This window comes from Fodinibius sp. GM21, from assembly GCF_058386955.1.
Genome location: NZ_JBYEIQ010000002.1, coordinates 229,387 through 460,072, shown reverse-complemented (window position 1 = coordinate 460,072; position 230,686 = coordinate 229,387). Strand labels below are relative to the sequence as shown.

The window sequence follows — 230,686 nt, the reverse complement described above, 5'->3', positions numbered from 1 at the left end:
GTCCCGGTTCAGGGAGCAAACCTGGATCGCATAAACCGGCTGGCGTCGCTCAATATTCTGGATATGCTGAATTATTCGGTCAAACAAGAGGATGTAGAACAATTTCTGGAAAATGAAACCCTTTACCAGTTACAGCTAAAAACCGGTACAAAAGCTTATATTGATAAAAATTCACATACTGTACGGCAGATTGTACAGCCGGCATCTACAAACTTACCCTACTCAAAAATCGAATACGAGGCATATACTTCAATGAAGGGGTTCACCCTTCCGCGCAGAATTAGTATATTCGGTCCTGAGGGTAAGTCAAAAATTGCTTTACAATTAACAGCATTAGAGCTAAATCCTGCGCTTGACAATTTAATAATCGAGTTGCCAGACGATATTCCCATTTATAACGAATGAAAAAAACATGTAGTCTCATAGCGATTATCATCTGCTTTTTGGTGACTCCTGACCTTCTGTTCGGCCAGTCTGCCATTATGCAGGAGTTTAAGGAGTTGCGGGAAAATGTGGTTGAAAAGCAGAAGAATACCCGCGCCGAAATTGAACGACTAAACAAACAAATTCAACAGTTTGAACAACGGCTGAAGCGGGCGGATGAAAAATATGAAGCACTATATCAAAAATATCAAAATCTGAAACAACTCATTGCGCTTCAGGATGAAAAACTTACTCAGCTGCAGCAAGAACAGTCTCAGATTCAAGAAGAAATTTCTATTACCTCAGAATCACTTAATGCCAAGCGGGCTGAATTAGAGCGACTGATTGAAAACTACAAACAAACACTGAGTTATTTATATAAACATGGGCGAACCTCTCAACTTGCCCTTCTTTTTTCGGCTTCCTCTGTCAATCAAATGCTGATCCGATCCTTCTATCTTCAGAAATTTAATAACTATCGTGAGGAGCAGGCTCGAGAAATCCGCCAAGCCGAAAAAGAACTTGAACATACCAAAGAGCAGCTGGTTAAAGCACAAGAAAAAAACAAAGAGGTCCTAGCAGAAATCAAAGATGAGAAACAAAAGCTGGCACAAAAGAAAGAACAGCAAGAAAAAAATGTTGCCCTTCTTCGTGAGAACCGGGAAGAGATCAATAAAAAATTGAAAGAAGTTCAGCAGCAAAAAGACAATCTAAACAGTACGCTAACAGATCTCATTCGTCGGGAAGAAGAAATACGAAAGGCCCAGGAACAAAAGCTTCGCCAATTAGAAGCAGAACGACAGAAAAAGCTGGCCGCCGCTAAAAAAATTGAAAATGATGCCAAACGGGAGGCCGAAATTGAAAAATATTCCGAACCTATTAAACTCGACAATTTTCTGGATTCCAATAAAATGGAAGAGATCGAAAAACGGTTTGCCTCCAACAAAGGCAAGCTCCCCTGGCCCGTCGATAGCAGGACCATTGCTGAACATTTTGGCAATAAAGTGCATCCTGTTTACGGAACAAAAACACCCAACTTGGGCGTAGAAATTGTAACAGATGCCCAATCGTCGGTCGAAGTTGTTCACGACGGATATGTCATGAATATAATCCCTGTTCCCGGCTATGGTGATGTGATATTTGTTAAGCACGGACGTTTCATTACAGCCTATGGAAACCTTAGCGAAATCATGGTGAGTAAAAGCGAGGTATTGAACCAAGGTGATATGCTGGGCCTTTCGGGTGACTCCAGTTCGCCCAAGGGAGAAAGCCTGTTTTTCTTAATCCGCGAAAACAACGAAAATTTAGATCCTGAGAACTGGCTTCGAAGAGAAACGATGTCAAGCAATTACTAAATTAGCTTCCCCCTCTTTTTGTTGGTATTTTCTGCATCGCAATTAAACAAAGCTTTTACACTCGCATCCATTTTTCAATTAACCTATAACTAAGCTTCTTTCATGACCAACTGGCAACGCACTTTTGCATTTGTGAGCGGCGCTCTTGTTTTTGGATTACTTTTTATCCTTCTATCCAATAGCTTTATCCAATATGTGGCGCACGAAGGTACTACCGGCTACCTTTTTCTGTTCGGCTTTGGGTTGATTTTTCTTAACCTCAACTTTGGTATCAGTCGAAGGTTTGCAATTAAAGCGCTTAATCCGAGTGGGGTAGTCTATATAATGTCTTTCCTTACTATTCTGCCAACCATTTTTTGGGTCTATACGAAAGATGTGGGACTAGAACAACTGCAGCTGGTATTCGTGCTCACCGTAATTTTTTCGGCTTTTTTAGGTTCCTACTTTGGAATACGACGAGGAGCGGTCAAGCGTCAGCAATACATACAGCGCCTTCGGAATGAAAAACAGGATATCCCTGACTCACTAAAACGACCTCATGACGATCTGAGTAAAAATTAGTACCGAACTGATCAGTTAAAGAGGTAGTAATCGATCCCAATATTCGCCTGCAGGTTTCTACTGTCGGCTTTAAAAAGACGATTGCTTTCCCAGTCATATCCGATCTCGGTAAATAAACCGAGGGTATTGGTTAACCGAATCGCTAAACCGGCACGTAATCCAAATCGAACTCGGAAGCCGTAATCCTCCGTTGTATTCGACAAAGTCCCCAGAGCCAGATTATTTCCAAATAGAGAGTTTAATTGGACGTATGGCTGCAGGCGATCCGTTTTAAATGGATATCCGCGTATAATCGGCCCCACACCCCAACTACCTATTCCAAAATCGGCGTTCTCACCGCCCGTAAAAAAGCTGGTTACCACCTGGTAACCTACTCCCAGACGTGGAAACATCGTACGCACATTACGATATACAAACTCAAGCTCCGAACTACCGTCAAAGCTCAACGAATCAGTATTGCCTTTATAGTGCAGATCACTAAGCCAGTGAGTATTGGCCGTCAACCCATGGATCCCCACATCATAATTTAATGGACGAATCCCGTTATCATCTGCAGATGAACTTTGTGATTGAGCATAAACAACATTTGAAATAACACTTGCAGTTAAAACTAATACCAATGCAGATGTTAGAATCTTGCAAGATCGTACAAATACCTTCTTATTCATTGTGCGTTAATTTATTACGATATATGATTAAAACGGACATTCAATGGCGTCTAAAATTGCCCAATTAATTATACAGTTACAATAACTGAATTAAATCTTTAATGTTGCCTGTTACGAGTTATGTGTATCCAATTATCTAACTATTAAATTTCATCAAATTGGATATACGTCTGTAAACTGATATACTATTTCATATATGATTTCTTGATGTCCTGTACCTGTTGATAAATCTCCTTTTATCTATATTTCTATGCTTAAGAAGCTACCGTCCGTTCTGTTTATTTTTATTTTTCTACTGCCCTTCTTGGGCGTTTCTCAGTCTGTGCGAACTGATTATTTTCCAAACCGGCTTATTATTAAATACCAAACAGATCAAAAGCTGCAGCAGATTCAGGGGAAGGTTGGCAGAAATCCAAAAGCAGCAGTCCAGCAACTGCTCAACCAATATGGTGCGCAGATCAGTCGTCCTCTTCTTTCATCAAAAACTCAGCAGCTGGTTAAGGCTCAACGTCTGCCCGCAGCAAATGATGTCCTTCGCATCGAAGAGGTGATATTTAGCCATCGTATTGATCCGGCACAACTAGCTTCCAAAATAAACAGGATGCCCGGCGTTGCCTATGCAGAACCCAGATACTACAGGCATATGAGTGCCGAGCCCAATGATCCTGATATACAGAAATTCGTTGAAGCTCACAATTTTGCCGACGCCTGGGATCTAAGCCAAGGCTCTAAAGATATAATCGTTGCTGTTGTCGATGGCGGCGTTGGCTATACCCACACCGAGCTGAATGAGAACCTTTGGATAAACCAAGAAGAAATACCGTCCACCATTTTTGCTCAAGTTGATGAAAACGGAGATGGAGACGTAACGGCCTCGGAAGTACGGTCTTATCTGCAGCAAAATGGGACAGACCATAATGGCGATGGGGAGATCACGCTGGAAGATGCACTACATAATGATTCCGATTTTACAGATAATATTGATAATGGCAATAACGATTTTACGGATGATCTTTTTGGCTGGGATTTCTGGGAATCTGGAAGTAACACACAAAATATTACACAAGACAACAATCCCATCCATAATGCCACAGATCACGGTACCCACGTAACCGGTATTGCCGCAGCAAAAACAAATAATGGCGAAGGGGTTGCCGGCGCCGCTTACAATACCACCTATATGCCTGTAAAAGCCGGAGGAGTCCCCAATTTTGCTGATGCAATTGGTTTTGGATACGACGGCATTTTGTACGCCGCAAACAACGGGGCTGATATCATAAATTGTAGCTGGAGCGGGGGTTCTGCATCAGAAGCTGAGGAAGACGTCATAAATCTTGCTACGCAGATGGGAGCGCTGGTCATTGCCGCCGCCGGTAACGAAGCCAATAGAACGGGATATCCCGCCCGTTACGATAAAGTACTTGCTGTGGGTTCGGTGGAATCTGATGACAATCGATCTTCGTATTCGAATTTTGGATACAATCTGGATGTCTTAGCCACCGGAACTGACATTCTCAGCACCTCTTATAATAATAATTACATTTCTAACACCGGTACCTCAATGTCTACCCCCGTAGTCAGCGGGCTTGCAGTACTTGTTAAAGACCTAAACCCCAACTGGGGTCCCGAGCGTATCGGCATGCAAATTCGGGCATCTGCCAATTATGTTGATGATTCAAATCCCGGTCTCGAGAATCAGCTTGGCCATGGTTCCATTGATGCCTCCCGGGCACTGAATACCAATCTGCCGGGCTTAAAGGTAGTTTCACAAGAGTTTATTAACAATGAGGGTAACAAACTATCACTGGGCGAACAAGGAACTATTGAAGTAACCATCACCAATGTGGGTAATACTACATCCAACCTCGAACTGGAGCTCATATCCTTAAATGAAAGCGAGGTTCAACTGGATAATTCGTTTCAACAATTAGGTAGCTTTGCTACCGGCGACACCGTCGATTTAAGTTTCCCAATTACTATTGCAAACGATTTTGAACTCACTGAAATACCCACGTTTCGATTAGAATTTCGTGATAACAACTTGGGTTACAACGATTTTAATGCTCTTGTTTATGAAGATATGTTTTTTGATATCATAGCCGGTAATAATGTAAAAACGTCTTTTGGCGCTGAGGGCACATTTGGCTTTTCTGATCCCATGGCCGGGCGCGGCGGCGTTGGTTTTATTCCCCGCTATCCCGACGGCACCGGTGGATATCAAGAAGGCAATAACCTTCTTTTTGAAGGAGGACTCATCATGAAGTTTAATGATGAACTTTTTGATGCTGTCCGTACCTCCAACGGACGCGTTTCTCGCGATTTTCTGCCTCAAGATGCCGTCGCCATTTTACCGGCTGAGGATGGTAATGGATTAAGAGGCACTACCCAATTTGCTACCTTAAATGATAGTGCACGGCGAGCTTCTATCAAACTAGAAACATTTGCATATGATGATCCTGCCATAAGCAATGTAGTTTTTGTAAAATACACCATCAGCAATCCGTCACAATATATGACGATGAAAAATATGTACGTTGGGCTGTTCAACGACTGGGACATTGGAAGTAATGCAGGAAATAATAGTATCGCATTCAGTGAAACCGACAGTCTACTCTATATCTCTGATGCCTCCTCATCAAGTACTCAACCTACCGTTGCCGTTGCTCATCTGGGACCGATTTCGGGCGCTCTCGCTATTGATAATTCAGTAGAAGGCACGCAAGATTCGGTCACTTTTGGCATTTATGACGGTTTTTCAGATGGAGAAAAGGAATCTTCACTTACAGCCGGTACCGTTCGCACCAATATACAAAATACGGATGTTTCGGCTGTTACCAGTTCAGGCCCGTACACGTTGAATCCTGGTGCTAACATAACTGTCGGGTTCGTTTATGCTTTTGGGGATGATTTAAATGAACTTCGGGATCAAATTTCCGAAGCCCGTTCTCGAAACCTTTTTGAAGTGTCACCAGCAGGCCGAGCTATAGCAGATGAAATTCCTCAGCAAACGAAGCTTTTCCAAAATTACCCGAACCCTTTTAATGAAGAAACCGAAATTCACTTTGACCTCAACCAGGATTCACACGTAACCCTCACCGTCTTTGATGTATTGGGACGAAAGGTTCGGCAATTAGCTGACACCAACTTTGACGCTGGCGCCCATTTTCTAACGTTGAATGCACGTAACCTAAGCAGTGGGGTTTATTTTATTCGGCTCGAAACCGATCGTGGCTCCCAGACCATTCCTATAACAAAAATAAAAGCCCTTTAACGTGTTATCTGTGTTTAATCTAACAGCTACCTAATGCAACCATCCTCTTCATATCTTCAACATATTGTAACCCCACCCCAACTTAGACAACTCTGATAGTCCTTTTTAATAGTTCAATATGAAAACAAACCTGCGACATGTCCCCTATTTGCAATCCCCAGTTTGGTGTTTTAACGGACATGTTCATACCATTGCCCGGTCATTATTCGGAGAAACCCAACAACCGCCATTAAATCGTATCGAGATTCCAACTCCCGACGATGACTTTCTTGAGCTTGACTGCCACGTGCAACCTGAATCTGATTCCATCATCACCCTCTTTCACGGACTTGAAGGTTCTACGAATCGGTATTATATGGTCGAGGTCATGAAAAACCTCATAGATAAAGGATATTCGGTAGTGGGAGTAAACTTCAGGGGCTGCGGATCAAAGCTCAATAATCAGCCGCGGTTTTATCATTCAGGAGAAACACAGGATTATCAAACCGTTTTCAAATGGCTTACAGAGAAATATCCTGAGAAAAAAATTGGAGCTGTAGGTTTTTCGCTGGGCGGTAATGCTTTAATAAAGTACCTTGGCGAAACAGGAGAACGTGCCATAGTCGATACAGCCGTTGCCGTATCGGTTCCTTATGATTTGCGCCTGGGTTCTATCCTACTCTCAAAAGGATTTCACCGCATTTACGAGTACCGTTTTCTACGAACATTACGCGAAAAACTCAACGAAAAACGAATACAGTTCCCCAACCTTCCTGAATTTTCAGGCTCTACCATATATGAATTTGACGATCAGATTACTGCTCCCGTTCACGGTTTTGAAAGTGCTGAAGATTATTATGAGCAATGCTCGGCTCGTCGATTTGTAGAACATATCAATATTGACACACTGCTCATTCACAGCAAAAAAGATCCGCTTTGCCCCATTCAAGCAATGCCTTTAGCTAAGATTAACCAAAATCCATTCACCGATTATATTGTTAGTGAAGAGGGAGGACACGTTGGTTTTTGGAGTAAGCCCAGGGGATGGCTCAACTTTGTGATTGAAAATTATTTAAGTAGCAATTTATAAGAATTCCCATCTCGATATTAGAATTTCCATAGAACTGTTCTTGGGTACCTTTTGTTAAAAACTGTATTTTAACTGGCAAAATTCTCGAACATTTTATAATAAACTTTTATGGTTATCATTGTTGGGGCTGGCCCTATTGGATTGGCCACCGCTATTGAATTGAAACGGAAGCAAATACCTGCAAAAATTATTGAGCGAGGCTGCCTGGTCAACAGCATCTTCCATTATCCCAAAGACATGACCTTTTTCTCAACTTCAGAACGGTTAGAAATTGGAGATGTCCCCTTCATCTCTCACAACCCGAAACCAACGCGCCGCGAAGCGCTTGAATATTATCGTCGGGCCGCCGAGAGTTATGATTTAGATATTCATCTCTATGAGGAGGTGCAGGATATTTCAGGTCGGGATCAGGCATTTACTATCAAAACTGATAAAGATAGCTACGAGGCTTCAAAAGTAGTAGTTGCCACCGGGTTTTACGACGTTCCTAAAATGATGAACATTCCGGGCGAAGAGCTCGACAAGGTTCGCCATTATTATGATGAGGCCCATGCTTATGCTTGGCAGGATGTTCTTGTCATTGGGGGTGGCAATTCGGCTGTGGATGCAGCGCTGGAAACATATCGTACTAATGCAAATGTGACCTTAGCCGTTCGCGATTCACAAATTAAAGAATCGGTGAAATATTGGGTTAAACCTGATATCCAAAACCGGATTAAAAATGGAGAGATTGCCGGTTACTTTAATACCGAGATAAAAGAAGTCAGGCAACACGAAGTTATCCTTGATACCCCCAAGGGCATTAAAACCATTGGCAACGATTTCGTGCTTGCCATGACCGGTTATAAACCAAACTTTGAATTGATGACAAGCTTTGGCATTGACCTCACTGACGATGCAGATAAAATGCCCGTATACGATGAAAAAACACTCGAGACGAATCGCCGGGGAATGTATGTAGCCGGTGTAGTCTGCGGAGGAATGGATACCAGCAAGTTATTCATTGAGAATACCCGGGTCCATGCCGAACATATTGCCAATGATATCCAAGAAAAGATAGGGTAAAAAAAGAGAGGGTAAGCGACCTACATCACGCCGCTACAACCTCCTACCGCTGCTACCTTCCGGTCCTGACGGAGTTCAGAGGGAGCTGGCTGCGTAGGGCCTACCCTCGAAGTTCAAAGATACGATTTTTCGCCGGTATTTGGCAAACAAAATTGACGTTAAAAATAACTTCTACCTCTTAACAAAAATGCCGCTCCAGTCCTCATGAGAAGGATTTTGTGACATCACTTCACCACAGTTAAGATATATCAAAGAGGAATTGGTATAAGTTAAAGAAATATTGTTCGGAACAATGCTTTCCAACAATCCTTGTTCCACTAATATCTTGCAATGTTTAAATATTAATTGAATGAGTTGGAACATTTACTCCCTTCCAAAGTATGAAGCAATGTTATCAGGGTGATGTGATGTTTCGCAGAAATGCAAAACAAAAAAGTGGAGCTACGGGGACTTGAACCCCGGACCTCTTGCATGCCATGCAAGCGCTCTAGCCAACTGAGCTATAGCCCCATTTTAGAGTCGGTAAATATAAAAAATTTTATCGGAAGTTACACCCATTTATAAGATTAACTTTATTTTGTTTTTGATTATATTAGATAACATATTGTAGCTAATAGTTTTAACAGGTATTTATAATTCTTCTGGAAAACTCTATCTTATAACTTATCACAAATCAACTTTTAACCTATAGTCGTAACACGATGATTAACAAACAATTAATACTACTTCTTTCTTCCGTGTTTCTTGGGATGGCATTGCTTACCAGCTGTGCCGGTACCGAAGAACTTAGAGCTCCTTCCGACCGTGATTTAGCATATCTTCAATCATTAGATGAAGAGACACTTCGCTCTCTTGATACTGATGATGATGGTCTTAGTGATTGGGCAGAAATGAATGAACATAACACCAATCCACTAAGTGCTGACAGTGACGATGATGGCCTCACGGATGCCGAAGAAATAAATGAATATGAAACCGATCCAAACAATGCCGACACTGATGGAGATGGTCTTGAAGACGGAGAGGAAGTTAACTCCTACGAAACCGACCCGATGGAAGCAGATTCTGACGGTGATGGTTTAACTGATGGTGAGGAAGTTAACGAATACAACACCGATCCACTGAGTGCTGACAGCGATGGTGACGGACTTTCGGACGCTGAGGAAGTTAATGAATACAATACTGATCCCAACAATGCCGACTCTGACGGTAACGGTTTTACCGACGCACAGGAAGTTGAAATGGGTACAAATCCCAACGACAGTAATGATCCTCCCTTCTTGAAGAAGGATGATCTTGGAACGGTCAATTTCGACTTCGACAAGTCGAATATTGATGAATCTGCTGCTCGTATTTTGAACGAAAACATCAAGAAATTGATGAACTCTTCCAAGTTTCGTATTCGTATTGACGCTTATACTGACCACGTTGGTGGCGATCAATATAACTTGCGCTTAAGTAAGCGACGAGCAGAATCCGTCAAACAGTTCTATATCGAAAATGGCGTTTCTGAAAATCGCATTGAATCTCGCGGATTAGGTAAAGCCCCTCAACCATGTATGGATCAAACGGAAGAGTTAGGCTGCCGTAAAAACCGACGTGCAGAATCACATCCGTTGAATCCTTATCAATATGAGCCCAATAACTAAGGCTTAGAGGAAAAAATAATTATTAAAGGCGATCTCTTTTCGAGATCGCCTTTTTTATTTTGTGGAAATATTGATATGAGGAAAAGATTAATCCTTTATCCCTTCCACATCAACAGTACTAATGTCTACTGTTATTTCCTTTAGACGCTCTGAAATTTCCTGCTTCATATCTTCTTGGTATCGACCGCCTATGTGATCGGCAAAGAACTCTTCCATTGCAGTAAAAGCTGCAATTCTATTTTCCTCCCTTGCAAAACCATGCCCTTCATCAGGAGCTACAATATACTGTACTTCCCGATCTAACTCCCGTAGAGCTTGTACGATCTGATCAGATTCCTGCTTTTTAACCCTGGGATCATTTGCTCCCTGTATTACCATTAGTGGTGCCTCAATCTGATCTGCAGAAAATAGTGGCGACTGCTTTTTCATCCGCTCAACGTCCTGCGGATCATCAAGATCTCCTACGCGCACAGAAAATATTTTTCGAATAGGCTCCCAATAAGGTGGGATGGAATTGAGCAATGTGATTATATTCGAAGGACCTACAAAAGAAACGCCTGCGGCATACAGATCCGGCGTAAATGCCAACCCCGCAAGAGTAGCATACCCGCCGTAGGAACCTCCATATATCGCAACCCTTGATGAATCAGCGATACCTTCTGCAATTAAATACTTCACACCATCGGTAATATCATGCTGCATAAAACCGGTACCCCACTCTTCATTTCCGGCATTCAAAAACTCTTTTCCGTAACCGGTAGATCCTCTAAAATTAGGTTGGAATACAGCGTATCCTCGATTCGCTAAAAATTGCACCATAGGGTCATAGCCCCAAGTATCTCGTGCCCAAGGTCCACCGTGCGGATACACTATTACCGGAAGGTTTTCTTCTCCATAGCCCTTCGGTAACGTTAGATAAGCTGGAATCTCCAATCCGTCCCGAGCCGTATATTGAATGGGCTTCATCTCTGCAAGATGGTTAGACTCTAGTTCGGGTCGAGATTCATACAACTTCGCCAACGATTCATCAGACCGATTATATAAATAGGTCGATCCGGGATCCACATCTTGTTCCACATTGATAATCCACATCTGGTCATCGGAAGTGTGGGCGCCAAAATTAATTTCTCCGTCAGGTAATTCGGATTTCATAACCTCGTAATCCCTTTTAAACTGTTCATCTTTCGGATAGACCCGTAATCGATCTCCTACGTAAGTTGTTGCCAGTAATTCTTCAGTTTCATTTGAGAAGATAGCGCCATTGAAATCAACTTCTTTTTCTGGGTCCCTTTCAACAAGAGACAGTTCTTCGGTCTGTGGATTAAATAAGAAAAGGCTGCTAAGGTTTCTATTCTTGTTCGTTGCCATGTATAACTGCTCATTATTCTTGTGGAAACGAATGGGATTTAGGGTCTCTTCGTTATCTACTTCAAAAACATTCACCAATTCATCTTCATCAACCCGAAGCAATTCCGTACCTCCGGATTGTGTTTGACGCACTCCCAATCGGAGTTCTCCATCGTTATCAATAACCCATCCGGCAATACCCTCATCATTCTGACGGATAAGCTCACGCTCACCGCTTTCGATATTTAACCGATACACATCGTGCAACTGTGGATTGCGATCGTTTAATCCAACAATAATCTCATTGGGGGTGGCATCAGGTACCGCCAATATCTGGGCACGAACATTTTCAAGATTAGTCAGATTTCGTGCCTGTGGTACTCCAAGATCCCCGTCTTCTGCTGAGGGATCTACAGCGTAAATATTGAAGTTTTCATCTCCTCCTTTATCCTGAACATAGAGAATATATTCACTGTTTTTACTCCAGAAATATCCGCGAACCGGCCTAGTTGTGTCAGCAGTAATCGGCTGAGCATCCTCAAAGTCAGCACCACTTTCCTTTACCCAAATATTCATAACGTTTTTATAAGGCTTTCGAAATGCCACATAATTGCCGTCAGGTGATATCTGGGCTCCTGTTATTTCCGGGTTTCCAAAAAACAGGTTTCGATCCAGTAGTGGAGGTTTCTCCTCCTGCTCATCTGATGGCATACATCCCGCAATACTTAAAGCCAATCCCAATCCTATTAACCAGAACATTAATCTATTCATAGCAATCCTCTCTATTTAGTTTGTTGATTATTTAATAATGCTGCACATATCATTTTGATAAATTTATAAAAGAACGACAAAAGTCAATTAAATCATTAAAATCCTGGCACATAGGGTTTTCCCTTACAGGAACGTAAGTATTGCTCCCGCAAGACATTATGTGCAATCAGCACGTCTTGGAACCATTAAAACATCCACCTTTCATAAAAGTAATACCCCCAACCAATAAATAATACTACATCATGAAAAAACTACTATTAGCAACTTTTATAATCCTGGTAAGCTCACCTCTTTTGTTTGCTCAGCAAACCGGACAGCAGAAAATGCATCAACAGATGCAGGAAATGCAAAAAATGACCCAGAAAATGAATGACCTTCAGGAACGCACACAAAGAATGAATCAAGAGATGAATCGGCAGATGCAGCAACTGCAGGATGAGCAAGTAAAAAATCAATACCGTATGATGTACCGATTTAATGAACAGTTACATATGGCACTCGGTAACATGAAAAATGCGGCAGAACGGTGTGATTTGATGATGCAAAACAAGGAGATGATGCGCGACAAGGAGATGCAACAAGAAATGGAACGACTCCAAAAACATCTTGGTGAAATGTCGACCCAGGCAGAAGATGCTGTGCAAGCAATGGAACGGCTTACCAAACGTATCCAACAACAAAAAACCGCACAGCTAAACGAAAATGATTAAGAGTGGTTTCTTTTGGAAATCCTTAAAATTTGCGCTGACTATACACGGATTACTCATTTTGGCCAGCTTCAATTATGCAAGTGCTCAAATTGTAAGCTATAGCGGTTCTTTACAATACGCCACCGGTTCGTACTATTTTACAGAACGAACCGGCAGCTTTTACTTTAATAATGGTGTAAGTATATCAGGAGATAAAGGAAGTATTTCTCTATCCGTCCCCTTTATTACTCAAAATACACCTTGGGTTTCCAACGTAGGGACTGGCATATTGCCCACCGGCGGTCCTAAAAACAGTATGGTTGGCAACAACTCAAACGCAGGTATGAGAAGAGGAAACAGAAAAATTGACTTGGGTACTTCTGATACCTTGAGTTATACTCAAGCTAATTTTGGTGATCCCTCCATGTCTGCATCCTTCGAAGTTTTATCGACAAAGGATCGAACAACAACTATAAGCGCTAGTGGGGGCATAAAACTGCCGCTTGCCAATCCAGAAAAAGGTTTTGGTACCGGGAAATGGGATTGGGGTGGGGGCCTATCATGGTCGCAACGTGTCACCACAAAAACACTTTTGCTGGCAAATGGTATGTTCTGGAAATTAGGCGATATGGACGACCTTGATTTCAATAATATAGTAACCTACAGCGCAGCTTTGGGACAATCATTTACTAACGGCAAATGGATGGGGCTCATATCTTTCTCCGGCACAACACAAATTATTGACAATGTTGACCCCCCTCTTACTGTAGGAGCCGGAATAAACATACAAGCATCTGATAAAGTGAGCTTGAACTCCAATCTTAGTATTGGACTAACTGAATCGGCATCAGATGTTAGTATAGGCATAGGATGGAGCCTGAAACTATAACTATAGCAAAATAACCTATTTCATAACCTATTATGAAACGACTAATTATAAATCTCATCTTACTTTTTGTGATCGCGCCCTTAATAACGATTGCTTTTGGCCAAAAGCAATCCGGTAAAAACATGACAAAGCAAAAGTACCATCAGCCATTTAACCCCTCAACCTTAGAAACCATAAAGGGTGAAGTCCTAAATATTACCTATCACCCCAGTAAATCAACAGCGGATTCGATGGGCGTACATATGACCGTAAAAACTGACAATGAATCCATACCCGTCCACCTTGGGCCAAGCTGGTATTTGGAACAACAAGAAGAACTAAAAAAGGGTGATCAGGTTGTCATCACCGGTTCACGCATTACATTTAAAAACAAACCTGCAATTATAGCAGCCGAAATAACACGCGGTCAAATGACTCTTCAACTACGTAATAAGAAGGGAATTCCTGCCTGGCAGGGATGGCGACAGAGCAAACGCATGAATCAATAATCCATAATAGTTTATAGCTATTTATGGGGTTTAGATATTAATATGATGCATCAGAAAAAAATCCCCGCATGATTTAGTGCGGGGATTTTAAATTAAGCAAAACTTGGAATAATTATTTACAAATTCCAACGTACCGTCCCAACAGCCCAGCGGCCTGGCATTTGAGCACCCAGCACATCCTGGTTTTCTTGATCAAATACATTATCAACCTGAATGCCAAGCGATAACTGCTGCGTAAGTTCATAATTTAGCTTCACATTCCACAAACTGTAAACAGATGATCTGATCGCGTTAATATTGGCATTCTGCGTTGTCTGTCGTTTTTTCCATACAGCACTTACCGATCCCTCTACCGGACCATGACTAACACTGAGAATTCCATTTACTAAGTGTCGTGCGTAATTAGATATATACTTGGAGGCAACATCTTCATCTCCGTAAAAGTCAGTAAAAGCATACCCCAACGTACTGTTAAACAGCCAGTTATTGCCCAGGTTTTGACTTACAGTAAGCTCCGTTTCCACTCCGGCAGTAGTTACGTTATTGATGTTTTGAGCATACAGGTAATTTCCACCCGTCTGTAGATTCTCGTCATTACGAATTTGATTTGCATTCGTCATTGCATAGTCAATCAAATTCGTTGATTCACGGACAAACCCTGTTGCTGAAAACCGTACATTTTTCCAGGGAAACAGATCCACACCGGATTCAGCCGACCATGACCGCTCGGCTTGCAGCCAAGGGTTTCCGAGATTACGTCCTTCGGCTAATGGCCCGGCTAGATTGGTCGAAATAAATCGTTCTGTAAAGCTGGGAGCACGAACACTTCTTCCACCTGATGCGCGTAAAATCCATCGTTCTTGCTGATAGGAAAAGCTAATCTGAGGCATCAGCTCTGTGCCATAATTCCCGTCGTGATCTAATCGCAAACTTCCCGATACCGTAAGCGGATTGGTCGGTTGCCACTGTAGCATTGTAAAGCCGGCATAGTGCCAGTTATCATGATCTCCGCGATCGGTACTGCGAATTCGGCGATTATTAAGCTGTGCACCAAAGGTCAAGTCCCATTCCGCTGCCAATGTTCTATATTGGTACATCTGAAGCGAGCCAAGCGTGGTGGTATGCTCATTAGCTGGCACATTGGGATTAAAGACATATTCATCGCTGTTTCTTTTGAACGATCCCTTTACTGTTGTAACACTATTTTCGGATGACCGTTGTAATCGCATCTGGTTCCACCACGCAGATACTGTTTCGGTGGCATCATCAAATGGACTTGCGGTATAGAAATAACGAGCATTAAAATCACGATAATCGTATCCTGTTCGGAGTGCTAAATCCCAGTTATTGTTCAGTTTTACGCCCCCGGATATAGATCCATTCGCAATATTAAATCGATTTTTGTAATCGTCGGTCAGTGTCTGCCCCGGACTTTGATGCCACATACCGCCACCCCCGATGCGATAATCTTGGTTACTGTGATAGAATCCGCCTCGTCCCTTCTTGAGATCATTTTGTCCATAGCCAACTTGAAGACGTGCATTGGTCTTCTCCTCATTTGGCTGACTTCCAAAAGTATGCGTGATAATGTTGATAACACCACCTACCGCATCAGCACCGTATTGCGCCGCAGCAGGCCCGTGGAGAACTTCGACACGCTGTATTTCGGCCGGGGCCACCGGGATATTTGAATTGAAATGGGCTGTAAGAGGATCGTTAATCCTCATGCCATCAACCAAGACCAGTACCTGCGAAAAGGTACTCCCGCGCAGGCTAAAATCTGATTGTACACCAAAAGCACCGCGCGATTGTACCTCAACTCCCGGAATATAACGGAGCATTTCATCGGGCGTATGAGCAGGAGTATCCTCAATCATTCGATCTGAAATAGTAGTGATATTTCTGCCTGACCCCGCAGCAGTTTGGGGCACTCGGCTGGAAGAGATCACCACCTCTTTTGAAACTACAAGCGTATCCAAAGTTTCGGCTTTCTGTGCCCGGGTAGTATGGCAAATACCCAGCACCAAAAAGACACCAGCAAATATTGACAAAAACACAATAGATATAGCAGTTCTATTCGATAAATCCATTTTAAAGAGAGCTTTTTTATCAATCCTTTATTATTGATGCTGAAGATATTAGGGACATTAATTCATTGAAAGAAAAATTTTTCTGTGTTTCATACTAAAGAAAAACCCCGATGAGGCCATCCCACCGGGGTTCATTCCTAAATGACAAAATACAAAACGATCAGTGCCTACCGAACCATTCCAAAATATGTGCAACTTTGCTCATCAAATTACTTGGACGACTGGCAATGCCATGTCCCGAGCCAGGAATACGTACCATCACTGACTCCACCTTCTGCAACTGCAATGCCCTGTAATATTGCTCGGTTTCGGACATCGGAGTGCGATAATCTTCCTCCCCGGTTAGTAGCATCGTCGGCGTTGTTACATTACCTACTAACGATATTGGAGACCGATCCATATAGTGGTCGCGATTTTCCCATGGGACTCCGGGGAACCAATATTTATGATATGAAGAGCCATCTGACGTTAATACAAAACTGTACCAGTTGATGACCGGTTTTGCAACTACTGCGGCATTAAAGCGATCCGTCTGGCCAATAGCCCAAGCAGAAAGCACACCGCCACCGCTCCCACCGGTGATGTACAAACTATCAGTATCCACATATCCTTTTTCAATTACTGCATCAACACCCGACATTAAATCGTCGTGGTCTTCGCTGGGATAATTATGATGAATATAGTTTCCAAAAGCCTTTCCATAACTTGTACTGCCGCGCGGATTGGTATAAATCACCACATAACCTTTAGCAGCCATTAGCTGTAGCTCAGCTGTAAATCGATCACCGTAATTCGTGTGCGGACCACCGTGAATTTCCAGGATCAGCGGATATTTTTTATCGGGATCAAAATTGGGCGGTTTGATAATCCAACCTTGAACCTGCTTGCCATCATACGAAGATTCGTACCAAATTTCTTCAACCTCACCCAGCGTTTTATGACCAAATAGATCTTCATTGACGTTTGTTAATCGATTCATATTGCCGTCTTGATCAGTTACAGCCACATCACCCGGATGGTATGGCGTAGCATAAGTGTAAGCGATATGCCCACCCGATGACACTGTATAAGATCCACTACCATATGGGCGTCCAATTGTCGTTCCACCGCGATCATCCGCCACTTTTCGAATATCATTATCTCCATTTAAAGATATAAAACCGATCTTGCCATTACCTTCATCATCGTATTGCAGGTACAAACCATCTTCGACCCACTGCAGATTACTTATGCTACGATCAAAATTATCTGTAAGCACTCGTTTTTCAGAACCATCAGCATTCATTACATATGCATTCGTAAGCTGATAGCTATCCATATTATCATCATAACCAAGATAGGCAATCTTATTGCCATCGGGTGAAATCTTGGGACTCGAATCCGGTCCGCGGCGATCAGTAAGCTGCGTCATTTCTCCGTCATCAATCGAAACCTTATACAGTTCGGTATCGCGTTCCTTATGCTGCCAATCCTCTTTTCGATTGGACGAAATAATAAGATGCTCTCCATCAGCGGTCCATTCAAGCGAACTGTGATTATAATCACCCTCCGTAATTTGTCGCGGGGTTCCTCCATCGGCCGGAATAACAAATACATGCGTAAACCCATCCTTTACAAATCCGGACGCCCCATCACGACGGTATTCCAGATCATCAATTACGTTAGCCGGTTCCGCCCAATCAGCCCCATTGGGTCTGCCGGGCAGCGAAACCATGGGTTTATCTTCACGAGGCACAAACATCGTAAAAGCTATATATTCTCCATCCGGCGACCAAGTTATTGAACTTGGAGACTGTGTCAGATTAGTAATCTTAGCCGTTTCTCCTGTATCCATCCACCGCATATACAGTTCGCTGGATCCACTTTTTGTAGATGCAAACAACAAGCGATCCCCACTGGGCGACCAACGCGGCGAAAAGTTATTGTTATTGCCTGAGGTCAACGGACGGTGGCGGCTCCCATCGGAATTAACAATCCACAAGTTTGAACGACGTTGATCATCCATAATATCCATGAAATTTCGCTGATAGACGATCTTGTTGCCATCAGGAGAAATCTGCGTATCGGAGACGTACTCCAGATCAAATACATTCTCAAGTGTCAAAACATTTGATTGGGCTTCTGTATCCGTTGAAAACACAAAAGCAAAGATTGCTAACAGTAATAAATACGATAGATTTTTCATGGTCCTATATTATAAAAAATTCATTTCGGCATATGATGATTTCTAATCTCGAATCAATCCAGAAGGATAAGATACCACACTTTCGTGTCCGTCTTTTCCAACGGCTGATACCCCAAACAAATAGTTGTCGATAACAATATTTTCAAGAGTAAATTCACTAACATCTCCTACATACCGCTGACTTTCCCAGAGCGGCTCCGACGTTGGACGCCAGTAAATTTTGTATCCCTTGACAAGATCACTATCCGGCTTTTCCCAGCGTAACGTAGTGGATGGCTCAACAGCTCCACCAATTTCTACATTCTTAGGCTTTGGTGGCGCTTTGGCCAACGAAGCCATTGCTACAGCATTTACAGCTGTTAACTTTTGGGCATAATTGAAATTAACATGTTCAATTACATCACCATATTCGATTCCATTTTCGATACGGATATCCTGGTGCTGCTGCGTGTAATTTTCGTGAGCTTCCATAATCCGAACTCCCGCAAAACCGGCTTCATTAAACGGCCGGTGATGACCACCGCGACCAAAGCGATCCAAACGGTAAATTAACATTGGATCCATCTGCGGCATATACAATTCTGTAGTTTCGTAGATATACCGAGCCAACTGACGAGATATTCCATCATTCTCTCCACCGAAAAAGCGCTTCATCTGTAACTCGCGTTCGGTGGCCTGAGAGGAATAGGGCTCTGAAAATATGCGAAACTCACGGTTATCAACCACCCCGTCAATACCACGGATATTCCCAATCATATCATTATTAAGCACCCCAATAATATCCCAGCCTTCTTCTATGGCCATCTCCGCCATGTGACGTCCGCCGTAGAGTCCCTGCTCTTCACCAGATAATCCGGCAAAAATAACACTGCTTTCAAATTCATAATCCGATAAGACCCGTGCTGCTTCAATTGCACCTGCCATGCCCGAGGCGTTATCATTGGCACCCGGCGCATCAATGGTATCGTTCATTATATCCGAAGCTCGACTATCAATATCACCACTCATAATCACATATCGATTAGGGTGGGTTTTGCCTTTCAAAACAGCATACACGTTTACCACCCATGTATCTTCGTCAATGCGACTATCGGGATCACCCTCAACCAAGGTGCGCTGTTCGTGCACTTCCAGGCAACCACCGCACTGTTCACTGATCTTTTCAAATTCTTTTTTGATCCATCTCCGCGCCGCGCCAATACCGCGCGTATCAGAAGCTGTATCCGACATAGTATGACGGGTTCCAAAACTGGCCAGCTTTCGGATATCTGATTCCAACCGATCTGCACTTACTTTATCAATGATTTCATACATCTGGGGATCAATCCTTAGATCCTGACCCTGAGCCGCATGCGAATATGCTAAAACTAGTATTAAGGGGAAGAGCAAGAAACGTTTCATAATCAAAAAAGTATTTAGTTAGGTGTTTTGAAACAAGAAAATGCAACTGTTTTTCCTAACTTACAGAATTCGCACTTTTATGCGAATTGGTTTTACAAATTAATACTTTTGGGATCTGATCATCATCAAACAATAGTCAAAATACACTCGAAGTCTTGTCATTTTTTATGATAAAAAAGAAGAGCGAATATTTATCTTCCAATGATGATTCCCGGGAGACATCAAGCAAAGAATTACTGATTATCTCTGTTATCTCCGGAGTCACCTACCTATTGTTAGCTTTTCTTATTTATCACTACATACACAATGAAAACTTAATCAAAGCTTTTGAGCATGGCTACTCCACATTAAGTCAGCTTATTATTGGAATTGCAGCGGGTAGTGGGGCTGCAGCCGTAATTGCCTTAATTATAAATCGCCCACCGGTTTCAGAGGTCTTACATGATTTCTATATCGTTGATATGATTTCAAAGTTAAAGCTCTCCAATTTTGACCGTATTCAACTCTCAGCCTTTGCCGGGGTGGGAGAAGAATTGCTTTTTCGCGGAGCCATACAGCCTTTAGCCGGTATCTGGATCACCTCCGCTATTTTTATCGGCATCCATGGCTACTTTAAATTCAAATCGGCAGGTCACATGCTATTTGGGCTTATGATGTTTGGGCTCAGCATGCTACTCGGCTATCTTTTTGAATATAGCGGCTTAATTGCCGCCATGAGTGCCCATGCAATTTATGATGTCATCATGTTACGTATAGTTCAAGTCAAGAAATAGCATCTTATTGTTTCGTTAACAGCAAGAAACAGTATACCAATGCCTTCTGACAAACTTCATATTTAGTTTTTCGAAAGATCATCTGCAAGAGATACTGTCTATCTCTCAACTCTTAATTACCCGTTCCGAAAGATAAGACCCCAATCGTCGCCGTTCTTCCAAGCCTTGCCAACATACGTTCCATATACCATGATCTCCTCCCATTCATCAGGCGTAATATCGATAGGTTCATACGATGGATTCTCGGGTTGTAAGATAATGCCATCTTCTTTTTTCCGAATGGTCTTTAAGGTAGTTTCCCCTCGATAACGAATCGCCCCAATCTCTCCATCTTTGGGCTCACGCGGGTCAATAATGATATAATCACCATCACGAATATCAGCATCAATCATGCTTTCACCATCAACAATCAGGGCAAAATAGTGATCGGATTTTTCAGGATGAATCTCCACCGGCAGGTGCCCGAGATTCTCGCTTATAGCCTCGTGCATAGCTCCGGCTGAAATGCGTCCCTTAACAGGGATTCCGGGATAAAAACCACTAAGTTCGTTACGCTTGGCAGGATGAATCTCGTAATTTCCACGGCCGTGCCTGGTCAAATAGTTTTTCTTGGTAAGCGCCTGAAGGTGCTGGTAGATACTGTTGGAAGAGCTATACCCAAACTCTTGCTGCATATTTTCATAACTGGGAAACTGACCAAAATCTTCGTAGAAGCTTAAAATATATTCCCAAAGTTTTCGCTGTTTCTCTGTAAGTGATTTCATAAGAACCAATTATACATATAATATGAATAAATGCATGAAATAAAATAATAAAATATGAAAAGAAATTTTGTAAGGATTTCCTTTTCCAATGGTCTTACTAGCAGATAAGCCGTTGAATAATATCAAGAGAGAGTAGTTTTTCAAGTCCGCCTTAGTCGGCGGACTTTTTTTATTGTTCGTTACTAAAGAATGCGATTCTCATCACTTAAGTCCGGAACCGTTCCCCGGTAACCAAACACCCATTTTACTAATTTCACCATCCAAGTCGCCTGACTCTGAATATACCACTGGTCTGCTGCCCTTCGTACCCCAAGCCCATAGGAAGGATATGGATGAATAGTATCAGAAATATTTCTGAGCGTGACACCATTTCTCATCGCCAGTGCATATTCTCCAATAAGATCTCCAGCTTGCTTTCCGCAAATTGTGGCACCCAGTATTTTGCCGTTCCACTCCTTTGCAAAAACTTTTATTAGTCCTTCAGTAGCCTCATCAGTAACTGCACGATCAATTTTATCATATGGGAATCGATACGTTTTGTATGAAATATTATTCTCTAGCAGTTCATCTTCTGTTGCCCCTACATGGGCCAGCTCCGGCTCAGTATATGTACTCCAAGGTACATGCTTCCGATCGATCTTATTCGGTATTTTGAGCAGTGCATTTGTCACTGCAACTTTAGCCATGTGCTCGGACATGTGGGTAAATTGATATTGTCCCGTAACATCCCCCACTGCATAAATATGTTTTTTATTCGTTCGGCACCGGTCATCAATGGTAATACCGTTCTTTTGATGATGTATTCCAGCACTTTCTAATTGCAATCCTTCATAATTGGCACTGCGCCCCGCCGCAACAAGCACTTCACTTCCCTCCCAAACCAAAGGTTGTCCCTTAACTTCTGCTTCAATCCTAATATTTCCATCCGAAGTTTCCGATAACTTTTTAATATCGGCAGCGAGCTTAAAATTAATCCCCTCATCTGCTAAATAAGTCTGGAGCATTCCGGCTAGCTCCTCATCATCGTTGGAGAGAATACGCGGAAGCATATCAAAAACGGTTACCTGCGTTCCCAGTCGTTGAAACGCCTGCCCCATCTCAATACCAATGGGGCCGGCTCCAATAATGGCAAGACTTTCCGGCTGTTTTTCAAGCTCAAAAATCGATTCATTGGCATGGAACGATATCTCTTCAATCCCTTTGATGGGAGGCACTTTCGCCTTGCTACCCGTTGCAATAATAATATACCGCGAAGAGACCTTTCTGTTTTGCTCATCCTTAATAATGCGTATCGTATGGTCGTCAATAAATAATGCCTCACCGAATTCAATATCCACACCCATTTTGCGAAAGATATCCGGATCATCTGCCTCCTCATAAACCTCCTCACGCTTGGATCTGACATGCTCCATCACAACCGAAAAATCTACGCCTTTAGATTTCTGATAACCAAACCGTTCAGCTTCTCTCACATTTTTCGCTACTTTCGAAAGGTGCAATAATGTTTTACTTGGGATGCAGCCATGCCAGGTACAGTCGCCGCCCAGCATATCAACTTCCACCATTAGCGTTTTAGCCCCAAAATTAGCTCCCATGCCGGCTGCGGTAAGTCCAGCTGCTCCACCGCCAATCACAAGCAAATCATAATCATATTTCATGCAAGGGTGTTTTTTCGTTTACCTTTAATCCATTGATAGGAATAGTAAGGTTCATGTACAAATAAAAGATATCTCATTGAAGCATCTTCTTACTATTCTCAACATCTTTTTACGAATTACTTTTTTTCGGATTTGGTTATTTACTTCTATTAGAATTAAAATCGTAAGAAGGAAGAATGAATACTCGTCAAAATTTCTACTACCTTTTATCCCTTAGTATGATGTTTAAAATATTGCTTATTCAGCCATTGCATTCACGGTAACTTAAAATTAAATCACACCACACAATGAGCGACAATTATTACAATCCCAAAGATTTAAAAAAGTTTGAAGATGTTGGTGAATTTGGTCCCGAATTAGCCGAGAAGTTTTTTGATTACTATGGAGCTGTTTTTGAAGAAGGAGCACTGAGTGCTCGGGAAAAAGCACTTATTGCATTAGCGGTGTCACATACGGTACAATGCCCCTATTGCATAGACGCTTATACTACAGAAAGCCTGGAAAAAGGCGCAAGCGAAGAGCAGATGATGGAAGCTGTTCACGTTGCTTCGGCCATCCGCGGCGGTTCATCACTCGTACATGGCGTACAAATGATGAATAAGACCAAAGATCTGAGCATGTAATACTATTCTTGTTTCCTCCTCATCCTAACTAGCTATAAAGTAAGTAACGTATTATGATCAAATCGCTAAAAACAATTAGCCACAATCTTTCTGATCCTGCATATCAGTTAGATGTGCTTAACAACTACTCAGAGTCACTGCGGCAGCAGCCTAAATTTCAGGAAAAACTTGAAGAGATAGACCTATTTCCTCTATGCCCCACCGGTATAGAAATTTTTCAAATTAATGTAGGCTACATGTGCAACATGACCTGTAAACACTGTCATGTAGATGCGGGGCCGAATCGTGACGAGGTTATGACCAAAGAAACCCTTGAACAATGCTTGGAGGCTTTGCAAAATTCCGATATATCAACAGTAGACTTAACCGGCGGTGCCCCGGAGATGAATCCCCATTTTCGGTGGTTCGTTGAGCAGGTTTCTGCGCTTGGCAAGGATATCATCGTGCGATCGAACCTGACCATCCTGACCACCGCTCCCAAGTATCAGGAATTGCCTGAGTTTTTTGCCAAACACGGTGTAGAGGTAACCTGTTCACTACCCTTTTATAACAAGTCTCGGACCGATCGACAGCGTGGAGAAGGTACCTACGACCGCTCTATCGAAGCCTTAAAAAAACTGAATGAAATAGGCTACGGCAAAGAGGGATCAGGACTGGAGCTAAACTTGGTTTATAATCCTACCGGCGCTTTCTTACCAGGCAGTCAAAAATCGCTTGAGAAAGAATTCAAGCGACAGCTCGACCGTAAACACGACATCGTTTTCAATAATTTGTTTACTATTACCAATCTGCCTATCAGCCGATACCTCAACTTTTTACTAGAATCTGACAATCTGGATGAATACATGAATCGACTGATTACTTCTTTTAATCCCGCTGCCGCCAAAGGGGTCATGTGTCGCGATACCATTTCGGTAGGTTGGGACGGCACCCTCTACGATTGCGATTTTAACCAGATGCTGGAAATGCCGGTTGAAGAGGAGGCCCCGCGGCACATCAGCGACTGGAATGAAGCCAAGCTCAACGACCGGGAAATCAAGATCAACCAGCACTGCTTTGGCTGTACAGCCGGTGCCGGCAGCAGTTGTGGAGGCGCTACAACCTAGGCAGAATTTTTTATCATGGATACACAGAAAAATAACTCAAGCGACGGCAATAGTCTTCTTATTGTGTTTGCAAAGAATCCTGAGAAGGGAAAGGTGAAAACCAGGCTTGCCAAAACTGTTGGGCAAACCAAAGCACTGCAGGTATATCAAAAGCTTTTAAGAATTACTAAATCAGTTACGGATCAACTGGACGTTTCTAGGCAAATTTGGTACTCACGTTTTATCGATGATGATGATATCTGGTCGGATGGCCATTATGAAAAACATCTCCAAAAAGGCGACAACCTTGGCCTTCGAATGCAACATGCATTCAAAAAAGCGTTTGCCTATGGGTATCAGAAAGTGGTGATTATCGGGAGCGACTGCAGTACACTTAATGTTGAATTAATTGAACAAAGTTTTCAGGCTTTGGAAAATCATCAGGCTGTTATTGGGCCCGCAAGAGACGGCGGCTATTATCTACTGGGAACGACAGCATTTTATCCCTCCGTTTTTGAAGACAAATCGTGGAGCACCTCTTCGGTTTTTGACGAAACCATTCAAAAATTTGAAGACATGAATCTTTCGTACAAACAGCTACCTGTTCTCAACGATATTGATACTGTGGAAGACCTTAAAGCTTCAAACCTGGTTACTGATTGATACTATGAGTATCAGCGTCATTATTCCCGCTTTTAATGAGGCCGATTCTATAACACAAACTATAGAAAAGGTACGTCAACACAGTAACGGTCATATTTGGGAAACTATCGTTGTTGACGGGGGAAGTACTGATAAAACGATCCAAAAAGCCGAGGCCACAGCGGCAAAAATTTTAAAAAGTCCCGAGAAAGGGCGAGCAGCCCAAATGAACTTCGGTGCCAAACAAGCTAAGGGAGAAATCCTCTATTTTTTGCATGCTGATACTCATCCCCCCTATAATTTTGATAATTTAATAAAAAGAGCTGTGAGCCAAGGTCATCAAGCAGGGTGTTTCCAGCTAGATTTTAACGATGATCATTTTCTGTTACAACTTTACGGATGGTTCACCCGTTTTGACATTGATCTATTTCGTTTTGGAGATCAAAGCCTATTTATTACCAAAAATGCATTTCGCGAACAACAGGGATTCCGTGAAGATCATATCGTAATGGAGGATCAAGAATTCATCCGGCGTATCAAGCAGAAATTTTCTTTTGTAATACTGGATGAACATGTAATTACTTCCGCTCAAAAATACCGGGATAATGGAATTATAAAGCTGCAATTGGTCTTTACGCTGATCCTTCTGCTTTATTATATCGGAATTGATCAGGATAAGCTTGTCGCAAGCTATAAACGGTTTATTAATTAGTCTATCCGAACCACATGAATGATTTTGAATCGTATGGAGAAGCTTAAAATGATTTATCCAGTATCCCGTAACAAAAAACAGTAATATTAGTACAACTGTGCTGTTGCTCACAAACCAAAAATAGATCGATGTCCCGAAGCCAAAAATTCTTATCAGCACTTTTTCTTTTGCTTTTTGTTTGCTCTTCCCTCCAAGCCCAAAAGACAATAAACGGTACTATTATTGATGCTGAAACTAAAGAAACGCTGCCCTCTGCCAATATTCTGATTAAGGATACCTATCGCGGTACTATAACCAACAGCAATGGCAATTTTTCGTTAACAATTCCCGATTCCCTGCTACCCGCAACGCTTCTTATTCGTTACATCGGATATGAAACCCAGCAGTTAACCATCACCCGAAACTCTTCGGGAAAACAAAATATCTCGCTTAATTCCTCGGTAACCGAAATGCAGGAAATTGTAGTTACCGATGAAGATCCGGGCATGCGTATTATGCGCGAAGTTATCAAACGTAAGCAACAATGGCGTAAACAACTCGAAACCTATCACGCAGAAGCCTATACCCGGCAAACATTATCAAACGATACGGCCATTGTGTCTATTACAGAGTCTGTTTCGGAAGTTTTCTGGGATAAGCAGCGCGGACATCGCGAGGTGCAAAAATCCAAGCGCCAGACTGCTAATATTGAGGCCGCAAGTAACTTTGCAGGAGTAAGCTACCTACCGAACTTTTATGATGACAACATCGAAATTGCTGAATTCAATTTAGTGGGCATTACCCATCCCGATGCATTGGACTATTACGATTTTAAACTTGTAGATCAAACCTCCCTCGATAATCAAACGGTCTACGAAATTGAAGTTACCCCCGCTCGCAAACTTCAGCCGTTATTTAGAGGAACGGCCTACATACTGGCAAATAAATACGCACTCATTGAAGTACATTTAACTCCTAATGATGTGGTAACCTTTCCTGCTCCAATAAAGTCATTCGAAACATCTTATAAACAACAGTTCAACAACTTTGGTCAGAATTTTTGGTTACCGGTGGATGTGCGTATTGGTGGGGATATCAAAATAAAAATGGTGGGGCTTGATTTTCCTATGATTAAATTCAAGCAGCTTTCCCGTATCACCAACTACCGGGTCAATACCTCACTACCCGATTCCCTTTACGAAAAGGAAGACCAATTCAGCGTTGACAGTACTACCGTTCAATCCGATTCATTGATTGCCCAACAGGTTAATACCGTTCCATTATCAACTGAAGAAGAGCTGGCTTACGCCACCCTTGATAGCACTGCGACGCTCGAAAAAGCGTTTAAGCCGAGCGGTTTTTTAGCGAACCTTTTAGATGATGAAGAGGAAGGTGAAAAATCCGACTCCAGGTTTTTGAGTTTTTTAAATGAAGTACCCGGCAATATTACTCCTGATGGTAGATACAATCGGGTAGACCAGGCTTTTCTGGGGTTACGCTATAGCATTGATGCCACCGACTGGTTGGGGGTTCGTGGTCAGGGCGGATACAGTACCGGCTACCGCGAATGGAGTTACGGGGGCGGCTTTAACATCGAATGGCTTCAACGAAAATGGGGATCAGCAGTTATTGGAGGGGAATATCGCGCAGGTACTGAAACCCGATATCATTCCCACATCTATAATCCATATTATACAACACTGCCAAACTTACTGGGACACCAAGGTTACTTTGATTACTATCGATCAGAAGGTTTTCGACTTTTTTCCGACTGGGATTTTCCTCATAACCTGTCTTTTAAGATGGGATATAATCATGAAACCCACACCTCACTGCCAACAACTACTGCTTATGATATTTTAGGCAGGTCCAACTTTCTGGCAAATCCTGCTATCCCTGAAGGCACTCTCAGCTCTATTGATATTACCACAGGATATAACGTAGATGAAGACTATAATTTTGGAGTAACCTCACAAAAAACGATACAGCTTAGCATCGAGCATGCCACAGACGTACTTGGCAGCGACTTTGAATTCACTCGTTATACAGGATTCATGTCGTGGTCATTTCCCACATTCTACCAACGGCGATTCTTGGCTAACACCCTTGATTTTAATATCAAAGGCGGAACTTATAGCGGAGACCTCCCTCCACAAAAATGGGGCATTATTGACGGCACCATCGGTTCTACAGCTCCGTATGGTGTAATGAGAACAATTCGAAATCGCCCCTATCAGGGGCAACAGTACCTGTCTATGACTGCCGAACACAATTTCCGCACCATCCCGTTTGAGCTATTGGGATTGCGACCATTGGTTACCAATAACATTGGCTTTATAGTCTTTGGCGGCGCGGCACAAACATGGGTTAATGAAAGTTCCTTAATCAATCAGCCGGAGTACACAACAAAAGTTACGAACAACATCCACTGGGAGGTAGGCGCATCTCTAAATGGAATATTAGATCTGTTCCGGGTCGATTTCGCCACTCGCTTGGATGAACCGGCCTTCTTTGTAAATATTAGTGTTGCTCGTCTGTTTTAGCTATTTAAATAAACCGAAATGGGTTCCACCTTTTATATTTTCTTTATATACTTAGATTCATTTTAAATAGTGAATTTATCATTCTAAATAATGGCTGAAAAAGATAGCTCGGCAAAAATCCTATTTACTGCTTTAAGTCTTATTCTTTGTGCCCTTGTAATGATCCGATGTACAACCAAAGAACCCGAAAATAATGGTTCCGCGTCCCAGCAAGGGCTTAAAAAAGCAAAGGAAGATACTCCAGAACTGGCAGTTGCAATGGGACAACTACAAACGTATTTCCATAAATATGCTTTAGCAGTTGAAGCAAAAAATCATGAACTAGCTAATTTTTATTTACATGAAGTAGAAGCAGCTGCTGATGACATTAAAGAAAATATTCCGTCATACGAAGGTTATGACATCAAAAAATTTATGAATATAATTTTTGATCCGGCTGTGGAGCCTTTAGAAACTGCATTGGCTAACAAAAACTGGGATAAAGTGAGACAGAAAACAATAGAACTTAATAACTCTTGCAACTCGTGTCATAATGCAACATCTCACGGCTTTATAAAAATTACTCCGGGTTTTGATGACAATCCTTTCAATCAGGATTTTTCTCGCTCGAAATAACTTTTAGCAAATATATATTTTAGATAGCATTTCCCTCTTTCCGGCGAATCCATTATTTCCTTAACTGATCTTTTCCGCGGGACAATAATCCAATAGCAACGGCAAAAAGAGCTGATCCCAAAATCGACCAAATGATTGGAAAGGTTTCCCCACCCACCTCGATGGGTAAAATATAGGTAAGTCCCATTTCAGCGGCCAGCCATTTGCCAATTAACGCTCCAATAAATCCCACTACTGTAGAAATCAAACATCCTCCCAGAGAATAACCAGCGATACTTTGCCCTATAGCACCGCAGATAGCGGCAATAACGAGAAGTAATAGAAAGCTCATACAATCAACTTTGATTTAATCGGATTCATCCAAAATCACTGCAGATTCGAGCGGTTTGATAACCACAGCATCGTTTGGTTCGAAAAGCACGCGATTATCCGTATGCACCAGGTATTTCTGTTCCCCAAGCTGCACGTGATAGGTAATATCGTGCCCTTTAAACTCACGTCCCAACACCGTGCCTACATTTTCTGGCTTCTGATTGGTTGGCTTCTCTAACGTCAAATGCTCGGGACGAATAGAACACAGCACACGTCCACAGGCATTACAATTCAAACTCATGGGTCCCAGCTTAGTGGCCACTTGCGATCCGCCATCCGCATCAGCATGAAATAGATTAGTTCTACCGAGGAACTGTGCTACAAACTTTGTCTTGGGATTATAGTAGACCTGTTCGGGGGTGCCAATCTGCTCAATTTTTCCGTCGTTCATCACCGCAATACGATCGGCAAATGAAAGAGCCTCCTCCTGATCATGGGTAACAAGCAAGGCACTCATGCCTGCCTTCTTAAGCACTTCCCGCACTTCTTTACGCATAGAATCGCGCAACATTGCATCTAGGTTGGAAAACGGCTCATCCAACAGAACCAGCTTTGGTTTGGGAGCTATCGCCCGTGCCAGTGCCACGCGCTGCTGCTGTCCACCCGAAAGCTCACTGGGATTGCGATCTTTATAATCGCCCATTCCCGTCCGGCATAATACCTCCTCGGCATACACAAGACGTTTGTGCTTGGGGATGTCCGTAAGCCCAAAGGCTACATTTTCGAGTACCGAGAGGTGGGGAAACAGGGCATAATCCTGAAAAACAAATCCTATTCCTCGATCTTGCGGAGCTACGTGGTTTTGAGGAGATTCCAGCAAGGTTCCGTCCAAATAAACTTCTCCTTCATCAGCATGCTCAAATCCAGAAATAAGCCTCAGGCAGGTTGTTTTACCACATCCGCTTGGCCCCAAAAGTGCAAATATTTCATGCTCCCTGACTTCAAAATCCAGCCTGTCTACAACTGGGCCATTTTCATCAAAGGACTTAGTTAACTTTTTTACGGTAAGTAAATCACTCATTATTTCTTCAACTCCTTAGAGAATAAAAATCCCACAAACAGGGATGAAAATAACAAAATTAACAGTGCAAAGGGAGCGGCTTCTGCAAACATTGCTTCTCCCGTATACGACCACACGTTCAACGCCAACGTATCAAAGCCTATTGGTGATAATAAAAACGTTATGGATAACTCTTTCATTGCAGATAAAAAAACCAAAGATGCCGACGCAATAATTCCACCCCTCAACAACGGCAAAGTCACTTTCAAAAAAGATTTTAAAGACGAGTATCCCAATGATTGAGCCGCCTCCTCAAGATCTTCTGGAGCTTGATATAATGCACTGCGTACCGGGCCAATGCCTTCTGCCAAAAAGTGCAGAGAGTAAGCAATCACCAATAATAATAGTGACTGATATAGTACCGTAGAAACTTGAAGGGAGAAAAACACAAAAGCCAGTGCAAATGCCAGCGGCGGTGTTGCATATCCCAAATAAGCTACTCGCTCAATGGGATTACTCAACTTTGTTTTATATCGAACTCCTATATACGCCAATGGCAAAGCCATTAAGGTTGTAAGAACTGCTGCAGGAGCCGACGCCTGGACGGAGTTTAAAAAGGCCTCGTATAAATTACCGGCTACAGAAGCAAAAGCTGTTTGGTTGAGCCAAAAAACTATAGACGAAACCGGTAAAACGATAGCTACTAAAAATAATATAGACACAAAGGTATAGGCGGGGACTGCCCAAGGCCCCAGCTCTAAATAGTTTTTGGCTTTAGAAACGCCGCGTCCCAGCCGGTGGAAAATGGCCTTTTTAAGCAATTTATATTCTAACACTAATGCACCGGTCGTTAACGCCAAGAGCATAAGCGCCAGCCAAGCAGCATAAATGCGATCATAAGCAGCAATGTATTGTAAGTACAAAGCGTAACTAAAAGTCTCGAATCGCATCAGCGAAACCGTTCCAAAGTCACCAATTACGTGCAAGCTTACCAACAGTGATCCCGCCAGTAGCGCTGGTCTTAGTTGAGGCAATATTACTTTTAAGAATGTTGATTTAGCATCATGCCCCAACGACCGTGATACCTCTTCGGTGGAGCGATCCATGCCCGCAAGAGCTGTACGAAGGTTCAAATACAGGTATGGAAAAGTGCAAAGTGTCAACACAATGAGCGATCCGGAAAACCCGTTGATTCGTGGAATTGTCCACCCAAACCAAGCCTGAAAGGTTCCGTTATATCCACCGAGTCCCAATAAAGCATAGGCCATTACATAACCGGGAATTGCAAGGGGTAGCACTCCCAGTAGGGTTATAAATCTGCGAGCCTTAACTCTAACCCTTACTGACAAATAGGCCAACGGCAACGCAATGAAAATATCTAACAGCAGAACCCCCATTGTTAACAACAAGGTATTGCCAAGCAGATACAGGTTACGCATCCGAAAAACAACATTGTTAAGCATCTCCGGAGACGCATCAAAAGCCCTGATCAACAAATAAACGAGGGGTAATAAAACACCTGCAGCAATAACCCCTGCAATAAGCATTAGATACCACGGGGGCGACTTACTATTTGTATTTGTGCCTATAATAGCGCTTATCCTTCTCTGAGAAGTGAAAAATTTAGATCAAATCTAAATAGAAACATGCTTGATAGCAACCCTTAACCTTAAATTATTACCCTCTTCAGACTTCCGTTATTACCCGCAAAGACTTAAAATGATCTTTTTATTTAATTAGTTTTGTACCAATCCTTTTTTTAAGTAAAATTAAGACAGAAGAGTTAAAACAATTCATCCCAACACATTAACAACATAAGGCTTATGAAACGAGTAGTTATTTTCCTCATAACTTCGGCAATGGCAATCAGTTTGTTACAGGCCTGCGGACCAAGTGAAGAAGAAATACAACAAAGAGAACAAGCCCGCCAAGATTCCTTGGAACGTGTTAAGCAACAGCGTCTTGAACAGCAGCGTCAGGATAGTATCCAGCAGGCTCGCCAAGACAGCATTGAAGCTGCCAAAAGAGAACGAGCGCGTAATAGAATTGAATATGACAGTAACGGGGCGTTTGCTGTTCAGGTTGAGGCATGGCGATCAGAAGAAAAAGCCGAAGGCCAAATTCAGAAATGGGTAGATCGAGGCTACGAAAATGCGTATGTCGTCAAAATGGGTAACGAAGAAACCGGTAATGTCTGGTTTCGCGTACGCTTGGGACGAGTTGCCACAAAAGATATGGCCGAAAAACTTCAGGATAAATTAATGCGTAACCACAACGAACAATCATGGATTTCGATGGCTATGGATGAGCAAGAATCACATACTGCTGAAGCAGATACCATGAAAACAGAAGAGTAATTACCATCTTTATTCTATTTCAGAAAAGCATCGTAGTTAAATCTGCGGTGCTTTTCTTATTTTTCGACGCTGATCGAATAACCAACTAAGTAACTGCAGTAATGGAGAACAGATTATCCGAAATTCCTACAGATCTCCACAAATTGGATAATTATCTAGAGAATCAGGAATCCCAATTTGATTTAAAAGAAGGTACAAAAGCACAAATAGTCTGGAATTCAGAAGAACCAAGAAAAACAGAATATGCTATTGTATACCTTCATGGATTTCGTGCCTCTCATCCCGAAGGAGATCCCGTCCACAAAACCGTTGCTGAAACATTTGAATGCAATCTTTATTTAAGCCGCATGGAAGAGCACGGCATCAAAAGTGAGTATCCACTGCTAGAACTTACCGAGGAAAAGATGCTCCATTCTGCGCGTTTTGCTTTTCAAATAGGCAGGCGTATCGGCAAAAAGGTTATTTTGATGGGTACCTCAACCGGAGGTTCGCTCGCTCTTTACCTGAGTTCAAAGCCAGAATATCAAAATGACATCGCCTCCCTTATTTTATATTCCCCTTTGATTGATTTCTATGGAATAAGTGCTAAACTTTTGACAAATAAAGTAAGCCGAAAATTTTTAGCAACAATACCCGGCAAAAGACATCTCATCACAACAAAAAATTCGACCTTCGCAGAAGACAAGATTTGGAATAAGCGCTATGCCCTTGCAGGTGCTCTGGAGCTGGGAGCCTTTGTTGAAAGAAATATGACGGATGCCCTTTTCAAAAAAGTATCCCATCCGACTTTTGTTGGCTATTATTACAAAAATAAAAACGAACAAGACACTGTCGTCTCCGTGCCTGCCATTAAAAAAATGATCCAAAACTTAGCTACTCGCACAGATTTTCTTCATATTTCGAACTTTCCCAAGGCTAACAACCACGTAATCTGTAGCTCATTGCTCTCAAAATCTGTTGACCGTGTTATCGATAACACCTGTAAATTTCTGAAAAGTATTGGCTCCCATAAACCTACTAAAATATAGATCCCTAAATAAAGTAAAGAGGGTATCAGCAATAATATTTAACCAAAATATTTGTAGAAACCATTGAAATTACCGTATATTTAAATGCGCTCAAGTAGCGTCTCTCTTGATGAATAGTCAGGGTCTCACGACTGATACTCGTGAGGCCTTATTTTTTTGAATCATTTTTCTCTTCTATCCGTAAGCCTTACGCAATACAAATATGTTGAATGCCGGCTTATAACACTCCAAATAAATTTAGGCATTTACTCATTTTTGCGTACCATGTTCGTAAAATTTTTTATGTTTAGTCGTTCTTTCTATTAGGGAATAGTTTTCTAACAACAAATCCGCAGTAATGAAAAATTTTAAAATTAATCACAGAGAAGTTCAGTCCTATGATGTTTTGGAGCTTTGCGGTGAGCTGGATGCTCATACGGCCTCTCAGTTAGAGGATTCTCTTAAAAAGCTAATTGATCAGGATAAACATCAAATAATTGTTAATTGCAAGCAATTAGACTATATCGCAAGTGCCGGCCTGGGAGTCTTTATGGCATACATCGAGGATGTTCGTTCGCTGGGTGGCGACATTAAGCTTACGAACATGAATTCTAAGGTATATAATGTGTTTGACCTCTTAGGATTTCCCTCGCTCTACGACATCTTGGATGACGAAGCAGACGCTATCAAAAAGTTTGAAACCGACGAAGCTGAATCATAATTACCTTGGCAAAATCTTCTACATATAGTATTTCTGTACAGGCTTCTACCGAGCACTTGGCTCAGGTACGGAATTTTGTTGCTAAACACGCCAAGGAGTTTGGATTTACCAAACAAGACGTTGCCGACATCACTCTTGCTGTCGATGAAGCCTATACCAATATTATTAAGCACGCTTATAAGCACAATGATAAAAAAACGGTAGACATTGAGCTTGGATACAACGACAATATTTTCTGGGTTTCATTACTCGATACCGGTGATGCCTTCGATCCCAATAAATACTCAAAACCGGATGTACGACAGAAAATAAAGCAAAAAAAGCGAGGCGGTGTCGGGGTTTATCTCATTAGAAAACTTATGGATGATGTGGAGTACCACACTGAGGGATCAGTGAACGAAATTAGGATGACTAAAACCAAATAAGACCTTGAGCAGCTCTTCCAACAAACAAGATGCAGGGCATTCCAGATTCGAGCTGAAAACTCTGCTTGAGACCTCACGAATGCTTATTGAGTCTCAAGACATGGATTTTGTTCTCAACAATCTTTTGCTCATCACGATGGGTAAGCTGATGGTGAGCAGGGGCATGATTTTGTTGTATCAACCGGGATCCGACAATTATATTATTTCTAAATCAAAAGGCCGCAATTGTCCCAAGGAAGGCCAAACTATCTCTTTTGACTGGGATGAAAATATTGAAGAACAATCAGTGATACAGTGTGGTGTTGATGATTTTGAGATGCCCGATCTCATTGAAGGTGACCAACACTGTACGTTTTTCAATCTACAAACCAGCAACGATCATATTGGGTTTTTATGCCTTGGTTCCAAGGGCAATAAACAACCACTCAGTCAGCACGAGGTTGAGTTTGTGGAAAGCCTTTCCATAATATCTTCGGTAGCAATCGCCAACTCCAGAATGTTTACCGAGCTGCGACGTATCAATCGAATGCTGGATCGAAAAGTATATGAGCTGAATACCCTGTTTGATCTCAGCAAGGATTTTAACATACTGGTTGACCGCGAAGAGATTATTCGCATTTTCAAGTTTGCGATGCTGGGTCAGATGCTCATTCGGAAATTCTTTTTTGTGCTTGAACATGAAGGGGAGCGAAAAATGATGGCTACCAGTGGCATTAATGGAGCTCTGTCTGATGAAGGGATGGACAAGTTATTTTCTCTTGATGATGACCTTACGGAAGTGGATAACACTTTGGAAAAAGAAATTCCATTTCTGGAAGAAAATGAAATCAAAGCAGTTATCGGGCTTCAATTTCAAAGTGAACGCGTTGCCTTGGTTGGGGTAGGGGCACGAGCTAACGAAGAAGCATACAGTAACTCTGACTATAATTTTCTGCAGTCACTTGGGAATCTTGCTGTTCTTTCTATCCAAAAAACCTACCTGCTCGAGGAACGGATTGAAAAAGAACGGATAGAGGAAGAGCTCAACATTGCAAAAGGAATTCAAAAAGGACTGCTTCCCGACCCGATTCCACAGAGTGATGAACTCGATATCGCTGCAAGTAATATCTCTTCATATCAGGTGGGAGGAGATTATTTTGATATTTTAGAAGCACCGGAAGACAGGCTCCTCTTTGCTATCGGTGATGTCACCGGTAAAGGAATGCCGGCCGCTCTGCTGATGGCAAACCTCCAAGCGATGTTACATGTATTGCTTCCCGTTGATATCTCTCTTGCGGAAGCTACCGGGCAAATCAATGAAATTATCTATGAAAATACACCCAGTGATAAGTTTATCACCTTCTTCTGGGGCATTTTCAATCCCCGTAATTACCAGTTCCAATTTGTCAATGCCGGGCATAATCCGCCGGCTTTGCTTAGATCAGAAAAGGATGAATTTGAAGAGCTCTCGGAAGGAGGGCTAATTTTGGGAGCAATGTCTACGATGACGCCTTATCAAGAGCAAACGATCACGCTTTCACAAGGCGATCTCCTGGTTTTTTATACGGATGGCGTAACAGAAGCTAAGAACAAAAGTGAAACTGAAGAGTATGGGGAGGAGCGATTATTCGATTGTATCAAACGAAACCGTGATTTGTCTTCCGCCAAACTTCAGGAGGCAATAATTAATGACGTTAAGAACTACTCAAAAGATATTCAGTATGATGATGTCACCATCATCATTATTAAGGTTAATTAAATAACCCCATTACCCCAAGTCCAACATCTTCTTTGTTACCTTGGGACATAGTCAAAATACTTTCGTAGGTATTATATCTGTTTTTAATTTCTTTGACATAGCGCACCGTTTCTATACCCCTTGTAAAGCCATAGCGAGCATCTTTGTAATACTTTCGGTGCATTAGTTTAAGAAGGGCATCCTCAACATTTTTCCATTCGTTGGGATTTTTGTTCTGATCAATCGCCAACCGGCGGGCATCAGCAATATGACCGGGACCCGCATTATATGTGGCAAGAGCAAAAGACCACTTATTGGTACTATCCATGTATGAATAATGATTGAGGTGCTTTTTAATAATACGTACCCCCTCTCTAATATTCGTTTCTATATCATAGAGTTCCTTTTCATTTGAAACCTCTGAAAATCGCGGCATAACCTGCATCAATCCAACTGCACCAGCCCAACTCTTAGAGTTGGGATTAAATTTTGTTTCCTGCGCTGCAATAGAAGCTACCAACAGCCAGTCGACACCGGCAGAATCGGCGACCTCCTTAATCACATCATCATAAGGAGAAATAATGCCCGACTTCCTGCTCGACATTTCCGGGTTATAGTATTCTGCAATTTGTTGTCCTGATTCGAAATATCGTTTCCGCAAAACATTTAAAAAGGTCGACCGCTTGGGTTCTTCTCCCATTTTGCCAAATCGAAAATGTTTATATAAAAATCGATTTAGCTCCGTTTCAAGATCAGTCGCATTTTTGCGAATTGCCCATGCAATCGTATCATTTTCAGCAATCGTTGGCCCCTTTACCAATCCCTGCATATACCTGTTAGAAGCACTAAAAATGTTATCATCTGCCACCGTGGCGGGATGCTTATTATTCGATATCTCAAACAGAAGGGACTCGGTATCTTTAGTGTTCGGCACCTGATTCATCACCAGGTTAATTCCTCGATCTTTTAAATTTTGCAATCGATAATAATACGAGCTGTTCCGACGCACAGTGATAGGAATTTCTTGCTCTGCCACTTTCTTTATCGTTTGCGGCGGCCCATCCACTTCATCCGAAAAAACAAGTACTTGGTCAACCAAGTTATAGGGACGTGTGAATCTGACGTACTGCTTTCGCTCTTGAGTAGCTGTATAATTAGCAGCTATTAAATCTCCCCTCCCGCTATTAAGTAAGTCATAGGGGTTTTCATTGGGACCGACAACCACAACTTCTAAAGCAAGGTCATGCTCCTGAGCAAACTGCCGTACGAGTTCATATTCAAACCCCCATTCAATGCCCTGATGCAGAAAATAGGTGTTGGAGCTATACCGGGTTATCATTTTAATCGTCCCATCCTGCTTTATATCGGGATAATCACGGTCAATGGGTTCGGTCACCGTTACGTTTAGTCCCTCGGGCTTGGGTTCCTCATCAAATTGATTAATGTCGTCGGTGTTTATACACCCTGTACTAATAAACAATACTGATAAGACCCCTGCAATTGTATTACGTATTTTAAATGGAACTAAAGTCTTATTTTGCATAATACATCAATTGGTTAACGCCAGATGAATCTTATATGCAAATATTTTACCAACGTAGATTTATTTTCAGTAAGTCAAAATACCCAAAATTCTTGAAAAATCGGTTATTTCAAAGAATTTCTAATGTTCATTAACCAATCTTTAGCAAGTGCCGTTTATACTCTATAGTCGTAAATTAGCCGAAATGCCTATCAAAATTGCCCACGCAGTGCTACAATAACATTTCTGCCCGGAGCGCTTATACCTGATGAATAGGGACGATAATGCTTATCAAATATATTTTCCATACTCACATTCAATGTTATTTCTTCTGTAAGCTCATACGATGTTCTAAGATTAAGCGTAGCCCAGGCTGGCGTGCCTTCCGGAGCATAAAGGTGAGGCTTATTGCGCTCCGATGGTGAAAAATCGGAGATTGGTTTCTTCGCATTAAATTCGGTGAATGCTTCCAAAGAAATTCTGTTATTTCGATATTTAACAGATGCCATACCAAATAAAGGTGCTACGTGTCGCAATGGCTCATTATTTGATTTATCGTTGCCCTCAGTATATGTGAGCTGTGAATCAAACGTTAAACCCGATCCCATATCCACCGAAAAACTACCACTAACACCATAGATGTAGGCCTTTCCAGCGTTCACAACCGCTTCTACATTACTCATTGTCCCATCATAGATGATAGAATCCTGTCCAAAAGAATCTCCAAAATCGCGCCGCACCATGGCATCCCTAAGCCATGTGTAAAAAGTATTTACTTCCAAACGGGCGATGTCGCTAAAGTTTTTAATGACGGCAAAATCCAGATTGTACGTGTATTCTGATCCCAGATCACCGTTAGGAACGATAACCGTACCCGGCTCTGAATCAAAAACTTTGGCAACATCGTCAATGTTAGGCGCTCGAAAACCAGTTGACGCATTAAGATTTAGCTGCCATTTTGCAGCAGGTCGATAAGTAAAACCCAAATTACCGCTAATAGCGCCGGTGGTAAGGGTGATTTCTTGAAAAATAAAATCATAGAAAGCGTTGCTGAACTGAGCATCCAGCAAAATGTGGCTATATCGCGTTCCCACTATCGCTGTAAAATTGGATGTAATCTCCTGTTCGTATTTGGCATATGCTGCCATCTGTGTATAGTTGCTTCCCTGGTCCGGATATCGTGTTGCCACATTGCGTGTATCTCCCGTTGTAATATTCGTTGATTTGGCATTGGATCCCACGTAGTTATAAATACCTTCAATGCCATAATACAGTTCCTTGCCACTATCAAAGTGCTTGTCAAAGTCGAATTGGGCGATATACACATTTACATTCTCTTCGCGATTTCGCAGCCAATCATCCTGAAAATCACGATCATTGCGGCTCTCCTGAAACCACTGATGAGAAAATGTTGCTGTTAGATTATCAAACCAATCAGTTGAATTAAAATAATCGGCTTTTAGGTTGTTCATCATCCAAATTTGTGGACCATAATACCATTCCGCATTCCCCAGCTGTCCCCTATCTCCATTTTCACGCTCAATAAGCCGGTCATATCGAGGTATGTCAGATGACGTTGCATAATGAAACCCATAGGAAAGATCCCAATTTGTATGAGGTTTGTACCGGATTTTTTGCATCAGATTTAGTTGCTGATATCCCGAAAATCGCTGCAGCGTTACATCCTCATTAGGTATAACCGCATCAAAACCATCTCTGCGAATTACATATTCTTCGCGTTTTCCAAAGTCGGGGAACTCTTCATAAAAATTTCCACCCGAACGCAGATCATCAAAACTGCTGTACGTAACACTCGTTGTAGTTCCCCACTTTTTTAATCCGACTGATGCATCAGCATGAATCGTACCTTCATCATTTGCTGAACTGAACCGACTCATCACATTAATTTCTAACTCGGTATCCTCCTCATCAAAAGAGAGCTTGGGAGAACGAGTTTGGAAGTTCATCACACCACCCAAAGCATCACTGCCGTAAATAATAGATCCGGGTCCAAATAACACCTCCGTATTTTCCACAGCATTGGGATCTACAGAAATTACATTTTGCAAATTGCCGCTGCGAAAGATCGCATTATTCATTCGAATGCCATCCACGGCCAGCAACACGGAATTGGCCGCAAACCCACGCATCATCGGACTTCCCCCGCCCATCTGACTTTTTTGAACAAATACCTGCCCGGAATACTTCAGTATATCGGCCGATGTCTGAGGATTATTAAAGGCAACCTGTTCCTCATCAATCCGGGTAATGGGCTGTGGTATTTTTGAACGATCTTCGGCACGTCTACTGGCCGATACAAATATATCATCCAATAAAACCGACTGCGCTTTAAGCTGTACAAGATAATTCTGCTCTTTGACCTGACGAAAGGTGAGGTTTAACTTTTGATACGACGGATGGTGAAAGTTCAGAGTATCGTCAGTCGAAAATTTATCGATCCGAGCAGTTCCACTATCATCGGTGGATACCATTGTATTTCGGTCGTTACTAAAAATATAGACATTCACGATAGGGCGCTGTGATCCCTCTTCAACCACGCGAATTGTCTGGGCAAAGGCATCCGCACAAAAAAATAATATGCCTGCAGTCAGCAGCGTCCAAAATCTTAATATCATAGGGTTATAATCAATCTATTCTAAATTCTTTGAATAATAGAGACGAAATCCCGGAAGATAAATACTATAACCATGCGATACAGCTCCCCTTCAAACTTGACCTATTTTGCGGTCCTTCGCCATGTTAAACCTACCCCTGCTAAAATGATAAGCATTGCTAACATTGATGTGATTGGAGGTAACTCTGCAAACAGGAAAAAAGCCAATACCGACGCCAATAGCGGTTCTACCAAAATAAGTGTCGACAGTAATGTGGGCGATACATACTTGACGGCATAATTCATCGAACCGTGCCCCAGTATCTGTGGACCAAAAGCCAATCCGGCTCCGGCCCAAACTCCTATTGTAGAAATATCCAGCAGGTTTTCACCCATAACGATCGCTACCAAGACACAGGCAGCGGCAGCATAAAAATACACCGGAAAGACATAGTCAATCCATTCGCGTTTTTTGCGGATTTTTTGACCGATAAGAAGGTAAACCACAAAAATAATGGCAGCGGTTAATGCAAGAAAATTGCCAAACAACGGATCGGCAAAATCCTGCTCTATCTGGCTATCAGATATCCCCAGCAATACCGACCCGGAAAATGCTAACAACACCCCGATCCAAGTCGTTTTTGCAAAGCCGCGCTTAAACCAAAGGCGTTCAACCAATATCATTATGATAGGATGGATGGTCACCAGTACCGAGGCCGAAGCAACAGAGGTATAATAAAGGGAAGAAATCCAGAAGGTAAAATGTAGTCCCAAACACACGCCCGATAACGCTATCCATAAGTGCTCTTTACCTTTGCCGACACGCTGCTCACTGCTTCGAAGCCAAATCCAAAATGGAAACAGCATAGCCGCTGCAAAAACGGTGCGATAAACGACCAATACTAATGGAGAAGTATCCGAGGCAAAACGAACCAGAATGGGAGCAAATCCAAAAGCAGTTAATCCGGCCAGCAGGGCTGCCAGCACTTTTACTTTTGGATATTCCTCAGCCATATCGCAAAGATAAAATTGAAATTATATTACCGGATGCGGTCCATTGATTTGACCAACTCGATATCATCTTTGATTTTTTTGCGAGCATACAGCTGAGAACTCAAAGCCAGCACCAATAGCCCCACGCCTATGGTTTCATCCCACAAAAAAGTCCCGAAGCCGCCCAGCGAGATGTAAATACCAATTGCAAAACCGATGACAACTATTTGAATAAGCAATAATACACTTACCCACTTTCGGTGATTTTCACGGTTTTTGTATAGAAAGATCGTCCCCAGCGATCCCAGAGAAGCAATGGTTAAAATAACGGCAAAGCTTATTCCCAACCATTGCTGCGGATCTTGCATAGCATGGCTGTACAAAGCATTAAAAAAAACACTTCCATTCAATAGAAAAGCTAAAAAAAGGAGTACCGATTGAATCCGTTGTATCACGAGTCAGACAAAAATTTTATTTCATTTAATTTCGATTGGCAAAGATACAATTTTTTACAGAGCAGGTCATCCCAAAAACCGAGCCAGTGCAAGAAATATAAAAGCCCGGAAGATTTAACTTCCGGGCTTTTATTAGCTTAACAACTTAGGACTCTACCTTCGGGGCAGCATCATGGTGACGTTTCGAAGTTCCATTAGGTTCAGGAGCTTTAACGATGATGCCCGGATTTCGCTCATTATAGAAGAATAAGTTCACTTTTCGCCGTCCTTTTTCGAACAGATAGTATAGTACCGGTACTAAAATAAGTGTCAAGAAGGTGGCAAAAATAAGCCCGTTGATTACTGCTATAGCCATTGGTGCCCACCAGGCTGCTTGCTCACCTCCCCAATACAAGTATTCCCCAAGATTTGTAAAAAACTCGGCGGGTGCATTAATGAGTGTGATAAAATCGAGATTAAATCCAATTGCCAGTGGAACCAATCCCAAAGTAGTTGTCAATGCCGTAAGCACTACCGGACGAAAACGTACTTTCCCACCCTGTACCAAAGCATCGTACAATGGCATATTATCACGTTTGCGAAGAATATCAATGTAATCAATCATAACAATAGCGTTATTTACGACTACTCCAGCCAGTGAAATAACGCCAATACCGGTCATAATAATTACAAATGGCATCTGGAAGATAACCAGACCAAAAAACACTCCGGCTGTAGACATAACCACCGAAGTCATTACAATAAATGGCTTGCTTACAGAATTGAATTGAGACACCAAAATAAAGGCAATCAGGAAAAGAGCAATCAAGAACGCAGTTGAGAGAAAGTCGATAGCCTCCTGCTGATCTTCCTGCTGGCCGGTCCAATTCGCGTCATAGCCGGTTGGCATTTGATTACTGATATAATCATCCAACACAGTTTGCACCTCCTCCAGCACGGCATTGGCGTTGTAGCTGGATCGTACATCAGCCATAACCGTAACCACTCGCTCCTGGTCTTTATGCTTGATGCCTCCCAAACCTTCCTCAATACCCCAGGAAGCCACACTCGATAATGGGATCTGTCGGCCTTCTTCACCTACTATATTCAAGTCCTGCAGCGCACTCAAATCATTCCGAAACTGCTTATCCAGGCGTACCGTAATATCATACTCGTCTTTTCCATCACGATATTGTGATGCTTCGACCCCATTAATAGCCTGGCGAATTGTATTTCCAATACTTTGAGTCGACAGTCCATATACAGCGGCTTTTTCTCGATCGATATTCACACGAATTTCCGGACTCGGCTCGGGGAGATCGGTCTCTAACCCATCAAGTTTACTATATACCGGGTCGTTTTCAATGATAGTTAATATTTCTTCCGAGATGCGTTGCAGCTGCGGCATCTCTTTCCCGGATATCTCCAAATTAATCGGTTTCCCCGAAGGAGGACCCTGCTGCTCCTCTTCAACGGTTATTTCGGCTCCGGCAATACCTTTGGAAAAATTATTTCGGGCATACTCCATAGCCCCAAATGATGTCCCTTCTCGCTCTTGATAGTCTACAAAGTTTAATACAATGGTACCCAGATGGGACGAACTACCCTGGTTTGAACCAGGGCCCGATGTAATGGCCGAACCGGCTGTGCTCAATACTGACTCAACATCCTCATTATTCGGAATGTTGGGAACTTTTTGCTCCAGCTCATCCATCACAGATTTAGTAAACTCTACATTTGTTCCTACCGGTGCCTCTATCTGAACGTACGCTCGTGCCGGAGGAATGCCTTCCGGGAAGTACTCAACCCCCGGATTGAAAATGCCGAAAAGTATAAAGCTGGAAATCAAGGTAAGTACGGCAATTCCCACAATACTTTTACCATGATCGAGTGACCAGCGCAAAGTCGACTCATACTTCTCCAGTAATTTAGGAAGACCATCTTTCTGCCACCATTCACCGATGGGATTCATGATATAACGATTTGCCAACCACAGCAGTAACCCTGCTACAATTAACATGGACCATGTCAACACACTGTTGATCAACCCAATTAATAGAAGCACTGCAGCAGCCCCTAACATAAATAATCGTCCTTTGTCCGTCATCTTAGGCCGATCAGAGCTGTCCTCTTGTTCAAGGTTCATAAATAGCGCACATAATACCGGATTAATAACTAATGCGACGAACAGCGAGCTACTAAGCGTAATGATCAATGTCTGCGGTAGGTAGCCCATAAACTCTCCCGTAATGCCCGGCCAGAATAACAGGGGGAAAAAAGCACCCAAGGTAGTCAGTGTACCGGAAATAATTGGGATAGCTACTTCTGCTGTACCCTTCTTTGCAGCTGTAAAGTTATCATACCCCTCTTCCAAATAACGGTAAATATTTTCAACGACTACAATAGCATTATCTACCAGCATTCCCAGTGCAAGGATGAGGGAAAACAACACAATCATGTTCATAGTCATCCCTAAGGAAGCAATAATGATAAACGACAAAAACATTGACATCGGAATTGCAATACCCACAAAGGAAGCATTTCGAATGCCAAGGAAAAACAACAGCACGCCAATCACTAACAGCAACCCAGAGATAATGTTATTTTCGAGGCTGCTAACCATCGAATTAATATCTTTACTCTGGTCAGATGTTATTTCATAATTTGTAGTCGGTGGTAATGTGGGCATCTCCTCTGCGAGGATAGATTTTACAGCCGAAGAAGTCTCCAGAATATTTTCACCGCTACGTTTAACAACAGAAAGCGAAATTACCGGGTCGTCATTAAGCTGGGCATACGTTTCCCGTTCTTTAAATCCAAACTGAACATCTGCCACATCACGGATATAAATGGGCTTGTCATCGGGAGCATCAATGACAATGTCTTCGATAGGCGCTACAGTTTCGAATTCCCCCGGCACGCGCAGTAAAAATTTCTTGATGCCCACCTCAATATTTCCACCCGGCACCGTTATATTTTCTTGCTGGATTGCAGCGACAATATCGCCAAAACTAAGTCCATAATATTTAAGCTTGGGCAGATTTACATCCACTTTAACTTCTCGTTCCAATCCACCGGCTAAATTTACTTCTAATACAGAGGGCACGGACTCAATCTGGTCCTGCAAATCTTCGGCAATTTCTTTGAGCTGTACCAACCCATACTGCCCGGAGATATTGACCTGCATGATGGGGAATTCCGAAAAATTAATTTCCTGAATGACAGGATCTTCAGCTTCTGCAGGAAGTTCCGGTTTGGCCAAATCTACTTTTTCCCTCACCTTTTGAAGAGCATCATCGATATTTACATCAGTATTAAACTCCAGGTTAATATTAGAATACCCTTCAGCACTGGTAGAATTCATTTCCTTGATATCGGAAATGCCGCTTAACTCATCTTCGAGCTTACGTGTTATCAGGCTCTCCATATCCTCGGGCGAAACGCCGGGATATGTAGTAATCACCATGATGTTGGGAATTGTTATATCCGGGGATGATTCCTTGGGAATATTGATATATGATTGAATGCCCATAATCGCAACCAGCACAACCAATACCAGTACACTGATGCGATTATCGATAGAAAATGAGGAAAGCCAGAACTCCTTCTGTTTCTCTGAGCCTCCTTTTCCATTACCGGCCAGACTGCTATTTGTAATTTCTTCGTTGTCCATTTTAATGTATTCTACAAATTCTTTTGTGCAATTCTACTTTCACGCGATTCAACGATGGTTATTCGCATGCTGTCCTGCAAAAAGGATGATCCCACTGTAATCAGTTGGTCACCGGTCGTAAGTCCGCTTTCAACAACCACCTCGTTCTTGTAGCTCGCTCCAAGTTGAACCGGCCTCATTTTAGCAATTGACTTGCCTGCTGAATCCTCGGAAGCTACATATACTACATCTTGTCCACCGTTCTGGTAGACAAATTCTTCTCCAATAACAACCGATTCATCTGATTCCAACGTTCGAATCATCAAGTTGGCAATCATGTCTACTTTGTAATCAGATGCTTCAGGCGGCAATTTCACCTCAACTTCAAAGGTACGCGCTTGTGGACTTATACTTTTGCCCACAAATGTAATAGGCAATTGCAACGTATCAGCCTGTTGAAAATCGAACCATATTTGCGCCATATCTCCTCGTTGTACAACATCAGAATATAATGATGGTACACCTGTCGAAATTTTGAGGTTTTTACTACCAATCAACCGAACCAGCACTGCTCCGGGCGTTGCCATTTCGCCCTGCTCCAGTAGGATATCTTCAACTGTAGCATCAAATGGTGCCTTAACGGTCGTCTTATTGATATTTACTTTTACTGCCTCAAGCGATGCTTTGTTCTGCTCATAATTATATTTAGCATTTAAATAATCCATTTCAGAGCCAACACTATCCTGCTCATACAAACGCTTTAGTCGCTCAAAATTTTCTTTAGCTTGCGCGGTTACCGCTTCCAAGCGCTCTCGCTCACGAACCAGCTGTGAATCGTCAATCTTCAGGATCGGTTCTCCCTGCTGAACATCATCCCCGGACTCAACAAAATATTTCTCAATTTGGCCGGAAACTTCTGCCGAAATGCGAACATCATTAGAAGCCTCAACTGTCCCTACCAGTTTCAAGTATCGTTCAAAAGGTTGCTCCTTGATCTCTTTTATTTCAACATTTACTGTTTTTACCAATTCTTCTTGCGCTACTTGCTGCTCTTCAGAACACCCAGCAAGCAAAATGAGACCTGAAATTCCTGTTAAAATCAATCGCTTAATCATAATATTCAGTTCTAAAACTTGATTTTACTCGTTTAATGAGGGTTTATCGTTATCTACAAATGGTACCATCCCAATGGCCTGATCATATTGTGCCTTGGCCGACAGATAATTGAATACCATTCGCGCATAATTTGCTTCGGCTTCCCGAAGCTGCAATTCAGCATTCGTTACATCAAGCTGCGAACCCAACCCATTCTCAAGCCGGGCTTGTGCTCGCTGATACCCCTGTCGTGCCAATTCCAATGCCTGTTGGCGCACCGGAGCTGTTTCTATCGCTTGGTTTAGTGATTCTTTAGCTGACTGTATTTCATTTTTAGCCGATCGGACGGCAGCTCGTTTCTGTTCTTCCAGATCTTTCTTTTCAATCTGTGCAATATCCAGGTTCGATGTTCGCTCAAACCCTTGAAAGATGGGTATTGATAAATTCAGTCCGAATGTTTGTGTTCTCACACGACGCCGGTCATTGCCAAAGAATGTAGGAGTACCGGGTTCTTCTGCTCTCCATCCCAAGTTGTAGGAAGCAGTGAGGGATGGCAAAAAGCGACTTTTTATAGCCTTTATTTCACGATCCTTTAGCTGGTTGCGGGTCTCGATAATCCGGATATCACCTCTTAAATCCGTAGCAACATCCACTATATCAGCCTTTTTACTTAGCTGATAGGGCGTCATGTTATCAACCCGCTTAATATTCTTGTTGGTTTCATCAGAAGCTTTCTGGGCCGTAACATCATAAGCATTCAAGTCCCCTTCCACAGAAAACTCAACACTTAGCGGCACGCCAAGTACTACTTTTAACTCACGATAAGCCTGTTGTACTGCATACTTGGCTTCAGCCAGTTGTGGTTCCTGATTTTTAAGTTGCACTTCCACCTGTAGTACCCCATACTCATCAATCAGTCCTGCTTTATTACGCGCCCTGTTTTCTTCTAAATTTTCTTTCAGTCTATTCACAGTAGCTTGTTGCAATCGTAACTGTTCTTTGGCTACCAGTACATTATAGTAAGCCAGCCGAGTTTGTGTAACAATCTGTTGGGTTGTTGCTCTTAGATTTTCGGCCTGTGCCTCTTTAAAAACCTTTGAGCTACTTATTCCAATAAAAGCTTCTCCTCGAAATAGAGTTTGCTCAACCGATAGATTACCCTGCCAATTATTATCTTCTCCTACAGGAATCGCCCGTAGAGGTGAATTCGGATCATTAGGATTCTGTGGAAAAAAGAAAACCGGCAACTCCAGGTTCCTGGTATATCCTGCCGTAGCAGTCACATCTGGAAGTACCGAACTCCACGCTTTTGTTACCTCCTCATCAGCAATTTTCAAATCAAAAAGAGAACGCTTAATCTCAGAATTATTTGCCAACGCCACTTTTATAGCCTCGGTAAGCGCTAATGAATTTTTCCCTTCAAGAATTTTTGAAGTCGAAGTAGAATCAACCTGCTGAGCTTGTACAGGTGCTGATATTAGTAGTAATATCAAAAAGGCAAAGGGGCCGATTTTCTGTAAAGAACCGCATAACTGAGAAGCAATGTGATTCATAAGTTCTTGAATTTTTCTGATTGTATATATTTGAACGTGCTTCATTTTAAAGACTCACTGTTACGTACTTACTTTCCATTTGTTTCAATATTATGACTGCCAGTCATCCATCTTTTTCGAGCATCTTCACTGGCAATTCCAGTTCCCACTAACTTTAAAAAGTTTTCAAATAGTGTATCTACCGAGAGTTCCATTTCATCAAGCATCTCAAAATGATAACCGGTACCGTGCATATGACTCATTGCGGTAATTCCGCGGGTGCTCGAAAGTATTACTACCGCCAATTCTTTAGGATTATAGCTGTCATTGACTGTACCATCCTGCATACCAATCTGAAGTGCCCGAATCATGAAATTCAAGGCCTCCCTTCTATTGTCTTCACATTGCTCGGCATGCTTGCTGTTTTTTAGCTCCTCAACATCCCTCAGAGACTCATAATACATGAATGCATTAAAGTAATTGGGATTTTCCCGAACAAAATTGAGGTATGTTTCTCCAAGTAACCGAATTAATTCTAACCCCTTATGGTCGTGCCCACCGGCAAAAACTTTTGCAAACTGACTGTTTAATAAATCCGATCCACGCTGCGTAATTGCCAAGTAAAGCTCCGTCTTATTTTTAAAATAGAGATAGAGGGTACCCTTGCTCAGCTCAGCCTCTTCAGCAATCTCGTCCATGGTCGCCTGTTCGAGGCCTTTTGAAAAAATAATTCGCTCAGCAGCATCAATGATTTGATTACGCCGCCGTTCTTTTTCTCGAGCTTTTCGGTCTTCTTTTCCCATATAATTCTTCATTAAAATGACTGTCAGTCAGAAAGTGACCAAAGTTAAGGGTAATGTTCCCTAAGTACAACATTTGTGACTAAATAATTCCCGACATCACAGTTAATTCCAATATCACATAATACTTTCATTATTATCTCCTACCTTTGCGGTCTAATTTCTTATCTAACTACATCGAAATAATTGAAGTTCTCTAAAAAGTCACTTGTAGAATTCTCTCTATTTACAGTAGCAGTAATTTGGGCCTTAAACTTTTCAGTGGTCAAATACGCTTTAACCGAAATTGATGCACTTAGTTTTAACGGTCTGCGATTTATTTTTGCCGCAGCCATTATCTGGGGTGTTCTCTTTTACCGTAATCAAGTATTTCGAATCCCCCAAAAAGATTGGCTACCTCTCATTGGTATGGGACTACTGGGAAACCTCATCTACCAAGGGTTGTTTATTATTGGAATTGACTATACTTACGCAGCAAATGCGGCGGTTATGTTGGGCACCATCCCAATCTGGGTCGCCCTCATTAGTCATTTCTTTAACCTGGAGCAGATGAATATCTTCAAAACATTTGGCGTTATCGCAGCATTTGCCGGCATAGTGTTCATTATTTCAGGAGGCAAAGATCCTTTCTCGGTTAGTTCTGATACGTTCCTTGGAGATATTATTATCATTGGTGCTGCCATTGTTTGGGGTGGTTACACTATACTCTCCAAATCATTCCTATCACGCTATACGCCCATCCAGTTTTCAGCGATTATGGCCACCATCGGGGCAATTGTTCTTTTCCTGATTGGCTTACCGAGCATGATGCAACTTGAATGGACACAAATTTCTACTGCTGCCTATGGCGGGGTTGTATACAGCGGTTTGCTTTCCATAGGAGTAGCATATCTTATCTGGAACTATGGTCTCCAAACTGTTGGAGCAGTCCATACGGCCACCTACCAAAATTTGGTGCCCGTGATGGGACTGTTCTTTGGAATTGTTTTACTAAATGAACAGCTAACATTTCTCCAATATATTGGATCAGCACTGGTAATAGCGGGGATTGTGTTGGCTCGCTGGAAAAGAAAAACAGATCCCAACGTTGCCGCCGCTGAATTTAAAGGCGAATAAGCTGCTAGAATCGAAATGAAACATTCCCTTTTGCGCTAAATCGCTCCCTTGTAAAGTTAGGATACTCAGAGGAGTCAAATCCCACAGTACCACCTATAAACCAAATGTCAGACAAGGCATACTGCCCGTCAATACTTACCGACCAAGAGTCCAATGCTGCAATATCATCCGAAAATTCGATTTCTGTGGGAGCTGTGCCGTACCCTCCGTTTAAACTTAGATAGGTTTCAGCTGACCCAAAATAGCGGCGGGCCACTAAATTCAGGGATCTCGACGTACCTCCAGATGACGGAACCAAATACGTCCGCGCAGTAAAAAGATAACTTCCGCGGTACTTCGTTAGTGATAAGGTATAGATGTCGGTTTGGGAAGTACCAAAATCCAGATATCTTATTCCCGCTTCAAGTTCAAAAGCAGCAGGCAACGATTTATAAAACGAGAGCCCGAATCTGTAATCAGGATGTACAGGAGATTGCGAATACCCGCCACTCACATAGGCATAAAACCCCGGCGCAATAGATGGGTATGCATCAATATTAAACTGCACCCCATCGCTACCAAAACGACGGGCATATTCAACCCGACCGGTGACTGAGCCGATGGACGTTTGTCGGGTAAGCCCAAATTCTGTAAAATGCCAGGGGTCAAAAATAGTACGAAACCGATCATACCGGTAGGATATCTTAGCACGATACTTCATTTGCCGCAACTGGCTATCTTCCAAGCCTTCACGAGCCTTGCGATTGCCAGAATCTTGCGCAAGAATAGCCTTATAGGTCTGCTCTGCCCCTTCATAGTTTTCCATCCCATATAGAACTGACGCTTTCGCCAGCATAAATTCGGTGTCGGTCGGATAATACTCTAAGCCCCGATTTACAGTCTCCAGGGCTGCCTCCATTTTGCCTGACCATTTTTGAGTATCTACCAGAGCCGTGAGTGCCCTGCGGTTTTGAGGGGCTTTTTCAAGAACATAATTCAGTTCCTCTTCAGCCTTCTCATAGTTACCCTCCCAGCTATACATACGCGCTACAAATATTCGAATGCCGTGATAATTCGGGCTTCGGTCCAAAGCCTCATAAGCATATCGCCGTGCCGTTTCGTAATCCCCCGCATCAAATGCAGCCGTTCGGGCTTTTTCGTAAAGCTGGTCAACGGTAAGACCTTCCATATCTTGCGCATAAACCGCAGTACTGCCAATCAACAAAAGGCCTATGCAAATAGTGATTACTTTTTTCATATCATTGATTTTATTGTTTTGCCGTCGCTGCAAGGTAAAAGATTATTCGCCAACATATTTCTTCAAGTTCGGCAGCTCTTTATAGTCTGCATCCAACATCTTAAGCTTGTCGTATATTTTTTGAGCCTCATCTCGCTTATCCAAATAACCCAAAATTTTAATCTTTCTTGCTAAAAATGATTTACTTTGAGGGTGATGCTCGAGTCCCTGTTCAATAACCTGCAACGCCGTTTCGTAATCACCCTGCCAGATCTCATTATCCACATAAGCATTGTAGGTGTCCTCGTAGATTTCGTCTTCTCCCAATACCTTTCTAAAATGCATCTCTGCCTGCTCATAATTACCCTGCCAGGCATTCGTCCGACCGATTAAAATCCGCACATCGTGATATTCAGGGGCTCGCAGCAGTATACGCTTCGCAATAGCCCGCGCAATTTCGTAATCGCCATCAAAAGCCCGTTGGCGGGCTCGCTGAAACTGCTCATCAATTGTTAATTGCAATGAATCCAGTTTTGCAAAAAGCGTGTCATATTCAGATAAAAAAGCATACTTCTCTGATCGTTTTCCATTACTCTTCTGAGTGGGATACAACCGGTTGTTTTCCACCACAAAGTTGTTAATCGACTTAAACCTGTTCAGCTTTTTACGCAGCTCTTCTTTTTTCTGTGTGTTATTGGTTCGACGTAACGAGAGACTTTCGTTAACGGTGTATAACTCATCCCCAAAAAGGTAATACTGTCCATCGAGATAATCTGAAATACGATTTTTATTACGCATAAAGGGTACTGACTGCCTACTCTGAAAGGTTTTCGTCGTATCCATCAGCCCACTAATCCAATGTACTTGCTGAGGCATCTCCAGCCCGGTCTTTTGATCCAACAGTGCCACAAGCGAGGGCGTAATTTCAGCATGGGTATTTACCGACTTGAAATGAACCGGCTCATTTATTTTGGAAGAATATATGATGATAGGTACATGATATCGCGAAAGAGCTGTTGTTTGCGGGACAGGAATAAGCCAGTGATCACCGGTAATAACAAAAATTGTATTCTCGAACTGTGGTTGTTTTTTATACGACTGCATGAATTGCTTAACAGCCTCATCGGCAAATAACAATGTGGTCAATTCATCTTGATACTGTTGGTAGGCCTGTTTTTGCTTCTCGGGAATATCCAATTCATTTAGCCGGCTCTGAAACTCCTGTTTATATCTTTCAGTATTGGGAACCGTAAATGGAGAGTGACTTTGAAGGGTATGATAGATCTCGAGCCGTGGGAACGTATTCGTCGTATCCAATAACGATGCAGAGTACTCCAGCATAGTTTTGTCATCAACGCCCCAGTAATTTGAGTGGCTTTTTGCCTCCGGGAGCTGCTTCTCCAAACTTTGTTTATTTAATACAAAGTCGGTCCCCTGATAGTCCAGAAAAAAATCGAGTCCATCGAAATAGGTATCGTAGCCACTGTAAAAAGCTGTATAGTAGCCACGACTATCAAGTGTGCTGATAAGTGATTGGTGACTGGGATAGTTAGGGCCAAGCTCCATAAATCCGTGGCGACCGAAAGGAAGTGATCCCAAAAGTGACGGCACCAACCCAAATGTACGCCCCGAAAGGCTCAGACCATTTTCCCAGTACAATCCTTCCCGTGAAAGGGAATCCAGATAAGGGGCGAAGCCGATCCATTGACCGGATGGACCAACAAATTCACCGCCCAAACTTTCTACCAACAGAAAAACAATATTAGGCGGACGCTCAAACTCTTCAAAAAAAGGTCCCAATACATCCTTCTCATAATTAGCAGCCTGCAGCAGTGGATATCCCTCCGGATCAAAATCTGATGATTCATTTCCTCTCCAATTTACTGTTTCCACACCCTGGCTAATAAAATATAACAGCTTGTTTGCAGACTTTTCCTGTTGAACCGGGGTAGCATGAGCATCCACAATATAGAACGAAAGGCCAAAACTCACTGCAATTGCAGTAAGCATGCCATATACGATTTTAGACTGTCCTGCCTCAAAGATATTTGCAGACTGTATTTTTGTAACTAGGAGATATACCAGTACATAAGCGACAATAAAAAAACCAGTATTCACCATCGTTACCTGCTCAGCCGCGATAACGGTATTTGTCATTTCGGTCAATGAATAAGCCCAGAACTCTGCTCCCAATGGCATTTGCGTAGCTCCAAAATATGAAATCAACAATATGTTCACTATCCCGATGGAAGCGACCAGATGAGCCATTACTCGATTTACAGCGTCGGATTTTAGGAGCCATTTTAATCCAGAAAAGAAGAGCAACAGCACAGGAAGCAGTATTACGCTGAACTGGAAATCTCTAATAAAAGAACTCCACAAATAGGACCGATCTGCGAACTCATTTCCAAAATTCCAAATTCCAAGCAGTACTTCGTACCCCCGCCCCAAAAAAAATACTCCCAGAATAACGATGAAAAACACTAACACCTGGGATAAAGAAATTGAAATTTCAGGATAGCTTAAATCGTCCATTATCGGAAGGCCTTACTAAAGTTTTTTCATTAAAATGATAGATAAACCTGTTTTACCGACCCCGAAGATACGAATACTGAAAAGAATATTAAGATTTTTTAATTATTATCGTTACACTTGTTGAAGAAGTGCAAATACAAAACTGCCACAAAAATTTTCAACGGCAAAAATAGTGAGGCAGTTATGAATGAAATGAGTTCATATCGCAAATTGACAGGGATTACTAACAGTTCTGCAGACAAAAGCACGGGAACTTCACAATCGTCAACTCCCCAGAAGAAAATACTTATTGTGGATGATGATGATCTCAGCAGAAAACTAATTAATCGACTTGTCTCGAAAGAATTTGACTACGAGATCGTAAGCAAATCTAATGGGATTGAAGCCCTGGAATATGCACAAGAACATGTTCCACAGCTGATCATATTAGATTTGATGCTTCCCGGCATGAATGGATTCGAAATCCTTAAAAAAGTTCGTGAAGATCAAAGATTTGAGCACACGAAAGTGGTCTTGGTATCAGCCAAATCACGTTCCGAAGATATTGAAAGGGGCTTTGACCTAACAGCCGATGAATACATCACCAAACCATTTCAACCCAAGGAGTTTGCAGCCCGTATCCGAAAATTATTGACAAAAGCCGCTTAGAGCGTATATTGTGGCATGTTTGATTTCAACATTGCCTTACAGTCTCTCATTGGGATAACCATTTTCCTGGTCCTGCTATTTTTTTTTCTACTCGGATATACTTTTTGGACCCGAAAAAAACAACAGTACTGGAACCGGTATGAGCAAAAGTTTAGAGATTATTTTTTTTCTTTAATCCTGGATTATGCAGAACAATCGGATCCCAAGCTCGATGCTGACGAAATTATCAAAAAAATAAGCAAGCGGACGAAGGATTATTCATTTTTTATCAAACTGCTCAATGAGCTTGACGACATTCTGGATGGTACCGAACGCGATCGACTCAATGATTTAATTCAACATCCCACCTTTGTTTCCTTTTACCGGAAAAAACTATTTCAGTTTTCTACTGATTCAAAAATATACGCCTGCATCTACTTCCAGAAAAGTGCTCATCTTGACAGCAGAATATTGGCTAAGCTCATCACCATAAGTAAGTCCAAAAACTTGAAGCTGGCATTTGCTGCTACCAAAGCGCTGCAATCGGCTGATGACTGGACAATACGCAAAAGTGCTTTGATTCGTTTTTTTAAGAGAAAGGACACCTCCGAGCTTATGGTCGCAGAACTGCTTCATGTCTTTGATTCCGGACTGGCTGAAGACAGAGAACAGGTTGGAAAAGCCCTGAAAGATTTACTGCTTAAAAAGATAGATCCCGATACCAAAAATATCATTGTTCGATACATGGGATATCAGCAGTTCTATGAATGCAGTGAGTTTTTGTATCAATATCTCAAACGGATACATCACAGTCCCAAAAAACATTCTCTGATTCGAGGACTAATTATTGCACTGGGGGAGTTATTTCATACCGAGGCGGCTCCTACCATCAAAAGTTATTGGGAGAAGGAGAAAAACATCTCGATTCGTTTGGCCGCGATAAAAACACTCAGCACTTTTGGAGGTAAGGAAAATTTATCTTTCTTACTACAACACCTTTTTAAAGCTGAATTTCCCATCCGCAAGGCCATCATCTACGAATTTATGACGGAAGATGAGGACCGTATAGTATTATTGACAGCTTTTATTAAAAAAACACTGCAATCACTTGCAGACGTGAATATCAGAAGTGGATCACGGGAGCAGTTCGATTCATACTTAAACCGACTTTTAGACACTACATCGGGAATCAAAACCGCGCTAAATCACCGACTCAATAAATCCTATGCCTGATAGCTTTTCGTTATTTAATATTATTGAGCAGTTCATTATAGGATATTTTGTTACCATCAACACCGTTTATCTGGCGTTGATTATCGGAGCCCTACTTTATGTTCGCAAACAACTATTGCACCGCAGTGTTGTTGAGGCAGATGCCCTTTTCAAGACCGAACTTTTTAAATCTATCAGCATCCTTGTACCCGCATATAACGAAGCTGATAATATTGTAGAATCGGTAGAATCGCTTTTGAAGCTGGAATATCCCGAGTATCATATCATTGTCGTCAACGACGGAAGTGACGATGAAACGTTGCAACGACTTATCGATTATTTTAATCTCTCGAAAACGGATATTTACTTTGAACAACAAATTGATCACCAAAAAATTCGTGCCACCTACCGCTCACCGGATACGCCTATGCTTACCGTTGTAGATAAAGAAAACGGCGGTAAAGCAGATGCTCTTAATGCAGGTCTCAATATTTCTGAAACTGATCTAATTTGTTCTATTGATGCCGATTCTATCCTTGAGCAGAATGTTCTAAAAAAGCTTATCCAAACATTCATCGAACATAAAAATACCGTGGCAGCAGGTGGTGTTGTCAGAGTTATCAATGGCTGCAAGATCGAAAATCGAGAGATCAAAGAAATCCACACGCCCAAAAACTTCTGGGCTCGACTGCAATCGGTGGAATATATTCGCGCCTTTTTATTCGGTCGTGTGGGATGGGATTACTTTAAGAGCCTGTTAATTGTATCCGGAGCATTCGGTATTTTTAACCGCCAAGCTGTTATTAAGGTGGGCGGCTACCTTACCAATACGGTAGGTGAAGACATCGAGCTGATTATACGCATGCACAGCTATCACCTTCGCAATAAAGAGGATTATCAGATTCGTTTTCTACCGGAACCCATCTGCTGGACGGAAGTACCTACGGACTATACAAGCTTGCGAAACCAGCGCAACCGTTGGCACCGCGGGCTGGCGGATTCGCTTTGGCGACATAAGTACATGTTGTTCAATCCCTCATATAAACATATCGGTATGTTTGTAATGCCTTTTTTTCTCTTCTTTGAGTTGCTTGGTCCAATTGTAAACCTTTTAGGTTATGCCTATTTGATTATTGTACTTTCTCTGCCAAGCCTTTTCAATCTGACGTTTATTCTTCTATTTCTGGCTGTATCTGTCATTTATGGGATGGTCGTTTCGTTTATTGCCGTCTTAGCTGAGGAGATTGCCTTCAAAACCTACAGTGATTTTAAAGATGTGGCTATCCTGAGTTTATATTCCTTTCTTGAAAACTTAGGCTACCGACAAATCCATGCCTGGTGGCAATCCAAAGGATTGATAGACTTTTTTAAGGGTAAGAAAAGCTGGGGCAAAATGATCCGAAAGGGATTTAAAGAGTAAAAAAATCCTTAATTCGTTTGGGTAAACCATCTTACACTCTTGAACCGCCGCTTAATAAATAGAGAATGGCCATGCGAACCGCTACACCATTGGTAACTTGACTCAATATTATAGAACGATCGCTGTCAGCCACCTCACTCTCCATCTCCACACCGCGATTCACCGGTCCGGGATGCATCACCGTAAAGTCGGGATATTTTTCAAGATGCTTCATTGTAATCCCAAAGAGGTGATGATACTCGCGGATACTCGGGAAAAGTTCAGTACCGTCTTCCTGACGCTCCAGCTGAATACGAAGAGCCATTGCAATATCGCACCAACCCAGAACCTCGTTGATATTGTGGGATACCTCGGCTCCCAGCTCGTTAACATAAGCCGGCATCATAGTCTTGGGACCGCAAACCGTAACGTTTGCCCCCAGTCTCAATAACCCAATTACATTGGAACGTACTACGCGGCTGTGTGCAATATCACCGATGATAGCAATATTCTTATCCGTTAAATCGGAATAAACCTGCTGCATAGTAAACATATCCAACAATGCCTGGGTAGGGTGCTCATGCGCGCCGTCACCAGCATTGATGATGGCCGCATCCACACAGCGTGTTAAGAAGTGTGGTACACCGGGACTCTCATGGCGGGAAACCACCATATCAATTTTCATAGAGCTGATATTGCGAATGGTGTCTTTCAGAGATTCACCTTTTTTAACGCTCGATGAATTCTTCGAAAAGTTTACGACATCTGCCCCCATCCTTTTTTGGGCCAGCTCAAAAGACAGCTTGGTACGTGTACTTTCTTCATAAAAAAGATTTACAATTGTCTTATCCCGCAGGGTAGGAACTTTGGGGACTGGACGATCCAAAATTTCCCTGAAATACTGGGCCTGCTCCAGTACATACAAGATATCTTCTTTAGAATAATCAGCCAACCCCAGTAAATGCTTATGCGTAAATTCGTGATCGCTACCCTGCAGTTTGATATCTTCAGTCATCTATTCTGTCTCCTCATCTGGATTTTCTACTACATAAACAGCGTCTTCGTCATCTAATGCCTCAACTTTTACACGCACCTCTTCCTGAACATGGGTCGGCAGTTTTGTACCAACATAATCGGCACAGATAGGTAACTCGCGATGTCCCCGGTCTACCATACAACAAAACTTGATACTACGCGGTCGGCCGTAATCCATCAGCGCATCCATGGCAGAACGAACTGTCCTACCCGTGTAAAGTACATCATCAACCAGCACTACATCACGATCGTATAAATCGAATGGAATTTCTGTCACTTTAACCTGGGGCATCTTTAGCTTTGTACGAAAATCATCCCGATAGAAAGTAACATCGAGTACTCCAAAATCGATATCGTATTCAAACTTTTCTTCGATATACTGCAAAATTCGTTTTCCCATGTGCACACCGCGGGTTTGCATACCGATAATAGCCAACTGATTGGGATCATCATGCGGCTCTAAAAACTGATGGGCAAATCGCAGGTAGGTGCGATTTAGGTCTTCGGCCGACATTATTTTTATTCTATTCAAATGTGGATCCTTATTTGATCTTTTCAACTAAACAGAATGTAGTCAATGCTAATTACGAACTCAATACCACACAAGAAGATAGTTTGTTATTAACAGCCGGACAAATTCACCTTCAATTTGATGAGTCTGCCAACGAGAATAGCCGGGCAAAAAAAGCGCTTCCAACAAAAAAGCCCGACCACTTATAGGCAGCCGGGCTTACAGAGAAACTAAAATTCTCTAATCTATTCGGTTTCTTCCAGGGTGATAGTCCCCAAATCGGTTGTCTCATCCTCTTCAACCATCACATCATTGATTGTAGTATCTGCATATTGCTCATTGGTGGGCTCTAAACTCACATTATATTGGCCATCTTCCAATCCCTGCAACAGAAAACCGCCATCTTCATCAGCCTGGGTTGTTGCTGCAGTATCATCATCCATAATTGCAAACACATTGGGGAAGGCTTCTGCAGGTTCCACATTTCCTGAAATGGACCCTACCTCAACTTCTTCACCATCTTCCATAAAAGCTTTTAAAACAGGCTTTAGGATATACTTTCCGCTATTGCCTGCCTTATGTACCGAGCGTCCTGCATCAAAATCAACGGTAACCTCAATTTCTTCACCCGCTTCCAGATCCGTCTGAAATTTAACTTTATAGCCTGATTGCTGTCCACTCGGTACTTTAAGATCCGTAATCGTACTGTCCACCATTACTGAGTTATCAGAACCAAGAATCAGCCTCAGCTCTTTATAGTGACCCGGTTCCAAATCGGCCTCAGTCAATAACGTATCAACGCCATTTGTGAGTTCTAATAAATTCACATTCATTGGCTCAAAGGGCAGGTCTATCCATTTCCCATCATGATCACTTTCAGCAGTATCACTCTCGGCCGAGTCACTTTCTGCAGGCGTATAATGAATTCGCAATCCCTGCACGTCGATATTAACCTGCTGATAATCTCCCGGCGCATCGGTAAGATTTACTTTCATATGCGCTTTCCCATCAGCGGTATTGTTCGGATCAACATTCGAACTAAAATCACTGCATGAAACAGCTAAAACACCTGCAATAATAAAGGATATCCCAATGGTAAATAGGCGGTATACTCTGAACTTCTTTTTTAATAATTCCATAATAACTCCACGCTTAACATTTAGATGATATTTTATTTCCTTGCCTTAATTCATATGCAAACCTAACACATTTGTTCCGCCTTTTACTTACTATAATATCTCAAATAAGAATTGCGAGCAGTTTTTTAAAAAAATTTTACGACTCAGGCTTTAGTAAAATGAATAAAGCGTTTTTTCTTGATCGTGATGGCACGTTAAATGTGGATTACAACTATGTGCACAAACCCGAAGAGTGGACTTGGTGTGACGGAGCTCTTAGAGCTCTGCATTGGATGAAAGAACATCGTTACAAAATTATTGTGGTTACCAATCAGTCAGGAATTGCTCGCGGTCGCTATTCCGAACAAGATGTGCACCATCTGCACCGCTGGGTTGATAGTAAACTGGCAAAACAGAATTTATCTATTGATGAATGGTATTTTGCCCCACATCACCCGGAACATGATCCCAATAACAACTATGCTCCCAAAGATCGCAAACCGGGCACGGGCATGTTCGAAAAAGCTGCTGCCAAACATGACATCGATTTCAACGAATCTTATATGGCAGGAGATAAGATCACCGACCTGAAACCAGCTATCAAACTAAATATCACGCCTTTCTTTATCCGTTCACGCCACGAACCTGACCAGGATAAACAGTGGTTGAGAGATCATAACATTTCGATTTTCAAAAACATTGGAAAAGCTATTGATAGCTTAAATAGATAATTCTTATACACATAACTTTTTATGTTTTAAACAACATTTTTTAGTAATGTTATTAAAACCATTACTAAAAAAGAGGAGCGAACCATGAAACGCTTTCTCATAGTTATTAGCATACTATCAATTATCAATGGGCACAGCCTGGCGCAGCTGTCAACACCGGAGTCTGCAGGAAATATCCATCCCTATTGGTCACCCACCGGAAACGAAATTGCTTTCGCTTCGCCTGTTAACGGCAATTTTGATGTTTATGTTATTGATTTAAGTAGCGGTGAAATTCAAAATATGAGCCGTCATCCCGCCAATGATTATTATCCTTCATGGGCTCCGAATGGGAAACGCTTGGCTTATTTTTCTGAGCGCGAGCGACAGCATTATTATGATCTTAAGTATAAAGGTGAGAACCACAAAGAGAAGGACTTTCCTATAAATTCGGCTCGTGATGTTGATATGCCCTCATGGTCGCCCGACAGCCGAAATGTGGTGTATCACTCGAGTGAAGATGGTGACATGGAAATATATCTGCGCGACTACAGGGGTAATCACATCCGCAAACTTACCGATAATTCAGACACCGATGTATACCCATTCTTTTCTTCGGATGGTCGACATATTCTTTTTCTTTCCGATAGGGATGGCAATCTTGAAATCTATAAAATGCGTCCCGATGGACGCAATCAAACCCGACTAACGTATTCTCCACACTCATACGAGGTAGACCCTATTTGGTCACCCAATGACAGTGATATTGCATTTGCATCAAATCGTAACGAAAATTTCGACATTTATGTAATGGATGCCGACGGATCTAATATCAAACAGCTTACCACCGATCATCATTTTGATTTGGGCCCACAATGGTCACCGGACGGCGAATACCTGGTCTTTTCTTCGAACCGCTTTGGCAGTTTTGATATTTATACTATTAAAGCTGACGGTTCCGAATTGAGACGCTTAACGGGACATCCCGGAAAAGATCACTACGCCTCGTGGTCTCCGGACGGCGATGAAATAGTTTTTAGTTCTGATCGCAGCGGAAAGTCGGAGATTTATATTATGGAGAAGGATGGAAGCAACCTGCGAAAGCTTAAAATCAACATGTACCGATAATTAGATATTAACCGCAGTGAACGTTTCCAGGCCGGCTTTAATTTAGTTTTTAGATGCTAAAGTAGCCTGTTTACAGTTATAAAAGGATATCTGTCTCAAACAAAGGTCTTCGATTATGAAACGAGCAATATTTATATCCATATCCAGCTTATTAATAATAATATCCACTTTTATAGTTGGTTGTGAAGATGCAAATCCTGTCAATTCTACAACCACTACTGAATTAGTTCCAGGACAGCTGGATGTACGTTTTACTGGGAATGTAACAGTCCCTGAAGCTAATACTTTCTTGATGGATTTATCGCTGCAGCCAATTGATCTATCAAGCTTGGAAAGCAGCGTAGAATCAAATTGGACAGTTGTGGGAGTTCCGGAAGGACAAGAGAAAATATGGACTAAAAAATTACCCCATTATCCTCTTATCCTTTCCGCAAAACAAAAAACCAGAACCACCCTGATAGAATAATATTTATTTCATCCCTGTTTTATTAGTCTCAAGCTTATAAACCACATTAGGTGCCGTTAGAAAAAGAGAACTAAAGTTACTTCCTCCCCAAGCTACATTTGTTATGCGCTTTGGCGTTTCAATTTGCTCCAGCAATTTCCCTTCCGGAGAAAAAATCCACAACCCTCCGGGCCCCGTAGAATATAGATTACCTTCAGTGTCGACTTTCATGCCATCCGCCGCACCCTCAGCATCCGATTCCATTTCGGCAAATATACTTCCATTTGCTAATGATCCGTCTTCATGTACTTCAAATACGCGGATATGATTATGACGAGAATCATTTACGTAGATGCGAGACTCATCCGGGGAAAAGACAATGCCGTTGGGCAGATCAAAATTATCAACAAGTAGTTGCAGGCCATCCTCTTCGGAATAACGGTACACGCCATTAAAATCCAGCTCCTTGTCTTCATCCGAAACACCAAAAGGGGGATCCGTAAAGTAGATGGAACCATCCGATTTTATCGCAAGGTCATTAGGACTATTAAGCCGTTTACCATTATAACTGTCAGCTACTACTTTAAGCTCTTTATTCTTCGATAATCGTGAGACAAGACCATCATGCTGAGCCAAAAGAAGGTTCCCTTCCTGATCAAAAGCAAGACCATTAGAATGACCGCTGGGTTTTAGGTATATCTCAGATCCTTCACCGGGCATCCATTTATAAACAGTATTAGCCGGGATATCGCTAAACAACAGATAACCCGATTCGTGCCAAAGCGGTCCTTCGGTAAATTCATATCCCTCTGTAATCACTTCGGGTTCAGCATCTTCATCAACAACCTGCTGTCCAAATGCTATCATAGCCGGCAAAACGATCAACATAAGTGATGAAAGAAAGACTTTAACTATTTTTTTCATAATAACCTTGGTTTGTTTTACTGCACTGAAATTTACTTCACTTTTTCCTTCCCCAACCTAACAAAAAACCTTTAGGCTTGAGAGCTTGGAACTTACTAAAGAAAACATCACCCTAAAAATGAGCAACGACGGAAAAGTAATCTGTCCTCAATAAAAATATTTAACCCCAAAGCCCTAAAATTCTTGCCATTCATTTGTTATATTAATCGCTCAATTTTGATACGGTATTTCGGGATGTTCACAACATCCTATTTTGACGAGCTAAACTGAGGTAATTACTAACTATACGATTGTTGTTATGAAAATTCATGAGTATCAAGCAAAAGAACTTTTAGAAGATTACAATGTTGCCGTTCCGGCCGGTGTAGCAACCACTTCGGTTGACGAAGCCGTTAAGGCAGCTAAAGAGATGAAAGAAAATGGATCATCTCTTTTTGTTGTCAAGGCCCAAATTCATGCCGGTGGACGTGGTAAAGGAAAAACCAAAAACAGCGGTGCTAGTGGCGTAATCCTCTGCAAAACGCTTGATGAGGTGCGCAATGCGGCCGAATCACTGCTTGGCGATGTATTAGTAACCAAGCAAACCGGCGAAGAGGGACAGAAAGTTCAGCGCATCTATGTTACCGATGGCGTTGAAATTGAACAGGAATTTTATCTCGGTATACTGCTCGATCGTGCAAAGAGCAAAAACGTTATTATGGTTTCTACCGAAGGCGGCATGGATATTGAAACCGTTGCCGAAGAAACCCCTGAAAAGATTGTCAAAGAGTGGGTTGAGCCTGGCATGGACCTTCAGCACAATCAAGCCCGACACTTAGCTTTTGCACTCGGCCTTGAAGGCGACGCCTTCAAAAAGGCCGTGAAGTTCATCATGGCGCTGTACAACTGTTATCTGGAAACGGACGCCAATATGGTTGAGATCAACCCGCTGGTTCTTACTCCAAGTGGCGATGTAATGGCCCTTGATGCCAAGATGACGTTCGACGACAATGCGCTCTTCCGTCATCCTGATATTGAAGAACTTCGCGATAAATCAGAAGAGAATCCTGTTGAGCTCGAAGCCTCCGAATATGGACTCAGCTACATTAAACTCGATGGGAATGTCGGCTGCATGGTAAATGGCGCAGGACTGGCTATGGCTACCATGGATATCATTAAGCTTTCCGGCGGTGAACCGGCCAACTTTCTGGATGTGGGCGGTAGTGCCAATGTCGAAACTGTCAAAAATGGCTTCCGCATTATTTTGGAAGATGAAAACGTTAAAGCAATTCTTATCAATATCTTCGGTGGAATTGTCCGTTGCGATCGCGTAGCCAACGGTGTTATTGAAGCCGTTAAAGATCCCGAAATTGCTGAGAAAGTGGAAAACGTACCCATTATTGTCCGTCTGCAGGGTACCAATGCCGAAGAAGCAAAAGAGATCATCGACAACTCAGACTTGAATGTGATCTCTGCCGTTCTTCTAAAAGAAGCAGCCGAAGAGGTTTCTAAAGTACTGGCACCAGCTTCGTAAATTAGGTTATATATTTAGACTTGAACCCTGTCAGAGTTCCAAACTCTGACAGGGTTTTTTAATTGGAGGAACAGTATAAACAGCATATCGGTTTTGTGCACATGCACAGCGAATACAATGAATACGGATTGTTATCATGAAAAAAACACTTCAAATTACTAACATCATAGCTTTCGTTGTTGCCATTATTTTCAATTATGTGGCAGGCGCCGGGCTCATCAACGGTCAGACAATTGGTGACATTTCAGCCCGATATGCAAACCTTTTTACTCCGGCGGGCTATGCATTTTCAATATGGGGATTAATCTACCTGATGCTTGCGGGCTTTGTTATCTATCAGGCTCAGGGACTTTTCAAGGAGACCAAAAATGATGATTTTATCCTTCAAATAGGCTGGTGGTTTGTGATTAGCTGCTTTGCCAATAGCTTATGGCTTATCACCTGGATATATGATTACATCGGCCTATCCGTTTTAATGATATCCGTTCTACTGTTTTCGCTGATTAAGATCATCATCAACACCAACATGGAGCGCTGGGATGCCCCTTTTCCAATCATCCTTCTGCTTTGGTGGCCGTTTTGCTTTTACTCCGGGTGGATTACCGTAGCCGTCATTGCGAATATCTCGGCTTATCTCACAAAAGCAGGGTGGCAAGGCTGGGGCATAAGTGATCCAGTATGGGCCATCATCATGATTATCACAGCAGGGTTGATTAACTTATTTATGATTATAACACGCAATATGCGCGAATTTGCTTTAGTAGGTATTTGGGGATTGACTGCTGTGGCCGTTGCCAACTGGGGTGATCATCAACCAATTGTTGTTACTGCTGCTAGTGTATCGGCGATATTATTTGCAGCTATTGCTATTCACGGTTATCAAAACCGCGCAACGGCTCCCCACATCAAACTTAAGCAGATGATGAATGACTACTAGCTGTTTTAAGCAGCTACTCTTTTACTTTTTAGTTTTCGTTGCTCCCAGGTAAATAGCGGCCAATACTACGGCAGCACCAATATATTCTAGCACTGTTGTCGGACGGTCGAAGAACAGTATATCCCATCCAAATGCCAGTGCCGGCTGAAGCAGTAATGCCAGCCCTGCCACCGACGCATTTACCTGTGGCAGTCCTTTGGATATAAAAACCCATCCGAGAACCTGTCCAACAATTCCAAGTCCGATTAAAGCCCACCAGGTTTGCAAGTCCGGAATAGAAAAATGAGCACTGGGTTCGATTACAACTGTGATTCCCAAAATAGCGGCTGACATCAGGCTAATCCACATCATATTGGGAATTAATGAAAAGCGGAGCTCATAACCTGCCGACTGCGATTTACGTAGTGTAAGTATATAAAGTGCATAGGCAAGTGCCGTGAGTAATCCGTAAAGCACTCCCATCTCAACGGCACCTCCGCGTTCTCCCCACCCTGTTCTGACAATCATAAACAGCCCAACAACTGCAAAAGGAATGGCTACCAGCAATCGCCACCCAAGCTTTTCTTTTAGAAAAAACACGGCCAGTATAGCAACAAAAAAGACCTGCATATTTCCAAGGATGGTAGCCAGCCCCGGGCCTACAAAATTAATGCTCCGGTGCCAGAAAAAAAGATCCATGCTAAACAAAAAGGCACAAACAAACGGAATAGCCAGACTCTTAATCCCAAACCATAACCGATCACGTTTGATCATTGTGATTCCCAACAGGATAAGTCCGCCAAAAAGCATTCGGTAAAAAGCAGAAACGGTAGGCCCAACATTCGCCAGCTCCACCAACACTGATGTAAAGCTTACCATTGCCGCACCGAAAATGATGTATCCAATGGCACGTAACGAAACCCGCGAATCAGTCATAGGAAATATCTGTTAGGCAGAAGTGAAGGAAGAATATATAAAAAAAAGGTTATCTAACTTTATCTGACGGTGACATCTGTTGCCTGCATTCCTTGTAATACTGTTCGTACTGGCTGATAATTTTACTCATTTCAAATGTTTCAGCCTGTTTTCGGGCATTTTGTGCAAGCTCTTTGTGTAAACTTTCATCCGACAATATCTCAACGGCATAGTCGCCCATACAATCGATATCGTCTAAATCACAAAGGTAGCCGGTTTCGCCATGGATATTCACTTCGGGCAATCCACCTATGTTTGAACTGATCACCGGGACGCTACAGCTCATAGCTTCAAGGGCGGCCAAACCAAAGGTTTCAGAACCGGATGGAATCAGAAAAAGGTCGGCAATGGATAAAATATCTTCTACCTGATCTTGCTTCCCCAAAAAGCGGACCTGATCACATATTTTTAGCTCACGGCATCGCTGCTCGGCTCGTTGCCGATCAGGACCATCGCCAACCAACAACAGCTTCGCTTTGATATCATTTTCCAGGATACGCGCAAACACGCTTATCACTTCCGGAACCCGCTTTACTTCTCGGAAATTCGAAACATGCACCACCACCTTTTCATCATTTGGGCAAATTGCCTTTTTAAAATGGTTTTGGTCCGACTTCTGAAAACGGTCCAAATCAATAAAATTAGGAATAACTTTAATATCCTTTTTGATATCGAAACGCTCATACGTTTCCTCACGAAGATATTCCGATACCGCCGTAACGCCATCACTCTGGTTGATTGAAAAGTCGACCACATTTTTATAGCTCGGATCACTCCCCACAATAGTAATATCGGTACCGTGAAGCGTTGTAACAAGCGGAACGTGTTTTGCCTTTTCTCCCAAAATCTGCTTGGCCAAATATGCGCTGGTAGCATGCGGAATAGCGTAATGCACATGCAGAACATCAATTTTTTCGTATTCGATAAGGCTTGCCATCTGGTTGGCCAAAGCCAGATCGTACGGGGGATATTCAAAGAGCGGATAGGTATTCATATTGACTTCGTGATACGAAATGTTCGTCCGAAACGTATCTAAACGGGCCGGACGCGCATAGCTCAAGATATGAACATCATGATCTCGCTCGGCTAATCCCTTCGCTAATTCTGTGGCGACTACACCACTCCCCCCAAATGTTGGGTAACAAACAATTCCAATATTCATCTAATAAATTCTTAAAAAGTTAATCCGGGAATACTTAATTACATCTAACATCTTACCTCTAACAAAATAACAGAGCATCTCATTTCCTACAATCCCATATTAGGTGCAAAGTCAGTTATCTATTATATTAAGGGCTTAGGATTTTTTGGAGATCCACTGCACTTAAACACACTTTTTGTTCAAAAAATAGATATAAACTTATGGCTGGTCATTCCAAATGGTCTAATATAAAGCATAAAAAAAAGAAAGAAGACAAAAAGCGGAATAAGATTTTCAACAAGCATCTGCGTGAAATTTCTGTTGCTGCACGCGAGGGGGGTGGCGATCCGGAAATGAATCCCAGGCTTGATACAGCCATTAATAACGCCAAAAGCGATAATGTTCCCAAGGATAACATCGAGCGGGCCATCAAAAAAGGCACGGGAGAACTTGATGAGGGCGACGGCAAATATGAAGAAGCGACCTATGAGGGCTACGGTCCCGGTGGTATCGCCTATTTCATTGAAGTAACGACCAACAACTACAATCGCACCGTGGGAGAGATTCGCCATATCTTTTCATCTCACGGGGGCAATTTGGGTACGGACGGTTCAGTCGGTTATCTGTTTGAACAAAAAGGGATGATCCGCATAAAAAAGGAAGACCAAGATCACGAAATAGACGAAGAAGAATTTATGCTGCAAGCCATTGATGCCGGGGCAGAAGATATTGATACCGATGGCGAGGTATTGAATGTAACCACCGGTCGCGAATCGATGTACGAAGTTAATGACCAGCTTGAGGAGATGGGCTACGATATTGATTCTGCCGAGCTGATTCGCATCCCCATGACCGAAGTTAAAGTAGAATCAGATGTGGCAGAATCAAACTTTAAGCTGATTGAAAAGTTTGAAGATAATGATGATGTATCCAATGTGTTTACCAATATGAAAATGGATGACGAAACGCTGGCTATAGCAGAGCAAATGGACTGATTTTTGCAATTTTTCGTTCTTCTTTCTCGTTAATGTGATGAATTCTAAATAAGGACAACACAATGCGATACATTTGGGCTATCTTGATAAGTCTTTTACTGCTGGGAGCTTCCATAGAAGATGCCCGCAAGGCCAATGAAGCCTATGATAAAGGCAACTACGAACAAGCCGTCACGCTGTATAAAAAAGCGATTGATGCCGAGCCCGAAAACGCGAAACTCTATTTCAACTTGGCCTCGGCCCTGGCTCAATCGGGACAAACCGAAGAAGCAATCCGCACCTTTGAGCAATATAAATCGATGACCAACAGTGCTGTAGAAAAAGCAAAAGCCAATTATAATATTGGCAAGGTGTTATCCGATAATCAAAAATGGGATAAAGCTGTTGACTATTTTAAAAGATCGCTTCGTTACATGGCAGGAGATGAAGATGCAAAACATAATTTTGAGCTTGCCAAGAAAAAGCAGCAGGAGCAGCAACAGAATCAGCAGAATAAAAACCAACAGAACCAACAAAACAAACAACAGCAAAAGAATAACAAGCAAAACCAAGATCAGCAACAAGACCAACAGCAGGATCAACAAAACAAGCAAGACCAGCAGAAAAATCAACAGAATCAGCAGAACCAACAACAGCCCCAAAAGATGAGCAAGGCCCAGGCACAAAAGATATTAAAAGCCTTGGAACAGAAAGAGAAGGAACTGCTTAAACAATTCAAGAAACAGGAAACGAAGTCCAGTAACAGTTCCAATGAGAAAGATTGGTAAAGCATTTTTTACAGTCGGTATTTTTCTGGTTTTCTTACTGCTTGGAAATCCATACAGTTGGGCACAATCGAATGTTTCCGTCGAAGCCAGCTTATCACAGACTACGGTTTATACAGGTGAACGTGTCAGTCTTTCAATTTCGATAAGTGGCAACTTTAACAATGTGTCCCGACCTGAACTGCCTCAGTTTGAAAATTTTCGTTTACTGAGTGACAATCCCTCCACCTCTCGAAGCTATCGTTATGTAAACGGCCAAAGCACGGTCTCATACACCTACAGCTATTATCTCATTGCCCAAAAACAGGGGAAGTATCAATTGCCGAGTGTCAGTGTTTCGATTGATGGAGAAACCTACACCACTGATACCATTTCGGTTAATGTGATTGATCAGAGCGAATCAGCCACGTCAGACGATTCTTCGGGTCAACCCGATATTTTTCTAAAACTCGAAGTTTCCGATAAACAACCGGTCACAGGACAACAAGTTATTACCGATGTTATTCTATACTTCAGGGATGGATTGGAAGTAAACTCTTACCAACCCGTACCCGGATGGAAAGCCGAGGGATTTTGGAAAGAAGAGTTGGAAAATTCCGGTCGACCCCGTGCTGAATCCACCGTTTTAAATGGCATTCGATATCGCAAAGCACGACTGCTCCAATTTTCGCTATTCCCTACAAAATCAGGGGAACTGGAAATTAGTCCTTATAAAATTGTTGTAGCCGTCCGCTCAGCCCGATCCGGCAACGACCCGTTTAGCAGCTTCTTTAGCGGTTTTGGCAGTAACCAGCGAGAGGTAGAACTATCCAGCGATCCAATTACTGTTAATGTACAACCTCTTTCTCCTACCGATGATGCCACCTATATTGGTGCAGTCGGCAATTTTGATATTTCCCGAAGCATCAGCACCAGCAATGCTCTTGTTGGAGAATCTATCGAAATTGAAACGCATATAAGAGGTTCCGGTAACATCCCTCTTATTTCAAAACCCAATTATGAGCTGCCCGAGGGACTTGAAATTTACGAACCGCAGGAAAAAACTCGACTTAATCGAAAAAACGGTACTATTAGCGGAAGCAAGTCATTTACTGATGTTATTATTGCCCGTTCACCTGGTAATTATACCATTCCTGCGAAAAAAGTTTCGTACTATAATGCCTCACGCGACCAATATGTCACCACCACGCTCGAAGCATTTACCTTTTCTATTGATGAGAATCCGGAAGCTATTGCTTCCTCTGAAAACTCCGGTCAGTTTCCTGTTTCTCCAATCACAGGTCTTGCAAGCTGGATCGTAATATCACCCGAGCCAGCCAACCTTCTGGGTTTATGGTGGTTTTGGGCAGGACTTATACTCCCATTGACATTTTTCGGGGTAGCATACTGGCGTAAGTCCTATGCCGAGAAAATGCAAACAGATACTGCTTTTGCCCGATCAGTCAAAGCATCAGACAAAGCACAGCAGCGCCTGAAAAATGCTATTGAAGTTTCCGAACAGGGAGATATAAAGCAGGCCTATAATCTATTACAAAAAGCGATAACTGGTTTTATCAGCGATCGACTAAATATGCCGGAAGCAGGGTTGTCTAACCAAGACTATATAGAAGCACTAAAAGAACATAACATCGAAGAAAACCTGGTTAAGAACGTACACATGCTGCTGGAAAAATGCGCTACGATCAGTTACGCTCCAGACACCACACATGCTTATCTTAAATCACATGTTGGTTTGGCAGAAAGTACGCTCGAAAAACTACAAAAAGTATTATAACCGTGATTAGCAATCGATTCCCAAAAATATTTCTCTTTCTTTTTCTTTTCGGTGGATTTACTACCCTCAGCTTTGCTCAGCAAAATGCCCAGGCTCTTTTTGATGATGCCAATGAAATGCTCCAAGAAGGTAACTATGAACAAGCCCTATCGTTATATCAAAAGCTTGAGGATCAAAACACTGTCTCCGGTGGCCTATTCTTAAACATGGGAATCAGCTATCAACGCATAGACTCGCTGGGAGTGGCAAAGTATTACTTTTTAAAAGCTTCACAATTTGAGGAAACCGAACAGCAAGCTCAAAAAGCACTGCAGTTTATAGAATCACGGTTTAGCCGGCAATCAGCCGTGCTGCCCAAGCTACCCTGGGATATCGCTACCGACTGGCTGCAGGAACATATCGGAGCTCAGAACCTTTTACTGATAGGAATCATCACTTTAAATGTTGGAGTGTTTATCTTTATTGCAAAATGGTTTTTGCAGGCCTATCCTAACATATTACGCATCGTGGGACTCTCCCTCATAGGGACAGCAATACTCATTATCGCCTCCAGCTTCTACACGCAATATATTAGTGAACGATACAGTAAAGCGGTGATGGTAACTGAAAAGGTACCCGTTTTGGAAGAACCCTCCGAAGAAGCCTCCATTATCAGTCGCGCTTACGAAGGCTATACCTTTACTGTTGACCATCGACGAAGCAAGTCGGAGCAAAAATGGGCATACGTTCGCATGAGCAATGGCCTGTACGGATGGATTCCCAACAGCGATATACTTATACTCTGACTAATGTAATTTTTGCGTATATCGTAGTGCGTTTCATGTACTCAAAACGGAGTACGAAATACGCAACACCTAAATCTTCTAACAAGGACAAATCACAATTATTTTATTATGTCTGAAGTAGCCGATTATATTGACATTAACAAAGAACAGTTCAAGCACGAACTATTCGATTTTTTACGCATTCCCAGCATCAGCACCGATTCGGAATATAAAAATGAGGTCATCGATGCCGCTAACTTTTTGCTTGATAAACTTAACAGCCTCGACCTCGACCGTGCAGAGGTTTTTGAAACTAACGGCAATCCCATAGTGTATGGCGAGCTGATCACGGATGAATCCAAACCTACGGTGTTAGTTTATGGTCATTACGATGTTCAACCGCCTGATCCCATGGATATGTGGGAAACCCCTCCCTTTGATCCAAAAGTTCGGGACGGTGATATTTATGCCCGGGGTGCCAGCGACGATAAAGGACAATCGTTTACGCACGTAAAAGCGCTGGAAGCCTACCAAAAAACAGACACTGATTTTCCCGTCAATATCAAGTTCATTTTTGAAGGGGAGGAAGAAATCGGTTCTCCCAACCTGGTACCATTTATTGAGGAGCACAAAGATCTGCTTGAATGCGATATGGTACTTATTTCAGATACGGCCATGTTTGCAGAAGATACGCCTTCGATCACTTATGGGCTACGCGGATTGGCTTATATGGAGATAAACGTTCAGGGGCCCAACAGGGATCTGCACTCCGGCGTTTATGGCGGTGCTGTCGATAACCCGGCTAATGTACTTTGCGAAATTATTTCACAGCTAAAAGATGATGACGGCGTTATCCAGATTGACGAATTCTATGATGATGTGATTGAACTCACTGAAGAAGATCGGGAGACCTATGCTAAATTGCCTTTCGACGAAGAAGAATACAAAGACAAGCTTGGGCTCAAAGCGTTGAAGGGAGAAAAAGGTTATAATACGCTGGAGCGCACTTCTGCCCGCCCCACCCTGGATGTAAATGGTATGTGGAGTGGCTATCAGGGCGAAGGTGCCAAAACGGTACTACCGGCCAAAGCGGGTGCTAAAGTAAGCATGCGGCTGGTTCCCGACCAGGATCCCAAAAAAATTGCGAAACTCTTTAAAGAGCACGTCAAGTCACTAGCTCCGGATACTGTTACTGTTGAGGTAAACGAGCATCACGGAGGACATCCGGCCATCACGGATTTATCATTTTATGGACTGCAGGCAGCGGCCGATGCCTTTAAAGCAGTGTATGACAAAGAACCATTTTTCACTCGCGAAGGCGGATCTATTCCCATTGTTGCAGACTTCCAGAAAATACTGGGAGCGCAATCTATACTGATGGGTTTTGGCCTTAACAGTGACGCCATCCATTCGCCCAACGAAAAATTTGCTCTCAAGGATTTCTACCGGGGCATACACACTTCGGCTAAGTTTTTTAAACTGCTTCCCGATTACAGCTAATGTTAAATGGTTTTAGCTAATTTCTGGCCACGGACTCTTATTTGTTCGTGGCCTTTTTTTTAATTGAGCTCATTATTAATCCGTCCGATATCGCTCAAACCAAGCAATAATATTTTTGACCTTATCGATAAGCTGGCTGGGACGATCAGAAATAAAGTGTGAAGCACCCGGCATTTTTATATATGCTGTTTCAATCTCGCGTACCTGCAGCGCACTATACAACTGTTTTGCTTCCGAAGGCGGTGTACGCAGATCAGCAGTTCCGACCATCACCATTGTTGGCGTTTCAATGTTGCCGACCAGAGAAATGGGAGAATGCTCCCAGTAGGCTTCGAAATTTTCCCACGGCTGACCCGGATACCGGTAGTGAGCATAGCCGTAATAATTATCGGCCGTAAGTGTTTTACTGATCCAGTTCATCACCGGCTTGATAACCGCTGCAGCGTCAAAACGATCGGTCTTGCCAACCATCCACGAGGTCATCGTTCCGCCGGCACTTCCTCCCGTCACAAAAAGGTTATCCTCATCTATAAATCCTCTATCGAGCACAGCATCGACGCCATCCATCACATCGTGGTAATCATTGCCGGGATAGTTGTGGTACAGCAAGTTGCCAAATTCTTCTCCGTACCCGGTACTGCCCCGCGGATTGGGATAGAACACCACATAACCGGCCGAAGCATACATCTGAATTTCAGGAGAAAACCGATCGCCATAATTCGAAATAGGTCCGCCATGATTTTCAACTACCAATGGGTACTTTTTATCGGGATCAAAGTTTGGCGGCTTAACAATCCAGCCCTGAATCTTGCGTCCGTCTACGGAAGAGGTGTACCAAATTTCTTCGACCTGCCCCAAATTACGATAATCAAGCAGTGCATCATTCAAACCGGTAACTTTCGTTCTTCCATCCTTATTCCTCGATGTCGTTGCCAACTCCGCAGGATAGTAGGGCGTAGTTTCATTATAGGCTATGGTGCCATCTTTAGCCACTGAATACGAGCCACCGCCGTAGGGACGTGCCACAGTAGTTCCGCCCACATTTTCTGCTACGACCGACGTTTTTCCATCAAGGGTGGTATGACCAACTTTAGTATTGCCTTCATCATCATACATAAAATACAGGCCTTGGCCGTCTTCATCCCATTGGATGGATGAAATACTGCGATCTAAATTCAGCTCAACTTCCTGTTTATTACTCCCATCAACACTCATTGTATAAAGTTTAGTAAGCTGATAGGTCTGCACCTTGTCATCGTATCCCAGGTAAGCGATTGTTTCTCCATCGGGCGATACCGCAGCACTGTAATCTGGTCCGTCTCGATCAGTCAGTTGTTCCACGTCGCCACTTTCTACATCAACACTATAAAGCTCTGATTCCCGACGGTCTTGCTCCCAGTCTTCGTTCAGATTTGCCGAAAATAACAACTGATCTCCATCGCTACTCCAAACGGGATCCCCTGAATAATGATAATCACCGCTCGTAATTTGACGCGGCGCTCCGCCCTCGGCTGGCACGGTAAAAATGTGGGTATAACCCGGATCAATATAGCCTGAGCCGTCAGACTCGTAATTCAACCGGGTTGTAACTCGAGGATTATCGGCCCATTCGGCGCCTTCGGGAGGTTGTTTGGAATCCGCCAATTTGGGATTTGGTTCCTTCACTTTCATGTTATAAGCCAAACGTTCTCCGTCGGGCGACCACGCAATTCCACTTGGCGACTGCTCCAGCTGTGTAATGCGCGACATGGCGCCGCTTTCCATCCAGTAAATATAAATTTCACTGCCATCATCTTCCGTTGATGAAGTAAAAGCAATGCGGCTGCCGTCGGGCGACCATCGTGCGTTGCCTTCACTAACATCTCGGTCGGTGAGTTTACGGTGATTAGATCCGTCGGCGTCCATCATCCACAGCCGACCAGTACGACGATCTTTCATCTTATCCATCTGTCCGCGTACGTAAACGATATGTTCGCCATCAGGAGATATTTGCGGATCTTGCACCCATTGTAATTCAAACACATCCATACTGCTAAATGGCTGACTCGACTGAGCCATAGTCATCATGGGCATCAAAAGAATAGCGAATAGGGCAAGTAATAAACGTTTCATAAAAGATCGATTTTATTAATGGGAAAAATCACAGAGTTTCTCTTTTGAGTATATGCTCTTCCTTAAATAAAAATAACCCTCAAGAAAGCAAATCCTGAGGGTTTTAAAAATCGTAAATGATAATAATATATAGCCTACTCGTCCACTACCGTATTATCTACAATACCCTTTTCAAGATCATATTTTGTGGCATACTCTGTTTCGTCCACAATGGTTTTGGGATCATTATTTTCATCCACAATAACCACTTTGGGCTTAAAATCCTGAGCTTCTTCGGGTGTCATCTCGGCATACGAAATAATAATAACCCGATCGCCCACTTGTGTCTTTCGCGCCGCGGCTCCATTTAAACAGCAAACACGCGATCCGGCATCTCCGGGGATAATATAGGTTTCAAGGCGTTCACCATTCATTATATTTACGACCTGAACTTTTTCGTATGGAAGAATGCCGGCTTCATCAAGCAACTCTTGGTCAATCGTGATACTTCCCTCATAATGAAGGTTTGCCTCGGTTACCTTCATTTGATGTAATTTGGATTTGAACATCGTTAACGTCATGATCGTAACTATTTTTCAATAATGATATTATCAATTAAGCGTGTTTCTCCAAGATAAACGGCTCCGGCCAAAATATATTTATTACCGGACTTCCATTTCGAAACCGGTTTCATCTTCTCGAAAGAAAACAAGTTAAGATAATCAATTTCGAACCCTTTTGCTTCCAATTCGTTTTTCTGATGTTCTAACAACAATTTCACATTTTTCGCTCCATCGGAAATCTGCTTCCCTACATATTGGAGTGAACGATATAAGCCAGGAGCCAACTTCCGTTGCTCGTCATCGAGATACTCGTTCCGACTACTAAGTGCCAGACCGTCGTTCGCTCGTTTGATGGGTCCCATTATCAATTCCACATCATGATTAAATTCCGTTACCATCTGCTGCAAGATGCGAAATTGCTGAATGTCCTTTTGTCCAAACACCGCAAAATCGGGCTCAATAATATTGAACAGCTTGTTCACCACAAGCAGGATCCCCTCAAAGAATCCTGGCCGTGATCCGCCATCCATAAAATCATTTAGTTCATCAATTTCGATACTCAAATACTGCTTGCCGGGATACATTATTTCATCCGTAGGCGCAAATACCGTAGAAACCCCTTCTTCTTCACATTTTGCCAGATCATTTTCGAGTTCTCGGGGATATTCCTCAAAATCTTCGTCGGGAGCAAACTGCTCAGGATTCACATAGATAGAAGCAACCACTTCATCAGCATATTTCCGGGCCAGCCGAAAAAGAGATAAGTGTCCCTCATGAATAGCACCCATTGTCGGTACAAATGCAACAGTCTTCCCTTCTTCCTTTAGGATGCGTACCTTCTCACGAATGTCATCAACCGTTCGTTGTGCTTCCATAGTAATCATAAAAAAGAAGGGGCTTATGATAATAAACCCCTTCTTCTGCATTATTATAAATTGGGATGACTAAACCGCACGATCGGGATCAAAATTTTCCAACAGCTCCTTAACACGATTAAGAAATGCCCCGCCGTGAGCACCGTCAACAATGCGGTGATCATAACTCATTGACAGATACATCATTTGGCGAATGGCTATCACATCACCTTCGGAAGTTTCACGGACAACCGGTCGTTTCTCAATAGCGCCAGTTCCCATAATGGCAACTTGCGGCTGATTAATAATGGGGGTTCCCATCAAGTTGCCAACGCTTCCGTAATTCGTAAGCGTAAATGTACCGCCCACAAGATCATCTGGATTCAGATTTTTGTTACGCGCCTTAATAGCCAAATCATTAACCGACTTGGCAAGACCAACCAAATTCTTTTCCTGAGCTTTCTTAATGACAGGGACAATTAAGCCGCCCTTACCACCTTCGCCCAGCGCAACAGCCAGACCAAAGTTTATATCGCGCTTCAGTATAATTTCATCATTTTCGGTATCCACTGAGCTATTAATAAGCGGGAATTCGCGCATAGCCTGTATAATCTTCTCAATAAAGAGCGGCGTGTAAGTCAACTTAACGCCGGCCCGCTCCTTAAATTCCTGCTTATTGGCCTCACGCCAGCGTACAAGATTTGTAACATCAACCTCGGAAAAGGTCGTAACATGAGCCGATGTCTGCTTTGAGCGAACCATGTGCTCGGCAATCATCTTGCGCATGCGATCCATCTTAACACGCTCTACATTTTCGGATGGACGCTCAAGATCAAGCTCTCCGGCAGAAATAGAACGCTGCTCGCCTTGTGCGGGAGCCGGCTCTTTCTTACCGGGCTTGCTTAATCCCGATTTCTGTGCAGCAGGTTGTGCCGGCTGTTTGGGTTGAGCCTTTCGTTCCTCAAGGTAACTCATTACATCTTCCTTGGATACACGTCCGCCCTGCCCAGAACCTTCAATGCTTTCCAGCTCTTCCTGTGAAATTCCTTCTTCTTTTGCTATGGATCGCACCAGCGGAGAATAAAATCGCCCGTCACTGCCAATACGTTGCGGCTCCGTTCCTCCGGAAGGCGCCCCGTTCGTGCTTGTAGTTTGAGCCGGCTGTGGTTCTGTTGTCTGTGTTGATGGAGTTTCCTGTTTCGTCTTCTGAGTATCGGTCTTAGAAGAACTTTTCGTATCGTCTGAGGCTGATGCAACTTTCCCAGTTGCGATAATTGCAATAGTCTGCCCCACTTCAACGGTATCACCCTCTTCAACCAGAATCTCTACCAGCGTACCGGCCTGTGGGGAAGGTACTTCAGTATCCACCTTGTCCGTAGAAATTTCTAAAAGCGTTTCATCTTCTTCCACTTCATCACCAATGGCTTTAGCCCATTCGATGACCGTTCCTTCCATGACCGACTCACCCATTTGAGGCATCTGTACCTCAATGCGTTCCCCTTCATCATCCTCAACGACTTCTTCAGTCTCCGCAGCCGCTGGCGCAGGAGATGCTTCCTGCTCCGGCTCTTCTTGAGTTTCGGGTTCTTCGACCGTTGCTTCTTCCTCAGCAGATCCACCCCCGCCAGAAATGTCGGCCGCATCAGCATCCGTTTCGATAACTGCGATAGGCTGACCCACTTCAATGGTGTCACCTTCTTCGGCTAACTTTTCAATGAGGATCCCGGCTTGGGGAGAGGGCACTTCGGTATCTACCTTATCGGTAGCAATTTCAAGAAGTGTTTCATCTTCTTCTACTTTGTCACCGACTTCTTTGGTCCATTCTATGACGGTGCCTTCCATTACCGATTCGCCCATCTGGGGCATTTCTACTTCAACTCTGGCCATTGGTACTCAGATTAGTTTAAAAAAATTGATCGTAACGTCTTTAATAAAACTTTCGCTGACAGCGTTCAAAATCAGCCCTCAAAGATCACAATAAATGGCATTAGATCAAAATAAATAGGGTAACCATACCCATATTTAAGTAACCACTTAGTTAATAGGTATCAATTACTTCATTAAACTAAAAGAATACTCTCCACAGCAAAAGAAAGCAGGTTATAACAAAGAATACCCCGAAAATAGAGAATAAGTGTTCGGACAACCATTCCGGCAAAAACAGGTCAGCCACCGAGCCCACTTCAGCGCCCTGTTGCTCGGCCAAATCCGTAAGCGGACATCGCCAATTATTAAGCAAAAGAGCCAATAACTCAATAACAGCAATCGCAAACGCCCACCAAGTCAGATTGTTTATTTCATCTAAAGCAGCTGTTAAAAAAACGTAGATCGTACTTATCCCAATCAGAAAAAAAAGAAACGAATGAACCAGTTTTATATAGAAGACGGTTTTGGACATAAGTACCCTGTTGCGTATGGCGTATATTTATTCAAATAATACACCATACGATTCTACGCTCTATGATAACGCTCGTTCCAGATCTTCCAGCAGGTCATCGGCATGTTCCAGACCTACACTTATGCGGATCAGATTTTCGGGCGTAATCGAGCCTTCGCCCTCACTGCTTCGACGGTGCTCCCAGGTGCTTTCTACGCCACCTAAACTGGTAGCTCGGCTAATCAGCTTTGACCGACCCACAATTTTAATGGCCTGCTCGGCATTACCATCAATCAAAAAGGAAATCATCCCGCCAAACCCATTCATCTGCTTTTTTGCAACTTCATGTCCAGCGTGCGTCGCCAAGCCGGGGTAAAAAACCTTTTCTACTTTATGATGATTTTGCAGAAATCGAGCTAATGTCATGGCATTTTCGTTGTGCCCTTTCATCCGATATGGGAGCGTTCGGGTACTACGTGCCAGCATCCAGCAATCATCCGGTGACGGTACTGCACCGCCCACGCGCTGAACGAGTCTGATTTTTTCGAACATCTCATTTTCTTTCCTGGCAATTACTGCGCCTCCCAAAATATCGCTATGTCCGCCGAAATACTTGGTTGTGGAATGGATCACCAGGTCGGCCCCCAGCTTCAACGGAAGCTGATTAATGGGGGTGGGCCAGGTATTATCCACACAAGCTACTGCTCCATTTTCATGCGCCAGCTCACTAATCGCCTCAATATCCATCATGCTGAACAAGGGATTCGAAGGCGTTTCAATCCAGATTAGTTTGGTATCATCATTAATATGGTCGGCTATATTTTGCAGGGCTGTCATATCAATAAAATCTGCCTGCAGGCCCCACGGCTTCATCAGCTTATTGACAAGTTTTCGATTACCCGCATATACATCTTCGGGAATGATAATATGATCGCCGGGATGCAGGGCCCGAAACACAGCCGACGCCGCTGCCACCCCGCTTGAAAAAGCCGCAGCCACTTCGCCTTCCTCCATTACTTTTAGTACCTGTTCCCACTGTACGCGATTGGGATTTTCGAGCCGCGTGTAGTGCCAGTCGCCCTCTGAACGGCCTTCTTGATCAAGTTCATATACGGTCGAGCGATGCACCGGCGGTACGATATCGGGATTGTTGTTGGCCACTTCCATGGCGGCGTGGATGGCTTGGGTTTCTTTTCGCATGGGAAATCTTATTTATTTGCAATTATGAATGGCAAGTAACAAAATTCACTGCAGATTTGCAGGGTAGATATTGGATCCGATTATACCCAAAAATCAATCCTCCTGACCTCCCCGCCTACGCCGAAACTTTTACATTTATAGCAGCTTTCTTATTAAATGGCTCCGCGCAGGCAGGCTTTTCCAAGGAAGAATTCAGTTATTTTACTCTCGAATTAACAAATCCTCATTCCGTACCTCCGGTGCGGAATGCCCTGTACTGCCCCATGGAGGTAGGAAACAAGAATAAGAGAGAGGGGAGACTCCAGTATCTCGTGCTGAACGCTGTGTGCTTGTTCATCTTCTTAGTTTATAACGAACCTCTGTATCGCAGAAGGTATTTTGTAGACAAAAATATGCATTGTCCTTTTTTTCTTGATGCATCCCGATGTGTGGGGACCAGCATAGCAGAAATATCCCTTTCGAATAGATTATCTCTATCTCCTGACGATGCTCCGCGTCGTCAGGAAAGGTCTTGGTTGCAACGCCGGAGCATTGCAACCAGAAAGGAAAGCTATTTGCCTGACGAATAATCAAGTCAATCCTCCTGTCCTCCTTCGCCAAGGAGGAACTCTTACTTTGAGCTATACAACCTTTAAATCCCTCTTGGAGAAGAGGAATTTAGGGAGATTGATTTCCCCTAATTGCCTTGATACGCTCCAGCACCGGCGGATGAGAATAGTTCAAGAATACATAAAAGGGATGGGGCGTCAGGTTTGAAAGATTGTCCTTGGAAAGCTTTTTCAATGCCGCAATCATGGGCTCTTTTTGATAGGTTGTTGAGGCAAACTCATCGGCCTCGAACTCATATTTTCGGGAAAGAATCTGCATAAACACCGATACAATCATATCGATGGGCGCGTAAAGCATCCCAAAGAAAATAAGACCCGCATAGACCGACATTTGCTCCATGTAAAAAGCATCAAACAACCCTTCCGAATTCAGAAAGATTGAAAGCAGGAAAAACATAATTCCCGTCTGGGCAATGCTAATGGCCATATTTTTAATGATGTGCTTCTTTTTGTAATGACCAATCTCATGAGCCAGTACCGCTACCAACTCATCTTCCTCGTGATTATCAATCAGCGTGTCGTAAAGTGCAATACGTTTATTTTTGCCAAATCCCGTAAAAAAGGCATTTGATTTACTGGATCGCTTGGACCCGTCCATCACATATACGCCCTCCATGGCAAAATTCACTTTATCAGCATAATCCCGGATTTTCTGGCGAAGGTCACTATCCTCATCCAGCGGCTCAAAATCGTTGAAAATGGGCATAATCCACGTGGGGGCGATAAACTGAATAAAAAGCGTAAACACCGTTACCGCGCCCCAGGCATATAGCCAAGCGTATTGATCGATAAAGGTAAAGAAAGCCAAAATACCAGCCAGCAACGGGCCGCCGAGCAGGATGCTCAATCCCAATCCCTTAACCAGATCAAGCACAAAGGTTTTGGGGGTAGTTTTGTTGAAGCCGTACTTCTCTTCGATTACGAAGGTAGAATAGATGCTGAAAGGCAGCGACAGCAATTGTTTAGCAAGAATCAACATCCCAATATAAACGAGACCCGTCCAAATAACCCCCAGCTCCCAGCTACGTACGATCTCATCCAGCCATTGAAATCCGCCGGCAAACCAAAAGGCCAGCAACAATGCCAGGTTAAATACCGAGGTCAAAATCCCAAACTTCGTCCGCTCTTTAGTATAACGTTGAGATTTTTCATAGGTCTCCTCATCGTAAACATCCTGAAACTCTTCGGGCAATCCCTCATCAAGTGACTTCAAATTCAGGTAATCGCTAACCAAGTTGAGAATAAAATCGATGGCCAGCGTTGCTAAAATTATTACTGCAAAAATATTCATCTAACTATTAAAGGATCTGATTGTTGGGATGTCAAATTCTGATACGATATATGCTATGCAATTCCTGCTTCATCTTCTGAAATAACGGTCGTGCCCCAGCCATCATAGCTACCATTTTTTGCTCTTGCCAAACGGTTAAAAAAGTTTTTGAGTTCCAAAAGTCGACCCTTGGTAGGTTTGATCTCCTTTTTTGCCAAACACAACCAATTATCCGACGATTCGGAATAATGCACCGACGTATCAAACTGCAAATTCATGAGACAGGACTTCGTTACATAAGCATCCCACTCGGTAGGGAAGTACAAAAAGAACTCCATGGACTGCTCTACGTCCGGATCACCCTCCGGCGTTTCAATATTGTTGACTGCCATCTGTTCTACTGTTTTTCGTGCCATCCTTAGTGAAACATTTTTTTAGCTCTAATTTTTCTTAATTCCATCACCAAAGGTACGGAAAGTGAACGATATCATTAAATGCAGACTTCTTTTTTTGCATTAACCCAAGAATGGGCTATACCCAGGTATCAAATATGAGTGCCCTCTTATTGGGTTGATGCCTCAGAGTTTTCTCTCTATGAATGCTTACGAAGCTATTAAGATCATAGCAGCAGAGAGTTTAGCAGATACAACAGGAAACTCATTTAACCTTCAATCGACAAAGACAAAACAGATAGCAACGCCCATTACAAAAACTAATTGAGCAGATTATAAAATAAGGCCAAGCGGCGACCTCCCTTTAGAGCTGTATGTAATATCGGAGGGAATTTAAAATACAGAAGGTTACCCATCATTCATTGTGCATCTACCCAAATATCCCAGCCATATGTAATGGAAGCCTCGCTATCGTGCAACTCAATTGGTTTCAAGCAGCTTATCTACATCTTTTTTACTCCCAACAAGTAGAAAACGATCACCTTCCTTAATGGTAGTCTCTCCGGTTAATATCCCAATGGGTTGATATTGTTTTTCAGGTCCAATTTCATCACCCAATTCAACCAAACGTTTTATCGTAATCAAATTGAGCTCATAACGTTTTCGTATTTCAAGCTCTTCCAACGTATAACCTATCATGGCATCAGGCGCCTCGACCTCAAACATGGCCAACCCTTCTCCAATATCAAATACGTCCGACATCCCCCGACGAACCAATGAAACGCCCATACGCTCTGCAACTTGCCGCTCGGGATGGATCACATCGGTAATACCAATTTGTTCCAATATCTGTTCTTGAATACGGCTTCCGGCACGACCATATACTTCCTTTACCCCTGAATTTAACAAGTGCATGGCAATCAGTGCTACCGGTTCAAAAGCTTCCCCAATCGAAATAACCGCTACATCAACATTCGTAATGCCATGGCTTTCTAAAAGTTCAGGATCAGTAGCATCAAAACAAATAGCCTCAGATACATATTCTTTAACCTGGTTTATATGCTCCATGTCATTATCTATGGCAATGACATAGGCCCCTTCTTCAGAAAGTTTTTTTGCCAATGCGCTACCAAAAGCACCAATACCAATAACTGCAAAATGCTGGTCACTTCTTCGTTTCATAATGAGAAATATTAATCATTTGTATTATGATACCATTATATCTTCTTCGGGATATTTGTACTTATCAGTATCTATCTTACTTGCAAAAGCGGCCATAAATGTGAGGATACCCACGCGGCCCAAGAACATTGAAACCACAATAATAAACTTTCCCCACGAGGTTAGATCCCCTGTAATACCCCGAGACAATCCAACCGTTGCAAAGGCTGAAACTTCTTCAAAAAATATATCCATTAAAGAATGGTCTTCAACTAATGATAATAAAATTGTACTAACGCTAATACAAGAAGCCGCCAATAAAATGACGGTCATCGCTCTAAAAATAACTCGAGTGGGTACCGTTCGCTTAAAAAGCTCCATTTTATTAGCTCCTCGGATGGTCATCGTAACTGACCTCATAACGACCGCAAAAGTGGTGGTTTTTATACCTCCTGCCGTCGAAGCGGGAGACCCGCCAATAAACATCAGCATAATCATAACTAATGTTGCCGATACTCCAATAGCTCCGGTATCAATTGTATTAAAGCCAGCCGTTCGCGTAGTAATACTCTGAAACAGAGAAGCCATAATCTTATTCCCCCAGGAAAATTCGGCCAGCGTTTGGTTCCATTCCATAACTAAAATAAGGACCGTACCGGCTATTATAAGCACTGCCGTTGATGTCAAAACTGTTTGTGTATGGATTGAAAGTCGACGACGCCATCGGGATCGGTCGGTCCGAGTGCGGATCATCTCCCATATGACGGTAAATCCCAGCCCTCCTAAGACAATAAGTATCATTGTAGTGATATTAATTCCCAGGTTGGTGGCATTTCCCGGATCAGCCAAGCTGTTGGTAAACAGCGAAAAGCCGGCGTTACAAAAGGCAGATATTGCATGAAAAACCGAAAACAGTATTCGCTGTCCCTGATTGGGAAAGGAGACCTCCCAGCTTAGGTAATACGATACGGCCCCAACTGCTTCAACAAAAAATGTAAACCCTACAACCCGTTTAAGTGTGGCAGTAACCAGGCTGGAATTACTCTCTGCAACAACGTCCTTTAAGGTATTCATCTGGCCAACTCCCAAGCCTCCACTGATGAACAAAAACAAAAAGGTGGCAAAGGTAACTATACCTATTCCCCCAAGTTGGATTAAAGTAAGAATAACCAGTTCTCCAAACAGGGTAAAATGGGTGGCAGTATCAACAACAATAAGTCCTGTCACACATACGGCACTGGTAGATGTAAACAGCGCATCTATAAATTCGAGTCCAAGCCCATCCTGGGTGGCACCCGGCAGCATCAATAAAAATGTACCCACAGCAATTAGCGAAAGAAAACTATAAACCAAGAACCGGGCTGTATTCTTTTGCTTGTCAAGCAGCTCTGGCAGATATTGCAAAAATTTGATAATGACAAACAGCAGCAGATACCCTTTCAAAAAGTTTAGAAACGCTATACTGGGATCATCAATACCTAAAAAATAATCGTCAAGCAGACTAATAAACGAGAGACCAAAATCAGTTAATATCACTACAGCAAACACCGACAGTAGTGCTTCAAACCAACGCTTTTTAAGAAAAGCAATACGATCACCGGTTAACACAAGCCGAATGATAAAATTAGCTACAAAGCCAATCAGTATCCAAGTTTCTATCTGCTCATTCAGTTGGATTAGTTCTGGGGTTAAATCAAACGCGATAGGAATTAAGATACTCGCGACAACCAGTAAGCTAAGAAGGAACGTAAATGCCCGAAAATAGGGAAGGGCGACCTTGTCTATTTCATAAAGGTCATCCTGAACGAAATGAAATTCAAGGCTGGCCTTTTTCTTAAATTCTCGCCATCGACGGAGCAGGTCAACCCACTTTTGCTTCCAGTGATATGGTATTTTCATACCTCGGAAACTATAAAATTTTAGGGTTTCCCTCTACTTTAATTACTCTACCCTAACACATACATCTTATTCCAAATAATTACTTGATTCCATGAGTCCAATGCAAAATGTTTTTGATGGTTCTTTAACGGTAGTGACTTGTGTTTTTATATCAGAGGCGGGGGAAGAAGTTTTTGGGCCTACAGCTTAGCCGCATGTAACCCTCTGCCCAGTTTTTGTACCTGATAGTCGATATGGTTCAGTTTTTCTTATACTGTTTTACCTGCTTCCCAAACTCAAGAGATTCTTTACGGAAAAACTGTCCTCTTACTGGTTTTTAAAATGAACAGACCATGCCAAATTCATAGTCCCATTCCTAGAAATCAGAAAAATGGGAGCTATGTAATTCTGAAGACGATTTGCAGAAATTACACCAATCAGGAAATCACAAGATTTCCTATTTTGGAGAACCTTAAATTCTCAAAATGGAGAACTTAAGCAATTAACAACATCTGTGAATTCCTTAGCTATCTTTTCTCATAACCTCATCAACCGTATCATTCTGGTTTTCAATACCGGCATTAGACACCCAAGTGAAAGAATATAAGAAAACGAAAAACAGCCCCCCTCCAATCCACGTAAGCGTGTCTCCGCCCCCAATTACCATCAGGATACATGAGACCAGTCCCAGAATTATGGTACCCAGCAAAAGCGGTTGATTCACGGAGCTGGACAAATCCAATTCATCCCAGTGTTCTTCCGGCAAAAATATGTTGTGCTCTTCCAGGTCTTCGTATGACATCGGTTATTCTCCTTTTTTATGATTGCCATTCTTGCCATTTGGACTCCCCATCTCCTCCAGTTCTCTGAAAAACTGAAAGAAATCCTGCATCTCAAACTTGTAACCTGGCTGTTTGGGCCGAACAAAAACAACTGGACAGCGAGCCTGATCGGCTAATCGAGTAGGTGTTTGGCCAAATACTTTTCGGCGGAAAAGCTCATCTTGGCTGGTGCCAATGACAATACGGTCATAATCGCCCGATCGCTCAATAATAGCTTTCTCATGATCTTTGTTAGCAACAAAAATAAATGTAAACCTTGATTTATCAGCTATAAGAGCCTCCTGACCTCCTTCCTTTTCTTGCACAAATTCAAATACTTTTCCTTTAAACTCCTCTTTTTCATCTTGCGACATTGCTTCTGGCGTTACGTGGAGTACATCAATTTTAGCTTGGGAATTGTCCTCTACTAATAGTGATGCAACAGCCATTCCCAGTGGTGCCGTTTGAGGATTTGCGATCGGCACAAGTATTCGTTGCAGCTCTTTGCCGGCATTACGCTGCATGACAATAGCATGCGTATTCGACTCTTTCAGCACGCGGTCAATATTGGATCCGATCACCGTTTCCTCTTTGTGGACCGTCCCTTTCCAGCCCATAATCAGGTACTCGGTATTCTTATCCTGCGCAGTGTGGATAATAGCATCTGCTGGTTTATGCCCCACCCTCATTTGAGTACTTACCGGTACGTCATACTGTTCAGCATACTCACGAGCCTTATCCAAGATAGGTCGCGCTTTCTCTACAAAATCCGTAGCAGCCCTCGGCGGGAGTTGAGACGGAACTGTAACAACATGTAACAATACCAACTGACTATCCGAGTGGCGGGCAATCCGGGCCCCAAGGTCAATATGCTGTTGTGCTGTTTCAGGATCTGCTACAGGAATAAGCACAGCATTGGGCTTAACCTCCAACGGTTTTTCCTCAGCCAGTACGGGAGTAGCTTCTTTCTCTCGCTCACGATCCATAGCATAAAACCGGTAGAGCCCAAATCCAACGGCCAGCCAGGCAATAACATACAACCAGGCAACCGGGTAGTGATCGAACATAAACAGCGCCAGTGCCAATTTGGTAACAATACCGATAATCGGAACGACCGGGTAGAACGGCATGAGGTAACCATAGGCCAACTTGTCACCGTATTTTTTGCGAATGGTAATGACGGCAATATTCACCTGTAGAAACAATAGGAGAAACATAATATCCGCTGCGGCAGCAACAGTGGTAATAGGTACAAAAGCCACCATAAAAATGATGAGCAGAGCCGTAAAGAAAAGGGCGAGGTAGGGCGTGCGTTTATCCGGATGAATTTCAGCAAATACATCCGGCAGGTTTTTATCGCGTCCCATGGCAAAGGAGACCCGGGTAGAAGAAAAGGTGGTAGCATTCAAGGCTGACATGGTAGATAACACACCGCCTACCAAAATAAGTACGGCCCCATAGGGGACAAATTGGGCGGCCGCACGGGCCAGCCCAAGTTCTCCTACATGACGAAGAATTTTCCAGTTTGCTACTTCGGCCGTAAGCTGAGCCGGAACATCCGCCCCAATGGCATGCAGTGCATCAATCAACAGCTCCGACTGCGACGCTCCCACTAATACAAATGCCACCAGCATGTAGATAGGCACGACGATAGCCAGTGACCAAAAAACAGCTTTGGGGATATTTTTGCGCGGCTCTTTTACTTCTTCGCCGGCCTGAACAATAATTTCATAGCCTTCAAAAGCAATAAAAGTGAGTCCCATAGCTGATAGAATTCCCAACCACCCGGTTTCATCAGGTATAAAGGGCTGAAGTTGGGACGTGGCCATACCCCCACCTTCCCCAAAGGTGAACCACCAATCCGGGAAAAACATAAATTTCAATCCAAAAAAACAGAATATCCCTATAACAATCACCTTCAAGATGGTAACGATATTGCCGGCCTTCCCGGTTTCGCTGGCCCCCCGAAAGTTGATATAGGCAAAAGTTGTAGCGATAAAAACTCCAAAAATCTTTTTGCCCAGGGTCAAATCGATACCATATTGCAGCAGGGGAACTTCCAGCATCCGCAGCAACTCATAGACAAAAGCCCCGAAACCGAGTGCATACAGGGCGCCCGCCACGGCATGGGCAAACCAACTCATCCACCCAGCAAGAAAGGCATTAGATCCCGGAAGTCCTTCCTTGATCCACAGGTAACCGCCTCCTGCCTCGGGGATAGCCGATCCCAGCTCGGCATAGACCATGGCCGTAAAAATGGTAACGATTCCATTAAGGGCGAAACTAAGAATTAAGGCAGGTCCCGCTACGCCTGCGGCTTCTCCGGTCAATACGAAAATACCAGCCCCAATCATGGCCCCGACGCCGATCATCGTGATATCGAAAAGGCTTAAATCACGACTTAGTCCAACTTTTGTTTTACCGGACTCTTCCGACGTATTTTTACTCATACGTAATGCGTAGTCAGTTTAGCATTTTAAAAACAATGGCAATATAGAGTTCTAAATTGGGAAAAGCATGTCAAATTGAGACGGTATGCCTAAAACGCATCTCTCGTCATTTAGGGCAAACTTTTTTTACTATAATAGATACGTGAATTTGACCGGTGTTTCATTATGGAGGGCCTGTTTTATCAGAATGGGAGAATCTAAGATCAGAATTACGAATAGTATGTGATAGTAGTCGGGCCTATAAATCATACTCATCAATCTTGCGATACAGGGTACTGGTGCCAATTCCCAGCAGTTCCGCGGCTTTTGTTTTATTGCCATCTGCCTGTTCCAGCATCCTCTGTATATGAATACGCTCCATCTCTTTCAGCGAATGGGGATTGCCTGAAGTTGGAGTTGCATCGCTGTGAAATTCATGGGGCAACAGATCTGGTGTAATCGTATCTCCCTCAGCCAAAATAGCTGATCGTTCTATGATATTTTTTAGCTCTCGAATATTTCCCTGCCAAGTGTAAGACAGCAACAGATTCATGGCCTCATCATCAATCCGCTGGACGCGCTCATTCAGACGTTTCAGGAAAAAATTGGCCAACAGCGGAATATCTCTTTTCCGATCGCGGAGGGGTGGAATTTTAATTTCGAAACCGGCCAGACGATAGTAGAGATCATCCCTGAACATCTCTTCCTCGGTTTTCTTCTTTAAATCTTTATTAGTAGCCGCAATAACGCGGATATCCACTTCTCGCTCCTGGGTTTCGCCCAGCTTTGTGTACTTCTTATTCTCAAGAAACCGCAGCAGTTTGGCCTGCAGACCGATATCCATTTCCCCGATTTCATCCAAAAAGAGTGTGCCGCCATCGGCCTCCTCAATTAATCCTTTTTTGGATTCGGTCGCTCCCGTAAAGGCTCCCTTTTTAAAGCCAAACATCTCGGACTCCAGCATGTCTTTGGGAAAGGCGCTGCAGTTCAAGGCCACAAACGGACCTCCTTTTCGGGGACTGGACTGGTGGATGGCCTGGGCAAAAAGCTCTTTCCCCGTTCCCGTTTCGCCCTGCAGCAGGACGCTCATGTCAGATGTGGCCACCTTTTTTGCCATGCGTACCGCCTCCTGAATGGCTTCGGATTCCCCAATAATGTTTGTAAATCCGTATTTTTCATCCACGCGCTGCTCGAGATGCTGAAGCTTTTGCTGCATGTGCGCTTTTTCGGCGGCTCGTTCTACTACCACATGGATATGCTCGTCATCATCGCCCTTGGTAATGTAATCGAAGGCGCCCTGCTTCATGGCGTTTACGCCGTCCTGAATATTGCCGAAAGCGGTAATGAGAATAACTTCTATCAGCGGATGTTCTCTTTTGATACGCTCCAGCAGATCCATGCCGTTGCCGTCGGGCAGCTTCACATCGGTGACCACCACGCTGATGGTTTCATTCTTCAATATGTTGAGTCCATCCCGAACGTTCTTTGCCTGGAATACCTCAAAGCCTTCCAGACCTATAATCCGCGACAACAGTTCTCGGAATCGCTCTTCATCGTCGATGACCAGTACATGCTCAGACTTCATAATTTTCTATTTGATCCAAATTTCTGTTTTTGGGCAGCGTAAAATAAAAGGTACTTCCCTTACCAAGCTCGCTCTCAACACCGATTTCTCCGCCCTGGGCGTTGATAAATTCCTTGGCAATGGCCAGGCCCAGGCCGGTTCCACCACGGTCATTTTTATCTCCATAGACTTGGAAATACTTTTGAAAAATTTTGTCGAGATATTCTTCGGGGATGCCTTTTCCATTATCCATGACTGAAAATCGCACGGTGCGCGGTTCGTCTTCGGCTTTTAACTTGATTTTTCCATTGGACGGAGTGTATCGTACCGCATTGGAGATTAGGTTGACCAGCACCCATACCGTTTTTTGCAGATCAGCTTTAACAGCCGGCAACTCTTCATCACATTCGATTTCAATATCAATTTCCTTTTGGTCAGCCTGCATAACCATCGTTTCGAACGCATAATCAAGTAGATCTGAAGGGCGGGCCGGCTGACTGTTAAGCTGAATATTCCCGGTCTCAATTTTGGACAGATCCAGCAGTTCGGCCGTCGTGCGTTTCATCCGGTCAGTGTCGTTACGGATGCTGTCAATCAGTTCGGTTTGCTCTTTGTTCAACGGCCCGACGCGTTCATCCTCCAGCAGTCGCAGGCTCATGTTTATGGAGGCGATGGGAGTTTTCAGCTCATGAGAAACAACCGATACGAAATTTGTTTTAGCCTCATTTATTTCATGAAAATGCGTGACATTTTTCAAGGTAATGATCGTCCCGATCTGCTTGCCGCTATTCGGTGCATCGCCATCCAAGCGCACAGGCTGGATCTCTTTCGAATAATAAATATGGCGATCGTCAGAAGCGATTTTTATAAGATTGTCATCTTCTTTTGGCCTGGCGTCATCTTTGTTCATGAGATCCTGGATAAGCTTCCGCATCAAATCATTCGTTGACGCAACGTCAGGAGCATATTGACCAACCAGCTTATCGCGATCCAGTCCCATAAGCTCTTCTGCCTTTGAATTTACAAAGAGGATGTTTTTTTGATGATCCAGACCCACAACTGCCTCATTCATCTGGTTAATAATCGCTTCGATACGCTGCTTTTCATTTTTCAATTTAGCTAAATTGCTGGAGTCGTATTCCTGCAACCGAACAGCCATTGTGTTAAAGGCCTCAGCAAGCTCTTCGTATTCATCTCCTGTTTCAAACTCCAGACGTTGGTCATAATTCTGATCCGCAATATTCTTTATACGCTCTATAAGCTCTCGGATCGGATTAACAATATAATTGGGATATTTAAAAAGCAGCGCCAGTGCTAATATCGTACTTATTGCACCAATAATCGTCATATACAAAATAACTTGTGACGCGGTTTCTTGAGCCCGATCCTTTTTTCGATCAATGGCATCGAGATTCATATAGGTGATCTGAGAAATCAGGTCTTGAATCTCTGCATATTTGTTCGTCATCGTCTGATAAGAGATCATGTCCCGTGATTCTTGAGAACGAAACCGGTCAAACTGTTCCAGGTATTGCATAAGAGCCTCCCGTAGCGCCCTGCTTATTTCAGGTTCACCAGTTTCCGTAAAATTATTCTCTTGTTTTGACATCTCCTGTTTTAGGATTCGTTGTAACGAATCAACATTCGTCGATGCAGGACGGCCTTTATCAGAAAGCATGCTCACTTCTTGCTTGTGGAGCTTACTCATAGCATGCTCCATATTTTGCATATAGGTAATTGTACGACTATTGTTCTGAATTATGTCAACAGTATTTTCTGCGAGTGTATTGACGGAGACCAAGCTACTGCCCCAAAGTAAGACCAGCAGAAATGCCAGAAACCCAAGTCCTGTGTACAGTTTAGTTTTAATGTTCATTCCCATTGTGTGATACCACGATTAGATCAATGTTTAAGTTTTCTACCAGGTGAAGCACTTTTTCGGTAAGTGTTCGAAATCCCAATTTATTCCATATCGTCCGCTTGGGAGCCCCCATCATAATCCACCGAACATCATGCTCCTTCGCATATTCAACGATATTTTCCGCAATCTTATCAGCCTCTTTTTTTTCCACATCAGCACCCAGCTCTGTGGCCAGCTTAAAATTATTGATGAGATGACGTTGATCAGCCAGGTCAACGCGATCGCTTCTTTCTTCCCTTGACTGCACATATAACACCGTCCAATCTGCCCGCATTGAAGAGGCCATGCGCGCCGCGCGACGTATAAGATGTTTGCCACCCTCTGGATTTGTACTGATACAAACCATGATACGATTGCCGATAATAGTATCTTTTTTATAAAGCTCGGCATCAATTTTTCTTCCCAACTGCCCGGCCGCCTCCCGCAGGGCCAGCTCCCTCAGTTGCAGTAGATTCTCTTTTTTAAAAAAGTTTTCCAGTGCCGTACTAATTTTAGACGGGTCATAAATCTTGCCATCTTCAAGCCGTTGCAAAAGTTCGTCGACCGTCAGATCTACATTGACAAGCTCATCGGCCATCTGCAGCACGGTATCCGGTACTCTTTCTTTGACATTTACATCTGTAATTTGCTCTACATCGTTATTTAACGATTCCAGATGCTGGATATTTACCGTGCTAATTACATTGATGCCGGCATTGAGCAGTTCCACCACATCCTGCCAGCGCTTGTCATTTTTCGAACCCTGGATGTTGGTATGCGCCAGTTCATCAACCAGAATCACCTCCGGTTTGTTTTGTTTGATGGCCTCTACATCCATTTCTTTAAGCTCTTTTCCTTTATAAAACACCTCCTTCATGGGGATTCGCGGGATCCCCTCCGTCAGTTCCGCCGTTTCTTTGCGCCCATGGGTTTCAATGATACCTATTTTTACATCGACATCCTTTTTCAGCAGCTCGTGGGCCTCTTCCAGCATGCGGTAGGTTTTGCCCACTCCGGCGGCCATGCCGATGTACAGCTTGAACTTCCCACGTCTCGATTTTCTGATGAGACCCAGAAAGCGATTAACCGCTTCTTCTTTACGTTCTGATTCCGTTTTGTTCATTACTTTTTAAGTTTGCAGATATCGTGCCAAAATACTGCAGATTAACCTTAACCATCCTTCAACATAAATTAAGCAAGGTTTTTCTTTTCTTTAACAACCACAGAAGGGTTTAATGTTACAAATATGAATTGCCGATTCCCATTTTGGGACACTCATATTCAGGCATAGAGTTACCCAAAGTCATCCGCCCTTAAGCCGATTTTCAAAAGGCGGATGCTTTGGGTTGGGGTAATACAAAGTCTCTACAAGCTGAGCCCGAATACCAGGTATGATTGCTCGGCATAGGGATTGAGGATGTAGCCGCCAAAGATTGGCAGACTGAATTTTTCAGTAATTTCGATTGCTCGCGACACCGAAAGGTTTATATTGATGAGACCCGCTTTGGTCGTGCCGTAGTAGTTCGACTCAGACGGCACCCCACCTATGGTAAACGCCATCTCGGTATCACCCACCGAAAATGGGACGCTGGCTTCCAGGTAGATGGAATGGTCGGGATCATTGTAGGCATTGATTGCCCCGTAGAAGGTTACGGGGAAAGATTTGGGACCCGTAACGCTGATATTGGGCTCAATATAGTGCGCTCCGGCTCCGTCGTCATCGAAATTGAAGAACTCAGATCCGGTGGGAAAGTAGTAGTCGGTTACCCCGACGGTTACGTTCCCAAAGCTGTAACTAAGGTACAGGTCGTGCTCGGAGGCACCGGCTGCACTAACGGTACTGTTTTCCACAGGACTGATCGCATACGACGCCCAGGTGCCCGCGGTAAATCCACCGGAAGAAAATTCAATATAGGGCTGAATGCTGGCTGACTTACCGAAGTCGATCCCGCGCCATACATAACGATTTACAAAATCAGCCCCGAAATCGACGTTCTGGGCTTTGGCTTGTTCTGCAGGTAAGCTGCACAGGCTTACAACGGTAAAACATATTGTGGCAAATAAAAAAGCAACCTTGTTCTTTGTTCCTGAAATGTTCATAATATTGTTCCTTGTGTGTTTAGGCAGTTCCATGTTTAGGCACCAAATGAACCGGCGGCCGGTACCACAAATACCACCGCCGGTTTTTTTTAGTGCTTTACAAAACCTATTAATGTCATGCTGAACTTAGCCTGCCCCGACTATTCGGGGTTTCAGCATCTGTCTTTTACTTTTAAAAATTGCTTAACCAATTTTTAACAACAGACCCTGAAATGAATTCAGGGTGACACAGACTCTTTGATAGTATATTGATGTTAATTATCCGTTTGATCATCCAGCTCATCCAGCGCAATATTGAGTTTCAATACATGCACGCGCTCATCCGGGCCAAGGAACCCAAGCAGAGGTCCTTCAACATGGTTATTTACCAGCTCGCGCAGGCGATCCTCAGGAATATCCCGCACCTTGCTTATACGTGGGATCTGCATGTAGGCGGCTTGGGGAGAAAAGTGCGGGTCCAGGCCACTGCCGGAAGCGGTCACCATATCGGTGGGAATATCCTCTTCAGTGATATCCGGATTTTGTGCCAGGATGGAATCAATGCGTGACTGTACCGTTTCCAGGTAATCCGGATCGATAGGACCCTTGTTTGAACCGCCGGTTCCGGCTGCATCGTAATTTCCGGCCGAGGGACGGCTGTTAAAATATCGGTCGGATGTAAACGGCTGACCGATCAGCTCGTAACCGACTACTTGGCCATTTACTTCTACGACTTCACCATTACCACCATGGCTGGTTCCCAGCATGGCGACCCCTTTGATGATGAATGGATAAGCGAAAGCGAACAAGCCAAGACAAACAACACTCAACAAAAATGATTTTAATAATTCGTTCTTCATGATTTTGGTGATTAAGTTCTAAATTTTCTTTAAACCTCCAAGGGTTAGAAACCTTGGAGGTTTGTTATTTATATCAGGTTAATTAGAATATCGATCAGTTTAATACCCACAAAAGGCACAATGATGCCGCCGAGTCCGTAGATAAACAGGTTGCGAGCCAGCAGTTTTGAGGCGCCAATCGGTTTATATTCCACGCCCCTCAGTGCCAACGGTATCAGCAGTGGGATGATAATGGCGTTGAAAATGACCGCCGACAGTATGGCCGATTGCGGACTGGCCAGGTTCATAATGTTCAGCGCTTGCAACTGTGGGAACGTCAAGATGAACAGGGCCGGGACGATGGCGAAATATTTGGCCACGTCGTTGGCTATCGAGAAGGTGGTCATCGTACCACGGGTGATCAGCAGCTGCTTGCCAATCTCGACTACCTCGATCAACTTGGTCGGATCATTATCCAGATCCACCATATTACCGGCTTCTTTGGCGGCCTGCGTACCGGTGTTCATCGCTACTCCCACATCGGCCTGCGCCAGTGCGGGCGCGTCATTGGTACCGTCACCCATCATGGCCACAAGCTTCCCATCGGCCTGTTCCTTTTTGATATATTCGAGCTTATCTTCGGGCGTCGCTTCGGCAATGAAGTCATCCACGCCTGCCTTCTCGGCAATATATTTGGCCGTAAGCGGGTTGTCTCCGGTCACCATTACCGTTTTGACCCCCATCTTGCGCAGGCGGGCAAATCGCTCTTCGATACCTTTTTTGATGATATCCTCAAGCTGAATGACCCCTATGGCCTGCATATTTTCGGCTACGATCAGCGGCGTACCCCCGTCAGATGATATTTCTTCCGCCTTTTCTTCCAGAGCATCCGGGAAATTATTCCCGGCCGATTCCACCAGATCCTTCATAGCATCTACCGCCCCTTTGCGAATCTCCGTGCCGTCCGGCAGGTTGATTCCGCTGCTGCGTGTCTCGGCGGTAAACTTGATAAATTCAACCTCATCCTCGTCCGGCTCCGGAATAGGTTTGTCCATCTCTTTGGCAAGTTCAACAATGGACTTTCCCTCGGGGGTCGTATCAGCCAGCGAGCTGGCCACACACTGCTGAATAAAGTGATCCTCATCCACGCCGTTAACCGGATAGAAATTGGTCGCTTTACGGTTCCCGATGGTAATGGTACCCGTTTTATCAAGCAGCAGCGTGTCGATATCACCGGCCGTTTCTACCGCCCGGCCCGACTTACTGATGATATTGGCCTGCAGGGCACGGTCCATACCGGCAATACCGATCGCCGAAAGCAACCCACCAATGGTTGTGGGTATCAGGCAGACAAACAAGGCAATCAGCGATGCGATCGCTATGGCCGTATTGGCATACATGGCAAACGGCTGCAGCGTAACTACAACAATCAGAAACACCAGTGTAAAGCCGGCAAGCAGAATACCGAGCGCGAGCTCATTCGGTGTTTTTTGACGTTCGGCGCCTTCCACAAGCCCAATCATCTTGTCCAGGAATGATTCGCCCGGATCGGAGGTCACTTTCACTTTGATTTGGTCGGATAGTACTTTCGTACCGCCGGTGACGCCAGATTTGTCGCCTCCGGCTTCACGGATCACGGGTGCAGATTCACCTGTAATAGCTGATTCGTCAATCGAGGCCAGTCCTTCGATGATCTCCCCATCGGCCGGAATCACGTCCCCTTCTTCGGCGACAAAAATATCCCCTTTTTTCAGTTCGGATGATTGGATGGTTTCCGTAGTGCCATCTTCCTTAAGCCGTTTGGCAGGGGTTGTCTTCCGGGTTTTGCGCAGGGAATCGGCTTGTGCTTTACCCCGGGCTTCAGCCAAAGCTTCAGCAAAATTGGCGAAGAGAATGGTAAACAGTAGGATCAAGAATATGGCAATATTATAGCCAAAACTTCCCTGGTCAACCATCCCAAAGAGAACCGCCAAGCTCACAAGCAGCATCACAGCCGCTCCCACTTCCACGGCAAACATAACCGGGTTCCGGGCCATAACAGTAGGCTTTAATTTTACAAAAGCCTCCTTTATGGCCGTCTTCACAAGTGCAGGTTCAAATAATTTAGGTCGTTGCTTCTTCATAATGATGTATTCCTAATTTGATTAATAAAGCATGAAATATTCACCGATCGGGCCGAGTACCAGAGCCGGCAGAAACGCCAAGGCTGCGATAACTACAATCACGGCAAAAAGCACAACGCCAAAGGTTGCGGTATCTGCCTTCAGTGTTCCCGCCGTTTCGGGGATATATTGTTTGTTAGCCAGGAATCCCGCGATGGCAATGGGTCCGATGATAGGTACATAACGGCCCAGCAGGAGCGCAACACCGGTTGCTATATTCCACCAGGGCGTATCATCACCGAGCCCCTCGAAGCCGGAACCGTTATTGGCCGTGGCCGAAGAAAACTCATATAGCATCTCGGAGAAGCCATGAAATCCGGCATTGTTGAGCCAGCCATAATCGGGGTTCGCCGTAATCAGCCAGCTTGAAATGGCAGTACCAACAAGAATAACAGCGGGATGCAGCAAGACAACGATAGTGGCAATCTTCATCTCTTTAGCCTCTACCTTCTTACCCAGAAACTCCGGCGTTCGTCCCACCATCAGTCCGGCAATAAAGATGGCAACGATCACAAATACGTAGAAGTTGATAAAGCCTACCCCCACGCCACCGTAATTGGCATTGATGAACATTCCCGTGAGTGTAGCCATCCCACCAAGCGGCATCAGGCTGTCGTGCATGGAGTTGACCGAGCCGTTGGAAGTAGAAGTGGTAGCGGTTGCCCACAACGCTGAAGCCGCCGGACCAAACCGGGTTTCGGTCCCTTCCATACTCCCCAGTTCTTGTGACACTCCTTTTTGGGCAATGGCCGGGTTGCCTTCCATCTCACCATAGACTGCAGGCGTAGTTAGAGACAAGTAACCAACTGTCATCACAGCAAAAAATATCCAGGCCAGCTTTCGCTTTTCCGTATAGTATCCGAAGGCAAAGACCATGGCCATCGGAATCAGGAGAATAGCCATGGTTTCGATAATGTTGGTAAAGTAGTTCGGGTTTTCAAAGGGAACCGAAGAGTTGGCCCCAAAAAATCCACCTCCGTTGGTACCCAGCTGTTTAATGGCAATTTCAGCAGCAGCCGGCCCTTTGGCGACGGTTTGCTGATGGCCTTCCAGCGTTGTAATGGTATCATATCCTTCCCAGGTGACGGGTGATCCATTTAACGCCAGCAGTGAACCTACCACAATAGCAAGCGGCAGCAGGATATGGACACAGCTTCGCACGAACAGCCGGTAGAAGTTGCCGAGCTTTTCACTTTGCCTGGTCTTGATGGCACGGAAAATTACGGCACAGGCGGCCATCCCGGTACCGGCACTTACAAACTGCATAAAGGTAATAAAGCCCAGCTGTGACCAGTAGGTAAGCCCGGTTTCCCCGGAGTAGTGCTGCAGGTTACAGTTTACCACAAAACTGATCACGGTGTTGAAAGCAAGATCCGGCGACATGTTTGCTATCTCAGCCGGATTCCAAAACCAGCCTTTCTGCGTCACCAGCAACACCATCCCCCATACAAACCACATCATATTGATGGTGAGAAGTGCCGTTAAGTGTTGTTTCCAGTTCATTTCGCGGCCAGGCGTAATTCTAGCAATCTTGTACACCAGCTTTTCCAGCGGATTCAATGCCGGATCCAGCATGGTGTGATCTCCCCGATAAACCCGGGCAATATACTTACCGAGTGGTATCGCCAGCAAGATTGTAAGCAGGTAAATAAAACCAATGCCTATTAGTTGCGTATCCATAGGTACTTCAAATTTAGATTAATGATTGAATGTTAAATGTTAGAACTTTTCGGGATGCAGGAGCACATAAAACAAGTACCCGAACATTGTGATTGATAGAATAAGTAATAGCATCATAGTGATGTTGATTTAGGGTTATATGTCGGCAAAAAAGTCGATGCTTTTAAACAGGCCCCAGAAAATGACGAGACCGAAGGTGACCAGTGTAAACCAGAATATGAGTGTCATGCTATTGCCTTTGGTTTTAGTTTTATGTTCACGCTTACAGGTAGGGAAAAAGCGTGCCAACGTGTTTTTATTGAAAAATAAATTACTATAAGTCAATGAATATCAATAACTTATTGTAATATCATTTTTTCTTACATTGTTTTTTCTATGGCAGCACCCATTCAAAAAGGGAGGATGAATTATCAATTTGAAACAATGTTTTAGAAGAGTAGCACCTGTTCATTAGGCTTTCAAAAATAGATCTAAGGAAGGGATAGAAGGGGAAGAGAGAATTAAAAAGCAGAACCCAATCCACTGTTAGATTCAAATAAACCTATAATTATAAATGTAGGTTCTATTTGGGAATAGAAAAGCCAATACTTGGACTGTATATTTTGCTATAAGATCGATTAATCTTATGAGTCTAAACGACCTTAAAAGCTTTTTAGTAGGTCTCCTTGTTGATCTTTATATCATCTGCTAATTTTTTTGCTGCATGTATCTTTGGATTAATAACATCTGCAATTCCAATTTTCTGAATGATCTGCTCCTCGCGCTCTGAACCAACAGTTACAAATATCTGCTTTACCCCGCTATTCTGAAGTTCCAAAGCAATAAACTCAGCATCTTGAAAGTTTTCTTCCCCTACAGAAATAATAACTACATCTGCCTCCGTTACACCAAGTCTATGTAGCAACTCCACTTTTGTAGCATCAAAAGAAAACGACTCCGCGACCTCCTCCTTAATTTTTTCAACCTTATCTATATCCAGATCTACTGCAATTACATATTGATCGTTTTGGGATAAAAATGTTGCTAAGGCATAGCCAAATGTCCCTAATCCGATTACGGCATATTTCTTTTCTGATTTAAACATAGTATTAGGCTTTAAATGTTTGAATGATATCTTTTCCTATTCCCTCTTTTGATAATACTGTTACGGTATCTTCAGCCTCAAATCTGGTGTTGCCGCGGGGAATGATAAGTTCTCCATCTCTATAGATTGCGACAATGATCAGGTCTTCGGAGATCTGTTCCATTTCCAGTGCCTCTAATATAGTTTTACCGATCAGCGAGGATTGGTTAGCAAGTTCAATCTCAACGATCTCACCTCCCCCATCCAAACGCATAAAATCCTTTATACCCGGCCGCTGTATGGTTTTGTACAAGAACTCCCCGTTCAATCGGTGAGGACTTTCTACGGAATCGATATCCAACTCGTCAAACAAACCGATATGATCCGGTTCCCTGACGGAACTCAACAACCGGGGGACGTTATATCGCCGTCCCAGCATCATCACCAAAAGATTGGTTGAATCATCGTTGGTCGTGGTTATTAAGGCATCTGCTTTTTTAATGCCCGCCTCTTCTAATACATCCATCTTGGAGGCATCGTCATTGATTACCAGGCAATCATAATTAGAACCAGTCTGTTCTGCCAGGTCCGTATTTTTTTCGATGACGACGACCTCATGGCCATCCCCGGTTGCCAGTTCAATGACTCTGTTTCCTATTCGGCCAGCCCCCACGATGATGAGGTACATAATACGATTTGTTGTTGTCATAATGGTGTTTTAAAGCGTTTTGATTAAACCTTGGATTGTGTGAAAAATGAACGAAGCATAATGAGTATCGGGATAAGCTCCAGACGTCCCATCAGCATCTGAATGATATACGTTACTTCTGTTACCGGATGCATGGAGGGACTTGTGAGTCCACTGGATAGCCCTACCGTACCCTGGGCAGATACCGATTCAAAGATGGCATCGATCAGCGTAAAATTCTCTCCCATGAATGTTGCGCTTATTAGGATTCCACCCAGTAATACCGCCAAATACATCATGGAAAACACATAGGCTTCCATCAGATCATCGGAAATTTCTTTAAAAGAGTAGCGTTTGGTACCCAGGTTCAGTGCAATGATACTATTTGAAGGTTGGGTTACTTGTTTTAATCTCCATCCAAATCCCTTGACCATGAAATACGCCCGAAAAATCTTTATTCCACCTACGGTAGCTCCCGTTGATCCACCGATAATCATGGGGATTGTAGCCATTAATAGCGTGGCATACACCGGCCAGGTGCTCAGATCTGCCGTTTGCCAACCGGTGGTCGTCAAGGCACTGACAAACTGGAATACGCCCTCTCGGAATGATTGTGCAAAATCAAATATCCCCGAAAGCATAAGTACCAACAGCGCCGACCCCATCACACTTAACAACATAAGCCAGCGGCCCTGGTAGTCCAGCCATAACTCTTTTAAGCTGCCTTTCTCATAGATTTTATAATAAAGCGGAATAGAGATAGCCCCGAGAATCATCGGCAACAGATATATCATTTCCATGGCGTATGATCCATAGCCGGAAACACTGTCATCAAAAGTACTAAATCCACCCGTTGACTGGCCGGTCATGGCATGATTCACTGCTACAAACAAATTTTCCAGAATATCGTAATCGGGAAATACCAGCCAGGTACTGGTAAAAATATACAGTGCCGACAGTGATGTTACAGTTAGATACACCTTCCAGATGGCTTGCGTGGTTTGGCGGATATTAGGTCTGATTTTTTGGCCGCTGGCTTCAATACTATAGAGAACTGAACCATACATCCCTCCCGATTGACGCAAAATAGCCAGTGACAAGACAATCATACCGGCTCCACCCAACCATTGCGCAAATGAGCGATAGAACAGCAGTCCATATCCCACGGAAGGTTCATGCACACTCATAGTCAAGCCGGTGGTGGTATATGAGCTCACACTTTCGAACAAGGCATGCAAAAAACTCTTAAAATTGTACAGACTTGACGTATAGGTTTCCCCAGCGGGCACAAATGACTGGGCCACTTCAACCGGTGTAATATGAGCAGCGATGAAAAAGGGAAGGGCTCCGAAAAAAGAAGTTACCATCCAGGCCGCTGCTGCTGTTATCATCGCCTGGCTTTGACCGTTGCTTTCTACTTTTTTATTACTTTTATAGGCGATTATTCCAAAGGTGGTAGTAATGACTGAGCTGATTACAAAGGACAAGGCAGAGTAGGTTTCGCTATATAGCATTGAAACCAACCCCGGAACCAGTAAAATGGGACCAATCAATAATTGAATACCACCAATATCTCTTATGATGGCCTTAAGTTGACTTTTTTCTGCGTTCATATATCTAAGTTAATCAATTTTTTATATGCTCTTTATTCTATGAAAATCCTGTTCAACCATCGTTCAGGCTTAAACTTTTCAGCTGATAGGCGGACAAATACTCGTCAATATTTGATCTTTGCCAGCCTTTCGTCTTGGGTTTGGGCTTCTACATCAAAATGGGTAATGAGATTGTCTGGAGCATAGTGCCGTTGGCAAAGAGTTTTAGGTATACACCTTCAAAAGGTGAAGGAGCCAGTTTACGATGTTGACAAATGGGGCACTGCGAGAGGTTTCCAATAATTTCATGCTACACGATTACTGTTTTAAAATTAATTATTCTTCAGGAACTAAGAGTCATACTGTTTTTTATAATTTCTTTAGTTTAGGATATTGAAAGAAGCGTGCCAGTCTTACTGGTTAATGGGACTAATACCTATAGTCCTATGTTGCGCAACACGTTACCATTTTATTACAAATCGGGCGCAAAAAATTTAAAGCGTTAAATGTTTCATTTTGGGAGGGTGTTTTGCCAAAATGGGAGTGTAATTCCCCTTTTGGTCCACTTTAAATTCCGTCAGTAACAAAGTATTGAGGTTATTTAATCTCACTAATGAGGTGTGTACAAAAAATTATGCCTCTTAGACCCTAATCTATATTTTTAAATGAATGATTAATTCAACCAAGACGTTAAACTATTCAATTTTGATCTAAATGGATTATTATACATGAATTTTACCGATCAGCATGTGATTGTAACAGGAGGAGCCGGATCGCTGGGAACGGCTGTTGTGGAGTTATTATTGGATAACGGAGCACGCTGCAGCGTACCTTGCTTCAATCAAGATGAGTTCGACTCTTTTGAGCTGTCGGATCACGAAAATGTTTTTGCCAAGGTTGGTGTGGACTTATCCGATGAAGATCAGGCGCAATCCTTTTTTAAAGATGCCATTGAATCCAACGGTCCACTCTGGGGATCCATTCATATCGCCGGCGGTTTTGGAATGGGTGCTATTGAAGATACCTCCAAAGCTGATTTTATGAAGCAGATAAACCTAAACTTAGTCACCTGTTACAATGGCTGTCGTACTGCAGTACAGCATTTCAAAGATCAAGGTAATGGTGGATGCATTGTCAACATTGCCGCACGTCCGGCGCTGGAACCAAGACAGGGAGCCGGCATGACGGCATACACGACATCCAAAGCTGGCGTTGCCGCACTTACCGAATCACTGGCTGCGGAAGTGGTTGAAGATGATATTTTGGTCAATGCTATAGCCCCATCCGTGATAGATACCCCGCAAAACCGTGAAAGCATGCCTAATGCTGATTTTGACAAATGGCCGAAACCCGAGCAGCTGGCGCAACAAATTGCCTATTTCGTTTCTCCGAAAAATTCAGTGACAAGAGGTACTGTTGCAAAAGTATACGGCAAAAGCTAATTGCTCTTGAAGCATCCTGTCATTATTTCATTTTTTGTGCGATAAAATAACTACTCAAACTTGGATTTACTCGATCTGAGCTTCCCGGCAATAGTTCGAATATCAGAATGGTATAGATCCTGCTTTAATTAATCTCCTCTTTTTCCAGCTTATCTTTGGCAGCCTTGTAGCCTTCTGAAATCATCTTATCAATATCCTTCGTTTCACTTCTGCTGAACTCTGCCAGATTCGGCTGGATTAGCAAGTCAATTTCCCTGGAATTCACGTTTGCAAGATGCTTTAAAGCAATTTCAAGCGTGTTATTCAGGATATCTAAGATATTTTCGGGTCGCTTGTATTTACGATGGGCATTTAGATCAACACCGATGGAATATTCGGCACCCATTTGTTGAATAGCTGATAGGGGAACACTTTCCTTAAGCCCCCCATCCACCAAGAGACGTCCGTTATATTCTATAGGCTCAAAAAGAACAGGTATACAGGTGCTTGCTTTTACTGCCTCGGAGACATCACCCTCATCAAGAATCACTTTTTCTCCAGTAGAGATATCGGTTGTTACTGCAGCAAATGGAATTTGAGCATCTACGAATTGCACATCTCCTAGATGCTTATCCAACAGTTTTCCCATTTCATCATTGTTGAGCAATCCTCTTTTCGACAATGCAAGTCCTGAAATATCCGGCCAATCGAGATCCAGAGCAATTTGTTCAATCTCGTCCACCGTCATTCCAAATGCATACAGGGCGCCCACCATAGCCCCGATACTGGTCCCTGCAATATAGTCTATGGATATTTCGGTTTCCTCCAATGCGCGAAGTACTCCCACATGGGCTCCTCCGAGCGTTGCCCCACCCCCCAGTGCCAAGCCAACCTTCTTATCGCTTTTTCTGTTAAATAAATTCATCTGATGAATATTAGATGTAAATGCTGTTTCTATAGTTTATGTATGATAATTATCCATCAGCACAAATAGAATAACAATTTCTGGTATTCAATATTAGTCGATAGACCCTATAGAAAATAACTATTTTTTTATTGAATAGTTTGATGTTAAATTAAAAATGAATTTTAAAACAACTGAACACACAAATTATACTAATATGAGCAAGCAACCACTCTTAACATCCTATAATTTATCGGGACTCGAACTATCCAACCGCATGGTGATGGCACCCATGACGCGAAGTCGCGCCGGAGAAGGAAATATTCCAACTGATTTAATGGCAAAATATTATCGTCAGCGATCATCGGCGGGACTCATTATCAGCGAAGGCACCCAAATTTCGCAGCAGGGAATCGGTTACCCATGGACGCCCGGCATTCATACTGAAGAGCAAGTTGAAGGATGGAAAAAAGTGACCAAAGCCGTGCATGAAGAAGGTGGTAAAATCTTTGCCCAGATCTGGCATGTGGGGCGTGTTTCCCATCCCCGCTACCACGATGGTGAACCGCCAGTTGCTCCATCAGCAGTCAAACCCGAAGGACAAATCTTTACCGCTGATGGCATGAAGGATTTTGTCACCCCGCGTGCCCTCGAAACCGATGAAATTCCAGGCATCATTGAGGATTACGCCCAAGCTGCCCAAAATGCTGTTGAGGCTGGTTTTGACGGCGTGGAAATTCACGGCGCCAATGGGTACCTCATCGATCAGTTTTTAAAGGACGGAACCAATAAACGTGAGGACCAGTACGGCGGCAGCCTTGAAAATAGAGTCCGATTTGCATTGGAAGTCGTGGAAACCGTCACTGATGCTATCGGTGCTGAAAAAACCGGCATTCGCTTTTCACCAGCCGGACGTAATCAGGGCATAAGCGATTCAAATCCCAAGGAAACCTTTGGCTACCTCTTAGAACAATTCAACGACTTCAACCTGGCTTTCGTACACCTGATGGAGCCCATGGGTGATGTCAGTAATCTGGATAACTATCCAACCGAAGTCACCAAATACTTCCGAAATATTTACGATGGCACCATCATTACGAATGCAGGCTACGATCAGGAAAGTGGTAATGAAGCGATTGAAAATGGCTCGGCAGACCTTGTAGCCTATGCACGACTATTTCTGGCAAATCCCGATCTTCCTGCTCGTTTTGCAGCTGGTGCTGATCTCAATGAACCGGACTCAAGCACTTTTTACGGTGGGGATGAGGAAGGCTACACCGACTACCCGTTTATGAATGAATCCACGGAAGTTGCTGCGGAGTAACTGTAATGTTTCGCACCAGAGGTACGAAACAAGAGTAAAGAGGAGTTCAGGGAGATTGATTATTTAAAAAGGGTTATAACTACTTTCGTGAAACCTACAGATTCAATCCTCCTGACCTCCTTCTCCAAGGAGGAACTCATTAATAATACTATGCTCGAATTCACTGAATTAGCAATATAGATTTTTATGCTGCATCCGCTATCTTATGTTCAGTATTATATAACCAAAGGTTGAATTAGCAATTTATGTCGCACAGTAAAGGCATTCACCATATCACGGCCGTGGCCGGAAATCCCAAAGAAAATCACCAATTTTATACTGAGGTTCTGGGGCTACGGCTCGTCAAAAAAACGGTCAACTTTGATGATCCCTCGGTGTATCATTTGTACTATGGGGATGAATCTGGAAAGCCCGGCTCTATTCTCACATTTTTCCCATGGGAACACTTGCAAAATGGGAGTCCCGACCGCGGACAGGTGATTGCAATTTCATTCTCGGTACCTACTACTTCTAAAGAATTTTGGATTTCCCATCTCCAGGATAAAGAGGTTGATTATGTGGAACCTTTTGAACGATTTGGAAAAGAAGTAATCGGTTTTCAAGATCCTGACGGGCTACACCTCGAACTTGTCCTTGATTTAACTGCTGATGACATTGATGGTTGGGTTGGCGGCCCCATCCCTGCCCAACATGCTATACGCGGAATTTATGGAGCAACACTGGCGGAAAAGAAATATCAGCCAACAGGGTCGTTGCTCGAGGATTTTCTGGGATTTGAGCTTATCGACCAGTTCGATGATCGCTACCTTTACAAAAGCGAGGCTGCTTTTGGTTCAACTATTGAAATTATTGATCAATTTGAACCGCGTGGACGTTCAGGCAGGGGCACGGTCCATCATATTGCTTTTCGCGCTGAGGATGAGCAAGAGCAATTTTCACTTTGTGAGAAACTGGAATACAAGGGCTACTATCTAACTGAAGTGAAGGATCGAGATTATTTCAAGTCGGTATATTTTCACGAGCCCGGCGGAATATTGTTTGAAATTGCCACCGACCCTCCCGGATTTACGCGCGATGAGGAACTAAACAAGCTTGGCTCATCCTTGAAACTGCCCGACTGGCTGGAGCACGAACGTGCAACCATCGAGCAAGAACTTCCACCGCTAAATAATTAAAAAGCTATGTCACAACACAGAGGACTCCACCACATATCTGTTATCGCCAGCGACCCCCAAGACAATTACGATTTTTACGTCAAAAAGCTGGGTATGCGCATGGTTAAAAAGACGGTTAACCAGGATGATCCTACAAAGTATCACCTGTTTTATGCCAATTCAGAGGGAAGTCCCGGTTCCAGCCTGACTTTCTTTCCCTGGCCCCGGGCCCGACAGGGTAATCCCGGATCGGGCGAAGCAACAGAAGTTTCTCTTACGGTTCCAAAAGATTCTCTGGATTACTGGCAAAATCGCCTAGATGAGCAAGGTATTTCTCACAGTCATCCCTTTGCTCGCTTTGGCAAAACCCATATTTCGCTCAAAGATCCCGATGGCCTTCAGCTACACCTGGTGTTTGATTATGATAACGATCTCCAAAGCTGGGAGCAATCTCCGGTTCCCCAAGAGCACCAGATTCAAGGATTCTGGAGTACTACCTTAAAGTTGGATCAGGTGGATGAAACGGAAGAAATTCTGACCTCAACTTTAGGATTCACGAAAGCAGAATCAGAAGGCAACCTAACTTTGTACAAAACCGAAAGTACACTGGGCCACAGCCTGATTATCGAAAACGTTGATGAACAACCCGGTCAAAATGGAGCCGGCATTGTGCATCACGTGGCCTTTCAAAGCAAGGATGAAGAAGACTTGACGAACATGCGTTTTGAAGTCATCCGAATGGGATTACGTCCCACCGAAATTATTGACCGACACTTTTTCAAATCGGTGTATTACCGTACGCCCGGCGGCGTTCTTTTTGAAATGGCCACCAATGGTCCGGGTTACTTTGTGAATGCTGATAAATCTAAAGACCAAGCTGAAATACTGGAGCTGACGCCCTGGCACGAACCCAAACGAGATCAAATTGAGGCCGCACTGCCACCAATTAAAACTTAAATTTCAAAAAGATGTGTCATGCTGAATTCAGCCTACGTAGCCTTGCAACAAGCTGCCAAAAATTGAGTACTTGTATGGCTACTTTGGCGAAGTTGGCCTTGTTTCAGCATCTGCAATCATTAATATTTTTCAGACCCTGAAATAAATTCAGGGTGACACTAACAATTACATTGAACCAGTAATACACACTACGAAATAACAACCAATGTCCTTATTCCAAGTTGATCCCGATAATCCTTTCAACGGCCCGCATCAAAATCAGCAGGTAGTTACCGGCGGAGCCAAAATGAGTGATGCCAGAATGGCCATGATTTTCACTCATGGACGTGGCGCATCAGCCCAAAGCATGATGATGTTTGCTGATGAGTTTGAAGGAGATCACATCCACTATCGAGCCATTCAAGCCAGTAATCACACCTGGTACCCGCGGTCGTTTATGGCCCCCAAAAAGATGAATCAGCCGGGCATTAAAAGCGGACTTCAAGCGATTTATGATCAAATTTCAGAGCTTAATGAAGCTGGCATCCCGACGGAACAAATTATATTGCTCGGTTTTTCACAGGGCGCCTGCCTGACTACGGAATTTGCGGCTCGTCATCCGCAGCACTTTGGTGGTATTGTGGGGTTCAGCGGTGGACTTATTGGCGAAGAAGTAGATCCTAATAATTACCAGGGGTCGCTGGAACAAACGCCTGTATTTTTAGGATGCAGCGATCGCGATCCCCATATTCCGCAAGAGCGGGTGGATCTGACCGAAAAAGTCTTTGAAAAACTGGGGGCTGATGTCACAAAGAAAATTTATGTGGGAATGGGTCACACCGTAAACAAAGACGAAATTGAGCACGTACAGCATATCATTAATAATACAGGATAACAGCTATGGCACAATCACTTTCAGTATTAGCTTTTGCAGGAAGTCTCCGGAAAGATTCATATAACAAGGCTCTCTTACGAAATGCAAAAAAATTGGCTCCCGAAAATATCAACATTGAAGTTTTTGATCTCGAAGGCATTCCCCTCTATAACGCTGATCTGGAGGCAAAGGGAGATCCCGAACGAGTAGCAGCATTTAAGGAAGCCATTTACGAGGCCGATGGAGTACTAATTGCAACGCCGGAATATAATCACGGGGTGCCTGCGGTATCAAAAAATGCGGTAGACTGGGCCTCACGTCCGCCTAAAAATGCGCCACTCAACGAAAAACCAGTGGGACTCATGGGAGCGACACCCGGTTCTACGGGTACTGCTCGTGGGCAAAGTCAACTGCGTCAGGCCTTTGAGTTTACTAATTCCTTTTGCATGCCCCAGCCTGAATTTCTCCTTGCTCGTGCGCATCAAAAATTTGATGATGACGGAACGCTAACCGATGAAAATACCCGCAAATATCTCCACAAGTACCTTGAAGCCTACCAGAACTGGATCTTACGATTTCAATAATCTTTATTTTGTAGCTGTTATTCCATTACCGAACAATACGATCGGGTGAACTCCATTGAATGATTTGAGGCTGGCTGTTGTACTAAGTACTATTAAGTATCTGCAATAAAATTAATGATTTATGGAGTGCGCTAAATCTGTCAAAAACTGGAACGTCTCATTACTGGCATTTTTAGTTGCAATCTATACGCTCATCTCGACCCCCTCACTGGCCATTTCTAATGATTCCAAAAAACCTGACAGCCCTTCTATACTTGATTCTGCTATATTAACTGTTGCCAATGAGGATACCAGCAACTACTTATCCATTGGTGGTGCTCTTCGCTATAATCTCTATCTTGAGGATTACGGCGGATCGATTGGTGAGTCGGATAGCGAATTTACCTTCGACATGTGGCGCCTCAACGTAGAAGGACGTGCCGAAGGTATCAATATCAATTTAGAATATCGCTTTTATCCCACCTTCGGTACGCACTTTATCAAACAGGGCTGGCTGGGCTACGATTTTTCGGATCAGACAAACCTGCAGGTTGGCGTCACGCAGGTGCCTTTTGGCCTGTTGCAGTATGCTTCCCACAACTGGTGGTTCCAGCTCCCCTATTACCTGGGATTGGAAGATGACCACGATATGGGATTCAAGCTCACCACCTCTCACAACAACTGGGATTTCCATCTAGCTTATTTTATGCAGGCCGATCCCAATGGTGTGGCTGAATTCGCCCCGCAAAACACGGCTCGGTACTCCTATGATATTATTGCTGAACCCGGCGAAGGATTATCGAATTCCGAAACCAGTCAATTTAATGGACGTGCGGTTTACAATTGGAATCACGGATCGCTGGGCAGCACCGAACTCGGCGCTTCTATCCAGTACGGAGGTATTTACAACAGCGCACTTGATGAAATTTCCGAGCACTATGCCTTTGCACCTCATGTTGATGGCACTTATGGTAATTTTAATGTGAAGGCTGAATACATCTACTTCAATCACAACGTGCAAAATGATCAGGGCAACTCCGTTGACGTAGTGCAGATGGGGGCTTACGGATTTCCCTCCAGTGACGGTACGCCGGGCTATGATGTAGCCGCCCAAGGAAACATGTATGTGCTGGGTGTCTCCTATTCCAAAGAGGTAGACTGGGGACCCATTTCAAAACTCACCTTTTACAACAACTATACCTATCTGGATAAAGTAAACGACTCATTTACCGACAGCCAGCATAATGTACTTGGATTTATGGTATCCGCTGGCAACCTGTACACTTATTTTGATATCGCATCGGGCAAAAACCAACCATGGCTAACCGACAACTTTGGAGAAGGGCTGGGCGCCGGCGTCGATGATCCCCGATGGAATACGCGGTTTAATATCAATATCGGTTATTACTTTTAGCTACTATCTTTCCTATGTGATAGTAGTTCCACTATTACTCTGGCTGACATTTCGGGCGTAATGTAGTGAAGAGAGTAATCCATGTTATACATTTCGTCAATAAAAAAAGCCCGGATGATAAAACCCGGGCTTTAGATTCAGAAAAGGGTTATCTAATTACTTTGCAGGCTGTAGATACTCATCCATCACAATAACATTATTATCGCGATTGATATCAGCCATGCGTTTCGTGGGATCGATCTCAACTCGTTTTATCTCTTTCGCCGGTCGATCAACTTCAACCGTGTATGTCGGATTCACCCACGGCCAATCTTTTTTGATAGTGCGGGGAATATCCGGATTTTCATTTGGTTTGATATTTCGCATGATGCGCATGGGTATATAAAATTGTTCCTTGCTGCCATCCTCATACGTAACCATCAGGTCGATTGGCATTGGCATCAAATCTTGCCGTTTTAGCGTTATATAGGTTGTTCCATCAACACCCAACACTGAATTGATTCCGTAATCAATATGCTTAGTGCTCTCGATAAAGTACTCATAGTACCAATCCAGCACCATGTCTGATTCTTCTTCCATCACACGCAAATAATCGCGCCCATCAGGATGCTTAAACTTCCACTCTTCGAAAAAGCGTTTCATTCCTTTATCAAACGTTTCACCGCCAATGATGTAACGCAGCTGATTTAAGAATACAGCCCCGGTTGAATAAGAAGCTGTTCCATAACCACGATTGGTATGGAAGTGATCAGCATGCGTATCAAGCGCCTCCTGCTTACCATCTTTTGCGATGTCATAATATGACTGATACGAACGTTGATGTACATTTTCACCTTCACCATTATTAAATAACTGATCCATAGTCAACGCTGATGCATAGGTCGTAAAGCCTTCATCGAACCATGGATAACGACTTTCATTATTAGCTAATACGCCATAATACCACATATGAATAAGCTCGTGAACGGTAACGCCTACCAAACTGCCCAGTGATCGATTTCCGGTAATTAAGGTACCCATTGGGTATTCCATTCCCCCGTCGCCTCCTTGGATAACAGAGAACTTCTTGTAGGGATAGTCACCGAAGTTTTCGCTCATATACTGAAACGTTTTTACGGTGTACTCTGGTAGTTTTTGCCAGTTTTCACGGAGCTGCTCTTGGGAATAGCGATCGGCATTAACAGCTACCGTATCTTTTTGATAAAAGAAATGTAGCTTAGGCCCGTTTGGAACCTGGGCTGTTGTATGCGTAAAGTCGGGATCGGCGCCCCACATAAAGTCATGGACCTTGTCCGCCTTCCAGTGCCAGGTTAATTTTTCTGAATTCGGTCGTTCATACTCCTCAGCATAACCGTGGCCAATTTCTTCTGGATTCTGCAGGTGCCCTGTTGACCCCATTACATAGGAACTGTCAATTGAAATTTCGACATCAAAACTGCCAAACACACCATAAAACTCGCGGCCTATATACGGATTGGGATGCCAGCCATTATCATCATATTCCGAAATTTTGGGATACCACTGACTCATAGAAAATTCAACGCCTTCTTTATTCATCCACCCGCTGCGACGAATTTGCCGCGGCACCTGACTTTCAAACTCCATATCAAAGACAGCGGTTTCACCGGGGGCGATGGGTTCATTCAGAGTAACCTCCATGATTGTACCTTCAACCGTATAAGAAACAGCATCTCCATCTTGCTTAAGACTATTAATATGATGGTAGCCAATTTCATCCTTGGGCAATTTCTGAATGCGATCACGAACGCGGCTATCCGGATCCTCTATCGTACGCGAACGGACATCCATCATGCTATTCGGTTGAAAGGCATTGAAGTACAAGTGGTAAAATACCCGGTGCAACGTATCGGGCGAATTATTGTGATACGTCAGTTTTTGGGTTCCCGTAAACTGATGATCTTCGACATTAACGTCGACATCCATCTCATATTCAACCTCTTGCTGCCAGTAATTCTTATCTTGAGCATGAGCAGAAATAGTCATCCCCAAAAAAAGCAGTGGTAAAAGTAGGTATCGTAATTTCATAATGTGAATTTTGATTAATTGTTAGATCTTAAAAGAATATTAATTGCTCTCAGCTGAAATGATCGATGTTTAAAACGTATTACGACTTGCAAAAGCACGTCCCAGTGTGGCTTCGTCAATAAATTCGAGCTCTGTCCCCATGGGAATACCGTATGCGATACGTGTTACTTTCACATCATCAAAAGGCTTAAGCAACTTATTTATGTAGTAGGATGTGGCTTCGCCTTCCGAATCGGGATTGAGCGCTAAAATAACCTCGTCAATCTGTTCGTCGTCCTCATTGATCCGCTTCATAAGTTGCTTAATGCGAACGTCATCGGGACCGATATTATCGAGAGGAGAAATTACGCCACCGAGTACATGATAACGGCCGCGGAACTCATTGGTTTTTTCAATCAAAAATACATCCTGCGATTCTTCAACCACGCAAATCTGTCCCGTTTGCCGCTTGGCATTTTGGCAAATAGAACAGGGATCGCCGTCACTAATTACACCGCAGACAGAGCAGCGAGTAATAGATTTTTTGAGATTTATCAGCGCCTCGGCCAAATTGACCACCGACTCATCATCCTGCTTCAGCAGAAACAAAGCAATGCGCCTTGCCGATTTTCGTCCCGTTCCCGGTAGCTTGGCCAGCTGCTCTATAGCCTGCTCAAGTATTTCTGATGTTCCTTCCATGTAGCAGTTATTTTATGAAGCTGTGTATCACCCTGAACTTGTTTCAGGGTCTGTTAACATGATAGATGCTGAACCAAGTTCAGCATGACACGGTAATTAAAGCCCTAACTTACTCAGATCCATGCCTGGCATACCACCGCCGGGAAGAATATCTTTGTAGGTTTCCTGCATGCGCTCCTGGGCAGCTTCTTCAGCTTTATCCAGTGCTTTATTAACACCGGCCACTACCAGATCTTCCATCATCTCAGCATCTTCGGGATCAATAACATCCTTGTCCAGTTTGATACTCAAAATTTGGCGCTTGCCGTTGGCTTTAACTTTCACCATTCCGCCGCCGGCTTCAGCCTCAACTTCAAGCTTAGCGAGTTCCTGTTTTGCTTCTTCAACTTTTTCTTGCAGCTCGGAAAACTTCCCGAACATGTCAGCCATATTTTGATTCATAACAATAAAGTTTTCTTTTTTAATACGTTTGTTTCATACAAGACAATCTTAGAACGATTGTATAAAGATAAGAGTCTTTGACTACTGATTTAAATTATAATCCAATTCGGCGCCAAAGAGTTCAACCAGCTTTTTGATTGTGGGGTCGCGCTCCTGAAGCTTTTTAAACCGCTCATATGGACTCATTGATTCTTCACCGGTTTTTTCCTGCTTTTGCACAATGCAGGTAAGGTTAAGAAAGGCTCCAATTTCGTCCTCTAAAAATTTACCCAGGCGACGGCGATTTTCATCGACAATTTTTTTGGCAAAATCATCATTGGCCCGCAGCTTCAGGTCCCCGTTCTTTAGTTCAACGGGATCTACACGCTGCATTTGAAAGTACAGCATTTGCGGTACATGATGGCGTAGATTGTCCAAATAGTCCTCCCAGCAATCCTTAATTTCTTGCAACGAAACATCCTTGGGAGCGCGTTTTGTTGCTGTTGCCGTTTCCTTTTGCGAACTCTGTTGCAATTCCGGTTTCTTCTTTTCGTCCCTGTTTTCTGGCTTGGGATTACCAAGCGAGGAGGCACCAAACAAGTTATCAAACTCGTCTTCATCGTTAGCATGTTGTTCCTCTTCTTTTGCTGACACCTCGTTTTTTACCGAACGTTGCCCTTCGGGTAGGGACTCTTCTGTGGGTAGAGGCGAATCCTGGCCATTTGAGTCGGAGGGTGTCGACGTACTCTCCTCCACACCAGCTGAACTTTCTGTAAATTCCTTTGAATTAGATTCTGCATGTTCCTTTTGTGAAGGAGCGGAGCCATTTGAATCCGGAGTCGATCCCGTTGATGCTGATTCCGTACTTTGTTGCTGTTCGTTTTCTTTCAGAACTTCTACTTCCGAACCTGTGTCGGTTGATGCAGATAGCTCAGAATTATTTAGCTTTTTTTTTAACTGCTCCAGCTCTGTTAGCAGAGTGTTCAGCTTTTGGGTACGCTCCATATGGATAAGCTTAAGGAGCGTTATCTCAAATTGTATTTTGGGCTGATGCGCTTCCTTGATCTTGTACTGTGCTTCACTCACAATGTGAAGCATGCGCATCAGGTCATCTTCCCTAAATGCCTTGGCTGATTCCCGGTATCGTTTTTTAGTATCGGGAGATGCTTCCACCAAGTACATCTGCTCGGAGCTCTTAGCCACATAAAGGTTCCGCAAGTGCTCTGTTAATCCAACCAGATACTCTTGGATATCATAGCCCTCCTGCAGCAATTCATTAATCAACTCGAGTCCGTGACTCGCATCCTGCTCCTCTACGGCATTCATAAAGTCGAACATGCGTTCGGTGCTTACCACGTTGAGCGCTCGAAGCAACTCATCATGCTGAATGTTGTTACCGCAAAAAGCAATAGCCTGATCCATTAGCCCAAGGGCGTCGCGCAGTGCACCATCGGCTTTTTTTGCAATAACGTGGAGCGATTCTTCATCAATACTGATGCCTTCGTTTTCAGCCACATTGGCAAGGCGTTCCACGATCTGGTCAACGCTGATGCGTTTAAAGTCGAACCGTTGCACACGCGACAAAATAGTCGGAAGCACTTTATGTGGCTCCGTCGTAGCAAAAATAAAGATCACGTGATCGGGCGGCTCTTCCAGCGTTTTAAGCAGGGCATTAAACGCCGACTTGCTGAGCATGTGAACTTCGTCGACAATGTAGATCTTATAACGGCCGTTTTGCGGCGGAATGCGGACGCGTTCGCGCAAGTCTCGAATATCATCGACGCTGTTATTCGAAGCGGCGTCAATCTCAACAACGTTGAGTGTCTGATTTAACGATTCCCCATCTACATCACGATCGATTTCGTTTACCGTTCGAGCCAGTACACGGGCCATCGTGGTTTTTCCCACTCCACGCGGACCACAAAACATATAGGCATGGGCCAGCCGATTTTTTTTGATGGCATTTTTGAGGGTACTGCTCACATGCTGTTGTGATACAATATCATCAAACGAAGTAGGCCGATAGGTACGTGTTAACGCGCGATAATTATCAGACATCAGAGGCTCTTGTTGAGCTTTTAGTTATTGCTTCAAACAACGGATAAATCTACAAAAAATGAAGCCCATTTCGCAGTTGAATTTGTGAAGCAATTTTAGCTCAATATCCCACTGAATAATTGGTAGGAAGGCTGTAGGATACTCGGAAATCTGCCCAGTCGCCATAAGCAACAAGAGACAGCGGATTGAGCAGGGCACCATATTCATCAACAAAAAATACCCTGTTTTTCCTAGCTGCTGCACGTCTTCTTTGAACGAGATATTTATCGTTTCAGATGAAGATACATAAATTTCTATTCGCCTGACTTTCTTGCGATACCCTGCGAAACTGAACACCAGATTATAGGTCCCCGGATCAGACATGGAGAGCTTATAGTAACCGGTTTAATTGGTAGAAACGCCATAGGTGGTTCCGGATAAATAAACATTGGCGCCGGGAAGGCGTTCACCCGTTTGGGCATCAGTTACGGTTCCCTTAAGAATAAATTGCCCTATTGAGATTTTTGCAATAACGAAAAAGAATCAGCGACAGTAGTTTCTTATAATTGATCATGGCCAGCATGAATGCCACATTATCGCACTTTATGCAACACCATCAATCACAGCATGTTGCGGCTTATAACAGAACGATTCACCATGTTGCAAAGCCAGGAACTCGCGTTCTGAGACCCGATACTGACGACGCGCCTTTTTTAGATCCTCCAGAGGCTCATACATTCCGTCATCAGCCATAGGGAAAGTTCCAAAATGCATAGCAATACTTTTTTGAGACTGTAGTTCCTGGTGTGCTTTCACGGCCTCTTCGGGCGACATGTGAATCGCCTCCATAAACCAACGCGGCTTGTAGGCCCCGATAGGAAGAATGGACGTATTAATAGGACCCACCTCCTGTTTTATCTCTTTCAGGAAATCTCCAAAGCCGGTATCTCCTGCAAAGTAGATAGTCCCCGATGGGCTTTCAAGGACATAACCACACCAAAGGGTTTTATTACGATCGAAAAGGCCACGCCCCGAAAAGTGTCGGGCGGGAACCGCCGTAAGTTTGGTTTCATGCCCCAAACCATATTTATCCCACCAGTCCATACGAATAGTCCGGTCTACTCCCTGTCTATGTAGATACCGTTCTACGCCAAGAGGAACAATAAATTGAGGATCACATCTATTTTTTAAACGCTTTACCGCATTGATATCCAGATGATCGTAATGATTGTGGCTCAGCAACACTGTGTCGATTTGCGGCAGATCATCAAAATCAATACCTGCGGGACGTTTACGCTTGGGGCCAATCCACTGGTAGGGACTTGCTCGAAAGCTCCATACGGGATCGGTTAAAATATTTTGCCCATTAACCTGAATCAAGAAAGTGGCATGATTAATAAAAGTGATACGATGCCTACCGTGACTCATAGAGGAATCAGGAGCCGGATAATTGGGCAAATCATTTTTATCATAATTATGCCAGATCCCCCGATCGTTGCCCCCCAGCCACCATTTGAGCACCTCACCGTAATGGTGGGTTCCGGCACCATCGGGATTGACAAATTTTTTACCATCAAAATGGTCGGAATTATCCTCCACATACTTAGGAGCAGACAATAACTTATCCACAATAATGAGTGCAGTTACAAGTACCACTGCAATTGCAACTATCCAGATCATTAAACTAATACGCTTGTTCTAAAAGTTTTCAAATGGTTACAACTGGTGCTGCCATGTTTTGTTTCCCATAAATTTAATTGGCTTCATTTTTAAGATGCTTGTTGAAAAAGTCAAAAATACGGGAATATTCATCAAACCAGGCATCGGGATCTTCAAAACTATGACGTTCTGTGGGATACATCATCATGTCAAACTTTTTGCCACCTGTTTGTATTAACTTTTCGATATATTGTGCTGCATCCTGGAATCCCACATTATTGTCCGTCAGTCCATGTAAAATAAGAACCGGATCTTCGAGTTGCTCAACATACGTTATGGGCGAACTTCGGGCATAGTGGGCAGAGTCTGCTTCGGGCGTACCCAGCCGCGGCTGCGTGTACCACGGATTCGTATAGTAGTAGTTTTCCCAGTTGGTGACGGCCCGCAATGCCGCAGCGGCATCAAAATAACTTGGAGCTACGCTGGTAGCATACAATGCCATAAAACCGCCGTAACTGCCTCCGTAAATTCCAACGCGCGAAGTATCGGCCTGCGGATAATGCTCGGCCAGATGATCAATGCCATCAATAATATCACGAGTTTCATATTTGCCCATCCAGTTGGTTACATCTTCGCGAAATTCACGTCCATAGCCGGTGCTGTGACGATAATCCACTTCGATCACATAGTAGCCCTGCGCCGTCAAATACTGGTGAAACATATATTCCCGATAATAATTATTCGACCAGCCCTTGTACACATTTTGCAGGGAACCCGCTCCATGTACAAAAACTACAACCGGATGGCTCGATTGTTCAGTCTTTTTAGTAGGCCCCAGAACTGACATCGAGAGTTCTGTTTCCCCATCGCGAGCATTAAAGCGAATGTAATCTTCTTTTTGCCACTCCATCTTATCAAATCGATCAGGAATGGTTTGTGTCAGTCGCTTTTCTCCTAAATCATCCTTCACATTCAGTGAGTAAAGCTCAAACGGCTCATTAAAATAGCTGTATTGATAAACAAGGTGTGTCTTATCATCACTTAACTCAAAGTTCTGGCGATATCCTGTCTCAGTGGTCAGTTTTTCTGTTTCATTACTGTTGATATTCAACCGGTAAACATGACGTTCTCCCGGCCCCACTTCGGTTGAAGCATAGATAATCGTTTCACCATTCAGCCATTCCGCCCACGGTACTTCATATTCTCCGCTGGTATGCTGGCGAAGGTTAGACCCGTCAGGATTGGTCGTATATATATGATTCCACCCGTCTTTTTCAGATAAGATCATCAGTTTATCACCGGATGGAGCAAATGCGATTTCTGTATTATAGAGCCAACCCCTTGTCGAATCTTGAAACACTGTCGTAGGTTTATTTGAGCTGAGATCAAAAACCTTAACCTCACGTTTTTTCATTGGCGGACCGGTGACATCAAGAGCAAGATATTTTCCTCCGGCACTTATATCGGCATCAATATATCCTTTATTTTCTAAAAGCAGATCTACTTCTTTAGTTTGCAGATCAACAACTGAAACCAGCTGACGAGCAATACCGCGACGCGTAGATCCGGGTTTTACATATTGGCCTACATATTCCGGAAAATAGTATTCTTCATAATCCGAAGTATCAAACTGAGTTAGAACGAGCTGCCCATTTCCTGCCCACCCCTCAACATTAAATCCGGGCTGATCATCTTTCTTACTGGTGACTTGGGTCAGCTTTGAAGTATTAATATTAATCATCCAGATATCTCCATCCTGAACAAATGCAATTCGCTTACCATCTGGACTCCACCTCTCACCGTATTCCTCTGCTTTGGAATCAACCAATTGTCGCTTATTCGTAAAATCAAGGTCTGCAATCCAGATATCACCTTGCTCTTGATACAGCAGTTTTTGACCATCAGGTGACACCTCAAAATTTCTATCTACTTCATCAGAAACAAGATTACGTTCGCCCCCCGTAACAGGACGTCGAAATAACTCTTCCTTTGACATGGATGAATCATTAGCTTGATAATAGATATTGGACTGATCGGGAGAAAAGGAAACAATATCGGGCCTATTGCCGGCCAGCAGTGGATCGTAGAAAATTGATTCCAAACTCAGGGTGTCAAGACTGCTTTGACCGAACCCCAACGCTGGCAAAAAGAGAAATACAAAGAAAATCTTTACAAATATGCGCATGAGTATAAAAGCTATTTTTTGTTAACTGACCGATAATAAATAAAGGTTTTCTGAGATGGGCAAAGAATACAACAAGGTTTTACCTATTTGATTTTATTAGAAAACCCTGCCTAACGATAAAAGAGTTTGTTTTTCTTATGCGCAGCAACCATGGCAGCCCCCACAATACTGGCGTCATTTAGAAAGCTTGCTGCTTTAAAGGCAGTATTGATTTTAATAAACGGGAATGTTTTATCTGCTTTTCGACTTAACTGTCCACCCAAAATAAAGAGGTTCGGATGGAATATTTTTTCAAGATGTTCCAACACAAACTCCAGTCGCTTAGCCCACGTTTTTTTACGAATCCCTTCTTCTTTACGGGATTTATTTGAAGCACGTTCTTCAACAGTGGTGCCTCGAATTTCCATAAGACCAAGTTCAGTATTCGGTACAAGTCGACCATCCATAAAAAGAGAGGAACCAATACCTGTACCTACAGAAAGTACAATGGTTACGCCTTCCTGGTTTTGGCCGGCCCCGAAGTGCATCTCGGCCAGTCCAGTAGCATCCGTATCGTTAATGACCGAAAATTCATTCTCAGTAATCTCAGAAAAAAGTTGCTCAGCATTGGCATCAACCCAGGAATCATCAACGCGCTTGGCAGATAGTACAATCCCTTTATTTACAGGGGCGGGAAAGGCGCAGCCAACAGGGCCATCCCATTTAAATTCTTTACTAACAATTTGATGCATCTTAGCAAGAATCTTATGGGGAGTCGTATCATCGAGTGGAGGCGTACTTTTTCGCTCAGAAATGATCTCCCCCTTTTCGGTATCTACGATGCAACCTTTTATACCATAACTGCCAATATCTATTCCTAAGACTTCCATATGGATTTACTACTTCTCAATAAGCACCCAGCCCTCTTCATCAATCATGCGCTTGGCTTTCTTCCATTTGATGTCGATGACTTCGCCGCTGTTCATATTCTGTATTTTAACGTAATCGTTACGACCGGGCTCTTCCTCCACAGTAACGGGTTGAGGCTTCTGATCACTTCGCTGTTGCTGCCCCCCGTTTTGTTGAGCTCCGCCCCCTGACTTAAAGCCCATATTAGTAGCATCAGAATGCTGAGTTTTCGCGCGATTCATATCAACCTTTGCACGCTCTTCAGGGGCTTGCTTCATCTTCTCTTCGTCAGCCTGCATTTCGGGAATAGCCTTCCAGATAAGCGAAATAGCATCTTGGTTAATCTCATCTAAAAGCTGCTTGAACATCTCAAACGCCTCACGTTTGTACTCCAGCAACGGATCTTTCTGTCCATATGCTCGCAGACCAATGCCCTCTTTTACTGAGTCCAGCTCACGAAGGTGATCCATCCATTTACTGTCGATGGTAGAAAGTACAGCGGTACGTTCAAGGGCTCGGGCCACTTCCTTGCCTTCGTTTTCATAAGCTGCATCAACATCTACGACCACACGAAGGCGGCGAATACCGTCCGTAAAAATAACCTGTACTTTCGTCGGTTTATTGTCGGCATCAGACTCTTTGATATTCTTAATAACCTGATACAACGGCTTGGATATCATCTCCTCTTTCTGGCGATACACCTCATAGGCCCGCTCAATGATATGATCAATAAGCACATCCGGACCCATCTTGCCCATTTCTTCGCGATCCAACTTGATATCAACAGCCAGGAATCGCAGAATGGTATCGCGCAGTTTGTCGAGTTCGCCCTGTGGATAATGTTCTTCAACAACACTTTCCACAAGGTCTTCAAGCATATCATAGATATCGCTGCGAAGCTCGTCACCCTCCAGCGCGTGTTTCCGTCGTTTATAAATAACTTCACGCTGATTGTTTAGAACATCATCATATTCCAGCTGTTTCTTGCGAATACTGAAGTTATTTTGCTCAACCTTGCTTTGGGCACGTTCCAGAGATTTCGTAATCCAGGAGTGGGTAATGGGTTCACCTTCTTCGAAATTGAGGCGCTCCATCACATTGGCCACCCGATCGGATCCAAAGAGCTGCATCAGGTCGTCTTCAAGAGATACAAAAAACTGTGATTCTCCCGGATCTCCCTGTCGACCGGAACGTCCCCGAAGCTGTAAGTCAATTCGTCGTGATTCGTGGCGCTCAGTACCAAGGATGGCAAGCCCTCCCTTTTCCTTAACACCCGGTGCAAGCTTAATGTCGGTACCGCGACCGGCCATGTTGGTAGCAACCGTAACAGCGCCGGGCTGACCGGCATTTTCTACAATTTCACTTTCTTTGGCATGGTGCTTGGCATTCAGCACATTATGAGGAATCCCCTCGCGTTTAAGCATGCGACTAATTGTTTCCGAAACATCAACACTAGTGGTACCCACGAGTACCGGTTGTTTCTTCTCGTGATATTCACGGATTCGTTCAATAGCCGCATTATATTTTTCGCGCTTCGTTCTAAAGACAAGATCCTCTTTGTCATCCCGGATTACCGGTTCGTTGGTAGGGATGATAACAACATCGAGATCGTAAATCTCGTTGAATTCGCCCTCCTCGGTAGCGGCCGTACCGGTCATTCCGGCCAGCTTGTTATACATGCGGAAGTAATTCTGAAGCGTAATAGTTGCATACGTCTGTGTAGAAGCTTCAACACTCACGTTCTCCTTGGCCTCAATTGCCTGGTGGAGCCCGTCAGAATATCGACGGCCCGAAAGTACGCGACCGGTGTGCTCGTCAACAATCTGAACCTTTCCGTCCTGCACAATGTATTCTTCTTCGCGCTCGAACAGCGTGTAGGCTTTAAGTAACTGATTTACTGTATGAATACGATCACTGCGTTCAGCAAACAGGCGGTGCAATTCATTTAAACGCTTTTCACGTTTTTGGGCTACCTCCTGCTTGGCTTCTTCAATTTTTTCTTCTTTGTATTCTTCACTCCACTCATCATTTTCTTCAATTTCTTGGATTTTTTCTTCCCGAAGCTCATCCATTTCTTCATCTAGATCGGTGGTTTCCGTTCCGAGATCGGGTATCACAAAAAACTCTTCATCTTCATCGGCTTTTGTAATAAAATCCTGTCCCTTCTCAGTCATCTCGATGTTATTCATCTTCATATCCACCGAGTAGTAGAGTACTTTATCAACTTCGGGCAAGCGACGGGCGTTGTCCTGTAGATAAAATGCTTCCGTTTCCTGAACCAATTTCTGGTTTTCAGGAATCTGCATCATCTTCCGAAATTTCTTGTTCTTCGGGAATCCACGCTGGGCTCGATACAGTGCCAGACCGGCTTTTTCTCTGTTCCCCTCTTCAAGATGTTCCTGACCTTCCTTAACAAGATTTGCAACCAACTTTTTCTGAGCGCTCACCAACGATTCGACCCGTGGCTTAAGCTCTTCGTATTTTTCGGACTGGGTATCTTCGGGCACCGGACCAGAAATAATCAGCGGCGTTCGGGCCTCATCAATAAGAATAGAGTCAATCTCATCAATAATGGCAAAATTATGGTCGCGCTGCACCAGCTGTTCAGAGTTAATCACCATGTTATCTCGAAGATAATCAAACCCAAACTCATTATTCGTTCCATAGGTGATATCAGCCTGATATGCTTTGCGTCGCGGCTCGGAGTTCGGATCGTAAAGATCAACACAATCTACCTCGAGACCATGAAAGTTGAACAAAGGCTCGTTCCATTCGGCATCACGCTTTGCCAGGTAGTTATTAACCGTAACGATGTGTACACCACGACCGCTGAGGGCATTCAGATAGGCCGGCATAATGGCAGCAAGCGTCTTACCTTCACCAGTCTTCATCTCAGCAATTTTACCCTGGTGCATCGCAATAGCACCGGCAATCTGAACATCATAGGGTACCATGCTCCATTCGTTCATATTGCCGCCAACCATCCATTTCTCACCCAAAAATCGACGACAGGTATCCTTCATCACGGCGAATGCTTCAGGCAGAATTTCATCTAATACATCCTCAATGGTATCGGTTTTCTCTTGCTTGAGCTCGTCTAATTCTTCAGCAAGTTCGCGCCGCCGATTTACTGATAACTCCTCATCGCTGTTAAGTGTATCCTTTAACGATTCTATTTCTTCATCAATTTCCTTTGTGGCTTCCCTTATTTTCTGACGGAACTTTTCTGTTTTTTGCTTCAGTTCCTCATCAGAAAGTTGGTCCATGCCCTCGTAGTGCTCATTTACTTCTTCAACGATAGGCCAGATCTTTTTAAGATCGCGATCACTTTTGGTACCAAAAATGGAAGTTAAAACATCTCCAACCGTTTCGGTTAATGTATCGAACATAAAATATTAAGGGTCTCGTGCAATTTTTGTGATTTGTGAAAGTTACAGTTTACGCAGTGCCTGTTCAAATTATTTAACGGCAGATCAGGTATTTTTAAAAAACATCCTGATACCTATGCACCTTAATGTAACCGATAATTTAGGGTTCTTATTGTCTAATTTTATTTTTATTTTAGGCGTCTCTCTAAGAACTGAATTTTCATAAACCGATTTTTAACAATGAAACGTACTTACCAACCAAGCAGCAAGAAGCGTAAATCCAAGCATGGTTTCCGTAAGCGCAACAGCAGCAAGAACGGAAGAAAGGTGTTGAAGAAGCGTCGCAAAAAAGGACGTCACAGCCTAACCATTAGTGATGAAAAAGGACCGAAGTAACGATATTTCTGGCTCTGGTGATGAGGCAAGTTTACCCAGAGCCAAAATATTACGGGGCCGGAAGAACTTCCAGCGTCTTTTTGAACGAGATGCAATAACCATCCGCAATACTGTTGTTGACCTGCGGTTTAAGATTTTAGAATCAGATTCTTCCGGCTGCCTTATGGGATTTGTCGTCAAAAAAAGCTTGGGAAAAGCAAATAAACGAAATCACATGAAGCGGCTCCTCAAAGAAGCATATCGGCGCCATCAGAATATCTTATCTGAACCTATAGAAAATGCCGACATGATGTTTCACGGGGCGTTGATGGCAAAGACGACAGATGCCAATTACGCTGATGTAGAACAAAATATTATAGCTTTGCTAAGCAAAGTTCGAGACCAACTCTCTACTACTTCTCCCGGCCATTCATGAAATATCTTTTTATAGGACTTGTCCGCTTATATCAATTAGTCGTTTCTCCATGGATGCCCAGCAGTTGTCGGTATCATCCAACCTGTAGCCAATACAGTATCGAAGCATTTCAAAAACATGGTGCACTCAAAGGATTATGGCTGACCATAAAACGGGTTGGAAGCTGTCATCCCTGGAGCAAAGGAGGACATGATCCTGTGCCGGAGCAAAAACATAATTAATAATTCAGACTGAGGATTTCTTTTGGATCGTAACACCGTAACCGGATTTATATTAATATTTTTAGTAATGGTTGCATGGACCTACTATTCTATGCCATCGGAACAGGAACTTCAGCAACGACAGGCTGAGCAGGCTCGTCAGGACAGTTTAGCTGCTGCCCAGGCTGATACCCAGCAACAAACACAGGACCAAGATATTACCCAGCAGCAGGAAGAGCCTAAACAGGATGAGGAGAAAACAACTCCGCGCCTGACCCAAGATCAGGAAGAACAACCTGAGATGGGCATGTTTTCTAAAGCCAGTATCGAGGATACTACAAAATTAGTAGTGGATTCCCCCCTTTATAATGCCACTTTTACTAATGTTGGGGCCGGACCATCCAAAATCACTTTTAAGGACTACGAAACATGGGATCATAAACCGGTTCAGATGATAAAAGACACTACTGAATCGGCATACTCGTTGGGCTTTCTGACCAGGGAGAATTATAATGTAGAAACCGACAACTTGGTTTTTGAACAGGTTACTCCCGGCGATACCCTTACTCTCGGTGAAGATGATTCTACTAAAGTCAAATATGCGCTAACCATCAACGATGATAAACGCCTGATATATACATACACTCTCTTCGGAAATTCTCATCAGATTAAGCTGGACGTTGAATTTGAAGGACTTGAACGAGATATCATTGGCGGCAATTTTGACTTTGGATGGAAGTCACCGCTGAACTTCACCGAAAAAAATCCAGCTACTACCGAGGCTAGGTATGCAAAAGCATATGTATATACCGGGGGAGAGATGGAACAGCTTAAGCTTAGCGAGGCTGGACGCAATACCCAAGAATATAACGGAACTATTGACTGGGTATCTACACGGACCAAATTTTTTGCTCAAATCATAAAAACGGCTAATACCACAGAAGGTGCCCATCTTGTAGGTGAACAAAGTGGAGAAACAGATCTTTCAACCACCGAACACCGTTACAGATCGTTTATAACAACTGATATCTCCCCGCAAGGCAGTGCCTCTTTCCATATGTATGTAGGCCCCTTAGCCTATTACGCTTTGCAAGATTATGATGGAAGCACATACGGCATGGTTGATACGGGTTACAGTTGGCTTAGCTGGATTTCGGATCCCATCGTTGAGTATCTCGTTATTCCATACTTTGGTTTTGTTGACAATTATATGGGATACGGATTGGCTATTATCCTCTTTGCTATTCTGATCAAAATGGTACTGTATCCATTGACGAAGAAAAGCTACCGAAGTATGGCAGCCATGAAAGAACTGCAGCCCAAAATGCAGGAGATCAAGGAAAAATATGAGGATGATCCTGAGAAGCAGCAGAAGGCTACCATGAAATTGTACAAAGAAGAGGGCGTTAATCCGCTGGGCGGCTGTTTACCTAATCTATTGCAGTTACCGATTTTGATTACCCTCTGGCGCTTCTTCCAGAATTCTATCATGATCCGCCAACAGGAATTCTTGTGGGCCAGTGATCTCTCGGCACCGGATTATATTTTAAGTCTCCCGTTTAGCGTGCCCTTTTTAGGAGATCAAGTAGCAGGATTTGTACTGCTTATGACGGCCGCAATGTTTGCTCAAAGCAAGCTAACCGGTGGCATGGGTCCGGGCGGTGGCGGAGGAGGCGGAGCCCCCGGCGGCGTAAACATGAAAGCACTGCAATACGTATTCCCGTTTATGTTGCTGTTTATCTTTAACAATTTTGCGGCTGGACTTAGCCTCTACTACCTGATTTATAATGTCGTATCTATCGGGCAGCAGCTCATTATTTATCGCCAGATGGATAAAGAAAAAGAAGCCGCTAAGGCATAGTTACAAACAATAATTTCTATTCTGAAAAGGCTCCGAAATCCGGGGCCTTTTCTTTTTAAACACTTCTCCTTCTTCGCATTTATTACAACCTAGATCAGTTTTATCTTTACAAACAATGAACTTGGCAGTTCATAAATCATTCCTATATTTGGCCTTATGGCAAGTATTGCAAAACATATTTATCCCCGAATAGTGTGGCGTGATCGGGAAAAAAAGCTATGGAATCCCATCCATAAAAAAGCGCTCAAGAACTTGCCCGAAGAACGGGTACGGCTGCGGATTATGGAAGCCTTGATTCAGAGGGGGTGGTCAAAGCACCGCATTTCAACCGAAGAAGCTATTGGTAAGATCGGGAACACCTCCATGCGAACCGACCTAATCTGTTATTCCCAGCAGTTTGATCCCAAACTATTAGTCGAATGCAAGGCAGAGTATGTGTCCATATCTGCAAAAACTGCTGAACAAGTAGCAAGATATAATAAAAAAGTAGACGCTCCCTATGTGTTGATGACTAACGGCATTTCAGATTTCTGGTACACCATAGATAAAGCATCGGGTAAAGTAAAAGAATTAGATGTATACCCAAATTTTTTGAGAGGGCAGCAAAAGCACTTGCAGTACGATTTTGATGAATGGAAGCAGCGAGGCTTCGCCGGCGAAAAAGCATCCCCGGAACTGCGTTTATGGCTCGAAGATACCTTGCCTAACCTTTGGCTGTCGAACAGTAGCACAAACATCCAGTTTTTAACCTTCAGTGGTAGTCCCTCTGATATCGATCTTAATCACTACTATCGTATCATACCAACATCAGAGAACCGGCGTCTAGCTTTGACAACACTTAACACAGCCTTTGGAGGAAATCGACTGGTGATTATTTTAAATAAAGAAAATGAAAACAAAGCCGTTTTAGAAATAAATCTGGATGTGCTTTTTGCCGATAAAAAGGTAAATAGTTCGGTGTATTCTAGGCAGGGCATTCAAACCTTTGATCTTACTAATTACATTGAACTAGAGTCAAAAACTCAGGTTGATGCTCTTGCAAAAGAAATCGATACACTGTTTATCAAACATGTTGATTAGCACAATTTGATTAGTTTGTTGGATACCATTTTTACTGTAACTTCCATCTCTCATTTTCATTTAAAAATTTTGTTCTATGCATCATTTACACCGCGAAAAATTATTCTCACTGCTTGACGACGAAGAATCTGCCATCGTTTATATGAAAGGCGCTGAATTAATGTATCGTTATGATACCGACTATGAATTTCCCTTTCGCCAAGAGTCAAATTTTTGGTATCTGACCGGTGTAAATGAACCGGACTTTCATCTCATTCTTGACCTTAAAAATCAGGATTATCACCTGTTTGCTCCCGATCGTGATGCCCAGTACGCAGTCTGGCATGGGCGCGTAAAAACAAAGGAGCAACTTCAGGAGGAATACCAGCCCGACCATCTTCACTATGAGGGCAAACTACCCCAGGTGCTTGAGGAATTGGCCCCAGAAAAAATTTACTGTATTGAAGAGGAACAGGCTGAATTCATAGAAAAATTTGAGCGAGAGCTACCCATCGATCTCGATACGCTTGAAGATGCTTTGACGCACTGCCGCGTGTTTAAAACAGACTGGGAACTCGATCAGATGCGGGAAGCGGCTCGTGTTAACAACATCGCTCATAAAAGTGTCTTGAAGGCGTTGGAACCCGGTAAATACGAGCACGAAATAAAAGCCGTGTTTGATTATCATCAGATTAAAAACGGTCTGATGCAGGATGCCTATAACGGCATTTTTGCGGCGGGCGAAAATAGCGCCATTCTCCACTATGTTGAAAACAACCGCGAGATAAAAGACGGCGACCTGTTTTTGATTGATGCCGGTTATGAGTGTAACGGTTATGCCTCGGATTTTACACGGACCTATCCCGCCAATGGAAAATTTACGAATTCGCAGGCCGAAATTTATGAGGCGGTGCTGGAAGCTCAGAAACAAGTAATCGACGCAGCAGAACCGGAGATTAAAATGGAGGACCTGCATATTCTGGCGGCGCGTGTGATGATGCAGGGCCTTAAAGATGCCGATATCGTAAAAGGTTCTGTCCATGATCTCATGGAAGAGGATATTTTTGCCCTCTTCTTTCCCCACGGGCTCGGGCACTTTATCGGACTTGATACCCATGATGTAGGCGGATATCCAAAAGGCGTAGAGCGCATTGAACGTCCCGGTATTAAATATTTACGGATGCGGCGCACCCTGCAACCCGGGATGGTTCTAACCATAGAGCCGGGACTCTATTTTGTTCCTGCACTTTTAAAACCCGCCCTTGAAGATGAGAAGGCTTCGAAATTCCTGAATGCCTCTAAGCTAAAGAATATGATGGACTTTGGCGGTGTTCGCATTGAGGATAACATCATCGTTACAGAAGATGGCTGCGAAAATATGACGACCGTTCCCAAAGAGCGAAATGATATCGAAAAAGTAATGGCTGGGTAATTTATTCATATATATATATATTAGAACAGGCCTAGAAGACATGAAGTCCACTTTTGTAGTGGGCTTCATCTTATTTTACTCATCATTATAAGAATGCAATCAGGAGATATGATCTTCAACAAGGAAGAGCAAAAGCAACCAAATCCATTAGCTCGTTCACTTAATTATACTCTGCTATTACTTTCAGGAGTTTGGTTAGTTCTTTTAGTATTTTTGCCAGCTGATGTAGCAACCGCTCAAAGAGTTGGTCAAACGTCCGAAGGCATTAACTCTTTTTCTATAAAGGTCAGCAGCATCTCTCCTGCTGCAGGAGTATCCTATGGGGTGAGTAATAAAAGCGAATTAAGATTACTTGGCTTTATAACGACTTATTCAAACCTATCACCCCACGACAATCAACTGTTTTTAGATCTTAGTTATCTTCGTTATACCAACTGGGTAAATAGTGAAACGTTAAATACCTACTGGGGACTCAATGCAAATATGCTATTTGAAGATTCCCTTATTGGACCAGGCTTACTGTTAGGATCTTCGTATCAGCTGAGTTCTAAATTTGCTCTTTTTGCAGAGATTGGCTTCAATGCTTTCATAGATGGAAATGGTAATTCTACGATTGGGTTACACAATTCTGGGATCGGTATTAAAATAGTTTTATAGGCTTACTAACGGATAAAGTCCACTTTTAAAGGAGGCTTTTATCTTATGCTTTACTCGTTAAAACTATCTGGCAGATCATTCTCGTAAAGCACGACATCACCGTCTTGAGCAAAATCGTGCATTGCACGGTTAGCCTCGTATAGGTTACTTACCGTTCTTACATTTTCCATATTAAAGCCGGTGGATGTAATGCCTTCCCTGATGGCCTTCGTTTGGCTATCTCCCACCAGGATAACCAGATCTAAACCGGCATCACCGATCTGTTTACCGAATTCATAATTCTTTTCCTCCTGTATGTCACCGAGCTCTATCATCCCGGGCGTAATAATAATTTTGCGGCCGTTGCTAAAAGCGGCCAGTGTTTCAACGGCATTTTTAGCCCCAACAGGATTGGAGTTAAAGGCATCATCAATAACCATTATCCCGTTTTGTGATTTCAACTCCAGCCGGTGCTCCACAGGCTCCATCCGCGAAGCAGCCATACTCATGGTAGTAAGTCGGAGTCCAAATGATCGAGCCACACCCACAGCCAGCAGCATGTTTTGCACGTTATGTGATCCCAGCAGCTGCATGGTAAACTCTTGCTCATCCTGATCTTCCACTGTAACTGAAAAAGTCATTCCTTCAGGTCCGTACTGAATATTTTTAGCACGAATATCACCGGATTCCAGTCCCGCAAACGTAATCTCCAGATCATCGCGCATATCAGCCATAGCGGAAACCCGTTCATCATCGGCATTTAAAACGGCTTTTCCATTTGGCTTGGTACGTTTCACAATAGTTGACTTCGTTCGAGCAATGGCATCCTGTGAGCCAAACGTTTCGAGATGAGCAACACCCACATTGGTAACAACCGAGATATCCGGTTCGGCAATATCACAGAGCTCATCGATATTGCCTTCGTAACGAGCACCCATTTCGAGCACCAGTATCTGATGACGGGCTTCCAGATCGTTATTGATAACCTTGCAAATGCCCATAGGCGTGTTGTAACTACCCGGTGTTGAACAGACGGAGTACCGTTCGCTTAACAAGTCACGGATCATAAATTTGGTACTCGTCTTACCGTAGCTGCCGGTAATAGCAATGACCGTTAGATCGGGCATTTGAGAAAGTTTCTGCTTGGCCAGCTTTATAAAATGCCGGTAGACGTATGCCTCTATGGGCTTTGTAATTATTGCAGCTGCGAAAATAAAAAAAGGCAACAGCGCATTACCAAGCACCCATCCAAAAGCCAGCAGGTACATATCGGCAGCATATAATGCTGAACTTTTGATCGCCATCTCGGTGAAGGGTATATATCCCGCATATGAAATGTAAGTTGTAGCAACAGGCAATAAAAGAGACAAAATTGCGAAGGGAATCGTCAATCTGATCATCCGAGGTGTAAAGACAAGAGGCTTTTTAGATTCTTCTCCACCGTAATAGTTAAAGGGACCAAACCAAGAAATCCCAAAAACTGCCAGGATAATAATGGCCGCGCTGCCGGTGACCGCATTAGAAAGAAAGATCAGTAACACAAAAATAACAACGTTGTACAATACATGCTCAACGGTAATAACGCGCTGATTCCAGTGCTCAACCAGCCAGTGCCAAAACTCGTTGAGCTTGTAGCCGTTCTGTTGAAAGATATGCAGAAAATAGCGTCCCCTGAGCAAGGTATGACGTGTCATAACCAAGACGAAAACCAAGATCAGGATATCTATAAAATTCAAATACCAGTTCAATATAAAACAGTTAGATTAAAGAGATTGTATGTGATGAAGGGTCGCTAAAGTTTGGAACTTCCGTTATATTAACGCGCTAAACAAAATAGGCAATCTTTCATCTAAAATTCGTTCAAATATATGAAATTAATAATCCCAATGGCAGGTCGAGGCACAAGAGTTCGACCCCATTCACACACCGTTCCCAAACCATTGCTGCCCGTCGCCGGCAAGATGATTGTGGAACGCATTGTAGAGACGTTTGCGCGCACACTTGATCGCAATATTGATGAAATTGTATTTATCCTGGGACCTGATTTTGGCCAAGAAATAAAAGACGCTCTAAAAGAAATGAGCGACCGCCAAAATGCCAAGGCGACGTTCCGAGTGCAGGAGACGGCTGAAGGAACAGCTCACGCCGTATATTGTGCTGAAGAAGATCTCAACGGCGAATGCATTATTGTTTTTGCTGATACTATTTTTGATATGGAAGGATCTGTTTCAATTGAAGATGCCGACAGCGTTGTCTGGCTAAAAGAAGTAGAAGATCCTTCTCGTTTTGGCGTAGCCGTAGAAAAAGATGGCAAGATTACTGATTTCGTTGAGAAGCCGGAAGACCCGATTTCAAACTTGGCAATTATTGGTGTTTATTACTTTAAGGATGGTGCCGAGCTAAAAAAAGAAATAGAATACCTCTTGGAAAATAATATTCGCGGAAAAGGCGGTGAATTCCAACTTACCGATGCGCTTGACCGACTTCTAAAGGATAATAAAGTGTTTAAAAAAGCAACCGTTGATCAATGGCTGGATTGTGGTACGCTTCCTGCCTGGAGAGAAACTTCCGGTATTATTACCGAGAAAGAATATGAGGAAATTGATGAAGATCGTTTCCCAGACACCAAGATCATTCCACCGGTTTATATAGGCGATGATGTCGAGCTTGAAAACTGTATTATTGGTCCAAAAGCGAGTATTGCAAAGGGATCGAAACTTAAAAAGTGCACGGTTAAAAACAGCCTGATCCAAGAGCATGCCACACTTGAAGACTGTAATATTGAAGATTCAACGATCGGTCGACATGTGGAGCTCAAAGATGTAGATCAGGAAGTGCATCTGGGTGACCATACAAAGATTGGTGTAAAAGTTTAGTTTATAATAGTGAAGTGTGAGTATTGAGCACTGCTTTTTTCTCAATACTCATTACTCACTACTAAATGCTATTCCTAAATAAAGTCTTCGAGCGGGCGATTTTGATCGGCATCTTTCAGAGTGTCATGGACCTCTTCATGGCTACCTTCCGGCTCCAGGTGGATCGTCACAATTACATCGCCATTCAACGCATTAATAAGTCTTTTTTCGAGCAATGTTGCCTCATCATGAGCCTGTTCCAAGTTTACATTTTCCTCAAAAATAGCATGTAATTCAATCCATGTTGTGCTGCCGGTTGTACGGTGACGTAAATTATGAACATTGACCATAGATCCCGGCAATTCTTTGGATAGTTCTTTTCGGATAGCTTTGTCTACCTCGGGATCACGGGAATCCATAAGCCCATCGACCGAATATTTAAGCAGTTTGAATCCCTCAAACATAATATAAAAGGCCAGTGAAATAGCGACCACAGAGTCCAAAATAAGGAAATCAGTGAACTTGATTATGAGCAATGTCACAACTGCACCGGCACTGGTCCATACATCAGTAAGGGTATGTCTGGCATTACTTATCACAATCATATTTTCTTCGCGCCGCCCAACTTTCAACAGGTAACTACCCAGGGCAAGATTGACTATACCCGCACCACCGATCAGATAAACGCCGGTCATCAACTCGCGCAGATTGTATCCGTACAGATAGTTTTCGACCGACTGATAAATAATAGTAATCCCTGCAAGCGTGATAACAGCCCCTTCAATTCCCACTGATAAAAATTCCACACGTTCGTGTCCATATAGGTGCTTGTCGTCGGCAGGTTTTGTGCTCAACAGTAAACCATAATAGACAAAAGCGACAGCAAAAACATGGATAACAGATTCAGCAGCATCAGATAGCGCTGTGTTAGATCCCGTAATGCCATAGCCGGTAACTTTTAGCGAAAGGGATAATACTGATACCAGCAGGCTGATACGCAGAGCTGTTTTTGCAGGAGATGTTTTCACTAAGGGTTTCTATAAATGTTGGTTATAACGGGGGTAAAAGATTACGCAAAGAATACCTGAAAGCAAGTGTATTTGTTCTTATTTTTACGCTCGTTTTATGACAGGCAACTAATGAAAAACAGTGAAGTGGAAGAGATCCCTCCCAAACATCATAAAGTATTTAAAGAAATTTCAGAGGCCGGAAAAGCGGTTGCTCAAGATGTATATGTCGTTGGCGGATATGTGCGGGATTACTATCTAAATCGCACAAAAGACGAAGACTTGCTGGATATAGATTTTGTAACTGTTGGATCGGGCATCAAAATAGCGGAAGAAATTGCTAGTCGACTAAATGCCGATAATCTTTCAGTATATAAGCAGTTTGGGACCGCGCACATCAAGCACGACAATATGGATTTGGAATTCGTTGGAGCCCGAAAGGAAAGTTACCGAAGTGATTCGCGCAAGCCTATCGTAGAGGATGGTACCCTGAAGGATGATCAACTGCGGCGTGACTTTACAATTAATGCTCTATCTTGGTCGCTAAACGAAGAAAACTACGGTCAACTTGTGGATCCCTTTGGTGGGATTCAGGACCTTAAAAAGAAACTCATTCGCACCCCGGTAGATCCCCTCCAAACCTTTGAGGATGATCCCCTGCGGATGATGCGTGCCATCCGTTTCGCCACGCAACTGCAATTCGATATCGAAGAACAAACCTATCGCGGCATTGAAGAAATGGCCGAGCGAATCGAAATAATTTCCAAAGAGCGCATCATTGAAGAGCTCAATAAAATAGTACTGTCCGACAAACCTTCCATAGGATTTAATCATCTCTTTAAAACGGGCTTGCTGGAACATTTCTTCCCCGAAATGGTTAAGCTCCACGGTGTTGAGGAGGTACGGGGTGTTCGTCATAAAGATAATTTCTGGCACACGCTCAAAGTACTCGATAATGTAGCTGAAATGGACGGCGATTTATGGCTCCGCTGGGCTGCAATCATGCATGATATTGCCAAACCGGCTACCCAAAAATTTGTTAAAGGAACGGGCTGGACGTTTCACGGTCACGATGCACTCGGTGCCAAATGGGTCAAACCCATTTTTCGTCGACTGGGTCTGCCGCTCGATGAACGGATGCGGTATGTTCGCAAGTTGGTGCGCCTACACTTACGACCCATTGCCCTCGTTTCTGATGATGTTACAGACAGTGCCGTTCGTCGCCTCATCTATGAAGCCGGTGATGATATTGATGATTTGATGACTCTTTGCCGTGCCGATATCACAAGCAAGAATGATTACAAAGTGAAACAGTATAACCGCAACTTTGATTATGTAGAAAAGAAAATCGAAGAGGTTGAAAAGAAAGATCGCATTCGCAATTGGACCAACCCGATTAGCGGAGATGAAATTATGGAGGCTTTACACCTGTCTCCGGGTCCGGTGATCGGAGATATCAAAGATGCAATAAAAGAAGCTATATTAGATGGTGAAATTCCCAACGAGCACGATGCCGCTTATAATTATATGATGAACATCAAAGATCGTTTTTTAGAAGAGAATTAAGAGAAATTATTATGAGCAACGACGTTTGGATTGCCGATTCGTATGCAAAAATTAATTTAGGATTACACGTTCTCGAACGACTCCCCACCGGTTATCACGACATAGAAACCGGGATGTGTTTTTTGGAATGGCGTGACCATTTTGAGGTGAAGCAAGCTCCTGAAATGAAGCTGGAGATGGATGATGAAAATATCCCTACTGATGACAGTAACCTCATTAATAAAGCCATTGAAACACTTGACCGATACATTGGGTTACAGCATAATTATTTGATCCGCGTTGACAAACGAATTCCTGCAGGAGCCGGACTTGGCGGCGGGAGTAGTAACGCAGCGCTTACGCTGCGGATGCTAAATAAGATTGAGCAACTCGGACTATCAGATGATGAGCTCATCGACTTAAGCCGCGACCTGGGAGCTGATGTGCCCTTTTTTATAAAAGGAAAACCCGGTATTGCCAAAGGAATTGGTCATGAAATCGTAGAGCTGGATATCCAGCCAAACTGGTGGATTGTTACCTGCTTTCCTAATGAGCAAAGCAACACGGCCGAAGCTTATCAAAACTGTATACCCGATCCTGAACCGGAATTTGACCTGAAGAAAATACTTACCGAAGAAGATATCGAAGAATGGCAATTTATACTCAACAATGATTTAGAGAAATCAGTATTCCCGCGTATTAACGTATCGGGAAATATGAAGGATCAGATGTACGAATTTGGAGCGACCTATGCTTCAATGACCGGAAGCGGGTCAGCCGTCTACGGTATTTTTGAGCAGGATTTTGTCGCTACCAATGCTTACAAAGGATTATTAGAGCTCGACTTCCCAACTAATTTAACGCGTCCCCGCTTTGAACCCGATTATGGTATTTATCGCAAGGCATAAGCTTGTTCATTTGATACATGACCATTGACTCAGGGCTGAAAATTTTGCGATGCTATGTCATATCTGAAATGATTATCGTCAATACGAAACTGAAATGCTATCCGGCTTGGATTACTTGGAAGTGATTTATCAATTCTGAATAAACGTATTCCAATTAATTTTCCTTCATTTTCCGTTTTTAATTCTTGTATTTTCGTCATTACTTATTTCGTCACTAATCCAACAACCTAATTGACTTTTAGATGTCAACTGATACAACCCTCAATCCCCGAACCGGAATGGATGTCGATTCCTTTCGGGAAGATATCAAACAACACCTTCACTACACCTTAGCAAAAGATAAATACTCTTCCACCGAATGGGATCAATATCGCAGTGTGGTTCTAGCCGTGATGGATCGGCTTCATGACCGTTGGATTAACACCCAGCAGAGCTATTACCAGAATGAGTCGAAGCGGGTGTATTACCTGTCGATGGAATACCTTATTGGACGCTTGATGGATAACATGTTGATCAATCTGGGAATGCAGGATGTGGCGGCTGAAGCGATCGAAGAGGTTGGCTTCGACTACGACAAAGTACGTGAAGCCGAAGTAGATGCCGGACTGGGAAATGGCGGACTTGGTCGCCTTGCCGCCTGTTTTCTGGATTCGATGGCTACACTTGGCGTGCCGGCACTTGGATATGGCATCCGGTATGACTATGGCATTTTTGATCAGGATATAGAGGATGGCTGGCAGATCGAAAAACCAGATATGTGGCTCCAGTATGGCTATCCTTGGAGTGTCGTGCGTCCCAAGAAAAAATTTACGGTACAATTCTATGGAGAAACTACGGCTAGTGAAGACGGCAATGGCCGCCTGCATTACGACTGGGTGAATACTCATAACGTAACCGCTTTGGCTTATGATACGCCTATTCCCGGCTTCCAAAATGATGTGGTTAATAATCTGCGCCTCTGGAAAGCATCCTCTGATCAAGGATTCGATCTTAAGAGCTTTAACCAGGGAGATTATATTGAAGCGGTACGCAGCAATCTGCTTGAAGAAAATATTTCACGCGTACTATATCCCAACGATAAAGTGTTTAAGGGACAAGAGCTACGGCTAAAGCAAGAGTACTTCTTAGTATCAGCGTCTCTGCAGGATGCCATGAATCGCTTTAAAAAACAGTTCGACGATCTACGTAAAATTCCTGATCAAATGGCTGTACAATGCAACGATACCCATCCAAACTTAGCAGTACCCGAACTCATGCGCATGCTCATGGATCTGGAGGGATTGGAATGGGAACCCGCCTGGGACATCGTCTCACAGACCATTAACTACACCAATCATACCCTGATGCCGGAAGCACTCGAGAAGTGGCCGCTTTCGCTAATGTCAAACCTGTTGCCACGCCACGTTCAAATTATTCGAGAGATTGATCGACGGTTCTTAAATTCTATTGAGACTTCCAATAATGGTAAGAATAAAAAGAATAGAATGCGGGTGATCAGCAATGAAATGGATGCCCGCGTTCGAATGGGAAATCTGGGCATAATCGGCGCAAAAAAGGTGAATGGGGTTTCCGAGCTGCACAGTGATTTGATGAAAAAAACGATTTTTAAAGATTTTGCTGATCAATATCCGGAGAAATTTACGAACGTTACCAACGGCATTACGCCTCGTCGTTGGCTCCGACAGTGTAATCGCGAACTGTCTGACTTAATTTCTGAACGCATCGGAGATGAATGGGTTACACATCTGGGTCAGCTACAACAAGTAGAACAGTTTGCTGAAGACGAAGAATTTCAAGATGTATTTAAGGAAATTAAGCTGCGTAACAAGCAGAAACTGGCAGATTATATTAAGGACACCATGGGTGTAACCGTTAACCCTGAGTCTATTTTTGATATTCAAATTAAGCGTATTCACGAGTACAAACGTCAGCTCATGGCTTTGATGCATGCTATTACGCTCTATAATCGCATAAAAGACGATCCGAATGCAAACATCGAACCGCGTACACTGTTGTTTGCAGGAAAAGCGGCACCGGGCTACACGATGGCGAAATTACACATCAAGTTGATTAACAATGTAGCCGAAGTGATTAACAATGACCCGGAAGTAGCGCCAAAATTAAAAGTTTTATTCTTACCTGACTACAGCGTATCACTGGCAGAAAAAATGATTCCGGCCGCAAATTTATCTGAGCAAATTTCCACGGCCGGTATGGAAGCTTCAGGAACAGGGAATATGAAATTTGCATTGAATGGGGCCTTAACCATCGGCACGTTGGATGGTGCCAATATTGAAATACGGGAACAGGTTGGCAAAGATAATATCTTTATCTTTGGGCATACTGTGGATGAAATTGAGGATGTTCGATCCCAAGGATATAATCCACAAGAAATTTATGAGTCGGATGAGGAACTCAAACGGGTCATTGACCAGATTCACGAGGGATATTTCAGTCCCGACAACCCCGAACTGTTTCACCCAATCACGAATTCGCTGTTAAATCAGGGTGACTACTTTATGGTATTGGCTGACTATCGAAAGTATGTAGAAAAACAGGAAGAAGTGGAAGCCAACTACCGCGATAAGTTTGACTGGAATCGAAAGGCAATTATCAACGTAGCCAATATGGGACACTTTTCTTCTGATCGTTCAATTAAAGATTACTGTGAGCGTATTTGGGATGTAGAAGTCAATCAATGATTAACAACCATCTTTTCCTGATTTTTTAATAAGTGCCGAGGGATACAAAGTGCCTCGGCACTTGCTATTTAAAGCTTGCAAAGAAGTAACGTTTAGCTATATTTATTTGTATGCTCAACTAAACTTTTAGGCTATGGCTAATAATCTAACAGAAAGCAACATCTTTTTTCTTACCTCAGCATTTGCCCGCAAGTTAGGGAACCAAGCTGATGAACTATTTGAAACGGTAGGTTTATCCTCTTCACATGCTCTACTACTTCATTTAATTCATGAAAATCCTGAAGTGCAACCAAGTCGTTTGGCAAAATTACTTCATTTAAAACCATCAACAATAACCCGTTTGGTTCAAAAGCTCGAACGTCGTGGATTTGTTGAAAAACAACCCGCAGGTCGTGCCACAAAAATTGTATGTACAAGTGATGGACAAGATATCGCTATAAATATCCAAAAAAAGTGGGACCGCCTGATCCAACAGAAAAGAGAGGAATTAGGCGAACGTTATGTTGATGTGTTATCAGAGATGATTTCTAATGCCTTGGATACAATGGAATCGAAAACTAAAAAAGATTAGCCTGCTCGCTGTCTTCCTTCGGTGCTCGGTCAATCTTGGGGTTGGTAATTTCGCCTTGCTCAACCTTAAGCATATCGGGCTTGAACTTTTTGCCGTAAATTTGTTTGGCTATACCATGCAGTGCCTTTTCTCCACGGGGTGTAATAAGCAGACGATCATGGTCATCCAACGATAAGAACCCAAACTCTTTTAAATCATTTACGATCATGTAAGCAAGCTTGCTTACGGCTCCGCAATTTTGCTCTACATAGTTGCGTCGTGGTGCTTCTTCATCGGCAGCATAAACAAGCCCAAGAACATTCATTTCAACCTCGGTAAGCGGAAAGCCCTCCGAACCGCGACTCAAGGTCTCATCCCAGGCCTGTTGGCTGTAATACCGGCCAAACCACCATTTTCCTTCCTTGATAAGTTTATTGGTTGCCGTACAGGCAAAATATTCTCCGGGCTTGGCCTTTTTGGGGATGCCCCGGTCGCGATACATTGAAACCAACGTTGCCAAATCCAGTTCGTGAAGGTTCGGCGGATAGCTGAAATATGTATCAGATTGTTTTTCCATGACGCCTCAAGTTAGAAAACTGGACGTTCATTGTCATGTTAAATTTTTCAAGAAACAAGATGTGAAACGGCCGACGTATCACCTTTCACATTTACCATCTCCGTTTGTCGTCTGCCTACTTTCCTTTCTCTTCAATCAACTGCACCGCAACATCCATGTTTACATCTTCTGGATCAAAATCATCAGGCAAACTAATATTCGTTTTTCCATACTTAATATAGGGCCCGTATCGGCCAGTCATCACGCGTACTTTTTTCCCGTTTTCAGGATGGTCGCCAAGCTCTTTAATCACATTACTCTTGCGCGATTTCTTATTCTTTTTTTGCTCCAAAAGCTCAAGCGCACGATCCAATGTAACATCCAGTACATAATCGCTTTTCCGCAGCGAAGCAAAGGTACCATCATGCACTACAAAGGGTCCGTACCGACCCACTCCAGCCCGAACAACTTCCCCGGTTTCGGGGTGCTTACCAAGAGGACGCGGCAACTCTAACAAGCGCAGCGCCAGATCTACATCTACATCCTCCGGCTTCATATCTTTGAGCAGCGAAGCACGCTCCGGTTTCTTATTATCTTCAGTACGTTCTCCAACCTGTACATAGGGACCGTACCGTCCATTTAATACGTAAATAGGCTCTCCGGTTTCGGGATGATTACCGATGGACTTCGGACCCTCTTCTTCAGCTTTAATCAACTCTTCAAGTTTCTCAACCGTTATATCACTCGGCTTCCAGCTTTCGGGTATCGAGGTTGTTAACTCTTCTCCATTCACTTCCTTTTTGATATAGGGGCCATATCTTCCTACAAAAACCTGAATATCCTCGAGATCTTGTATCGGCAGATCCAGCTGGCGTGCTTCTTTGGGATCAATCTCATCTTCCTGCTCCTCTACCTTGGCCTTTAATCCCTTTTCGCCATTATAGTAGGTTTGCAAGTATTCCTTTGTATCTAACTGGCCCCTGGCAATTTCATCCAGTTTTGACTCCATTTCAGATGTGAAATCGCTATCTACAACATCATGCAGATTTTCTTCAAGGAGCTCGGTAACCGCAAATGCCGTAAATGTAGGCACCAGTGTTTTACCATCGGCCTCACAATACCCTCGGTTCTGAATAGTACTGATGATGGATGCATAGGTACTCGGACGACCAACCCCCCGCTTTTCAAGCTCTTTGACTAATGTTGCTTCCGTAAAGCGCGCCGGCGGTTTGGTTTCGTGGGATATGGGCTCAATCCCTTCTTCGATCACCTCTTCCCCTTCGCTCAGTTCGGGTAAAAACTTCTCCTGATTTTCCAGCGCCGCATCGGGATCGTCACTGCCTTCTACGTATGCCCTGAAAAACCCGGGAAATACAATCGTTTTTCCGCTGGTTTTGAACTCAGCCACTTTCCCGTTGGCTTCCGCCTTGATAGTCACGTTCGTAAATTCAAGCTCTGCCTGGGCCATCTGCGTTGCAATCGTTCGCTTCCATATCAAATCATATAATCTAAATTGATCGCCGCTTAGTCCCGCTTCTTCCGGCTTCCTGAAATAACTACCGGCCGGCCGAATGGCCTCGTGGGCCTCCTGCGCATTGGAACCGCCGCCATAATTTCGGGGACGGTCAAACAAATACTCTTCGCCATATTCCTTCTTCACCGCATTACGTGCCGCATTAATCGCCTGTCCCGACAGCCGCGCCGAATCCGTACGCATGTAAGTTATGTATCCATTTTCGTAGAGTTTCTGCGCTACGCCCATCGTACGCTTCGCCGAAAAGTTCAGCTTGCGGTTGGCTTCCTGTTGTAGGGTAGAGGTGATAAACGCAGCCGAGGGATTCCGCTTCTGCCGATTTTTCTTGACCTCGGAAACCTCCCATTGCGACTTGTCAAGATTGTCACGCAATTCACCGGCCGTTTTATCATCCAGCAGTACTACTTTTTTAGGCTTTTTGAGCTTGCCGGTATTTTCATCAAAGTCTTTCCCCGAAGCTATTCGTTTTCCATCGAGGTGCGTCAGATCAGCTTCAAATATATTGCTGTCATCCTGCTTGTGCAGCTGTGCTTTCAAATCCCAATAACGCCCCGAGCGGAACTTCATGCGTTCGCGTTCACGCTCCACCAAGAACCGTACGGCAACCGACTGCACACGTCCCGCCGAAAGACCGGGCGCAATCTTTTTCCAGAGCAAAGGCGAAATGGTATAACCCGCCAAGCGATCAATAATTCGTCGTGCCTCCTGGGCATTCACGAGATTCATATCAATATCTCGGAAATGATTAAGCGCATCCTTGATGGCCTCCTCGGTAATCTCGCGGAACACCATCCGTTTCACCGGCACATCCGGGTTCAACAGTTCTGTTAAATGCCACGAGATAGCCTCCCCCTCACGATCTTCATCCGTTGCGAGAATAAGCTCATCTGCATTCTTAAGCTCTTTCTTGAGGCGGGTTACAACCTTCTTTTTACCACGTGGAATAACGTACAGTGGCTCAAAGCCCTCATCCGTATTTACCCCTAAATTTGCCCATTCTTCACCTTTGAATTTCTTGGGCACTTCCTTGGCATTTGCGGGAAGATCACGGATGTGTCCCATCGACGAATCGATGGTATAAGCCTTGGGCAGATACTTCTTAAGCGTTTTAATTTTAGTGGGTGACTCTACAATTACAAGAGACTTCATATACCTCGTTTTCTACAAATTCTTGATCACTTCCTTTAACTCGGAAGCATGATCTTTAGTATTTACTTTTTCGATGAGGGCTTTAACCGTACCATCAGTGTCGATCACATAAGCAGAACGTGTTGGCGCTTCAAATTTATTGCCAAACATCTGTTTTTCCACAATTGAATCAGTCGCTTTAGCAAATTTATAATCGGGATCGGAGGCCAGCACATAGTTAATATCCAATTTTTCAGCATAATTTTTGTGCGAACCACAAGTGTCTTTGCTGATGGCGACCAAATTATATCCTTGTTGGTCAAACCAATCAGAATGCTCCGCCAGACTCTTATTTTGTTTATCACAGCCCGATGTATTGTTGCGCATATACACCGATACTATGGTCGGTCGATCTAATAGTTCATCAAACGTCACTGTTTTCTCTTCGCCATTTTCCACAACGTCCAGCGAAAAATCAGTATCAATTTTAGAGCCGGTCTCAATCATGTTTGTTCCTTATTCTGTTTAACTTTAGATGTGGCAGTACAACTATTAACTGAATGTGCACCTCATTTCGTTCTGTCATTCTGCAATTTGGGATCTTTTATAATAAAGTGAACAAACCCATACTGCAATAAATCTTTTGATTGCGGAAGGTATCGCTATTAGTTGAAGATTAGATGAAGGCGACAGATGTTGGATGCCAAAAGTCAGACGTGAAATGTGAAACGGCAGGTGTAAAACATGCCAAAGCAATTTTTAAAAATTTTGTAAGTATAGAGAATTTCTTCGGTCTTACTAGTACAAACTTATTTTATAAACCTTTTCATCATGATCAGTCTAAACCATAAAAAACTTGACGTTTGGAGAGCTTCAATAACGTTGACAGCTATCATTTATGAATTAACAAAGTTATTCCCTAAGCATGAACTTTATGGATTAACATCTCAATTGCGACGTGCGTCTGTATCAATTCCCTCTAATATCGCAGAAGGTGCCGCAAGAAAATCAGAAAAAGAAAGACGAAGATTTTATGAGATCGCTCGATCATCATTAGTTGAGGTTGACACCCAGCTCGAAATTGCAGAGAAGTTAAACTATCTATCCGATAATGATTTAAACAAAGTTGACAAAAAGTTAAACCACATTTTTGCTATGCTTTCAAACTTGATCAAGAAAACATAAAACTATTCACATTTCACATCTGCCGTCACACTTTTCACATTTGCCATCTTTCAACAAAAACCGCGCTACGGCTGCTACCATAATACTGTGATGAATGGTTCCATCAGCGACAAAATCCAAAAAATCATCCATCGGCAGCAGGTGTACATTAATACGTTCATACTCATCTCCTGTTGGTCTTTCAGGTGATACCAGCTCACAATCTTCAGCCACATACAAATGCGTATAATTAGTCATAATGGCAGGATTGGAACTCACTTTTCCCAAACTCTCCCATTCTGATGATTCATAACCTGTCTCTTCGATAAGTTCTCGCTTTATCGATTCCAGCGGCTCTTCTCCGGGATCCACCATTCCGCCTGGAATTTCGAGCGTTGGTTGTTCAATCCCATAGCGGTATTGTTCTACCAATATAACCTCATCATTACTTGTAATGGGTATAACATTCACCCAATCAGGGGTCTCTAATACATAAAAGTCACCCTCATTTTTTTCATCTTTTGCTTCCAGTCGCATTTTTCGCTGTAAAAGATTAAAAATTGGTGTATGATATTCCTTATTTTCATGGACTACCGACCACGGCTCAATAGTAAATTGGAATGATTTTTCACTCATAAGATTAACAGGTTACGATTTATGTCTGATCGATTTGAATTTGAAACAGAAGAAATAAACTCCCAAGAAGAACTCCACGAGCGCATGGTCACGGCCTGCGATGTGATGGAGAACATTTACGAAAATGGTGAATATCCCAAACTACTAGTCAAACGATCGTGGTCCAAACACAATCCTATTATTACTGGCGAAATGGCCAAGCCCGAAGCTTTTCGATGGTACTTGCTGCGAGAGCTCAAGAAGCTGGGCGAAAAAGGGGCCGTAATCAAAATCATTCCCTCGCGTGAACGCCTGCCGCTTAATGATCCCGACCTGTTAGATAATACCGATGAAGACGACTGGGATATTACTCAAAAAAAGCTATTCCTGTTTAGTCCCGAGCGGATAGAAATTTCGCTTAATCGACTTGAACATTATACCGGTACTGATCCTGAAGATTTTCAGCGCTATATTCTTTTTACAAACTACGACATGCATGTAGATGTTTTTCAGAAAATGTTCCCCGATTGTGTAACACCTGCTCGAGAAGGGGTTCAAATGCCTGCTTACCATCATAAGCTTGATAACAATAAGGGCGTTACACTTATTAACATTGGCGTAGGCCCCTCAAATGCTAAAACTATTACGGATCATGTTGCCGTACTTCGACCCGATGCCATGATTATGGTAGGCCATTGCGGAGGGCTCAGAAACCACCAGGATATTGGCGATTTTGTGCTTGCTACCGGATTCATGCGTAATGATGGTGTTTTGGATGATGTGCTGCCGCTTAACATTCCCATTACCCCCAACTACTTGATGAATGTCTTCCTGAAAGAAGTGCTGGATAAATATAACCGTAATCATCGTATGGGCACTATTTTTACGACTGCAAACCGAAACTGGGAATTCATCAAACGTCGAACGGTAGAACAAATTCATATGAGTCGCAGTATTGCCGTGGATATGGAATCGGCCACAGTGGCCACCAACGGCTATCGCTATCGCATCCCTAATGCGACCATGCTCTGTGTCAGCGATAAGCCCCTACACGGGCAGCCAAAGCTTAGCGATGACGCGCAAGAGTTTTATGAAGACTCTAAACAGCTACATGTTGAAATGGCCGTGGAAGTCCTCAACATGTGCAAAGAAACCTATCCCGAGGGATTACCCAATGCCAGCATACGAGCAATGAACGAACCATTGATGGGCGGTCCCGACGACGACTAATCACAAAAAAAGCTCTTAAAACTGACGGGATCTTAAAACAGCCAAGGCCATTCGATTTTCGACGCTCAACGCAATTTGCAAAGCATTAGATTGTCAGCCAGGCGATATATTAGAATATGATCCAAAAAATACCCATTATGATTAACCCCAGGCAAGCAAACTTGTCATACCAACTAAATAGTACTATATGATTTTACAAGCTGACAACGTTACCAAAACCTTCAAAAAAACCGGAAGCGATTCTTTTCATCTCGATATTGATCATTTTGAGATTCATGAGGGTAGCTTTACCGCTGTATTGGGTCCAAATGGATCAGGAAAATCAACCTTTTTAAAAATCATCCTCGACCTTCTTTTTGCTGATGCCGGAAATATTTCGCTAATGGGCTGCAATCATAAACAAAAGCAAGCGCGGGCAAAAGTAAGCTATCTGCCCGAAAATTATTCATTTCCCGACAGTTTTACGGTCAAAGAAATGCTGCACGCCTTTAGTGATCTCAAAGAATCAACACCGGGACAGATAGATCATAAAATAAGCGAACTGGCAAACGCTTTTAATGTGACTTATCTGGATAAAAAGATGAAGAATCTTTCCAAAGGCATGAGGCAAACAACTGCTCTTATGCATACCTTTTTGGCGGATGACAAATTCTATATCCTCGATGAGCCATTCAACGGACTCGATGCCGTACAAAAGAAAGCCATCATGGATTATGTTTTTAGAATACAAAAGGAACGCAATATATCTATCCTCATCACCACCCATATCCTCTCAGACATTGATAAAACCTGTGATATGCTTTACCTCATCAATGATGGACGTATTATCAATTCGGCAACAAAAGGTGAAATTCAGAACCAGTTTGGCTCTGTTGAGGACTACTATCTTAATTATTTTGAAACCAAAGACCCCGTCACATCATGATTCGCTTCACCATCCGTACACTTCTTAAGAATAAGACGCTGTGGGCATGGCCTGGGATTTTCATCCTGTTTGTTGTAACCATTGCTGTATGGGGCGGGGTCTCAGCAGATCCCTCGAGTTCCTCATATGTAATTAATTTGGGTGGATTGCCCTTGCCAACCGGAATAGTAATTAATCAGCTGATTTCCATAACAATCCTCATCGCAATTATTGGTATCCCCACACATTTTGCAGAAAATATCAAGCCGGAACGAGCATCCCTGCTATTATCCAAACCCATCTCGCGAGACGAGCTATTCCTTTCAGATTTTGCCGGTGTATTCGCTTTTTGTTTCGCCTACACCGTGATTAGTGCACTCCTTTTAACTTTGCTGACTACAATGCACGGAGTATTATTTCCGATGCATCATGCCATCGCCATAATCGTATTCCTGCCCCTCATACTGTTAAGCTATTATATTACAATAGTTCTATTTCTAATACTCACCAACTCCTATCTCGGTGGGGTTCTGCTGGGATATTTCTTGACCGGATTTTCATCCCTATTCTTAAATGTTGATCCATTTCTACAGATGTTTGGCTTAACGGATACCTGGTTTGAAACACTATTACAAATATTGTCCTACCTTATACCCAGTGCAGAAGCCTTTCAACAAATTATGAGTCAGATTTTTGATAATGGGTTTTCAGGGATTAATGTTAGTCTGCTGGGCTTTGCGTTTGTCAGCTGCGTTCCTTTTGCGTTACTGGCTTATTACCTGTTCCAAAAGAAACAGTTTTAGTATCAGCTGCGAATAAGATACTGAAACTTCACAAAGAACTGGCGGTCGGTTTCTTTAAAACCAGAATAGCCATTGGGACCGGGCTGATCAAAATGATTCAGGTAATCCGTCATCCCGATGTAAAACTTGGTGAATGGGTTAGCTTTGTAATAAACAAGAGGATAAACCTGCAGTTGCTCATTAAAAGAGTTGTACTGGGTAATTAGCCGTGCAAACAACCTTTTTGAAAAGTTATAATTGCCATTTAACCGATAGATATCACCGCTAAAATATTCTTCCGCTCCATTAGCAGCCGAAAGTGTTGAGTAATTATAACTGAGCGACATCTCCAGGCGAGAGGTGGGTTTTACAGTTGCATCCACAGAAAAATTATACCCTTCTCCCAGCGTTGGATTCTCCTGCCGGTTGACGTACTTCCCGAAATCTATATGCCCGCTCAGTGATAGCTCATTCAAGGGATTGGTACTCATATCTATCATGAGGCGATTCATCTGAGTGAAAAATCGGCCACGAAATCGCTCGTCATTTAAGGGTAAAAAGCTTAGTGACAAGTTCGTTTGTCCACTGAAGCTATTGCTCCATCTGGTAAAAATATATCGCTCCTGAAACTGCCCGGCAAAATCATATCTCCAAGCACTATTTACACTTACGCTTCCATTCGATAACCAGTCCCAGCCGGGATAGTATGAAATACTTTGTGAAGCTTCGAATCGACGTTGATCAACTTGGTTAATGAAGCCGTTCTGGGTATGGAAAGTCGGCGAATAGGAGGTATAACCAAAAGAAAAGTTGTAATACTTGGCCTGACGTGAAAACTGAGTAGTCAACAAGGAGCCTCCAAACTGTTCACCGTTGAAAGCCGCATCATATGAACTCTGCCCAAGAATCCGTGATTCATCAAAAAGGGATGGCTCATCTAACTCTTTTGTATTAGCATAGGCCGCCTGACCGCTAAAATAATAGTTGTCAGTCAGCAAAATACTCCAGTCGATACTGCCCACATAGTTATGTCCCCCTTGTTGATTACGGGTAGTAATCAATCCGCCAACATGTGATTCGGATCCAAAATTATACGTCCCGCGAACCACATTATTATAAGCCTCAACATCAGACTGAACCAGTGAGCTCCCGTACCGCCCCGGTATAATAAAAGGGGCTTCACGATCATAAGCTGTCAAAAATGCAATACTGTAATCTTCTGACTGATGAGTTACCTTTCCGGCAGCCAGCGGGCGATTGATCGTACGGGAATAAAACAGATTTTCTCTTGTACTAAATAAATCACTGCCTTTCATAAAGAAAGGGCGCTTTTCGGAATAATAGAGGGCAAAGGTTTCATTAGCAGAGATTTGAGCCTGATCAGTTTCCACCTGGCTAAAGTCGGGATTTACAACGGCATTAAGCGACGTCGTTGAGGTGGGCTCATACATCATACTACCGCCGATACGTCCGTTAATTCGCCCGTGATCCAATCCCGAATTAGGATTGTCGGCATTATTACGAGTACTGCTTTGATAACTCATGCCATAAGGAAGAAATTCTATCGTATTGCTGTTTTCGATGTTTTTCATTCCTGTCAAAACCCCATTTTGACATACCAGACAGGAGTTATCCAAGTCCACTTCGCTCCACACAAATTGATAGCGACTATTACGCGGGTAATTTCTGATAAACTGAATAGACCAATCATGAATATTACGCTCAGGAAAATTGAGACTTTTAAAGGGAATTTTCATCGCTCCGCGATATCCGCTATCAGTAATCTTCCCATCTGAATACCAGAGCATATCAAAATTCATATCCTCATTATTACTGGTGCGCATCCCATCCATTTGAACACCCAATGGATTAATAAAAAGCTCATAGGCCTGTTGATTATTATTAAAAGGATCCAAGATTACCCCCACATAATCATCCTGGAAACTGTTATCACGATCAGAAATATTCGCTCTAATATTTCTGGGATTGGGATCCTCGCTTACAAATGCGAAATATAAGTTTTGATCGCTATATAACACCTTTACTTCGGTATTTATCCATGCCTTTGCATCATCATTGGGTTGTACCTGGTATTTGATGTTAACCGATTCTGCTTGTTGCCATGCGGGATGAGACAAGTCGGCTGAAATTTCAAAATCCTGTTCTATGGCAAGAGGCGATATCTGTTCGAGCGTATCTGCTACCTGCTGTGCATTCGAGGTACTAAATGCAACTGCTAAAAACATCGTCATTACGAAAAATATTCGCCCGGTGAGTATCTGAAGCATGTATCAACTATATCCTAAGAATTAATATCCTTGCTTACTATTCTATGGTTATCTCTAACGAGTAATTCACGAAATGTTGCACCAAAAATCTTATAGAAAAAGAAGAAATAACAGTCTGAAGCTTTTAAAGGTTGTTAAAAGATAATGATCGACTATGTTTTCTACATCATTTTTTTTGTAAGGATTCTGGGTGACATTGCTCTTACTAATAAACCTAAAGCAAGAGTATACAAATATGTCTAACCAAGAGCAGTTCGAAGCCAATGACTTTTTAAAGCGTACTGTAAAAGAAATGAATCCCGATGAACAGCCGCGCGAAAAGCTTACAAATTACGGTAGTGAAAGCCTTTCAGATGCAGAACTATTGGCCATTCTTTTGCGTACCGGCAGCCCAAAAATGAATGTCATCCAGATGTCGCAAGCCCTGCTCGATCACTTTGACGGGTTACGTTATCTAGCTCGGAAGGGATGGCAGGATTTAAAAGTAATTCCCGGAATGGGCAAGGTAAAATCGCTCACTTTAGAAGCTGTGTTTGAACTTTCGCGACGGATTCAGATGGCCAGTCTGGGCGAACAGGTTCAAATAACATCACCAGAAGATGCTGTTGCTTATTTCGGACCAAAACTGCGCGACCTCACGAAAGAGGTATTTATGGTTGCTTTCCTCAATAATGCCAAAGTGGTAATGGGATATAAGAAGATCAGTTCCGGAGGCTCAACGGCTACAATTGTTGATCCGGCTGAGGTTATGCGTCAGGCTGTTATGAATGAGGCAAATAGCATTTTACTGCTTCACAATCATCCCAGCGGCAACAACAAAGAATCCAAGGCCGACATCCAGCTTACCAAGCGTATCACCAAATCGGGCAAACTGCTTGGAATTCCCGTGGATGATCATATCATCATCGCCGGAGACGGCTATACCAGTTTCCGCGCCAAAGGTCTTTTGAATTGAAAATCAAAATTATCGGTTCAATTATAAAAACTCTGAAAAATCCCAATTCTTAATTCTCAATTCCTGATTCAACTGCTTATATTTAGCGCTCATTTAAATTGTTAGCTAGAAATTAATTCATGAAGGATTACCTGCGCTTTCTCATTAAACAATCGCTTCAGCAATTTGACCTCAGCGATGACGACATTCCCGAAATACAGATCGAAAAACCGAATCAACCCGAGCATGGGGATGCTGCTTCTAATATCGCGATGAATCTTGCCAGTGTGCTCAAGATGAATCCGAGAAAGATTGCCCAGCAAATTGTAGAAGGACTGAAATACGATGAGCAAAAAATCCGATCGGTAGAGATAGCCGGACCGGGGTTTATCAATTTTCGATATGCAGAAAATTACTTATTTGATGCACTTGCTGATATTCTTAGTGAAGGCTCAACCTTTGGGAAATCAGACTCTCTAAACGGGAAGCGTATTCTTGTTGAATTTGTGAGCGCTAATCCCACAGGACCACTTACGGTTGGTCACGGACGTAATGCCGTGTTGGGTGATACGGTAGCCAACTTGCTGGAATGGAGCGGAGCTGATGTTGATCGTGAATACTACTTTAACAATGCCGGACGACAAATGCGCATGTTGGGAGAAAGCGTTAGGGCTCGTTATTTGCAGCTGTTAGATCATAAGGCCGAGTTGCCTAAGGATGGTTACGAGGGCGAATACATAAAAAACATTGCTCAAGAGCTTATTGATGAAAAAGGCGATAGCCTGATTGAGGCCGAAGAGATCGGTCCCTTCAAGGACAAAGCCGAGCAACTCATTTTCGATGATATTCAGACCACTCTAAAGCGGATGAATATTGAAATGGATTCGTTCTTTAACGAAAAAGAGGTCTATGAGGATGGATCTATCGATCAAACAGTAAAGACGTTACGGGAAAAAGATTTGGCTTATGATAAAGACGGAGCCACCTGGTTTAGAACTACGGAGTTTGGCAAAGATCAAGATACCGTACTCATCAAAAGCACGGGCGAACCGACCTATCGCCTGCCCGATATAGCCTATCATGCCAACAAGCTCGATCGCGGCTACGACCTTTGTATTGATGTCTTTGGCGCTGATCACATTGATACTTATCCCGATGTTCTTTCCGGAATCGAGGCACTGGGCTATGATCGGTCCAAGATTGATGTCATAGTATATCAGTTTGTGACGCTGGTAAAAGACGGAAAGCCCTTTAAGATGAGTACCAGGAAAGCTAATTTTGTTACGCTCGATGAGCTGATGGATGAAGTGGGAGCTGATGTAACTCGCTTTTTCTTTGAGATGCGCGATCCGAATACCCACCTTGAATTCGATGTGGGACAGGCCAAGGAAGCAGGCGAAAAGAATCCTGTCTTTTATCTACAATACGCACATGCCCGCATTCACAGCATCTTGCGGAAAGTCGAGCAGGAATGCTCTTTTGACGTGGATGACAATCCCAAATTGGAACTGCTTACCCATGACTCAGAAACAGCACTCATCAAGAGCCTGCTGCGGTTTCCCGAGATGATTCAAAGTGCTGCCGGTAGCCGAGAACCGCACCGATTGATCAATTATCTTGAAGACCTGGCATCGACCTTCACCTCTTTTTATCACGACTGCCGTATTTTGGGAGAAGAAGAAGAGCTCATTCAGGCTCGGTCAGCATTAGCCAAAGCAACAGCACAAGTCCTTGCTAATGGATTGGGAATTCTGGGCATTTCGGCTCCGGAAAAGATGTAGAAAAAATGAAAGTTTAAGGTTGAAAGTTGAATATTTAGTTATCCCTTCAACCTGTAACATTTAACATCTTTTCCTATGCCGACATCAACTTCGTAAAGCAGACAATGCCCTTGGTAAACTGTTCAGCAATTGAAAACCCTGCACGTTCAAACATCTGATTACTATCTTCAACCGTCCAAAAGGTAAGCCCCCCAAGGCCGGCTGAATCCTGCATTAACCTTACATACCACGTTGGAGACTTAACCAGATGCATCATAAAAAAAACGCCATCTTTTTTTATTACGCGTCGAGCCTCATACAACACTTTTAGAGGGTCGGTAAGCTCATTTAACGTGCCCCCCATCATCAGGCCGTCAAATGTTGCTCCAAAAAAGGGAAGGTATCGTGCATCAGCTCGAAGCAAATATAAATCTGTTTGCTCTGCCTCCGCTTTCAACCGTGCCTCCTCAAGCATCTGTCGAGAAAAGTCGAGTGACACTACATCACATTGGGGCTGTTCCTTTTTGACCAGTCGACCATAAAGGGCTGTTGAGCAGCCAATATCCATATACAGTTTACTGGCTTTGGGGTTCAGCCAACTGATCAAAAGTTCTTTTTCTTTCTGGATGGGGAATTTTTCTCCGGTTAAAATCGAAAGCGATCGTTTACGCCAGATATCTTCATATACAGCGGCAGTTAGCTTCCAATGATTTGAGCTTTGGGCCCAGGTCATCTGTGATTTTTTATTCCCCAACAAATCAACTACATTTCCTTCAATTTCATACTCATCCCCTTTATTGGAACAAATAGTTCCATTAAAATTTTTCTGCAGATCAGAAACTTCTGAAGGAATGGTTATCGACGCGCGCTCATATTTGGGAGACCGGATTTCAAGAGACATAGTGGTTATAACCGTTGATATTTAAAAAAGAAGCCATTACTGACATACTCGTTCTAACCCAAGGTAATACGCAAAAAATCAGGCGGGTGTTACAATTCGGACTGACTCTCTTTTTGAAGAATCAAGGAAATTTGGGCTCCCTTTTGAACACTCAACATTTCCTCGGCATTCCCCTTATTGATTCCAACCTCAAGCATCCCCGAACTGCCGATATAGGCCACCGGTTCACCTTCTGTAACTTCGCCAAAGGTTGTTTCAATCTCATCAAGAATGGTATTTCCCACATAGATACGAACATTTTTTTCTCCGATAACTTCTTCCAGAAGTTCCTCTGAAATATTGGTTATCAGATTACCAAACTTATCTATGTGAATAACCATTCCTTCAAGCCCGTCCTTGTCAGCAATAGGTACTGTCCAGCGGTAACTAACCAGATCTTCTGCAGGATCCCCGAGCTCTTCCAAAGCCACCCCCTGGCTTAAGTGTGCTGCAACAGGAGCAAATATATCACGCCCGTGAAAAGTGTTCGAAGGTTCGTCTCTCCAATACTCTTTATTGGTCAACCGAACAGCTTTATAATCAACATCGGTGGCAAGAAGTGAAAAAATCCCATTATCTGGCCCAACAAAAAACTGATCCCCCATTTTTAATGCTATCGGGTCCCGATCTGTACCCACTCCAGGATCAACGACAACAGTGTGCACAGTCCCTTCCGGGAAAAGCATAGCTGAATTTTTCAGAATCCAGGATCCGGCCATAATATCTTGCGAGGGGATCTCATGGGATATGTCAACCAGTCGAACATCGGGCGCAATATTAAGCATGGAAGCTTTCATAGCACCCACATAGTAATCCTGAAGGCCAAAATCTGTGGTAAGAGTAATCACCTTACGCATAGGTATTAAGCATAACCGGCATAACAAGCATCAGAATGCGCTCGTTTTCTTCTTCGTCTGATGGTTTCACTATTCCGGCCCTGTTAGGAGTAGAAAATTCAAAATAGACTTCTTCATCATCAACATTCCCTAATACATCAGCCAGGTACTTAGCGTTAAATCCTATCTCCATTTCGTCGTCGCTGTATTCACAGGCAATTGTTTCTTTTGCCTCACTGCTCATATCTATATCCTCTGCCCGAATAATCAACTTATCGGAATTGAGCTGAAGGCGAATTTGACGGGTTGTAGAACTCGAGAAAATAGCTACACGCTTCACCGTAGCGAGCATCTGCTCTTTATTGATAATCAGCGTCTTTTCATTGTCTTTGGGAATAACTGACTCATAATTTGGATACTGCTCGTTTATAAGGCGGGTAATTACAATTGTATTACCGCTTTTGAACCGCGCATGATCTTCCGTGATGGTAAGGGCACACTCTTCATCGTGCAGTGCCTTTTTGACAAGATTCAATGCCTTTTCTGGCACAATAAAGTCAACCTCTTTATCGCTGGTGAGATCTTCCTTGATATACTTAACCAAACGGTGCCCATCGGTAGCAACAAACTTGCTTTCCTTAGGACCAATATCAAAATAAACGCCCATCATTGCAGGACGCAGATCATCGTTGGAAACCGCAAAAAGTGTTTTATCTATGGCCGTAGTAATTACTCCCTTATCGGTTTCAAGAGTATGTCCCTCATCAAGGTTGGGAACTTCCGGAAACTCATCGGGATCTTCGCCCACAAGCTTATACGTTCCTTTATCCGTTCGGAACTTGATATTGAACTTTTCATCCACCTGAAAAGAAACGGGAATATCCGGCAACTGCCTCAGGGTTTCTATTAAACGATGAGCAGGAATTGCCACTGCACCTCCCTCGTCAATATCCGCATCCATCGACTCAAGAATAGAAATTTCAAGATCGGTAGCGGTAAGGCGAAGCTTATCTCCGTCACTTTCAAATAAAATAGTTTCAAGAATAGGAAGAGTCGCCTTGTTCGGCACGGCTCCTGATACAGCGGATAATGCTTTTACCAGTTCACTGCTTGATACGTTGAATTTCATAAATAAATATTTTTAGGCTAAGCGTTCGACAGACCTCAATTATTAGTCTGATTAATAAGTACCATATACTAATAAATACTTGCTCTCTTAGCAACCAAATAACCCATGCTTTCTACCACTAATTTGGGGGGGGCGCAACTTCTCTTTTCCACCAATTTTAATGATTACATACTCCAAAAATGGATAGAATTTTCCTTATATTTTGTCTCGTAAAAATTTTAGCTAAGTGATTCCTAATTAACGTGCAGATACTTTTATTGGGACCTACGGCCGTAGGTAAAACGGCTCTTTCAATTGAGTTGGCCCAAGTGCTTGATGCCGAAATTATCTCTACCGATTCCCGCCAGTGTTACAAATACATGAACATCGGTACGGCCACACCTACCGAGAAAGAGCAATCGGGTATTCCACACTACAATTTATCTATCATTGATCCCGCAACTAAAGACAGTGTCGTTAATTTTTATGAGCGGGCAATGGAATGGAAAAAAGAGATTGAGTCTCGTGGTAAAAACGTACTGTATGTTGGGGGAAGTACCCTGCACGTGCAATCTGTTATTCAACCGCTGGATGACGTACCCGAAGCGAATCAGGAGAATATCACAAAACTTGAACAACACATTGAAGACAGTGGTATTGAAAAGCTGTATCAAAAACTGCAAGAAGTTGACCCCGATTACGCACAAAAAATGGATGGGATGAATACCCAGCGCATTGTTCGCGCTCTTGATGTATGGATGCAAACCGGGCGCCCATTTAGCTCCTTTCATTCTGATGATAATACGATTTCCGTCCCCGAAGACATGGTGGTTTTTGGATTACAGCGTGATCGGCAAAAACTATACGACCGAATCAATCGCAGGGTGGACCAAATGTTTGAAGAAGGCTTCCTCGACGAAGTTCGCACAATTCTTGACATGGGATACACGTTAGAAGATCCTGGATTAAATACGGTTGGATATAAAGAAGCGATCGCTTATTTGAATGAGGAACTATCCCGCGAGCGGATGATTAAGGATATGAAAACCCAAACCCGGCGCTATGCCAAACGACAGCTTTCATGGTTTCAACGCTGGGATTTCATTCACTGGATCGATCTGGATCAAACCACCCAATCCGAGGCTCGCAAATTTATCCAGTCTCAGTTAGCAGCTAAGGCAAATAAAGATTAACTTTACCCTCATTAAAACCGCATAATTTTACAATAGCATGTATAAGGCTACCGTTAACGTAACACTTCGTAAATCAATTCTTGACCCGCAAGGTAAAGCAGCGCATAACGCGCTCAAAAATCTTGGTTTAAATGAGATTGACCAGGTTCGTATTGGCAAACTCATAGAACTCGATATTGACGCTGACAACAAAGAGGAGGCACACAAAGTTGCCGAAACAGCGTGTTCGAAATTACTTGCCAACGAGGTTATGGAAGACTTTAAAATTGAGATCCAAGAAAACTAATTAGCTATAGCTATGAACCATCTGCCTTTTAGCTTATTAGGATCTAAGCCGGGAGCCCAAGAAGAGGAAGAAGCTCCCGATATTGATGTTGACGTCCTTCAAAAGGAGGAAGAGGACGAAGATGAAAAGACCCCGTGGAGAGTAATTCTCTACGATGATGACATTCATACTTTTGACGAGGTTATCGGCCAGCTTATTAAAGCTCTCGGATGCAACAAAGATCACGCCGAAGAATTAACGTACAAAGTGCATAACGAGGGTAAAGCTGAAGTCTACGAAGGCAGCTTCGAAGATTGTTTTGAAGTCAACGGCGTGCTCAAAGAAATTCAACTTGTCACCGAAATAAAAGGATAAACCGTGTCTGCTACATTTGGCGTAATTGTATTTCCCGGCTCTAACTGCGATCACGATGCGTATCATGCCATGGCTCATGTCATGAACGCTGAAACAAAATTTTTATGGCATAAAGATACCGACCTTTCGGATATCGATTTTCTGTTAATACCCGGCGGATTCTCGTATGGAGATTATCTCCGATCCGGTGCTATTGCCCGCTTTTCCCCCATCATGCAATCGGTTATTGAATTTGCTGAAAAGGGCGGCCCCGTACTGGGTATCTGTAATGGATTTCAAATTCTATTAGAAGCCGGGTTGTTGCCCGGAGCGATGCTGCACAATAAAGAGTTGCGGTTTGTTTGTAAGCAAACGCATTTGCGATGCGAAACCTCTGACACCCTATTTACCCGAAATATTGAAGAAGGCCAAGTGCTGCAAATTCCCGTAGCTCACGGTGAGGGAAACTACTTTACGGATAATGATCAATTAAAGGAGCTACAGGACAACGATCAGATTGTCTTTCGTTATTCAGATTCACATGGCAATGTCACGGAAGAAGCCAACTTTAACGGATCAGTCGATAATATCGCTGCAGTATGTAATAGCCAGCGTAACATCCTTGGTATGATGCCTCATCCCGAACGCGCTGTTGAAGAACTGATTGGATCTGACGATGGTAAGCTCATATTTGAATCTGTGTTGAATGAACTCGCTGTTGCATAAACCAGCAACAAATTTTTATGTCGAAACAATCATCCAACAAAACGCTTCACAGCAGCGGGCTCACTAAAAGCTATAAAAAGCGTACCGTTGTCTCAGATGTCTCTATCGACGTAACACAGGGAGAAATTGTAGGACTGCTTGGACCAAACGGAGCAGGTAAAACTACTACCTTTTATATGTTTGTAGGATTGGTAACCCCCGACCTCGGAGAGATTTTTCTAGATGATAAAAACCTCACCGATATGCCGATGTACAAACGAGCTCGTCTTGGAGTTGGATATCTCTCTCAGGAAGCGAGCGTATTCCGCAACTTAACCGTTCGGGAGAATCTCAAATCCATTCTTCAATTCTTTGACTATACCGATCAGGAAATCAATGACCGAGTTGAGCAGCTCATTGAAGAGTTTGGGTTAGAGCGCGTAGTTGACAGCAAAGGATACAGCCTCTCAGGCGGGGAAAGGCGCCGAACTGAGATTGCCCGTGCCCTCGTAACCGATCCGAAATTCATCCTCTTAGATGAACCATTTGCCGGTGTTGATCCCATTGCTGTTGAAGACATTCAGGAAATCGTAGCTGATCTTAAATACCGCAATATCGGTATTTTTATTACAGACCATAACGTTCACGAAACACTTGCGATCACCGATCGAGCTTACTTGATGTTTGAAGGCAATATCCTGAAGGAAGGCACAGCTGATGAGTTGGCTGATGATGAAGAGGCAAAACGACTCTACCTTGGAAATCAATTTAGGTTAGACCGTTATGGTCGACAACAAGAAGAGTAGTTAGAACCAATTTTAAATTCCAAAGCATTACATTTTTTTATAGAATGGAAGAGATCACTGTACAGTCGCTGAAAGAAAAAATTGATCATCAAACCAATTTCCTTCTTTTGGATGTCCGCGAACCTTTCGAACAGTATCAATCTAAAATTGATATTGATAACTCGGTGTTAATTCCTGTCGGTGAACTGACAGAAAGAATTGATGAGCTTGAAGATCACAAAGAGAATGAGATCATCTGTCTTTGCCGTAGCGGCGGACGAAGTGCCCAGGCATGCAAATTTCTGCAAAAGAAAGGATTTAAGAATGTTAAAAACCTCAAAGGCGGTATAAATAAGTGGGCACGGGAAATTGATGAAAGCTTGCCCGTTTATTAGACCATCGCCGCAATCTGATTGAGCAGTTCCTCGTTGCTATCAGTATTTCTCAATACTTTTAACAAACTTTGCATTGATTCTTTCGGTGATTTCTTAAGCAGGTAGCGACGTACCATATTTCGCTCTTCCATGGAATCACCGATAAATTTATCTTCATTCCGAGTTCCTGATGCACTAATGTTTATAGCGGGAAAGATCCGATCGTTTGCGAGCTCACGGTCGAGCACAACCTCCATATTTCCGGTCCCTTTAAATTCCTCAAAAATAAGATCATCCATTCGAGAATTAGTCTCAATAAGACAGGTGGCAACGATAGTTAACGATCCGCCTCCCTCAATTTTTCGGGCCGACCCAAATATCTTTTTAGGAATTTCCAGCGCACGGATATCCAATCCTCCTGAAAGCGTGCGTCCGCTGCTTTCCTGAATGTTGTTATAAGCCCGACCCAATCGCGTCAGGGAGTCAATAAGCAGAACCGCATCATCACCCATTTCGGCTTTTCTTTTTACATAGCCTAAAGCAAGCTCTGTAATTCTCACATGGCTCTCGGTTGACTTGTCATTTGAAGAAGCAAATACTTCTGCTTCCGTTGACCTAAGAAAATCAGTGACCTCTTCGGGACGTTCATCCACCAACAATATGCCGGTACTGATATCCGGATGGTTCTTCGTTAATGATTCGGCAATTTTTTTCAATAACACCGTCTTACCGGTTCGTGGCGGTGCTACAAGCAGAGCACGCTGTCCTTTACCAATAGGAGCAATCAAATCCATTACTCTCATCTCAATATCCTCGGGATCAATACCCAGCTCGATATGCTCATTAGGCATAATTGGAGTCTGCAGCTCAAAACGAGTTGCCCGCTGCCACTCCATGGGATCACGTCCATTTATCTTCTCAATGGAATAAATATGACGATGTCCTCTTTCATCTTCCTCATACTCACCCTCGATTTCCAAGCCGGGACGAAGGTTGTGTTTTTTAACTTCATCTGGTCTCAGAAAAGGATCACTCGGTTCATAACTAAATTCGTGGTCTTTTTCTCGAGCAAAACCGTAATTCTTTTCATTGATTTCGACTACGCCTTTATACCGACCAGCTACTTCCACATTCTGATTATCATTAAATCGAGGTACAAAAACATTCTTATTTTTGTTGTTACCGCGATTTTTATTATTTCGTGAACGTCCCATTACATCTAATGATTTATCTTATTACCTACGTATCTTCTGTTATAAAATTAAAGCCATTAACACACAGAAGGCAGGAGTGTGATTGTGATTTAAGAGTTGAGAGGTGAAAAAAGCAGTACAGCTTATAAGCTGTACTGCCAAATCGGATAGATAAAGATAATAATCTTTACCGATATTTAAAATTTACCGGACTGTTGTCGTCTCATTGATCCAACCATAGCACTTCATCAAAGAAGAATCAATTTTAAAGCTTTCCCCCTCTTCCAAAGGTGGCTTCCAGAAAAATTTCTCTGACTTAGAAGGTGTTACCGGCTTGTAAGACTGATACTTTCGATCCACTTCATTAGCCGTATTGGAATCTGTTTGTTTTGCTTTATCCAAATAATCCAATACCAACCAGTAAACAGCTTTATCTTCGGGTGTAAGCTTTCGATTGCTCGTACATTGACTTACAGCGCGAGCATATATATCAGCAATCTGAATATATGGATTACCCCAGCTGCTGTTATAATCAATTGCCTGACGAGCGAATCGACGCGCACTTTGTAATTGATCTTGGTTTAGATAAGCATCGGATATATTTAAGGCGATATTAGCCTTTTCCTTATCCGTTGACGCCTTGTCCATTGCTTCTTTAAAATACTTAATGGCCGTATTATAGTTGGCATTATTTTTAGCCGCCTCAGCTACAGCCATAACATTTTCAAAGTTAGGATTTAGCTCATACAGCTTTTGGCTTACTTCACGCATTTTTGAAGCCATTCCCTGACTTTCGTAAACATCTCGTAGCTTCGTTAACACTTCCTCATCCTCGGGATTGCTTTGCAGCTCACCTTCTAAAAATTCAATCTGCTCTTCAGGTGAATCAAAAAGACCTTCTCTTATACTACTGAAAGAGTTCAACAGCTCTTGTGAGGCATAGGGTTCTGCTTTGTCCATCACAGCCAAGGCTTCATCCTTTTTGCCACCGGAAGAAAACTCATTAAGAATCCTTTGTACGTAATATCCTTTAGACCTTTTAGTCAGCGCTTCCGGCTTCAGCTGAAAAGCTTTATAATAATCTTCTGCGGCACGCATTGATGCATTCTCAACATTATCGGAATGGGTCTGCATTAAACGACCTCTTTTTATATACCAATCAAACTTTGCATCTGTATCGTCAGAAAACTTCTCAAATGCTCTGTCAAAAATTAATAGAGCCGTATCAACATAGGCTTCTTTAAGTGAAGGGTCTTGCTTTTTCTTTGCTACTTCACTGTAAGCAGTAGTTAAACGATCGATTTGACGTTTTAACTCAAATCGAGAATACCCTTCAATAGTTTCCGGCATAGCTTGCCACATCCAGCGGCCAAACTTAATAGCCTCTTCAAAAGAATCATTCTTGTAGTTTTCATAAAAAATTGAATAAGCCTGTATTTCACTCATTCCACTGGGTGGCTGCACAGAAGATTGTTCAGTCTGTGCCAACGACCAACTGCTGCCAAAGAAGATAAATGCAGTTATTAATATTAACTTTTTCATAATGCTGACATTTTACTGTATGGTTCAAGTTTAAAACTAATACTAAAGCAATTTATTGTTACTGAAGCTTTGGACGGAAGAACATTATTTCAGCCAGATTAAGCGTCAACCGTACTCCCCAAATATTTTCTTGTACTAAATTTGAAGTTTGTGTACCTCGTATTCCATATTCAAAACTTAAATCAATGGAGGAATTTGACCGTGGCGATCGGATACCAATTCCCAACGCAAACTTCAGGGTATTAATTCGCTGCCCATTAATATTCAGGTGACCTGAATCATATGAGGCTCCTGCCCGATACTTAAAATTCGATAAAAACTTCGTCGATCCGGTAACATAAGGCATATACTGTACTCCCACACCCATTTTATACCGGTCTACAAACATTTGGTCTTCAGAGGGTTTAAAATCGTTCTCATATCCTGACCAACCCTCATAAAGCCCTTCAAGACCTATCCTCAATAAGTTACTTGGATTATAGCTTACTCCACCACTCACCTTTAATGGCAGTTTAATCGGACCTTCGGCATTTTGCAAATTATTCGTCAAGTTGACAGCCCCATTATCTACAATGCCCGTTTGTTTACGCTCTGCATTCAGCTCAACAGGAAGATTAACAGTCGCTCCAATTCCCAACTGATCATCATCTTGAAAAATATTGGGCAGTCGGATAAATGTTCCTAAACGATGCCCAAAACTGTGACCACTCGTTTCAATGGTAAAATTGGCATTACGATACGGAGATTGTGGGAACCGTGCCACATAAGAATCATTCATCGAAAGAAAATACAGTGATGTGGCATACCCAACAGCAATATTTGAATTGATTCTCCAGCCAACACCTAACTCAGCTCTGTTTAATCCGCCACTACCACGATTTTCAAGATTATAATCAATCGTTTCTTCCTGAAAATTATCCCCGATTACGATGGTCTCCTGCTCAAAAGTCCGAAATTTTGCCTCTGTTACAGGAGTAAAGGAACCAGAAATTCCCAATTCTCCCCGGATGATCGGAAGTTGCAGCTGAAACTGACCAATGGAAAAATTAGAATTCGTTACACTTCCGGCAGGACCAGTAGCACTATAAGAGTCTACTCCGATCTCTCCTACCCCAAGGCCATATACGGTATTCCCCCAATGTGCGGGATTGGCTATCGTTCCTACAAATGTATCATTAAAAGAAACTCCCAACAATCCCATAGATTGGGCTGCCGTGTTACTTGTGGATAATGGATAACCGATACCTATTTTGGAATAAACAGATCCACTTGAGGCCTTGGCATCACCTGATTGGGCAAATGCTGCAGAAGTTCCAAAAAGCAGTATTGTTACTATAAGAGCTAACTTTTTCAACGCTAATTCTTAATATTTTTTAAAGAGGTAATTATAATTTTTGGCTTCAGTCCGTTGGGGACTTGCTCATCATCAGTCATTATAAGAGTGGACTTTATAACACCATCATTAGGAAGTGTTATAAAAAACTCTCGATCTTCCGGAAATCCATTTCTTATAATATTTTCGACCAGTGAGGTAACATCAAACCGATACGTGCCGTTTTCAGCAGAATAGATGCCTTGCAATCGTGTCGGGTTATTTATCGGCGCCCCGGGATCAATATTCTCGGGTAGCGACTCGGGATCCGCCAAATGTAAATAGGCCACCTGTTCTTTTGCCCTTTGGGTAGTTGAAGGCTCTCCGTTCAAACTTTGTTCCAATGCAGCAGTATTTTCATACAGCACCAATTCTGCTCGCGCTAATCCGGGAGGCTGAATATCTAACGCTTCAATTCCCAATCTTTTAAAATTAAGTACACTTTCGTACGTGCTGTGCAAGGGAATTGATATCTGTGGAATGGTGGCATTACTGCCCCTTTCTAAATAATATCCCCATCTATTTAACGATACATCAAAGGTATCTGCCTCCGGATGCTGAATAAAAAAGCGCGTTGAATCTCGGTAAAGCGGAATAATCTTCCCACTATTTTGAGGAACCAGTGCCAAGCCATGGGTATCATACACGTAGGAGGAATCTACCGCTCCGGTAGTATCTTGCTTGGAGGAATCTGCGTACATACGATATTCATCTACCCACTGTGGCGCAACCTCTGACAGATTAATCATTAGTGAGTCTTGTGGTCCAACTGAAAACTCACCGACCTTTTGCGCCAAAGAAAGCTCCTTGTCAACTTTTAACGCACGGTCTCGCCAATACTGTCCTATCTCATACAAGTCGAATTGTTGCGTTCCAATGGTGTCTCCCGATACCTGTCCGCGATTATACATAATCCGCAAGAGTACTTCGCCATCTGCTTTCAAAGTATCAGATGCAGCCGGCAGATTAGGCTTTAAATAACCGGTTACACCCATACTGCCAAAAAGGGGATCATCAAACCTACCGGCCGAGAAGAAGTTCTTCTCCCCTGAGTAAGATGTTGCATCTACTGAGGTTAAGCCATTGATAATCAATGTGTCTCGTACTACTTCCGATGTAGGATCTGTGAGGTCGTTGCCTACAGAACCCGGATTTTCACAGGCACTTAATCCTACCAAGACACCTAAAATTAAAACGAAGTAAAATGACCTTGCTTGTTGAAAGGAATTTTGTATAAAATTTTGCAACGAGATACTGCTCTAAATTTATGATTCTTCCGTTTCTTCTTCGGTTCCGGCAATCTCATCGTAGTATGCGGCAAACTTATCTGAAACATCTTCAGGCGATCCCTGAATTTTACGTGCCGAAATACCCAGTTCCTCAAAAAGATCGTTTAATTCATCTTTTATATGGTTGCCGGTAACAACATAGTCGCTGTATTTTAACCCGAGGGTTCGTAAGTCAACGTTGCCCCCCTCTATAAGATTGTCTTTGTCAACAGAATCGGGTAACCCGACCAGATCTAACAACTTTTTGTTGAAGATCCCATTATTTTCGGGATGATGGATGTTGTAAATTACCTTAGTATCCTTAAAAAGATCCAGATCGTTATATTTCTCTTTAGCAAGCAGCGGGATTAATCCTGCTGCCCAATCATGGCAATGAATAATATCAGGCTCCCAACCCAATTTTGCTACCGTTTCCAGAACACCCTTACTATAAAAGACAATTCGCTCATCGTTATCGTCATAATGTTCATTTGTTTCTGGATTCATGAACATGGCCTTTCGCTCGAAATAGGTGTCATTATCCAGGAAATATACCTGTAGTTTTGCATTAGGTATACTGGCCACCTTAATTCGCATGTTTTCAATCTTTTCGCCCACTTCGATCTCAATGCCAGACAGGCGAATCACCTCATGCAGGCGATTTCTGCGATCGTTAATTGTACCATATTTGGGTAACAAAATGCGAATCTCGTATCCCTTGTCCTGCAGGGATGCCGGCAAAAATCGAAGTAGATCAGCCGTATGTGTCATTCTGGCAAAAGGAGATATTTCAGCGGCAGCATATAATACTTTCATAGATAAATACTAATGAATTCGTTGGTTATTTATTGTTTACTCTTCGGACTCTTTTCTTTCCTGATCCGCATAAAGTTGACTCATCTCTTCGTCGTCAAGTGAATAAAAATCAAAAAGCGTATCGCCTCGGAGTCCCAACCGGAGGGTTTCGACAGGAATTACTTCTGAAGGCTGTATATTGCCAAGATTCACATTACTTCCAAACTTACGAATAAACCACACTTGTTGTTCTTTCTGAGGAGCCTCAAAAATAAGATTCTCCACAGGTACTGAATCTGCAATTTCATCAATAAGCCCCGATCGCACCTCCCCATTCGGCCGAAACACGCCCACCGTTCCACTCTCCCGAGCCTCACAAATAATTTTCGATGCGCCGGCTTCGAGCTCTCGCTCAATCATTTTGACCCATTTATATGGTGGTATGATGTCATTGGGATTTTTACTGCCGATTTCCGACAAAATGGTGAAGTGCTTACTCATCTTCTGAATAATCTCCACCTTCCGTTGATCGGATAGCCATATTGTGCCATTCGACACCTCGGCATGCTCAATATTGAAGCGATCCAATAACTCCATATACGCATCAAGCTGATCACGAAGTACGTAAGCCTCAAAAAGAGTTCCTCCAAAATAAACCGGAATATCTGCATTGGAATATACAGCTAGCTTTTCTTCGAGATTCTGAGTTACGTAACTGGTTCCCCAGCCAAGCTTCACGATATCAATGTAATTGGAACAAGACTTGCAAAAATCTTCAACTTGTCGAACACTTAGACCCTTGTCTAAAACAAGCGTCATTCCTTTTTCTCGAGGTTTCTCGGTACGCTTTGGGAGGTGATTGAGCTTAAAAGCCATTGGAAATTATAAATTTGACAAATTAAACGGACAAATATACTAAAATGGAGCCTGTTAATAAAATCTTTTAACAGCTTTATTCTTGCGAACCTGTCTGTAACAGCTACGTTAGATAAAAAGAAACAGAAGTCTTACCCAAGTTCGCTCTCCGGCTTTAATACCAATGCGGAATAAGGTTCCATCCATACGTGCTGTTCATCTCCCAACCCATAGTGACCGCCCTTATTTGTGCCTCCGTAATATTCCGACTCACTATTAAAAACGATGCGATACTGCTCTCCCTTAAACGGTCCGACTGAATAGTCGGAAACCTGTCGATCAGAAAAATTTAAAATAAATAAAAGGTGATTAGCCGGATTCTTGGCCTTTCTCAAAAATGAAAAGACTGAAGATTGTTCTTTTCCCAAGGCTATCCATTCAAAACCATCAGGATCTTTATCCAGCTGGTGTAGCGATTCTTCTTGTTTGTACAAACGATTTAAGTCATCCACCAATTTTTTAATGCCTTGGTGTCGCTTGTGGCCCAGCAAATGCCAGTGAAGCGCTCGATCCTCTGCCCATTCGCTTGTTTCTGCAAATTCGCCCCCCATAAACATTAACTTTTTCCCGGGATGACCAAAAAGGTATGTAAATAATAAGCGAAGGTTTGAAAATTGTTCGCTTTCGTTGCCCGTACTTTTCCAAACAAGAGGCTTTTTAAGATGTACAACCTCATCATGCGAAAAGGGAAGAATGAAGTTTTCCGAATAGTTATACATCATCGGAAAGGTAATCTTGTTAGGATCATTCTCGCGTTCTTTCGGACTTTTCTGAATATATTCCAGCGTATCATTCATCCAGCCCATATTCCACTTGTAGTCAAAGCCAAGCCCATCGTTGTGAACCGGTAATGTTACTCCGGGCCAGGAAGTAGACTCCTCGGCAAACGTTAATATTCCCGGGAATTCGCGATGGATCATGGTATTAAAATCCTTCAAAAACCGAATGGCCTCCAGATGCTCGTTGCCTCCGTGTTTATTGGGCGTCCATTCGCCCGGCCCCTTAGAATAATCCAGGTACAACATGGAAGCTACCGCATCTACACGCAGCCCATCAATATGATATTTCTCACACCAATAGTGGGCATTTGATAATAAAAAATTTCGTACTCCTTCCTTGCCATAATCAAAAATATACGTACCCCAGTCTTTCTGCTCTCGTTTCTTGGGATCCTCGTATTCATACAAGGGAGTACTATCAAACATTTGCAGCCCCTGCTCATCCTTCGGGAAATGCCCGGGAACCCAGTCCATTATCACCCCGATCCCGTTTTTATGACATTCATTTACGAAGTACATAAAGTCCTTGGGATCCCCCAAGCGACTTGTCGGAGCAAAATAGCCCGTAATTTGATATCCCCATGATGGATCATAGGGATGTTCGGCAATAGGCATTAACTCGATATGCGTAAATCCGGAATCCTTTACGTAGGGAACCAAATCGTGTGCCAATTCCCGATAGCTTAAATATTCATCATTATTTTCTCCCTTTCTCTTCCATGATGCCAAATGTACTTCATATATGGATATAGGTTGCTGGAATGATTGTTTCTGCTCCCTTTTTTCCATCCAATCTTCATCATCCCATTCATAATCCGACAAATTGTAGACCAGTGAGGCTGTTTTGGGACGTACCTCCATGGCATAAGCATAAGGATCTGATTTTAAAAAGGGAGGTGCGTCTTCAGCTGTTTTCAACTCATACTTATATAGCGCCCAATGCTCAATATTGGGAATAAAGGTTGTCCAGATACCTGTATGTTTATCCTTTTCCATGGGATGTTTTCTGCCATCCCAATCATTAAACTCACCAACTACGCTTACACTGTAGGCATTCGGCGCCCAAACAGCGAAGTACACTCCTTCATCAGTATAGTGGGATCCCATAAAGTTATAAGCCCCATGTTGATGACCCTCTTGCCAGTACTGCTTATCTTTATCTGTTAAAATAGTATCCAAAATTTTGAATTTAGGGCATTATCAGATTTCAAGTGATATAGTTAATGCAAAATAAGCCAAATAACAACACCGGCAATTTTTCTCTTGCGTGATATTTAACCACAAGCATTGCAAGATCCATTAACGTTTCTGGTCCGCGTTTCCAACTTAAACAGTTCTCCCACAGATTACTATACCTGATTAGCATTTCTCCTTGTACTTCTTTCTGTGCAGGTAAAGTGGAAGTGTATGCAATAGGAGATGAACGATAGCTCGACATGATGACAGAAGAATAAACGTTATTGTCTTGGCTATACAGCGAATTCAAAAGTCATTTCTATTCTTCCTCTACCTGTCGCTTCCACTGACTGTATTGTTCACGTTGGGTCGTAACTTTCTTGAGATAATTTCTGGCTTCAGCATATTCCAGGTTTTGGCGCAAGTGTTTATAATTTTCTTCCGGTGACATGCTATTAATTTTTGAAAACGCTTTTGACAAGTTGGTGTCACCCGTATAAGCTACTGCTACATTTCCGGCACCCGTGTTATATGCAGAAATAATTAAATACTCCCGGGTCATCTCATCATCAGCACGATCAAAGTAATTGGAATCCATGATGTCTATAAAGGTCGTCCCCATCTGAATATTATTATCCGGCTGAAACAAAAACTCTTTGGTGGGAATACCATCTTCATTAAAAATTCTTCGATAGGCATCGCGTCCCCCTGTTGTGGGTACCAACTGCATCAAGCCATACGCATTGGCATGTGAAGCAGCAGTAGGATTGAAATGAGACTCAACATGTATGATTGCAAATACAAGAGCCGGGTCGATGTCATGTTCACTTGAGAACTTATAAATAAAGTCTTCAACCTTTTCTGCTCTTTTTTGCATATGATCATCCGAAAGCTGAAAATCAACATATACCACATAACGAGTTTTACCATCGCCGCCTTTCACTTCTTTTGTGTTCGTGCTTTTCTCAGCGACTTCTTTGGCGTATTCATCCACGGGCTGATCTTCAGGCTTGTTAAGCTGACCTTCTAAAACCGGTTCATCGGTTACCTCTTTGTTAGGAACATTATCTGTTTCAAACCCTTCTCTGGTTCCCTTAAATCTCATTGCTTCAGAAACTTTTTGAGGCATTTCCTCCTTAAGCCTTTCAGCTTCTTCTTTACTCTCGGCGATCACCTCAACCTGACCACTTCCACTTTCAAAATCCGTTGATATACGCAGGTTACCGTTTTCTTTGTATTCCACCCATTGCTTTTTAGAACGCTCTTTGAAGTCTCCCCATTTTTTTAACATCTCCTCTTTAAATGCTTTGTACTCTTTTTCAAATGCCTCTCTATATTTTTTATAGTCCTCTTCGGAACTTGCTACACCGTTCTCAATATTTTCTAAATACTTTTGATACTCTCCCTGATACTGCTTTTTATAATCTTCAAAGCTATCCTGTGCCCAAACAGATGATACGCCAATGCAAAAGACGAATAATATTCCTGTAAGATACCTTCCTAGACAGCAAATCACTTTTTGATCAAACATAAAAATACCCTCTCCCCATCATTGAAATTAACAAATCCAATACGACCGGTAATATTACCTGGTCTTTATCCCTCTTTTTTAAAAAAATATCCCGACCCGAGACAAACGGGTCGAGATATCTTAATCCTTAGCAGTTCTTTTTTACCACACTATTGCTCTGATGGCATGCTGCCATTTTTCATTTCTTCAATTGACCTCATCATTTCCTCAAAGCCCTTTGATGCCTTAAACTTCGTATAAAGCTCTTCATCTTTGGAAAGCGTATTTTCAAGTGCATCGTTCAAGGCATTTGCTGCTTCACCAACGGGTAAACGCACCAACATAAGCACTTCATGTCTGGTGTTATTATCTCGCTGATAAAATTTACTTCTATCAACATCTACACCCCGCAATGTTTGTTGCCCCACTGATTTTGATACATCTGTAAATACTTCACTGTAATTACTGTTTGCTCCTGATGTCGTTTCTTCAGCAAAGTTTTTCTGCATGGCACTTATTTCTGCCTCAAGTTTAAGCGTAAGTGCTGCCCTTCCATTTTGTAGTGCCTGCTTCCTGGCCATGCTTCTGCGAGTAGATGTTCCTTCACCAATCGCATAGATATATTCACTGTCACTACTGGGTGGATTGGTATACCAGCTTGGCAAATCGCTTCCTGCATTATCTGATGCCGGCTCCGAGCTGCTGCAACCCACAACTAAAAATCCTGCTGCTAAAAAAATGAGTAGTATACGTAATTTCATAATAATCCCTGTTTATATTATTGTATGATGTAATTAAAATAGTTCATGTTGATGAACTTTTGTTCAAAACCCTATTCCATTTATTGGAGTGATAGTTTAAAAAAATTTATCAGCAAATCACATTTATTTGAATAGCTTCGCGATTACCTGCTTACTTCACAGACAGTAACTCCTTGTTTATAAATTCGGCAAACTCTGAAGATAATGTCTCTTGTACTGCTTGGACTGCCCTCTGACGTGCATACTTTTCATTCGTGCTTCCTTCTCGTCCCTCGGCCATATAAGTACCAAACCACTGACCATTTTCCATATTTTGCGCCTCAATTTGCAGTGCCCACTGGATAAATTCATACTTGGGGCGATTTAGATCAACGGGATCCATCATGAGGCTAATAGTCATTATAATAACCGGATCCTCCGTGGTATTGGTCACCTCGAATCCCTCATTTTGCAGCTTTCGGGTAACATCAGATTGAACCTCCCTCGGCACCTTCCCATCTTTTATCAATTTTACAGTACAGGCTTTTTTTGCCTCTCGATATTCTTGCATAATTTTGGGCGTGACTACTTCGCCCCGTGCTTCCTGTCCGGACAGAATAGCTCGCTGATTAATTAACATTTCATTAACTCGTGACGTTGCTAATGCTTTTTTTAAATAAATTAATCGATCCAAGCTACTGTTGGTTTGGTCAGCATTTTTGCGAAGGGAGTTAATCTCATTCTGATTATTCTCTATTTCCCTGCTATATAATTGAGCTGTTTCCAAACGATCCATTGCAGCAAGAGCATAAAAAGTACCATCTGCTGCCTGATGCATTTCTTTGATTTCTACATTCCTCATCTGTTGCCCCGAATTAACCTCTGAGCGGGTAACCAAATTGGTATTTTCGCGTACCGTCGTGCCTTCTCCGGAATCTGTAATTTCTTGAAAATCATTGACATAGGTCTCATCAACCTTAACTTCTGAAACAAATATTTGCGCTAGATTAGATTGAGCCTGAGTCCGAGCTCCTTCTCTTGTAGGCGAAGAACCAACTGCCATCAAAAATTGGTTGTCACTATATTGATTGGCTGGGTTATCAATCCAGACCGGCAATTCCTTGCTTTGAGCTTCAGCTGTTGCTGAACAGCCATAGGTACATACAAGCAAAACGAATCCCGCTAATAAAAATAGCTGATGGCTTATACTATTAACTTTCATAAAATAGATGGAAATCCACTTTTTAATTAGAATAAATTGATGCTACCGGTTCTAAACGCTCCTGCTCACTTATTTCGATATTGCGTGCCTCTGAATACAGCAACTCACCTGCTGTTGAATAATAGTTGAAAGTGACATCATGCTCCCCGGAAGGTAGCTTTACAACGTTTGTGTACACTTTTCCGGGCATTGTCTGCCATCCCCTCAGGTCAGCCTGCTCCGTAGCCTCCCGGGCTCTTCCCCCCAAAAAACTGGCTACATCGCCTGCTACCGAACCATACTCATCTTCAATGGCATCGGTAATGCCTTCCTGGGCAACCGACTTTAAAACCCCTCTTATCACGGCTCGGGCAATAATGATGGGCTTCTTAATTTGAAATGTTTCCCGCGCCACCTTATCCATCTCTTCAATAATCTTTAGCTCTGTACTCATGGTATCATTTATTACTACTTCAATGATACCCACATTTGATGGGCGCATTTTTAGTTTGGGAATGGCAATCTTGATGCCTTTCCCATCAAAGTTAAAATCCGTATTAATACTCATATCCACTTTATCAGGAGCATTACCGCAAAATGCCATAAGCATCGTATTATACCGGTTGGGATGCTTCACCTTTGTAAAGGCAGAATCAAGCCTCAGCTTTGAATCGGGCATTGCCTGATGATTATTAATGGCTTTTTTCAACTTAATCATTTCGATCCGTGCCCCATCTTTTTCACCGGCTTTGGCATAAAGAGCACCGGCCAGATAATGACTTAGCGGACTATCATGAATACGAGAAGTACCGGCCTCCCATTTTATATCTTTGTCCGTTGTATCAGATTCAGCCATGGCATTTGCGTATTCACTGTATTTTTGCTCTGCTTCAGAAAGCTTTTGTGCAATACGCCGAGCCTCAACCAGAGCACTCTCAAAGTTATTCATTTTCAGATATCCCAGACTCTTAAACCCATTGAGATATACATCCTCGTAGACCTCTCCATTATAGTTTAGCTGAGTATCGTTGCTTATGAACGCCCCAACTCCGGCTTTTATACTTTTGGTAAATAACTGATCGATATATTCTTCGGCATTTGTAAAAGAAGCAATGCTCTTTTCATAATCCCCCTTGAAATAATTAATGGTCCCCTTTTCCAAGGCGTAAAGCACACGATCTTTAGCTTCATAGATCTCATTTTCTTTTAGGCTATCGGCAATGGAATCAGCTCTTTCAAAATTACCGGCTTGGAAATACATCCGCATCTTCTTTTGACCATTCACAAGTTTTTGCGAGCCGCAGCCCGCGACAAGCCCTGCAAAAACCATGAGTATAAATCCACCGGCAATCTTTCCACGAAACATGAAACTGATCCTCATGTGCTAATTAACCTTTACCCGATTAGGTCAATATTCCAACCCTAACCTGTTGGATATAAAAGCCGTAACCTCCCATTCTTTAATGAGATCTGAAATCTGTCAAAACTTAGAAACTAAAATAGACGGTAGATACTCACCATTTTACCTTACTCCGCTCAATCATCTTCTTGATTTTCTTATTGCCAATCCATGCCTTTCGGTTAGATTCAACGTTAATCAATTCAAGATTGACGGTATAAAACTTGGCGGCCCTTGTTCCATCTAAATTCTTGTCTACATTTGCTTCTATACCACCAACCAACATATAGTCGGCCCCAAGTTCTTGCGCAAGAGAAGCGGCAGACTCATACGAGGCGTGTTGCTGCTGATCATCGCGCTCAGCCCTAATTTGCCCGCGCTGGTCAGGATCTGCTACAATCTCCACTTTTTGACTGTTAACAATCGCCCGCTCAATTTCTTTAACAAAAATATCCGTACGTATATGTTCTGTGGTATTATTCCTGATATCCCCAACAATTAAAACCGGTGATTCTACATTCTGTAACCATGCAGCAGAAAGAATATCAGAGGTCATATCTTCTGCCACCATACGGGCATCAGTGTCATTCCAATTCCCTGACAAATCTGACTGGGATCCGGGATCCACTCTTTGAACAGTTTGTGATGGACTGCATCCCCAAAAAAGAAATGCTGTAATTATCGTTGTCAAAAAAAGTCTGGTAAAGGTCATAGGTCGACTCTCTTATATATCCTTATGAGATTTGTCCCCGTTTTATTTAATCATCTCCGAACTTGCTATTTTTCGTCTAACATTTCAAATCCTAATCTCATTTTTTACAAAATTCCAACCATTATTTTTTTACAGCATCCCTCATTTTATGTTGTCTTAAACAAAAGTCGTTTAACTATTTGAATCGAATCAGGATATTCAACTATTCCTGAAATGTTTGTATCTCTCATACTTTGAGGTTACCATTTATCAAAATAATTCATCTAACCCGAGTGGTTACTTATGGTTCAGGATAATATTAAAAACACCTTCTTTCGCATTTTAGCTGCCTTAGTTATGATTTTGGGCATCACATATAATATCGGACAAGCTCAAGATTTTGAAGAGTGGAAAGAAAATTACCTTAAAGAGTTCCGGGAGTTTCAAAATGAGTATGACAAAGAGTTCTATGAGATGCTCCAACAAGAGTGGGGAGATTTTGCGTCGGAGCTAAGCTCTGAATTCTATGAAGAACCAAAACCCAAGCAGCTGCCTGTTGTCGACAAACCCAATTCTCAGGATCCCAATCCTCCAAAACCTGAGCATGAAACCGATCCAAATATCCAAGGTCAACAACCCAAAGGGGTTCAGCAATCGCCGGAAAAAGATCAACCTCAAAAGCAAATTAAAAAAAATACTTCTGAGCCCAAGAAAGAGAATCCAATAAAAAACGAAACAGATCGGGAGATTGCTGTGAAGTCCGAATCTTTTACCCCCTCCCAAGGCATTACAACCGACTTCGATCCGAAGATCAAAAACGCAAATATTCACTCCAGAGAGCTGCAATACTTCGGAATTCAAATCAACTATAAATATTACACTGCCTATGAAAAACAATTAGAAAAACCGGTAACCCGTAAAGCTATTGCAGAATTTTGGAAGCACCTAAGTACAAAAGATTATCCTTCCTTTCTGAAACAAATTCAGCAAGTCCGGGAGCAACTGTCGCTAAATGACTTTGGGTATGCGCAACTGCTGCATAACATGGGCACACAGATTTATGGGCCAAAGACCAATGAGGCGACGTTGTTCACATGGTTTATGTTAACCCAATCCGGTTTTGGCACCAAGGTAGCTTATAAAAACCATAAGGTTCACCTTCTGGTTAAAACCTCGCCGCATGTTTTTCGGAAGTCATTAACCATGAATGGGGCAACGTATTATGACATCCAATTAGGGGGCGATCATCCAAAACTTCCGGAACGATTTTATACCTATAAAGGCAGTCATGCAAAAAAAGAAGCACGACCGATCAATTTACTTTTTGAAAGATTTCCCACCTTGCAGCAAAAGAAGGAGCAAAGAAATCTCAAATTCACCTTCCGGGATTCCACCTATTCAGTCAGCCTACCGATAGATGTCCAGACCGTAAACTACTTTAGAAATTATCCTCAAGCTGACTTGGAACTCTATTTTGGCAGTCAAATAGACAATGATGAAACGCATTCCCAGTTAGTCAAATCACTAAAATCTCTGATCAAGGGCAAATCCACCATCGAGCAGGTTAACCTGTTGCTTCGTTTTACACAGCGCTCTTTTGAGTATCAAACTGATACCGAACAGTTTAATGATGAGAAAAAAATGTTCCCCGTTGAAACGCTCTACTATCCGGCATCGGACTGTGATGACCGTGCTATTATGCTTGGATATTTACTTGATCAGCTTACCAATCTTGACTATGTCGTAGTACGTTATCCGGGACACTTAACCCTTGCCGTTCATTTTCCTGATGAAGAACCCAGCGGCCAACGTATTAACGATCCTATTACTTATAATGGAAAACGCTACTACGTTTCGGATCCCACTTACTTTGGGGCCGATGCCGGGATGATTATGCCGGATTATCGCAATATGCAACCTTCTGAGGTATTTGATCTGTAGGGCAGATACTTACTTTTCAAATTCCACAAAGGCCTCTTCAATATTATCCGGCCTTTGAGTAAGCTTACTGACGATCCATGTTGCCAGAAAACTGAGCAGAAAAGCTGGTATTAATTCATACAAATTATCTTTCAACACAGGGATATTGTACCACACTATAGTTACCACCGTTCCAGTAATTAATCCCGCAAAAACCCCCTTCCGGGTTGTTCCTTTCCAATAAAGAGCAAGAATAGAGGTAGGTCCAACTGCTGCTCCCAACCCTGCCCAGGCAAACAATACCAGCCAAAACACCAGCTCCTGAGCAACCAAACTGAAGATCAAGGCTATGGCTACAAGTACAACTACAATAATTCGGCTATAAAGTACCAGCTTCTGTTGGGTAATCTGCTGTCTTTTTCTGATAATTTTGTCATACAAATCCCGAACCACCGCTGATGCCGCTACCAGAAGTTGCGAATCTGCCGTAGACATAATGGCCGCAAAGATAGAGGCCACAACAACTCCAAAAATAATGGGATGCAAGTGCTCTTGCGCCAGGGCCGGATAAAGGTTTTCGGTATCGGCAACCGGCAACAGTTCTACCTCCGGAAAATAAGCCCTGCCTGCCAGGCCAATAAATATGGCGCCCCATCCCATCAAAACATTCCATATTGTACCCACAACCGCTGACCATCGCAATTGCTTGGGATCGTCAATGGACATATAACGAGAAAGAATGTGTGGATTCCCGGGTGATCCAAGTCCAATACCCAGGAATCCAAGAAGTCCTCCAAAACCAATTGCCAGCGGATCTACAAATCCGGTTTCCATACTATTTAACTGTGATAATACCTGGGGCAACCCACCAGCATCCCAAATAGCAATAAAGGGGAGCACTACCAGTGCAAAAATCATGAAAATAGCCTGGAACATGTCGGTAAGGCTTACGGCCAAAAAACCACCCAACACTGTATATCCCATGATAATAATTGCGGTAAGGATGATGCCGTTGGTTTGCGTAAGCCCAAAACTGGAGGCAAAAGCTTTACCGCCCGCCACAAATTGTGCCGAAACATAACTGACCATAAAAATCAGGAATATCACAACCAGCGCGATGCGCAGATAGCCATTTTTGTCGTTGAATCGCTCTGCAAAAAAGTCGGGTACCGTTATACAGTTATACGTCTCCGAAAAATTCCGAAGCCTTCGGGCATAATACAGAAAAAGAAAAAGCTCAATGATTACATATCCCATCACAGCCCACACTGCTGAAGCACCTTGTGCATAGGCCATGCCTGTTACCCCCACAAGAAGCCAAGCGCTACGTCCGGATACCACTGCTGATAAAGCCACCACGAACCGATTTATCTGGCGCCCCCCTATAAAAAACTCACTGATACCCTCCGATGAAAAGCGGGATGAATATATTCCTATCCCAACAAGCAGCAAGAGATAGCCGATAAATGCTCCAACGGCATATTCATCTACTGCTATCGAGATAACCTGTGTTTCATCCATTGTCACGGAATTTTACGCGCAAAGAAAGGACCACTGCCAATCCAATGATCAACAGTGGCATCAAAAACATAACCAGATAAAAGGAAATCATAGCTGATGACAGTTACAATTGCTGAATCAATTATTAGATCATGGGAAAATGCCCATCTGGTTATAGATAATTCCAACTTTATTAATTGCGCTTAAAAAGGCCGCCGTACGAAGATCGATATCATGTTTTTTTCGCAGTTCATTTAGCTCGATATAGGAATTGATCATTGTTTCTTCGAGCCCGGAATCAACCAAGTCTTTCTCATCTGCACCTTGAGCCAACACTCCCATTTCCGCTTCTGAAAATGTGCGGTCGGAAATATTTTCGATGACATTCAAGATTTTTCGATAACTGCTCTCCTCAAACCGCTTTTCCATGCGTCCAAAGCGAACGTGAGAAAGGTTTTTCAACCACTCAAAATAGGACACGGTTACCCCGCCTGCATTGAGGTAGCTGTCAGGTATTATAAGAGCTCCCTTTTCTTTTAAGATATTGTGAGCCTTGGCTGTTGTTGGTCCGTTAGCGGCTTCACCGATGATTTTTGCCTGAATATCAGCGGCATTCTTTTCATTTATCTGGTTTTCGAGTGCAGCCGGTATCAAGATATCACACTCCGCTTCTAAGACTGCCGTATTACTTTCAAGCTCTTTGGTATCCCCAAACCCTAAAATGGACCCGGTATCCTCACGATACTCCATCAATCGCTCAAGGTCGATCCCTTCAGCGTCATAGATGGAACCTTCAATTTCTGCTACGCCAACCAAAATGGCGCCGCCCTGTATCATATTTTGAGCGGCATGATAACCCACATTTCCAAGCCCCTGAATAACAAAGGTTTTACCTTCCAGTCCACGCTCTAATCCGAGATCTTCCATGTCTTCTTTATTCTTACAAGCCTCTCGTATCCCAAAATATACGCCTCGACCAGTAGCTTCGGTACGTCCACGTACACCGCCCTGGGGAATCGGTTTTCCCGTAACGCATGCCTCGGCATTAATATCAGACTTTAACTGCCGGTACGTATCTAAAATCCACCCCATTTCACGAGCGCCGGTCCCATAATCCGGGGCCGGTACGTCCGAACCCGGCCCTAAAAAGTCCTTCTTAATCAACTCATAGGTATAGCGACGGGTGATACGTTCAAGTTCCTCATCCGAAAATCTGGATTTATCAATCTTAATACCTCCTTTGGCACCTCCAAAGGGAACATCAACAACGGCACACTTGTAGGTCATAAGTGCTGCCAGAGCCATCGTTTCATCTTCATTTACCGTAGTGCTAAAACGAATTCCTCCCTTGGTTGGCAATTTGTGATGGCTGTGCTCGACCCGCCACCCGTGAATAACTTCGATAGTACCGTCATCGCGTTCAAGTGGAAAGGTAATATGATAAACGTTATTACAGATTTTAATTTGATCAAGCAGCCCCTGATCGAATTCAGAATATTTGGCTGCTAAATCAAATGCCTTATTTACCTGAGCAAAAAATTTATAGTCGGTCATAAAATAGTTTGTTTAACTGATGTAATATTTCAAAAATCTTGGCAACACATTAGATCGACAATCGCAATATTATTACAGAGTGTCAACATTTATTACCCCTGCTTAAACATTGCCGTATGAACTTTCTTCCACTGCTCAGGCTCCCCATCGGTATGCATTAAAACCACTTTCTTTGCAGTAAAGCGGATATAAAATTCACGACCGATATTGTTGAGTATTTTTTCTTTTTGCTGTTGGGTCAAATCACCATACAGCAAACTTAGATGAGGCATATATTCATTTTCGTACTCTTCGGGACAATCAAATAAACGACACGCATTGTCATGCAGGTGGGTGAGTCCTTCATTCTGCTCCACATGGATAAATAGGGCTTGGTAAAAAGTATTTAGGTAACCAGCCTTCGTAAGTTTTAATTCAAATGGAGTTACTGATGAGGCCAGGGTATCTGTTAGTGCTTCAAGCTCCGTTTTCGACGCCGTCAATCCCCCAAGGATCGTTACATGGGGTGAAAATAAGGGCGTATCAAATTTTTTGCTGAGCTGTTTTATACGCTCTTGTAGTTTATAGGCTATATCGCCCGTTGGTTCTAGCCATAGCGAATATGTTTCAGACTTTTCCATAACTAAACTATTTACCCCTCAACAAAATTTAGTTTTCGTTCACTTGTAAAATACATAGTAACCCAGCTATTTGTAAACAGTACCAACAAATATAAGATACTTCTTATTTATTTAACGGCAGGTAAACATGCAAATGGTCAGCGGTACCTACATGGCGAATCGTTGATAACCCCAATAGCTTGAAGGAATGCTCAAACATCCAGTTTTTCCACCATGCCCGGCCCTTGGTGCGTAAATCAACGGCATGCACATAGCCGCTGGGCTGTACATAATGCAGGGAGTGCTCGTTTTCTGAGAGTCCCATTCGGTGATAGTCTTCAGGGCGGCGTTGTATATCAGTGACAACCAGATCACTATCGGCAAGCGTTACCGTAGTTAAAGCTACCCGCATTATGGGATGCAGCGATCGATAATAGGAACGTATTTCTTCTGTCTTCGTATTCAGGCTCGAATAATATAACATCCCATAAAAAGAATACGCTATCACCAGCACTAAAACCCCTCGGAAGATGTATTTAATGGCTTTTTTGCCCATCCCAAATTTATACACAAAATAACCTCCATAAAGCAACAATAATACTATGGTAGTCAAACATCCGATCGAGAGCGCCAACCATCCATTGGTTTGATAGTTTTCGTATATAAATACCGAAGCTCTGACTAGCAGCAAAAAGGGGAGGACTAAAGCTATTATTCCCAGCAATACTTTCAGCAGTACCTTTTTCCACGATAGTGAGGAGTTGCGCGGCTGATTTCTCTCGAGCGCTTGCAACTGCCGGTCGAACTGATCATTCAACTCTTTAAGCTGATTAAAAGATGTGGTCTGTTCTGTATCCATGTGCCATGATATAGCTTTAGTTCCCCTTTTTGCACGACCGGTAAAAACAGAAGTTACATCATCTCAAAATAAAAAAGGGTCCTGGTCGAAACCAGAACCCCAGTACAACTCATCACAATCCCTGCTGCTAATTAAATAAATTTTGGATAAGAATACAATCTATCCCAAAAATAACACCCTGATGCGCTCTTTTTTTCAAAACTGTACTAAAATTTTAAGCGTGTTCTTCATCGGATTGCAAATAAAAAACATTCATTATAAAAAGCACGGCCACGCTTCCTAAAAAACCAAAGACCAGGCTTCCCGGCATGCTAACCATTACGGCTACGCTTCCAATAACTACTGCCCCAATAACCCCCGCAATAAGATTAGGCACAAGCTCAACGCCTTGTTTCCAAATACTTACCTTGGTAAGTGCTCCGGCTACTAATCCAACAGAAATTAGCCAGAAAATCATGGTCCCATTTAATTCTTCCATTCCGTCATAAATTTTATTTTCAAAATGATTTGCACAAAAAATATACTTTTTTAACCGATTTTGGAACCGATTTTTTTACCATAGATTTATACTTGTACCGTATATTATCTAGCATTCTCTCAATTGTTGTTCAATGCCTGAACCAAATATCCGCAAAATTATCCATATTGATATGGATGCCTTTTATGCATCCGTTGAACAGCGCGATTTTCCTGAATATCGCGGCAAGCCCGTCATTGTGGGAGGCTCCCCCGAAGGACGCGGAGTTGTTGCTGCGGCCAGTTACGAAGTTCGAAAGTTTGGAGTCCATTCGGCCATGCCTGCAGCTAAAGCTGTTCGCTTATGTCCACATGCCATTTTTGTAAAACCCCGCTTTGAGGTCTACAGAAAAGTATCGCAACAGATCAGGGAGATTTTCTTTGAGTTCACAGACCTTGTTGAACCGCTCTCGCTCGACGAGGCTTACCTTGATGTTACTGAGAATCACATTAACCTGCCGTCGGCTACACTTATTGCAAAAGAGATTCGAAAGCGTATCAAAGAAAAGACTCGACTTACCGCATCAGCGGGGGTAGCACATAATAAGTTCTTGGCCAAAGTAGCCTCCGACTTGAATAAACCCGACGGACTTTCCGTGATTCTGCCCGAGGATGCCCAGGAGTTTTTAGAGAAACTCGAGATAGGCGAATTCTATGGAATAGGAGAGGCTACCGAGTCCAAAATGAAATCGTTGGGTATTTATAGGGGCAAAGATTTAAAGGAATGGTCGGAAATTGATCTGGTTAATGAATTCGGCAAAACCGGCCGGTATTACTATCGCATTGTTCGAGGCATTGATAACAGGCAGGTAAAGACCCACCGTATCCGCAAATCGATAGGAAAAGAACGTACCTTTTCCGAAGATGTCGACGACTTGGGGTGGATCAATAACTTTTTGCGAGAATTGTCCGAGAAAATTTCTCAAAGTATGAAAGACAAAAATGCTGCCGGTAAAACCGTAACGCTTAAGATACGGTACGATGATTTTGAAACTATCACCCGCAGCACTTCTTTTAGTCACTACATTAATGATGCCGAAGATATAGCCCGTACCGCCATTTCGCTGCTCGAAGAAACCAAAGTAGGCGAACGGAAGGTACGCCTGCTCGGCATTACGCTTTCGAATTTGAACTTGAATGAAAAAGGCCATTTCAAGCAGCTGGAAATCCCTTTTGAGGAATAGCCAAACATCTGCACAAGAGATACCTATATACTTACTTCTACTCTTGATCCCCATTAATTTTCCTTATCTTTAGCAGCAAAAATAAATCGTACCAATCCGCACTTGTCTGCGGTAAACACTACTTTTTAATGAGCTATACTCTTTCCGATTTCGATTACGAACTGCCCGATGAGTTTATCGCCCAAAAGCCGGCGGACCCCCGCGACCATTCCCGCTTGCTTGTCTACGATCGTGAATCTGATACCATCACTGATGACCGATTTTATAATATTTTGGATTATCTGCCTCGCGAGACCACACTTGTAGTCAACAACAGCAAAGTGGAAAAATGCCGACTTCTTTTTGACGACGGAAGCAGAGAAATCTTTATTCTCGATACAGCCAATAATACTACCGTACAGGCGATGGTTCGTCCGGGGAAAAAGTTCAAAAAAGGGCGGACAGTAGAGCTGACCGATACCATCTCTGCTGAAGTATTGGATATTGATGACGAAGGATTACGAACCCTCAAAATGAATCCTTCACTCGATCATCAAGTATATGACCAATATAAGCACACCCCGTTCCCACCCTATATTGAGCAAAACGAATCGCTATCAGAAAAGTACCAAACTGTTTACGCGGATGATTTGGGTAGCAAAGCCGCCCCTACTGCTGGACTTCATTTTACCGATGAGCTACTTTCTAAAATTCAGGAGAAAGGTATAGAGCAAGCCGAGGTAACCCTGCACGTAGGTCTTGGAACCTTTGCCCCGGTCAAAGCCGACAGCATCGCGGAACATACCATGCACTCAGAGTGGTTTAAGATCACAGGAGATACAGCCAAACAATTAAATAATGCCGAACATATTACCGCCGTGGGCACCACCAGCGTTCGAGTATTGGAATCGGCCCTGCGAGAACATGATGAGTTTACCTCCACAAAAATGGATACGGACATCTTTATCCGTCCCGGCTTTGAATTCAAGGGGACTGATGCACTTATTACCAATTTTCATCTGCCTAAAAGCACCCTTTTGATGCTGGTAGCAGCCTTCACCGGTCACGATGAGATGAAAAAAATATATCAGCACGCCATCGATGAGAAGTACCGTTTCTACTCCTTTGGCGATGCCATGCTGATTTTATAAAGATGTCCAACAAACGATTCAGTAATTGAACAACAATAATGACATGTCATGCTGAAATTAGTTCAGCATTTAAAATCATCTGAGACCCTGAAACAAGTTCAAGATGACACAAGTCATAAATTTAGCTATCCGGATTTTGCTGCTGTTGCTGCATCTCCTTCATTTTCTGCTTCATTTGCTCCTGAGCATTTTGTGCTTCGTCGCCGTCAACCATCTTAACCTGGTTCTTAAGTGATGTTGAAAGCTCTTCAACATCATCTTCGGATAGCACTTGGTCCAGATCTTCGATTCCGACTTTTTTCAGCAGGTTGTAGATCATCCGGTTGTGCAACATCTGCTGAGCGGCAGAGCTCAACTGCATCAATTGTTCTTGTGGAACCTGCGCGCCGGAAAGCTTAATCTTGTTCATTACCGGCTCGAGCAGAGTCTCAATCTTTTTGGACATCTGCTTTTCCAGCTCTTTGGCATCTACATTTTCTTTACTTGTTAATTCGTTTCCGTCAGCGTCGACTAACTTCATGTTTATTATACCTTTGTTTTAAAAATTACTGCATATGTTTAACAGGTGATGAGAGGATATCGTTTATCTTCCAGAACTCAAAAAAAGGTCTGATATAGTATTATGCCTCGAAAACCAAAGCTTCGGGATTTGCACCTAGCTCTTTCAGGTATTTAATCATCCCATCATTAAAAGCCGGAGGCCCACATACATAAAAAGATTGGTCAAAATCGTCAATCTGATCAGCCAAAAATGCTTTATCGATAAACCCATCCAAATAAATATGCTCATCGGTGGGTTTATCTGTAATCACATTGACAAACTGATCTCCCAGCATTGCTTCAAACTCATCCTCTAGGATGATATCGTCATCCGTCTTATTCGAAAAAATCAGCGTATTTGAACCAATCTTGTTTTTTGCATACAAATCACGAAAAATAGCAATAAAGGGCGTTACTCCGGCACCTCCCGCCAGAAAAACACCTTCGCCCGTATACTCAATCGTCCCCCAGGCGTCGTCAATGATAAATTGATCGCCCTCCTCAAGCTGACCAATTTGTTCTGTTACACCATTATGATCCGGGTAACTCTTAATCACAAACTCAAGGTTATCATCATCCTGCAGATTTGTAAAGGTAAATGGTCGCTTCTCGTCACGCCATCCCTCTTTGTCGATAGCCACCTCCGTAGCCTGTCCCGGTCTAAAAGAATAACCATCGGGCTTTTCGAAAGTATATGCTCTTACATCGTGGGTAATTCTTACAATGTTTAGAATCTCAACTTTGTGACTCATTGCTCTTATTTTTTCTGATTAATATTTACTAAAGAAATGCTTTTTAACGGTCAACCATTCAAAAATGTATCGGAATTAATAAGGGTGGCAACCTGTTAAGTATTTCAACATTAAATTAACTGCAAAGAATAAGCGAACTGTATGCAAACCACACACGAACAACCCGTAAAATTAGCAGATACAGAATACCCTATTCATGAACTTCTTCAGAAAAGATGGAGTCCCCGGGCATTTTCCGAGAAGTTAATTGATAACGAACTGCTCAATCAACTATTTGAGGCCGCACGCTGGGCTCCATCATCTTATAACGAACAACCCTGGCGCTTTATCGTAGCCCGCAAAGATGATAAGGAAGCGTACGAACAACTCGCTTCCGTCATGAATGAGTTCAATCAAAGTTGGGCTACGGATGCCCCGGTGCTGGTATTAGCCCTCACCAAAACAACCTTTGATTTGGATGGCAGAGAAAATCCTCATGCCGGACATGATTTGGGACAGGCTATTGCTCAGCTGACTTTCGAAGCCACCAAAAACGATTTATATGTACATCAAATGGCCGGAATATTGCCTGAAAAAGCTCGTGAGGTGTATGATATATCCGCAGATTTTAAACCGATGACGATGTTTGCGATAGGTTATAAAGGACAGCCCGATTCACTAAATGAGAAAATGCAGAAGCAGGAAACCTCACCGCGCATTCGAAAAGACCTGGATGAGATTGTCTTTGACGGCGAATGGGAAGAATAGATAATTAGTAATACTTATTTTTATAAGCTGCTGATCATCTCTGATCAGCAGCTTTTATTATCTATTCTGCTTTTAAGTTCTGCTCTATAAAACGAACCGTCTTTTGCCATGCATCTTCAGCGGCTTCTTCAACATATCGCGTCCCAGATGGATTCGCGAACGCATGGCCCGCTCCTTCATAAATATGGATAGAATTCTCCACACCTACCTCATTGAGAGCAGACTCAAATTCCTTAACCTTCTGGGGTGGAATCCCACCATCTTCTTCACCAAATATACCCAACACAGGCATCTCTAACGTTTTTAGCTTTTCAGTATCGGTTACCAATCGGCCGTAATAAATAACTGTGGCATCAATTTTTTGGGGATGTGCCAGTGCCGTATTCAGCGACCATGCCCCACCAAAGCACCAGCCGATCACTCCTATATTTTCTGCTGCCTGCTTTTCATTTAGATAAGCGTATGCCTGAGTCAAGTTATCAAGAGCTTCTTCATCATTCACAGAACGAGCATACGTTCCGGCGCTATCGGGAGATTCCGCCACTTTTCCTTTATATAAATCTACTGCCAGTGCTGTATATCCTTCACCTGCCAGCTTATCAGCCATCATTCGAATATTGTCATTTAATCCCCACCATTCGTGAATTACAATGATTCCGGGCCTATTCGCTGCGCCTTCCGGCTTGGCCAAATACCCCGAAATTTCTTGTCCACCCACGGTAGCATACTGCACTTCTTCACCCGACACCTCCGCCGATTGTTTCAGATTTTGGGCCGCATTTTCAATAGGAGCGTCCCCTTCGTGCTCCCGATCCATTCGATCCAGAAAATCTTCTTTCGGACTATCACTGCATGCTGCTAACAGTAACGTCAATCCCAACACAAAAAATACTCGCCATAACTGATGCATAATCTCCTCTTTTTTATTGCGATTATATTCTTTAAATCAAAATTTGAGCCAAAAAGTTGCATAATTTCGTATTTACTACCTAGTGCCGGGAAAGGCTTTCCTAAAAGGCATACCTAAGAAATAGATTGAGGAGCTACCATTTAATGAGTACAATGATCTAAATTATTAGGAGCCTGCTAATGAGATTTCCTCTCCGCAAGTCAAGAGAACTAAATTATTAATTAAATATCGTGGTATGTATGAGTTTTGATTTCAAAAAGGCTAATCAATCATTTGATTCACTGCCATATACAAAACGGCTTAAATCGGTAGGGGAGCTTGCCAAGAGCACACTTACCATTGTGGGCAAAGACAAAGATATCATCAAGCCGTGGGCTCGCATGACCATTTACCATTTCATTATGGTCACCTTCTTTTTTGGCGGTCTCTTTTTATGGCAGTACGAGCATCCGGGCTATGGATTACTATCTTTCTTTTTGGCCTTCCTGTTCTTTTTGTACAAGCATTTTTATGACAACAAACAAGAGATGCGCATGAGCTGGATTGTCTATGAGACGGTTATAGGCAATGATCCATCCTACAAAGGGGCCACCGTTGCCAGCAAAGAATTAAAATGGCATATACGAAAAATTGCCGGGATTGACATTTTGATGAGTCTCGTTAATAAAAGTAAGTATACCGGAGGCGGGATTGTGAAGATGCTAATCCGCCTTTTTATTTCCGGACTTGAAGAAGTCTGGGATTTGGCAAACCATTACCTACTGCCTTCGGTGGCGGTTGATAGGTTGGATATTACTACCGCCATTAAAGAAATGAAAAAGCTAAAGGATCGAGTACCGGAATCGTTGGTCGGTATTTTTGGAATTGACTTCTTGGGAAAGGTTGTCCGCCAGGTAACCGTTCCTGCCTACATCATCCTGTTTATTATCTCCGCTGCACTTGGGTATTTTGGAAGTGAAATACTCCCCGCTACTACTATTGATTTTAACGGGGAAGATGCGGCCTTTACTTTTGTCCCCATCATTTTTGCATTCTGGATTGGAAAACTTTTCAGCAATGTGTTTGAACGCACTGTAACAGCAATCAAAGTCATTTACTTTACGGTATTCTATACGAAAATTACCCATCCGGAACGCATTCGCGATGATATGCAGGAAGAACTGGTCGATTACCTTAACCTGAATCCCGTAGAGGAAGTCGATAATTTAGATAAGCAAAAAGTAGAACAGGAGTAACCATTTCTTTTCCCGTCACAATTATAAAGGCGCAAGTCTTTACACTTGCGCCATTAATTTTACCAATAAGTACTTCCCAGTAATTGCTTATTCCGTTGCAGGAGAAACACGCAAGATGCCGTTTTCAGTCTCTGTAGCAATATAGATATTACCATCGGGACCCTGACGAACATCGCGTACGCGCCCGGCATCTTCGAAGATCTTTTCTTCACCAACAACCTTTCCGTCTTCTAAATCAACATGCATCACATAACCAAACTTTAGAGACCCTACAAGTAGATCACCTTTCCATTCTGGAAATTTATCGCTGGTTACAAATGTCATTCCAGAGGGAGCAATAGACGGATCCCAGTACCATTCCGGCTGTTCCATACCGGCCTTAGCCGTATCATCGGTAAAAGAAGTTCCATCATAATTAATACCAAAACTAATTTCCGGCCATCCGTAATTATTTCCTGCTTTTATAATGTTGATTTCGTCTCCACCGCGCGGGCCGTGCTCGTGTTCCCAGAGCTCTCCCGTTTCCGGATGCAGATCCATCCCTTGCGGATTGCGAATACCGTAAGCAAATACAGCATCCAATCCTTCTTGACCCACAAAAGGATTATCTTGTGGGATGCTGCCATCATCATTCAATCGATAGATTTTTCCGGCATCACGTGTAACATCCTGGGGATTGACGTCGCGGTTGCCCCTATCACCAATTCCAAAGAAAACATGCCCTTCGTTATCAAACACTATGCGACTACCAAAGTGCTGTCCTCGCGAACTGTTGGGTTCCGCCTTATACAACACCTCTTTATCTGTGAGAGCCGTACGGTCATCATTAAGTTTCGCTCGCATCAATGCGGTATTTGCACCCTCACCGCCTTCAGGACTGGAATAAGTAAGATAAATCCAGCCATTTTCCTCATAGTTGGGGTGCGCTTGTACGTCGAGCAATCCACCCTGGCTGCGGGCCCAAACTTCGGGGACCCCGACTATTGGTTCATCAGCCAAACTTCCATTACTATAGATCCATAGATTACCGCTCCGAGCCGTAATTAACATATCTCCATCAGGCAGCCAGTCCATACCCCATGGCACATCTATCTCATTGGTAATGGTTTCCATGGTGTATTCCGGATTCTCCATGTTCTGACCCTGCTCGTCCTCAGCCTCCGGTTCATTTTCGGAGGTCGCATTGCAGGCAGTTAAAAATACCACAGCTACAAATATTGTGAGATACTTATGCATTTTCTTGCTCATAATAATTTCTGTCTATTCCCTTTATGGTGATATAAATACGAATAAATAATTAACACCATTCGTTCGATAATTGCCAATTATGCACGTAAAAAGTTATGAATATTATACTTAGCTATTAATCATGTAATATTTTTATACCAAATAGCCAATCAAATGCTGACGTAAACCTCACCGGAAGTAGTTATAACCTCCGCTGAAAGGGCAGGATTTTCGGTTGTAATTTGTAATGCAAAGCGGGATATTTAGAATCCTTTTAAAACGACCTGCGCCCGTAGCTCAACTGGATAGAGCGTCTGACTTCGGATCAGAAGGCTGAGGGTTCGAATCCTTCCGGGCGTACACCTCTAAAACAGCACATAAACCCCGCTTATTTAATTATAGGCGGGGTTTTTTGTTTGTATTTGGCCCATCTTTGTACCCCTTCTGCATGAAATATTTTCATAATTCATACATATTTTACTGGACTGATGTTACATATGATGTTACATTACTCTCCAACCTCAACTACTCATATGAAAAAATATGGCCAGTCTAAGAAAACGAAATAACTACTACTCTATCGTTTTTGCCACGCGGGTTGATGGCGAACTCATTCAAAGAGCCTATGCTCTTGGTACCAAGTACAAGAAGATAGCCGAACAAAAGAAACTCCAGTACGAAAAGCTCTATGAAGCTGGTGAGATAAATCCATTCGATGATAATTGGAATCTTCAGGAGTACGAAAAGATGCAGGAGTTGAAAGGCACTTCTGTAGTAAGCCCCATCTTAAATGAACTTCAAAAGAAATTTTTAAGAGAAAAGACAAACGTAACTGCTAAAACCAAGAAAACTTATAAGTACATCATACGTCAATTTATGGAAGGAGTAGGCTATACAATGCCCGTCACAAGAATTGATGCTGATGATATTCGTGCTTTTTGCCTGCGAGATGATTTAGCCAATGCTTCAAAAAAGAATTACCTAAAACACTTGAAAGTATTCTTCAACTGGCTGGTAGCAGAAGAATACATAGAAACCAATCCCTGTGATAAAATTGCCTTGCCTAAGGTACGAGATAATCTCGTCGATAAGATTATTGAAGAGGATGACCTTGATTTAATTTTTAAAAAATTTCGAGAGTATCAGTTAAAACACAAAAAGGCTCGTGCTATTCAATCCTCAGATCAGATGCAGCTTTGGTTTAAACCGCTAATCACACTGGCTTTTTATACTGGTATGAGACGTAAAGAAATCATCCAATTGCGGTGGGAACATATCAACCTTAAAGAGGGATTTATTAGAGTTACGGATACTAAAAACGGTTCTGAACGTACTATTCCAATTTTTGAGACTTTATATTGGCGTTTAATTGCCTGGAAAAAACTTATGGGCAATCCTAAAAAAGGATTAGTTTTCCCGAGTCCAAAATCAACGCCTGATCGAGAAATTGCAATGACCGGGGATAATGTCTCCAAACGTTTTAAATTCTATGCCACTGAGGAAGCCGATCTAAAGGATACTATTAACTTTCACGGCCTCCGCCACTCTTGTGCGACTTATTTATTGCGCATTGGTTTTAATGTCATAGAAGTAAAAAATATGCTTGGCCATAAAAGTCTTGAAGTTACCAATCGCTATGTTCACTTGGTGGCAAAAGATCTAATGCGTTCTGCAAACCGAAATGGTAAAATGAATTACCTTAATGAAGCATAAGATACCGGCTACAAGGTTTGACGCCTTATCAAAGAGAGATTTGCTACTTAAGCTTACTGCTGATCGGTTTTCCAAACTCTCCAATGATTTAAACTTTGAATCAGATATTAAACGCTATCAGGCTACCAGTATCACAGCCATAGCATACCTGAAAGAGACCAATCAATATCGCAGGCAACTTCAACTCTGCCTTAAAAATTTCGCCGGTAGAACAGCCGAGACCTTTCGCCCGGAGTTTATCTTAGCCGTTAGAAAACTATACCAAGAGCATTTAATAAATCTTGGCCGGGGCGTTATTGAATTCTCGGAGCAGAAAATAAACCGGAAGAAAACCTTAGATTTGGATTTCAGTGGTGCTAAAATTAACAATGCCCACTTCTCCGGGATCCTGGAGAATCTTTTTAATGAGTATGGAGAAGGTGTTCTTAATCTGGACCATGCTCCCTGGAGATGTAGAATGGCCCGCATCTATAATTGCTCAAAAGATACCATGAACCGTTTGGAAGGTAAGCTTCGAACCATTGGGCAATTCGGTTGCCTCGATGATGCTATTTCATTCTTAGAGATCCGTATTGGCTTGCACGGCAAATATACCTTTAAGGTTTTAGTTGATAATTTGGATGAATTAATCAATGATTTCCTTATTGACAGCTCCAATGGACATATCAATAAAGTGAAAGCTCAACAACCAATTGATGAACTTGTAAAAGAAGCAGCAGGGAAATACGAAGTTCTGAATTCGCCTACCTATCTCGTAAATCCAAAAACTTACAAGTCCATTCTCAAACACCGGATCAAATCCACTCTGAAAAACAGATAGTTTTCATAAAACAGGTTGAAATCTGTATGAACAAAACTATCTTTCTGTTACATAGAGCCTGCTATTTCAGGTAGAATTACAGATTTTGATTTTCAGTACTTAAATACCCTGTTGATTTTCAAAATCTGTTTTTTCTTGGAAGTGTTTTTAATTAGGGATTGCCTTTTCTTTAGCGCCATAAAATTTTTGCAACCCCAAAGATATCATCTATGAATTCTCCCGACCCCAAAGAAAATTTAATGGCTACCATCGCCATCCTCGACGCCAAATTAGATACCATTCTTAACAAGCTGAACGCAGAACCTGACAAATCAAAGTTCATGACAGCGAAAGAAGTTGAAGCTCTAATTGGATTACATCATCGCAGCATACTCAATAGAAGCAACCTGCCTCCTGAAGACAAAAACTTTGTACCATTTCACCGGTTTGGAACACGCCGAAAATATTTTGAGCGCAAAGTCATAGAAAAAATATTTTTGCCATAAGTGTAACAAATCATCACTAAAATACTCTTGTATATATTTATTTTTGTAACTAAAAAATAAATCAAGTAGGAGTGACCTATGCTCAATACCAGTCAACCAACATTACGGGTACCCAATACAAAACAGATCAACAGTAAAAAGAAAGTACTTACTCTTATCGAACAGCTTTCTTCAGTAGTTCAAGAAGTGCGCTCTGAACATCCGGATCAAGCCGCAGGTGCGGTTGCTCGGATAGCTGATCTTCGATATCACTTACAAGCTTCTTAATCTCTTTCATGCGGTTATCAAGCAACTGTTTTTCTTTCAGCTCTTCGCTAATATCGGCCATTTCATTAACGGTAAATGGTGCGCCCTCTCCCGTTAGTAGCCAATTAAGATTTATCCCTGATTGTGCAAACCGTATTAGCGTGGAGCTGTTTACTTCTGTCTTCCCTCCATTTTTTATCTCTGAAATTACAGACCGATTTACGCCCGTCTCCCGCTGCATTTCAGACACATTTCCATCGTAATACTCTTCCAGCAGGTACCGGACATTATCTTGTAATATTTCGCCAGATTTTTTTTCCAAAATTCCTCTTTTCCTATCCTATTGGTTTTGATGTGGTTAACGTAATGTCCCTTTCTTTTTAAGTTATGATCACATCATTTTTAATTGTTTCGTTGTTATCACATCACTACTTTAGCCCTGTAGGTAACGGTAATGTTTACGTGTAACCATCCGATTATACTACTTACCCTTTAATTTTAAAAGACAGAAGTACAATTGTGAACGGACCAATAACAAAACATGAAATTAACCGGCTACGCCTAGCCGTCATAAAAGGCCAAATAATGGAGCAATATGATACCTATGATGATTTTCGCAAAATTCTGTTTCCTGATATAAAGCTAAACACCTTCCGACAGTGGTTCAAAAAACCATACTACATTTCGGATCATCGCTTGTGTAAAATGGAACGAGCATTAGGGATTTCGGAGCAGGTTCTTACCCTCATTCTCAACAAGAAATTTGATCTCCCCATGGGAGCTCTTTGTAAGATCAAAGGCATTCGACTAACCCTTTAACCAATCGCAACCTATGGCCAAAATACATACGCGCTATACCCTTGGGGATACCATCCAGTTCATAGACAGCGATGGCAACAAACGTAAAGAAATCGTCCGCATGATCGAAACACAGATCGTAGAAGGTTACGACCTCTGGGTGATTTACGGATATGGAGACAATCTCTATGAACTCAACCATGTAAGTGAACACAAAATTTTAATTTCTCAACGACAAATAAATGAGCAGCAACACCCGGGAAGAGTCCTTAACACTACTGTCGCTAAACAACCGGCAACAACCCGATGACTACGGGCCAGCAGTATCTAATTCTCAAAATGAACCGTTCGAATATGTCGACAGCTCCGATCCCCTGGATTTTGGTTGGTATCGCAATGAAACCGATGGCACCAGTCGCCGGATCGGCACCTTCGATATCGAAATACATTCCAAGATCATCCGCTATAATCCCGAAACACTGAAATGGGATTCTACGCTCTACGAATGCCAGGTGAGCTGGCTGACCCCAGAAACCCGGAAACTTATACAGAGCGAACTCTTTGTACTGGAGCCGGAAGACCTGCTGTCCAAGAAAGCATTTCAGATTCAGATTTTTAAGCATTCCTATCAATCGGCTCGCTTTAAGTCTGATGATGAAATCCTCTTCTTTATGAGCTTCCTGTGCAACCGGTGGCAGCCACAGACGGTCTATGAGTTCAATTACTACGGATTTATCGAGCACCATGGCTACACCTTTTATCTAACGCGCAACGCCTTAATTAATATTCCGGACGATCACCTTCGGGAGCCCCAATACATGATAGCGCCCGACCGAGATTCTGGCCTGTTTCCCATGGTAGCTGCCGACACTACCTTTTACGTGAAACCCGGACGCATTGAACCCGCCCCGTTGTTAGATCTTCCTTCGCCCACAGATGGCTTTTACAGCGATGAAGAACATCATCTGTTTACTGGGAAAGAGCTCCAGTACTTTATCGATACCGTGCGAGACAAATTTGGAGAGCTTATCGCCGGACAACAGCCCGAGAAAAAGGCGGAAGGATATCTCATCTTCTCTTATATGCTTTCCTTTCTGTTTTTTGACGAGATCTACGATGTGTTTAAACATGTCGTGTTTCTATACCTATTTGGAGAACCTTCAACCGGTAAGGGACAACTGTCTCAAATCATGCTCAATTTCTTTGGCCAATCCTTCACCGACGTAGATTCGAATCCTACGCTCAAGTCCGCCGAAAACAAGCTAGCCAACCACAGCAAGATTCCGGTCATTATGGATGAGTTTGTGCCTGGGAAAGGCAAGATCACGCCACAAGTATTTAACATGTGGTACGAATTGAGACAACGTGGCGTAAGCGCCTCCCACGATCGGACCAAAAACGCCTGGAGCCCGGTGCGTTCGCAGCTGATGTTTATCTCCAACTACAAACCCACCGAGGACCACTTTCGATCACGGTGTATTATGATCGAATACGCCAAAGACAAACGTGGTTCGGTGGATAATCTTTGGTGGTTTGATAACCACAAAAAAGAGATGCAACGGCTCTTTCTATCTCTGCTGTACAAGTTTAATGATTTCAATCGCGAGCTGTTCAAAAGTGAGCTACTCTGGACCAAGCGCCTGCTTACGGAAGCCGTGGAACAGGAATTGGGTCGACGAAGTGACCAGGAAGGCGTTCGTTTCCAAATCAAAGACCGTCAAATAGAAAATATGGCGGCCCTTATTACGGTGGATCTATTTGTATGTCGGCCCGGTGATGTCCAGTTCGCGGAATTTGTTGGCCAGTCAGCCCAAGAAAATGGAACGTCCAAGGTAAGTGAAGAGGACCTCCAGGAGATGCAGAACCTACTACGGGATTCGCGCGTATCCACCGAAATATTCCGCTACGGTGTGGAATTTTTAGCTAATTCCGCAGAACGCGAAGTACACCAAACCCCACTTCAGCAGTTCCTGGCCAGTATTGAGATCATGAATGATAATGGGGAGCTACCGAAACGATACTACGGCTGGAATACGAAAGATGGGCTGGTCATGTACTGGAGCGGTATTTGGGATGCCTACACCAACTATAACAAAGGCCGGGAGTATATCAGCCAGGATGTTATCCGAGAAGAAATTGAAGCATTGGACCTGCACGGAAAAGCCAAAACCAATTATTACAGCTACGAAGATCCGGTGAAGGGTACCGTCAAAGAAAGCCGACATGGCTACCATATTCCCCGCAAACATCTAACGCCAACCTGGCTGCGCGCCTTTGGCAAGCGGGAGGAGGCGAACATCATGCTGGAAGAGCAAAGCCGCCAGCCGGACACCGAATACCAGACAAACGCCGGTGATAGCTCACCACCATTTTAGGGGAAAACAGGAGAAATCTATGATTTTCTAAGAATTTTAAAACACCGTCTTATTTTCTTAGAAGTTCGATTTCTTCCCCATACAACACCCTGTAAGTATAATAATAATAGTTAGTTAGTAAATAATAATATATCTAAGAAAACCACTAAGAAATGACTAAGAAGTCTAAGATCGGTCTAAGATATCTAAGATGAATCTTTGCCAATTTCTTAGACACTTAACCGATAGTTTTTACTGCACTTAACCTTGGCCTCTAAGAAAATAAGAAAGACTATGTCTAATTTTGAAAATCCTGAAAATACCACCAACCCGATGGGAAACATGCCCTCAAGCAATGAAGATTTCATGACGATTGGCGAAGCAATCGGCTACATGTGTGAAAAACTGGGACGCATCTCCCGGACCACCTTTTACCGATGCGGCTATCGCAAGATGATCACCGTGCGTAGTTACGGGCGGAATAAAAGTACCGGGCGTGAAGCCGTTAAGCTATGCCGCAAATCAGAAGTCGATGAAATCATTCAGACCATTCAGGAGAATCCCCATGCCGAAAACATCTAACCGCGTAGATGAAATGCCGATTACCAGACAAAAGGTGGTAAAACCATCTATATCTACTGAGCATTGGGCAGCAAAAATAGATGAAATCAACAGCCAGTATCACGATTTCAACATACTCCATCTATATGTAGATGAAACGAGACAACTCATTCAGGTGAATTATATAAATGAGGATGGTTTTGATGTCCCATTGACCGGTTGGCTTGATATGGGACAAGTTGGGACGTACCTGCAAAACTACCAGCATATGTTTTGCCTGAATCCCAACTGTATAGATCGTTTTTTCGATTTGGATGAAGCTACGGCCATTGTACCTATCAGCTGGCTCCGGCCCAGGAGAAAAAGAGTAAAAGGGATTTCCAATGCTTTTATCTATATGCGTCAGGCTTACCAAGGAAAAATACCTAAACGAAAACCTATTTCTGTTAGGCTAAATGCAGAAGAAAAAGGTCTTTTTGATATTTTGGATGGGAATTCAACCTATTTTGTGGCAGAACAGATAGGAATGAAATCATTGCCTATAAGCCTATAGGGATCTTATTTATAGGCTTACATCTCTTTCTAACAATTTAATTAAAGGGATCTGAGCTCGTAAATATCACATTATTCGACTGTATTTTACATATTGGTAATATAAATAGTCGATTGAGGCCCTTAATATTATGAAAAAGCTATTCCCGCTCGATAGATATGAAATTAAAATTGCGTTCATCTACTTTCTGACCTCTTTCGTTTGGATATTCTACAGTGATCGCCTGATAAACAGCTTGGTTGATGATCCAGCCCTACTTCTCTCTTTGCAGACCTATAAAGGATGGGCATTTGTTTTGGTCACTACCTTTGTACTATACTATTTCATCCGACGGGATGCGTTAAAACTCCGAGATAGTCGGAAACGCATAAAAAAGCTACTGGAAAAGGAAAAAAGCACCCGACAACAAACCGAACAAGAAAAAGAAAAGCTGGAAGAAATACTTTTAGAAGTCCCTTCTGCTATTTGTATTCTGGAGGGCCCTCAACACCAATTCAACTATGCAAATGAAGCATATCGTCAGTTAGTAGGGATAGATCGTGAACTAAAAGAAAAGCCTGTCAGAGAAGCATTACCCGAAGTAGCAGGACAAGGTTTTTTTGAGTTACTCGACGAAGTATATGAAACGGGAGAGATATATAAGGGCGATGAAGTTCCTTTTACAATCGATAGTGATGAAGAGCAACATACCTACTATCGTAATTTTATCTATAAGCCACTATTTGATGATGAGGGTAAATGCAGCGGTATCTTTGTTGAAGCCGTAGATGTAACAAAACAGGTAGAAATTAGAAAACGGCTGGAAAAATCCAACGAAGAAAAACAAATTCTCCTGAGCGAGCTCCATCATCGGGTTAAGAACAATCTTGCCTTGATTATCAGTTTGATTGAGTTGGAAATGGAGGAATACCAGCAAAGTTTTCATTCTATTCCGCTTCAAACAACCCGAAACCGCATATTTACAATTGCTGAAATTCACGAAGTCCTCTTTAAGCAACAGAGCCTTAAAGATATTCCGTTTCATAACTTCCTGGATCGATTGCGGGATATTCTTTTCAACAGCAATGGAAGAAACGGCCATCCTGATATGGAGATCAGCTGTGACCCCCTAAAACTAAATATCAACCAAGCTGTTTCTCTTGGTTTAATGCTTAATGAAATATTATCGAGATTGACGAATGGCAATGGAACCCAACCTTGTAAAGCAGTCAAACTGTCACTAAACATTGATGATAAAAACGAAGTAATCACAACACTGGATATTCAACAACTCGATGAGGAGATTAAAGAAAAGCTCATAAAACCTGACCACTATCTCCCCGCCACACTTATCAAGGTTCTTACCCAACAGTTAGAAGCAACTCTAAATCACACCCAAGACATGAATAGTGACATATTTAAAATCCAGTTCAAAAAGGAGCATAAGAAAGGTGGGGCAAGCAGTTTATAAATGTAATAGGGTGACATAATGTTGTCATTGATCTTTAGTTAATTCTATGTGCACTTATATTTTTCACAGGAAGTTATCTATTCAATAATCCAATTAAATAACTTATCGTGACTGGTTAAGCTATCAATGCATTACAAACAGAATACGACTTGTTTTATGCCTACAATTCGGTTTAAACCGTTCTTTATTAGAATTAATCTAGCAAGAGATCGTAGATAAATAGTCAATAATTAAGCTACATTTATGCATTTCATAATTTGTCATCGAACGCGTATATGCATAATTTAGTCTCCCAAAAAATACATCGTCATAAAGTTTTATAAGATATGAGCAACAACGGTCGCGCAGATAAACCCAAAATTATTTCATTGTTTTCAGGTTGCGGTGGTTTAGATCTGGGTTTTCATCAAAAAGGTTATGAAACAGTTTGGGCGAACGATATTGACGAATGGGCCTGCAAAACATTTGAGAGAAATCTAGGTGAGGTTATTAATCAGGGGGATATTGAGGATATAGATCCTTACGAAGATGATAGTATTCCAGAGTGTGATTTAATTTTAGGAGGGTTTCCCTGCCAAGATTTTTCAATGATATGGAAAAGACCTGGACTTCAGGGTGACCGCGGTAATCTTTATAAGAATTTTCTTCGATTTGTGGATGCTAAAAAACCTAAAGCATTTGTAGCAGAGAATGTAAAAGGGCTTTTGAGTGCAAACAATCGAAAGGCGATTGAAACTATTATTGAAGATTTTGAACAAATTGCCCCCGGATATCTAGTAAAAATTCAATTATACAACTTTGCTGAATATGGTGTACCCCAGTTTAGAGAAAGGGTTTTGATAGTTGGTGTAAGAATGGATACTGAATTTGAGTTTGTTCATCCTCAGCCAACGCATGGAGAAGATGAAGATAAGTTGCCTTTTGTGACAGCAGGAGAAGCTATTGAAGGCGCAACGGATGTGCCTCATAATAACGAGCACATGAATATTCAAGATAGTACGAGGGAAAAATTAAAGCTGATTTCCGAAGGAGGGAATTATACGGATATACCAAAAGATAGCCCTCATTATGTAAAAGGTATGATTAGCCATGTGTACAGAAGAATTAACAGAAGTGAACCGGCCAAAACTATTATCGCTGCTGGTGGCGGTGGTACCTGGGGGTATCATTATCCAGAGCCAAGACCATTGACGAACCGGGAAAGAGCCCGCTTGCAATCATTCCCTGATGATTTTGTATTCGAAGGGAGCATGACTGAAGTTAGAAGGCAGATAGGAAATGCTGTTCCGCCAGCCGGGGTGCATAAAGTGGCAGAAGCTCTACATCCACTTTTTGAAGATGATTATGAGCCTAAAGACTTGCACTCCATAAGTGAAAACTTAAAACAGATGAGTTTAAAGAAAAGATTGAATTATGACTACAACACCCATTTCGCGGAAGTAATGTAAAAATAATTATCTCAAAGTGTTCCTAACATCAAATTATCAGCCACTCAAGACCTCTCACGAGAGTTTTTCTGAAGTATTCAATCAACTATTGCGCTCTTCCAAGTCAGTTGATTTGGTTACGGGGTATGTTTCAGAAAAATCAATAAGGCATCTAGAAGAGTTCATTTTCAGCAATGGTTCGCCTTATATAAACCTCATCATTGGGATGCACTATTTTGATAAATTTACCCATTCCCAGTATACGGCTGCATTGGAATTAGAAAATTTTCTCGAAAAATCTTCTCTTGGCTCAGTAAGACTTGTAACAAGCTTTCCATTTCATGGAAAGATGTATTCTTTTAATAACGGGAGTGAAAAAAGTTGTTTAATTGGCTCTTCTAACCTGGATAACATTTTACCGCACAAGTCTAAAGTGCAGTATGAAACCGATATACTCATTACTGACAATGAGTATGTTAGAGAAGTAAGTAGTTTTATTAATAGTCTCTACGATGATGCTTCACAGAAACTTTCAGCTATAGAAATAGATCAATTTAAACACACAAATAATTTATTAGAAGATCTATCCGGTGTTCAACAACTTGATGATGAGCAATTATTAAAGTTCCGATCGAAGGTTAATGTTGAGAAAAAGTTTAAGCTCCCGTTAAAACCTTATGAAAAAGCTGGGAAGAGTAACCTTCACCCTTACCTAGGAAAGGGGAGAGAAAATAAATCTACTGGGGTAGTTCTGCCTCGGTCATGGTATGAGGTGGAGTTGATTGTTCCTAAAAGCATACTTGACGATCCTATGTACCCTGACAAACATGATGTTTTTCATGTAGTAACCGATGACGGGTATAGATTTGAATGCAAGACAAGTGGAGATTACGGCAAAAATTTTAGGTCTGTTGATGATTTAAAAAAGCTTGGGAAATGGATTAAGGGACGAATGCAGAATGCCGGAGTTCTCAAGGCTGGAGAAAAAATTACTGAAGAGACCCTTGAGGCATACGGAAGGGATGATATCGAGATGTTCCCGACAACCGAAAAAGATGAATGGTTTTTAAATTTTAGAAGGAGTTAGATAATTTATTTATGAGTCATCTAGAGACATACTTGCAGAGAGTTTCACAAAATACAGGTAAGGCTGTTGCTGATTCTATTCGTGAGACAGTTAATGAACTTGTACCTGAACATATCGAGAATTTTGATTATAGGTCGCACAGGTCTGGCCTTCTTTTAGGGAATGTACAAAGTGGTAAGACCGGTCAGATGCTTGGCGTTTTATCTGCAGCTGCAGATTTAGATTTTGAAATTTTCATAGTGCTTACGACTGATAATATTCAGTTACAGCAGCAGACTCTGCAAAGAACATTTAGATTTCTTGATACTGTTTGTATTTGTGGCGAAAACGATGAAATGAGGTTTCTTGCTAATGATATGAGGAAACCTGTTGTTGTGGTTCTAAAGAAAAATAGCAGGGTTCTAGAAACATGGCAGGGAATTTTAGAATCATCAGGATTCTTAACCGGGAGACCAATATTTGTTATAGACGATGAGAGTGACAATGCCAGTTTAAATACTAAGATCAATAAGGATGAGCAAAGTACAATAAATAAAAGGATCACAGAAATTAGAGGATTGTCGAATAGCAGTTTCTATCTGCAAACAACAGCTACGCCACAATCCTTATTTTTACAAACTGAAGAAACTGGATTTAAGCCTGAATTTGTTTATTACTTTAGTCCTGGCGAAGGATACTTGGGAGGGGATTTTTTCTACAGTGATCCTCAGTCGTATGTCATAAAGTTGACCCCCGAAAATGAGCTGGATGATTTAAGAGATACTAGTGGTTACATACCCCCTGGAATGCTAGACGCAATCATGAGTTTCTTTATTTCAGCTGCTCATACTATCGAAGAAATTGGGAAACAGTCCTGTAATTTTTTAATTCATCCAAGTGTTAGTATAAGTGACCATGAAGCTGTTGCTACTCATATTGGATCGGTTTTGAATGATGCACTTATAGGAATTAGCGATGATGACTTTAAAGATTTGCTGCATGAGGCTTGGTATGACCTGCAAGAAACCCAACCGGATTTACTTAATTTTGACAAGTGTTATGAGTTTACTAAAGATTACTTAGAACAGGGGAAAATTACACCTTATGTCATGAACTCAAAATCAAAGGCAGATTATGATTTTGAGAATGGGGTTAATATTATAGTTGGCGGAAATTCACTAGGACGAGGCGTAACATTTCCTAATCTTCAAACGACCTATTATTGTAGGAAATCCCAAAGTCCGCAAGCTGATACTTTTTGGCAGCATTGCCGTGCTTTCGGATATGACAGAGAACAGGGGCTTATCAGACTGTTTCTTCCACCTTCATTATTGAAATTGTTTGTTGAATTAAATGAGGCTAACAATGCGATGATTAATCATTTAAAAGAGCATGGAGCCGAAGGCCTAAAACTAACTTATCCTAGAAATATCCGGCCAACTAGAAGAAATGTTGTAAAAAGAGATGAGTTGGAAATAATTTCAGGTGGTACAAACCACTTTCCATTTACGCCTACTTCTGCCAATTTAAATGAAATTGACAGGTTGCTGCAAGACTACAGTGGAGATGAATACAATGTAGCCAATATTGACTTGATCTTGGAATTAATATCCTTATGTCAGAGCAATAAAGATCATGACTGGCCCTCTGATACTTATAAAAACTGTATTTTATCTCTTGAAGAGCAATATCTTAAAGATCCAGTGCTAATTGTCAGAAGGAATCGAGATATTAGTAAAAATACAGGTACTTTACTTTCTCCGAATGATAGGGCGCTTGGTAACAGATTTAATAAAAGAGTTGTATTAACAATGTATCGTGTAAATGGACAAATAGAAAAAGGATGGGATGGCCAGCCATTGTGGATTCCCAATATTAAATTTCCTTCTGACAAGTTTTTCTATAGCATGACCGGCTAATTACTATTCTCCGAGATTTCTGCAAATTTTTTGTCACTCAAGAGCCATTTTTCTGTTTTCTCCAACACATCAAATAGATCATGGGAATACTTTCCTCTCATGCTGCATCCCCATATAATTAGTACTCTCCATCCCATGTTTAAGAGTTTTTTTAAGTTCTCCTCATCCCGCTTTTGATTCTTTTTAATCTTATTATGCCAGTATTCCTCTCGTGATTTGGGTAGATGGAAGCTTGTACAATCATGGCCGTGCCAAAAACAGCCATTAACTTCAATCAGGGCATTATACTTAGGAAGCTTCATGTCTGGTTTGCCTGGTAAGTTTTTATCATGCAAACTGTAGCGAAAGCCCATCGCGTGTAAGCCTTTCCGAATCTTCATTTCTGGCTTCGTATCCTTGCTGCCAATTCTTGACATCAAGTTACTTCTTTCTTTTTTAGTAAAAATATCAGCCATTCTGTAATATTTATATGCCGACCTCAACACTTACTGTGTACAAAACTAGTGAATAGAAAATTTAAATTTAAAATTTATTGGAATATGATTCTTACTATTTCCTCTGCACGTTTAAATGCTTTTTCGTCCTCTTCATCTTCCATCATATATTTATTTTCTTCCAAGTGATGTAGATATTTGCTAAGATTGATTTCTCTTTCATGAATCCAATCAGCTAAGTTTGGAAATCCTAAAGATTCAAGTTCCAAAAGCAATTTGTCATGTAATTCTCCTGAATTGGTTTCGAGTGGCTATTTTAATTTAACATTAAATTATTTAATATAGAAATAAATGGTTTATCATTTGCAATTTAATTAACCTACTTATGAGTAAGCATAAAAAAATACTTGAAGAAAAATTTCCTCATGCCAAAGAGGATTTGTTATATAATTCGGGCGGGGGTGTTATGTGGAGTTTATTTCGAACTAAGAGTGATGGTGTTACAATCTATTATCATGATTTTGATGAATTTCACATCATTAGCGGAAGAAAGGCAAAATACTACTCACTTGCGGAAATTGCTGATAATTGGGACTCAGTGAACAAAGAAATCATCCTCTAACTGGAACATGCGATCAATTGATCTAATCCAAAAAACACCGTACATAGATAACCTTCGCATATTTTTTGTTATCTCAGCCTATCCCCAACCCCTACCCTAAATCCCGATTATTTAAATAAATAATTTATTAAATCCCGAAAGTTTAATAAATTACCTCAAAAAGGTAGCTTAAATGGCGAATTTTTTAGATGACATGCCGGAAGTATTGGTTTCCCATACGGATATTTCCTCCCAGGTATCGCAAGCGGCAGCACGTGGAGAACTTAAAAAGATCGGGTCCCGTCTATACACAAAAAACCTGACCGATGATCCCGAAATTATTGTCAAACGACATTGGGTCGATCTGCTATCCGAATACTATCCCGATGCGCTGATTGCCGATCGGACGGCATTGGAAAACAAACCGGCGGAAGATGGGTCGGTATTTATCGTCTCCTCCAAGAAGCGTATAACGGAAATTCCCGGCTTGATTTTCAACCCGCGAAAAGGACATGACCCGTTAGAAAGCGACCGTCCTTTTATTAACGGACTCCATATTAGCTCCGAACCCAGAGCCTATCTTGAAAACATGCGCCCTTCCCGAGCTCGTAAAGGATCGGTTCCAAGGACGCTTCGACAAGAAGAAATGGAAGAACGCCTGGATAAACTCTTTCGGGTTCGCGGGGCCGATCATGTCAATAGTATCCGCGACCGCGCCCGAGAAATTGCCCAACAGCTGGATATGCAAGAGGAATATGAAAAGCTTGACGATCTTATTGGCAGCCTGCAGGGCACGCGCGACTCCAATATTAAATCAGATGTCGGGAAAGCCCGGAAATCCCAAAAACCGTATGACCCCGATCGCGTAGATCTTTTTCTCAAACTTTTTGAAGATCTATCGGATTTTGCTCCTCACACTCGTTCTGCGTCCAACCTTTCGCAGGACGAACGAGTAAACCTCTCTTTCTTTGAAGCCTATTTTTCCAATTTTATTGAAGGAACGGAGTTTGAAGTAGATGAAGCTGCAGATATCGTTTTTAACAATGCGATACCAGCTGAACGTCCCGAAGATGCTCATGATGTAATGGGGACCTATCGGATTGTTTCCAACTATTCGGAGATGGCAAAAACACCTGAAGACTTTGATGAATTTGTTGCTTCGTTAAAGAATCGGCATTCTACCATAATGGCTCTGCGGAAAGACAAAAAGCCGGGTGAATTTAAGGCCAAAATGAATGTTGCCGGAAGCACCCAGTTTGTAAAACCCGAACTTGTCATGGCTACCCTGGAACGAGGATTCGAAATGTATCGAGGATTGGAATACCCATTTCAGAAGGCGGTATTTATGATGTTCCTGGTTAGCGAAGTACATCCGTTTACGGACGGCAATGGTCGTATTGCTCGTATCATGATGAATGCAGAACTCGTCGCAGCTGATCAACAAAAAATTATTATCCCTACTATTTACCGAAACAATTATCTGGCCGCATTAAAGGCTTTGACTCACAACCGGCAATCAGAGGCTTTGATCCGAACCCTCGACTTTGGTCAAAAATATGTGCAAGCTATCAATTGGGACAACTACGATGAGGCACGAGCTCAGATGAAAGCCACCAATGCCTTTATGGATCCAACCGAAGCTGACCAAGAAGGTATTCGGTTGCGCCTGCCTGCTTAGGCTCCATACATATCCCTTAAATCTCGATAATTTAAATTAATCGTATATTAAAACCCGAAAGGTTAATTTTTATTCACTTGGGCCATCTATTAAATCCAATTTTTTCGAATTTCTCTATTTCAAACGGTCAACCTTCTGGGAAGCCTTTACGCGTCAGCTGTAATTCCTATTTTAATTTGTTGTTGCAATAAGCACAAAGAGGAGAGAGCATCATTTCACTAGGTGGAATTTTGTTGCCACAATTATCACAGAAGTGTTCAGCTTCGTAGCCACAAAATGCACATCTTTCTTCTTTTATAACATATGATTCCAAACAACATTCTGGACATGTGCCATAGGGATATTCTAAACCATCGACATAAGATTTGTAATGTTCAAAACCTAGGGCAGTTTGCACAGCTCGTGGTATAATTCCTTGAGCTTCTTCTTTAGCACCACAGCTTTTACATCCAAAAATTAAATCCTGAATATCTGATGAATTTTGTATAGGAAATAGCAGGTCGGAATCACAAAATACGCATGTTATATCTCGGACTCCTTCAGTTAATACTTCTGATCCCCAAGATATTTTATTGATTTTATTTAGGCACTTTTCCCTTTCCTTTTTGTATAGTTCTGCAACTTCTAACATTGCTGACCAAGTTATATGACCAAGCAAATCTACAGGATTTTCCTTCAGCTCATTTTCTATGAATGAACTGATTATTGTAAAAGATTTAGCAATTAAATGTTGAATCCTACTGTGGTCATCTTCTGTATAATAGTGTTCAATATCATTTCGGATCTTAGATATTGATTCAAACTGTTCCCAATCAGTTTCAATATCAAGCTTATCAAAATGGTTCCGAATTTGATAAACATTAACAGTAGTTTTCCCTTGTCCGATAAATTTTACGATATCATCTTTGTTTCTTGTGGGAACGATTTTTCTCTTTATAAGCACATCATTACTATCATCAGGAGACAACCTTTTTAATGCTTCTTTATAAAGAAGTAAAATACCCGCATGGATATTTCTAACTGAAGATGTAAGGCGTTCTCTTGAACCTTCTTCAAAATCCTCTACACCAACTTTAATAGAATCAACTGCATTATTTAATAAACTCATTTATGAATATTTTAACTTTAGGCCAACTTTAAATATTGGTCTGAAAGGCTACGAATTTTTTCACCATCAATGAACACTAAATTATTTCTGGTAGAATGTTTTTCTATTTTCTCACAGATTTTTTCAATTGCATTATTCGTAAATTTGCCAGAAATAATAATAGCCAGTTTTGAAATTCTATTTTTCTGTTTAGTATAGACATCATAAAAAGGCATTTTAAAAGCATCATCAATTTGTGCTATTATCTCATCAATATCTCCACCTGCTGAACCTGAAATATCCCCAAACTTAACTTGCGCGGCCCAAAACTCAATCTCTTGGAACTCAGTTATTCTATTAAAAAGAATATCTCTACCGTATTCTCTTTTTCCGTGATTATATTTAACACTATTGAATCCAATTTTTCTAATAATTGGAATTACAGTACGTAGTGTGAATTCCTTTTCATTTTCTGAATCTTCAGGATTCCAAATATTACGGCCAGCAATAATTTCAGTTGCTCCTTCAATTTCTTCTGAAATTTGCTCAGCCATTTGAGCAACTTGAATGAGCTTTTCATCTTCAAGTTCAGTTGCATATTCAAGTTGAATATAAACGCCATCATCGTGGTAAGTTAATAGTTCTATATCACCAGCCTCTTTTGCTCTGTCTTCAATCACGGATTTTTTAGTTGTCATATACTCTTTCAGTCCAATTTTCCCATCCCAGTATTTTCGTGTAATAAGTTCAGAAAAAACTACCTGTACTTTATTTCCAGCTATTCTCTCAATTATTGTTGGAATACTATCAATTGCAATTACTCCATCCCTGATATTACGACAAAATTCAAATCGAGTACCAATTGGTAAATTTTCGACTTTGCTATCCCCAATTAATTTCTTGGGCAGATACCATACTTCTAGGTCGGCTGTTTTTATAGATTCGCCATTAACATGTATATCAACAATTTCACCATCTACTTCTTCAACATTTATCATATTTGAATTTATAAGTTTGGCCTAAAGTTATTGATATAACCAGCAGTCGCAACAGCCTTTGATTAACTACAAAGTGAATTTAACTATTAATGAAAAGGAGGCAAGGAATAGCGAGGTGTGTCCCCTTAATGGTTTAGTTGGCATGGAGAACTAAGAATTTGCAAGACGACTCACTATTTCTTCATAAACTTCTTGAGTAACTAATGCTGGGTAAAAAACACTTCGGGCGTCTTTTCCTCCACTTGGGTCAACATAAATCAAACCTCTATATTTTTTTGAGCTAGCAGCATCATTTATAACTTCAGCGACATCTTCTGCCACATTTTCGATTTTTGTTAGGTCATAATTTGAATCTGGACGATTTCCTATAGGTTGGCTAATCGGTAGCTTATGAATAAGCCAGTTTTGTAATTGTTCAACAGTTAAATAAAATCCCGAAAATTCTTGTGAAGATGGTGCAGTAGAAGTAAGAATTCTTTGATCTGTAAGATCCATTTTAAAAGTCAATTTATTTAAAGGCGAACTAAAGACATTGCATATAAGGTGCACACACATTACTGTTTGAATAGCAACTAACGAAAGATGTACTTTAAAACCAAGGGTGGCAAAGAATTGGCGAGGTGGGTGCGCGGTTTAGCGCTCTACTTGAATGGTTGACGGTCTATCCAGCTTTGCCATCGAATATGACCATCATCAAAACCTAAATATTTAATAATGACTAAAGGCATCAGTCGATTGAAATAACCAAAATAGTCATTCAAATTTAGCTCTACCATATCTCCATTATGGTTTACCTCGGTTTTAGTTTGACTATTGTGAAATAGCGCATTTCTCAAATTTGAATAAGTTGAAATTGATCTTTTTAGATTTTGTGGATTATTTTGTTTTATATCAAAACCTAATTCTATCAAAAATTGACTTATCGGTATTTCGGCACTGCTTGTATAATCGTTTTCACTAAATCTTGCTAGGGATTCAAGTGCTGAAAAAAGTAGATAATATGATACTTCCCTGAATTGTTTCCGCGCTCGAAAAACTTCAATTGTTTTAAAAAAAGCGATACGAAATACAGATCTATTTAAATTTTGATTATTGCGATCTTTGGCTAATTCAGCTAATGCCAATTTAGTAAAATCTTCACGTGAATATTCAGAAAAGGCATCGCTCATTATAACCTTTCCACCACCGCCATGTCTTTTTAAGCCATTGATTTGAGATGGAAGTTTTGAAATGGCCTCATGCATGTCTTTTGCTTGTACTTTATTTGCAACTATTACATCTCGATGATCGATAAATGCTAAGACTCCTTCTAAGTCAAATAGATCAATCTCAACTGTGTTTTTTTCATATCTGATGACGCCAGTTAAGTGATAACAGTTTTCATCTTTGGAAAGCTTTTGAATCTTAATGAAGTCTCGATAAACTGGTTGAATAGTAAGACCATCGAGTTTCAAGGGTTTAGAAATCTCAAAACCATAAACACCTTCAAATTCAATCATAGTGTTTTGATGTAGAGTACTAACGACCTTGCGCTTAACGGGTGCAAGGACCATTTCCTATTTTACTATTAGACGCCAAGAAACCAAAATGAACGGGGGAGGGTACGTCCCCTTAATGTAATACCCGGGTTAGCCTGACAAATTCTAGCGCAATATCTTTCTTAACAATAATGCAGTCCAAGAGCTGATAAGGGTGATTCCCAAAAAGCTTTCAACAATTACCCAGGTTGTACTCCAGTTGCTAGTTAATGAAAGATTATCTGAACCAATTATAAGAAAGACTTTCGTGCTGAAATACAAAGAAGTAAGGAAATTATCAGCTAATGATGTGTAGAAACTTAAGTCATTAAATTGGCTCCAAAATCCAAATAAATCAATGTTATAGTTAATTATTTCAGAAGAACCTTTTACTGAAAAGCCAGAAAAAAGGTAGAATATGGCAAATAATACTATCAATGAAATCGAAGCTCGTAGCACAAAACTAGGTTTCTCACCATAACCTGCAACTTTTTCGTTGACTAAAAACCTTAACCACTTTTTTATCTCAGATTTCGTGTTGTGATTGGTATAAGCTTTTCTAGCTAAGAACCTATTTTTTGAACTTTTTTCTAGTGCTTTGGTCTCATTGAAACCTAAACTCAATTCAGAATAAAAATCAGTCAGAGTTTGATAATCAAACTTCAAATCCTCCCAATTACCGTTCGGAAATTCTTGAGGTTTTTCTATCTCAGTACTATTGAAAATTTTACAGTTGCTGAAAAGATTTCTTTTAGTGAAGAATCCTGAAATTTTTGTGTTTTCTATTTCACAATTATCAATTCTGCAATAGTTTATGAAATCAATGTTTTCAAACTCACAATTTCTGATAAAAGAACCTTTAAAAAGGGCACTACTAAAAGTGCAATTTTCAAATGTGCAGTTTCTAAATTTTGTAAATAAAAAAGTGGCATCAAACAAACATCCCTCGAAGTGACAATTAAAAAACTTGCTGTAGGAAAAGTCTATACCTTGAAAGTTATCACCTTTTGGGCATTCAACTTCAAGTTGAGCTAAAATTATGCCTCTTAAGTCCCATTCGTGTTCAAGAAATCCGCTTAAAATTCCGCTTTGAACATCATAGTGTAAAAAATCTTCACCCGCTCCGCGATTGATTAAGTTTTCAATATGCTTTTGAGCCTTGATTCCTACTTTAGTATTCCACCTCTCAGATACCTTTTCATGTTCATCACTATCATATTCTTGAAGCTGTGAAATTTCTATAAACATTTACTCGGGTTGATTTTTGCAGGCTAATCATTCGACTCAAATACTATTCATTGTCATCACAACATGCAAAATTGCCATTCAAACTTAACAAGTATATCATCATATAAGACCTTTTCAGACAAATAACACTTGCACATATTTCCTTTGAAAATAAGCCTATCTTGTTTCTTCTTTTCCCATCCTGTCCCAATCTCTGGCAGTTTATTGCAGACTATTCCAGCCCATCCCGAGGTATTTCTCTTGATTTGAAATAGTGTTACGTTGACATCGGTGATTGTAATAAATGACACAATCACAACACATTAACCAAGCCTGGTCCGATGCCTCAGCACTTATCAAATACCTTAGAAAACCAGCAACGCGATTATGCCACCACGCTCCAGGAACTGCGAGAAGGTATGCCTATTTTTGGGCGCATTACTGGCAGAACCGATGATTTTATTGATGTCGAAAAGGATATTCCTTTCAACATTCGTTCTCCTTTTAAGGTGGCGAAGGCTATGTGTCGCCTGGAGCCCGGCATCTATACGCTGCATACCGGCGACGACCATGATATCGAAATCAATTTCCGTATTGACGATCCAAACAAGCAGGCTGAAGTAGCTGCTGACCCCTTCGGGCAATCAACAGGCACCAGGGAGACCAAAGACGAAGACTATTATAGCAATCGTATTCTTCGGCTGGAAGGGGAGCTCCACGATGCGGACCGCAAGATCCGCCAGCAGGTTGATGAGATTATGAATCTGAAGCGGGAACTTGCCGAGGACAAAACCACGACCCTGCTCACCCACCAGAAAGAGCTGGCCGACCTCAAGGAATCACACCGCAACGAGATTGACCGCCTCAAAGAAATTCAACGAAGTAACCTCAAAGCCCTCGAAAAAGAGCTCGGAGAACTGGAAAAGGTAAAGTTCCGCATGGAGATGGAACAGCGAGCGGGCGGCAGAGACGCCGGAAGCCGCATGCTGGATATGCTGGAAGAAAATGCGCCGCTGTTCTTTAGCGTCATCTCAGGGCTCTTTGCCCAACGGGCCGGCAGCCAAGGCCAACTAACTCCCGAGCAAACCGAGGCTTTTAAAGCCGCAGTAGCCCAAAAGATTCAATCACAGAAAAATTCTGACCTACCCCAACAAGATGCCCTCCTGAACAACGAAGCCGAACAATCCAAAGGTGCCGGGGAGGAGACTCCTCGGCACCTTCCCGCCGACGGAGCCGATATCCCAGAGACCCTGCTGGACGGCGCAGGCGGGCCGACTCTGAACGGCAGCTTTTCTTCACCTGAGGCAGGTGGCCATCCCGAATCATCCATGACCATATAACTAACTTTGAACAACCCCGCCATGCATCCTAATCATATTCCCTTGCTTAAGATGGCCCTCGACTATCTTGGTGACCACCCGCAGCCCTACGGGCGCTATGCCAAACGCATTAAATCACAACTGGCACTGATGCAGTCTTATGGGCGCCCGATTACGATACAGGATTGGACACGCATGGCTAAACTACTTTCTGAAGAAGCGATAAGCAGGGATATAGGAGCCGAACGCATTGCAAAAACGATATATCCCCTTGTGGATGGATTAGGGCAACACGCAACTACGCTCTGCTATATCCCTGCCCCTTTCGCTTGCCAACAGCTGCTACGCTTTACTGGTATGAAGGTAAGCAATCAAATAAAGACGCTCCTCACCGAAGTTATTATCGAGCTGCAGAAACTAGTCACCTCCAACGGACCCAAATCTTAGTTAACAGCTATGCCAACCATTACCCAACAACCCGTCACGAGCCTTCGGGATAATATCTACAAGGAATTGGATACTGCCGGAATAACGACCATCACGCGCTCCCGTCAATTTGCGGGCGTGCTTATCAGCTTGGGCGATCTTGACCCGAAACTGGCGAAGCGGCTCGGTGATGTAACAACGCGCAATCCTGAACATGGCCTGCAACTTCTGCTTGACTATATAACCTACCGCTCTTGAGCAGCCATTATCCTCATATCACCCCTTCCCGTAACGCAGTCACTACCGACGGTTTAGTGATGAGCAATAAGGCGGCAGCAAATCCCCCACAAGGTGATGCTGCCGCCCCTATTTTTTCCCGCCGTCGAAGATACCCTGGAATCGATGGCGTCCTCGAACTAGCTTCCAGGCTCGTAACCAAATATACTGGCCGGGATGATATCCGCAGCCTTGCCTTAAAAATCACTCGTAGGGTTCCCAAGAATATTAGCACCGGCCTTCCTGACCTACGAAATGTAGATCAGATTGCAAATTTTATCTACAAGTGGATGACCCGCAATATCAACTACGTTCGGGATCCCTGGAACATTGAACGCATTCAATCTCCGGATGTCACACTTCGCCAAAAGGCCGGAGACTGCGACGATCACGCGATACTGTCGGCAGCCCTGCTGCAAAGCCTGGGCATTCAAACCGGATTTCGCATTGTAAGCCGGTCGGGACGAAACTACGATCATATCTACACCGTCTTTCGCTCCCCTGATGGATGGAAATCTTTTGATACGACTGTCGCCAAATATCCAGGATTCGCCTTTGACGAAACCCTCATCAAAAAATCCAAGCACCTGCCGAACCGGATGCCGGACGGATTAGGTATTGACCCGATTACCCTGACCGCTGCTGCAACGACAGCTCTGCAAACAGGCGTCACTATGAAAAGCATGTTTTCAAAATGGTTTGGCGCGAAGGATAAAGACGAGCGTATCCAGCGCGGGCAGTGGCGAGACTATCTGATGGCCCGAGGGGTCCGCTCGGATGTCATTTCGTTTTCCCAAAAGGATAACGCGGTCCTCCAGCAGTATGCTATGGTTATCCAGGAACATGGCCAACCGGCCGTTGATTACCTGAATAGGTACGGAAGCCTGGATGGCAGTTTCCTGGCCAGCCAACAAGAATCCCGAAACAAAAAATGGCTCCTGTACGGCGGACTCTCGGCCGGGCTTTTGACGCTTGGCGGAATCAGCTACTGGACCCTTAACCACTCCTGACCTGAACTTATGAGTAGTGCTTACTTACAACCTATAGCGATAACAAACGACGATGATCAGTTGATCATACCTAATAGCCTACGAAGTGGCTTAGGTGGCTGGGAAGAAGATGATCCCTGCCGGTATGCCAACCAAAGCTGTAAAGGCAAGATGTTCGGCAAGCTCAAAAGCTGTCGGCGCAAGCGCGAAAAATCGCAGGCCCTCTGCAAGGCCCACGAGCGCAAGCTGGCTGAAAAGAAGAAAATAGAACAGGAAAAACAGCAACTCATGACAGCCCTACAGCACAACGTCACCGATACCGCTGCCAAACAAGAGACCGCAAGCACGGCCATGATTGCGGGCGCAGCAGTGGGCGGAGTTGCTATTCTGGGAGCTGCCATACTGCTTGTTGCCAAAAAGAAAAAAGCCAACGCTAAATCCACGTAGAGGTACACCTATGAACAGCAGCTCTTTCGATCAAATCGATTTCTTGCAAACTACTCGACCATTTAATTTTACTTCCACCACTTTTCCTACGGCCCCTCCGGAGTCAAAGAAAACCAAGTTTGGCAGCATCCTGAATGACTTGTCCAGCTTTTTGACCACAGCGGCCGATACTGCCGTGACCGTGGACGGGGTTATCAATGGCGGTAAAAATAACTCCAGTGGCAGTGGTCTAACCCCACAGCAACAGATGGCACTCCTGCAAGCCCAAAAATCGAGCGGCCCCAACATGACAAGCATGTTGCTTATTGGCGGCGTCGTTGCCGTAGGGGGAGGACTCATGTACACCTTACTAAAAAAGAAATCGTAATATGATTGAAGCCACTTATCCCGCCCATCCGGTAGGAATTTCTCATTATCTCGATGGTCATATTCCTAACGGGCGCTACCCAAATCCCTCTCGGTCGGAGGAAAAGGTGTACCTGCAACCGACCATCCAGCTGCAGGAAGTCCCAAAAGGGGCAGAGGTTGAAGCCTCTGAGGACCAATCGATCTGCCAGCGGCTCTCCGCCGCCCGACCCTCCGAAGAGCTCCGAAATTGGTTTGACCAACACAGGAAAACCCTGGGATGGATTGCCGGTGGATACGTGGCCTATAGAATCTTAACCAGACGAAGATAACATGACCCAAACCCAATCTGCATATAGTGACAACGGATTAGGATCCGCTGGCATTACAGGCAATATTATCAGCTCTGAGGCTGGCGAAGTTCGCATTATCGGCCGGTATCCCGAGCGCGGAGTGCCCAAAAACGGGGTTCCCTTCTCCGTTGATATCGAAATCGACCGGTACCGCAACTTCTGGAACTCGTTTCTGCTTATCGCATGTCCGGATGCGGTCATCGCGGCCCTCGATCCACAATCCCGAAAGGTACTGGCCATATCCCGAATCCTGACCAGCATGTGGGACGGCTGTCGCGGGCAAACCCGGCTGGTGTTCGGGCGATCTTTTCGTCCGGACCGTAATCACCCGGTCATCTTTGAGCTGCATCCCAGTAATGTTACCGAAGCCAATATCTCCGAGGCTAAACCGCTTGCGGCCTCCAAGGTCATGACGCTAGATCTGGATATTGACCAAGGCCAACAGAGCGGGGTATATGCTCCACCCACCGAACCGTGGTATCAGATTAGCTTGCCCAGTCCCCAAAGCGCATTCAGCGGCGTCAACAATACGCTCACCAAAGTATTATGGCTGGTGGGCATCGGAGCCGGGGCGTATTTCCTTGGCCCGCTTATCCCTGGCCTGAGAGACAGCTTGAAAAACATAGCCAGCCCTGACACCGGCCGAGAGGAACAGAAAAATGCATGAACTCATTGAAGGTCGAGACTATCAAATTGTGGATGACGGTATGGGCAGGCTAAACAGCTACCTGCGCCAAACCGGCACAAATGCGTTTCGCAAAGCCATTAGCCTAGCCGACCGTGCCCTAAGTGGCAAGAAAGGAAAAGCCGCAACTACGGCCATCATCATGGCCGGGCTTACGAACGATAAAGATGGATTAAATAATGTCTACCGCCAGCATGCCGGGGTTATCAACAGGTACTTCGAATATGTGGACCTGCAGGCTGTAAGTGATCTTATCGGTCTTGAAGAGACCGTTGCAAAAAGTAAATCTATGGCCGCACTTAAACAGGCCGGTTTTCTCTCCATGGGCATCGCCATCGGAATAGCCGGTCTCACCTTCATAAACCGCAAACGATCTTCCTAATGACTCTCAAAATAGGTGACAAAGGCCCGCAGGTCATGCACCTGCAATCAGCACTGAAAGCCCTTGGAATTGGGCTCCCCAAATATGGCGTCGACGGGATATTTGGTCCCGAAACACAGCAGGCGGTCAAACAAGCCCAGCACAAATTGGGACTACAACCGAATGGAATTGTCGATGGGATACTGCTTACCAAGCTCGGTATTAGCCAACAGTCTTTACAAGTACCACGAAGCGCTCCCACTGTAAAAACGCGTATTCTCGTATTAGGGACTATCGCCATTATTGGAATTGGAATCGCAATCAAAAAAACTAGACGAACCTGATATGGAATCAATGACTGCCCAGCAGCTTTCTAAACTTAATATCAAAGGCATTACCATTGCCCAACCCTACGGGCGACTGCTCGGCGAGCCCGAGAAGAATGCCGTCATTTTTATTTGGGGCGAAAAAGGTGCCGGTAAATCCACCATGAGTCTGGGATTGGCCGACGCCTTGGCCGAGCACGGGCGCATCGAATATATCCCCGCCGAAGAGCATTTTGGCAAAACCCTGGTCGACCGTGTGAAGCGACTCGGAGCCACCCACCGGAACCTGAACTTCACCAAGTGGAAATCCATTCAGGCGCTCAAAGAATTCCTGCTCAAGAACCGGTCCTTCGCCTGCATCCTGGATTCGATTTCCGTGATTGATGCCAATGCCAAGGAAACCGTGGAGCTGGCCCAGTGGTGTCGCGAAAACGGAATCATGTTTGTCATGGTCTCCCATGCCACCAAGGACGGGCAGTACAAAGGCAACACCAGCATCGCCCACGAATGCGACATTGAAATTAAGGTCACTAAAGAAGGCGGAGCCGAAACCGAAAAGAACCGCTACCGGGAGCTGACCGCCATTGCCGTACCATTTACGGCCGCCGACCGAGACGTTTCTCCAAAAATTAAGCCAGCGAAAAAACAAACTACGGACAACCGCGAGAACCCCGTTGATACCCCTTTTAAAATCACCTTAAAAGAGCTGGACAAACTCCACAAAATTCGCTCCTGGAAACGCATCAACTCCATGTTTGGCAGCAAAATGCCTTGCTACGCCCCTCGGCATTCCGGGGAATCCGAAAACGCCCACCTGTCGATCCGGTACACCGCTGACTATCCCAAAAAGCGATATGTCTTGGACCTGCTGCTGGACGGCCACCTCCAGTACCAGGCCTGTACCGAAGGTTCTAGCGGTGGTTTAAAGGCGTGTTGGAAAAAACTGATTAGCAAATATGGCGACCTGGAAGTACGCATATTCAAACAAGATCATGCCAAGGTCGTTTTGGGCGCTAAAGAATATAAGCGACAGGAACGAGCGTTTGCCAAGAAGAATAAGAAATCTTCTGCAAATGAGGCGCCAACGCCGAAGGTAAAACAGAAGCCTGCTAGCAAAGATAAACCCGCTACAGTCACCCAGCCCGCCGACACTTCTACAACCGAAAAACCGGTAAAGAAAGATACCGGCTCGGCTGCGGAAACACAGCAGCCTATCGACATTGAAGCCGCCAAACAAAGCCAGGCCAAACTGGATGCCTTCTTAACCAAAATACTGGGCTAGCCCGATGCGAGACAATCCGACTGTTACTCCTTTTGACGACATTACAACCGATGATTACCCCGGCATATTTGGTGATTTCGATGGCGACGGGATTCCCAACGCCGACGATCCCAACCCGCAGCTGGCCGGTGATACTGATACCGTCGAAGAAGTCAAACTCACCGAGGAAATCAAACAGCTAATTGCACTACGTGGCGACTACCAGCAGGCCTTGGACCAAGTAATAGAAAAGCTCACCGGCTTGCAACCGAAAGCCACAATAAAAGGACGGGTTAAATCTCCGTACTCAGTGATCAACAAATTGCGTCGAAAGCGTATCAAGGGAGATATCAAGCAGGCTGGCGCTGGCGAACACTACATGCAAGGCTTGACCGATATGGCTGGATGTATGATCGTGTTGGCCGACCAAGCTGAGCTTGATCAAGTAACCCGAAAAATTGCTTCAGGAGCTGTTGGAGAAGTATTTGAACATGAAGATAAATACGCCGAACCCGTCGGTGGCTATCGGGCGCATCACTTCATCGTAATGGCTGGCACCGCCGGTGATATTCCGGTCGAGGTTCAGGTGAGAACCCAGCGTATGGCGCAAATCGCTAATGCGGCTCACAAGCCTTATAAATCCAATACACTTAACACCACACGAATGCAGCACCTAACCGATTTGGCCTGGCAAGCAGACCAGGGAAATAAGGAGGCCGCAAAGGTAATCGATAATCTTCTGGGCAGCCCCACAAAATTGAACCAACAGCTGGCTACCCGCAACAATCCTTCCAGCGAGCTGCAGGTGCTCCGGGAATCCTTCACTGAAACGGTGAAGAAATTAGCACTGGCTTTTTCATTAGATAAATTTCCAATAGAACATCGCGATCAGGCCTTAGACCTGTTTCGCGAGCATGGGAATATTATTGGCGTCGACTTTGACCTAATCTTTGAAGATGCCACAAGTGAGGACCTAACAACTAAAATTGAAGACGACCAATCATACCAAGCCTCCGAAGATCGCGCGGGAGAAACCGAATATGGAAGCGATTTTTCTGACCTTACCTTGAAAAATTACGATCCGATCAAATTATCCAAGTCCGAGCGTCGTCGGGCCAATGAAGCAGCTCTTGCCGTCTTGGAAAAGGAAGATCGCGCTATCACTGAATCCGACCTGGACACCCTTCGCCGATATACTGGAGCTGGTGGATTGGGGTACGGGGAGGATCGCACCGGCACCGAGCGCGGGCTACTCAACGAGCATTACACCTCCTACCCGTTGATACAGCTAATTTGGGATAAACTCCATGCTATGGGTGTGGACGGTGGCAACATATTAGAGCCCGGCTCAGGCATTGGAAATTTTGCGGGATTTCTGCCTAATACCGACAGCTATCGTATGTTGATGGTTGAGCGGTCTGCAGTGAGCGCTCGTATTGCTCGGCTCCTATACCCTAACCAGTTAGTTAAACACCAAAACTTTGCTGAGACCGATCTATCGCTATACAATCTTACCGGCGCCATAGGCAATGTCCCCTTTGGAGATATAAAAATTCATACCCAGCGCGACCCGCTGGCTCACCTAAATCCGCGCATCCACGACTACTTTATCTTGAAGTCTCTGGAGGCTCTTCAGCCCGGCGGTTTTATGGCGGTGATCACCTCGGTCGGTACGATGGACAAAAAAGATCCAGCCATCCGACAGGCTATGGTCCAACGCGCCCGATTTGTGGGCGCCTACCGGTTGCCCTCGACCGCTTTTAAAGATAATGCCGATACCCTTGTGACCACGGATCTGCTCCTGTTTCAGAAGTATCCTGACTTTGACGGGGAGCAGCACCCTGATGTCACTAGTGAACTCAATCGATTGTTTGCCCACCAGGAGCTCGCCGTCAGCATCACCGAACATAACGGCGAATCCTACGGGGCCTACTATAATCCCTACTACCAAAAGTATCCCCAACAAGTATTAGGTGAGCATATTCAAGGCCACGACATGCAGTTTCTCACTCGCATGGGCGTAAAAGGCAAAGTCGATAATAAGCTTACCGACCGGGTGGTGAAAGATGGCCTTCAGTTTCCCTACGAGCTCCCAATCCCAATGGAATTCTACCGCATCCCCGATGAGGGAGTCCGGTTGAATACAGCAAGAGATTATCACGCCGGGAATATCATTCACCATGATGGGAAATTCTATGAAAAACAGCGCCACTATTTTAAACCTATTGCTGTAGGAAGCAAGGACAAAGCAGGCGAAGGGTTGCGCGAAAAAATCGCCTCGGCTTGCCAGATGCTCGACACCTATGATGATTTCGTGACGGCGCTGGCCCAAGACAGCGAGCAAAAACAGCCACTGCGCCAGGAGTTTAAGCATCTCCTTGCCACCCATATCGATGCCTACGGCATTCCAGACGAAGATGAAGACATCCGCGAGATATTCCGCTACGACAACCGGTTGTACAAACTGACGACCTTTGTTAAGCGTGATCCGATCAGCGAGGAGCTGGTCTATGCCGATATTATCGATGCCGACTCGATGTTTAATCAAAACTACGTGCCAGCGGTTTCCGACTCCGATGACCTGGCCGAAATTGCTATGTATGGTCGATCCATCGGTGAAGAGCTTTCGCTTGATTTCTACCAGTCAACCTACAAAGGCGGTACGGCCAGTCGGACCGAGCTCACCGAAGCTATCGAGGACCATCCAGATTTCTTTTATAACCCCGAGTCTAATGGCTACGAATTCCGCTACCAATATCTGGCCGGAAATGTTCGGCAGAAATTGCAGATAGCCGAAGACAACCAGCTGGAGAAAAATACCGAGGCCCTGAAGACGGTTCTCCCTGAGTGGATTGACGCCTACAGCATTACCGTCGATCCGCGCCACATTTTCACCTACTTGCCAACGAAAGTGCTTACCCAGTGGATAAAAGATGAGCTGGGTTACCGGGACGTACACATTGGACTCGTCAAAGACAAAGCCGACCTCGGCAATCGCTTCTATATGAAACTCCGCAAAGCGGGGCGGTATGTGGCCAGCGGCGGGGAAACCCAAGATGACTGGAACCAGGGTTGGGGACAGACGCCCTTCAGCAAAATTATCAACAACTATATTCAGGATTCAAGTTTCCCTCTGGTTTTCTATGATGAGGATGACAACGTCATACCCAATATGACCCTGAAATATGCCGAACAGAAAGGGCTTGTAGCTCTTATCGAGCGGTCCCGCGCCAAACAACGCACCCATAATGACCAGATGCTCACGCGCGTTCCCCAAAAGTTCAACCAGTGGGTGCGCACCAAAGCCTCCACGGAAATTCGCGAGCTGATCGAGCAGGCCTACAACCATGAGTATAATGCTCATATCAACCCGCAATTTGACGGGGCCACCCTTCGCGTTCGTGGCATGTCGGACACCTTCTATGGGGTCAAAGGTTTTACGGTGTATAAGCATAACCGAGCGGTGGCCGAAAAGTTAGTCTGGAACGGACGCGGGGCCAACTGCCATGACGTAGGCGCCGGAAAGACGCTAGCCTCTATTATTACCTCGCAGGTGCTGGCCCAGCAGGGTGCCTGCCGAAAACCGCTGTTTGTCGTACCCGGAAAAGTGCAGGAAAAATGGGTCGAAGAATATTCCATGCTATTCCCCGATGCGAAAATCCTAAATATGAAGATGGCAGGGAAAGACCGCCATAAGGAACTGACCATGGCCCAACTCTACAACTGGGATGCGATCTTTATTGCCGACCACGCCTTCAAGAGCCTGCCGCTCTCTCCATCGGTGCAGCAGCAAATGTACTCGGAGCGTGTAGAGTATTTTGATCAGATGATCGAAAACTTTGACGCGCTTATCGAAGAAGACGATGCGCTCAGCTCCACGGCCAAAAAGTCGATGGTGACGCGCCTGGAGAAGATGAAAGAAGAGTGGGAGGCCAAGCTCCGCAACGTGGCCAGTGCCCAGCGCCTGGATACCGACATCTTTTTTGATGAGCTGGGCGTGGATGCCCTATTCTTTGACGAGGCCCACTTCTACAAAAATGCCCTGGGCAGCGCGAAAGCCGCTAAACTGGGCATCGCCGCAAATAAACCCTCTCAACGAGCCGAAGACGCCCTCCAAAAAACGAAGTGGCTGTTTTCAAAAGTGGGTTACCGAAACGTGTTTGTGCTTACCGCTACGCCGGTGGTGAATTCCCCGGTGGAGGTTTGGCACATGCTCAACCTCTGCGCCCCGGACCTGTTGGAGAAATATCAGATTGCCAACCTAGACAACTTTATCAATCAGTTTGTCCGCGAGGAAGAAAAGATCGTCAAAAAGACCAACGGAGAGTACCGAACCGAGCGCGTGGTGGCTGGTTATTACAACCTGCCTGAAATGCGGGCCATTATCGATGAAGTCATGGACATCAAAAGCTATGATCAGCTGGTTGGCTTCTATGAGAAATTCCCGGACTACCTTCGAGATAAATCAGGCGAAATTGTAACCGATAACGAGGGCAATTATCAAGGGCTAAAACCGAAATTCAAGCGCCCCGAAGCCGAAACCAAGCAGCAGGTCATTGAGCCCAGCGAAATTCACAAGCTGCTCTTTGACGATATTATTCTCCGGGCCGATAACATCCTGGACTGCATGCGCCAGCGCGGATGCCAAACCAAAGACAATTTTCTGGTTATTACCGGCGATGGCAGCAAAATTGCGACCGACCTCCGCGTCTATGACAGCAGCTTTTCCGGCGTGGATGGCAAGTTCCTAAAGCTCGGAGCCCTGGTGGATAACGTTGCCGAAAGTTATGCTACCCGCGCAAATCCTGCTCCAAGCAGGGTACCCGAGAGCATCTATGGCGATTTCTTTTCCAAAGTAACTGCCGTAAGAGAAAATCCGAATCCATACCAAGGCCAGTCCCGCCACAATCTTATTAAGGAGCTAAAAGCTCTGGGTCACTTTGAGGAGATCGCCCAAGAAATCCAGGCCACCGAAGGCGATCTGCACGCAGTACCCGTTGGCAAGCAGTTCTTGCTGAATAAAATCGAAAAACAGCGCAAGAAGCTCTCCGATGGATCGGACTCGATGGAAGAAACCTTTGACCGAGCGGTGATGATTGTTCAGGCCCTTTATAGCGGGCGCAAGAATCCGGCGACTCCTGTATTCCGTAATCAAATCATCTTCTGCGATTGGATCTCCGTGGAAGGCCAAAAAGGCGGTAGCTATCATCAGCTGATAAAAGAGGAGCTGGCCGAAGCAGGTATTCCAGCTAAGGAAATAGCCATAATTAACGGCTCCATTATTGGCACCGGCCCCAAAGGGGATGACTATTTCGTCTCCTCCTCCGATGATAAAGAAGCGCTCAAAAAACAGGTGCAGGATGATTTTAACTTGGGCAAATACCGCGTGCTTATCGGCAACCAGTCTATCGCCGAAGGGATGAACCTGCAAAAATGGACCACTGACCTGCATCACATGGACGTGCCCTATACCCCTTCGCAAATTCAGCAGCGCAACGGGCGCGGGCTACGGCAGGGCAACCAACACGGAAAAGTGAACATCCACTTTTACCTGATGAAGGATTCGTTTGATCAGTACCGCCTGGAGCTGGTCAGCAAGAAGCAAAGCTGGATTGACGAACTGTTCTTTGGAGACGGACGGGAAACCTCTGCCGACTCCGAGGGAGAATCCCTGGAATACGAGCAAATGGTAGCTGCTACCAACTCCGACCCACGAGTCAAAGAATTTTTCCAGTCCAAAGCCCAAACAAAAGTCCTGAAAAGCCGTATTGAGTCGCTGCTCAGTGAGACACAGCGCCTGGAGTCTTCCCTGGGGCAAGCAAGCGGGGACGTAACCAAACGCTCCGAGCGTATGGAATCTGCTATTGCCCGTGAGCAATCCCTTATTGATTCGGATCTTCCGGCCTCAGGGGCCGAGGCCTTGGAGCAAGAGCTTATACGAGTGGGCTGGCTGGATTACAGCGGGGAAGTTGGGACCATTGAAAATAACCTGTCTTCCGACGGCAAGCGCATTCCCCGGTTCCGCCACGAGCTTACGCTTGAAGTACCAAAAAATAATGCAAACGGGCGGGTGCTGTTTAGTCTTATCCCAGACCCCAACGCTCCAAACCGAAGCTTTTATAACAAGATCAAATGGAGCTCCATCAAGCAGATGGCCAGCCAGCAGCTGGGGGATGCCTTCGGTTGGAGCATGGACGAGCCGGTGCAGTCGGGCCGAAGCCTGGCCGGTAACAAGGGTAATATCATTGCCGATGAGACAGATTTTTACGCCTATTACGAAGTAGATATCGAAGCCGAAAAACAGGCTACAAACCCAGACGGGGCGGAAGTGACCTTTGATCACATAAAACAGAAGCTGGGCATGTACAAAACCCAACGCTGGCTGCCCATCATTAAAAACAAACTGGCCGACCTATTCTTGGCCCTCGAAAAAGGATGGCAACAGTCCGCCCAGGCCCGTATCGAACAGATCACCGCCGAGCTGGCCCGCTCGAAGAAAACTCTAAAGGAACTGGAGAATACCCACGAGCAAACCCGAACCGAGCTTGCCCGGGCTCAGGCCAACCTGAAATCCAACCAAGAAACGGTCACCCGCCTGCAAGATGTAGTCAACGAGCTGGTTAAAACCAAATTCACCGACCGCGCGGAGCTCTATGAAGAACTCAATCGCATAGCGCCCACCTATGGAATAAAAGGGACTGTTCGTGTACGTGAGGTCGGTATTTATCGCGACACGCCAGAACCTGACAATATCCGTCCCAACAGATCAGCACCCGGAAAGAACAGGGCGCTTCCCAGACCGCTCAAAACCTTATACGAGGAACCCCTGGCGTATGCTGGAACCGTGGGCGAACTGGAATTCATCGACACCAAAGGGTTTATGCAGCGCATTCTTTCAGAGAATCAGGATCTGGCGATGATCATCGACGGGGAGGGCACGACGCTTTTTGCCTTTCCTACACACCGGATGAAGTTACTAAAAGGAGCCTTTGAAAATGATCAGGCCGAACAGATGTATGAGGAGTTCCACCACTTCCCTGCCGACGGATATGATTACGAGCTATTCCCTCCAACTGATGCCGAACTTGTTTCCATCGGCCACGCTGAGCGCATCATGTACGGCAGCGACAAGGTGATATACTCCGGGGACAAGAAAGGTGAGAACCACCAGTACTATCACTTTTTCGATGACGGTAAGCGCCCAATCTTCCAATATGGAGACGTGTATATCATAACCAACCTAAATATCGACGGACGAGGAATTCTCAACTAATCCCTTAATACCATTCCCATGACCCAACGAATATTTGCAAAAAATCCAACCCACTTGGATATAATCGAAAACCCAACAACCCCAAAAACTGCAACTATGGCAAAACAAACAACTACCGAAAAGGCTGTCGGCGAATTCAAGCAGCAGCTTATCACTGCCGGATATATTGTGGGCGGCCAGGCAATTGGTGCACAGCTCAACGGGCTGGCCGTTCCCGCTATTCTTGGCGGAAGCTCAGCCACCGTCCAGCAAGCGGCCCGCGTTGGCCTGCCCCTTACGCTCGGCATGGTCTTCACCATGTTTACCAAGAACGCTCACCTTCGCGGCTTGGCCATGGGCCTCGGCGTGCAAGGCGTGATGGAGCTGATCAAGTTCGTCATGCCCGACTGGACGCCCTCCCAAGGCCTGATGGAAGGAAGCGAATACCTGTGGGATGACCAAGACATTCCCGCGCCAACCGCGCCTGCGACCTCGCTTCCCCAGCAAACCGGCCACGTATCCCAAATCGAAAACATCATTGAGGAAACCGTGGAGGTATAACCCCCTCTTTTTACTCATAGCTCTCACTGCCCAGAGACTGCTTACGGGAATAAGCTAAATGGCCAACTGGCCCAACTAAAATCTCTTTAACACTACAAGCTATGAGCAACCAAATTACTAAAAAAGCAATTGTACCTGCCAGCGCGCGCATCAAAACCTACTTTGACACGCAAAAAGTAGAACAGAACGGCGCTGTCCTTAACTTCTTCCCTCCAAACTCCACACGGAAGATCACCCGCAACAATTACGTGGGCAACCCCTTCCCGGGCGAGCTCAAGCGGCGCATCCTTGCCCTTTCCTTCGAGGTGACCAAACAGTTCATCGAAGATGATGAGGCCAACAATATCGACGCGCGGGCTATCGTGAACTCCCTCAAAGATGCCGGCTGTATCTTACAGGCCGACAACGATAACAAGGAATTTTTGCGGGTACCCATCTCCAAGCATTCCAACTTTTCCGGCACGGGCATGCACATGGTAGCGGGTACGGCCAATACCGTAGATGCTCCGGTGGTCTTCAAGCGCATCGCTTCTCTTAAATCCGCTGACGAGTATCGCCTGGCCGATCCGTTCGACCTTGCCGTTAATCAAACCTTATCGCTGGCAGTTCATTTCGAGGATGCCTCGGTATTCCCAAGTGATAACGACTGGGTGACCTCCGGCCAAGGCCTGTTGTACCTGCGCGCAAGCATTGTCGTTGCTGAAATGAAGCCCGAAAAATAACCTCTCTAACCGGCAGCGGCCCGGGGCCGTTGCCGGTTATTCAATATTGCTCTAATCCTTTAACGTATCAGCGATGAAGATTGTAAAGAATTTTATTCCACCTACCGAATCTACGCCCTTCAATCCAGCCAAATCGGTTGATCTTCCGGCGGGAGCTAGTGGGCATATTATCATGAACGGGATGGGCGGGGAAAGCTTCGGGGTTCGCCGAATTCTCCCTTATGCTCCAAACATGGACAAGGTGCTGGTATCGGCACGGCTGAATGAAGACCTATACCTGTTTCGTGACCTACAGCTTGCCGTCGTCCACCGGCTTTTCCAACGCATCGATGGCCTGCTTGCCCCATTTATCATTCAGAAAAGCAACAGCCTCGTCTTTGAACTTACCAATACCCACAGCGCTCCACAGACCATCAATATTGAAGTGATCGGATTCGATCATTTTGGGCTGGCTAAACTCACCGCGATTTATGAGGAAATCGGTTCCCCGATGCCACAACCACGCTTTTTGTATGGGCAAGCGAGCTTGCCGTCAGGGGCTGTGAATATTGACCTGGGTGTCAAGGCTAAGAGCATTGACGTGGAAGCCCGACGCCTGGCCATGAGCAGCGACCGACCCGGTGATATCACCGCCAGCCTAAAGGTATATAATACCACCATCCGCAATGAAGTATTTGTCGAGCAGCTCAATGATGAGTTCAGCCAATTCTATGCCAACGTGCCGTTTATCATTGGTTCAAACATGCCATTTCAGGTGTATGCGTCCAACAAAGGCCCCTCGCAGGCCAACGTAAGTTTCCTCTGTGAAGCATACGCTGTCCAACAAGCTGATAGCAAACCACTGGAGGTATAACTATGTGGAACGCCTTAATCGCATCTCTCTGCGAGCTGACCCAAAAGCTGGATACACTATTGCTTGAACTTCGTGGTAATAATATCTCAGTGGGCTTGCAGGGAAGCAGGCGAATTGGAACCTCTATTTCGCCGGTATTAAAACAAACCACCAATCCCGTAAAATTGGTTAACTCGAATCCGATGCGTCTGGGTGTCATCATCCATAATAGCAGCGATGGAGAATTTATGATTGCTCTGGATGAGAACCGTATTGACGGGCGCTATTATACCTTCAAACTCAAGCCTGGCGAAACGCTCCACATGGACGAACGCCAGTTCAAAGAACTCTACAAAGGGGGCATGATGGGGCTATGGGATGAGGATTCCGGAGCCCTGGAAACCTCGAAAGCCCTCGTAACCGAAATTTTCTGGAGCGCCTGACATGAGCGAAATTACGGGTAAAGAGTTTAGCGAAGGATTTAAAATGCGGGTCGTCAGTGGCATGCTGGTTGACGGCTCCATCCAGGTCTCGTGGGCGACCGGCAAAAAAGCCTCCTCCCAAATGGACTGGGGCTTGGATCCGGAAAATCTGGCTACGACTCCTGAATATCATCGGGAGCCGTCAGAGATGCTGCGTTATCATACGCTCTACTTCCCCATCACCTATCTGGATGCCCGCCATTACTTCCGGGTTCGATCCAAGACCGCAGGTGGGCAGGTCGGCCAATCTCGTATTTATTCGGTCATTACGCCTGATGATGTCCAGCGGACTACCCAGTCTCCGACCGGCCAGGTCATCTTGGAGCTGCAACCTATCGAGGGCCAAGAGGGACATCTGCTTTGCAATCCAGTGACAGATATCCGAGCGGACCACCAGCCGGAAGCGACCTCGCAACCCATCACAAGTGGATTAACAACACACAACCTGTCGGAGCTGACGGGAGCCACCAGCAGCAATGCCACCACCAACCCCATTACCATTATTAGCTAACCTTATGAATAGCATCAATCAAACCCTTTCTATTGGCACCCCGAAATCAGGAATGGACCTGTTTTGTAACGTTAGCATCGACGGGGAGCACCTGTTTCGGATGCACTGCGAGTCGTTCGTGGGCAATCTTCTGCGCGACGTTCACGGGATGATGCATGGCGGTAAGACGGATCGTCTGATTAGCCCCGGCGACGATTACGTGCAGGATGGAAAAATCACCTCCCTGCATATTACGGATGGGGCGCTGGAAATCTATAGTCAGTACTATTTAGAATACATTTTTAGTGGCATGCACGGGGTCAATCCCAACGGGGAAAAACCAGTATGGGTTCATATTTGGGGGTGCAACTCTGTCCCGCAAATCAACGGCACCTGGCAGGTTGAAGCCACACACGGCGACTATTATATCCGCTTGAAAGACGCGCCTACGAATTTTGATCCGGCGACTTATGTGGCCGATCAGGCGCAAGTCATTGCCAAGCACTACCATCCCATTACGACTACCGAAAGCTACTGCCCACCTTTTCGCGTTATTTTACCCACCATTGGGCAAGGCAGCCGCCCCGTAAGCATATCTGACGTGGGCCTGCACAATCCTATTGACGCACTACTGGCTCGGGGAGCCCGTTCGGTTTCCGGCGTGGTAACCGACCAGCAGAAAAGTGTCTTTACCGTTTCGGCTCCATTCACCAACGGATCCGGGGGTGACCTAGCTATCACAGAAATGGGACTGATGACACATATTAATGTCAACCGTCATGAAATTAACACTATTGCTACCCTCTATGCCCGCGACGTGTTGCCTGCAGCTCTGAACCTTCCAAACGGCAAAACGCTGACCTTGGATTATGAATGCCGGTTTGAGCTGGAAAACTTCAATCAGGATACCAACCTCAATGGTTCCAACGGGGGATTCACCGCTGAATTTGTTGGAGCCCTACGAAAACAAGCGGTCGAAAACACCAATACCAACTGGCGGGACCTGATGTGTATCGGCGGGGGTGGAACTTCAATGACCTCCCTAGAGCGCCGGGCTTCGGAAGTCAATAAAGGGTGGCACCTGGGACTCCGGCTGGGCCAAAGCAATAAATTTGTCTCTATGACAGACGCTGACCTTTCTCCCGATGCCACGCAAGAGACTCCTTATAACCTCGGAGGTATCATCCATGGCAGCGGAGACGGAGAGCTCATCCATCACGGCATGCTCATCGATGACCAGGTAACCATTGATGAGGTCAATAATGAAGCGCACTTCAACCTGGCGCGCGTGTTTGAAAACAGGGGCACTACCGACATCACCATAAAGGAGGTAGGTATTTACGCCAACCGTGGGGATGACTATGACGAATGGATGCCGAAACTGGTAGCCCGCCGGGCCCTGGCGCCAGCCGATCAATTTACCATCATGGCCGGACAGATGCGCAAGGTCAACTATAAGATCAAAATGGTTGTCTAATGGCCAGCTCACTTTCCTTGTCAACCGAACTTACCTACGTGCGCATGCGTGGCCTGATGCCCTACTTCACGGAAGTGTCAAAAAGATATGGCCTGCCCCTGGTATTGCTCTTGGCCATAGCCTCCCGGGAAAGCCGAATGGGACTTGCCCTTTCTCCCGATGGCACCGGAGACCGGGGCAATGGCATTGGAATCATGCAAATTGACCGGCGATATCATCCCGGGTTTACCGAGAGTCACAGCCCCTTTGACCACCAATCCAACATTAATTATGGGGCCCAGTACCTGGCAAAACTTCTTCAGCAGTTTAACGGAAATACCGGCCGGGCCGTAGCGGCCTATAACGCTGGTCCAAACAAAGTGCGTACCGCCATTTACGCGGGACTACCACCGGATTCGGCAACCACTGGACGGGACTACAGCCGCGATGTCCTACAGCGGAAACAGCTTATCAGCCAGCTACTCGGCCTCTCCAAAGCCGTTAGCCTGTCGGCGTACCTGCTGCCATTAAGTGTAGTGGCACTTCTTACCTATAACTATATCAACCCACAGAAATTATGACCACTGATTCCCATTATATCGATGCCGAACAGACTAGTCCAGAGGGTTTGGGACGCCTACCCGCTATCCGACACCAAAGGCTACGCCCCGCGACCCAAATCAGGACGCCCCTCAGAACCGTTTCTGGGTCCCGAAGACCCTCTCCAAAACCTAGAATAACCCCCATTATGAAGAGGCCGGTTCTGGATCCGGTCATTGAACACCGTAGTCCCATTCCGGCCCCTCGGCCTGTCAGGGTTAAACCGGCCAGGAAACCACCTGTCACTACGAACGTGAAGACCCGACCCAAACAGAAGTCAACGGCAAAAACATCTTCTCAAAAGAAGAAACTGGCAACTAAATCGTTCGCGCAAAGCAGCTCACCAAGTACCAACAGTGGTTTTCTGGACGGGTCAATAACGATCGGTGGCATGCAGATCAAGAAAACACACGCCGCAGCAGGTGGGGCAACTATATCCGGCCTGTTGCTCTGGAAACTTCTCTTTTAACTCCATTCAACGATAACCAACTCATTACAACTCTATCATGGAACATACATTACATTCCTCCGACCAGTCATGCGGTTGCGGCTGCACAGATCACTCATTAGCGAATGGGTCCGGGTACCTGCAAAGCGATTGCGGATGCCAAACAGGCTTGGGTGAATCAAGCCAAGACAAAACCAACAGTGAGACCCAAGAAGATCTCATCAATGAAGCTAAAAAGTACATAAACAGCGAAATACCAACGCCAGTAAAAGTTGTCGGCGGGTTAGCAGCCCTTGGCCTATTACTTATAGCCACAAGAGGGAAGAAGTAATGAATACCCAGGATTATAACGCACTGCTGGACAGCTACGGCAACCACTTCTCTATCGGCGAACTCGAAATCCAGGGTCCCGGAACCGTCAAACGCATGGACATTGGGTTTTTACGCTCCTTTTTGGCCTGGCGCCGGTGGCATGGCCTGTCGACCCTTATTAGCTCCGCCTGGCGAAAAGGAGACCAAAAATCCCACGGCCACGGAATGGCATTTGATGTACTACTTTTTGACCAATGGCTTGAAAGTCAACCTTCCGCTCTCCAACACTGGCTACTGGCCACCACTTGGGGATTTAACGGCGTAGGCTTGTACTTTGATTGGAGCTACACCAACAAAGAAGGTAACAACATACCGGCTATCGGTTTGCACGTGGATGGATGGGCAGGGAACAGTCATTCCCAGCGTCCGCTACGGTGGCTACGAATTGACGGCCACTATTACTACCAATCACTTGCCAGTGGCATCTTCCATTGCAAATCCAATAAGCAATCCATTACGCTGGATGAAGCGATAAGGAGGTACGGCCCATGAACAACTCCCAAGAAGATGGCTTTTTC

At 43.3% G+C, this 230,686-nt stretch carries 208 protein-coding genes, 2 tRNA genes, 1 other RNA gene and 1 pseudogene (2 of these 212 running past the window's edge); 112 read left to right on the top strand and 100 right to left on the bottom strand.

Annotation, left to right across the window (positions count from 1 at the left end):
- The 3 genes from ACT3IB_RS05915 to ACT3IB_RS05905 form a co-directional block, all read left to right on the top strand.
- A protein-coding gene (locus ACT3IB_RS05915; RefSeq protein WP_491538321.1) for a DUF4292 domain-containing protein crosses the window boundary here: on the top strand, positions 1 to 405 show its 3' portion. 303 nt of this gene lie to the left of the window's left edge; the window shows 405 of its 708 coding nt (coding positions 304-708); its start codon lies off the left edge, out of view; it ends in the stop codon at positions 403 to 405.
- Positions 402 to 1,778, top strand: coding sequence for a murein hydrolase activator EnvC family protein (locus tag ACT3IB_RS05910; RefSeq protein WP_491538083.1), 1,377 nt, complete (start codon positions 402 to 404; stop codon positions 1,776 to 1,778). Before ACT3IB_RS05915 ends, ACT3IB_RS05910 begins: the two co-directional genes overlap by 4 nt.
- Before the next feature lie 102 nt (positions 1,779 to 1,880).
- Positions 1,881 to 2,339, top strand: a complete 459-nt coding sequence (locus ACT3IB_RS05905; RefSeq protein WP_491538082.1) for a hypothetical protein — start codon at positions 1,881 to 1,883, stop codon at positions 2,337 to 2,339.
- An 11-nt stretch (positions 2,340 to 2,350) separates the two neighbouring features.
- On the opposite strand, the gene ACT3IB_RS05900 is transcribed toward ACT3IB_RS05905, so the two are convergent.
- Positions 2,351 to 3,007 carry a hypothetical protein gene (locus tag ACT3IB_RS05900; RefSeq protein WP_491538081.1) on the bottom strand — a complete coding sequence of 219 codons (657 nt, stop codon included), beginning with the start codon at positions 3,005 to 3,007 and terminating at the stop codon, positions 2,351 to 2,353.
- Between the two features lie 250 nt (positions 3,008 to 3,257).
- Here ACT3IB_RS05900 and ACT3IB_RS05895 point away from each other — a divergent pair, with 250 nt between their 5' ends.
- The 3 genes from ACT3IB_RS05895 (at position 3,258) to ACT3IB_RS05885 (ending at position 8,412) form a co-directional block, all read left to right on the top strand.
- Entirely contained in the window at positions 3,258 to 6,278 is a 3,021-nt protein-coding gene (locus ACT3IB_RS05895) for a S8/S53 family peptidase (RefSeq protein WP_491538080.1), read from the top strand.
- A gap of 118 nt (positions 6,279 to 6,396) precedes the next feature.
- Positions 6,397 to 7,347, top strand: a complete 951-nt coding sequence (locus ACT3IB_RS05890) for a YheT family hydrolase (protein ID WP_491538079.1) — start codon at positions 6,397 to 6,399, stop codon at positions 7,345 to 7,347.
- A 108-nt stretch (positions 7,348 to 7,455) separates the two neighbouring features.
- Positions 7,456 to 8,412: a YpdA family putative bacillithiol disulfide reductase gene (locus ACT3IB_RS05885; protein WP_491538078.1), complete on the top strand. Its 957-nt coding sequence runs from the start codon at positions 7,456 to 7,458 to the stop codon at positions 8,410 to 8,412.
- Positions 8,413 to 8,418: 6 nt separating this feature from the next.
- Here ACT3IB_RS05885 and ffs read toward each other — a convergent pair.
- Positions 8,419 to 8,518, bottom strand: an RNA gene (ffs, locus tag ACT3IB_RS05880) — signal recognition particle sRNA small type.
- A gap of 330 nt (positions 8,519 to 8,848) precedes the next feature.
- Positions 8,849 to 8,922 (bottom strand) — tRNA-Ala (locus ACT3IB_RS05875).
- A gap of 191 nt (positions 8,923 to 9,113) precedes the next feature.
- Here ACT3IB_RS05875 and ACT3IB_RS05870 point away from each other — a divergent pair.
- Positions 9,114 to 10,061: an OmpA family protein gene (locus tag ACT3IB_RS05870; protein WP_491538077.1), complete on the top strand. Its 948-nt coding sequence runs from the start codon at positions 9,114 to 9,116 to the stop codon at positions 10,059 to 10,061.
- Positions 10,062 to 10,148: 87 nt separating this feature from the next.
- Here ACT3IB_RS05870 and ACT3IB_RS05865 read toward each other — a convergent pair whose 3' ends face one another.
- Positions 10,149 to 12,179: a S9 family peptidase gene (locus ACT3IB_RS05865; protein ID WP_491538076.1), complete on the bottom strand. Its 2,031-nt coding sequence runs from the start codon at positions 12,177 to 12,179 to the stop codon at positions 10,149 to 10,151.
- Between the two features lie 242 nt (positions 12,180 to 12,421).
- Here ACT3IB_RS05865 and ACT3IB_RS05860 point away from each other — a divergent pair, with 242 nt between their 5' ends.
- From ACT3IB_RS05860 to ACT3IB_RS05850, 3 genes are read left to right on the top strand one after another with little or no spacing between them, the layout of a single operon-like run.
- Positions 12,422 to 12,889, top strand: a complete 468-nt coding sequence (locus tag ACT3IB_RS05860) for a hypothetical protein (protein WP_491538075.1) — start codon at positions 12,422 to 12,424, stop codon at positions 12,887 to 12,889.
- Entirely contained in the window at positions 12,882 to 13,757 is an 876-nt protein-coding gene (locus ACT3IB_RS05855) for a transporter (protein ID WP_491538074.1), read from the top strand. Before ACT3IB_RS05860 ends, ACT3IB_RS05855 begins: the two co-directional genes overlap by 8 nt.
- 32 nt (positions 13,758 to 13,789) lie before the next feature.
- Positions 13,790 to 14,245 carry a MamS/MamX family magnetosome protein gene (locus ACT3IB_RS05850; protein ID WP_491538073.1) on the top strand — a complete coding sequence of 152 codons (456 nt, stop codon included), beginning with the start codon at positions 13,790 to 13,792 and terminating at the stop codon, positions 14,243 to 14,245.
- Positions 14,246 to 14,361: 116 nt separating this feature from the next.
- On the opposite strand, the gene ACT3IB_RS05845 is transcribed toward ACT3IB_RS05850, so the two are convergent.
- The 3 genes from ACT3IB_RS05845 to ACT3IB_RS05835 all read right to left on the bottom strand — a co-directional run bounded on the left by ACT3IB_RS05845 (position 14,362) and on the right by ACT3IB_RS05835 (position 19,921).
- The gene (locus ACT3IB_RS05845; protein WP_491538072.1) at positions 14,362 to 16,335 is read right to left on the bottom strand and encodes a TonB-dependent receptor plug domain-containing protein; all 1,974 of its coding nucleotides are present in this window, start codon (positions 16,333 to 16,335) and stop codon (positions 14,362 to 14,364) included.
- A 160-nt stretch (positions 16,336 to 16,495) separates the two neighbouring features.
- On the bottom strand, positions 16,496 to 18,520 hold the full coding sequence (locus ACT3IB_RS05840) for a S9 family peptidase (RefSeq protein ID WP_491538071.1): 2,025 nt from the start codon (positions 18,518 to 18,520) through the stop codon (positions 16,496 to 16,498).
- A gap of 42 nt (positions 18,521 to 18,562) precedes the next feature.
- Entirely contained in the window at positions 18,563 to 19,921 is a 1,359-nt protein-coding gene (locus ACT3IB_RS05835) for a M20/M25/M40 family metallo-hydrolase (protein ID WP_491538070.1), read from the bottom strand.
- 167 nt (positions 19,922 to 20,088) lie between these two features.
- Here ACT3IB_RS05835 and ACT3IB_RS05830 point away from each other — a divergent pair, with 167 nt between their 5' ends.
- Positions 20,089 to 20,694 carry a CPBP family intramembrane glutamic endopeptidase gene (locus ACT3IB_RS05830; protein ID WP_491538069.1) on the top strand — a complete coding sequence of 202 codons (606 nt, stop codon included), beginning with the start codon at positions 20,089 to 20,091 and terminating at the stop codon, positions 20,692 to 20,694.
- Positions 20,695 to 20,810: 116 nt separating this feature from the next.
- On the opposite strand, the gene ACT3IB_RS05825 is transcribed toward ACT3IB_RS05830, so the two are convergent.
- Positions 20,811 to 21,458: a LexA family protein gene (locus tag ACT3IB_RS05825; RefSeq protein WP_491538068.1), complete on the bottom strand. Its 648-nt coding sequence runs from the start codon at positions 21,456 to 21,458 to the stop codon at positions 20,811 to 20,813.
- A gap of 182 nt (positions 21,459 to 21,640) precedes the next feature.
- Positions 21,641 to 23,116, bottom strand: coding sequence for a dihydrolipoyl dehydrogenase family protein (locus ACT3IB_RS05820; protein ID WP_491538067.1), 1,476 nt, complete (start codon positions 23,114 to 23,116; stop codon positions 21,641 to 21,643).
- 287 nt (positions 23,117 to 23,403) lie between these two features.
- Here ACT3IB_RS05820 and ACT3IB_RS05815 point away from each other — a divergent pair, with 287 nt between their 5' ends.
- From ACT3IB_RS05815 to ACT3IB_RS05790, 6 genes are all read left to right on the top strand, one after another.
- Complete coding sequence (locus ACT3IB_RS05815) at positions 23,404 to 23,739, top strand: arsenosugar biosynthesis-associated peroxidase-like protein (RefSeq protein WP_491538066.1); 336 nt, start codon at positions 23,404 to 23,406, stop codon at positions 23,737 to 23,739.
- Positions 23,740 to 23,795: 56 nt separating this feature from the next.
- Entirely contained in the window at positions 23,796 to 24,845 is a 1,050-nt protein-coding gene (gene arsS / locus ACT3IB_RS05810) for an arsenosugar biosynthesis radical SAM (seleno)protein ArsS (protein ID WP_491538320.1), read from the top strand.
- A 15-nt stretch (positions 24,846 to 24,860) separates the two neighbouring features.
- Positions 24,861 to 25,487 (top strand): TIGR04282 family arsenosugar biosynthesis glycosyltransferase, encoded by a 627-nt coding sequence (locus tag ACT3IB_RS05805; RefSeq protein ID WP_491538065.1) that lies wholly within the window; start codon positions 24,861 to 24,863, stop codon positions 25,485 to 25,487.
- Positions 25,488 to 25,491: 4 nt separating this feature from the next.
- On the top strand, positions 25,492 to 26,178 hold the full coding sequence (locus tag ACT3IB_RS05800) for a TIGR04283 family arsenosugar biosynthesis glycosyltransferase (RefSeq protein ID WP_491538064.1): 687 nt from the start codon (positions 25,492 to 25,494) through the stop codon (positions 26,176 to 26,178).
- A 128-nt stretch (positions 26,179 to 26,306) separates the two neighbouring features.
- Positions 26,307 to 28,700, top strand: coding sequence for a DUF5686 and carboxypeptidase-like regulatory domain-containing protein (locus tag ACT3IB_RS05795; protein WP_491538063.1), 2,394 nt, complete (start codon positions 26,307 to 26,309; stop codon positions 28,698 to 28,700).
- A gap of 90 nt (positions 28,701 to 28,790) precedes the next feature.
- A complete protein-coding gene (locus tag ACT3IB_RS05790) occupies positions 28,791 to 29,315 on the top strand; it encodes a hypothetical protein (protein WP_491538062.1) in 525 nt (174 codons plus the stop codon).
- A gap of 52 nt (positions 29,316 to 29,367) precedes the next feature.
- On the opposite strand, the gene ACT3IB_RS05785 is transcribed toward ACT3IB_RS05790, so the two are convergent.
- The 3 genes from ACT3IB_RS05785 to ACT3IB_RS05775 are packed head-to-tail and all read right to left on the bottom strand — an operon-like array spanning position 29,368 to position 32,234.
- Positions 29,368 to 29,646: a GlsB/YeaQ/YmgE family stress response membrane protein gene (locus tag ACT3IB_RS05785; protein WP_491538061.1), complete on the bottom strand. Its 279-nt coding sequence runs from the start codon at positions 29,644 to 29,646 to the stop codon at positions 29,368 to 29,370.
- Positions 29,647 to 29,661: 15 nt separating this feature from the next.
- Positions 29,662 to 30,708 carry an ABC transporter ATP-binding protein gene (locus ACT3IB_RS05780; RefSeq protein ID WP_491538060.1) on the bottom strand — a complete coding sequence of 349 codons (1,047 nt, stop codon included), beginning with the start codon at positions 30,706 to 30,708 and terminating at the stop codon, positions 29,662 to 29,664.
- Positions 30,708 to 32,234 (bottom strand): ABC transporter permease, encoded by a 1,527-nt coding sequence (locus ACT3IB_RS05775; RefSeq protein WP_491538059.1) that lies wholly within the window; start codon positions 32,232 to 32,234, stop codon positions 30,708 to 30,710. The genes ACT3IB_RS05780 and ACT3IB_RS05775 overlap by 1 nt, the downstream gene beginning before the upstream one ends.
- 276 nt (positions 32,235 to 32,510) lie before the next feature.
- On the opposite strand from ACT3IB_RS05775, the gene ACT3IB_RS05770 reads away from it, so the two are divergent.
- The 5 genes from ACT3IB_RS05770 to ACT3IB_RS05750 all read left to right on the top strand — a co-directional run bounded on the left by ACT3IB_RS05770 (position 32,511) and on the right by ACT3IB_RS05750 (position 36,935).
- Positions 32,511 to 33,044, top strand: coding sequence for an SPOR domain-containing protein (locus ACT3IB_RS05770; protein WP_491538058.1), 534 nt, complete (start codon positions 32,511 to 32,513; stop codon positions 33,042 to 33,044).
- A gap of 101 nt (positions 33,045 to 33,145) precedes the next feature.
- Positions 33,146 to 34,072, top strand: a complete 927-nt coding sequence (locus tag ACT3IB_RS05765; RefSeq protein WP_491538057.1) for an alpha/beta hydrolase — start codon at positions 33,146 to 33,148, stop codon at positions 34,070 to 34,072.
- Positions 34,073 to 34,409: 337 nt separating this feature from the next.
- Positions 34,410 to 34,772 (top strand): STAS domain-containing protein, encoded by a 363-nt coding sequence (locus ACT3IB_RS05760; protein WP_491538056.1) that lies wholly within the window; start codon positions 34,410 to 34,412, stop codon positions 34,770 to 34,772.
- A gap of 5 nt (positions 34,773 to 34,777) precedes the next feature.
- Complete coding sequence (locus ACT3IB_RS05755) at positions 34,778 to 35,197, top strand: ATP-binding protein (RefSeq protein WP_491538055.1); 420 nt, start codon at positions 34,778 to 34,780, stop codon at positions 35,195 to 35,197.
- A 4-nt stretch (positions 35,198 to 35,201) separates the two neighbouring features.
- Complete coding sequence (locus ACT3IB_RS05750) at positions 35,202 to 36,935, top strand: SpoIIE family protein phosphatase (RefSeq protein ID WP_491538054.1); 1,734 nt, start codon at positions 35,202 to 35,204, stop codon at positions 36,933 to 36,935.
- Here the strand turns inward: ACT3IB_RS05750 and ACT3IB_RS05745 are convergent.
- The 8 genes from ACT3IB_RS05745 to ACT3IB_RS05710 form a co-directional block, all read right to left on the bottom strand.
- Positions 36,928 to 38,457, bottom strand: a complete 1,530-nt coding sequence (locus tag ACT3IB_RS05745) for an MltF family protein (protein WP_491538053.1) — start codon at positions 38,455 to 38,457, stop codon at positions 36,928 to 36,930. The genes ACT3IB_RS05750 and ACT3IB_RS05745 overlap by 8 nt on opposite strands.
- A 191-nt stretch (positions 38,458 to 38,648) precedes the next feature.
- Positions 38,649 to 41,072 (bottom strand): TonB-dependent receptor plug domain-containing protein, encoded by a 2,424-nt coding sequence (locus ACT3IB_RS05740; protein ID WP_491538052.1) that lies wholly within the window; start codon positions 41,070 to 41,072, stop codon positions 38,649 to 38,651.
- A gap of 101 nt (positions 41,073 to 41,173) precedes the next feature.
- Positions 41,174 to 42,064, bottom strand: coding sequence for a DMT family transporter (locus tag ACT3IB_RS05735; protein ID WP_491538051.1), 891 nt, complete (start codon positions 42,062 to 42,064; stop codon positions 41,174 to 41,176).
- 26 nt (positions 42,065 to 42,090) lie between these two features.
- Positions 42,091 to 42,498, bottom strand: coding sequence for a DUF4293 family protein (locus tag ACT3IB_RS05730; RefSeq protein ID WP_491538050.1), 408 nt, complete (start codon positions 42,496 to 42,498; stop codon positions 42,091 to 42,093).
- A gap of 145 nt (positions 42,499 to 42,643) precedes the next feature.
- Complete coding sequence (locus ACT3IB_RS05725) at positions 42,644 to 46,150, bottom strand: efflux RND transporter permease subunit (protein WP_491538049.1); 3,507 nt, start codon at positions 46,148 to 46,150, stop codon at positions 42,644 to 42,646.
- Between the two features lie 11 nt (positions 46,151 to 46,161).
- Positions 46,162 to 47,244: an efflux RND transporter periplasmic adaptor subunit gene (locus ACT3IB_RS05720; RefSeq protein WP_491538048.1), complete on the bottom strand. Its 1,083-nt coding sequence runs from the start codon at positions 47,242 to 47,244 to the stop codon at positions 46,162 to 46,164.
- Between the two features lie 24 nt (positions 47,245 to 47,268).
- Complete coding sequence (locus ACT3IB_RS05715) at positions 47,269 to 48,717, bottom strand: TolC family protein (RefSeq protein ID WP_491538047.1); 1,449 nt, start codon at positions 48,715 to 48,717, stop codon at positions 47,269 to 47,271.
- Positions 48,718 to 48,845: 128 nt separating this feature from the next.
- A complete protein-coding gene (locus tag ACT3IB_RS05710) occupies positions 48,846 to 49,559 on the bottom strand; it encodes a TetR/AcrR family transcriptional regulator (protein WP_491538046.1) in 714 nt (237 codons plus the stop codon).
- A 183-nt stretch (positions 49,560 to 49,742) separates the two neighbouring features.
- Between ACT3IB_RS05710 and ACT3IB_RS05705 the strand changes: the two genes are divergently transcribed.
- Positions 49,743 to 50,672 (top strand): DMT family transporter, encoded by a 930-nt coding sequence (locus tag ACT3IB_RS05705; RefSeq protein WP_491538045.1) that lies wholly within the window; start codon positions 49,743 to 49,745, stop codon positions 50,670 to 50,672.
- A gap of 4 nt (positions 50,673 to 50,676) precedes the next feature.
- On the opposite strand, the gene ACT3IB_RS05700 is transcribed toward ACT3IB_RS05705, so the two are convergent.
- Together ACT3IB_RS05700 and ACT3IB_RS05695 are read right to left on the bottom strand one after the other, a co-directional pair.
- Positions 50,677 to 51,909 (bottom strand): YaiO family outer membrane beta-barrel protein, encoded by a 1,233-nt coding sequence (locus ACT3IB_RS05700; protein WP_491538044.1) that lies wholly within the window; start codon positions 51,907 to 51,909, stop codon positions 50,677 to 50,679.
- A gap of 42 nt (positions 51,910 to 51,951) precedes the next feature.
- Positions 51,952 to 54,423, bottom strand: coding sequence for a sulfatase-like hydrolase/transferase (locus ACT3IB_RS05695; protein ID WP_491538043.1), 2,472 nt, complete (start codon positions 54,421 to 54,423; stop codon positions 51,952 to 51,954).
- Between the two features lie 192 nt (positions 54,424 to 54,615).
- Here ACT3IB_RS05695 and ACT3IB_RS05690 point away from each other — a divergent pair, with 192 nt between their 5' ends.
- The 3 genes from ACT3IB_RS05690 to ACT3IB_RS05680 are packed head-to-tail and all read left to right on the top strand — an operon-like array spanning position 54,616 to position 57,682.
- Positions 54,616 to 55,071 carry a response regulator gene (locus tag ACT3IB_RS05690; RefSeq protein WP_491538042.1) on the top strand — a complete coding sequence of 152 codons (456 nt, stop codon included), beginning with the start codon at positions 54,616 to 54,618 and terminating at the stop codon, positions 55,069 to 55,071.
- A 15-nt stretch (positions 55,072 to 55,086) separates the two neighbouring features.
- Entirely contained in the window at positions 55,087 to 56,283 is a 1,197-nt protein-coding gene (locus tag ACT3IB_RS05685) for a HEAT repeat domain-containing protein (protein ID WP_491538041.1), read from the top strand.
- A complete protein-coding gene (locus tag ACT3IB_RS05680; protein ID WP_491538040.1) occupies positions 56,276 to 57,682 on the top strand; it encodes a glycosyltransferase family 2 protein in 1,407 nt (468 codons plus the stop codon). Before ACT3IB_RS05685 ends, ACT3IB_RS05680 begins: the two co-directional genes overlap by 8 nt.
- Positions 57,683 to 57,713: 31 nt before the next feature.
- Here ACT3IB_RS05680 and ACT3IB_RS05675 read toward each other — a convergent pair whose 3' ends face one another.
- Together ACT3IB_RS05675 and pyrR are read right to left on the bottom strand one after the other, a co-directional pair.
- Positions 57,714 to 58,676 carry an aspartate carbamoyltransferase catalytic subunit gene (locus ACT3IB_RS05675; protein WP_491538039.1) on the bottom strand — a complete coding sequence of 321 codons (963 nt, stop codon included), beginning with the start codon at positions 58,674 to 58,676 and terminating at the stop codon, positions 57,714 to 57,716.
- Positions 58,677 to 59,228, bottom strand: a complete 552-nt coding sequence (gene pyrR / locus ACT3IB_RS05670; RefSeq protein ID WP_491538038.1) for a bifunctional pyr operon transcriptional regulator/uracil phosphoribosyltransferase PyrR — start codon at positions 59,226 to 59,228, stop codon at positions 58,677 to 58,679.
- Positions 59,229 to 59,242: 14 nt separating this feature from the next.
- On the opposite strand from pyrR, the gene ACT3IB_RS05665 reads away from it, so the two are divergent.
- Positions 59,243 to 59,416, top strand: a complete 174-nt coding sequence (locus tag ACT3IB_RS05665; protein WP_491538037.1) for a hypothetical protein — start codon at positions 59,243 to 59,245, stop codon at positions 59,414 to 59,416.
- A gap of 36 nt (positions 59,417 to 59,452) precedes the next feature.
- Here the strand turns inward: ACT3IB_RS05665 and ACT3IB_RS05660 are convergent, their stop codons facing one another.
- Positions 59,453 to 60,346: a DUF4382 domain-containing protein gene (locus ACT3IB_RS05660; protein ID WP_491538036.1), complete on the bottom strand. Its 894-nt coding sequence runs from the start codon at positions 60,344 to 60,346 to the stop codon at positions 59,453 to 59,455.
- 158 nt (positions 60,347 to 60,504) lie between these two features.
- Between ACT3IB_RS05660 and ACT3IB_RS05655 the strand changes: the two genes are divergently transcribed.
- The 3 genes from ACT3IB_RS05655 (at position 60,505) to ACT3IB_RS05645 (ending at position 62,629) form a co-directional block, all read left to right on the top strand.
- Positions 60,505 to 61,056: a D-glycero-alpha-D-manno-heptose-1,7-bisphosphate 7-phosphatase gene (locus tag ACT3IB_RS05655; RefSeq protein WP_491538035.1), complete on the top strand. Its 552-nt coding sequence runs from the start codon at positions 60,505 to 60,507 to the stop codon at positions 61,054 to 61,056.
- 84 nt (positions 61,057 to 61,140) lie between these two features.
- Complete coding sequence (locus ACT3IB_RS05650; protein ID WP_491538034.1) at positions 61,141 to 62,163, top strand: TolB family protein; 1,023 nt, start codon at positions 61,141 to 61,143, stop codon at positions 62,161 to 62,163.
- Positions 62,164 to 62,278: 115 nt separating this feature from the next.
- Positions 62,279 to 62,629: a hypothetical protein gene (locus ACT3IB_RS05645; protein ID WP_491538033.1), complete on the top strand. Its 351-nt coding sequence runs from the start codon at positions 62,279 to 62,281 to the stop codon at positions 62,627 to 62,629.
- Between the two features lie 3 nt (positions 62,630 to 62,632).
- Here ACT3IB_RS05645 and ACT3IB_RS05640 read toward each other — a convergent pair whose 3' ends face one another.
- On the bottom strand, positions 62,633 to 63,532 hold the full coding sequence (locus tag ACT3IB_RS05640) for an SMP-30/gluconolactonase/LRE family protein (protein WP_491538032.1): 900 nt from the start codon (positions 63,530 to 63,532) through the stop codon (positions 62,633 to 62,635).
- Between the two features lie 298 nt (positions 63,533 to 63,830).
- Here ACT3IB_RS05640 and sucC point away from each other — a divergent pair, with 298 nt between their 5' ends.
- Both sucC and ACT3IB_RS05630 read left to right on the top strand, forming a co-directional pair.
- A complete protein-coding gene (gene sucC, locus ACT3IB_RS05635; protein WP_491538031.1) occupies positions 63,831 to 65,045 on the top strand; it encodes an ADP-forming succinate--CoA ligase subunit beta in 1,215 nt (404 codons plus the stop codon).
- A 136-nt stretch (positions 65,046 to 65,181) separates the two neighbouring features.
- Positions 65,182 to 65,982: a TspO-related membrane protein gene (locus ACT3IB_RS05630; RefSeq protein WP_491538030.1), complete on the top strand. Its 801-nt coding sequence runs from the start codon at positions 65,182 to 65,184 to the stop codon at positions 65,980 to 65,982.
- 21 nt (positions 65,983 to 66,003) lie between these two features.
- Here the strand turns inward: ACT3IB_RS05630 and ACT3IB_RS05625 are convergent, their stop codons facing one another.
- Positions 66,004 to 66,897: a DMT family transporter gene (locus ACT3IB_RS05625; RefSeq protein ID WP_491538029.1), complete on the bottom strand. Its 894-nt coding sequence runs from the start codon at positions 66,895 to 66,897 to the stop codon at positions 66,004 to 66,006.
- Between the two features lie 49 nt (positions 66,898 to 66,946).
- The gene (gene bshA, locus ACT3IB_RS05620; RefSeq protein ID WP_491538028.1) at positions 66,947 to 68,098 is read right to left on the bottom strand and encodes an N-acetyl-alpha-D-glucosaminyl L-malate synthase BshA; all 1,152 of its coding nucleotides are present in this window, start codon (positions 68,096 to 68,098) and stop codon (positions 66,947 to 66,949) included.
- Between the two features lie 200 nt (positions 68,099 to 68,298).
- Here bshA and ACT3IB_RS05615 point away from each other — a divergent pair, with 200 nt between their 5' ends.
- The 5 genes from ACT3IB_RS05615 (at position 68,299) to ACT3IB_RS05595 (ending at position 73,874) form a co-directional block, all read left to right on the top strand.
- Complete coding sequence (locus ACT3IB_RS05615; RefSeq protein WP_491538027.1) at positions 68,299 to 69,072, top strand: YebC/PmpR family DNA-binding transcriptional regulator; 774 nt, start codon at positions 68,299 to 68,301, stop codon at positions 69,070 to 69,072.
- A gap of 62 nt (positions 69,073 to 69,134) precedes the next feature.
- Entirely contained in the window at positions 69,135 to 69,839 is a 705-nt protein-coding gene (locus tag ACT3IB_RS05610) for a tetratricopeptide repeat protein (protein ID WP_491538026.1), read from the top strand.
- The gene (locus ACT3IB_RS05605; protein WP_491538025.1) at positions 69,823 to 71,610 is read left to right on the top strand and encodes a BatD family protein; all 1,788 of its coding nucleotides are present in this window, start codon (positions 69,823 to 69,825) and stop codon (positions 71,608 to 71,610) included. Before ACT3IB_RS05610 ends, ACT3IB_RS05605 begins: the two co-directional genes overlap by 17 nt.
- Positions 71,611 to 71,612: 2 nt before the next feature.
- Complete coding sequence (locus ACT3IB_RS05600; RefSeq protein ID WP_491538024.1) at positions 71,613 to 72,395, top strand: GW dipeptide domain-containing protein; 783 nt, start codon at positions 71,613 to 71,615, stop codon at positions 72,393 to 72,395.
- 108 nt (positions 72,396 to 72,503) lie between these two features.
- Positions 72,504 to 73,874: a dipeptidase gene (locus ACT3IB_RS05595; RefSeq protein ID WP_491538023.1), complete on the top strand. Its 1,371-nt coding sequence runs from the start codon at positions 72,504 to 72,506 to the stop codon at positions 73,872 to 73,874.
- Positions 73,875 to 73,949: 75 nt separating this feature from the next.
- Here ACT3IB_RS05595 and ACT3IB_RS05590 read toward each other — a convergent pair whose 3' ends face one another.
- The 23 genes from ACT3IB_RS05590 to ACT3IB_RS05480 form a co-directional block, all read right to left on the bottom strand.
- Positions 73,950 to 75,986 carry a prolyl oligopeptidase family serine peptidase gene (locus tag ACT3IB_RS05590; RefSeq protein ID WP_491538022.1) on the bottom strand — a complete coding sequence of 679 codons (2,037 nt, stop codon included), beginning with the start codon at positions 75,984 to 75,986 and terminating at the stop codon, positions 73,950 to 73,952.
- Positions 75,987 to 76,120: 134 nt separating this feature from the next.
- On the bottom strand, positions 76,121 to 76,546 hold the full coding sequence (panD, locus tag ACT3IB_RS05585) for an aspartate 1-decarboxylase (RefSeq protein WP_491538021.1): 426 nt from the start codon (positions 76,544 to 76,546) through the stop codon (positions 76,121 to 76,123).
- Between the two features lie 8 nt (positions 76,547 to 76,554).
- Positions 76,555 to 77,412 carry a pantoate--beta-alanine ligase gene (panC, locus tag ACT3IB_RS05580; protein ID WP_491538020.1) on the bottom strand — a complete coding sequence of 286 codons (858 nt, stop codon included), beginning with the start codon at positions 77,410 to 77,412 and terminating at the stop codon, positions 76,555 to 76,557.
- A gap of 60 nt (positions 77,413 to 77,472) precedes the next feature.
- Positions 77,473 to 79,269, bottom strand: coding sequence for a 2-oxoglutarate dehydrogenase, E2 component, dihydrolipoamide succinyltransferase (gene sucB / locus ACT3IB_RS05575; RefSeq protein ID WP_491538019.1), 1,797 nt, complete (start codon positions 79,267 to 79,269; stop codon positions 77,473 to 77,475).
- Positions 79,270 to 79,447: 178 nt separating this feature from the next.
- Positions 79,448 to 79,780, bottom strand: a complete 333-nt coding sequence (locus ACT3IB_RS05570; RefSeq protein WP_491538018.1) for a hypothetical protein — start codon at positions 79,778 to 79,780, stop codon at positions 79,448 to 79,450.
- A 60-nt stretch (positions 79,781 to 79,840) separates the two neighbouring features.
- Positions 79,841 to 80,959 (bottom strand): trans-sulfuration enzyme family protein, encoded by a 1,119-nt coding sequence (locus ACT3IB_RS05565; RefSeq protein ID WP_491538017.1) that lies wholly within the window; start codon positions 80,957 to 80,959, stop codon positions 79,841 to 79,843.
- A 657-nt stretch (positions 80,960 to 81,616) separates the two neighbouring features.
- Positions 81,617 to 82,858 (bottom strand): M48 family metallopeptidase, encoded by a 1,242-nt coding sequence (locus ACT3IB_RS05560; RefSeq protein WP_491538016.1) that lies wholly within the window; start codon positions 82,856 to 82,858, stop codon positions 81,617 to 81,619.
- A 53-nt stretch (positions 82,859 to 82,911) separates the two neighbouring features.
- Positions 82,912 to 83,253, bottom strand: coding sequence for a ribonuclease E inhibitor RraB (locus ACT3IB_RS05555; protein ID WP_491538015.1), 342 nt, complete (start codon positions 83,251 to 83,253; stop codon positions 82,912 to 82,914).
- A 456-nt stretch (positions 83,254 to 83,709) separates the two neighbouring features.
- Complete coding sequence (locus ACT3IB_RS05550; protein WP_491538014.1) at positions 83,710 to 84,411, bottom strand: potassium channel family protein; 702 nt, start codon at positions 84,409 to 84,411, stop codon at positions 83,710 to 83,712.
- Positions 84,412 to 84,435: 24 nt separating this feature from the next.
- On the bottom strand, positions 84,436 to 86,289 hold the full coding sequence (locus tag ACT3IB_RS05545; RefSeq protein WP_491538013.1) for a TrkH family potassium uptake protein: 1,854 nt from the start codon (positions 86,287 to 86,289) through the stop codon (positions 84,436 to 84,438).
- A 502-nt stretch (positions 86,290 to 86,791) separates the two neighbouring features.
- Positions 86,792 to 87,070: a hypothetical protein gene (locus ACT3IB_RS05540; protein ID WP_491538012.1), complete on the bottom strand. Its 279-nt coding sequence runs from the start codon at positions 87,068 to 87,070 to the stop codon at positions 86,792 to 86,794.
- A gap of 3 nt (positions 87,071 to 87,073) precedes the next feature.
- Positions 87,074 to 89,539 (bottom strand): amino acid permease, encoded by a 2,466-nt coding sequence (locus ACT3IB_RS05535; RefSeq protein WP_491538011.1) that lies wholly within the window; start codon positions 89,537 to 89,539, stop codon positions 87,074 to 87,076.
- 238 nt (positions 89,540 to 89,777) lie between these two features.
- Positions 89,778 to 91,103: a sigma-54-dependent transcriptional regulator gene (locus tag ACT3IB_RS05530; protein WP_491538010.1), complete on the bottom strand. Its 1,326-nt coding sequence runs from the start codon at positions 91,101 to 91,103 to the stop codon at positions 89,778 to 89,780.
- Positions 91,093 to 92,958 carry a HAMP domain-containing sensor histidine kinase gene (locus ACT3IB_RS05525; protein ID WP_491538009.1) on the bottom strand — a complete coding sequence of 622 codons (1,866 nt, stop codon included), beginning with the start codon at positions 92,956 to 92,958 and terminating at the stop codon, positions 91,093 to 91,095. Before ACT3IB_RS05525 ends, ACT3IB_RS05530 begins: the two co-directional genes overlap by 11 nt.
- Positions 92,948 to 94,105, bottom strand: coding sequence for a sensor protein KdpD (locus ACT3IB_RS05520; RefSeq protein ID WP_491538008.1), 1,158 nt, complete (start codon positions 94,103 to 94,105; stop codon positions 92,948 to 92,950). The genes ACT3IB_RS05525 and ACT3IB_RS05520 overlap by 11 nt, the downstream gene beginning before the upstream one ends.
- Positions 94,106 to 94,347: 242 nt before the next feature.
- On the bottom strand, positions 94,348 to 95,082 hold the full coding sequence (locus ACT3IB_RS05515) for a TorF family putative porin (protein ID WP_491538007.1): 735 nt from the start codon (positions 95,080 to 95,082) through the stop codon (positions 94,348 to 94,350).
- 254 nt (positions 95,083 to 95,336) lie between these two features.
- On the bottom strand, positions 95,337 to 95,921 hold the full coding sequence (gene kdpC / locus ACT3IB_RS05510) for a potassium-transporting ATPase subunit KdpC (RefSeq protein ID WP_491538006.1): 585 nt from the start codon (positions 95,919 to 95,921) through the stop codon (positions 95,337 to 95,339).
- Between the two features lie 68 nt (positions 95,922 to 95,989).
- Entirely contained in the window at positions 95,990 to 98,023 is a 2,034-nt protein-coding gene (gene kdpB / locus ACT3IB_RS05505; RefSeq protein WP_491538005.1) for a potassium-transporting ATPase subunit KdpB, read from the bottom strand.
- A 21-nt stretch (positions 98,024 to 98,044) separates the two neighbouring features.
- On the bottom strand, positions 98,045 to 99,742 hold the full coding sequence (gene kdpA, locus ACT3IB_RS05500; protein WP_491538004.1) for a potassium-transporting ATPase subunit KdpA: 1,698 nt from the start codon (positions 99,740 to 99,742) through the stop codon (positions 98,045 to 98,047).
- Between the two features lie 39 nt (positions 99,743 to 99,781).
- Entirely contained in the window at positions 99,782 to 99,856 is a 75-nt protein-coding gene (kdpF, locus tag ACT3IB_RS05495; RefSeq protein ID WP_491538319.1) for a K(+)-transporting ATPase subunit F, read from the bottom strand.
- A 538-nt stretch (positions 99,857 to 100,394) separates the two neighbouring features.
- On the bottom strand, positions 100,395 to 100,826 hold the full coding sequence (locus ACT3IB_RS05490) for an NAD-binding protein (protein WP_491538003.1): 432 nt from the start codon (positions 100,824 to 100,826) through the stop codon (positions 100,395 to 100,397).
- 4 nt (positions 100,827 to 100,830) lie between these two features.
- Positions 100,831 to 101,514, bottom strand: a complete 684-nt coding sequence (locus ACT3IB_RS05485; protein WP_491538002.1) for a potassium channel family protein — start codon at positions 101,512 to 101,514, stop codon at positions 100,831 to 100,833.
- A gap of 23 nt (positions 101,515 to 101,537) precedes the next feature.
- Positions 101,538 to 103,106: a TrkH family potassium uptake protein gene (locus tag ACT3IB_RS05480; RefSeq protein WP_491538001.1), complete on the bottom strand. Its 1,569-nt coding sequence runs from the start codon at positions 103,104 to 103,106 to the stop codon at positions 101,538 to 101,540.
- Positions 103,107 to 103,813: 707 nt separating this feature from the next.
- Here ACT3IB_RS05480 and ACT3IB_RS05475 point away from each other — a divergent pair.
- Complete coding sequence (locus ACT3IB_RS05475; RefSeq protein ID WP_491538000.1) at positions 103,814 to 104,527, top strand: SDR family oxidoreductase; 714 nt, start codon at positions 103,814 to 103,816, stop codon at positions 104,525 to 104,527.
- 124 nt (positions 104,528 to 104,651) lie between these two features.
- On the opposite strand, the gene ACT3IB_RS05470 is transcribed toward ACT3IB_RS05475, so the two are convergent.
- The gene (locus ACT3IB_RS05470) at positions 104,652 to 105,431 is read right to left on the bottom strand and encodes a patatin-like phospholipase family protein (protein ID WP_491537999.1); all 780 of its coding nucleotides are present in this window, start codon (positions 105,429 to 105,431) and stop codon (positions 104,652 to 104,654) included.
- 196 nt (positions 105,432 to 105,627) lie between these two features.
- On the opposite strand from ACT3IB_RS05470, the gene ACT3IB_RS05465 reads away from it, so the two are divergent.
- From ACT3IB_RS05465 to ACT3IB_RS05440, 6 genes are all read left to right on the top strand, one after another.
- Positions 105,628 to 106,734: an alkene reductase gene (locus ACT3IB_RS05465; RefSeq protein WP_491537998.1), complete on the top strand. Its 1,107-nt coding sequence runs from the start codon at positions 105,628 to 105,630 to the stop codon at positions 106,732 to 106,734.
- A 245-nt stretch (positions 106,735 to 106,979) separates the two neighbouring features.
- Positions 106,980 to 107,909 (top strand): ring-cleaving dioxygenase, encoded by a 930-nt coding sequence (locus ACT3IB_RS05460; RefSeq protein WP_491537997.1) that lies wholly within the window; start codon positions 106,980 to 106,982, stop codon positions 107,907 to 107,909.
- A gap of 6 nt (positions 107,910 to 107,915) precedes the next feature.
- A complete protein-coding gene (locus ACT3IB_RS05455) occupies positions 107,916 to 108,845 on the top strand; it encodes a VOC family protein (protein WP_491537996.1) in 930 nt (309 codons plus the stop codon).
- A 205-nt stretch (positions 108,846 to 109,050) separates the two neighbouring features.
- A complete protein-coding gene (locus ACT3IB_RS05450) occupies positions 109,051 to 109,719 on the top strand; it encodes an alpha/beta hydrolase (RefSeq protein WP_491537995.1) in 669 nt (222 codons plus the stop codon).
- A gap of 5 nt (positions 109,720 to 109,724) precedes the next feature.
- On the top strand, positions 109,725 to 110,282 hold the full coding sequence (locus tag ACT3IB_RS05445) for an NADPH-dependent FMN reductase (RefSeq protein WP_491537994.1): 558 nt from the start codon (positions 109,725 to 109,727) through the stop codon (positions 110,280 to 110,282).
- A gap of 121 nt (positions 110,283 to 110,403) precedes the next feature.
- On the top strand, positions 110,404 to 111,675 hold the full coding sequence (locus tag ACT3IB_RS05440; RefSeq protein WP_491537993.1) for a hypothetical protein: 1,272 nt from the start codon (positions 110,404 to 110,406) through the stop codon (positions 111,673 to 111,675).
- A gap of 156 nt (positions 111,676 to 111,831) precedes the next feature.
- Here ACT3IB_RS05440 and ACT3IB_RS05435 read toward each other — a convergent pair whose 3' ends face one another.
- The 8 genes from ACT3IB_RS05435 to secA all read right to left on the bottom strand — a co-directional run bounded on the left by ACT3IB_RS05435 (position 111,832) and on the right by secA (position 124,977).
- Positions 111,832 to 113,721, bottom strand: coding sequence for a M1 family metallopeptidase (locus ACT3IB_RS05435; protein WP_491537992.1), 1,890 nt, complete (start codon positions 113,719 to 113,721; stop codon positions 111,832 to 111,834).
- Positions 113,722 to 113,790: 69 nt separating this feature from the next.
- Complete coding sequence (gene recR, locus ACT3IB_RS05430; RefSeq protein WP_491537991.1) at positions 113,791 to 114,399, bottom strand: recombination mediator RecR; 609 nt, start codon at positions 114,397 to 114,399, stop codon at positions 113,791 to 113,793.
- A gap of 96 nt (positions 114,400 to 114,495) precedes the next feature.
- Complete coding sequence (locus ACT3IB_RS05425; protein ID WP_491537990.1) at positions 114,496 to 114,840, bottom strand: YbaB/EbfC family nucleoid-associated protein; 345 nt, start codon at positions 114,838 to 114,840, stop codon at positions 114,496 to 114,498.
- Positions 114,841 to 114,921: 81 nt separating this feature from the next.
- A complete protein-coding gene (gene dnaX, locus ACT3IB_RS05420) occupies positions 114,922 to 116,877 on the bottom strand; it encodes a DNA polymerase III subunit gamma/tau (protein ID WP_491537989.1) in 1,956 nt (651 codons plus the stop codon).
- Between the two features lie 582 nt (positions 116,878 to 117,459).
- Positions 117,460 to 118,536: an MBL fold metallo-hydrolase gene (locus ACT3IB_RS05415; protein ID WP_491537988.1), complete on the bottom strand. Its 1,077-nt coding sequence runs from the start codon at positions 118,534 to 118,536 to the stop codon at positions 117,460 to 117,462.
- A gap of 73 nt (positions 118,537 to 118,609) precedes the next feature.
- Positions 118,610 to 120,700: a S9 family peptidase gene (locus ACT3IB_RS05410; protein WP_491537987.1), complete on the bottom strand. Its 2,091-nt coding sequence runs from the start codon at positions 120,698 to 120,700 to the stop codon at positions 118,610 to 118,612.
- 110 nt (positions 120,701 to 120,810) lie between these two features.
- Positions 120,811 to 121,569, bottom strand: coding sequence for a polyphosphate--glucose phosphotransferase (gene ppgK / locus ACT3IB_RS05405; RefSeq protein ID WP_491537986.1), 759 nt, complete (start codon positions 121,567 to 121,569; stop codon positions 120,811 to 120,813).
- Between the two features lie 9 nt (positions 121,570 to 121,578).
- On the bottom strand, positions 121,579 to 124,977 hold the full coding sequence (secA, locus tag ACT3IB_RS05400) for a preprotein translocase subunit SecA (protein WP_491537985.1): 3,399 nt from the start codon (positions 124,975 to 124,977) through the stop codon (positions 121,579 to 121,581).
- Between the two features lie 219 nt (positions 124,978 to 125,196).
- On the opposite strand from secA, the gene rpmH reads away from it, so the two are divergent.
- The 7 genes from rpmH (at position 125,197) to ACT3IB_RS05365 (ending at position 130,976) form a co-directional block, all read left to right on the top strand.
- Positions 125,197 to 125,352, top strand: coding sequence for a 50S ribosomal protein L34 (gene rpmH, locus ACT3IB_RS05395; RefSeq protein WP_491537984.1), 156 nt, complete (start codon positions 125,197 to 125,199; stop codon positions 125,350 to 125,352).
- The gene (locus ACT3IB_RS05390) at positions 125,333 to 125,767 is read left to right on the top strand and encodes a ribonuclease P protein component (RefSeq protein ID WP_491537983.1); all 435 of its coding nucleotides are present in this window, start codon (positions 125,333 to 125,335) and stop codon (positions 125,765 to 125,767) included. The genes rpmH and ACT3IB_RS05390 overlap by 20 nt, the downstream gene beginning before the upstream one ends.
- On the top strand, positions 125,764 to 125,988 hold the full coding sequence (yidD, locus tag ACT3IB_RS05385; RefSeq protein ID WP_491537982.1) for a membrane protein insertion efficiency factor YidD: 225 nt from the start codon (positions 125,764 to 125,766) through the stop codon (positions 125,986 to 125,988). Before ACT3IB_RS05390 ends, yidD begins: the two co-directional genes overlap by 4 nt.
- A 22-nt stretch (positions 125,989 to 126,010) precedes the next feature.
- On the top strand, positions 126,011 to 127,828 hold the full coding sequence (gene yidC / locus ACT3IB_RS05380) for a membrane protein insertase YidC (protein WP_491537981.1): 1,818 nt from the start codon (positions 126,011 to 126,013) through the stop codon (positions 127,826 to 127,828).
- A 156-nt stretch (positions 127,829 to 127,984) separates the two neighbouring features.
- Positions 127,985 to 128,908, top strand: a complete 924-nt coding sequence (locus tag ACT3IB_RS05375; protein ID WP_491537980.1) for a type I restriction enzyme HsdR N-terminal domain-containing protein — start codon at positions 127,985 to 127,987, stop codon at positions 128,906 to 128,908.
- A gap of 76 nt (positions 128,909 to 128,984) precedes the next feature.
- Complete coding sequence (locus ACT3IB_RS05370) at positions 128,985 to 130,319, top strand: aminopeptidase P family protein (protein WP_491537979.1); 1,335 nt, start codon at positions 128,985 to 128,987, stop codon at positions 130,317 to 130,319.
- Between the two features lie 108 nt (positions 130,320 to 130,427).
- Positions 130,428 to 130,976 (top strand): hypothetical protein, encoded by a 549-nt coding sequence (locus ACT3IB_RS05365; protein ID WP_491537978.1) that lies wholly within the window; start codon positions 130,428 to 130,430, stop codon positions 130,974 to 130,976.
- A gap of 50 nt (positions 130,977 to 131,026) precedes the next feature.
- Here the strand turns inward: ACT3IB_RS05365 and ACT3IB_RS05360 are convergent, their stop codons facing one another.
- On the bottom strand, positions 131,027 to 132,649 hold the full coding sequence (locus ACT3IB_RS05360; RefSeq protein ID WP_491537977.1) for a UDP-N-acetylmuramoyl-tripeptide--D-alanyl-D-alanine ligase: 1,623 nt from the start codon (positions 132,647 to 132,649) through the stop codon (positions 131,027 to 131,029).
- 174 nt (positions 132,650 to 132,823) lie between these two features.
- Between ACT3IB_RS05360 and ACT3IB_RS05355 the strand changes: the two genes are divergently transcribed.
- Positions 132,824 to 133,831 (top strand): sugar phosphate nucleotidyltransferase, encoded by a 1,008-nt coding sequence (locus ACT3IB_RS05355; protein ID WP_491537976.1) that lies wholly within the window; start codon positions 132,824 to 132,826, stop codon positions 133,829 to 133,831.
- A 74-nt stretch (positions 133,832 to 133,905) separates the two neighbouring features.
- Here the strand turns inward: ACT3IB_RS05355 and ACT3IB_RS05350 are convergent, their stop codons facing one another.
- Entirely contained in the window at positions 133,906 to 134,838 is a 933-nt protein-coding gene (locus tag ACT3IB_RS05350) for a cation diffusion facilitator family transporter (RefSeq protein WP_491537975.1), read from the bottom strand.
- A gap of 111 nt (positions 134,839 to 134,949) precedes the next feature.
- Between ACT3IB_RS05350 and ACT3IB_RS05345 the strand changes: the two genes are divergently transcribed.
- The 4 genes from ACT3IB_RS05345 to ACT3IB_RS05330 all read left to right on the top strand — a co-directional run bounded on the left by ACT3IB_RS05345 (position 134,950) and on the right by ACT3IB_RS05330 (position 140,543).
- The gene (locus tag ACT3IB_RS05345) at positions 134,950 to 136,383 is read left to right on the top strand and encodes a CCA tRNA nucleotidyltransferase (protein WP_491537974.1); all 1,434 of its coding nucleotides are present in this window, start codon (positions 134,950 to 134,952) and stop codon (positions 136,381 to 136,383) included.
- 11 nt (positions 136,384 to 136,394) lie between these two features.
- On the top strand, positions 136,395 to 137,270 hold the full coding sequence (ispE, locus tag ACT3IB_RS05340) for a 4-(cytidine 5'-diphospho)-2-C-methyl-D-erythritol kinase (protein WP_491537973.1): 876 nt from the start codon (positions 136,395 to 136,397) through the stop codon (positions 137,268 to 137,270).
- Between the two features lie 242 nt (positions 137,271 to 137,512).
- The gene (locus ACT3IB_RS05335) at positions 137,513 to 139,972 is read left to right on the top strand and encodes a glycogen/starch/alpha-glucan phosphorylase (RefSeq protein WP_491537972.1); all 2,460 of its coding nucleotides are present in this window, start codon (positions 137,513 to 137,515) and stop codon (positions 139,970 to 139,972) included.
- 133 nt (positions 139,973 to 140,105) lie between these two features.
- Positions 140,106 to 140,543 (top strand): MarR family winged helix-turn-helix transcriptional regulator, encoded by a 438-nt coding sequence (locus tag ACT3IB_RS05330; RefSeq protein WP_491537971.1) that lies wholly within the window; start codon positions 140,106 to 140,108, stop codon positions 140,541 to 140,543.
- On the opposite strand, the gene ACT3IB_RS05325 is transcribed toward ACT3IB_RS05330, so the two are convergent.
- From ACT3IB_RS05325 to ACT3IB_RS05315, 3 genes are all read right to left on the bottom strand, one after another.
- Entirely contained in the window at positions 140,530 to 141,099 is a 570-nt protein-coding gene (locus ACT3IB_RS05325; RefSeq protein WP_491537970.1) for a hypothetical protein, read from the bottom strand. The two genes, ACT3IB_RS05330 and ACT3IB_RS05325, sit on opposite strands and share 14 nt — an antisense overlap.
- 115 nt (positions 141,100 to 141,214) lie before the next feature.
- Positions 141,215 to 143,761 carry a type I DNA topoisomerase gene (topA, locus tag ACT3IB_RS05320; RefSeq protein ID WP_491537969.1) on the bottom strand — a complete coding sequence of 849 codons (2,547 nt, stop codon included), beginning with the start codon at positions 143,759 to 143,761 and terminating at the stop codon, positions 141,215 to 141,217.
- 12 nt (positions 143,762 to 143,773) lie between these two features.
- A complete protein-coding gene (locus ACT3IB_RS05315; protein WP_491537968.1) occupies positions 143,774 to 144,247 on the bottom strand; it encodes a peroxiredoxin in 474 nt (157 codons plus the stop codon).
- Positions 144,248 to 144,571: 324 nt separating this feature from the next.
- On the opposite strand from ACT3IB_RS05315, the gene ACT3IB_RS05310 reads away from it, so the two are divergent.
- Positions 144,572 to 144,925 (top strand): four helix bundle protein, encoded by a 354-nt coding sequence (locus tag ACT3IB_RS05310; protein ID WP_491537967.1) that lies wholly within the window; start codon positions 144,572 to 144,574, stop codon positions 144,923 to 144,925.
- A gap of 6 nt (positions 144,926 to 144,931) precedes the next feature.
- Here ACT3IB_RS05310 and ACT3IB_RS05305 read toward each other — a convergent pair whose 3' ends face one another.
- Positions 144,932 to 145,540, bottom strand: a complete 609-nt coding sequence (locus tag ACT3IB_RS05305; RefSeq protein WP_491537966.1) for an NUDIX hydrolase — start codon at positions 145,538 to 145,540, stop codon at positions 144,932 to 144,934.
- A gap of 21 nt (positions 145,541 to 145,561) precedes the next feature.
- Here ACT3IB_RS05305 and ACT3IB_RS05300 point away from each other — a divergent pair, with 21 nt between their 5' ends.
- From ACT3IB_RS05300 to ACT3IB_RS05285, 4 genes and pseudogenes are all read left to right on the top strand, one after another.
- A complete protein-coding gene (locus ACT3IB_RS05300) occupies positions 145,562 to 146,749 on the top strand; it encodes a phosphorylase family protein (RefSeq protein ID WP_491537965.1) in 1,188 nt (395 codons plus the stop codon).
- Between the two features lie 40 nt (positions 146,750 to 146,789).
- Positions 146,790 to 146,894, top strand: a pseudogene (locus ACT3IB_RS05295) (helix-turn-helix domain-containing protein); the annotation flags it as partial.
- A 42-nt stretch (positions 146,895 to 146,936) separates the two neighbouring features.
- Positions 146,937 to 147,674 (top strand): ABC transporter ATP-binding protein, encoded by a 738-nt coding sequence (locus ACT3IB_RS05290; RefSeq protein ID WP_491537964.1) that lies wholly within the window; start codon positions 146,937 to 146,939, stop codon positions 147,672 to 147,674.
- A complete protein-coding gene (locus tag ACT3IB_RS05285; protein ID WP_491537963.1) occupies positions 147,671 to 148,456 on the top strand; it encodes a hypothetical protein in 786 nt (261 codons plus the stop codon). The genes ACT3IB_RS05290 and ACT3IB_RS05285 overlap by 4 nt, the downstream gene beginning before the upstream one ends.
- Positions 148,457 to 148,458: 2 nt before the next feature.
- Here the strand turns inward: ACT3IB_RS05285 and ACT3IB_RS05280 are convergent, their stop codons facing one another.
- Complete coding sequence (locus ACT3IB_RS05280) at positions 148,459 to 150,723, bottom strand: carbohydrate binding family 9 domain-containing protein (RefSeq protein WP_491537962.1); 2,265 nt, start codon at positions 150,721 to 150,723, stop codon at positions 148,459 to 148,461.
- Positions 150,724 to 150,958: 235 nt separating this feature from the next.
- Here ACT3IB_RS05280 and radC point away from each other — a divergent pair, with 235 nt between their 5' ends.
- Positions 150,959 to 151,678, top strand: a complete 720-nt coding sequence (gene radC, locus ACT3IB_RS05275; protein ID WP_491537961.1) for a RadC family protein — start codon at positions 150,959 to 150,961, stop codon at positions 151,676 to 151,678.
- A 119-nt stretch (positions 151,679 to 151,797) separates the two neighbouring features.
- Entirely contained in the window at positions 151,798 to 153,438 is a 1,641-nt protein-coding gene (argS, locus tag ACT3IB_RS05270) for an arginine--tRNA ligase (protein WP_491537960.1), read from the top strand.
- Between the two features lie 73 nt (positions 153,439 to 153,511).
- Here the strand turns inward: argS and ACT3IB_RS05265 are convergent, their stop codons facing one another.
- The 3 genes from ACT3IB_RS05265 to dnaN form a co-directional block, all read right to left on the bottom strand.
- Entirely contained in the window at positions 153,512 to 154,318 is an 807-nt protein-coding gene (locus tag ACT3IB_RS05265; RefSeq protein ID WP_491537959.1) for a class I SAM-dependent methyltransferase, read from the bottom strand.
- A gap of 89 nt (positions 154,319 to 154,407) precedes the next feature.
- Entirely contained in the window at positions 154,408 to 155,214 is an 807-nt protein-coding gene (locus ACT3IB_RS05260) for an SAM hydrolase/SAM-dependent halogenase family protein (protein ID WP_491537958.1), read from the bottom strand.
- Positions 155,207 to 156,322, bottom strand: a complete 1,116-nt coding sequence (gene dnaN / locus ACT3IB_RS05255) for a DNA polymerase III subunit beta (RefSeq protein WP_491537957.1) — start codon at positions 156,320 to 156,322, stop codon at positions 155,207 to 155,209. The genes ACT3IB_RS05260 and dnaN overlap by 8 nt, the downstream gene beginning before the upstream one ends.
- Before the next feature lie 242 nt (positions 156,323 to 156,564).
- Between dnaN and miaA the strand changes: the two genes are divergently transcribed.
- The 6 genes from miaA to ACT3IB_RS05225 are packed head-to-tail and all read left to right on the top strand — an operon-like array spanning position 156,565 to position 159,998.
- Positions 156,565 to 157,494, top strand: a complete 930-nt coding sequence (gene miaA / locus ACT3IB_RS05250) for a tRNA (adenosine(37)-N6)-dimethylallyltransferase MiaA (RefSeq protein ID WP_491537956.1) — start codon at positions 156,565 to 156,567, stop codon at positions 157,492 to 157,494.
- Between the two features lie 37 nt (positions 157,495 to 157,531).
- Positions 157,532 to 157,780 (top strand): phosphoribosylformylglycinamidine synthase subunit PurS, encoded by a 249-nt coding sequence (gene purS, locus ACT3IB_RS05245; RefSeq protein ID WP_491537955.1) that lies wholly within the window; start codon positions 157,532 to 157,534, stop codon positions 157,778 to 157,780.
- A 12-nt stretch (positions 157,781 to 157,792) separates the two neighbouring features.
- Positions 157,793 to 158,134: an ATP-dependent Clp protease adaptor ClpS gene (locus ACT3IB_RS05240; RefSeq protein ID WP_491537954.1), complete on the top strand. Its 342-nt coding sequence runs from the start codon at positions 157,793 to 157,795 to the stop codon at positions 158,132 to 158,134.
- 3 nt (positions 158,135 to 158,137) lie between these two features.
- On the top strand, positions 158,138 to 158,839 hold the full coding sequence (gene purQ, locus ACT3IB_RS05235) for a phosphoribosylformylglycinamidine synthase subunit PurQ (protein WP_491537953.1): 702 nt from the start codon (positions 158,138 to 158,140) through the stop codon (positions 158,837 to 158,839).
- A 17-nt stretch (positions 158,840 to 158,856) separates the two neighbouring features.
- Positions 158,857 to 159,624: an LPS export ABC transporter ATP-binding protein gene (gene lptB, locus ACT3IB_RS05230; RefSeq protein ID WP_491537952.1), complete on the top strand. Its 768-nt coding sequence runs from the start codon at positions 158,857 to 158,859 to the stop codon at positions 159,622 to 159,624.
- 44 nt (positions 159,625 to 159,668) lie between these two features.
- The gene (locus ACT3IB_RS05225) at positions 159,669 to 159,998 is read left to right on the top strand and encodes a rhodanese-like domain-containing protein (protein ID WP_491537951.1); all 330 of its coding nucleotides are present in this window, start codon (positions 159,669 to 159,671) and stop codon (positions 159,996 to 159,998) included.
- Here the strand turns inward: ACT3IB_RS05225 and rho are convergent.
- The 12 genes from rho to ACT3IB_RS05165 form a co-directional block, all read right to left on the bottom strand.
- On the bottom strand, positions 159,995 to 161,191 hold the full coding sequence (rho, locus tag ACT3IB_RS05220) for a transcription termination factor Rho (protein WP_491537950.1): 1,197 nt from the start codon (positions 161,189 to 161,191) through the stop codon (positions 159,995 to 159,997). The two genes, ACT3IB_RS05225 and rho, sit on opposite strands and share 4 nt — an antisense overlap.
- Before the next feature lie 183 nt (positions 161,192 to 161,374).
- Positions 161,375 to 162,712, bottom strand: a complete 1,338-nt coding sequence (locus tag ACT3IB_RS05215; protein WP_491537949.1) for a tetratricopeptide repeat protein — start codon at positions 162,710 to 162,712, stop codon at positions 161,375 to 161,377.
- A gap of 58 nt (positions 162,713 to 162,770) precedes the next feature.
- On the bottom strand, positions 162,771 to 164,066 hold the full coding sequence (locus ACT3IB_RS05210) for a hypothetical protein (RefSeq protein ID WP_491537948.1): 1,296 nt from the start codon (positions 164,064 to 164,066) through the stop codon (positions 162,771 to 162,773).
- Positions 164,067 to 164,068: 2 nt separating this feature from the next.
- A complete protein-coding gene (locus ACT3IB_RS05205; protein WP_491537947.1) occupies positions 164,069 to 165,262 on the bottom strand; it encodes a hypothetical protein in 1,194 nt (397 codons plus the stop codon).
- A gap of 87 nt (positions 165,263 to 165,349) precedes the next feature.
- A complete protein-coding gene (locus ACT3IB_RS05200) occupies positions 165,350 to 166,168 on the bottom strand; it encodes a glycogen/starch synthase (protein ID WP_491537946.1) in 819 nt (272 codons plus the stop codon).
- A 36-nt stretch (positions 166,169 to 166,204) separates the two neighbouring features.
- Entirely contained in the window at positions 166,205 to 167,023 is an 819-nt protein-coding gene (locus tag ACT3IB_RS05195; protein ID WP_491537945.1) for a phosphosulfolactate synthase, read from the bottom strand.
- 131 nt (positions 167,024 to 167,154) lie between these two features.
- A complete protein-coding gene (glgB, locus tag ACT3IB_RS05190) occupies positions 167,155 to 169,020 on the bottom strand; it encodes a 1,4-alpha-glucan branching protein GlgB (protein ID WP_491537944.1) in 1,866 nt (621 codons plus the stop codon).
- 316 nt (positions 169,021 to 169,336) lie between these two features.
- Positions 169,337 to 170,548: a murein transglycosylase domain-containing protein gene (locus ACT3IB_RS05185; RefSeq protein ID WP_491537943.1), complete on the bottom strand. Its 1,212-nt coding sequence runs from the start codon at positions 170,546 to 170,548 to the stop codon at positions 169,337 to 169,339.
- 149 nt (positions 170,549 to 170,697) lie between these two features.
- A complete protein-coding gene (locus tag ACT3IB_RS05180; RefSeq protein ID WP_491537942.1) occupies positions 170,698 to 171,288 on the bottom strand; it encodes an LPP20 family lipoprotein in 591 nt (196 codons plus the stop codon).
- Positions 171,289 to 171,439: 151 nt separating this feature from the next.
- Positions 171,440 to 172,489: an LPP20 family lipoprotein gene (locus ACT3IB_RS05175; RefSeq protein ID WP_491537941.1), complete on the bottom strand. Its 1,050-nt coding sequence runs from the start codon at positions 172,487 to 172,489 to the stop codon at positions 171,440 to 171,442.
- A gap of 22 nt (positions 172,490 to 172,511) precedes the next feature.
- Positions 172,512 to 173,849: a COG3014 family protein gene (locus ACT3IB_RS05170; protein WP_491537940.1), complete on the bottom strand. Its 1,338-nt coding sequence runs from the start codon at positions 173,847 to 173,849 to the stop codon at positions 172,512 to 172,514.
- Between the two features lie 133 nt (positions 173,850 to 173,982).
- Positions 173,983 to 174,579 carry a penicillin-binding protein activator LpoB gene (locus ACT3IB_RS05165; RefSeq protein ID WP_491537939.1) on the bottom strand — a complete coding sequence of 199 codons (597 nt, stop codon included), beginning with the start codon at positions 174,577 to 174,579 and terminating at the stop codon, positions 173,983 to 173,985.
- Positions 174,580 to 174,861: 282 nt separating this feature from the next.
- Here ACT3IB_RS05165 and ACT3IB_RS05160 point away from each other — a divergent pair, with 282 nt between their 5' ends.
- Positions 174,862 to 176,499, top strand: a complete 1,638-nt coding sequence (locus ACT3IB_RS05160; protein ID WP_491537938.1) for a hypothetical protein — start codon at positions 174,862 to 174,864, stop codon at positions 176,497 to 176,499.
- Positions 176,500 to 176,508: 9 nt separating this feature from the next.
- On the opposite strand, the gene ACT3IB_RS05155 is transcribed toward ACT3IB_RS05160, so the two are convergent.
- The 5 genes from ACT3IB_RS05155 to ACT3IB_RS05135 all read right to left on the bottom strand — a co-directional run bounded on the left by ACT3IB_RS05155 (position 176,509) and on the right by ACT3IB_RS05135 (position 181,468).
- Positions 176,509 to 177,999 (bottom strand): sodium/proline symporter, encoded by a 1,491-nt coding sequence (locus ACT3IB_RS05155; protein ID WP_491537937.1) that lies wholly within the window; start codon positions 177,997 to 177,999, stop codon positions 176,509 to 176,511.
- Between the two features lie 129 nt (positions 178,000 to 178,128).
- Positions 178,129 to 179,532 carry a Glu/Leu/Phe/Val family dehydrogenase gene (locus tag ACT3IB_RS05150; RefSeq protein WP_491537936.1) on the bottom strand — a complete coding sequence of 468 codons (1,404 nt, stop codon included), beginning with the start codon at positions 179,530 to 179,532 and terminating at the stop codon, positions 178,129 to 178,131.
- 92 nt (positions 179,533 to 179,624) lie between these two features.
- Positions 179,625 to 180,152 carry a 2'-5' RNA ligase family protein gene (locus ACT3IB_RS05145; RefSeq protein ID WP_491537935.1) on the bottom strand — a complete coding sequence of 176 codons (528 nt, stop codon included), beginning with the start codon at positions 180,150 to 180,152 and terminating at the stop codon, positions 179,625 to 179,627.
- Positions 180,153 to 180,255: 103 nt separating this feature from the next.
- Positions 180,256 to 180,990: a hypothetical protein gene (locus tag ACT3IB_RS05140; RefSeq protein ID WP_491537934.1), complete on the bottom strand. Its 735-nt coding sequence runs from the start codon at positions 180,988 to 180,990 to the stop codon at positions 180,256 to 180,258.
- A gap of 214 nt (positions 180,991 to 181,204) precedes the next feature.
- A complete protein-coding gene (locus tag ACT3IB_RS05135; protein WP_491537933.1) occupies positions 181,205 to 181,468 on the bottom strand; it encodes a hypothetical protein in 264 nt (87 codons plus the stop codon).
- A 133-nt stretch (positions 181,469 to 181,601) separates the two neighbouring features.
- On the opposite strand from ACT3IB_RS05135, the gene dinB reads away from it, so the two are divergent.
- Together dinB and queA are read left to right on the top strand one after the other, a co-directional pair.
- Positions 181,602 to 182,690, top strand: coding sequence for a DNA polymerase IV (gene dinB / locus ACT3IB_RS05130; protein WP_491537932.1), 1,089 nt, complete (start codon positions 181,602 to 181,604; stop codon positions 182,688 to 182,690).
- A 128-nt stretch (positions 182,691 to 182,818) separates the two neighbouring features.
- Positions 182,819 to 183,820, top strand: coding sequence for a tRNA preQ1(34) S-adenosylmethionine ribosyltransferase-isomerase QueA (queA, locus tag ACT3IB_RS05125; RefSeq protein WP_491537931.1), 1,002 nt, complete (start codon positions 182,819 to 182,821; stop codon positions 183,818 to 183,820).
- A gap of 121 nt (positions 183,821 to 183,941) precedes the next feature.
- Here queA and ACT3IB_RS05120 read toward each other — a convergent pair whose 3' ends face one another.
- Both ACT3IB_RS05120 and ACT3IB_RS05115 read right to left on the bottom strand, forming a co-directional pair.
- Positions 183,942 to 184,340, bottom strand: a complete 399-nt coding sequence (locus tag ACT3IB_RS05120) for a hypothetical protein (RefSeq protein WP_491537930.1) — start codon at positions 184,338 to 184,340, stop codon at positions 183,942 to 183,944.
- Positions 184,341 to 184,440: 100 nt separating this feature from the next.
- Positions 184,441 to 185,112 carry an FAD-binding oxidoreductase gene (locus tag ACT3IB_RS05115; RefSeq protein WP_491537929.1) on the bottom strand — a complete coding sequence of 224 codons (672 nt, stop codon included), beginning with the start codon at positions 185,110 to 185,112 and terminating at the stop codon, positions 184,441 to 184,443.
- Positions 185,113 to 185,253: 141 nt separating this feature from the next.
- On the opposite strand from ACT3IB_RS05115, the gene ACT3IB_RS05110 reads away from it, so the two are divergent.
- Entirely contained in the window at positions 185,254 to 185,859 is a 606-nt protein-coding gene (locus ACT3IB_RS05110) for a nitroreductase family protein (protein WP_491537928.1), read from the top strand.
- Between the two features lie 61 nt (positions 185,860 to 185,920).
- Here the strand turns inward: ACT3IB_RS05110 and ACT3IB_RS05105 are convergent, their stop codons facing one another.
- A complete protein-coding gene (locus tag ACT3IB_RS05105; protein ID WP_491537927.1) occupies positions 185,921 to 186,769 on the bottom strand; it encodes a dienelactone hydrolase family protein in 849 nt (282 codons plus the stop codon).
- A gap of 239 nt (positions 186,770 to 187,008) precedes the next feature.
- Between ACT3IB_RS05105 and ACT3IB_RS05100 the strand changes: the two genes are divergently transcribed.
- Positions 187,009 to 188,004: a hypothetical protein gene (locus ACT3IB_RS05100; RefSeq protein ID WP_491537926.1), complete on the top strand. Its 996-nt coding sequence runs from the start codon at positions 187,009 to 187,011 to the stop codon at positions 188,002 to 188,004.
- 87 nt (positions 188,005 to 188,091) lie between these two features.
- Here ACT3IB_RS05100 and ACT3IB_RS05095 read toward each other — a convergent pair whose 3' ends face one another.
- Positions 188,092 to 189,252, bottom strand: a complete 1,161-nt coding sequence (locus ACT3IB_RS05095; RefSeq protein WP_491537925.1) for a PQQ-dependent sugar dehydrogenase — start codon at positions 189,250 to 189,252, stop codon at positions 188,092 to 188,094.
- A 265-nt stretch (positions 189,253 to 189,517) separates the two neighbouring features.
- On the opposite strand from ACT3IB_RS05095, the gene ACT3IB_RS05090 reads away from it, so the two are divergent.
- The 4 genes from ACT3IB_RS05090 (at position 189,518) to ACT3IB_RS05075 (ending at position 192,249) form a co-directional block, all read left to right on the top strand.
- Positions 189,518 to 189,591 (top strand) — tRNA-Arg (locus ACT3IB_RS05090).
- Between the two features lie 183 nt (positions 189,592 to 189,774).
- Complete coding sequence (locus ACT3IB_RS05085) at positions 189,775 to 190,944, top strand: tyrosine-type recombinase/integrase (RefSeq protein ID WP_491537924.1); 1,170 nt, start codon at positions 189,775 to 189,777, stop codon at positions 190,942 to 190,944.
- Positions 190,934 to 191,764 carry a hypothetical protein gene (locus ACT3IB_RS05080; RefSeq protein ID WP_491537923.1) on the top strand — a complete coding sequence of 277 codons (831 nt, stop codon included), beginning with the start codon at positions 190,934 to 190,936 and terminating at the stop codon, positions 191,762 to 191,764. The genes ACT3IB_RS05085 and ACT3IB_RS05080 overlap by 11 nt, the downstream gene beginning before the upstream one ends.
- Before the next feature lie 209 nt (positions 191,765 to 191,973).
- Entirely contained in the window at positions 191,974 to 192,249 is a 276-nt protein-coding gene (locus ACT3IB_RS05075; protein ID WP_310681623.1) for a hypothetical protein, read from the top strand.
- Positions 192,250 to 192,403: 154 nt separating this feature from the next.
- Here ACT3IB_RS05075 and ACT3IB_RS05070 read toward each other — a convergent pair whose 3' ends face one another.
- Positions 192,404 to 192,817, bottom strand: coding sequence for a hypothetical protein (locus tag ACT3IB_RS05070; RefSeq protein WP_491537922.1), 414 nt, complete (start codon positions 192,815 to 192,817; stop codon positions 192,404 to 192,406).
- A gap of 263 nt (positions 192,818 to 193,080) precedes the next feature.
- On the opposite strand from ACT3IB_RS05070, the gene ACT3IB_RS05065 reads away from it, so the two are divergent.
- The 9 genes from ACT3IB_RS05065 to ACT3IB_RS05025 all read left to right on the top strand — a co-directional run bounded on the left by ACT3IB_RS05065 (position 193,081) and on the right by ACT3IB_RS05025 (position 202,623).
- The gene (locus ACT3IB_RS05065) at positions 193,081 to 193,314 is read left to right on the top strand and encodes a hypothetical protein (protein WP_491537921.1); all 234 of its coding nucleotides are present in this window, start codon (positions 193,081 to 193,083) and stop codon (positions 193,312 to 193,314) included.
- 13 nt (positions 193,315 to 193,327) lie between these two features.
- Complete coding sequence (locus ACT3IB_RS05060) at positions 193,328 to 193,603, top strand: hypothetical protein (protein WP_491537920.1); 276 nt, start codon at positions 193,328 to 193,330, stop codon at positions 193,601 to 193,603.
- A complete protein-coding gene (locus tag ACT3IB_RS05055) occupies positions 193,536 to 195,668 on the top strand; it encodes a hypothetical protein (protein WP_491537919.1) in 2,133 nt (710 codons plus the stop codon). The genes ACT3IB_RS05060 and ACT3IB_RS05055 overlap by 68 nt, the downstream gene beginning before the upstream one ends.
- A gap of 273 nt (positions 195,669 to 195,941) precedes the next feature.
- On the top strand, positions 195,942 to 196,229 hold the full coding sequence (locus tag ACT3IB_RS05050) for a hypothetical protein (RefSeq protein WP_491537918.1): 288 nt from the start codon (positions 195,942 to 195,944) through the stop codon (positions 196,227 to 196,229).
- Positions 196,180 to 196,761 carry a hypothetical protein gene (locus ACT3IB_RS05045; protein WP_491537917.1) on the top strand — a complete coding sequence of 194 codons (582 nt, stop codon included), beginning with the start codon at positions 196,180 to 196,182 and terminating at the stop codon, positions 196,759 to 196,761. Before ACT3IB_RS05050 ends, ACT3IB_RS05045 begins: the two co-directional genes overlap by 50 nt.
- Before the next feature lie 130 nt (positions 196,762 to 196,891).
- Entirely contained in the window at positions 196,892 to 198,211 is a 1,320-nt protein-coding gene (locus ACT3IB_RS05040; RefSeq protein ID WP_491537916.1) for a sensor histidine kinase, read from the top strand.
- A gap of 326 nt (positions 198,212 to 198,537) precedes the next feature.
- Complete coding sequence (locus ACT3IB_RS05035) at positions 198,538 to 199,659, top strand: DNA cytosine methyltransferase (RefSeq protein ID WP_491537915.1); 1,122 nt, start codon at positions 198,538 to 198,540, stop codon at positions 199,657 to 199,659.
- A gap of 16 nt (positions 199,660 to 199,675) precedes the next feature.
- Positions 199,676 to 200,725 (top strand): restriction endonuclease PLD domain-containing protein, encoded by a 1,050-nt coding sequence (locus ACT3IB_RS05030; RefSeq protein WP_491537914.1) that lies wholly within the window; start codon positions 199,676 to 199,678, stop codon positions 200,723 to 200,725.
- Between the two features lie 11 nt (positions 200,726 to 200,736).
- A complete protein-coding gene (locus ACT3IB_RS05025; protein ID WP_491537913.1) occupies positions 200,737 to 202,623 on the top strand; it encodes a Z1 domain-containing protein in 1,887 nt (628 codons plus the stop codon).
- Here ACT3IB_RS05025 and ACT3IB_RS05020 read toward each other — a convergent pair.
- Both ACT3IB_RS05020 and ACT3IB_RS05015 read right to left on the bottom strand, forming a co-directional pair.
- Positions 202,620 to 203,078: a very short patch repair endonuclease gene (locus ACT3IB_RS05020; protein ID WP_491537912.1), complete on the bottom strand. Its 459-nt coding sequence runs from the start codon at positions 203,076 to 203,078 to the stop codon at positions 202,620 to 202,622. The two genes, ACT3IB_RS05025 and ACT3IB_RS05020, sit on opposite strands and share 4 nt — an antisense overlap.
- A 74-nt stretch (positions 203,079 to 203,152) precedes the next feature.
- On the bottom strand, positions 203,153 to 203,326 hold the full coding sequence (locus ACT3IB_RS05015) for a hypothetical protein (RefSeq protein WP_491537911.1): 174 nt from the start codon (positions 203,324 to 203,326) through the stop codon (positions 203,153 to 203,155).
- Positions 203,327 to 203,442: 116 nt separating this feature from the next.
- Here ACT3IB_RS05015 and ACT3IB_RS05010 point away from each other — a divergent pair, with 116 nt between their 5' ends.
- Positions 203,443 to 203,679, top strand: a complete 237-nt coding sequence (locus ACT3IB_RS05010; protein WP_491537910.1) for a hypothetical protein — start codon at positions 203,443 to 203,445, stop codon at positions 203,677 to 203,679.
- Between the two features lie 172 nt (positions 203,680 to 203,851).
- Positions 203,852 to 205,336, top strand: a complete 1,485-nt coding sequence (locus ACT3IB_RS05005) for a Fic family protein (RefSeq protein ID WP_491537909.1) — start codon at positions 203,852 to 203,854, stop codon at positions 205,334 to 205,336.
- Between the two features lie 166 nt (positions 205,337 to 205,502).
- Here ACT3IB_RS05005 and ACT3IB_RS05000 read toward each other — a convergent pair whose 3' ends face one another.
- From ACT3IB_RS05000 to ACT3IB_RS04980, 5 genes are all read right to left on the bottom strand, one after another.
- The gene (locus ACT3IB_RS05000) at positions 205,503 to 206,444 is read right to left on the bottom strand and encodes a hypothetical protein (RefSeq protein WP_491537908.1); all 942 of its coding nucleotides are present in this window, start codon (positions 206,442 to 206,444) and stop codon (positions 205,503 to 205,505) included.
- A gap of 17 nt (positions 206,445 to 206,461) precedes the next feature.
- Positions 206,462 to 207,421 carry a hypothetical protein gene (locus ACT3IB_RS04995; protein WP_491537907.1) on the bottom strand — a complete coding sequence of 320 codons (960 nt, stop codon included), beginning with the start codon at positions 207,419 to 207,421 and terminating at the stop codon, positions 206,462 to 206,464.
- Between the two features lie 150 nt (positions 207,422 to 207,571).
- Complete coding sequence (locus ACT3IB_RS04990; protein ID WP_491537906.1) at positions 207,572 to 207,916, bottom strand: hypothetical protein; 345 nt, start codon at positions 207,914 to 207,916, stop codon at positions 207,572 to 207,574.
- A gap of 146 nt (positions 207,917 to 208,062) precedes the next feature.
- Positions 208,063 to 208,920, bottom strand: a complete 858-nt coding sequence (locus ACT3IB_RS04985; RefSeq protein ID WP_491537905.1) for a hypothetical protein — start codon at positions 208,918 to 208,920, stop codon at positions 208,063 to 208,065.
- A 144-nt stretch (positions 208,921 to 209,064) separates the two neighbouring features.
- Positions 209,065 to 210,186 carry a hypothetical protein gene (locus tag ACT3IB_RS04980; protein WP_491537904.1) on the bottom strand — a complete coding sequence of 374 codons (1,122 nt, stop codon included), beginning with the start codon at positions 210,184 to 210,186 and terminating at the stop codon, positions 209,065 to 209,067.
- Positions 210,187 to 210,506: 320 nt separating this feature from the next.
- On the opposite strand from ACT3IB_RS04980, the gene ACT3IB_RS04975 reads away from it, so the two are divergent.
- The 14 genes from ACT3IB_RS04975 (at position 210,507) to ACT3IB_RS04910 (ending at position 225,488) form a co-directional block, all read left to right on the top strand.
- A complete protein-coding gene (locus ACT3IB_RS04975; RefSeq protein ID WP_491537903.1) occupies positions 210,507 to 211,505 on the top strand; it encodes a hypothetical protein in 999 nt (332 codons plus the stop codon).
- A gap of 21 nt (positions 211,506 to 211,526) precedes the next feature.
- Positions 211,527 to 211,931, top strand: coding sequence for a hypothetical protein (locus ACT3IB_RS04970; RefSeq protein ID WP_491537902.1), 405 nt, complete (start codon positions 211,527 to 211,529; stop codon positions 211,929 to 211,931).
- Between the two features lie 9 nt (positions 211,932 to 211,940).
- A complete protein-coding gene (locus ACT3IB_RS04965) occupies positions 211,941 to 212,168 on the top strand; it encodes a hypothetical protein (protein WP_310681598.1) in 228 nt (75 codons plus the stop codon).
- A complete protein-coding gene (locus ACT3IB_RS04960) occupies positions 212,165 to 213,196 on the top strand; it encodes a transglutaminase-like domain-containing protein (protein ID WP_491537901.1) in 1,032 nt (343 codons plus the stop codon). Before ACT3IB_RS04965 ends, ACT3IB_RS04960 begins: the two co-directional genes overlap by 4 nt.
- Before the next feature lie 9 nt (positions 213,197 to 213,205).
- Positions 213,206 to 213,622 carry a hypothetical protein gene (locus ACT3IB_RS04955; protein ID WP_491537900.1) on the top strand — a complete coding sequence of 139 codons (417 nt, stop codon included), beginning with the start codon at positions 213,206 to 213,208 and terminating at the stop codon, positions 213,620 to 213,622.
- A gap of 10 nt (positions 213,623 to 213,632) precedes the next feature.
- Entirely contained in the window at positions 213,633 to 213,989 is a 357-nt protein-coding gene (locus ACT3IB_RS04950; protein WP_491537899.1) for a hypothetical protein, read from the top strand.
- 1 nt (position 213,990) lies between these two features.
- The gene (locus ACT3IB_RS04945; protein ID WP_491537898.1) at positions 213,991 to 214,299 is read left to right on the top strand and encodes a hypothetical protein; all 309 of its coding nucleotides are present in this window, start codon (positions 213,991 to 213,993) and stop codon (positions 214,297 to 214,299) included.
- 1 nt (position 214,300) lies between these two features.
- Positions 214,301 to 214,987: a hypothetical protein gene (locus tag ACT3IB_RS04940; protein ID WP_491537897.1), complete on the top strand. Its 687-nt coding sequence runs from the start codon at positions 214,301 to 214,303 to the stop codon at positions 214,985 to 214,987.
- Complete coding sequence (locus ACT3IB_RS04935; protein WP_491537896.1) at positions 214,980 to 215,387, top strand: hypothetical protein; 408 nt, start codon at positions 214,980 to 214,982, stop codon at positions 215,385 to 215,387. Before ACT3IB_RS04940 ends, ACT3IB_RS04935 begins: the two co-directional genes overlap by 8 nt.
- A complete protein-coding gene (locus ACT3IB_RS04930) occupies positions 215,387 to 215,710 on the top strand; it encodes a peptidoglycan-binding domain-containing protein (protein WP_491537895.1) in 324 nt (107 codons plus the stop codon). Before ACT3IB_RS04935 ends, ACT3IB_RS04930 begins: the two co-directional genes overlap by 1 nt.
- A 1-nt stretch (position 215,711) precedes the next feature.
- Positions 215,712 to 216,974 (top strand): P-loop NTPase family protein, encoded by a 1,263-nt coding sequence (locus ACT3IB_RS04925; RefSeq protein WP_491537894.1) that lies wholly within the window; start codon positions 215,712 to 215,714, stop codon positions 216,972 to 216,974.
- 4 nt (positions 216,975 to 216,978) lie between these two features.
- Entirely contained in the window at positions 216,979 to 224,226 is a 7,248-nt protein-coding gene (locus ACT3IB_RS04920; protein ID WP_491537893.1) for a helicase-like domain-containing protein, read from the top strand.
- Between the two features lie 96 nt (positions 224,227 to 224,322).
- Positions 224,323 to 224,766 carry a hypothetical protein gene (locus ACT3IB_RS04915; protein WP_491537892.1) on the top strand — a complete coding sequence of 148 codons (444 nt, stop codon included), beginning with the start codon at positions 224,323 to 224,325 and terminating at the stop codon, positions 224,764 to 224,766.
- Between the two features lie 101 nt (positions 224,767 to 224,867).
- Positions 224,868 to 225,488, top strand: a complete 621-nt coding sequence (locus ACT3IB_RS04910) for a hypothetical protein (RefSeq protein ID WP_491537891.1) — start codon at positions 224,868 to 224,870, stop codon at positions 225,486 to 225,488.
- 289 nt (positions 225,489 to 225,777) lie between these two features.
- Here the strand turns inward: ACT3IB_RS04910 and ACT3IB_RS04905 are convergent, their stop codons facing one another.
- On the bottom strand, positions 225,778 to 225,987 hold the full coding sequence (locus ACT3IB_RS04905) for a hypothetical protein (RefSeq protein WP_491537890.1): 210 nt from the start codon (positions 225,985 to 225,987) through the stop codon (positions 225,778 to 225,780).
- Between ACT3IB_RS04905 and ACT3IB_RS04900 the strand changes: the two genes are divergently transcribed.
- The 9 genes from ACT3IB_RS04900 to ACT3IB_RS04860 all read left to right on the top strand — a co-directional run.
- Entirely contained in the window at positions 225,979 to 226,341 is a 363-nt protein-coding gene (locus ACT3IB_RS04900) for a hypothetical protein (protein WP_491537889.1), read from the top strand. The genes ACT3IB_RS04905 and ACT3IB_RS04900 overlap by 9 nt on opposite strands.
- A 2-nt stretch (positions 226,342 to 226,343) precedes the next feature.
- The gene (locus ACT3IB_RS04895; RefSeq protein WP_342521054.1) at positions 226,344 to 226,763 is read left to right on the top strand and encodes a hypothetical protein; all 420 of its coding nucleotides are present in this window, start codon (positions 226,344 to 226,346) and stop codon (positions 226,761 to 226,763) included.
- 1 nt (position 226,764) lies between these two features.
- Entirely contained in the window at positions 226,765 to 227,313 is a 549-nt protein-coding gene (locus ACT3IB_RS04890) for a hypothetical protein (protein ID WP_491537888.1), read from the top strand.
- A 4-nt stretch (positions 227,314 to 227,317) separates the two neighbouring features.
- Positions 227,318 to 228,769: a hypothetical protein gene (locus tag ACT3IB_RS04885; protein ID WP_491537887.1), complete on the top strand. Its 1,452-nt coding sequence runs from the start codon at positions 227,318 to 227,320 to the stop codon at positions 228,767 to 228,769.
- On the top strand, positions 228,769 to 229,329 hold the full coding sequence (locus ACT3IB_RS04880; protein ID WP_491537886.1) for a transglycosylase SLT domain-containing protein: 561 nt from the start codon (positions 228,769 to 228,771) through the stop codon (positions 229,327 to 229,329). The genes ACT3IB_RS04885 and ACT3IB_RS04880 overlap by 1 nt, the downstream gene beginning before the upstream one ends.
- 21 nt (positions 229,330 to 229,350) lie before the next feature.
- On the top strand, positions 229,351 to 229,488 hold the full coding sequence (locus tag ACT3IB_RS04875) for a hypothetical protein (RefSeq protein ID WP_491537885.1): 138 nt from the start codon (positions 229,351 to 229,353) through the stop codon (positions 229,486 to 229,488).
- 8 nt (positions 229,489 to 229,496) lie between these two features.
- The gene (locus ACT3IB_RS04870; protein WP_491537884.1) at positions 229,497 to 229,817 is read left to right on the top strand and encodes a hypothetical protein; all 321 of its coding nucleotides are present in this window, start codon (positions 229,497 to 229,499) and stop codon (positions 229,815 to 229,817) included.
- 309 nt (positions 229,818 to 230,126) lie between these two features.
- Positions 230,127 to 230,660 (top strand): hypothetical protein, encoded by a 534-nt coding sequence (locus ACT3IB_RS04865; protein WP_095606382.1) that lies wholly within the window; start codon positions 230,127 to 230,129, stop codon positions 230,658 to 230,660.
- On the top strand, positions 230,657 to 230,686 hold the 5' end (the start) of the coding sequence (locus ACT3IB_RS04860; RefSeq protein WP_095606383.1) for a hypothetical protein. 330 nt of this gene lie beyond the right edge of the window; the window shows 30 of its 360 coding nt (coding positions 1-30); it begins with the start codon at positions 230,657 to 230,659; the stop codon falls past the right edge of the window. Before ACT3IB_RS04865 ends, ACT3IB_RS04860 begins: the two co-directional genes overlap by 4 nt.

What these genes read in the sequence shown, in the direction of transcription:
- ACT3IB_RS05695 (WP_491538043.1), bottom strand. Translation starts at nt 54,423, where the DNA reads ATGGACGATTTAAGCTATCCTGAAATTTCAATTTCTTTATCCCAGGTG.
- bshA (WP_491538028.1), bottom strand. Translation starts at nt 68,098, where the DNA reads ATGAATATTGGAATTGTTTGTTACCCAACATTTGGGGGGAGTGGTGTA.
- ACT3IB_RS05595 (WP_491538023.1), top strand. Translation starts at nt 72,504, where the DNA reads ATGTCTGAAGTAGCCGATTATATTGACATTAACAAAGAACAGTTCAAG.
- rpmH (WP_491537984.1), top strand. Translation starts at nt 125,197, where the DNA reads ATGAAACGTACTTACCAACCAAGCAGCAAGAAGCGTAAATCCAAGCAT.
- ACT3IB_RS05045 (WP_491537917.1), top strand. Translation starts at nt 196,180, where the DNA reads ATGAAATCATTCAGACCATTCAGGAGAATCCCCATGCCGAAAACATCT.
- ACT3IB_RS05200 (WP_491537946.1), bottom strand. Translation starts at nt 166,168, where the DNA reads ATGAAAGTATTATATGCTGCCGCTGAAATATCTCCTTTTGCCAGAATG.
- ACT3IB_RS04935 (WP_491537896.1), top strand. Translation starts at nt 214,980, where the DNA reads ATGCATGAACTCATTGAAGGTCGAGACTATCAAATTGTGGATGACGGT.
- ACT3IB_RS05225 (WP_491537951.1), top strand. Translation starts at nt 159,669, where the DNA reads ATGGAAGAGATCACTGTACAGTCGCTGAAAGAAAAAATTGATCATCAA.
- ACT3IB_RS05470 (WP_491537999.1), bottom strand. Translation starts at nt 105,431, where the DNA reads ATGAATTTATTTAACAGAAAAAGCGATAAGAAGGTTGGCTTGGCACTG.
- ACT3IB_RS05080 (WP_491537923.1), top strand. Translation starts at nt 190,934, where the DNA reads ATGAAGCATAAGATACCGGCTACAAGGTTTGACGCCTTATCAAAGAGA.
- ACT3IB_RS05680 (WP_491538040.1), top strand. Translation starts at nt 56,276, where the DNA reads ATGCCTGATAGCTTTTCGTTATTTAATATTATTGAGCAGTTCATTATA.
- ACT3IB_RS05685 (WP_491538041.1), top strand. Translation starts at nt 55,087, where the DNA reads ATGTTTGATTTCAACATTGCCTTACAGTCTCTCATTGGGATAACCATT.
- ACT3IB_RS05535 (WP_491538011.1), bottom strand. Translation starts at nt 89,539, where the DNA reads ATGAGTAAAAATACGTCGGAAGAGTCCGGTAAAACAAAAGTTGGACTA.
- ACT3IB_RS04970 (WP_491537902.1), top strand. Translation starts at nt 211,527, where the DNA reads ATGCATCCTAATCATATTCCCTTGCTTAAGATGGCCCTCGACTATCTT.
- ACT3IB_RS05005 (WP_491537909.1), top strand. Translation starts at nt 203,852, where the DNA reads ATGGCGAATTTTTTAGATGACATGCCGGAAGTATTGGTTTCCCATACG.
- ACT3IB_RS05305 (WP_491537966.1), bottom strand. Translation starts at nt 145,540, where the DNA reads ATGAGTGAAAAATCATTCCAATTTACTATTGAGCCGTGGTCGGTAGTC.
- ACT3IB_RS05465 (WP_491537998.1), top strand. Translation starts at nt 105,628, where the DNA reads ATGAGCAAGCAACCACTCTTAACATCCTATAATTTATCGGGACTCGAA.
- ACT3IB_RS05605 (WP_491538025.1), top strand. Translation starts at nt 69,823, where the DNA reads ATGAGAAAGATTGGTAAAGCATTTTTTACAGTCGGTATTTTTCTGGTT.
- secA (WP_491537985.1), bottom strand. Translation starts at nt 124,977, where the DNA reads ATGTTCGATACATTAACCGAAACGGTTGGAGATGTTTTAACTTCCATT.
- ACT3IB_RS05120 (WP_491537930.1), bottom strand. Translation starts at nt 184,340, where the DNA reads ATGAAGTTAGTCGACGCTGACGGAAACGAATTAACAAGTAAAGAAAAT.
- dnaX (WP_491537989.1), bottom strand. Translation starts at nt 116,877, where the DNA reads ATGTCTGATAATTATCGCGCGTTAACACGTACCTATCGGCCTACTTCG.
- ACT3IB_RS05265 (WP_491537959.1), bottom strand. Translation starts at nt 154,318, where the DNA reads ATGTCTCTTGAAATCCGGTCTCCCAAATATGAGCGCGCGTCGATAACC.
- ACT3IB_RS04890 (WP_491537888.1), top strand. Translation starts at nt 226,765, where the DNA reads ATGAGCGAAATTACGGGTAAAGAGTTTAGCGAAGGATTTAAAATGCGG.
- ACT3IB_RS05290 (WP_491537964.1), top strand. Translation starts at nt 146,937, where the DNA reads ATGATTTTACAAGCTGACAACGTTACCAAAACCTTCAAAAAAACCGGA.
- ACT3IB_RS05515 (WP_491538007.1), bottom strand. Translation starts at nt 95,082, where the DNA reads ATGAACATTTCAGGAACAAAGAACAAGGTTGCTTTTTTATTTGCCACA.
- queA (WP_491537931.1), top strand. Translation starts at nt 182,819, where the DNA reads ATGAGCTATACTCTTTCCGATTTCGATTACGAACTGCCCGATGAGTTT.
- ACT3IB_RS05590 (WP_491538022.1), bottom strand. Translation starts at nt 75,986, where the DNA reads ATGAAACGTTTATTACTTGCCCTATTCGCTATTCTTTTGATGCCCATG.
- ACT3IB_RS05825 (WP_491538068.1), bottom strand. Translation starts at nt 21,458, where the DNA reads ATGAAATCACTTACAGAGAAACAGCGAAAACTTTGGGAATATATTTTA.
- ACT3IB_RS05060 (WP_491537920.1), top strand. Translation starts at nt 193,328, where the DNA reads ATGGCCAAAATACATACGCGCTATACCCTTGGGGATACCATCCAGTTC.
- ACT3IB_RS04865 (WP_095606382.1), top strand. Translation starts at nt 230,127, where the DNA reads ATGAATACCCAGGATTATAACGCACTGCTGGACAGCTACGGCAACCAC.
- ACT3IB_RS05355 (WP_491537976.1), top strand. Translation starts at nt 132,824, where the DNA reads ATGAAATTAATAATCCCAATGGCAGGTCGAGGCACAAGAGTTCGACCC.
- ACT3IB_RS05440 (WP_491537993.1), top strand. Translation starts at nt 110,404, where the DNA reads ATGGAGTGCGCTAAATCTGTCAAAAACTGGAACGTCTCATTACTGGCA.
- ACT3IB_RS05365 (WP_491537978.1), top strand. Translation starts at nt 130,428, where the DNA reads ATGATCTTCAACAAGGAAGAGCAAAAGCAACCAAATCCATTAGCTCGT.
- radC (WP_491537961.1), top strand. Translation starts at nt 150,959, where the DNA reads ATGTCTAACCAAGAGCAGTTCGAAGCCAATGACTTTTTAAAGCGTACT.
- yidD (WP_491537982.1), top strand. Translation starts at nt 125,764, where the DNA reads ATGAAATATCTTTTTATAGGACTTGTCCGCTTATATCAATTAGTCGTT.
- ACT3IB_RS04930 (WP_491537895.1), top strand. Translation starts at nt 215,387, where the DNA reads ATGACTCTCAAAATAGGTGACAAAGGCCCGCAGGTCATGCACCTGCAA.
- ACT3IB_RS05135 (WP_491537933.1), bottom strand. Translation starts at nt 181,468, where the DNA reads ATGGAAGAATTAAATGGGACCATGATTTTCTGGCTAATTTCTGTTGGA.
- ACT3IB_RS05055 (WP_491537919.1), top strand. Translation starts at nt 193,536, where the DNA reads ATGAGCAGCAACACCCGGGAAGAGTCCTTAACACTACTGTCGCTAAAC.
- rho (WP_491537950.1), bottom strand. Translation starts at nt 161,191, where the DNA reads ATGGGACGTTCACGAAATAATAAAAATCGCGGTAACAACAAAAATAAG.
- ACT3IB_RS05525 (WP_491538009.1), bottom strand. Translation starts at nt 92,958, where the DNA reads ATGAACATTAAAACTAAACTGTACACAGGACTTGGGTTTCTGGCATTT.
- ACT3IB_RS05675 (WP_491538039.1), bottom strand. Translation starts at nt 58,676, where the DNA reads ATGACTGAAGATATCAAACTGCAGGGTAGCGATCACGAATTTACGCAT.
- kdpC (WP_491538006.1), bottom strand. Translation starts at nt 95,921, where the DNA reads ATGAAGAACGAATTATTAAAATCATTTTTGTTGAGTGTTGTTTGTCTT.
- ACT3IB_RS05455 (WP_491537996.1), top strand. Translation starts at nt 107,916, where the DNA reads ATGTCACAACACAGAGGACTCCACCACATATCTGTTATCGCCAGCGAC.
- ACT3IB_RS05890 (WP_491538079.1), top strand. Translation starts at nt 6,397, where the DNA reads ATGAAAACAAACCTGCGACATGTCCCCTATTTGCAATCCCCAGTTTGG.
- panD (WP_491538021.1), bottom strand. Translation starts at nt 76,546, where the DNA reads ATGACGTTAACGATGTTCAAATCCAAATTACATCAAATGAAGGTAACC.
- ACT3IB_RS05140 (WP_491537934.1), bottom strand. Translation starts at nt 180,990, where the DNA reads ATGGATACAGAACAGACCACATCTTTTAATCAGCTTAAAGAGTTGAAT.
- ACT3IB_RS05850 (WP_491538073.1), top strand. Translation starts at nt 13,790, where the DNA reads ATGAAACGACTAATTATAAATCTCATCTTACTTTTTGTGATCGCGCCC.
- ACT3IB_RS04915 (WP_491537892.1), top strand. Translation starts at nt 224,323, where the DNA reads ATGGCAAAACAAACAACTACCGAAAAGGCTGTCGGCGAATTCAAGCAG.
- ACT3IB_RS05735 (WP_491538051.1), bottom strand. Translation starts at nt 42,064, where the DNA reads ATGGCTGAGGAATATCCAAAAGTAAAAGTGCTGGCAGCCCTGCTGGCC.
- ACT3IB_RS05330 (WP_491537971.1), top strand. Translation starts at nt 140,106, where the DNA reads ATGGCTAATAATCTAACAGAAAGCAACATCTTTTTTCTTACCTCAGCA.
- ACT3IB_RS05710 (WP_491538046.1), bottom strand. Translation starts at nt 49,559, where the DNA reads ATGGGAAAAGAAGACCGAAAAGCTCGAGAAAAAGAACGGCGGCGTAAT.
- ACT3IB_RS05445 (WP_491537994.1), top strand. Translation starts at nt 109,725, where the DNA reads ATGGCACAATCACTTTCAGTATTAGCTTTTGCAGGAAGTCTCCGGAAA.
- ACT3IB_RS05820 (WP_491538067.1), bottom strand. Translation starts at nt 23,116, where the DNA reads ATGAAATATGATTATGATTTGCTTGTGATTGGCGGTGGAGCAGCTGGA.
- ppgK (WP_491537986.1), bottom strand. Translation starts at nt 121,569, where the DNA reads ATGGAAGTCTTAGGAATAGATATTGGCAGTTATGGTATAAAAGGTTGC.
- ACT3IB_RS05775 (WP_491538059.1), bottom strand. Translation starts at nt 32,234, where the DNA reads ATGCTTATTGCAGGGGTTATTGCTGCAGGTGTTTTATTACCCCTCGTT.
- ACT3IB_RS04965 (WP_310681598.1), top strand. Translation starts at nt 211,941, where the DNA reads ATGCCAACCATTACCCAACAACCCGTCACGAGCCTTCGGGATAATATC.
- ACT3IB_RS04950 (WP_491537899.1), top strand. Translation starts at nt 213,633, where the DNA reads ATGAACAGCAGCTCTTTCGATCAAATCGATTTCTTGCAAACTACTCGA.
- ACT3IB_RS04995 (WP_491537907.1), bottom strand. Translation starts at nt 207,421, where the DNA reads ATGATAAATGTTGAAGAAGTAGATGGTGAAATTGTTGATATACATGTT.
- ACT3IB_RS05560 (WP_491538016.1), bottom strand. Translation starts at nt 82,858, where the DNA reads ATGAATATTTTTGCAGTAATAATTTTAGCAACGCTGGCCATCGATTTT.
- ACT3IB_RS05145 (WP_491537935.1), bottom strand. Translation starts at nt 180,152, where the DNA reads ATGGAAAAGTCTGAAACATATTCGCTATGGCTAGAACCAACGGGCGAT.
- ACT3IB_RS04975 (WP_491537903.1), top strand. Translation starts at nt 210,507, where the DNA reads ATGCCTCAGCACTTATCAAATACCTTAGAAAACCAGCAACGCGATTAT.
- ACT3IB_RS05370 (WP_491537979.1), top strand. Translation starts at nt 128,985, where the DNA reads ATGCATCATTTACACCGCGAAAAATTATTCTCACTGCTTGACGACGAA.
- ACT3IB_RS04940 (WP_491537897.1), top strand. Translation starts at nt 214,301, where the DNA reads ATGACCCAAACCCAATCTGCATATAGTGACAACGGATTAGGATCCGCT.
- ACT3IB_RS05490 (WP_491538003.1), bottom strand. Translation starts at nt 100,826, where the DNA reads ATGTTTAAATCAGAAAAGAAATATGCCGTAATCGGATTAGGGACATTT.
- ACT3IB_RS05655 (WP_491538035.1), top strand. Translation starts at nt 60,505, where the DNA reads ATGAATAAAGCGTTTTTTCTTGATCGTGATGGCACGTTAAATGTGGAT.
- ACT3IB_RS04945 (WP_491537898.1), top strand. Translation starts at nt 213,991, where the DNA reads ATGATTGAAGCCACTTATCCCGCCCATCCGGTAGGAATTTCTCATTAT.
- ACT3IB_RS05160 (WP_491537938.1), top strand. Translation starts at nt 174,862, where the DNA reads ATGGTTCAGGATAATATTAAAAACACCTTCTTTCGCATTTTAGCTGCC.
- ACT3IB_RS05300 (WP_491537965.1), top strand. Translation starts at nt 145,562, where the DNA reads ATGTCTGATCGATTTGAATTTGAAACAGAAGAAATAAACTCCCAAGAA.
- ACT3IB_RS05555 (WP_491538015.1), bottom strand. Translation starts at nt 83,253, where the DNA reads ATGGCACGAAAAACAGTAGAACAGATGGCAGTCAACAATATTGAAACG.
- ACT3IB_RS05815 (WP_491538066.1), top strand. Translation starts at nt 23,404, where the DNA reads ATGAGCGACAATTATTACAATCCCAAAGATTTAAAAAAGTTTGAAGAT.
- ACT3IB_RS05615 (WP_491538027.1), top strand. Translation starts at nt 68,299, where the DNA reads ATGGCTGGTCATTCCAAATGGTCTAATATAAAGCATAAAAAAAAGAAA.
- ACT3IB_RS05390 (WP_491537983.1), top strand. Translation starts at nt 125,333, where the DNA reads ATGAAAAAGGACCGAAGTAACGATATTTCTGGCTCTGGTGATGAGGCA.
- ACT3IB_RS05085 (WP_491537924.1), top strand. Translation starts at nt 189,775, where the DNA reads ATGGCCAGTCTAAGAAAACGAAATAACTACTACTCTATCGTTTTTGCC.
- ACT3IB_RS05285 (WP_491537963.1), top strand. Translation starts at nt 147,671, where the DNA reads ATGATTCGCTTCACCATCCGTACACTTCTTAAGAATAAGACGCTGTGG.
- ACT3IB_RS05700 (WP_491538044.1), bottom strand. Translation starts at nt 51,909, where the DNA reads ATGAAAAAAGTAATCACTATTTGCATAGGCCTTTTGTTGATTGGCAGT.
- ACT3IB_RS05530 (WP_491538010.1), bottom strand. Translation starts at nt 91,103, where the DNA reads ATGAAGTCTGAGCATGTACTGGTCATCGACGATGAAGAGCGATTCCGA.
- ACT3IB_RS05025 (WP_491537913.1), top strand. Translation starts at nt 200,737, where the DNA reads ATGAGTCATCTAGAGACATACTTGCAGAGAGTTTCACAAAATACAGGT.
- ACT3IB_RS05650 (WP_491538034.1), top strand. Translation starts at nt 61,141, where the DNA reads ATGAAACGCTTTCTCATAGTTATTAGCATACTATCAATTATCAATGGG.
- kdpA (WP_491538004.1), bottom strand. Translation starts at nt 99,742, where the DNA reads ATGGATACGCAACTAATAGGCATTGGTTTTATTTACCTGCTTACAATC.
- argS (WP_491537960.1), top strand. Translation starts at nt 151,798, where the DNA reads ATGAAGGATTACCTGCGCTTTCTCATTAAACAATCGCTTCAGCAATTT.
- ACT3IB_RS05065 (WP_491537921.1), top strand. Translation starts at nt 193,081, where the DNA reads ATGGAGCAATATGATACCTATGATGATTTTCGCAAAATTCTGTTTCCT.
- ACT3IB_RS05195 (WP_491537945.1), bottom strand. Translation starts at nt 167,023, where the DNA reads ATGGCTTTTAAGCTCAATCACCTCCCAAAGCGTACCGAGAAACCTCGA.
- ACT3IB_RS05150 (WP_491537936.1), bottom strand. Translation starts at nt 179,532, where the DNA reads ATGACCGACTATAAATTTTTTGCTCAGGTAAATAAGGCATTTGATTTA.
- ACT3IB_RS05240 (WP_491537954.1), top strand. Translation starts at nt 157,793, where the DNA reads ATGAACCATCTGCCTTTTAGCTTATTAGGATCTAAGCCGGGAGCCCAA.
- ACT3IB_RS04990 (WP_491537906.1), bottom strand. Translation starts at nt 207,916, where the DNA reads ATGGATCTTACAGATCAAAGAATTCTTACTTCTACTGCACCATCTTCA.
- ACT3IB_RS04955 (WP_491537900.1), top strand. Translation starts at nt 213,206, where the DNA reads ATGAGTAGTGCTTACTTACAACCTATAGCGATAACAAACGACGATGAT.
- ACT3IB_RS05865 (WP_491538076.1), bottom strand. Translation starts at nt 12,179, where the DNA reads ATGAATAGATTAATGTTCTGGTTAATAGGATTGGGATTGGCTTTAAGT.
- ACT3IB_RS05110 (WP_491537928.1), top strand. Translation starts at nt 185,254, where the DNA reads ATGCAAACCACACACGAACAACCCGTAAAATTAGCAGATACAGAATAC.
- ACT3IB_RS05165 (WP_491537939.1), bottom strand. Translation starts at nt 174,579, where the DNA reads ATGACCTTTACCAGACTTTTTTTGACAACGATAATTACAGCATTTCTT.
- ACT3IB_RS05565 (WP_491538017.1), bottom strand. Translation starts at nt 80,959, where the DNA reads ATGCGAAAAGAAACCCAAGCCATCCACGCCGCCATGGAAGTGGCCAAC.
- ACT3IB_RS04925 (WP_491537894.1), top strand. Translation starts at nt 215,712, where the DNA reads ATGGAATCAATGACTGCCCAGCAGCTTTCTAAACTTAATATCAAAGGC.
- ACT3IB_RS05720 (WP_491538048.1), bottom strand. Translation starts at nt 47,244, where the DNA reads ATGATTAAGCGATTGATTTTAACAGGAATTTCAGGTCTCATTTTGCTT.
- ACT3IB_RS05625 (WP_491538029.1), bottom strand. Translation starts at nt 66,897, where the DNA reads ATGACTGATTCGCGGGTTTCGTTACGTGCCATTGGATACATCATTTTC.
- kdpB (WP_491538005.1), bottom strand. Translation starts at nt 98,023, where the DNA reads ATGAAGAAGCAACGACCTAAATTATTTGAACCTGCACTTGTGAAGACG.
- ACT3IB_RS04985 (WP_491537905.1), bottom strand. Translation starts at nt 208,920, where the DNA reads ATGATTGAATTTGAAGGTGTTTATGGTTTTGAGATTTCTAAACCCTTG.
- ACT3IB_RS05900 (WP_491538081.1), bottom strand. Translation starts at nt 3,007, where the DNA reads ATGAATAAGAAGGTATTTGTACGATCTTGCAAGATTCTAACATCTGCA.
- ACT3IB_RS05885 (WP_491538078.1), top strand. Translation starts at nt 7,456, where the DNA reads ATGGTTATCATTGTTGGGGCTGGCCCTATTGGATTGGCCACCGCTATT.
- ACT3IB_RS05905 (WP_491538082.1), top strand. Translation starts at nt 1,881, where the DNA reads ATGACCAACTGGCAACGCACTTTTGCATTTGTGAGCGGCGCTCTTGTT.
- ACT3IB_RS04885 (WP_491537887.1), top strand. Translation starts at nt 227,318, where the DNA reads ATGAATAGCATCAATCAAACCCTTTCTATTGGCACCCCGAAATCAGGA.
- ACT3IB_RS05630 (WP_491538030.1), top strand. Translation starts at nt 65,182, where the DNA reads ATGAAAAAAACACTTCAAATTACTAACATCATAGCTTTCGTTGTTGCC.
- ACT3IB_RS05785 (WP_491538061.1), bottom strand. Translation starts at nt 29,646, where the DNA reads ATGAGCTTTCTATTACTTCTCGTTATTGCCGCTATCTGCGGTGCTATA.
- dnaN (WP_491537957.1), bottom strand. Translation starts at nt 156,322, where the DNA reads ATGAAATTCAACGTATCAAGCAGTGAACTGGTAAAAGCATTATCCGCT.
- ACT3IB_RS05545 (WP_491538013.1), bottom strand. Translation starts at nt 86,289, where the DNA reads ATGAAAATACCATATCACTGGAAGCAAAAGTGGGTTGACCTGCTCCGT.
- ACT3IB_RS05835 (WP_491538070.1), bottom strand. Translation starts at nt 19,921, where the DNA reads ATGAAACGTTTCTTGCTCTTCCCCTTAATACTAGTTTTAGCATATTCG.
- lptB (WP_491537952.1), top strand. Translation starts at nt 158,857, where the DNA reads ATGTCGAAACAATCATCCAACAAAACGCTTCACAGCAGCGGGCTCACT.
- ACT3IB_RS05375 (WP_491537980.1), top strand. Translation starts at nt 127,985, where the DNA reads ATGGCAAGTATTGCAAAACATATTTATCCCCGAATAGTGTGGCGTGAT.
- ACT3IB_RS05800 (WP_491538064.1), top strand. Translation starts at nt 25,492, where the DNA reads ATGAGTATCAGCGTCATTATTCCCGCTTTTAATGAGGCCGATTCTATA.
- ACT3IB_RS05480 (WP_491538001.1), bottom strand. Translation starts at nt 103,106, where the DNA reads ATGAACGCAGAAAAAAGTCAACTTAAGGCCATCATAAGAGATATTGGT.
- ACT3IB_RS05610 (WP_491538026.1), top strand. Translation starts at nt 69,135, where the DNA reads ATGCGATACATTTGGGCTATCTTGATAAGTCTTTTACTGCTGGGAGCT.
- ACT3IB_RS05105 (WP_491537927.1), bottom strand. Translation starts at nt 186,769, where the DNA reads ATGCATCAGTTATGGCGAGTATTTTTTGTGTTGGGATTGACGTTACTG.
- ACT3IB_RS05520 (WP_491538008.1), bottom strand. Translation starts at nt 94,105, where the DNA reads ATGAACAAAACGGAATCAGAACGTAAAGAAGAAGCGGTTAATCGCTTT.
- ACT3IB_RS05780 (WP_491538060.1), bottom strand. Translation starts at nt 30,708, where the DNA reads ATGAGTGATTTACTTACCGTAAAAAAGTTAACTAAGTCCTTTGATGAA.
- ACT3IB_RS05185 (WP_491537943.1), bottom strand. Translation starts at nt 170,548, where the DNA reads ATGTTTGATCAAAAAGTGATTTGCTGTCTAGGAAGGTATCTTACAGGA.
- ACT3IB_RS04870 (WP_491537884.1), top strand. Translation starts at nt 229,497, where the DNA reads ATGAAGAGGCCGGTTCTGGATCCGGTCATTGAACACCGTAGTCCCATT.
- ACT3IB_RS05725 (WP_491538049.1), bottom strand. Translation starts at nt 46,150, where the DNA reads ATGGACAACGAAGAAATTACAAATAGCAGTCTGGCCGGTAATGGAAAA.
- ACT3IB_RS04900 (WP_491537889.1), top strand. Translation starts at nt 225,979, where the DNA reads ATGCCACAACCACGCTTTTTGTATGGGCAAGCGAGCTTGCCGTCAGGG.
- ACT3IB_RS04875 (WP_491537885.1), top strand. Translation starts at nt 229,351, where the DNA reads ATGCCGAACAGACTAGTCCAGAGGGTTTGGGACGCCTACCCGCTATCC.
- ACT3IB_RS05860 (WP_491538075.1), top strand. Translation starts at nt 12,422, where the DNA reads ATGAAAAAACTACTATTAGCAACTTTTATAATCCTGGTAAGCTCACCT.
- ACT3IB_RS05570 (WP_491538018.1), bottom strand. Translation starts at nt 79,780, where the DNA reads ATGTCCAAAACCGTCTTCTATATAAAACTGGTTCATTCGTTTCTTTTT.
- ACT3IB_RS05425 (WP_491537990.1), bottom strand. Translation starts at nt 114,840, where the DNA reads ATGAATCAAAATATGGCTGACATGTTCGGGAAGTTTTCCGAGCTGCAA.
- purS (WP_491537955.1), top strand. Translation starts at nt 157,532, where the DNA reads ATGTATAAGGCTACCGTTAACGTAACACTTCGTAAATCAATTCTTGAC.
- ACT3IB_RS05830 (WP_491538069.1), top strand. Translation starts at nt 20,089, where the DNA reads ATGATAAAAAAGAAGAGCGAATATTTATCTTCCAATGATGATTCCCGG.
- ACT3IB_RS05170 (WP_491537940.1), bottom strand. Translation starts at nt 173,849, where the DNA reads ATGAGGATCAGTTTCATGTTTCGTGGAAAGATTGCCGGTGGATTTATA.
- ACT3IB_RS05435 (WP_491537992.1), bottom strand. Translation starts at nt 113,721, where the DNA reads ATGAAATTACGATACCTACTTTTACCACTGCTTTTTTTGGGGATGACT.
- ACT3IB_RS05180 (WP_491537942.1), bottom strand. Translation starts at nt 171,288, where the DNA reads ATGAAATTACGTATACTACTCATTTTTTTAGCAGCAGGATTTTTAGTT.
- ACT3IB_RS04895 (WP_342521054.1), top strand. Translation starts at nt 226,344, where the DNA reads ATGTGGAACGCCTTAATCGCATCTCTCTGCGAGCTGACCCAAAAGCTG.
- ACT3IB_RS05870 (WP_491538077.1), top strand. Translation starts at nt 9,114, where the DNA reads ATGATTAACAAACAATTAATACTACTTCTTTCTTCCGTGTTTCTTGGG.
- ACT3IB_RS05315 (WP_491537968.1), bottom strand. Translation starts at nt 144,247, where the DNA reads ATGATTGAGACCGGCTCTAAAATTGATACTGATTTTTCGCTGGACGTT.
- dinB (WP_491537932.1), top strand. Translation starts at nt 181,602, where the DNA reads ATGCCTGAACCAAATATCCGCAAAATTATCCATATTGATATGGATGCC.
- ACT3IB_RS05040 (WP_491537916.1), top strand. Translation starts at nt 196,892, where the DNA reads ATGAAAAAGCTATTCCCGCTCGATAGATATGAAATTAAAATTGCGTTC.
- ACT3IB_RS05760 (WP_491538056.1), top strand. Translation starts at nt 34,410, where the DNA reads ATGAAAAATTTTAAAATTAATCACAGAGAAGTTCAGTCCTATGATGTT.
- ACT3IB_RS05690 (WP_491538042.1), top strand. Translation starts at nt 54,616, where the DNA reads ATGAGTTCATATCGCAAATTGACAGGGATTACTAACAGTTCTGCAGAC.
- panC (WP_491538020.1), bottom strand. Translation starts at nt 77,412, where the DNA reads ATGATTACTATGGAAGCACAACGAACGGTTGATGACATTCGTGAGAAG.
- ACT3IB_RS05550 (WP_491538014.1), bottom strand. Translation starts at nt 84,411, where the DNA reads ATGAAACGAAGAAGTGACCAGCATTTTGCAGTTATTGGTATTGGTGCT.
- ACT3IB_RS05155 (WP_491537937.1), bottom strand. Translation starts at nt 177,999, where the DNA reads ATGGATGAAACACAGGTTATCTCGATAGCAGTAGATGAATATGCCGTT.
- ACT3IB_RS05910 (WP_491538083.1), top strand. Translation starts at nt 402, where the DNA reads ATGAAAAAAACATGTAGTCTCATAGCGATTATCATCTGCTTTTTGGTG.
- ACT3IB_RS05095 (WP_491537925.1), bottom strand. Translation starts at nt 189,252, where the DNA reads ATGAGCAAGAAAATGCATAAGTATCTCACAATATTTGTAGCTGTGGTA.
- ACT3IB_RS05765 (WP_491538057.1), top strand. Translation starts at nt 33,146, where the DNA reads ATGGAGAACAGATTATCCGAAATTCCTACAGATCTCCACAAATTGGAT.
- ACT3IB_RS05795 (WP_491538063.1), top strand. Translation starts at nt 26,307, where the DNA reads ATGTCCCGAAGCCAAAAATTCTTATCAGCACTTTTTCTTTTGCTTTTT.
- ACT3IB_RS04980 (WP_491537904.1), bottom strand. Translation starts at nt 210,186, where the DNA reads ATGTTTATAGAAATTTCACAGCTTCAAGAATATGATAGTGATGAACAT.
- ACT3IB_RS05790 (WP_491538062.1), top strand. Translation starts at nt 28,791, where the DNA reads ATGGCTGAAAAAGATAGCTCGGCAAAAATCCTATTTACTGCTTTAAGT.
- ACT3IB_RS05840 (WP_491538071.1), bottom strand. Translation starts at nt 18,520, where the DNA reads ATGAAAAATCTATCGTATTTATTACTGTTAGCAATCTTTGCTTTTGTG.
- ACT3IB_RS05745 (WP_491538053.1), bottom strand. Translation starts at nt 38,457, where the DNA reads ATGCAAAATAAGACTTTAGTTCCATTTAAAATACGTAATACAATTGCA.
- ACT3IB_RS05280 (WP_491537962.1), bottom strand. Translation starts at nt 150,723, where the DNA reads ATGCTTCAGATACTCACCGGGCGAATATTTTTCGTAATGACGATGTTT.
- ACT3IB_RS05415 (WP_491537988.1), bottom strand. Translation starts at nt 118,536, where the DNA reads ATGATCTGGATAGTTGCAATTGCAGTGGTACTTGTAACTGCACTCATT.
- ACT3IB_RS05260 (WP_491537958.1), bottom strand. Translation starts at nt 155,214, where the DNA reads ATGCGTAAGGTGATTACTCTTACCACAGATTTTGGCCTTCAGGATTAC.
- ACT3IB_RS05075 (WP_310681623.1), top strand. Translation starts at nt 191,974, where the DNA reads ATGAATTCTCCCGACCCCAAAGAAAATTTAATGGCTACCATCGCCATC.
- ACT3IB_RS05345 (WP_491537974.1), top strand. Translation starts at nt 134,950, where the DNA reads ATGAAAAACAGTGAAGTGGAAGAGATCCCTCCCAAACATCATAAAGTA.
- ACT3IB_RS05100 (WP_491537926.1), top strand. Translation starts at nt 187,009, where the DNA reads ATGAGTTTTGATTTCAAAAAGGCTAATCAATCATTTGATTCACTGCCA.
- ACT3IB_RS05845 (WP_491538072.1), bottom strand. Translation starts at nt 16,335, where the DNA reads ATGGATTTATCGAATAGAACTGCTATATCTATTGTGTTTTTGTCAATA.
- ACT3IB_RS04880 (WP_491537886.1), top strand. Translation starts at nt 228,769, where the DNA reads ATGGCCAGCTCACTTTCCTTGTCAACCGAACTTACCTACGTGCGCATG.
- topA (WP_491537969.1), bottom strand. Translation starts at nt 143,761, where the DNA reads ATGAAGTCTCTTGTAATTGTAGAGTCACCCACTAAAATTAAAACGCTT.
- ACT3IB_RS05645 (WP_491538033.1), top strand. Translation starts at nt 62,279, where the DNA reads ATGAAACGAGCAATATTTATATCCATATCCAGCTTATTAATAATAATA.
- ACT3IB_RS05770 (WP_491538058.1), top strand. Translation starts at nt 32,511, where the DNA reads ATGAAACGAGTAGTTATTTTCCTCATAACTTCGGCAATGGCAATCAGT.
- sucC (WP_491538031.1), top strand. Translation starts at nt 63,831, where the DNA reads ATGAAAATTCATGAGTATCAAGCAAAAGAACTTTTAGAAGATTACAAT.
- ACT3IB_RS05460 (WP_491537997.1), top strand. Translation starts at nt 106,980, where the DNA reads ATGTCGCACAGTAAAGGCATTCACCATATCACGGCCGTGGCCGGAAAT.
- ACT3IB_RS05855 (WP_491538074.1), top strand. Translation starts at nt 12,882, where the DNA reads ATGATTAAGAGTGGTTTCTTTTGGAAATCCTTAAAATTTGCGCTGACT.
- ACT3IB_RS05325 (WP_491537970.1), bottom strand. Translation starts at nt 141,099, where the DNA reads ATGGAAAAACAATCTGATACATATTTCAGCTATCCGCCGAACCTTCAC.
- ACT3IB_RS05035 (WP_491537915.1), top strand. Translation starts at nt 198,538, where the DNA reads ATGAGCAACAACGGTCGCGCAGATAAACCCAAAATTATTTCATTGTTT.
- ACT3IB_RS05660 (WP_491538036.1), bottom strand. Translation starts at nt 60,346, where the DNA reads ATGGAATTATTAAAAAAGAAGTTCAGAGTATACCGCCTATTTACCATT.
- ACT3IB_RS05310 (WP_491537967.1), top strand. Translation starts at nt 144,572, where the DNA reads ATGATCAGTCTAAACCATAAAAAACTTGACGTTTGGAGAGCTTCAATA.
- ispE (WP_491537973.1), top strand. Translation starts at nt 136,395, where the DNA reads ATGAGCAACGACGTTTGGATTGCCGATTCGTATGCAAAAATTAATTTA.
- ACT3IB_RS05115 (WP_491537929.1), bottom strand. Translation starts at nt 185,112, where the DNA reads ATGAGTCACAAAGTTGAGATTCTAAACATTGTAAGAATTACCCACGAT.
- ACT3IB_RS05740 (WP_491538052.1), bottom strand. Translation starts at nt 41,072, where the DNA reads ATGATATTAAGATTTTGGACGCTGCTGACTGCAGGCATATTATTTTTT.
- ACT3IB_RS05540 (WP_491538012.1), bottom strand. Translation starts at nt 87,070, where the DNA reads ATGTCATACGAAGACCTGGAAGAGCACAACATATTTTTGCCGGAAGAA.
- ACT3IB_RS05000 (WP_491537908.1), bottom strand. Translation starts at nt 206,444, where the DNA reads ATGAGTTTATTAAATAATGCAGTTGATTCTATTAAAGTTGGTGTAGAG.
- ACT3IB_RS05175 (WP_491537941.1), bottom strand. Translation starts at nt 172,489, where the DNA reads ATGAAAGTTAATAGTATAAGCCATCAGCTATTTTTATTAGCGGGATTC.
- ACT3IB_RS05020 (WP_491537912.1), bottom strand. Translation starts at nt 203,078, where the DNA reads ATGGCTGATATTTTTACTAAAAAAGAAAGAAGTAACTTGATGTCAAGA.
- ACT3IB_RS05410 (WP_491537987.1), bottom strand. Translation starts at nt 120,700, where the DNA reads ATGCGCATATTTGTAAAGATTTTCTTTGTATTTCTCTTTTTGCCAGCG.
- ACT3IB_RS05360 (WP_491537977.1), bottom strand. Translation starts at nt 132,649, where the DNA reads ATGACACGTCATACCTTGCTCAGGGGACGCTATTTTCTGCATATCTTT.
- ACT3IB_RS05010 (WP_491537910.1), top strand. Translation starts at nt 203,443, where the DNA reads ATGAGTAAGCATAAAAAAATACTTGAAGAAAAATTTCCTCATGCCAAA.
- ACT3IB_RS05805 (WP_491538065.1), top strand. Translation starts at nt 24,861, where the DNA reads ATGGATACACAGAAAAATAACTCAAGCGACGGCAATAGTCTTCTTATT.
- ACT3IB_RS05475 (WP_491538000.1), top strand. Translation starts at nt 103,814, where the DNA reads ATGAATTTTACCGATCAGCATGTGATTGTAACAGGAGGAGCCGGATCG.
- ACT3IB_RS05895 (WP_491538080.1), top strand. Translation starts at nt 3,258, where the DNA reads ATGCTTAAGAAGCTACCGTCCGTTCTGTTTATTTTTATTTTTCTACTG.
- sucB (WP_491538019.1), bottom strand. Translation starts at nt 79,269, where the DNA reads ATGGCCAGAGTTGAAGTAGAAATGCCCCAGATGGGCGAATCGGTAATG.
- ACT3IB_RS05450 (WP_491537995.1), top strand. Translation starts at nt 109,051, where the DNA reads ATGTCCTTATTCCAAGTTGATCCCGATAATCCTTTCAACGGCCCGCAT.
- ACT3IB_RS04920 (WP_491537893.1), top strand. Translation starts at nt 216,979, where the DNA reads ATGCGAGACAATCCGACTGTTACTCCTTTTGACGACATTACAACCGAT.
- ACT3IB_RS05485 (WP_491538002.1), bottom strand. Translation starts at nt 101,514, where the DNA reads ATGACAACAACAAATCGTATTATGTACCTCATCATCGTGGGGGCTGGC.
- recR (WP_491537991.1), bottom strand. Translation starts at nt 114,399, where the DNA reads ATGGAAGGAACATCAGAAATACTTGAGCAGGCTATAGAGCAGCTGGCC.
- ACT3IB_RS05215 (WP_491537949.1), bottom strand. Translation starts at nt 162,712, where the DNA reads ATGAAAAAGTTAATATTAATAACTGCATTTATCTTCTTTGGCAGCAGT.
- ACT3IB_RS05050 (WP_491537918.1), top strand. Translation starts at nt 195,942, where the DNA reads ATGTCTAATTTTGAAAATCCTGAAAATACCACCAACCCGATGGGAAAC.
- ACT3IB_RS05335 (WP_491537972.1), top strand. Translation starts at nt 137,513, where the DNA reads ATGTCAACTGATACAACCCTCAATCCCCGAACCGGAATGGATGTCGAT.
- ACT3IB_RS04910 (WP_491537891.1), top strand. Translation starts at nt 224,868, where the DNA reads ATGAGCAACCAAATTACTAAAAAAGCAATTGTACCTGCCAGCGCGCGC.
- ACT3IB_RS05640 (WP_491538032.1), bottom strand. Translation starts at nt 63,532, where the DNA reads ATGAAAAAAATAGTTAAAGTCTTTCTTTCATCACTTATGTTGATCGTT.